Raw genomic sequence first — 230,686 nt, 5'->3', positions numbered from 1 at the left:
ACAAAATCGAGCGGGTCGAGGTCCGTGATGCGCGAACCGTTGCGCTGGTGCTGAAAACGCCGTACTACCCGACCCTGATGGAGCTGTCGCTGATCCGCCCGCTGCGGTTTGCATCCCCAGGCGTGCTCCAGACCGGAAGCGAGCACGGCGATGCCGGAGCCAGGACAGGCCAGGACGCCTGTCGTCTTTCCCGGCCCATCGGTACCGGCCCCTGGGTCTTTTCAAGGCGTGAGCCGGGCCGGGTCGACCACTTCACCCGTAACCCCACGTACTGGGGCACCGCGCCGGCCTACGCAGGCGTCGACATCCACATCATCAATGACCCGAACACCCGGGCCGTTGCGCTTGAAACCGGCAAGGTCGATCTGGTTCAGGGCACCCGGGGGCTTGTGTCGAGCGACAGCTTCCAGCGCTTTACGCAGGATCCTCGCTTTAACGCGCGCGCCTCCAAGCCGCTTGCCACGCGAACGTTCGTGATCAACGCAAGCCACGGGCCGACCAGGGACGTCCGCGTGCGCCGCGCCATCGAGCACGCCATCGACACCGACGCGATGCGTACCTCGCTGCTTTTTGACACCGAACCCAAGGCGGACGCGCTGTTTTCATCCGATGTGCCCTACGCCGATGTGGCTCTGACGCCGTACGCCTTCGATCCGAATAAGGCCCGGACGCTGCTCGATAACGCCGGCTGGGTGCGCGGAAAAAATGGCCTGCGCTCGAAGGACGGCACGCCGCTGACCCTCGATGCCTATTTTGTCGGCGACGACCCGCTTCAAAAGGCGCTGTCGCAGGTGATGCAGGCCAATCTGGCCGACATCGGCATACAGGTACGGCTTCACGGCGAGGAAGAAACGGCGCTGATGCAGCGCGAGCGCAACGGCGGGTTTGACCTGGTCTACAGCGACACCTGGGGCGCTCCCTACGAGCCGCATGCGTATTTAAGCTCGATGCGGGTGCCGGCCCACGCCGACTATCAGGCACAAAAAGGCCTTGCAGACAAGGCCGAACTCGACCGCGCCATCGCCCGCGTGCTGACGCTTCAGGATGAGACCGAGCGCCGGGCGCTGTATCACGACATCCTCACGCGTCTGCATGAGGCGGCGATCTATGTGCCGATCACCCACGTGACATCGCGCTCGGTCAGTCGGCCAGACGTCGACAACGTGCAGTTTGGCGACACGCTTGAAGATGTGCCCTTTGCGCGCATGAGGCCGGCCCGCGATGAGTGAGGCCGCCTCTCCGGCGCTTACGCGTCGCCGGTTCGAGCCGCTGTGGCGGCTGGCCGGACGACGGTTGGCGCTGATTCCGCTACTGATGCTGATTGTCTCGCTTGCGATGTTCGTGCTTCTGCATCTGGGGCGGGGGGACCCGGCGCTCGATTACCTGCGTCTTTCCGGCATCGCGCCGAGCGAGCAGGCCGTGGCCACCGTAAGGCACCAACTCGGGCTTGATCTACCGCTCTGGCAGCAGTACGGCCAGTGGCTCTGGAATGCGCTTCACCTTGATTTCGGCACGTCCTACATCACCGGGCGCCCGGTACTTCTGGAGCTTTTGAATTATCTGCCGGCCACGCTCTGGCTGGTTGCCGTGGCGTTTTGCGTGACCGTCGTCTTCAGCGTACTGCTCGGGGTGATCGCCGGCAGCTACCCCGAGCGCCTGCCGGATCATCTGGTGCGCGCCGTGGCCTTTCTCGGGGTGTCGCTGCCGAACTTCTGGCTGGCCTTTTTGATGGTGCTGGTGTTTTCGATCTGGCTTAAATGGCTGCCGCCGATGGGCTACGGCGGCCCGAGTCATTTCGTGCTGCCGGCGATTGCGATCTCGGTGATGACGATTTCGATCAACGCGCGGCTGCTTCGAACCTCGCTGGTGGAGGTGGCCGGTCAGCGCCATGTCCATTACGCCCGCCTTCGGGGGCTATCGCCGTCCAGGCGTCTGCGCGCGCACATTCTTCCGCACGCGCTGCTGCCGCTGTTGACCGCCTCCGGCATGGCGATCGGCGAGCTGATCGGCGGCGCGTTCGTGATCGAAAACATCTTTGCCTGGCCGGGTGTGGGCCGCTTTGCGGTCGAGGCGATTCATAACCGGGACTTTCCGGTGCTGATGTGTTTCACGCTCTTGATGACGCTGGTGTATGTGCTGGCCAACCTGAGCGTTGATCTGGTGCACGCCTGGATCGACCCGCGGGTGCGCCGCCGCACGCAAGGGCCGGCGCCTGGGGGTGAGCATGCGTGAGGCGAGCATGAGTGAGGCGAACGTGAGCGAGTCTTCGTCGTCGACATCGCATAAGGCGTGGCGTATGCCGCTATGGTGTCGCACCGTGACTACGGTGATCGGGCTGATGCTGGTGGTCGTGCTTGTTGGCGTAGCGCTTCTGGCACCGGTGCTGAGCCCGTACGACCCGAACGCGGTCGATGTCGTGCACAGGCTCTCGCCAATGAGCGCCGAGCACTGGCTCGGTACCGATGGCCTCGGGCGCGACGTGCTGACCCGACTCATGTTCGGGGCCCGGCTGTCGCTTGGCACCGTGGCCGCGATTCTTGCGCTGGTATTCGCGATCGGGCTTTTGATCGGAAGCCTTGCCGGGCTTGCCGGCGGCCGGGTCGATCAGTATTTGATGCGCGGCGCCGACCTGTTTCTGACCCTGCCGACGTTTGTGACCGCAATGTGCCTGATCGGGGTGCTGGGCCCGGGCATGGGCAGTGTCATCATCGCCGTCGCCGTGACGCACTGGGCCTGGTACGCGCGGGTGGTGCGGGTGCTGGTGATGTCGATTCGTGAGCGCGACTACGTTCAGGCCTCGATCATGTGCGGCGCCTCGCGCTGGGCGGTGTTTCGCCATCATATGCTGCCAAGCATCAGCGCGCAGATGCTGATCCTTTTGACGCTTGATCTCGGGCACATGATGCTGCACGTGGCGGCGCTGTCGTTTCTGGGGCTTGGCGTTTCACCGCCCACTGCGGAATGGGGCGTGATGATCAGCGATGCCCGCGAGCTGATCTGGACTCAGCCCGGGCTGATCATATGGCCGGGGCTTGCCATTTTCGCAAGCGTCACCGCGTTCAACCTGTTAAGCGATGGCGTAAGAGACCGCCTCGACCCGGCGCTCAAGGAGATGCACGGATGACCACGACGTCTTCATCGCAGGCGCGGCCCGAGATGGCGCTGACGCTGTCGCCGCTGTCGATCCATCATGGTCCGCGCCCACTGGTGCAGGAGGTTTCTCTGTCGGTGCCGCCAGCTCGACTGGTCACGCTGGTCGGCCAGAGCGGTTCTGGAAAATCACTGACGGCGTCGGCCCTTGCCGGCACGCACCTGCCCGGGCTTCGCTACTCAGGCGGTGAGGTGCGATCAGGTGCCGGTGTCCGGCTGGCGCATGTGCTGCAAAACCCGCGCACGGCCTTTAACGCGCTGATGACCATGGAGGCGCATGCGCTTGAAACCCTGGCAACGCTTGGGGTGCGGGGGGCGACGGCGCAGCCGCGCGTCGATGAGGCGCTCACGCAGGTCGGGCTCGCGCTCGAGGTCAAACCGCTGTATCCGTTCGAGCTTTCCGGCGGCATGCTGCAGCGCATGATGATTGCCATCGCGCTGCTTCGTAAGGCCTCGTTCGTGATTGCCGATGAGCCGACCTCCGATCTGGACCCGCGCGCCCAGCACCGCATTCTCACGCTCCTGAGCGAGCTGGTGCATCATCACCGGCTCGGGGTGCTTCTGATCACGCACGATCTGGGGGTGGTCGCGGCCTTTGCCGACGAGGTGCATGTGATGGCCGAGGGGCGGCTGGTGGAGTCCACCACGCCCGAGCTTTTGTTCGAGCGCCCGCAAAGCGCGGCCGCGAGTGATCTTTTAAGCGCTCATCGGGCGCTCTACGGCGAGGAGGAGTTCCATGCTGGCGCTTGAGAACATCGATCACTGCTATGGCGACCGCCGCGTGCTTCACGACGTATCACTGTCAGTTGCAAGGGGCGAGCGTGTGGCGCTGGTCGGCGGCAGCGGTGAGGGCAAGAGCACGATTGCCCGGCTGGCACTGGCCCTCGAGCGTCCGTCTCAGGGTGCGTTCAAACTCGACGGTGCGCCGGTCGGTCGCCGCGGACGGGCGCTGAAAACGTTTCGGCGCCAGGTGCAGGGCGTCTTCCAGGATGGCCCCGGCGCGGTGAATCCGGGCCACACTATCGGGCGCATCATCGAGGAGCCGCTGGTGCATCTGAGCCGACACTCGGCGCGGGCCCGCAGAGCGCGGGTCGAGGCCCTGCTCGAGGTGGTGAAGCTGCCGGCGAGCTACGCCGCCTATCTGCCGCATCAGCTTTCCGGCGGGCAGCTCCAGCGCGTGTGTCTGGCGCGGGCGCTGGCGATCGAACCGGCCTATCTCGTCTGTGATGAGGCAACCTCAGGCCTCGACACCGTGCTTCAGGTCGAACTGACTCGTTTTCTGGCCGACACCTGTGACCGTACCGGCATGGGCCTTCTGTTCATCACCCACGACCTGAGACTTGCCCGACGGCTCTGCCATCGGTTGATTGCGATCGAACAGGGCCGGCTTGTCGATGACGTGATTGCCGGGGCCGCGTTCACCCACCCGGCCGCCAGAGCGCTTGAAGAGGCGGTGTTGCCGCTTGCGCCAATCAAGACCGCTGCACACAAGACGCACCGCGCTCCGCAGCACGCCGATACTGTGGTGTAGCGCATTGCCACTGAACTCTTTATCGACGTGGGTACCAAAAAGGCCCCGACACAGTGTGCCGGGGCCTTTTTTACGTCACTAGCGCCCTTGATGTAGCGGCGTTGGTTGGGCGTATACGCGCGTTACTGGCGAATGCCTTCAAACGTTACGTAGAGCGTCACATCCTTGGACGCGTCACCGAGCGAGCTCATGTCGATGCCGAAGTCGTTGGGCTGGATGGTGGCTTCAGCCTCGAACCCCTGGCGGTAGCCGCCCCACGGGTCGTCACCGCCACCGATGCGGTCGACGTCGAAGGTGACCGGCTTGGTCACGCCGTGCAGTGTCAGGTTGCCCTTGAGTTCGCCTTCGAACTTGTTGTCTTCATCTGGGGTGTAGCCTGTGGACACGAACTTGGCGGTCGGGTACTCGCTTGCGTTCAGGAAGTCCTTGCCTTTCAGATGCTTGTCACGCTCAGCGTGATTGGTGTCGAGGCTGTCGGTGTTGACGGTCACCTCGACGGAGGCGTCCTTGACGTTGTCCGGATCAAAGCTGAAGTGACCGTCGAAATCGTTGAACTGGCCCAGAAGCCAGGAGTAGCCCAGGTGCTGAACCTTGAACTGAACGAAGGCGTGCTGCCCTTCGGTGTCGATCTTGTAGTCGGCGGCAAGCGCAGGTGTTGCGAGCGCGCCCATCATGGCGGTGGCCAGGCCTGCACGAAGCAGTGAAGTCATGATCTTGCTCCTTGAATTGCGTTAGTGAGACGTCGTGTCGTTGTGGTTTATCCCCACCATGCGGCGCAGGGTGTCGTGCTTGTCGATCACGTGATGCTTGATCGCGAACAGTGCATGCCCGGCGGCCAGAATGACCAGTGCCCAGGCGCAGTACCAGTGGATGCTGCCGGCGATGGTGGCTTGGTCCTTGAACGGGGTAAGCAGGGCCGGCACCGTCACCCAACCGAATACGTCAATGCCCTTGCCTTCGGCGGTGGAAATCAGATAGCCGGTCACCATGACGGAAACAAGCAGGGCATACAGAAGAAAATGACCGGCGTGCGCAGCGCGGCGCTCGAGCAGCGCGCCCTGTGTCGGGGGCGCGGCGGTCACCAGCCGGGTCCCCACGCGAAGCGCGGTGACCGCAAGCAGCGTGATACCAAATGACTTATGCCACCAGGGCGCCTGGTGATACCACGGGTCGTAGTAGCCAAGCCCGGTCATCCACCATCCACTCGAGAACAGGCCGATAACGGCCAGGGCGCTGAGCCAGTGAAGGCTTCGAATCGTCAGGTTCCATTGGACTGGGCGGGTGGCGGGCATGGAAATTCCGGTTATGGGGATGCGTTAAGGGTCGGTGATGCGTCGTGTGTCAGCGTGTAACGTGATTCCTTCAAGGCTACGACAGCCCTGATGAGGGCGAAAGTGAATTTAACTGGCGTTTCAATTCGAAAAAATCGTTTTAAGAAAGGGTTAAGAGCAGATTTTGTTGAGTGCGCACTGTGCCGGGCGCGGCATGTACGGTTGCGCACTCGGGTAGGTAACGCAGTAGTATGCGATGACTCAACGACAAGGAGAGCGGTCATGGCATTCGCGCCTCGTTTCATCGATGGCAAGGTTTTCGGGCAGGATCTTGGCAAGATCGTCTGTGTGGGACGTAACTACGCGCGCCACGCACGCGAACTCGGCAATGAGGTGCCAACGTCGCCGATTCTGTTCATCAAGCCCGCAAGCAGCGCCGTTGATCTGTCGAAACCGATCGACCCTGTTCGTACCGCCGACGGGGTGCATTATGAGGCCGAGCTTGCGCTGTTGATCGGCAAGCGCGTCAGCCGCGTCAGCCGCGTCTCACCGGCCACGGCGTGCGAGGCGATCGTCGGCATGGGGCTGGCGCTCGACCTGACCCACCGTGATGTTCAGAGTGAGCTCAAGGCCAAGGGGCACCCCTGGGAGCGGGCCAAGGGCTTTGACGGCGCCTGCCCGCTGACGCCATTCGTTCCGGTCAAGGGGCGGTTCATCGACTGGAGTGACCTGCGCTTCTCGTTCGACATCAACGGCGAGCTGTGCCAGCGCGGCCACACCGCGCAGATGCTGTTTCCCGTCGACCGGCTCTTGTCCGAGATCAGCCACAGCTTCACGCTGGAGCCGGGCGATGTGGTACTGACCGGTACGCCCGAAGGCGTCGGGCGGCTGCCCCGTGGCGCCCGGTTGACACTTGCCATCGACGACTGGCTCTTTCTCGATACATCGTCGGCCTAGTTACTTCATTCGAGACACGTACCATGATTCAACACGCACGCAATCTGGCCATGGGCGCCGGGCTACTACTGAGCCTTGCCGGCTGCGCCGGCCATCAGGCGCTTGACGGCGCAGGAAGTGTCGAGCGGGGTGAGGCAAGCTACTACGCCGAGCGCTACAACGGGCGCACCACCGCCAGCGGCGAACGCCTGGATACCGGCGCGCTGACCGCCGCGCATCGACGCCTGCCGTTCGGCACCCGCGTCGAGGTCACCAACCTGGACACCGATCAGAGCGTCGAGGTGCGCATCAACGACCGCGGCCCGTTCACCCGGGGCCGCATTATCGATCTGACGCCGGCTGCGGCTCGGCGCATCGGACTGACCGAGTCCGGCGTCGCGCCGGTGGCCGTACAGGTGACTCAGCGCCCCTGACGCCCCGTTCTGAAAGGGCCGCAGAGGCAGCGCTGTCGCGCTCAAGGCTCCAGGTAGGTGTAGCCTTCAAGCCCGGCCTCGAGTTCGTCCATGAAGCGGGCGCGCTCTGGGCCGGAAAGCTCGCAGTGCATCAGCTGGCGTCGCAGGCGTTCCTTGAGGTGGCCAGCGTCGAAATTGACGTAGCCAAGCACGTCCGCCACCCGGTCGCCCTGGATCGGGGTGCCGAGCCGCCACTGGCCGTCCTCACCGAGAGTGACGTCGATGGAGTCGGTATCGCCGAACAGGTTGTGCAGATCCCCCAGAATTTCCTGATAGGCCCCGACCAGGAAAAAGCCCATCAGCTTCGGCTCGTCATAGCGCCATTCCGGCAGCGGCAGGGTGGCCTCGATCCCCTGGCCGTCGACGTAGTGGTCGATGCGCCCATCGCTGTCGCAGGTGATGTCCTGAATCACGCCGCGCCGAGTGACCGGTTCGGTCAGGTTGGTCAGCGGCAGAATCGGGAAAATCTGATCGATGCCCCAGACGTCAGGCAGCGACTGAAACAGCGAGAAATTGACGAACAGCTTGTCGGCGAGTTTCTCGTTGAGCTCATCGAGAATTTCACGGTGCGCCCGGCTTGTTGGGTCAAGGAGCCCGTGAAGGCGTCGGCAGCCCGCCATGTAGATCGATTCGCCCGCGGCGCGCTGGGCAAGCGTGGCATCGCCCAGTACGAAGCGGTCCTGCAGCTCGCTCATTGCCTGATACAGGTCGTGGTAGTACTCGATCAGCCGTCGCGCGACCGGTGCCCGCTCGAGCCGCTCGAGCGTCAGCCACAGACTATCGAGCTGCGGGTCATCGCCCTCGATCCGCTCGGGCAGGGTGCTGGCGCCCTGGCGCTCTTCCTCGATCACCTGCGTGATCAATACCGCATGATGCGCGGTCAGCGCCCGACCCGATTCCGAGATGATGTCCGGGTGGGGCAAACCTTCGGCGTCGCAGAGCTGATGAAAGGCGCCGACGACGTTGTTGGCGTACTCCTGCATCGAGTAGTTCATCGAGCAGAAGCTGCGTGAATGCGTGCCTTCGTAGTCGACGCCAAGCCCGCCGCCGACATCCACGACCGCGATGGGTGCGCCGGCGGCCCTGAGGCTCTGATAAAACCGGGTGCACTCGCGCAGGCCGCGCTGAATGTCCCGGATGTTGGCGATCTGGGAGCCCAGATGGAAATGCACCAGCTGGAGCGCCTCGAGCTTGCCGGCGCGCTCGAGCTGATCGACGATGCCAAGAATCTGGGTCGCGGTCAGGCCGAACTTGGATTTCTCGCCGCCGGTGTTCTGCCACTTGCCCTTGCCGATCGACATCAGCCGCGCCCGCACGCCGATGCGCGGTGTGACACCGAGCGCGTGCGCTTCATCCAGAATCAGCTGCACTTCGGCGTGCTTTTCGACCACCAGATAGACCGTATGGCCCAGCTTTTCGCCCATCAGTGCCAGCCGAACGTACTCGCGGTCCTTGTAGCCATTGCAGACGATAGTGCTCTGCGTTTCAGACGACAGCGCAAGCACTTCAAGGAGCTCTGGCTTGCTGCCGGCTTCCAGGCCGACCCGGCCCCGGCCGCGCTCGGGCGTGGCCAGCAGTTCCTCGACCACCCGGCGCTGCTGGTTGACCTTGATCGGGTAGACCGCCGTGTATTGGCCTGTGTAGCTCGAGGCGGCAATGGTGTGATCGAAGGCGGCGCAGAGCTGTTCGACCCGGTCATGCAGAATGTCGGTAAAGCGCACCAGCACCGGCAGGCGAAGGCCGGCCTCCTGCAGGGTTTGGGCAAGCTCCGGCAGCGAGCGGGTGCGCGGGTCGTGTTCGCCGCCGGGGCGCACCAGCGCATGGCCCTGGTCATCGACGTCGAAATAGCCACTGCCCCACTGGTCGATGTTGTAGGTGGCAAGCGCCCGGGTAACGGCGGAAGAGGAAACGGTCATCGAAGCTCCACGTCGGAAAACACCTGTCGTCTGGAAATACCTGACGTTCGAATGCATCTGTGAGGCACGCATCATACAACAAGGCCGCCCGGTGGGCGGCCTTGTTCGGTGCACGGCAATCGAGTCTAGAGCAGGGGCGAGAGTAGAACAAAGCCACCAAGGGCTGCGCCGGTCGCGCCGAAAAGCGCGCGGTAATCCGTGGTCTTTAGCTGAGAGGCCCGCCACAGCATGCTGCCGATCAGCGGGATCGCCCACATGACGAGCGCGCCGGGGCCAAAGAAGACAAGGGCTGCGAACAGCCAGAGGCCACTCTTGATCGCCTTTTTCTGGGTAACACGCCCCTTGATCAGCGGCGTCAGTGCGCCAAGCACCAGGGCGATCGTGATGACATCCGCCGTATCGACGTGGCCAAGCAGGGTCAGCGCCAGAAGAAACAGCCAGACCCGTGCGGTGCGCTGGGCGATGGGGCTTGTGTAGCAAAGCCTGCGGGCGCAGCGATAGACGTGCGCGGCCGCCACGCCGAGCGCAAGCGGGGTGGCGACATTGATAAAGCGCCGGGAATGGTCGATGGCGTCAAATGCGCTGGTGTTCTGAAACGCGCCCAGCGACCAAAGCTCGGACAGGGCCGACAGCGGCTGCCAGAGCGAGACGCCGATGGCCCAGAGCACGAGCAACGCGATGCCATCCCGATTATCGACCAGCGCGCGCTGTGACGGACGCAGTCGAGCGATCCAATTTGACGTGAGCGCCATGAGTTCACTGCTCCTGGATATCAAATGGCCTCCAGTGTGCCGAGTAAGGATTAAGGTTTTATGAACGTGGGCCATGAACGCGCCCGGTGCCGATACGACCACAGACATGGCCGAGCATTCCGGAGGCTTAAGGTTCGGAAAAGAAAATTGCAGGTTGAACGCCAGTGCCGTTGGCCCGATGACGCGTTGAGCGCGGGACGAGACGCAAAAGAAGGGCAAGCAGCAAGAAGGGCAGGAAAAGAGAGAAGGACAAGCAACGAAAGAAGAGAAGGCAATGAGAGAAAAGCAGGCAACGAGAGCGACGAGCGCCAAGAGGCGCGGTGCGCTCGAGCCGGATCAAACACCGGCTCGAGCGGCAAGGCCTGCGTTGGGTCAGGCCGGAAGCGCGGGCAGCTCCAGATCACGGCGTGCTTTGACGATGGCGCGGTATTGAGCCGGGTCCTTCGGCGTCAGGGTGTGCGCCGGTGGATCGACATAGACCACCAGCAGGCGCGAGAGCCAGTAGCGAAGCGCGGTCATGCGAAGCATCATCGGCCAGAGGGCGCGCTCGCGGTCGGTGAACGGCCGTTCGGCAAGGTACGCGCCCAGCACCGAGGCGTAGCGTTCATGATCGATGGCGCCGTTCTCACGGGTGCACCAGTCGTTGACCACGATCGCGAGATCGAAGATCAGATCCCCCGTGCAGCCGTTGTAGAAATCGATCAGCCCACCGAGTCGGTCGCCATCGAACAGGGCGTTGTCACGGAAAAGATCGCCGTGAAGCGCGCCCTGGGGCAGTGCCGTGTCGGTGCCGAACGTCGCCTCAAACGCATCCAGTTCGTCGCGCATCAACGCCTGGTCGTCGGCGTTCAAATAGCTCAGTACCTTGGTGTGGTTGGCCGAGATCCAGCGAAGATCGCGCGGGTTGGGGCGGCTGCCGGTAAAGTGGCGCGACACCGTGTGCAGCTGGCCAAGCGTCTGGCCAATGGCCGCGCACTGGGAAAGGGTCGGATCATGCGGATGACGCCCCGGCAATCGCGGGAACAAAAGCGCCGGCTTGCCGGCAAGGCTTTGAAGCGCCACCCCGGTCTTGTCGTGGATCGGGCCAGGCACCGGCAGTGAGTGCCCGGCCAGAAAATCGAGCAGGTCGACAAAAAAGGGCAGCTCTTCCTGCTCCCCTTGTTCGAACAGCGTCAGCACCAGTTGCTGCTGGTCGGTGGTGACAAAAAAGGTCGAGTTCTCGGTGCCGCTGGCGACTTCCTCGAGGGTGACAAGGTCACCGATCTCGTAGCGCAAAAGAAAGTCGCGGACCTGAGCCTCGGTCAAAGGTGTAAAAACCGCCATGATAGCTCGCCAGTCGATAAGGGAGAGGGGCACGCTTAAGGGCAGGTGCCGTCAAAAAGCGCCAGTTTAGCCGCTCGGCTCGGCCGGTTCCATGCGTGAACGCAGCACGCGCTCAGTCTTTGGTCCAGTCGGGGGCGGCAACGGGTTCTGCGCCGTCGTAGCGCTCGAAGTTGCCATCGCCATTGCGATCGATCAGCACGTAATGGCCGCTGTCATCGGTCACCGCGATGGCGTACAGGTAGCCGTTGGTGCGGTATTCCTGGGTTACCGCGGCGCCTTGATCTGGGGCGGCCTGGGCCGGAAGGCCGAGGGCGCCAAGCGCGAGCAGGGCAATGAACGACAGGCTGCGTGAGTTCATGGGCGCACCGTGCAGTTGAACGATAAAGCGTGAGTGTAACAAACGGCAACTGGGCATACGATGCCGATCGGCGTGCGCCCGAGTGCCGCGTGCTTGGCCCGATCGCGTCAGGCCGCCTGACAGGCGCGGGCGCGTTTCGTATCATGGGCCTTTCCGATTTACGCCGACGGGAGCTCCCATGGCCGCTACTCCGATCGTCCTCGTCGACGGTTCGTCCTATCTCTACCGCGCTTTTCATGCCCTGCCACCGTTGAGTGCTGCCGACGGTACGCCAACCGGCGCCGTGCGTGGCGTGGTGTCGATGCTGAAAAGCCTGATCCGTCAGTACCCGGAAAGCCCGATGGCGGTGGTGTTCGACGCCAAGGGCAAGACCTTTCGAGACGAGATCTACCCCGAGTACAAGGCGCACCGCCCGCCCATGCCGGACGATCTGCGCCCGCAGGTCGAGCCGCTGCACGACTGCGTGCGCGCCCTTGGCCTTCCGCTTCTGTGCATCGAGGGGGTGGAAGCCGACGACGTGATCGGCACGCTCGCGTTCGAGGCGACGCGCGATGGCCGCGATGTGGTGATCTCCACCGGTGACAAGGACATGGCGCAGCTCGTAAGCCCCCACGTCACGCTGGTCAACACCATGAAAAACGAAACCCTCGATGAAGCCGGCGTCGAAGAGAAGTTCGGCATTCCTCCCGGGCTCATCATCGATTACCTCGCGCTGATGGGCGACAGCGTCGATAACATCCCCGGCGTGCCGGGGGTGGGCCAGAAAACGGCGCTGTCGCTATTGACCGGCATGAACGGCGGGCTCGACACCATTTTTGGCGATCTTGAGCGTGTGACCACGCTCGGCTTTCGCGGCGCCAAGAGCCTGCCGAAAAAGCTCGAGGCCAACCGGGAGCAGGCGTACCTCTCCTACACGCTTGCCACCATCAAGACCGACTGCGAGCTGCCGGTGGGGCTGACCGATCTGGAACGTCCCGCGCCGGACGTTGAAGCGCTGCGTGCGCTCTACACCCGGCTCGAGTTCAAGGGCTGGCTCAATGAGCTGGACAATAACGGCGGCGACGCGAAACAAACCGCAGCCCCGGGCGATGCCGCGGTCGAGGACCCGGAGCCCGAGCGCCAGACCGGCTTCGCGCTCGATGAGCAGGATTACCGCGCCATCGTTGATGAGGCCGAATGGCAGGCCTTTCTTGAGCGGCTGAACGCCTCTGACGCGGTCTGTTTCGATCTGGAGACCACCAGCCTCAATTACATGGTGGCCGACATCGTCGGTATCGGCTTAGCGCTCACGCCGGGCGAGGCGGTGTATGTGCCGGTCGGGCACGATTACCTCGATGCCCCGGACCAGCTTGATCGTGCCCGGGTGCTTGCCGATCTGGCGCCGCTGCTTGCCAGCGAGCGCGTCACCAAGATCGGACAGAACCTCAAGTACGATCTTGAGGTGCTGGCGCGCTACGATGTACCGGTCGGCGGGCCACTGGTGGACACCATGCTCGAATCCTACGTGCTCAATTCCACCGCGACCCAGCACAACATGGACGCGCTGGCGAAGCAGTACCTGGGCCATGAAACGGTCAGCTTCGAGACCATTGCCGGCAAGGGCGCCAAGCAGCTCACCTTCAATCAGATCGCGCTCGAGGAGGCCACGCCCTACGCCTGCGAGGATGTGGACGTGACGCTCCGCCTCCACGCCATTCTGCGCCCGCGCATCGAAGAAGCCGGGCGGCTTTCCGAGGTGCTCGACGGCCTCGAGCGGCCCCTGATTCCGGTGTTGACCCGAATGGAGCGCACCGGCGTTCTGATCGACACCCAAAAACTCGGCGAGCAGAGCCGGACGCTTGGCGAGCGGATCGAGGCGATCGAAAAGGACGCCTTCGAGCTTGCCGGGCGCGAGTTCAACCTCGGCTCGCCCAAGCAGCTCGGCGAGATTCTGTTCAACGAGCTCAAGATTCCGGTGATCAAGAAAACGCCCAAGGGCGCGCCCTCAACCGCCGAGGCCGTGCTCGAGGAACTGGCACTGGATTACCCGCTGCCGAAGGTGATTCTGGAGCATCGAGGGCTTTCGAAACTGCGCTCAACCTACACCGACAAGCTGCCGCAGCTGGTCAACGCCGAAAGCGGACGCATTCACACGAGCTATCATCAGGCCGTGACCGCCACCGGCCGGCTCTCCTCGAGTGACCCCAACCTCCAAAACATTCCGGTGCGTACCGAGGAAGGCCGCAAGATTCGAACCGCCTTTATCGCCCGAGACGGCTACTCGATCGTCGCCGCCGACTATTCTCAGATCGAGCTTCGAATCATGGCGCACCTCTCCGAAGACGAAGGGCTACTGGAGGCGTTCGCCAACAATCAGGATATCCACAGCGCCACGGCGGCCGAGGTGTTCAACGTGGCTGTGGATAAGGTCAGCGCGGATCAGCGCCGCAGCGCCAAGGCGATCAACTTCGGCCTGATCTACGGCATGAGCGCCTGGGGGCTTGGGCGTCAGCTCAACATCGAGCGTAACCAGGCTCAGACCTACATCGACCGTTACTTCGAACGTTATCCGGGGGTGGCCCGTTTCATGGAGCGTACCCGCGCTGACGCCGCCGACACCGGCTTCGTCGAGACCGTGTTCGGCCGACGGCTGTACGTGCCGGACATCGCCTCCAAAAACCACACCCGTCGTCAGGCCGCCGAGCGCACCGCGATCAACGCCCCGATGCAGGGCACCGCCGCCGACATCATCAAGCGCGCGATGATCGAGGTCGATGCCTGGCTGTCAGGCGGTGAGTTCGACGCCTGGATGGTGATGCAGGTGCACGACGAACTGGTGTTCGAGGTCAAAAACGACCAGGTCGAGGCCTTCAAGGCCGCCGTCAGCGAGCGCATGATGCAGGCCGGTGAACTCAGCGTGCCGCTGCTGGTCGAGGCCGAAAGCGGGGCGAACTGGGAAGAAGCGCACTGATAAACGCGGTTTTGGCTTCTGACACCGCGTTCGAATAAAACCGGGGCCGCCTTTTCAGGCGGCCCCGGTTTTTTTACAGCTCGACGTTTGCGTGAACGGTCACGCGGCTGCGTGGCGCTGGCGCTTTTCCTGCCGGCGAGCCACCGCCCAGATTGCCAGGCCGCCAAGGGCCAGCAGGCAGCCGACAACGCCGGTCGAGCGGTAGCCGAAGCCGAAGGCCAGGGCAAGGCCTGCAAGCCATGGCCCGAGGGCGTTGGCCATGTTGAAGGCGACGTGGTTGAGCGCGGCGGCCAGGTTCTGCGCCTCGCCGGCCACGTCCATCAAGCGCGTCTGCAGGATGGTGCCAAGCGCGCCGCTCATGCCGATGCAGAACACGTCGATCGCGATCAGAACCGGGTTGTCCGCGACCAGCGGGAAGGCTGCGAGCGCGGCCGCGCTCCAAAGCAGTAGCCCGCCTGCCGTCGGCATCAGGGAGCGGTCGGCAAACCGGGGTAGAACCACGTTACCCACCGTCATGCCGAGACCGAAGATGCCCAGGATGATCGGTATGGAATGCGCTGACATCTGGGTGACGTGATCGAGCGTCGAGGTCAGGTAGGTGTAGACCGCGAACATGCCGCCAAAACCGATGGCGCCGATGGCGAGCGTCAAAAGCACCGCGCTGTTGCTGAGGGCGCGAAGCTCGCTCTTGGCGCTCTGACCGGAGGCGACCCCGGTTTTCGGGGCGAACAGGGCGATCATCACAACGGTCAGAAGGGCCAGTGCGGTGACCAGCCAGAACCCGAACCGCCAGCCGAACACGTTGCCAAGCCAGGTGGCGAGCGGTACGCCGACGATGGTCGCGACCGTCAGCCCCAGCATCACCATGCCAACCGCGCGGGTGCGCTTGCCGCTTGTGACCACGGACGCAGCCATGAGCGCGGCCAGACCAAAGTAGGCGCCGTGAGGCAGGCCGCTGATGAAACGAAAGAGCATCAGTGAGTTGTAATCAGACGCGATTGCGCTCAGGCCATTGCCGAGTGCAAACAATGCCATCAGGGCCAGAAGCAACCATTTTCGGTCGATCTTGGCGGCAAGCACCGTGATGACCGGCGCGCCGATGACCACGCCGAGGGCGTAGACACTGATGATGTGGCTGGCGGTCGATGGCGAGATGGCCATGTCGCTTTGAATGAAGGGCAAGAGGCTCATGGTGGCGAATTCGGTCGTGCCGATGGCAAAGCCGCCGGTGGCCAGTGCCAGCAGGACGAGCATGGGGTGGGTATGACGGGTCATGGAACCTCACGTAAGTGGTGCGATCACCGGCCTTCCGTGCGGTTGCGCGGAACGCCGATCGGAACTGAATGTGTAAGCTTAAGGACCCAGAAGCCGCCCGGGCGGGGCGGCGGGGGAAGGGCGAAGTGTCTGGGATTTTAGACGATCGTCGTAGATTCACGCCATGGGTTGGCCCGCAAGTTTTCGAGACCAATGTGCGTAACGCCCTCGATGCCCACTAGCGTGGGCCAACGTCATGCCTTCGGCACGCGCACCCAAAAGCGCGTTCCGCCTTCAGGCGGCGTTTCAAAACCGATTTCACCGCGCATGTTGATCACCAGCTGCCGTGTAATTGCAAGGCCAAGCCCCGTGCCGTTGACGTTACGGGTGTCGGAGGCGTCCGCCTGGGAAAACTGTTGAAAGATGTGAGGCTTGAACGCCTCGGGAATACCCGGGCCGCGGTCGATGACCGAGACGGTCACGCCTTCCGAGTCGTGGTGGATGTCGATGTCGACAGCAGCCCCCTTGGGCGAGAACTTGATGGCGTTGGACAGAAGGTTCGACAGCACCTGTTGAAAGCGCAGGCTGTCGGTCTGAACGCACGTGTCGTCGAACGGACGTGCGTTGAGTGTCACCCCGAAACGGTCGGCGTAGCCCTGATTGCTTTTAAGCGCCTCATCGATCAGCGCGCGAAGGGCGTAGGACGCCAGCGAGAACGTCATCTTGCCGGCGATCAGCTTGTCCATGTCCAAGAGATCGTTGATCAGGAGCGTCAGACGGTCGCTGTTGAGCTTGGCGATGTCGAGCATCGGGGCCATGGGCTCCGGTACCGGCCCCAGCGCGCCGGCATTGACCAGAGACAGGGCGCCTGAAATCGAGGTCAGCGGCGTTCTGAGTTCGTGGCTGACCGTCGAGACGAAACTTCGCTTCATCTGATCGACCCGGTGACGTTCTGATTGATCCATGTTGACGCCGCTGATGCGAATGGCCTGGCCGGAGCCGTCACGCTGGATGGTGCCGCGAGAGAGAAAGGGAATGTAGTGGCCATCGCGGTGACGCAGGCGAAATTCGAAATTGAACTCCGTGTCGTTCGAGCCGAGCCGGTCGTAAAATCGGGTTATCGTTTTTTCATGATCCTCGGGGTGCAGCAGGGACATGAACGTGTCGATGGTGTTGGGGTAGTCATCATGCGTCAGCCCAAGAAGCGACCACCAGCGCTCGGAGAAAAACAGCTCCCCTTTTTGAAGGTCGTACTCCCACCAGCCGTCATTGCTGCCACTCAGCACGCGCTCCTGACGTGCACGGATATCCTGAAGTTCCCGTTCGTTATGGCGAATGGTGCGCGTCATTCGCTTGGCAAGCCGCTCGGCCTTTCGTTGCCGATTGACCATGATAAACACCAGAGCGAACGCGAGCAGGGCGACGGCGAGACCGGTCGGCAGCAGCAGGTGGTCGGCAAGCGAGACGAACTGTTTTTCGAACCCCGGCAGGCTGTAGACGCGAAGTGTCCATGTCTTTCCGAAGTGATCGAGGGTGAGTTCGTGGGTGTAACGGGCCTTGTCGACATCGACCTGGGCCTCGTCGAAGGAGCGATACATTTCGGTGGCGGATGAGGGCGGCCCGTCGAGCAGGATAAAGCCGAGGCTGCTGCTTGAAGGGACGCTGCCTTCGATCAGGTCGCTGATGCGGTACGGGCTGTATACAAACCCTCTCAGCGCTTGCCAGCGCTGCGCCCGGGTCAGAAGCGGCTGCCCCTCGTAAAAGACCGGGACGTAGATCAGGACGCCGGCCTGCTCCCGTTCAGATGCCGCTTTTTGAACCAGAATGACGCGTGACGTCATGCTCGTCGCGTTCTGATTGACGGCGCGGACCATCGCCTGGCGACGCGTCTCGTTCGAAAACATGTCATAGCCGAACGCATCGAGGTTGGCGCCGGAAAACGGCTCCAGATAGGTGACCGGAACGTACAGCGCGCGCGCGCCTGGCGGATGCACCTCAAACGTCGGAAACCCTTCATCGCGAATGCGTCGCTCGAACTCTGGACGCTGAGCGTCTCTCAGAAGGCGGGCGTAGCCGAAGCCCAGGATGCCCGGGTAATTTTGATCCAGGTGGAGGCTTTCGTAGTAATGATGCCACTCGCGGCGGCTGACCGTTTGACTGGCACCGATGAAGCCTGCGCCACTATTTAGAATCAACTCGTGATTCTTCATGCGCTCGGTGATGGCAAGGGCGATGTCATCGGTCAGGATCATGAAGCGTGCCCTGGCGTAATCGTCGTTTTGCTGAACGTACCAGCGATAGGTCGTCAGGGTGATCACGGCGATGATCAATGCTGTCAGCCAGGGCAGCCAGCGGGGCGAAAAAAGAGTGCCTCGAGCCATGGGTCAAATCCACAGTTGAAATACGCGGTTCAGGACATAGTCACAGAGGCTACTTTATCCGCTTCGGTGAGGCGGTATTGAATGAACAGGGCGGTTTTTTTCGGTCAATCTATCCTGCGACCTGCCGATATCGCAGCAAATACGTTCAATTGATCGAGCCATGATGAGCAACGACCCTATTTATCGATATCTAGTGCACAACGTCATCGACTACGCGATCTATCTGCTTGATCTCGATGGCAATGTAATGAGCTGGAACGAGGGGGCCCGCCTGATCAAGGGGTACACGCCCGAGGAAATCATCGGGCGGCATTTCAGCTGCTTCTATACCGACGCCGACCGTCAGGCGGGGCTTCCAGCGCTTGGGCTCCAGCGTGCGCGCGAGGAGGGTCGCTTTGAAAGCGAGGGCTGGCGCATTCGAAAGGACGGCACCCTATTCTGGTCAAGTGTGGTGATCGACCCGGTACACGATGACAGCGGCACCCTGATCGGGTTTGCCAAGGTGGCCCGCGACAACACCGAGACCATGCAGCAGCGTCGCCGTCAGCTCGAAGAGGAGCACCGGTTTCGTCTTCTGGTCGAGGGCGTCAGCGACTATGCCATCTATATGTTGAGCCCGGATGGGGTCATCACCAACTGGAACGCGGGCGCTCAGCACATCAAGGGGTATATCGCCGAGGATGTGATCGGCAAGCACTTTTCCATGTTCTACACCGATCAGGACCGCACCGACAATAAACCCGAAAAGAGCCTGGATATCGCCCGTGAACAGGGCAGTTTTGAGGCCGAGGGCTGGCGGGTGAGAAAGGACGGGTCGACCTTCATGGCGCACGTGGTGATCGAAGCGATCCGGGATGATCTGGATACGTTGATCGGCTTTGCCAAGATCACGCGTGATGTCACCGAGCGGCGTGAGTACGAAAAAGCGCTTCAGGTTGCACGAGACGATGTGATCGCACGTAATGAAGAGCTCGATGCGCTGTCGACGTTTCTAAATTCCGTGATTGCCAATATTCCGATTCATGTGGTGGTGCAGGAAGTCGACACCGGTCGCATCCGGCTCAACAGTGAAACGCTTCGTGACGCACAGGGTGGAAAATCAAGCGTGACCGCGCCGCACCATCTGGCGGAAATTCTCGACCAGCTGACCGGTACGTCCGAGCGGGCCATTTTGGAACGCACCCTTCAACAGACCCACGCCAAACTGCAGCGCGCCGATGGCACGCGACATCTTCGGTGTCGCATGGTGCCGCTCGTGGCTGAAAACGAACAGCTACTGATGGTTTACCTGATCGAGGATGTGACCGAAACCAAGCAGGCCCACGATCAGATTCACCACATGGCGCATCACGACGCGCTGACCAATCTGCCGAATCGAAGCCTGTTCGTTCGATGCATCGAGCAGGGGCTCGAGCTCTGTCGAGAGCGCCGCCAGAGTACCGGCGTACTGATGCTTGATCTTGATAACTTCAAGGACGTCAACGATGTGCTGGGCCATCACGTGGGCGACCAGCTTCTGATGGCGCTGGCCGCGCGGCTGCAACCGCTGTTGTCCGATCATGACATCATGGCGCGCATCGGCGGCGACGAGTTCGCCATTGTCGTGCCGGCCTGTCACACCATCGACGCGCTCGAGGCATTGGCCACCCGGCTGTTGTCGGCGGTTCAGGCGCCGTTTGAGATCGATCATCACCAGCTGCAGGCCGGCATCAGCGTCGGCATCGCCCTGTCCTCGGAGACGCTTGATACGCCGGAGGCGCTGATGAAAAGCGCGGATCTCGCGCTTTATGAAGCCAAGCGGGTCGGCAAGGGCGCATACGCCTGTTATAACGACGCCCTTCATCAGGCGGCGTGTGCCCGGCTCGATATGGAGGCGGATTTGCGTCGCGCCCTTCGCGAAAACGAATTCGTCGTGTTTTATCAGCCAATCATGCGCGCCGACGATTACGGCCCGTCCGGCTATGAGGCGTTGATTCGCTGGATGCATCCGATGCGGGGCATGGTGTCACCGCTCGAGTTTATCTCGGTGGCCGAGCGCACCGGGCTCATTCACGACATCGGCCTGTGGGTACTCAATCAGGCCTGTCGCGAGGCGGCGTCCTGGCAGACCGAGATGACCGTCTCGGTCAATCTGTCGCCGATCCAGTTCGAGCGTCCGCAGCTGGTCGATGACGTGCAGCAGGCGCTGGTCACGTCAAGGCTTGCCCCCGAGCGGCTGGAACTCGAGATTACCGAATCCATTCTGCTCGACAGCTCACAGCGCAACATGACGACGCTCAAGGCACTGAAGGCGCTGGGCGTGGCCATCGCGCTGGATGATTTCGGCACCGGGTATTCCTCGCTTCACTACCTGCGCTCCTTCCCGTTCGACCGCATCAAGATCGACCGGAGCTTCGTGGATGAAATCTGTCAGAGCAACGAGGCCCGAGCGATCATCAAGGCGATCACGAGCCTTGGGAACAGCCTCGACATCAAGATCACCGCCGAGGGGGTCGAGCATCTCGATCAGGCCGAGGCGCTGCAGCACGAGGGGTGTTCCCACCTGCAGGGGTACTATTTCGGCCGCCCCGCCGAGCTGGTAAGTGAGGCGTTGACCGCAGGGTCTGCTCAGCCCGTGCGGGAGTGACCGAGCATGCGCGACAGCACGCCGTCTTTTTTGATGCGGTGGTGGTAAAACGCCATCGTGATATGACCCGCCACTGTTGCCAGAAGCGCCCAGCCAAGCCAGTGATGGGCTGTATGGAAAGCCCCTGCGCCCATGACCGTGCTGGCGTCATGTGGCCCCCACAGTGAATAGCCGAAGACCGCAAGCGGCCGGCCACTTATGTAGGTCATGGCAAGCCCGGTCAGGGGAATGGCAATCATCAGCGCGTAGAGGCCGATATGTCCGAGTGTGGCAGCCCGGCTGAGTGCGGGTGGGCGTCGACGGAGCTGACCAAGCCCCCAGAGTGCCCGGATCAGGGCCACGCCGAGCAACAGTGTGCCCACCGATTTGTGCGTGCCGATCCAGGCGCCGAGCCAAGCAGGGCGCCCCTCGACAAACAGCGACAGCGTCACACCGCCGAGTTGCCAGATAATCAGAGCGGCCATCGCCCAGTGAAAGCCGCGGCTGATGAGGCCGTAGCGAGCATTCGTATCTTGCCATTGCATGGTGCATTCCCTTTTTGTTTTTGCGCGAGAAGCGACTTTAGCGCGCCATGATGAACGCAGCCTTAATGAGCGCCGACACTATCGGGCACTTGGCATTGCACTTTTTTGCGCCAGGTGACGACGGCAGATCGCGCGGGTTGGCCATGATAGGTGGCGGCCCCGAGCGGTGCTCTTTCAGTGGCGACACAGTGGCGTTTTTACTGCGTGACGGCGCGCCGACAGAACTCCTCAAAACGCCCACTGAAGTAGTGCTCTCTAGGCCAGCCGACGCTTGGCAGGTAGAAAAACACTTCTTCAAGGCGGGATTTGATGATGTCGTGGTTCTTGGTGTCGATCACGAACACGTGCTTGCCCCGGGCATCGCTCGGGCTTTCGGCCAATTGACGAAGGATGAAACGGATCAGTGCATCCTCCGGCGGCATGCTGTAGCCCACAATCACCAATACATCCGTTTCGCGAAGAAGACGCACGGCCTTTGGAAACACCTGATGAAAGTAGGGTTCATCATAATCCTGCACCTGTGAGGGCAGAATCAGCAGCGGTGGCGCCTCGCGGATGGCGCGATCGCTTCGGGCGCGGTATTCAAACTCGAAGCCCTCGAGCGTGGGTAGAATTTCGAACCCGCCGTTGATCTTGATGACGGTTCGATCCACCGTTCGCGGCAAATGCTCCCAAATGGTGCTGCCGCAGATTCGACTCGGCGTCACCCCACGATAGAGCCGCCCGAACACCGGTGCTGAATGCGCGTGCACGCGCTCGAGAATGCTTTCGATCGTGAAGTCGTAATTGGTGGTTAGAAAGTGATACAGCGGGCAGTTGGCATCAAGGCCCGCGTGCCGGGCACGTTGTTCGAGCAGGGCGAACAGCGCGGTGATGTTTTGTTGATCAACGCTGTCGCGCTCAGTGGTGAAGCGCAGGTCATCGTCGACGTTTTGAACGTCGCAGGCGGCCTGAAAGCGGCGCATGATCAGGGTGCGCAGCTCACTGATGCTCAGTTTCAGGTTCTGAATATCGAAATAGCGGTTGCGGATGTCCGGATAGCGGACCTGCATGTCCAACACGTAGCGCAGGTTCTTGAACTGCTCGAAATTGAGACGTCGATAGTCTGCCCAGCCGATGACATGCAGCACGTGCTGCAGGTTGGGGAAGTCGTGAATGTCATCGAGGTCGATGGCGAACAGATCACCATCGGTTGGGGAGCTCGGATCCCAGGCTTTCGAAAAACCGGCACCGCACCAGAACGTGACCACCGGTGGGCGACGGCGGTCGAGCGGGTCGTCGAGCATGCCGTCGAGCAGCTCGATGAACGCCTGCACGGTGGCGGCGTTGTCGTCGGAAAATGGCATGGCAGGTAGCCCTTGTGCTGCAATCCTGCCTGGAGCATAGCGGGTTTGACGCGACCGTGACGTCGGCCCGAGTCATCTCAACAGCGTGAGGGCATGATGACCTCGGCGCCGGGCGGGTCCGCGTAGAGCGTGTCGAGGTGCTCGGTATGGCGCTCACGGACCAGACGCTGATTGACCGAGCCCTTTTCCGTCACCTCCCCCTTGTCGAAGGAAAGTGGGGCCTCGAGAATCAGCAGCCGTTCGAGGCGCATCGAGCTTGATTTTCCCTGTTGATGAACGGTGAGGCGGTCGGCCAGAAACCGCCGGACAATGTCATTTCGGGCAAGCTCTGCAAGGTCCGGTTCGGTGCCGAGAAGGTCGGCGCAGTGGGTCTTGTTCAACACGAGCAGGCCCGTCAGGTAGGGGCGGCCTTCGCCCACGAGGACGATGTCCTGCGCGAGCGGTGCCATGTCCTCGACCAGTTGCAGCCTGAGTGCGCCGACGTTGACCCAGGTGCCGGTCATCAGCTTGAAGTTCTCGCTCAGACGCCCATCGAACATCAGGCCCTTTTCAGGGCTGCTCGCATCATGAAAGCGCATGGCGTCGCCAGTGCAGTAATAGCCTTCCTCATCGAAGACCGTTTCCGAGCGCGTGTCGTCCTTCCAATAGCCCGGCGTGACGTTTGGCCCCTTGAGGCGCGCCTCGAGCTTGTCGCCGGAAGGCACCAGCTTGACCGTCATGCCGGCAACCGGCTGGCCAACCAGGCCGCGAACGTGGTCCCGGTTTTGAGTGCAAAATGAAAGACAGGCCTCGGTGGACCCAAGCCCCGTCAGCATCGGTACACGCCGGCCCGTTTCCTGTAAGGAGAGGATATCGAGGTGCTCGCTGACGTGGGAGGGCAGGCTGGCGCCGCCGAAATGCATCATTTTCAGGTTGCGAAAGAACGCCTCGCGCAGGGCATCGCTCTGTTGAAGGTGATCGACCAGGGCTTCGAAGCCCTTTGGGACGTTGCAGTAGAACGTGGGCGAGATTTCCAAAAGGTTCTGAACCGTGCGCTCCACGCCATCGGCGGTGGGGCTGCCATCATCGATGTAGAGCGTACCGCCATTGTGAATGGTCATGCCGAGGATGGTGTTGCCTCCGAAGGTGTGGTGCCAGGGCAGCCAATCCATCAATACCGGCGGTGTGGATTCCAGAAACGGCAGGGTCTGGACCAGCATGACCTGGTTGCTGCAGATCATGCGCTGGGTATTGATGACGGCCTTGGGCATGCCGGTCGAGCCGGAGGTGAACAGCAATTTCGCGATGGTGTCCGGGCCTACATCGGCATGGGCGTGGTCCACTTCCGCGCGCTTGGGGGTGGCCATCAGCGTATCGATTGAATGTGCCGAAACCGAGGGCACTGTTGCGAGCCTGTGAACCGAGGCGTCCGAGACGGACTCAAGTGCGTGCTCGAACCGGGCCTCCTCGTCGATGAAGATCATGCCCGGGTTTACCAGGTCGACGACGTGCTTCAATTTGGTGTAATCATTGGCAAGCAGTGCGTACGCGGGCGATACCGGTGCGTAGGGAATGCCAACGTGCATGGCCGCGCAGGCAAGCAGCGCATGATGGATGCCGTTACCGGAAAGCACCAAGAGTGGCCGCTCGAGGGAGAGGTCGTGATCCAGCAGGGCCTGAGCAAGACATTCGGCTGCTGCCAGCGCCTCGCCGTAGCTTATGGTATGCCAGGCCGCGCTTGCGTGGTTTCGCTGACGCTCGGCCAGAAACGGCGCATCGGGCGTGTGTTCGGCCCAGTGCACGAGCCGGTCGGTCAGGCAGCGTGGGTGCGCCTGGAGCGATGGGCCGCTCAAGTAATGAACACCGTCATCAGGGTGGCGTTCGTGGGCTTCGGGGTGGCAACTACCATTATCGGGCGACATGACAAGCTCCGTAGGTGAGGTCAACCGGATGACCGGGTCGCTGTGGTAATTAGTTATAAGGTGTAACTAGTTTTGTGGCTAGAGGCGTGGAATCAGACTTTAGGCTACGCAGCAGAAGGCAATTGGCCGGTTAAATAGAGAGTAACGCCTGAATAAGGTTATGTTTTATAATTAGAGGGTCGCTGTGTAAGCGGCGGCTTATTTTTGCGGATGGGCGTTTGAATGGAGCTTGCTATGCAGCAGATGGGAGACGATCAATCAGGCTCAGAAACAGGCCGCACACTGATTCTCGATGAGTTGCTGGGGTACGCCCTGCGCCGGGCACAGCTCAAGGTCTTCAAGGATTTCGAGGAGGCCATGCGCGAGTACGCCATCCGCCCGGCCCAGTTTTCGGCGCTGGTCGTCGTGGAAGAAATGCCGGGCGTCACGCAGTCGGAACTCGCGCAGCGACTTGCCATCGACCCGCCACGCGTGGTCAATCTCGTGCACGATCTTGAAAAGCGCGGCTACGCCGTGCGCGTTCGCTGCAAACGGGACCGTCGATCTCATGGCATCTTCCTGACCAAGCCGGGGGAGGCGCTGGTCACGACGCTCAAGCGGCTGTCAGTGGAAAGCGATGCCCGCGCCAGTGTGGGGTTGAGCGAGGACGAACGCGCCCACCTGTTGAGGCTGCTTCGAAAGATCTACGATACCCCGGAGGCGCCCTGACACCTCGCGTGACTCAAGCCGGTCAAGCCGTGGCCCGGTCGCCGTGATGAGCCTTGTTCATTCAGGCTCGATCAATCCTGCCCCCAATGCCTTGAGTGACGCCTTTAGCTGGCGCTGAAACGCGGTGCGCTGGTCTGCGCTCATATCTTCAAGCATACATTCCTCGAGCGCGATGACCGCGCTGTCGCATGCGCCGAGAACGCGTTGGCCCTTGTCGGTCATGCTGATCTGGATCAGTCGGCCGTGATTCGGGTCCGGCCGTCGCTCGACCAGCCCTTTCGATTCCATGGACTTCACCATCTCGTTGGCCGCCTGGGGCGACACCAGCGATTTTTCGGCAAGCTTTGCGTTTGAAAGTGGGCTTCTCCGCGCCAGCACGGAAAGCGCGGTGTACTGCTGCATGGTCACGCCCAGCGGCTGAACGGCCTCGCTGATATGGCGTCTGAGGGCGCGGTCGAGCCGCCCGATCAGATACGCCACCCGGGTTGGGGGAGGGCCATCGGCAGGACGGTCATCGGCTGTACATTGGTCGAATGTGTCGGTCATGGGCGGTTTTTCCTCTTTGCAAGCGCAGAATAGCGCATTATGATGAATCAAGAGAGTATCAACTTACTTGATATTATATGGAAGGGACAATCGCATGAGCGACTACACCAATCGTTGGAAAACCGTTTCCGTCTCGGTCGAGGAGGGCATCGCCTGGGTCACGCTGAATCGGCCTGAAAAACGTAACGCCATGAGCCCGACACTCAACCGGGAAATGATCGATGTTCTCGAGACCATCGAGCTCGATCAGGACGCAAAGGTTCTGGTACTGACCGGGGCCGGCGAGTCGTTCTCTGCCGGTATGGACCTCAAGGAGTATTTCCGCGAAATCGACGCAAGCCCTGAAATCGTGCAGGTCAAGGTGCGCCGTGACGCGTCGACCTGGCAGTGGAAGCTTCTGCGCAACTACGCCAAACCCACCATCGCCATGGTCAATGGCTGGTGCTTTGGCGGCGCATTTTCACCGCTGGTGGCCTGTGACCTTGCGATTGCGTCCGATGATGCGGTGTTTGGCCTGTCGGAAATCAACTGGGGTATTCCGCCAGGCAACCTGGTCAGCAAGGCCATGGCGGATACGGTCGGTCACCGCAAGGCCCTCTATTACATCATGACCGGTGAAACCTTTACCGGCCGCGAAGCGGCGGAGATGGGGTTGATCAACCAAAGCGTGTCGCTTGATGAGCTTCGCGAGACCACCCGCAAGCTTGCCATGACCCTGCGCGACAAGAACCCGGTTGTGCTGCGCGCTGCCAAGATCGGCTTCAAGCTGTCGCGTGAGCTGACGTGGGAGCAAAACGAAGAGTATCTCTACGCCAAGCTCGATCAGGCCCAGTTGATTGACCCCGAACATGGTCGCGAGCAGGGCATGAAGCAGTTCCTCGATGAAAAGAGCATCAAGCCGGGGCTTCAAAGCTACCGCCGCACCGAGTGATCGCGTCATCGTACGGCCCGGTGGGGCGTTTGATTTTCAAGGTAAGGTGAAGGAGTGATCGGTATGAACATCGAATTATCGATTGGGGGCGTCTCGCGGCCTGCCAGTGATAACAGCACGTTCGAGCGCAGAAATCCCTTCGATGGCCAGGTGGCCACTCGGGCCGCCTCGGCAACGCCTGAAGACGCCACCGCCGCCGCCGATGCCGCTCAGAAGGCATTTGCGAGCTGGTCCCGAACCGGGCCGGGGGAGCGTCGGGCCCGGCTTTTGAAAGCTGCGGATGTGATGGAGGCGCATCAGGCGCGTTTCATCGAGCTCATGGTCAGTGAAACCGGCGCCACGCCCGGCTGGGCCGGCTTCAACGTCGCGATTGCCGCTGGCATGTTGCGTGAGGCGGCAGGGCTTACGACGCAGGTCGGTGGCGAAGTCATCCCCTCGAACGTGCCTGATAATCTGGCAATGGGCGTTCGCGTGCCCTGCGGCGTAGTGCTGGGTATCGCGCCCTGGAACGCGCCGATCATTCTCGGTACCCGCGCCATTGCCACGCCGCTTGCCTGTGGCAATACCGTCATCTTGAAGGCGTCCGAGCAGTGTCCGGCGACGCACCACCTGATCGGTGAGGTGTTGATCGAGGCCGGTTTCGATCAAGGCGAGGTCAACGTCATTACGCATGCCCCCGAGCGGGCGAGCGAGGTGGTCGATGCGTTGATCGGTCATTCGGGTGTTCGGCGGATCAACTTCACCGGCTCGACAGGCATTGGGCGGATCATTGCCGAGAAGGCCGCAAAGCGTCTGAAACCTGCCCTGTTGGAACTCGGTGGCAAGGCCCCGTTTCTGGTGCTCGATGACGCCGATCTCGAGGCGGCCGTCGAGGCTGCTGCCTTCGGGGCGTTTTTCAATCAGGGTCAGATCTGCATGTCCACCGAGCGATTGATCGTCGATGCCGCCGTGGCTGATGCGTTTGTCGAGAAGCTCGCGGCCAAGGCGCGCACGCTCAAGGCCGGTGATCCGAAGGATGATGCCAATGCGCTCGGCACGCTGATCGACGCCGCTTCCGGCGAAAAGCTCAATGCGCTGATTGACGATGCGCTCGCTCACGGCGCGACGCTCGTGTGCGGGGGCAAGGCCGAGGGGGTTGTAATGCAGCCGACCCTGATCGATGGCGTGACCTCACGCATGCGACTCTATCGCGAAGAGTCGTTCGGGCCATTGGTTGCAATGATGCGGGTCGACGGCGATGACGAGGCACTCGATGTCGCCAATGACAGCGAGTATGGCCTTTCGGCGGCGGTGTTCAGCCGAGACAGTGCCCGAGCCATGCGGGTCGCGCAGCGGGTGCAGTCCGGTATTTGCCACATCAATGCACCGACCGTACACGATGAGCCCCAGATGCCGTTCGGGGGCGTGAAAGACAGCGGCTACGGACGATTTGGTGGCAAGGCCGGCATCGAGGCCTTTACCGAACTGCGCTGGATGACCATGCAACTCGGGCCACGGCACTACCCGATCTGATCGATGAGAAGCGGCCTGTCGGTGAGGCCTTTCGTGGTTGGCATTTCAGGGCATGAATAACCACACTGGGTCATGCCTAAACCCAAGGAGAGGAACCGATGGCCGCTCGTTTTGAAGTGTTTGAACACGCAACCGCTCATGTTCAGGGTTCGCCCAACCGGGACAAGAATCAGACGGCGGACGACATGCCGCTTGAAAGCTTTCGGATCTATGATCACGAGCAGCAACAATACGCCAGCGATGAGTATGAAATTCGCGATGAAGCCGAGGAAGACTGCGCACGCATGAATGCCGAGGCCGCCTCGTAAATCAGACGACGCGTGCGTAGTTCGCCATGACCATGGTTTGCCGGGCGGTGCTGTCTCTGGCCAGGCGCTACCCATAAAAATGCCCCGCGTTAATGCGGGGCATTACTGCATTGATGACATCCCTTTTTACTCAGCCCATCCTGGGCGTTGACTTCCTGTCACGGCTCATTCGGTGTCGGGTCACACCAAAATGATGACCTCCTGTCAGGGGGCACATCCTGTATATATTCGTTCCCTGAATCATGACGTCCTGTCAGTACCAGCGTCCTGCGTACGTATTATCTAAATGTAGAAAAAGGTTTCTATTTGGTTTTTCCTATTAGCTTTGGTAATGAGGTGAAGATCACATTAATAAATCAGGCTGGCCTGGGTGGCGTCGATGACGCCGAAAGCGGCACATCGACCCAGAACGTTGACCCCTGACCTTCCCGCGATGAAAAGCCCACCGCGCCGTCCATGCGTTCGGCAAGCTCGCGCGTGATGGCAAGCCCGAGCCCGGTGCCAACCCGCTCGCGGGTTGTCGACGTATCGGCCTGAGAGAACTTCTGGAAAATGTAGGGGTGAAACTCTTTAGGAATGCCCTTGCCCTGGTCAATGATTTCGATTCTGGCGCGAACCGATGTCTGTGGGCTTGGCAGGGCATTGATGACGACCGTACCGTGTTCCGGGGAAAACTTGATTGCATTGGACAACAGGTTGCTGAGGATCTGCTGGAACCTGAGCTCGTCAACGTCAACCCGGAGCCCTTCCGGCGCGGCGTACTCGACCGAGACGCTGAATTTCTCGGCGTAGCCCTGGTTGGCCGTGACGCTTTTTTGAATCAACCCGGCAACCGAGTGCGATTCGATGGAAAACGTCATCTTGCCCGCCACCAGCTTGTCCATGTCGAGCAGGTCATTGATCAGCAGTCCCAGGCGGTCGCAGTTGGTCTTGGCGACATCCAGCATGGCCTGCATCGGGGCTGGAGCCTCACCCAGGGCACCGCCGGTAATCAGCCCGAGCGAGCCCGAGATCGAGGTCAGTGGCGTTCGAAGTTCATGACTTACGGTGGAGACGAAGTTGTTTTTCATCGCCTCGACCCGTTTGGTTTCACTCAGGTCGGTATTCGCACCACTGATGACCTGTGCCTTGCCGTCACTGCCGCGTTCGATCACACCGCGCACCATGAAGGGAATACAGTGGCCATCGCGGTGCTTGAGCGTAAGCTCGAACGTGAATTCAGTCTCGTCGGATCGAACCAGGGTTTTCAGGATCTCGAACACACGATCCTTTTCTTCATCAGGCAATCGTGCTCGGAAGGCGGCGATCGTATTCGATTGATGTGCGGGCGCGTAGCCGAGCTGTCGCCACCAGCGATCGGAGCAGAAAAGCTCTTCGGTACTGAAGTCATACTCCCACCAGCCGTCGTTACTGCCGGCCAGTACTCGCTCCTGTTTTTCCTTGATCCGCAGGAGCTCCTGTTGATGCACGTTAAGCTCGGCCGTCATGTCGGCCGCCAGTTCTTCGGCCCGCCGTTTACGGTGAATGATCGTGGTCATCGTCAGGAAAATGGCCGTGGCAAGGACAAGCGTTACGAGAATGATGATCACGATCGGAAGCGCGTTGATTTGCTCCTCAAAGGCCGGCGTGCTGTAGAAGCTGACCGTCCAGGTACGGCCGAAAAATTCCAGATAGACGTGGCCCTGATTCTTGAGCTCGCCCGACGCCTTGGCTTCCTTGGAAAACGAACTGAACATGAGAGCCGTGTCGGACGGTGTCATGCCATCATGAATTTCGAAGCCGACCAGTGACTCATCCCGAAGGCCCACACCTTTCATTAAATCGCCCATGCGGTAGGGGCTATAGACGAAGCCCAGCAGGGCCTTCCAGCGCTCTTCGGGGCTCGAGGTGGTAAACCCTTTTTCAAAGACCGGGGCGTAGATCAGCATGCCGGCCTGAACGTCTGCGTCCGTTTCCTGCAGGAGCGTAACGCGGCTCGACATGGCGGCAGCGCCATGGTTCACCGCGCGCTGCATGGCCTCGGCCCGAGTCGACTGAGACATCATGTCATAGCCGAACGCTGCCAGATTGCGCCCGCTGAACGGTTCCAGATACAGGATGGAGGTATAAAGCGGCCGATCGCCCTTTGGATGGACCGAAAAGCTTCGAAACCCCTCGTCACGCACCGTGGCCTCAAAGGACGCCAGCTCGCTCGGCTCGATGACCTGGCTGTACCCAAGTCCAAGAATGCCTGCGTAATTCCGGTCAAGCTCGAGGTTGCTGTAGTAGTCGCGCCACTCCTCGCGGGTCAGCGTTTCACTGTTGCGTACGAACCCGCGGGCGCCCTTGAGAATCAATTCGTGGTCGCGCATGCGGTCACTCATGACCGTCATGATCTCGCTTTTGATGGTGTCAAGCGTCTCGGCCTGATGGTCCTGCTGTTGTTGATGGGCCCAGCACGCAACAAACAGACCGATCAACACGGTGGCAAGAGCGCACGCGGCCGGCAGGAACGTGTATCGATTGAGTGTTTTCATGATTAAAGGCATCTCGTTGCCCCTGGATGACCGCCTGATATTGGATAAATAACGCCTGTTTCGGCGGGGGCTTTAGGTAAGGGAGAACGTCCGTATGCCGGGCGATGATTCACTGGGGCCAATCGAGGTCGATGGCACGGTTCGCGCTCGTTTTTGAGATTCATCCTTCATTAACGTCGCTCACGTGTCGTTAACGACAGTATTCACTCGTTCAACGAAAAGGCGATCCGGTGCCCTGCTCACTTCCTTCACCAGCTGATGACCCGAGACGGCTCAAAATGTTCGCTCCACCCGATGGCGAACAGAGACGACTCAAGGTGCTCGCCGAGTACAATCTTCTCAACACGGCGCCGGAAGATAACTTTGATCGCCTGGTTGCCTTGACGTCGCGCATGTTCAATGTACCGGTCGTGCTCATTTCATTGATCGGGAGAGATGAGCAGTTCTTCAAGGCCAAGGTCGGGCTCGATGTCTGCCAGACCGAACGGTCCTCCTCGTTTTGTGTGCACGCCATCGAGCAGGATGACGTCATGGTGGTGCCGGATGCCCTAGATGACCCGCGCTTTAGCACCAATCGGCTGGTGCTTGGCCCACCGTATATCCGGTTCTATGCCGGTAAGCCACTGTGCGCGCCGGGCGGTGAAAAGCTCGGCACGATCTGTCTGATCGACCAGACGCCACATCATGAGTTTTCCGCTGCCGACGAGCGCAACCTGACCGATATAGCTGCGCTGATCATGAGCCGGCTCGAAGTGCGACGGCTTGAGCATTTGAAACGCATCAACGAGGCGCGGTTCAACAATGTGGCGGCGTCCTCGCCCGACGCCATCCTGTTTTTCGACGCCCGCGGCATCATTCAGTACTGGAACGGCGCGGCCGAGCGTATCTTCGGTTACAACGCAGACGAAGTGGTCGGAAGGCCCGGCCATATTCTGGTACCCGACAGCTGGCGCGCGCGCTATGAGCAGCGCATCGCCGCGCTCGAGGGCGGCGATGCCTGGCGGCTGCCCAAAAAGCCCATTGAACTTCCCGGGCTCAAGAAAAACGGCCGAGAGTTTGCCGCCGAATTTTCACTGTCGGTGTGGCATGAGGGCGACACGCTCAGTATCGGCGCGATCGTGCGCGACATCACCGAACGCAAGTTGAACGAACAGCGGCTTTACCATCTGGCGTCCACGGACCCGTTGACGAATCTTTATAACCGCGGTTACTGGCGCCAGGCGCTGGATGAACAACTCGAGCGTGCCTGCCGCGCCACTGTCCTCATGATGGATCTCGATGGCTTCAAGGCCATCAACGATACCTTCGGCCATTCAGCGGGCGACGACGTGCTCAAGGGCGTGGCGCTGCGTCTGCGTGCCCTCTGCGATGACACCATGGACATCGCCCGCTTCGGCGGCGATGAGTTTGTGATCTCGATGCCGGGCAATGATGTGACCAAGGCGGTGCAACTGGGCAATGCCATCATCTCGGAGCTTTCAGAACCTTACGCGTTGTCCGGCGGGCGGCGCGGCGATATCGGCGTCAGTGTCGGTATTGCCCGTGCGCCCAAGCACGGATCGAACTCCGGGCAGCTACTGGGCGCCGCCGATCTGGCGCTCTACCGCGCCAAGGAAAACGGCAAGGGCGGCTGCGTGGTGTTCGAGCCGGCCTTTCAGGATGTGGCCCAGGCGCGAAAGGCGTTTGAGAAAGAGCTCAATCACGCCTTCAAGAACGGCGAGTTCGAGATCTACTATCAGCCCCAATTTGCCACCCGAGATGGTCGCCTTACCGGCGCCGAGGCCCTGATTCGCTGGAACCATCCGGAGCGTGGGCTCTTGAGTCCGGACGAATTCATCGGAGTGCTTGGCAAGAAGCCTTCGGCCAACGCCGTGGGCGAGTGGATCATTCGCACCGCCTGCGAGCAGATCGCGCGGTGGCGAAAGACCTTTCCGGCGCTTCGCATCGGCGTGAATCTGTTCGACTCGCAGCTTCGAACGCCGAGGCTATTGACGGTCGTGACTCGGATACTGGCCGAATTCGACCTGCCGCCTTCGGCGCTTGAGCTCGAACTGGTTGAAAGTACGCTGCTTCGAAGCGACAGCCTCACGCTCAAGCTATTGAACGACCTGCGCGCTGCCGGCATCGGGCTTGCCTTCGATGATTATGGAACGGGCTACGCCTCGCTGAGCATGCTCAAGGAATACCCGGTTACCCGCTTAAAGATCGACCGCACCTTCGTCAAGGACATGACCGAAAGCCAGGCCGATGCCGCGGTGATCAAGGCCGTGCTGTATCTGGGGCGAAATTTCGGGCTCGATGTGATCGCCGAAGGGGTGGAAACCCCGGCCCAGATGGCCTTTCTCGAGCAGAACGGGTGTCTGGAAGCGCAGGGGTATCTCTACGGAGCGCCAATGCAGGCTGAGGCGTTCGAGCAACTGTTTTTGAGAGACAAGACGGTATCCATGCCTTGAGTTTCGGCGCCTTAGGCTCAGTTTCCGAGTATCGTTGGTCGTAGTCTCTAGTGGTGCTGAGGTCATGGATAACGCCCCTCGAGCCGGTTGGCAACCAGCTCTTTCAGAATGTCATTGGTCAGGGTCATGGCCGGTGTGGCGGGTTCGCGACGGCGACTACAGATTATGGGCGAGGTGATGTTGGGCTCGGCCAGGCGCACATAGGTAATTTCGTCGCGATGCATTCGCATCACCTGCTCAGGAACCAGGCTAAAGCCCAGATCGGACGCGACCAGGCCGATCGCGGTCTGAAGCTCGTTGGTTTCCTGAATCACTCGCACTCTAAGCCCTCGCAGGCGAAACAGGCTCAAGACCGTATCGGCGTAGCTGGGCCTTGGCGCTGCCGGGTAGATGATCAGTGGGTACTGGGCCAACTCGGCAAGTGTTGGCGTGGTGTTTGCCAGCGGATGCGATACCGGAAGCGCCGCCACAATCGGCTCGTCGAACAGCACTTCCTGCACAATGTCCGGATCATCGACCCTCAAACGGCCAAACCCGATGTCAATCCGGCCGGCCTTGAGCGCTTGGATCTGGCTCACTGTGGTCAACTCCAGTAGTAAAAGCTCGATGTCATCCGTTTGCCGTAGACGGCGAATCAACTGCGGCAACTGTCCAAACAGCAGTGAGCCAACCATTCCTATCCCGAACACCTGATGCCCGCGGCGCGCCATGCGCCGTGTGGCAGCCACGGTGGTATCGACCTTCTCCAGAATTTGTAGGGCGTGCTCAAGAAAGAACTTGCCTTCCGGTGTCAGCGCCAGTCCGCGTGCCTGACGCTCAAACAGGGACGTGCCCAATTCGGTCTCCAGCTGCTTGATGCGCCGCGTCAAGGGCGGTTGCGCCATGTGCAGCCGTTCGGCTGCGCGAGTCATGTTGAGCTCTTCAGCGACCGTACAGAAATAGCGCAGTTGGCGAATGTCCATGAATACCTTCCGGGTATGGGTGGCGACCCAAACGATATTTTTTCGGTGCGGCAGGGGCAATCAGACTTAGGTCATCGCTGATTACCGCCCTACAAAGAGGCCGACCATGCCCGCCATCATCGAGTCGATTACTACCCAGCTTGTCGATTTGCCGACCATTCGGCCGCATCGATTGTCCATGACCACCATGGCGTGTCAGACGCTGGTCATCGTGCGCCTTCGTACCTCCGATGACATCGAAGGTCTGGGCGAGGCAACCACTATTGGTGGGCTGAGCTACAGCGCGGAAAGCCCCGAAAGCATCAAGTGCAACATTGATGCGTGGTTGGCGCCGCTTCTGATTGGCCAATCCGCGGACAACATCAATGCGCTCATGGCCCGACTCGACCGCCACGTGAGAGGGAACACCATTGCCCGCTCGGCACTGGAAACCGCGTTGCTCGATAGTCAGGGCAAGCGCCTTGGCGTCTCGGTCGCAACACTTCTTGGTGGCGCGGTGCACGATCACCTGCCTGTGCTCTGGACACTGGCCAGTGGCGATACCCAGAAGGACATTGATGAAGCCTTCCAGCGTCTGGACGAGCGTCGCCACCAGCAGTTCAAGCTCAAGCTGGGCGCCAATGCCCTGCGCGATGATCTGCGTCATGCCGAGGCAATTTGTGTCGCGCTCGAAGGCCGCGCCGGCGTGCAGGTCGATATCAATCAGGCCTGGGATGAAGCCACCGCTGTGCAAGGCATTGCTGCGCTGGAGGAGGCCGGTGTCGAACTGATTGAGCAGCCCATCTCCGCGCGCAATGTGTGCGGTCTCACCCGCCTGGCCAATCGGTTCAGCGTGCCAATACTTGCCGATGAAGCCGTACAGGACACCGTCGATGGCCTGACGCTCCAAAGTGCCGGCTTCAGCGGTGCCTTCGCCCTCAAGATCGCCAAGGCCGGTGGGCCGCGCGGGGCAATTGCGCTGGCTCGCATGGCACAGGCCGCGGGCATCGGCCTCTACGGCGGCACCATGCTGGAAGGCACCATCGGCACCGCCGCCTCACTCCACGCCTGGTCTGCACTTTCATCGCTCGAGTGGGGCACTGAAATGTTCGGTCCGCTGCTTTTGAAGGATGACATCGTCACCGAAGGGCTTCGCTATCACGAATTCGGCGTCGACCTGCCCCGCAGCCCGGGCCTTGGTATCACCCTCGACGAAGACCGTTTGAGTTTTTACACCCGCACCTGATGCAAGGAGACGTCCCGATGCTGTTTCACGTTGAAATGACCGTTCATTTGCCAAACGACATGCCGGAAGACATGGCCGCCGAGATCAAGGCAACAGAAAAGGCCTATTCCCAGAAGCTTCAAGAAGAGGGCACCTGGCGCCACCTTTGGCGCGTCGCCGGCAGCTACTCGAACGTCAGCATTTTCGATGTCGAGGACAACGAGGCGCTTCATCGAATCCTCGGTGGGTTGCCACTGTTTCCCTATATGGAGATTCAAGTGCGCCCGTTGTGCCGTCACCCGTCCTCGGTGCGCGACGACGACCGCTGAACGTGTGTTTTTGATCGTAGCGAAGGCCACCTGAATAAAAAGACCACCTGAATAAAGAGGTAGTGATCATGAGCGTAAAGATCTTTGATACCCCGGATGTGCAGGACTTTCTTGTCAGAATCAGCGGTCTTGAAAACCCGGGCGGCAGCGAGCGTGCCAAGCAGATCATTCATCGGCTGGTCGGTGATCTATTCCGGCTGATCGATGACTTCGATATCACCGAAGACGAGTACTGGGCGGGCATCAACCTGCTTAACGCGCTTGGCAGCCAGACCCAGTTCGGCCTGCTCTCGCCGGGCCTTGGATTCGATCACTTTCTCGACATGCGCCACGACGCCATCGACGCCGAAGCGCATCGCACCGGCGGTACGCCGCGCACCATCGAAGGGCCGCTTTACGTGGCAGGCGCCCCGGAAGCTGACGGTTTCGTCCGTATGAGCGATGAGGCCACCGAGGGCGAGACCATGTGGCTGACCGGTCAGGTCCGCGACGTCGACGGTACGCCAATAAAGGGCGCCAAGGTCGAGATCTGGCACGCCAACGACAAGGGCGGCTACTCCTTTTTCGATCCCTCGCAGTCTGAATACAACCTGCGCCGCACGATCTACACCGACAGCGACGGCCGCTATACCGCCCACAGCATTATTCCTTCCGGGTATGGCGTTCCCGAAGGCGCACCGACCGACGTCGTTCTCAAGTCGCTCGGCCGCCACGGCGAACGCCCGGCCCACATTCACTTCTTTATCTCGGCGCCCGGCCACCAGCACCTCACCACTCAGATCAACCTGGCCGGCGACCCCTACACCTTTGATGATTTCGCCTTTGCCACCCGCGAAGAGCTGGTGATTCCCGCCGAGCGCATCGAGGACGTTAGCGAGATCGACCAGCGTGGACTGGACGGGGCGTTTTCTCAGGTGGTGTTCGACATCGAACTGTCGCCAACCGATGAAGCCGCTCTTGAAACCCGTCACGCCCGGCCGCGGGCGAAGGAAGACGAGCACGACCTGGCCAGCCGGCTGGCTGGAGCGGCAAGGGTCTAGACCGTCCGTCGTGGTCATTGCCTGACACCGTGACATCGCCTGACACCGTGACGCTGACGCCATCAGCAGACGATAACCATCATTGAGGAGCGCGATCATGACAACACAGCTTGATCAACTCGAAACCCGTGTTCGCAACGTTGTTCAGGATGATCCCGAACAAGGCATCTTTCGCTGCCACCGCAGCATGTTCACCGATCCAGCCTTTTTCGAGCTGGAGCTGAAGCACATCTTCGAGGGTAACTGGCTATTCATGGCCCACGAAAGCCAGATCCCCGAAGCGGGTGATTATTTCACCCTGTTCATGGGACGCCAGCCGGTCATCATCACCCGCGACAAGGACGGCGAGCTGCATGGCATGCTCAATACCTGCAGCCACCGCGGTGCCACCCTGTGCCGCAAACGTCGAGGCAACAAGACCACGCTGACCTGTCCCTTTCACGGCTGGTCGTTCAAAAACGACGGTCGTCTTCTCAAGGCCAAGAACGAAAAGACAGGCGCCTACCCCGAAGGTTTCAAGCAGGACGGCTCGCACGACCTCAAGCATCTGCCGCGCTTTGAGAACTACCGCGGTTTCCTGTTCGGAAGCCTTAGCGACGACGTCGTGCCCCTGACCGAGCATCTGGGCGAGACGACCAAAATCATCGACAACATCGTTGATCAGGCCCCTGAAGGCCTTGAGGTTCTGCGCGGCACCTCGACCTACACCTTCGACGGCAACTGGAAGCTGGGAGCAGAGAACGGCGCCGACGGCTATCACGTCAGCTCCGTGCACTGGAACTACGCATCCACCATGGAGCGGCGCGACTACGACAAGGGCGGTACCCGGGCAGTCGATGCCAACGGCTGGTCGAAGAGCATGGGCGGGTTCTACTCCTACGAAAACGGCCACATGATGCTGTGGACCCGGCTGATCAACCCCGAAGTCCGGCCGGTCTATCAGCGTCGCGACGAGATCAACGCCGAGTTCGGCGAGGCGCGCGGCGATGCCATCGTCAATCAGACCCGCAATCTGTGTCTCTATCCCAACGTTTACCTGATGGATCAGTTCTCTACCCAGTTGCGCACCATTCGGCCGCTGGCGGTGGACAAGAGCGAGGTCACCATCGTGTGTTTCGCGCCGAAGGGCGAATCCGATGAAAGCAGGGCGCTGCGCATCCGCCAGTACGAGGATTTCTTCAACGTCAGCGGCATGGGCACGCCGGACGATCTGGAAGAGTTTCGCGCCTGCCAGAACGGCTACGCCGCGGAAAATCTCGAATGGAACGACCTGAGCCGCGGCGCCAGGCAGTGGATCGAGGGGCCGGATGACAACGCCCGCGCCGTCGACATGAAACCGCTCCTGAGCGGGGCCTCTCCCGAGGATGAGGGGCTCTATGTTCTGCACCACAAGCACTGGGTCGAGCAGATGCTGCGCGCCGTTGAGCGTGAGCGCTCGCAGCTGATCGTCACCAGCACCGGCGACGAGGAGGACGCGGCATGAGTCTCGATTATCTTGATGTACAGGCGTTTCTGTTTCGTGAAGCCAGGCTGCTGGACGACCGCCAGTGGGACGAATGGCTGACCTGCTACCACGAGGACGCGGTGTTCTGGATGCCGGCCTGGGATGACGAAGACCGGCTCACCGAGGATCCGCACCGCGAAATTTCGCTGATCTACTACCCCAGCCGCCAGGGGCTGGAGGATCGTGTCTACCGGATCAAGACCGAGCGCTCTGGCGCCACCAGCATTCCCGAGCCGCGGGTGACCCATCAGCTCTCGAATATCGAGATCCTCTCGGAAAAGGCTGGGCAACTTCATCTGCGCTTTAACTGGCACAACCTGAGCCACCGCTACCACGAGACCCACAGCTTTTTTGGCACCTCGTTCTACAGACTCGATATCAGCGGCGAGACGCCTCTGATCCGCGAAAAGAAGGTGGTGCTCAACAACGACTACATCCACCAGGTAATTGATATCTATCACATCTGATGGCGCCGGGAGAGGAAACGTCATGGAATACCGCATTGCACTCAACTTCGAGGACGGCGTCACCCGCTTCATTCAGTGCCGTGACAACGAAACGGTGCTCGACGCCGCCTATCGCCAGCGCATCAATCTACCCATGGACTGCTCCGACGGCGTCTGTGGTACCTGCAAGGGCCAGTGCGAGCGGGGCGAGTTCGATCTCGGTGACGAGTACCTGGAGGAGGCGCTCTCCGATGAAGAAGCCGCCCGCGGCCAGGTGCTGACCTGTCAAATGGTGCCCGCCTCGGACTGCGTCGTCCGCATCGCCGCTGACTCGACGCGCTGCAAGACCGGCATCGGCGAGTACGCCGGCACGCTGGCCGGCGTTGAGACGCTGTCGGACGACAGTCTCGAGCTGAGCATCGATCTGGATGAGGGCGCAGAACTGGGCTTTCTGCCCGGTCAGTACGTCAACATCGATATTCCCGGTGAAAATGAATATCGCGCCTACTCGTTCAGTTCGGCGCCGGGCGAGACCCGCGCGACCTTCCTGATTCGCAACGTTCCTGACGGGCGCATGAGCGGCTATCTGCGCGAGCGGGCGGCGCCCGGCGATCGCATAACGCTCAGGGGGCCGCTGGGCAGCTTCTATCTGCGCCCGGTCAGCCGGCCGATTCTGATGCTGGCCGGCGGCACCGGGCTGGCGCCGATGCTTGCGATGCTCGCCCAGTTACAGGCGCAGGGCTGTGAGCAGCCGGTGCATCTGATCTACGGCGTCAACCAAGACGATCATCTGGTCAAGTGCGAGGCGCTCGACGCCTTCACCGAAGCACTGCCGGACTTTGCCTATACAACGGTCGTGGTGGATGAGACCAGCGATCATCCGCGCAAGGGCTACGTTACCCATCACCTGGCCGCCGAGATGCTCAACGACGGCGATGTCGATGTCTATCTCTGCGGGCCACCGCCCATGGTCGATGCAGTGCTGACGCACTTTGAAAGTCTTGGCCAGCAGCCGGCCGGCTTCTACTACGAAAAGTTCACGCCCAAACGGGTCGAGGAGGCGGCATGACTACCACAATGTCGCATCCGGCACGCTTCAAGGATCGCGTGATGGTGATCACCGGCGCGGCTCAGGGCATCGGGCGGCGCGTGGCCGAACGCGCTGCAGAGGAAGGTGCACGGCTGGCGCTGGTGGATCGCGCCGATGAGATTGGCGAACTGGTCGACACCCTCATTGAACAGGGCCATGAAGCCATCGCCGTTCAGGCCGATCTCGAGCAGTGGGCCGGCGCCGAACAGGCGGTCAAGCAGATTATTGATCATTACGGTCGGGTCGATGTGCTGATCAACAACGTCGGCGGCGCGATCAACTTCAAGCCCTTTACCGAGTTCAGCGAGGCCGAGATCGGGGCTGAAATCCAGCGCTCGCTGATGCCGACGCTCTGGTGCTGTCGCGCGGTATTGCCGGCCATGATCGCCCGCGAGCACGGCGTGATCGTCAACGCCTCGTCTGCGGCCACCCGGGGGATTCATCGCATCCCCTATTCGGCGGCCAAGGGCGGCATCAATGCGCTGACGACCTCACTGGCGTTCGAGGTGGCCGAGTACGGCATCCGCGTGGTCGCTACCGCCCCCGGCGGCACATCTGCCCCACCACGGCGAATCTCGCGCGGCACGCCCGAGCCCGGAAACCAGCAGGAGCGCGACTGGTTTCAGGCCCACATTGATCAGACCCTGTCGTCGAGCTTTTTAAAGCGCTACGCCACCCTCGATGAGCAGGCTGCCCCCATTCTGTTTCTGGCCTCCGACGAGGCCGGCTATATCACCGGCTCGGTCGTTCCGGTGGCCGGCGGCGACAGCGGCTAGATCACGGATCAAGCGACCACCCAACTGATGCCAGGCCAACAACGCCAATAACACTGTCAGGAGCCACGAATCATGTCATCGATCCAGGGACCTTCTCTCACCTCAGTCCGACCGATCACGGGCCGCTTCGCCACCACCGCACTCACGCTGGCCGCCACGTGGGCGCTCGCCACGCCCGCCGCCCAGGCCAACAACGGCTTCAACATGCCGGGATATGGCACTCGTGCACTGGGCATGGGCGGGGCATCGATCGCGCTGCCGCAGGATTCGCTGGCAGCAGCCAACAACCCGGCCGGCATGGCGCTGGTCGGCGATCGTTTTGATGTTGATCTGGCCGTGATCTCGGCCGATCTGGATCTGGATGTCGCCGGCAATGGCTACCACGACTCGCCGCTGCCGCTGGTACCGGAGTTCGGCTTCAACCGCCGTCTGTCGGAGGACTGGACCGCAGGGGTGTCAATGATCAGCAACGGCGTCGAACTCGATTATGGCGAGGCGGTCCTCGGGTATGGGACCACCGACCTCAAGTCGAAGCTTATCCAGACCATCGTGCACCCCACTCTGACCTATCGGGTTGCGCCGGGGCATCACCTTGGCGCGTCACTGTTGCTCGGCGCGCAGCGTCTTAGAGTCAGCGGGGTCGAAAACCTCGGCCTCGAGGACACGGAAGGCGACTGGGCCACCGGCTACGGCGCGGCCTTCGGCTACATCGGCAGGCTTTCTCCCGAATGGCAGGTGGGCGCGACCTACCGCACGCCGATGCGCTTTAGCCGGTTTGACGATTACCGCCGCCTGCTGCCGGAGGGGCGCATCAACATGCCGCAGCAGGCGGGCATTGGACTGGCCTATACCCCGACCGATCGTTTGACGCTTGCACTGGACGTCATGTGGCTTGGCTGGTCGGAAGAGCACACCTGGGGGAACGCCTTCACCGAAGGCGGCGCACTGGGCGATCGCAATGGATCGGGCTTTGGCTGGAAGGATCAGCGGGTGGTGCGCTTCGGGGCAAGTTATGACGTGACACCGCGCTGGACGATTCGCGGCGGTGCGTCGTTTGCCAGCGAGTTGATGTCCGGCAGCGAATCCACGCTTTCGGCGCTAGCGCCGCTGCAGGGGCGTGACCACTACACCCTCGGTACCAGTTACACCTTCGATAACGGCATCGAACTCAATGGGGCCTTCGTGCACATGCCCAAAGAACACCTGCATGGTGATGGCGCCTCGCAGGGCGTCGATATGAGCATCGGGGTCGACATGCTGTCACTGGGCATCGGCGTACCCCTGTAAGGCATATATGACTGATTTTCATATGAGGAGACAGACTCATGACCACGACCAACGCACTGTTGCTGATTCACGGCTCCTTTTGTGACGCCGAGATCTGGCGCCCGGTGGCCGACCGGCTGCGCGACCGGGGCTACGAGGTGTTTGTGCCGACCGTCGCCGGCCATGGCCCGGACGGTGATCGCAGTGTCAGCCATGACGACTGCGTGGCCTCGCTGATCGACTACGTCGACACCCACTGCCCGAAGCGATTCGTGGCACTGGCGCACAGCTGGGGTGGCACGCTGCTGCAGAAGCTGGCCGAGCTGCGCGGTGATCGGCTCGAGCGAATGGTGTTTCACAACGCCTTTGTGCTGCGCGATGGCGAATCGTTGTATGACGTGCTGCCGCCGGGCCATCAGGCATTATGGGATACGATCAAGGATGATCCGAACGGCCTGGTGCTGCCGTTTTCGGTCTTTCGCGATGTCTTTGCCAACGACGTCGACCTCGAGACGGCGCAGGCCGCCTACTCACATGTATCGCCCACCCCCGTACGCAGTCACCTAGACAAGGTTTCTCTACCGACGTTCGAGCAGCTCGAGATTCCACGCAGCTGGCTTTACGCCTGGGATGATGTAGCGCTTACCCCCGGTGATTTCGGCTGGCATCCGCGCATGAGTCAGCGGCTCGGTCTGTACCGCATGGTCTCCATGCCGGGCGGGCACATGGTGTGTCAAAGCACCCCCGATGCCCTGACCGAGGCCATCATTCTGGCCACTCGGCCCTAGGAAAAACTGCCGATTTCGTACTGTTTCAAAGGGAGACTCATCATGACAAGAGCAACATCCAATCGCCTTCGGGTGGGCATCGTGGGGGGCGGTATCGGTGGGGTGGCGCTGGCCATTGGACTTTCGCGCCACGTGGACCTCGACGTGACGCTTTTTGAATCGGCACAGGCGTTTTCCGAAATTGGTGCGGGCGTCTCGTTCGGCCCCAACGCCGTACGCGCCATCGAGCGTCTCGAATTGGGTGAGGCCTACCGGCGCGTAGCCGACGGCTCGCCGGCCCCGTTCGAGGACGTCTGGTTCGAGTGGCGTCACGGTATCGATGATAACTACATCACCGCCACGCTGGCTCCAGGCTGCGGCCAGTCCTCGGTGCATCGCGCCGATTTTCTCGACAGCCTGGTCACCTGCCTGCCGGACGGCATTGCCCATTTTGGCAAGCGCTGCTGCGATGTGGCCCAGAACGAGGATGGCGTTCACCTTTCATTTACCGATGGTACGCACGCTGAATGCGACGTGGCCATCGGCTGCGACGGAATCAAATCCGTGCTGCGTGATCATGTGCTGCCTGCCGAGCATCACGGCGACACCGGACCGCGTTTCAGCGGTACGTACGCCTACCGAGGGCTGGTGTCGCGCACAACGCTTGAATCCGAGCTTGAGCGTCGGCAGGCCGATGTACGGTTGGCCAGAGTGCCCCAGATGCTACTGGGTGAAGACCGTCACATCCTGACGTTTCCGGTCAAGGACGGTGAGGTGGTCAACGTGGTGGCGTTTGAAACCGACAGCACCCGGTCCCGCCCCCGCGCCGCGGTTACCGGCGACTGGGTCGAAACCGTCTCCCGGGAGCGCATGCTGGCCGCTTTTGCCGACTGGGGCGAAGGTACGCAGGCCATTCTGGGCTGCATCGAGCAGCCCACGCGCTGGGCGCTGCATGACATCGCGCCGCTGCCGCACTATCACCGCGAGCGCGTGCTTTTGATCGGTGATGCCGCCCACGCCATGCTGCCGCACCAGGGGGCAGGTGCCGGTCAGGCACTGGAAGACGCCTGGGTGCTGAGCGAGCTGCTGGGGGATTCCGCCTGCGATCGCACCCGAGTCAACGCGGTACTGGCCGAATTCGACCGTGCGCGCCGCCCGCATTCCAGCGAGGTACAACGCACTTCGTTCGAGGCCGGCGAACTCTATGAGCGGCGTGGCCTGTGGCGTGACTGCGATGACGCCGAACTCGCCCGCGAGCTTGAAACCCGCTTTGACTGGCTGTGGTCGGCCGACCCGCAGCACACTATCAACGATATTCGAACCCTGCTGGCCACCGGCCACACCGCGTCGCCCACTCTGGAGCACGATCATGACTGACGAGCAGTTTTTGGCCCCCGCTCTCTGGAAAGAGCGTTTATTTACCGGCCGCTGGGTCGAGGGCGCCGGTGAGACGATCACCGTCCGTGCCCCTGCCAGCGGCGAAACACTCGGTCAGGCAGCCACTGCGGACGCCGAACAGGTGGCGAGCGCGGCTCGCGCCAGCCGCGACGCCGCGGCCGAGTGGTTCGAACACGCCTACGATGACCGGGCCGAGGTGCTGCGCCAGGCGGCCAGACTGGCCGAACAACACCGTCAGTCGCTGGAGCAGTGGTTGGTCAGTGAGAGCGGCTCGACGCAGGCCAAAGCCGCATTTGAAGTCATGCTCACCATCAAGGCGCTGTACAAGGCCTCCGAGCTGCCCTCTGCAGCGGCCGGTGAGGTACTGCCGTCAACGCCTGGGCGCCTGAGTCTGGCCCGGCGGCGCCCGCTGGGCGTGGTTGGAGTGATCGCCCCGTTCAACTTTCCGCTTTATCTGGCCATGCGCGCGGTGGCACCGGCGCTGGCGCTGGGTAACGGCGTGGTGCTCAAACCCGACCCACGCACTACGGTCTGCGGGGGCTTTTCCATTGCGCGGCTTTTTGAGTGTGCCGGGCTGCCAGCTGGCGTGCTGTCAGTGCTGCCGGGCGGGCGCGAGGTGGGCTCGGCACTGGTTGAAGAGCCCAATATCACGATGATTCAGTTCACCGGCTCCACCGCCGCGGGACGCAAGATTGGCGAGCGCGCCGGCGCTCAGCTCAAGAAGGTCTCGCTGGAGCTTGGCGGCAAGAACGCGCTGATCGTGCTCGATGATGCCGACATCGAACAGGCCGTCAGCAATGCCAGCTGGGGTACCTATCTGCATCAGGGGCAGATCTGCATGTCCTGTGGCCGCATTCTGGTGCACCGCGCCATTTACGACACCTTTGTCGAGCAGCTGACCGAGCGGGCAAAAGGGTTAAATGTGGGTGACCCGGCGAGCGAAGGCGTGGCGCTCGGGCCGTTGATCGATGAGCAACAGCGCGACCACGCCGTTGATCTACTGGCCCGCGCCCGTGACGCCGGCGCGAGTGTTCGGATCGGCGGCGAGACGCGAGGGCTCTTCTTCCAGCCGGCCGTGGTCTGTGGTGTTAAGCCGGATAATCCGCTTTTTTACGAGGAAACCTTTGCACCCGTGGCGGTCGTCATTCCCTTCGACAGCGATGATGACGCCGTGGCGCTGGCCAACGACACCGAGTACGGCCTGTCGGCCGGGGTGATTTCACGCGACGTCGGCCGCGCACTGCGACTGGGCGAGCGGCTCCATACCGGGCTTTTGCACATCAACGACCAGACCGTCAATGATGAGGTAATCAACCCTTTCGGCGGCGTCGGCGCCTCCGGCAACGGCACCGCGATCGGCGGGCCGGCCAGTCTCGACGAGTTTACCCAGTGGCAGTGGCTGACGCTTAAAAGCGAGGCACCGATCTATCCGTTGTAATCGGCCTGTCCAGTGTGTTCGTGGTACGCGGTTGGCGCGCGGCAGGGGCCGTGCGCATCTGACATGACACCGAGGTGATGTATGACAACAAGCCAACAGATGACCATCAAGGCAGCGGTAACGCGGGAAAAGGGCGGTGCATTCCAGCTCGAGGACCTGACGCTCAGGGCACCGCGCGAAGACGAGGTGTTGATTAAAATCGTGGCCACCGGGATGTGCCACACCGACCTGATCGTGCGTGATCAGCTCTATCCGGTGCCGCTGCCGGCAGTACTGGGCCATGAAGGCGCCGGCGTGGTCGAGGCCGTTGGCCCGGCAGTAACATCGCTTAATGTAGGCGATCATGTGGTGCTGAGTTACGCCTACTGCGGGGATTGCCACGCCTGCGATGCGGGCCACGCCTCCTACTGCGAGGCGTTCTTTGCCCGCAATTTCAGCGGCGAAGGCCCAGACGGCGAGCAGGCGATCCGCGATGCCGACGGCCAGCCCGTGCACGATCATTTCTTCGGTCAGTCCTCTTTTGCCACCTACGCGTTGAGCCGTGAAAACAACGCCGTACGCGTGAGCCGAGAGGCACCACTCGAGCTACTCGGGCCGCTTGGCTGCGGCATTCAGACCGGTGCCGGCGCGGTGATCAACACCCTTCGCGTCACGCCCGGAAGCCGTTTCTGCGCCTTTGGCGCCGGCGCGGTCGGGCTGTCGGCCGTCATGGCCGCCCGGATTGCCGGTGCGACAACCATCATCGCCGTCGACATGATCGACTCACGGCTCGAGCTCGCCCTGGAGCTGGGGGCAACCCATGTGATTCATGCCGGCAGGGGATCCGTGGTCGAGCGCGTGCGTGAGATCGCTGGGGGCGGTGTGAACTTTGCGCTGGAATCGACCGGGCGACCTGAAGTGCTGCGTCAGGGCATCGATGCACTCGGCGGCCTTGGCGTACTCGGCGTTGTCGGTGCGCCGGCACTGGGCACAGAAGCCGCGTTCGACGTCAACGACCTGCTGCTCGGCGGCAAGAGCATTCGCGGTATCGTTGAGGGGGACAGCGTGGCCCGGCGCTTCATTCCGCAGCTGGTTGAGCTTTACATGCAGGGGCGGTTCCCGTTCGACAAGCTGGTGACGTTCTATGACTTCGCTGACATCGAGCAGGCCGCCGCCGACAGTGAGCAGGGCATTACACTGAAGCCGGTATTGCGACAGTCACGTTAGACCATGTACCCCCGCGAGGGCCCTGGACCGGCGCTACCTGGCATCAGGGGCGAAGTATTCTAGTGGCGCCGGGGACGCTCGCGCGTTGCCGACGGGGTCTCGCCGAACAGCGCCTTGTAGTCGCGGGCGAACTGGCTCAGGTGGTAAAAGCCCCAGGCGTTGGCGCCCTCGCTCACCGAGACGGCCTCCGGTGTAGACAGATAACGCCGTACCCGGTTGAGGCGCGCAAGCCTCAAGAACTGGATCGGGCTGATGCCGAGCACGCTTTCGAAGCTGTAGCGCAGGGTGCGGGGGCTTACGTGGGCAATGGCGCAAAGCTCATCCAGGGTGACCGGCAGCGCGGCGTTCTGATTCAGGTGCGCGCGCACGCGCTCGACCGCCTTACGCCGGCGCGCATGGCTGGGTGGGCGTTCGGCACTTGGGCGTGCGTCCCGCAAAATGGGCTCGAGCGCAAGCGTCAGAATATCCTGGTGTACCTTGATTTCGAGCCGGTCTGCGGGCATGGCGAGCAGCCGCTCGATCACGAAGGTGACGGCCTGGCGATGCGGTGGCGCAAGCCACAGCCGCTCGGTGCCTGCGTGGGCTACACCCTCGGTGTTCTCGTCTGCCAGTCCGGTCAGCGCCGACCGGCTGACTACCAGCCCATAGATGCCGAAGTCGTCCGGCGTGAGCAGTTCGAAGTCGCAGCCACCGGGGCGGCAGAGAATCTCGTGCTCACCGCTTGGCTGACCATTGATGCGACAGCCCCGTTTGCCCATCGGAATGCCGAGCCAGAGTGAGTCTGGCCAGACCGTGCATTTTTGATCCAGCGCGTGGCTGGTGTATTCCCGGAACACCTGCATTCTGGGCAGGTGAATTTCATCAAGGCGCCCGTGAAAGGTGCCCGGGCTCAACTGATCGTATTGCTGTGACCAGTCGGTCAGGTTGCGGGCGTGTTCGTTGGCGTCCCACGCCTCACTCACGCACTTGCGTGGTGCAGGGCGCGCGTGCGGCCGTACTGATGTCATGAGTGTGCGCTCCTGCCCGCCGGCAAAAGCCAGGCCTTGAGCGGGCTGTGTTGTTATTGGTGTTGCGCGTGTCGCTCTTGCCGAAACACGATAACGCCGAATCGCTTTACCTGACTATCCTCTGATCAAGGCATGTGGCGTCATGGCCGATGGCTGGCCGCCCACGCCGTTTACGAGGAGACGATCATGGCCGGACCCTATCATTACACCCTTGGCGACCGACGCTATCGCTTCGAGTGCCTTGCCGAGCTCATGGCCAAGGCAACGCCGGCCCGCTCCGGCGACCGCCTGGCAGGTGTTGCTGCCGAGACAGTTGAGGAACGGGTAGTGGCGCAGATGGCGCTGTCAGAGCTTTCGCTGACCACCTTTCTCGACGACCCCCTGATTCCCTATGAACGCGATGAGATCACGCGGCTGATTATCGACAGTCACGACGCCCACGCCTTCGCGCCGATCCGGCATCTGACGGTCGGCGATTTTCGAAACTGGCTCTTGAGTGATCTGGCAACGCCTGAACGGCTCGCCCAGGTGCGCGCCGGCATTACCCCGGAAATGGCCGCGGCGGTGAGCAAGATCATGCGCAATCAGGATCTGATTCTGGTGGCGAAGAAGTGCCGGGTGGTGACCGCCTTTCGTGACACCATTGGCCTTGAGGGGCGGCTTTCGACGCGGCTTCAACCCAATCACCCAACGGATGACGCCACCGGCATTGCCGCCAGCATTCTCGACGGGCTGATGTACGGCAATGGCGATGCGGTGATCGGCATCAATCCGGCCACCGACAACGTCGCCCAGAGCGTCCGGCTGATGACCCTGATGGACGAGGTGATCCAGAAATATCAGATTCCGACCCAGTCCTGCGTACTCACTCATGTGACCAACACACTTGAGGCGATCGAACAGGGCGCCCCGGTGGATCTGGTGTTTCAGTCGATCGGTGGCACCCAGGCCACCAATGAAAGCTTCGGCTTCGATCTGGCAACGCTTGCCGAGGCCCGAGATGCGGCGCTGAGCCTGAAGCGCGGCACGGTGGGCGACAACGTCATGTACTTTGAAACCGGCCAGGGCAGTTCGCTGTCGGCCAACGCCAATCACGGGCTCGATCAGCAGACCTGTGAAGCACGTGCCTACGCGGTCGCACGTCATTTCAAGCCGCTTCTGGTCAATACCGTGGTTGGGTTCATCGGCCCGGAGTACCTGTTCAACGGCAAGGAGATCATTCGCGCCGGCCTCGAGGATCATTTCTGCGGCAAGCTGCTTGGCGTGCCGATGGGCTGTGACATCTGCTACACCAACCACGCCGACGCCGACCAGAACGACATGGATAACCTGCTGACGCTGCTTGGAACGGCCGGATGCAACTTCATCATGGGTATCCCGGGCTCGGATGACATCATGCTCAATTATCAGACCACCTCGTTCCACGACGCGCTGTATCTGCGCCGCGCACTCGATCTGGCGCCGGCGCCGGAGTTCGCGCAGTGGCTCGAGGCGATGGCGATCTTTGAGGATGTTCGCCACTACCGGCCAAGCAGCGCGCTGCCCAAGGCGTTTTCCAGAACGCTTGCCCAACTGCCTGAAGGAGGTGCGTGATGGCCGATCACTCCTCGCCCGACAATCGATCCTCATTCGACAGTCACTCCTCAACTGACAGTCAGTCTTCAACCAACAGTCAGCCCTCAACGGACAGTCAAGCCTCGACCGAGAATCACCCGCCGGCCGACGACCATTCGTCGAACATCGTGACCGACAACCCCTGGCAACGGCTTCGCCAGTTCACCGATGCCCGCATTGGCCTCGGCCGGGCCGGCATCAGTCTGCCAACCGAGCATCTGCTCGAGTTTCAGCTGGCCCACGCCCGCGCCCAGGACGCCGTTCATTTGCCGCTGGATATCGAGACGCTCTGCGACGACCTCGGTGAGCTGGCGCTCGATGCGCCCATCGCGCGGCTTCATAGCCAGGCAACGGACCGGCTGACCTATCTTCAGCGCCCGGACTGGGGGCGCAGGCTTGATGACGATGCGCGGGAGCGGCTGACGCAGTCCGGCGGCAGCGCTCGACCCTCGGTGGATCTGGCCATCGCGGTGGTCGATGGGCTTTCCTCGTTCGCGATCCAACAAAACGCGGTGGCGTTTCTGAAGACGCTGCTCCCGAAACTTGCCGAGGGAGAGACGCCCTGGTCACTGGCGCCGCTGTCGGTGGTCGAGCAGGGGCGGGTGGCGATCGGGGATGAAATCGGCGAATGCCTCAACGCCCGCGCGGTGCTGGTGCTGATCGGTGAGCGCCCGGGGCTCAGCTCGCCCGATAGCCTCGGGCTGTACTTTACCTGGGCGCCGGAGGTTGGCCTTACCGACGCTCGGCGCAACTGCATCTCAAACGTCCGCCCGGCCGGGCTCTCGTTCGAGGACGCCAGCCGACGGCTGATGGCGCTGCTCAAGGAGGCGCGGGAAAAAGAGCTTTCAGGGGTCAAGCTCAAGGACCGCTCCGAAGACGACGTCATCGAGCAGGGCGGCGCCCGCAACTTCCTGACCTCGTAACAATGAGCCTCGTAAGCGGACGGTCTTGTAAGCCCGGCCTTTTAGGCCCGGCCCTGTAAGCAACGCAAGGCCTTGAACGACGAACCACCTTGCGGCGGGCAAGCACATCACGCCTGCCGCCCAACACCTGCCTACAACAACAATCGATAGGTGCCTGCATGAACGATTCAACGCTTGATTCCGACTACCTCGCCAAACGCCAGCTTAAAAAGGGCAGCGCCGGCTGGCTTTTGCTGGCGGGGCTTGGGGTCTCCTACGTCATTTCCGGTGATTTCGCCGGCTGGAATTTCGGCATCGCCGAGGCCGGCTGGGGCGGGTTCGCGATCGCGGCGGCCCTGATGGGGCTGATGTATTTCGCACTGGTGCTCTCGCTTGCGGAGATGTCCGCCGCGATCCCAGCCGCCGGCGGGGGCTACAGCTTTGCCCGCCAGGCCATGGGGCCGACCGGCGGCTATCTGACCGGTCTCTCTGTGTTGATCGAGTACGCCCTTGCGCCTGCGGCCATCGTCATCTTCATCGGCGCGGCCGTGGAAGAACTTCTCGGCGTCAACGGGCCGCTGGTCTATGCGCTTTTTTACGCGGTGTTCATCGGCATTCATCTGGCCGGTGTCGGTGAGGCGCTGAAGGTGATGATGGTGATCAGCGCCCTGGCGGTGTTCGCGATTCTGGCAACCGCGCTTGCGCTCTTTGGTGCGTTCGATGCGAGCCGTCTGTTTGACATTGCCCCGACCGATGCCGCGGGCGCCAGCGCATTTCTGCCGTTTGGCTGGTACGGCGTATGGGCGGCGCTGCCGTTCGGGATGTGGCTCTTTCTGGCGGTCGAAGGCGTGCCGCTGGCGGCGGAGGAGGCCAAGAACCCGGCCCGCGATGTGCCGCGGGGCATCATCGCCGCCATGCTCTTTCTGCTGGTGACGGCGGTACTGGTGGTGGTGCTTCTGGCTGGCGCCGCCGGGGCGGAGGTCATCGGGGCCAGTGGCGTACCGCTGGTCGAGGCTCTGAACGTTGCCGGGCATTCGACCCTTGCAACCGTCGTTAACGTGCTGGGCCTTGCCGGGCTGATCGCGTCGTTTTTCTCGATCATCTACGGCTACAGCCGGCTGGTGTTTGCGCTTTCCCGGGCAGGGTATCTGCCGAAAATACTGTCGCTGACCAGCCGCCGCAAGGCGCCGACCTGGGCGCTGGTGGTGCCCGGTGTGCTCGGGTTTCTGGCCTCGCTCAGCGGTGAGGGCGACCTGATTCTTGCGATGGCGGTGGTCGGGGCGACGGTCTCGTACGCGCTGATGGCGCTGAGCCACATCCTGCTTCGCGTGAAGCGCCCCGAGCTTGCCCGGCCGTATCGAACGCCCGGTGGCGTCGTGACATCTTCGGTGGCGCTGGTGCTGTCACTGGTCGCGCTTTCCGGCGTGTACGCCTTCGATCCTCGGGCGTTTTTCTACACCCTGGGCCTGTTCGTGCTGGGGACCGCGTATTACGTCCTTTACAGCCGACATCATCTGGTGGCCAAGAGCGCCGATGAGGAATTCGCGCTGGTGGCCGACGCCGAAAGCAGCCTGGAGTCGTAGCACTTACCCTGAGTGCGGTCTGGTTCGAGCGCCCTGCATCGCAGGGCGTTTTCGCGCTTGGGCATTTCGCGCGCGCTAGGGCCCGGCGTCAACGTCGATCTCGACCAGGGTGTCGTTGATGAAGCGCAGGTAGTAACGCGCGCCGTGCTCCGGCCCGTACACCCAGCGTTCGACGTTGACCGCGCCGGGGGCATCGGCCGCCGGGGAAACCCGTTTCGACGCCGGTGGCCCGCACTTGCGGGCAACGTCCACGGTCAGATCCCCTTCGGTGACCAGATCACTACCACAGCGCATGGCCTGCGCATCACATGCGAAAAGCAACAGTGCGATCATGGCGTAGCGAGGCATGGCGGTGTCCCAGAGGTAAGTGATGGTGGGTCGAACGCGAAGAAAGTGGTGCTCCGAGTATAGCGGCGCGGCCGTTCAGAGTGTGTAAGAGAATGCATTAATGTGAATGCGAATTTTTATCATAATCATTGACTATAATTAAGCGGGTTCCCAGAATCGGCGCGGCCAATTCGAATAAAAGCGCATGCCGGCGTCAGGGCATGCCAGAACACAGGGAACCTTCATGATCACCAACATTTCACCGGGTGGGCGTACCGGCGCGGTCTTTGTTACCTCGCCGCAGCGTGCACGCGTTTCCGCACTTGGCGTCACATTCGCAGCCCTGGTGCTGAGCGGCCCTGCGCTTGCCGAGCGCGGTGAGACCGTGACGGTTGAATCCAGTGCGTTGCAGCAAAGCCCCATTGGAACCGATGGCTCGATCATCGCTGATCGAACCACCACTGGCAGCAAGACCGACACCGCGCTTCTGGACCTTTCCAGCACCGTCTCGGTGGTGACCGAGGAGGAAATCGCCCAGCGCAAGGCGCAGGATCTGGAGCAGGTGCTTGGCTATACCGCCGGGGTATCGGTGGGGCAGTACGGGTCGGACAACCGCTACGATTACTTCATGATTCGAGGCTTCGATAATACGGCCCTCGGCACGTACCGAGACGGCCTGGCTCACCGCACCGTCAACTTTACCGGCAGCCGGCTCGAGCCCTATGGCCTGCAGCGCATCGATGTACTGAAAGGCTCGACGTCCTCGCTGTTTGGACTCAACGCTCCGGGCGGCCTGGTCAATGCGATCACCAAGCGCCCGACCGAGTACGCCTTCGGCGAGGTCTACACCACCCTGGGTGACGGCCACCAAGAGACCGGGGCCGATGTAGGCGGGCCAATCAATGCCGAGTGGCGGTACCGACTCACGGCCAAATGGCAGGAGGCTGACCGGGGGGCACGGCACACCGAGGACGACCGGCTCTACCTTGCCCCGGCACTGACGTGGGCGCCCAGCGCGCAGACGTCACTGACGTTTCTGGCCGACTTCAACCAGCGCGACAGCAACGCCTCCAACGCGATTCCCTATGGCTCGAACATCGACCCGCAGACGTTTCTGGGGGAGCCCGGCTACGACGCGATGAATACGATCGAGCGCAACCTCGGATTCGATCTGCGCCATGCCTTCGGTAACGGACTGAGCCTTGAACAGACCGCGCGCTATACCCACACGGATCTAACGCTCGAGTCGGTGTATCTGGGCGCGGCGGATCCGGCGGTCTCCAGGGAGGCCTACGGCATTCTCGGCGAGAGCGATCAATACAACATCGACAGCCGACTGATCTACGACGCCGAGCTTGGCAACATATCGAGCAAGACGCTGGCGGGCATCGAGTACACGCACACCGACACCACCGAGGCCCAGCGCTATGGAAGCGCCGGCGGCATCGACATCACCCAGCCGCGCTATTGCGGCCGCGCCTGCATCGATCTGGCCGCACCGGTTCGGTTTCATCAGAAACGGGAAGGGCAGGGCTATTACCTTCAGGAGGAGTTGACGTTCGACGAGCGCTGGATTCTGACCCTCGGCGGACGCTATGACGAGGTCGAGACGGAGTCGCTGTCGTCGGGTACTGCCAGCGAGACTACCGACTACGCCTTCACCAAGCGCGCGGGCCTCACGTATAAGGCCACCGAGTCGCTGTCGCTCTACGCGAACTATTCCGAGTCGTTTCAGCCCCCGGCCAGCCGGACTCTGCTGGTCGGCCGCGCTGAACCGCAGGAAGGTACGCAGTACGAGGTGGGCATGAAGTACCGCCCCGAGACGCTCAATGCGCTCGTCACCGTGGCGGCGTTCGATCTGACCCAGACCAACGTGGCGACGCAGGTCACGCCGACGCGCTATCGCCAGATTGGCGAGGTCTCGGTTCAAGGGCTCGAGCTCGAGGGCAAGCTTGCACTGGCCGAGCGGCTCAATCTGATCGCGGCCTATTCCTACTGGGACGCCCGCATCGACCGCGATGGCTTCAGTGGCAATGAGGGCAATCGGCCGGGCCTGGTGCCGCGTCACATGGCCTCTTTCTGGGCCGATTACACCCTGCCGGGCGACGAGCTGACCCTTGGTCTGGGCACGCGCTTTGTCGGCTCGTCCTATTCCGACGACGCCAACACTGTGAAAGCGGCCTCGTATACGCTGGTGGAGGCGATGGCCCGCTATCGGTTCACGCCACGGGTCGACCTGACGGTCAATGCGCACAACCTGTTCGACCGCGAGTACATCACCGATGTGAATCCGTTCAGTAACAGTGCCTTCTACGGTGAGGGCCGTTCCGTGCTGGGCACACTGCGCTATCACTGGTAGATGCGTCTGCCAGCTCCAGCTCCAGCGCGCTCGCAGACGCGGGCCGGTGTAAGGGCGTCGGCGACACGGGGCGCATAAGGCATGCCCCGCTCAACGTGCGTAGAGTCAGGGACGTCGCCTAGATAGCGTTGCCCGGCCTTCGAGCCGGGCTTTTTTATGTCTGTTTGTCGGGATCAATGCCGGTCTTTTTACCGAGTTGGCGCGGTCTTTTGGGCCGTGCCCTGTAGGGTAAGGCTCGAACACCATCAGGGTGTCCATGGGAAAGGATTGTCGTTTTAGGGTCTAAACGTTATGGTATAACATAATTAAATCAACCCGACCGCTCTGGAGCCTGTTATATGACCGCCGGCCTTTCCCGCCGTACCGCCGCGCTTGCACTTGGCCTTTTTGCCACCGCCAGCCCCTTCGCCGCATTCGCCGCCGAGCAGTCGCACAATCATGATCAGCCGGCCGATCACGCGCATGCTCATGGTGACCACGACCACGACCACGACCACGACCACGACCACGACCACGACCACGACCACGACCACGACCACGACCACGCGCGCGACAGCCAGGTGCACAAGGGCTATTTCGACGACGCTCAGGTCAAGGCGCGCACGCTCAAGGATTGGCAGGGCGATTGGCAGTCGGTGTACCCGCTGTTGGAAGACGGCTCGCTTGATGAGGTGTTCGCACACAAGGCGCACGCGGGCGATAAAAGTGCCGCGGAGTACACGTCGTATTACCGCACCGGCTATCGCACCGATGTCGAGCGCATCGAGATCAACGGTCAGGACGTGACCTTTCACGCCAATGGCGAGGCCTACACCGGCCATTACGTCGACGATGGCCATGAGATCCTGACCTATAAAGCGGGCAACCGCGGCGTGCGCTATATCTTTGAAAAAGCCTCGGGCGATGTCGAAGCGCCGACGTTCATTCAGTTCAGCGATCACGACATTGCCCCCACCGATGCCAGCCACTACCACATTTACATGGGCAGTGACCGTCAGGCGCTGTTGGACAACGTTACCAACTGGCCGACCTACTATCCGGCGGGGCTTAGTGGCGAGCAGGTTGCGCGTGAAATGATGGCGCACTGAGCCGGCACCCGTTTATCTCTGTTTCCCCTCTCTGACCATGAAACGGCCGCGTGAACACGCGGCCGTTTTTATAGGCCATACCGCTCGCCCTGTTAATGGTTCGTTAACTATTGCGCCCTAGTCTGGATCGCCTCCTACCGATCGATCCTCGAGGTGATGCATGGCGTACGCGGTCGAATTCCCTGGCGGGACCCAGAAAAACGCTCATTCGAGCACGGCTCAAGGGGCCTTTCTCGCCTGGCTTGCCCCTCATCAGCGATGCACCGCCACTGCGCTGGTGGCGGCCGCTTTCAGCCTGCACCACCGCGCGCAGGTGAACGTTCGCTACGCTCGGCTGCTGGCGCTTCATGATGATGAGGGGGCACTGCTGGCAATAATTGGCCTCAAGCGTGCCGATGAGGGCGCGCTGATGGTCGAGCAGTACCTGGGCGAACGTGTTGGCACGGTGCTGCATGACCGTGGCCTTGCCCACTGCGTTCCGTCGCCTCAGCGCATCATGGAGGTCGGCAGCCTTGCCAGCATGACCCCCGGGGCCGGGCGCAGTCTGATGCTTTCGCTGGTTCTGGTGCTCGAAGCGCTCGAAATAGAGCATCTGGTGGTGACGGCCTCGCGAGACGTTCGAAACGGGCTGGCTCGGCTCGGCATCGCCATGACCCCACTGCAGGACGCCCGGCGCGAGCATTTGAGCGAGCCTACCGACTGGGGGCAATACTACGACCAGGCTCCTCAGGTCGTTGCGATTCGCCCGCTGCATGAAGCGCATCGCCTGCGATGTGACCCACTGGGGCGCCGGCTTTTGGAACGCGCCTGCCGGCTGTTGCCCCATGCGCAGGCCCCGATGCCGCCGTTGCCGGCGGCGTTGGCCGCGCCCTGGCCGAGCGAGGTGGGCCATGCGTGAGCTGCTTGAACGAATGGCGTTTCGGGCCGAACGCGCCGCCAATGGGCAAAGCCTTGTAGGGCGCCTTGACGACGGTCGCACACTGACGCTTACGCACCGCGCGCTGTATCGCGCCGTCGATGCGCTGTCAGGTCAACTGATGCAGGCCGGCGCCCGCCACGTTGGCCTCATGGGGTCGAACTCGCCGCTGTGGCTTATCGCTCAGCTTGCGGCGTGGCAGGCGGGCCTACCGGTGACCCCCATCCCTGAGTTTTTCAGCTCGGAGCAGATCGAACACGTTCTCGAGACCACCGGTCTGGATACGCTGATCGTCACCTCCAGCGCTGGTGATGGGGCGTCGATGCCTGCAGCGTTCGATCACGGCACGCGCCTCACTGCGACACTTGCGATACCGGCTGTCGCGCTGACAGGCTCGCCGCCCGAGGTGGCGCTTTATACGCGCGTCAGCCGTGTCGCCCGGCTGCCGAAAGGAACCTGCCTGATTACCTTTACCTCGGGCACCACCGGGGCGCCCAAGGGGGTGTGTTTGTCCGGGGCGCATCTCGAGTCGGTCATTGATGGGCTTGACGCGCGCCTTGATGGCCTTTCGCTGAAACGACACGGGGTCGTATTACCGATGTCGGTGCTTTTGGAGCATCTGGCCGGTGCACTGTATGCCCTGTGGCGAGGCGCCGAGGTGATTCTGGACGCGCCTGCGCACACGGGCCTTCACGGCAGTGGCGGCGTGAGCGTGCCGCAGTGGCGCGCCTGGCTCGAGACGCGCCGCCCTGACAGCCTGATTCTGGTGCCTGGGCTGCTTGGTGCCTTGAGCGCGCTGATCGCGCCTGAGCACGGCCGCCCGAACTGGGTCGCGTCGCTCTCGCTGGTTGCGGTAGGTGGCGGTTATGTTCCGACGGCGCTGCTTGCGCGCGCGGTCGCCCAGGGGGTGCCGGTCGCACAGGGCTATGGGCTCTCCGAGCTGGGCTCGGTGGTCTGTCTGTCTCGGCCCGACGAACCTCAGGACGGCCGAGTCGGACGACCGCTCGACGGGCTCGATGTGCGCCTCGATGATGACGGCCAGCTGCTGATTCACGGCCGCCGCATGCTGGGGTATCTGGGCGAGCGCGACTCGCGTTGCGATGCAGCGCCCTGGCCCAGCGGCGATCTGGGCCACCTTGCACCCGGCGGCCACTGGTTTCTGAGCGGGCGTCAGGGCAACCGGCTCATTCTTTCGAGCGCGCGCAACCTTTCCCCCGAATGGCTCGAAGCCGAGCTGGAACTTCTACCCGGCATTCAGCGCGCCTTCGTGTTCGGCGATGGACTGCCCGGGCCGCTGGCGCTTCTGAGGGTCGTGGCCATGAGTGCCGTGACTAATGACCAGGAGGCGCTGGACCGCGCGATTGTCGCGCTCAACGCGCGCCTTCCCGATTACGCAAGGCTTTGTGGGTGGCAGGTGCTCGACCAAGGCGACCCCCACGGGCCGCCCCCGCTCACGGCGGCCAGCCGCGAGCTGACCGCCAACGGTCGTCTGCGCCGGGCACACATCCGTGCACGCCGACAGGGCGTCATCAACCGACTGACCCACCGGAGCTTTTCCGGATCTTCCGGAGCTGACGCCGTGTCCGCTCCTTCCTGCCATGCGTTTTCCCTGACACTCGATGGAGACCGTTTCCATGACTGATCTTGCCATGACCGCCGCACCAACCTCATCCAGCCCGCTCGATAACGGCAAGCCCGGCGGGTTTTACCGCGCGCTGATCGAGGCCACCCACGCCGACCGCCAGGCTCTGATGCAGGGCGCGTTGATTCAGCGCGGCCAGCGCGGGGACATCAGTCTGGCCGAATATCGCGCGTTTCTGGCCCAGGCCTATCACCATGTGCGCCATACCGTATCGCTGATGATGGCCTGTGGGGCCGAGCTTTCAGGGCCATCGTTTGTCTATCGCGACGCATTGCGCCAGGCAATCGCCGAGTACGTCGATGAGGAAAAGGGCCACGAGCACTGGATTCTCGACGATCTCGAGGCGACCGGTGTCTCCCGTGACCACGCGCGCACTCGGCCGCCGCTGTTTGAAACGGAGCTGATGGTGGCCTATGGCTACGACAGCGTGCGCCGCCGCCATCCACTCGCCATGTTCGGCATGGTGCTGGTGCTTGAAGGCACCAGTACCTCGGTGGCGAGCCAGGCGGGTCGCGCCTTGCAGGCACGCCTTGAGCTGCCCGAATCGGCGTTTCACTACCTGTTTTCCCACGGTGAACTGGATATCTCGCACATGGCTTTTTTCGCCGAGCTGATGGACAGCATCGAGGATCCCGATGAGCAGGCGCACATTCTTCATGCGGCCAAGGCGTTCTATCGTCTCTATGGGGCGGTGCATGACGCAGCACTTGCCGATGCGCCGAACTGGCACGACGATGTACTGGAGTCGCGCAATGACCTCGTTTTCTAATCGCTGCGTTCTGCTTACCGGGGCAACCGGCGGCATCGGGGCGGCGCTTGCCCGACAGCTCGACGCTGAAGGCGCGACACTGTGGCTGGTCGGGCGTGACAGCCGCAGGCTGGCGGCCCTTGCCAGTGAGCTTGGCCGTCACGGCATAAACCATCACCGTGTCGGCGATCTCGATCTGGCCACCGAGGCCGGGCGGGCGCGCCTGATCGACCGGCTGTACCGCGCACCTTACGATCAGCGCCCGTCGACGGTGGTTCATCTGGCGGGAATCAATGCGCTGGGGTGGTTTCAAGAGGCCGCGCCCGAGGAGATTTCACGGCTGGTGACCACCAACCTGACAGCCACTCTGCTTCTGACCCACGCCCTGTTGCCGCTGCTACTTGAGCAGCCTCGAGCGCAGCTTCTGTTTGTCGGCTCGGTGCTTGGTCATATCGGCCACCCCGGCTACGCCGCCTATGGGGCCAGCAAGGCCGGTCTGAAAGGCTTTGCCGAGGCGCTTTCCCGGGAGTTTCCGCCCTCGGCGATACGCGTTCAGTATTTGGCACCGCGCACCACGAGCACGGCCATGAACGGGCCCACGGCGAAGGCGATGAACGAGGCACTCGGCAATACAGCCGACAGCCCCGAGCGCGTCGCTCAAGCGATTGTCACCCAGCTCGAGCGCGGCGAGCGCCGCAGGACACTGGGGACCAAGGAGCGTCTGTTCTGTCTGATCAACAGCCTGTTCCCCACGCTTGTTGACCGGGGGATTGCCAAGTCGCTGCCCGAGATCGACCGGCACCTGTCACGCTCTCCGGCGCCTGCCACGAGCGACTCTCATCCGAGTGTATGACCCCGAGGTCGATGCGAGTACTGCCATAAAAAGGCCGCGTGAACACGCGGCCTTGGTAAAGCGTTGATGTCTCTCAGCGCTGATAGGCGTTGGCCCCGGCGCCGGCCAGGGTGCCTGCGCCGTAGCGGGTCTGCGCCGACAGTGACGTGTCGGAAATGTGCGAGGTTATCGCGTGGTTGGGCATTCGGCGCCAGGGGTGATCGACCGGGGTGCGCTCAGGGATCATCCCGCCTCGTTAACTCACCGGCCGGCGTGGTTTGCGTCTTGAATTAACCCGTGGCTCAAGAATCCACCAATCCACCGTGCATAGCCGCTACGTCGTGGCACTGATCGATGCCGCAGTGACGAAATAGGACGAATACGCAGGTGCCCTGCTTTCAGTATGAAAGCCAGAGCCTTGAACTTTATGGAGAAATAAACGCCAAAGGAGTGCGCTAACGCAACATGGACTGACAGTCTGGTCAGAATTGCTGACAGAAAGGCCGTAGGCGAGGTCGCAGGGAGAGTGTTACCGTCGCCGCTTTTGTGTAGTCCAAGCAGATAAATAGAAAGCTAGTGATATGTTGAACGTAAAACAGGCAGTGATCGGAGCGTTGGTCTCGTTGGTTATGGTGGCGGGGTCGGCGTTGGCAGGGCAGGTATCGGGCATCGATATCGAACATGGCAGCGGATCAACTGCCATCGATATCACCACCAACGAGACGATCAAGCCGTCGATGTTTACCCTGAGTAACCCCGCGCGGTTGGTGGTGGATCTTCCCGGGACGAGCCTGGGTGGAAGCACGGTTCCGGCCGAGCAGTTTGACGGCACCGTCATCAAGAACATGCGCTCAGGGGTGCGCAAGGGGACCGACCTTCGGCTGGTGTTCGATCTTCGCTCGACCCCGGGCACGCCAGAGCTTTCCACCGAGCGGGCCGGCGGGCATCAGACCACCCGCATCACCATGACCTCGTCCGACCCGATCGAGGCCATCGCCGAGCGTCAGGGCAAATCTCGAACCGTTGCCAAGCGCGCACGCGGTGAAGGTACCCGCGACGTCATCATTGCGATCGACCCGGGCCATGGCGGCCACGACCCGGGGGCACACGGGGCGGATGGCGTTCAGGAAAAAACGGTAGTGCTCGCGATTTCTCGCCACATCGTTGCCACGTTGAATCAGCGCCGCGGGTTCCACGCGTTTCTGACCCGAACCGGCGACACCTTTATTCCGCTGGAAGATCGCGTCGAGATCGCACGTCAGCACAAGGCGGATTTTTTCGTGTCGGTGCACGCCAACACGGTCGACTCGACGCGGCCACGGGGCACCATGGTCTTTGCGCTGTCTCCGCATGGCGCCACGTCAACCATGGCAAGCTGGATGGCGGCGAAGGAAAACCATTCGAGCATGGTGGGCGGCGATGGCAGTTCGCTCTCGCTCAAGGGGCGCAGCAAGGTCATTCGCCAGACGCTGGTGGATTTGAGCCTTGAGAGCAAGATCAGTGACTCGCTGGTGGCCGGCGGAGATGTCCTTGAGGCGGTCAAGAAGGTCAATCCAGTGTTCAAGTCGGATGTAGAGCAGGCCAATTTCGCGGTGCTGCGCTCGCCGGACATTCCCTCGCTTCTGGTCGAGACCGATTTTCTATCCAATCCGGCCGGAGAGCGGCGGCTGGCCTCGGCCGAGTTCCAGCGCAAGATGGGCCGGGCCATTGGGCTCGGGCTCGAGCATCACTTCACCTCGTTGCCGCCGATGGGCACCTTGCTTGCCTGGCAGAAAAACCACCCCGACGAGGCGCCGCCGGGCGCAGGCCGCTACAAGGTCCGCTCGGGTGACTCATTATCGGTGATCGCGGCGCGACTTGGCACCAGCGTTACGGCGCTTCGCAAGGCCAATGATCTTTCTGGCGGGGCGCCTATTCATCCCGGTGACGTGCTGAGCGTACCGCAGGCATGAGGGCGTAAACCGAAAGACTCGGGCGCTCGGCTCAATGGTCCTGATGGTGGCGGTGATGGCGGACTCGCAGATTGCGGCGCTTGGTCGAGAGCGCAAGGGTGATCAGCGAGCAGACAAACGCCGTACCGGAAAGCGCGATCACCTGCCAGCGCGTGGCGGTGGGCCAATCGAGAAAGGCGTAGGCGCCGAGGGCGTCGCCGGAAACAAGATAGCCAAGCAGCAGCACAATGGCGCCGATAAAGGTGGCGTATGTAAAGGTGTTCATGATGGACTCCCGACAGTGCGCGGTGGTGTGTCCCGCGGGGCGCTACACCCCACAAGGCCTTTGAAGCTATTACGGCACCGCCAAGGGGAGATTGAGCGTTCAGCGCACGCGCGAGCGCAGCTGGATCTTGGTCGGGCGACCGATCAATACGCCGAACACGACCTGAAAGCCCAGCAGGATCATCATCATGACCAGCGAGGCCTGCCAGTCACCGGTGGCCTCCTTGAAGGCACCGAACACCAGCGGACCGCTGGCGGCCATCAGATACCCGATGCTTTGTGACATGCCGGAGAGCGCCGAGGCATCGGCCGAACTTTGCGAGCGCAGGACGATCAGCGTCAGCGCAAGCGTAAAGCACCCCCCCTGACCCGCCCCGAGACACAGCGCCCAAAAGAGCGGCAGCGTCGAGGGAGACCACATCAGACCAACAAGTGCCACACCGATGATACTGGTTAGTGTGAATGCCAGCGCACTGTGACGCTCGCACCGCGCCGCGATGCGGGCAACAAGGTAGCTGACCGGCATCGAGATCAGGTTGGCGGTCGCCAGCATCCAGCCGGCCATGTCATGACTCACGCCCCCCTCGGTTGCAAGGGTCGGCAGCCAGGTTTGAAAGGTGTAGAAGCTAAACGATTGCACCCCGAGAAACAGCGTCAACATCCACGCGACTCGACTCCCCATCATCGCCCGGATGGTGGTGGCCTCGGTTGTGCTCGGGCGTTTGCCGGCGTGGGTGCTTCGAATGCCCCAGAGCATCGCCGGTACAACGGCGATCACGGCCCACAGCCAGATCGGCGCCGACCAGCTGCCGGCAAGCTCCATGGTAGAGACGGCAAGGCCCGAGGCAAGCGTCGCGCCGACCCCCATCACCATCGTATAGAGCCCCATGGTCTGGCCCAGTCGGTCAGGGCGGTCGCGCTTGACCACGCTCGGCATGAACACGTTCGCGCAGGCAATACCGAACCCGACTAGAAGCGTGCCGATCAGCATGATGTCGTAGTGGGCGACCCCTCTAAGCACGCCGCCGAGGGCGACGGCGGCCATGGCGATCGCGAGTGCCCGGTCGAGTCCGAGGCGCCCGGCCAGCGTTGGCGCAATGGGCGAGAGCAGTCCGAAGCACAGGATGACCAGCGTCGTTAAAAGGCTCGCCTCGCTGGAGCTGAGCGAGAGCGTGGACATGATCGGCGCCAGTACCGGCCCCAGCACGACGATCGGCGCACGCAGCAGGAGGGCGGCGAGCATGAAGGCAATGAGCCAGAAACGGCGGGAGCGAAGGAGCGCGGACATGAGCGTATCTAGTTGGTGACCATAAGCGCGCAACGGTAGCACAGTTTGGTGTGGCCGATAGCCATGCACCGGGTTACGAATTGCTACGTGCAATGGAAAGGCAGCTTGCTACGCTGAAAATTACGCATACATCAACGGTACGAACCCGGATGGGAGACCACGATGGAACACCTCGGTTCGACTCGGCCGACCTCAAGTGAGGCGCAGGCGCGCTCGAAGCCCTGGCTTGCTCGGTATCAACACGTTCGGGCAACCACGGAGGCGCTCTGTGAGCCGCTTGAGCATGAAGATTACGTGATTCAAAGCATGCCGGACGTAAGCCCACCGAAATGGCATCTGGCCCACGTCAGCTGGTTTTTCGAAGCCTTCCTCCTGAAGCCCTATCTTTCCGGTTACACCCCGCTCGATCCTGCCTTCGATTATCTGTTCAATTCCTATTACGAAACCCACGGTGAGCCGTTTCCACGGCCAAAACGGGGGCTGATGTCGCGCCCGAGCGTGGAGGACGTGCAGCGGTTTCGAGCCCATGTTGACGAGGCCATGACCCGGCTTTTGAGCGCGCCGCCACCGGAGCAACTCGATGAGTTGCTGACGCGTCTGGAGCTTGGGCTTCACCATGAGCAGCAGCATCAGGAGCTTCTGGTCATGGACATCAAGCACATACTTGCCCAGAACCCATTGCACCCGGTCTACGCCCCGAATGCGGCGCCGGCATCACGCGTGCCAGCGCCCGCGCTTGAGTGGGTCCGCTTTCCCGAAGGCGTGCGTCAGATTGGCCGCATGCCCGGTGATGGATTCACCTTCGACTGTGAAACCCCGCGCCACCGTGTCTATCAGCACGGCTTTGAGCTTGCCAATCGTCCGGTCACCAACGCCGAGTACATGGCATTCATGGCCGATGGCGGCTATCAGCGCACCGAACTCTGGTTGACGGAAGGGTTTCACGGCCTCGATCAGCAGCCGCAGCACGCGCCGCTTTACTGGGTCTGTCGCGACGGCCGGTGGCATCACATGACGCTTGGCGGCTTGACGCCGGTCGACCCGGAGGCGCCGGTGTGCCACATCAGTTTCTTCGAGGCTGATGCCTACGCCCGCTGGGCGGGGTGTCGTCTGCCGACCGAGGCCGAATGGGAGATCGCGGCGCAGGATGAGCCGGTTAATGGCCAGTTCATGGACGCCGGTCATTATCAGCCCAGGGCGCAGCCGATAAACGGCACCTTCAGTCAGCTCTTTGGTGGCGTGTGGGAGTGGACGGGCAGCGCGTTTCGTCCATACCCGGGCTTCACTCCGCTGCCGGGAACGCTTGGTGAGTACAACGGAAAGTTCATGGCCAACCAGATGGTGCTGCGCGGTGGCTGCTGTGCGACCCCTGAAGGCCACATTCGCGCAAGCTATCGCAACTTCTTTCCCACATCAGCGCGCTGGCCGTTTACCGGCGTAAGGCTTGCCCGAGACGCATGAGGTTATGAAGGTCGGGGTGATGATGCGCCCCATGACACGATAAAAACGAGCGCTAGGACAAACGCGAGAGTGCAATTACGAGCTTGACCCCGTGACGTAATGACGACAACCCATGAGCGAGGCCCCCATGACCAGTGCCGTATGTTTTCATGATCAGCATTACACGCTTGATATAGGACAGGATTTTCTGGATGACGCCATAGCCGGTCTGTTGGATTCCCCCAAATGGGCCTCGCCCAAGTACTTCTACGATTACCGAGGGTCTCAGCTGTTTGATGCGATCTGCAACCAGCCCGAGTATTACCTCACCCGGGCCGAAGAGCAGGTGCTCGCCGACCGCGCCGGTGACATCGCCGAGGTGATTGGGGAGAACGCAACCCTGATCGAGCTTGGCAGTGGGGCGAGCCGCAAGGTGCGAACGCTTTTGGAAGCGGTCAAGCCCAGGCACTACCTTGGCGTCGATATCTCACGCGACTTTCTGATTCAAAGCACCGAGCGGCTGGCGGCGGATTACCCGTGGCTTGACGTGCACGCTGCCTGGGCCGATTTCACCTCACCGATGCACCTGCCCAGCGGGCTCGATGCCGGCGGTCGGCCGGTGGTGTTCTTCCCGGGGTCGAGCATCGGTAATTTCACCCCGGCGCTGGCGCGTATGCTGTTAAGCAACCTTGCCAACATGCTGCCGCCCGGGGGCGGGCTTTTGATCGGTGTCGATCGCATGAAGGACAGGGAGGTTCTCGAACAGGCGTATAATGACGCCGCCGGGGTGACAGCAGCGTTCAATCGCAACCTCTTGACCCGTTACGAGATCGAGCTTGGCAGCGACATTGATCCGGACCAGTTCGAGCACCGCGCGTTTTTGAACGAGGCCGAGCAGCGTATCGAAATGCACCTTGTCAGCCGCAAGGCGCAGACCGTTGCGTTGGGTGGGCTTCGGATCCCGTTTGATGCCGGGGAAAGCATTCACACCGAGAATTCCTATAAATACAGCGACGAGGACTTCAAGACGCTCGCCGCTCATGCGGGGTTCGAATCCCGCGCGCTGTGGCACGACCCGGACCGCCTTTTCAGCGTTCACTATTTCGAGCGAGGCAGTACGCTTGAGTTCCTGCCGGAGTCGTTGATTCCGGGCTAGGCGCTCACCTGTATGCCTTTGCGGCGATTTAGATGCGGTAAAGCCAGGCAAAGGAAAAATAGGACCAAATCGGTCTTAAATGACTTGCATCCTTTAATGAGAATGGTTATCTTTTGTTTGCGGTGGCGGCAACGCCCCGCAGGATCCACTCGATTCGGGTGATCCACCTCCTCATCAAGCTAGTCACGGTCCTTATCGAGCCATCCTCTGGATGGCTCTTTTTTTTGCGTGCGTCAAAGCACTCATCAAGAACACGCGCGGCACTTTTCATCTTCAAGACCCGAGAATAGGCCACCGTGTCTGAAGGTGCGTGTACGTCTTGCATGAGTGCGCCATCAGGTCGTTCGAGTGCGGTGCGGCGACACGGTGTGGGTGAGCTATGAGCGTGCGCGGGGGAGGGTTACGTTCGCTTTCAAAAAAGAGGACCAATTTGGTACTCAATGGTTGCGTTAATAAATGAGAATGGTTATCTTTTGTTTGCGGTGACGGAAACGGCGCCGCAGGGCCCACGAATCAGGGCGATTCGTACGGTCCATCTCCTCATCAAGCTAGTCACGGTCCTTATCGAGCCATCCTTCGGATGGCTCTTTTTTTTTGTGTCTTTATCGCTTATGCCTTTATCTGCGCGAGGGCATCGTTTGAGGGCGCCGTGAGGGCATGTGCTGTGTCCGGCCATGGAAACAGGCTACCGAGTCGCTTGTCCCACGCATCATCGATGAAGGTGATGTTGCCTCCGGCCGGGGTAAACGTGATCTCGCCGAAATAGATTCGATTATCCAGAAGATAGACATCGATACGTGCGTACCCGAATGGGGCGGCCAGCGTGTTGGCCAGCGTCATCATGGTGTCCAGATTGGCCGGGCGGCCGATGACTTCGGGATTGGTGCTGGGTGGCCACGGGCTGAACGCGTTAAACGGTGCCGGTGACCAATCAGGCATGAAGAAGTTCTGGGTACGGCGGTCAAACCGGCCATCGATGACCTGAATGAATTGATACTGCTCGCGCTCGCCGTTGAACACATGGATCTTGTAGTCCGCCGGCGGCTGGTTGTCGCCTCGAAGCATGAGCTTCTCGAACAGGATGCGAGGGTCAATGCGCGCGTAGTGTTTCTCATATGACGAATAAGAGGTTTTCAGCCAGTCGTTGGCAAGCGTTGCCAGTGCCTCCCAATCTTCCTGGTGTTTATCGCGCACGATCTTGACCTGGCCTGCCCCGTGATTGGATTTCATGACAAAGGCATCAGGCAGAGACGCGATCAGCTCTGAGGTCACGTGTTGAGTGCAGGCATAAAGCGGGATCAGGTACGTGTCGCCAATGGTTTGAGCCACATACTCACGTACAAGGTACTTGTCGGCGAGTGTGGTGAACATTTCCTGAGGGCGCTGCATGCGGCAATAAAGCTTTTCGGTAAACCGCTTGGGCGTATCCAGGTCCAGCCACTTTTTCCGGTGGCGGGCATAAAGAATGCGGTAGCGCATTCGTTCTGATAGCAGTTGGGCTGCTAAGCGACGCATCTGAATTTGAGTGGCCATGGCGGTTTAGGAGTGTCGTGTGAGAGTTATCGAAGTTTAAAGAGGGTTTTTCGGCAGGTGTATGACGAAGTCGACCAAAGAATAAACAGCGATTACAAAATTAATAATAAAGTACTTGCGCTTTTTGGTTCTTTTATAAAGAAGCACTGATTAAAAGGTTTAAAAAAACACATTGCCGATAAAAGAGCCGGTCCAAGATAAAAAAGACCTGCACCCAATAATGGGGCAGGTCCTTGCGAAAGCGGGAGTATGCGTTAGTTGGTACGCTGATGTAACAGTCCGGTCATATGCTTGAGACGGCGGCTGAACCGGTAACTACTCGTTAGTGGAGTGCCGAATTCCGGCTCATCGGGCCAGGCGAAGTAGCTGCCAAGCACGGTGTCCCAGTACGGGCTGATAAAGCGAAGATTGCCGGCGCCCGGGGTAAAGGTCATCTCGCCGAAGTAGATGGCGCCCTCGAAACAATAGAAATCGACGCGGCAGTAGCCAAACGGGCCTGCAAGTGTCTTGGCCTTTTGAATCATGTCGTCGAGCGCTTTCGGCGGCTCGAGGATTTCGGGCGCGTCGCTTTTCGGAAGCCGGCTGTCATGATCGAACGGCACCTTGCCCCAGGTTTCGGAGAACAGGTTCTGAGTGGTCTCACCAAACCGCCCGTCGATGACCTGCACGAAGCAATAGTTGTGGCTGCCGTTATTGAATACGTGCACCTTGTAATCCGCCGGGGGCTGTCCGTTTTTCTGACTCAGAAGACGTTCGAACAGAATGCGCGGCGTGATTTTCTTGTAGTGCTTTTCGAAGCGGTTGTAGGGCACCGTCAGCCAGGCGTTGGCCTGCTTCGCCAGAGCGTCGAGGTCTTCGGCGTTCTTGTCGCGCACGATATAGACCTGGCCTGCGCCGTGCGTCGATTTCATGACGAACTGGTTCGGGAGATCCTCGAACGTCTCACGGGTGACGTGGCGCGTGCTCTTATACAGCGTGATCAGCGGATCATTACCCAGCTTCTCCTGGACATAGGCTCTTACCGCGAACTTGTCGGCAAGGCGAGAAAACTCAGGCAATGGGTTCTGCATCCGGCAATACAGCTTTTCGGTAAAGCTTGTCGGCGCTGAAAAGCTCAATCGTCTTTTATGATTGAGGTAATAGAGAACTCTGTAGCGCATCCGCTCGCTAAGCAGTGTTAAAAATATTTGGCGCATGATAGTACCCGCTTCCCTGGAACATGCCTGCGCATTCATAAACGCTGCTTTGGTTATCTGAATGCCGAGCAATGTATGAACACCGTCTCGTTACTTAACGAAACGATATAAGGGTGTGGGCGAGAAAAATGTGCCGTTTTGCTTACAATGCGGCTTGTCTGAAGGCAAACAGTAGTAATTAACTAATGTAACTAATCTGCTGTTTTCAATGTTTCCAATGCATGGTTCTTTGGAATTATTTTCGTCTGAACTAAATTCGCGCCAATAAGTAAATTGACCAAGTCATATAGTGCTAGATGAAAACTAGTACTATAGAGTCGTCTATTTAATTTACTGTATTAGTTAAATTTAATCTTAACCGCTGGCACAGTCCATGATCAGGGCGTGCCTGAGTGGCTTCTTTGCCGATATGGCGCTGTTTTAAAGTGGTTAAGGTCGATTTTAGAAAGGGTTAGCCATGTCTCATCGCGCAGGCTCATGAAGTACATGTGTGCGACGACTGTGATTAACGATAAAAAATACCAGTGGCGCTGACACGATTTAGTTGATTTAGGTTGTTAATCGGGAAATCCTTATATTTTCGACCTGAGTATGATCTTGAGAAAGATTCTGAAACGGGTTTCATTTGATGGAAATAGAATGTAATCAAGGTGTAACTCTACGCTCCGGGGCGTTACGGCGTGATGTGTTCTTGCTGGCGGCATTACCGGGCAGGTAACCCTGCCCGGTAGATCAAGCTACTGCGCTCGTTGACCATCGACCAGGCGCGTCAGCGACAAGGGGTTGCCCTCGCGCAGAGCTGTAGGCAACAGCGCGTCAGGAATATCCTGATAGCAGACCGGACGCAGAAAGCGCTCAATAGCCTTGGTGCCGACCGACGTGGTGCGGCTGTCGGAGGTGGAGGGGAACGGGCCACCGTGCACCATGGCGTCACACACCTCGACCCCGGTCGGCCAGCCATTGGCCATCACTCGGCCGGCGCGACGCTCAAGCGTCGGCAAGAGCTTGGCGGCGTCGTCGTGGTCGGCCTCCTCCATCTGAAGCGTTGCCGTCAACTGCCCCTCGAGGGCGCGGGCAAGCGCGCGCATTTCTTCCTGTGAGGCGCACTCAACAATCAATGAGCTGGCGCCGAACACTTCTTCCTGTAACGCACGATCATTAAGCACGGCCTCTGCCCGGGTAATGAAAAGCCGAGGCCTGCAGGCATTCGGAGCGCTGGTGGTCTCGCCGTGGGCAATCTCGCGCACATTCGGATGACCCGCCAGTGCGGCCGCGCCTTGCTCATAGCTTTTGTGGATGCCGGGGGTGAGCATGGTGTGCGCCGGCTGTTCTTTAAGAGCCTGAGCCGCATGCTCGATGAAGCGATTGAGCGCAGGGCCTTCACGCGCGATCAAAAGCCCGGGGCTTGTGCAGAACTGGCCGGCGCCCATGTTGAGCGAGCCGACGAACCCCTCGGCGAGTGCCTTGGTGCGGGCCTCAAGCGCCTCGGGCAGTACGAACACCGGGTTGATGCTGCTCATCTCGGCGTAGAACGGAATCGGCTCTGCGCGGGTGTGGGCCAGATTCCAGAGCGCAAGCCCGCCCTTACGTGAGCCGGTAAATCCGGCGGCCTTGATGGCCGGGTGGCTGACCAGCGCCTGGCCGACTTCGGTGTCGGCGTCATAAAGCAGTGAAAACACCCCTTCCGGCAGGTTGCAGCGGTTGACGGCGGCGGCAATGGCACGGCCGATCAGCTCGCAGGTGCCCGGGTGGGCGTTGTGCGCCTTGACCACCACCGGGCAGCCAGCGGCCAGGGCCGAGGCGGTGTCGCCGCCGGCCACCGAGAAGGCCAGTGGGAAGTTGCTGGCGCCGAACACGGCCACCGGGCCGAGGGCGATGCTGCGCTGGCGCAGGTCCGGGCGGGGCATCGGTGCGCGCTCGGGTTGGGCCGGATCGATGCGCGCGTCAAGCCAGTTGCCGTCACGCACGACCCGAGCGAACAGGCGCAGCTGGTTACAGGTGCGTCCGCGTTCGCCCTGAATGCGGGCTTCAGGCAGGCCGGATTCGGCGACCGCGCGTTCGGTCAATGCATCGCCAAGCGCGTCGATCTCCTCGGCCACCGTCTCGAGAAAGCGTGCCCGGTCCTCGAGCGATGTCTCCCGGTAGGCGTCGCATGCTTCCTCGGCCAGGCGGCAGGCGGTGTCGACGTCGTTGAGTGTACTTGCCGACCACGTCGGGGTGAGCGACTCGCCGGTGGCCGGGTTGAGGGCCGTGATCGGCGCGCCTGAGCCTTGGGTGATGGTGCGTCCGATCAGGTGATGGCCTTCGGGCTGCATGGTGCGTCCTCCGTCAGAGGTGGATGAAAGCGAAGTGGCGGTGCTTTGAAGGGCGTTGACGCGAGCCGGCGGCGTGTCGTCGAGCCGGGTCAACGGGTTTCGAAGGGCTCGGCCGAGCGGGGGCAGCTCGATTTCGAAGCGGTCGCCCGGCTCGGTGCGAATCTGGTCGCCGAAGCTGAGTGTTGCAGTGCCAAAAAAGTGCAGATTGACATCGCCCGGCCGGCGAAACAGCGCGTACTTGAAGTGGTGGTACTCAAGGTTTGCAAGGCTATGGGACATGTTGGCCTCGCCGGTCAGAAACGGCTTTTCCCAAAGCGTCCGGCCGTCTCGAACGATACGGCTTGTGCCCTCGAGGTGTGCCGGCAGCTCGCCGACCACAAGTTCCGGGCCGATGCTGCAGTGACGAAGCTTCGAGTGGGCAAGCCACAGGTAGTTCTGACGCTCGGTCACGTGATCGGAGAATTCGTTGCCGATGGCGTAGCCGATGCGCCAGGGCTGGCCTGTGTGGTCATTGACGTAGATGCCGACAAGCTCCGGCTCTTCACCGGCATCAAGCCCGAATGCCGGCCCCGGCAGCGGCTGCTCGGGCGCGACCACGATGCTGCCATCGCCCTTGTAGAACCATTCCGGCTGAGCGCCGACCTGGCCCTGTTCCGGCTTGCCGCCGTCAAGCCCGAGCCGGAACATCTTCATCGAGTCTGTCAGCTCGCTGTCCTCGAGCGCGCCGTGCATCGCCGCCCGAGTGTCGGCGCTGCCGAGGTGCGTAAGCCCGGTGCCGGTCACGTAGCAGTGGGCCGGGTCGGGGTGGGTAATCGGCGGCAGCAGTTGGCCGGCCTTGATCAGGGTGTCGTAGTCGAGCGGCGTGTCGAGCAGCAGCCCTTCGACCACGGCCTCGATCGGCTGTCGGCTGTCGATGGCGAGTCGCACAAGCGACAGCGTGCCGCCGTCGAGGTCGATCTCACGTACGGTCGAGGCGTTTTCGACGAGGCCGGCCCGGGGGCCGGCGGCGCTCATGAACTGGATCAATCGCATGGTGTTGCTCCTTTGCGCCGGATAAGTGGCGGGCTCAGTGGGAATGGCGCGGAACGTCCGCACCGCGGCAGCCGCGCAGGAAGTCGAAGTCGCATCCTTCATCGGCCTGCAGAACGTGTTCGATGTAGAGTCCGCGGTAGCCGCCATCGCGTGCGATGGTGCGCGAGTCCTGGGTCGGGTCGTTTGCCTCCAGGCGGCGCGCGATTTCGTCTTCGGCAACGTCCAGATGCAGGCGGCCGGTGTGGCAGTCGAGCTCGATCCAGTCGCCGTTTTCGACCGCAGCCAATGGCCCGCCGGCCCCGGCTTCGGGGGAAACATGTAAAACGACCGTGCCGTAGGCGGTGCCGCTCATGCGGGCATCCGAAATCCGCACCATGTCGGTCACGCCCTGCTCGAGCAGCTTGGCAGGCAGCCCCATGTTGCCGACCTCGGCCATGCCGGGGTAACCGCGGGGGCCACAGTGCTTCATGACCAGAATGTCGTCCTTGGTGACATCAAGTTCGGGGTCGTTGATGCGGGCCTTGTAATCCTCGAGGTTCTCGAACACCACGGCGCGGCCGCGGTGCACCATCAGCTCGGCCGTGGCCGCCGACGGCTTCAGCACGGCGCCCTTGGGGGCGAGGTTGCCGCGCAGGATGCAGATGCCGCCATCGTCGATCAGCGGGTTGTCGAGAGGCCGAATGACCTCGTCGCTGTAATTGGGCGCTTCCTTGACGTTGTCCCAGAGCGTCTTGCCGTTGGCGGTCAGGGCGCCGGGGTGGGGCAGAAGGTCACTTTCTCCAAGGCGTCTGAGCACGGCCGGAAGGCCGCCGGCGTCGTAGAACTCTTCCATCAGAAAGCGCCCGGAAGGCTGAAGATCGACCAGCGTCGGCGTGCCTCGGCCGATGCGGGACCAGTCGTCCATTTCGAGGTCGACGCCGATGCGCCCGGCAATGGCCTGCAGGTGAATCACGGCGTTGGTGGAGCCCCCGATGGCGGCGTTGGTGCGAATGGCGTTTTCGAACGCGCCCCGGGTCAGGATTTTCGAGAGTTTCAGGTCTTCATGAACCATGTCGACGATGCGGTTGCCCGAAAGGTGCGCCAGCACATAGCGCCGGGCGTCGACGGCCGGAATGGCGGCGTTGTGGGGCAGCGTCACGCCAAGAGACTCCGCCATGCAGGCCATGGTCGAGGCGGTGCCCATGGTGTTGCAGGTGCCGGCGGAGCGGGACATGCCGGCTTCGGCGCTCATGAATTCATCGAGACTGATCTTGCCGGCCTTCACCTGCTCGGAGAGCTGCCAGACGATGGTGCCGGAGCCGATGTGCTTGCCGTGGTGCTTGCCGTTGAGCATCGGCCCGCCGGAGACCACGATGGCGGGCACATCGCAGCTTGCCGCCCCCATCAACAGCGCAGGCGTGGTCTTGTCGCAGCCGGTCAAGAGCACCACGCCGTCGATGGGATTGCCACGAATGGCTTCCTCGACGTCCATGCTCGCAAGGTTTCGGGTCAGCATCGCGGTCGGGCGCAGATTCGACTCGCCGTTGGAGAACACCGGAAATTCCACCGGTAGACCGCCGGCTTCCCAGATGCCGCGCTTGACGTGCTCGGCGAGCTGACGGAAGTGGGCGTTGCAGGGCGTGAGCTCCGAGAAGGTATTGCAGATGCCGATCACCGGCTTGTTGTTGAATTCGTGATCGGGAATGCCCTGGTTTTTCATCCAGCTTCGGTACATGAAGCCGTTCTTGTCCGCGGTGCCGAACCATTGGGCGCTGCGGAGCTTGGTGGTCTTGGGATCTTGGTGACTCATGGGTGCCTCCTCAGGCAGGGTACGGTCGAAAGTCAGGCGATGAACGCGAACAGAAGCCAGGCCAGGCCAAAGGCCATGAGCGAAATGCCCACCGACACCACGCTCCAGGTCGTGAGCATCGTGCGGGTCGAGACGCCCAGAAACCGTCCGACCAGCCAGAAGCCGGAATCGTTGACGTGGGAATAGCCGATGGCGCCGGCGACGATGGCGGTGACAATGCAGGCGGCAGGGAGACCGGCCAGTTCCGGGGCGGCAAGCACGGCCGGGGCCATGATGCCGGCGGCGGTGGTACCGGCAACGGTTGCCGAGCCCTGGGCGATGCGGATGACCGAGGCGATCACATAGCCGGCAACGATCAGCGGCATGCCGATCTCATTGAGGCTGCCGGCCAGGGCCGTGCCGATGCCGCTTTGAGTCAATACGGTGCCGAACATGCCGCCGGCGCCGGTAATCAAAATGATCGAGCACACCGGGGCCATCGCGTTTTCGACGATGTCGTTGATCGCGTTCATGCCGCCGTTTTGGGCGCGCTTCAATACCAGCAGCCACATCGCGACCAGGGTGCTGATCAGGAGCGCCATCGGGGTTTCACCGATCAGCATCAGCACATCGAGTAAAGGGTTATCCTCAGGCAGCGTGCCGCTCGAGATCAGGGTAGACAGCCCGGTGTTCATGAAGATCAGAAGAAGCGGCAGCAGCAGAACCAGCAGCACGGTCGAAAAGGCCGGCGGCTCGGCATCGTCTGTGTGGGCATCGCCCAGCATGTCCGGCACGCGCTGGTAGGGCGTGCGGTTGGCAAGAAACACCGAGAGGCGATAGCCCATCACGTACCAGGTCGGAAGCCCGACCAGAAGGCCCACGAACAGCACCTGGCCGATGTCGGCATGAAGGAAGACCGCCGCAGCTACCGGGCCCGGGTGCGGCGGCATCAGGGCATGCATGACCAGCCCCGCGCCGCCGACCGGCAGGCCGAACAGCAGGATCGAGCTTTTAAGTTCGCGGGCGACGGCGTAGATGATCGGCAGCATCACCACGTAGGCGGCGTCGAGAAAGATCGGGAAGCAAAACAGCAGCGCAGCGACCGAAAGCCCAAAGGGCGCGCGGTCACGGCCGCAGGCGCGGATGAGCGTATCGGAAAGTACACGCGCCCCGCCGGAGGTGGCGACAATGCGCCCGAGCACCGCGCCGAAACCGATCAAAAGCGCAACGTTGCCAAGCGTCTTGCCGAAGCCGCCGATCAGCGTGTCCATCAGGCTGGATACATCGATGCCGGTGGCGATGGCGGTGCCGATGCTGACCAGCACCAGCGCGAAGAACGGGTGCAGCTTGATCCGGATGATCAGGGTCAAGAGCACCGCGATAGCTGCAGCGCAGATGATCAATAGCGTCGGCGTCGAGAGGGCTGTGTTGGCAGCCTCTTGTGGGTTCATATCGATCTCCCGGTCCTTGAATGGGCGCCGCCACCGCGTTCTGCTCGGAGATGACGCAACGCCGAGCTGCCAGGTGGCGAGGGCGTGCCGGGAAACATACGCCCAAAAGGCTATATCAGAATAATGTTGAAAATGGCTTAATCCGATACCGTTTACGTTATGACTCAAGGAAATGAGCCACGCCATGGGCGATCTGGATGAGCATTGGTTTTTCAAGGCGCGACTAAAGTTGCGCCACCTTTACCTGTTCGTCGTAGTGGGCGAGCAGGGCAACCTGCACAGGAGCGCGGAGCTGATGGGCATTTCCCAGCCCGCGGCCTCGCGGCTTCTGGCCGAAATCGAGCAGCGCCTCGGGCAATCGCTGTTTGACCGTCACGGCCGGGGGCTTGAACCCAACGCCTACGGCGAGCTGATGATTCGCCGCGCCCGCGCCGTGCTCGATGAGCTGATCGGGGCCGGCACGGAATTCAATGCGCTCCAGGCAGGGCTTGCCGGCGTAGTCAACATTGGCGCGGTGATGGAGCCGGCCATTTCACAGGTGCCGCTTGCGATCGAGCAGGCCCACAACACCAGCCCGGCGCTCAAGCTGACGCTTCAGGTCGCCAACAGCCACACTCTGGTGCAGGGGCTGATGGAGGGCCGGTTCGATTTCGTGATCGCCCGCGTGCCGGCGGGCTTTCCCTCGGAGGCGTTCGTGTTCGAGGAGATCGATGAGGAGGAGCTTTGCTTCGTCTGCAGCCAGCGTCATCCGCTCGCCGGAAGCGACGACCCAGATCTTACCGAGCTTGCAGCCTCGCCCTGGTCGATCCAGCCGCCGGGGACCCTCATGCGTCAGCGCATCGAGGATTTGTTTCGCCATCGGGGTGTGGCGTTTCCGTCCTGGGTGGTGGACACCTCGGACCTGCCGGCGGCGCTTGCCCTGGTCGACCGCTCCGAGTTCATCACCGTCACCATTCGCCGGGTGGCCGAGCTTCTGTGTGACCCGACCCGCTTTGCGATCCTGAGTGCGCGGAGCCGCTTGAGCGTGCAGCCCTATGGTCTGGTAAGCCTTCGACGCACCAGGCTATCGCCGGCGGTGGCCCGGGTCATGGACATCTTTCGGCAGAACATGGCGGCGTCTCGCGCCGAGGCGCGGCCCGGAGTACATTGAGCGCCATTCGTTAACGGGCGACCCAGGGGGAGAGGGACGTGCATCACTGGATATATCTGCTGGATCTGGCCGGGGTGGTCGTGTTCGCGCTGTCCGGTATCGCGCTTGCGTGCCGTGTACGGATGGACCCGATCGGCATGCTGGTGCTGGCGGCGGTCACCGGCATCGGCGGTGGCACACTGCGTGACCTGCTGCTCGGGGTGCGCCCGGTGTTCTGGGTGACCGATCCGACCTACCTCTGGGTCATTCTGGCCACGGTGATCGTGTCGATGGCGGGTCTTCATTTCGTCCATCACCTACCAAAGCGGCTGCTGTCGGTTCTCGACGCCTTTGGGCTTGCGCTTTTTACCGTGCTGGGGGCCAACAAGGCGATGATGCTTGACTACACCGGCATCGTCGCGGTGTTGATGGGGCTTTTGACCGGTGTGGCCGGAGGCGCTTGCCGCGACGTGCTGGCCGGGCGAATTCCGATGGTGCTCAGACAGGAAATCTACGCCACCGCCTCGATTCTGGGGGCGGCGGCCTATGTGGCGCTGGTTGAGGTCGGCGCCTTCGAGGGCCTCGCCCTTGCTCTTGGGCTCGGGGTCACGCTGATGCTTCGCTTGAGCGCGATCTACTGGCATCTGGCGCTGCCGACCTTCGTGTGGTTGCCGCGGCCGGAGGAGGAGCGCTACGACCCCGAGCGTGACCCGTTGCCGCCGGGGGATCAGCGTCGACACAAGCGGGTACAGGTGGTGGCGTCCCGCCCGCGGCGCCGGCGCCGGCAATGACAATGATGAGGACGCAGGGGGCGTGCCAAGCGACTACGCTTGGGGCATCACTTTCGACTCGAGGCTTTCATCATGCCGGAGCTTACGCTGTTCTATGATGGCGCCTGCCCCCTGTGCGTGCGCGAAGTGCGCCACCTCACCCGGCTGGACACTCACGGGCGCATTCGCTGTGAGGACATCCAGCAGCCGGATTTCTCGACGCGCTACCCCGACATCGACCCGGACGAAGCTCGAACGATTCTGCTGGCCCGTGACGGCAACGACCACACCTTGAAGGGGCTCGATGTAACGCATCGCGCCTGGTCGCTGGTCGGGCGGGGGGCGCTTACCGCGCCGCTTCGCTGGCCGCTCGTGCGCCCGGTCGCCGACCGGGTCTATCTATGGTTTGCCCGTAACCGCTACACCATCTCCGGCGTGCTGACCGGCAAGCGCCGCTGCGACAGCTGTGCGTCCGGGCAGTGCGACATCGATAAGAACTAGGAAATTCTCTTGTCCGCGTTTGAACTGACTTCCGAGGCGCCTTCTTCGGGGCCTGCCCAACCCACGCCACTTGAGCGCGCGTTCTACGCCCGCGATACGCTCGAGATCGCCCGCGACCTGCTCGGCTGCCGGCTGGTGGTCGAGTGCGACGGTGAGCGTCTGGTCGGGCGCATTACCGAAACCGAGGGCTATCTGGGCTTTGCCGACACCGCCTGCCACTCCTCCCACGGGCGCACGCCCCGCACCGAGGTGATGTTCGGCCCGCCAGGGTACGCCTACGTCTACCTGATCTACGGCATTCACGACATGCTCAACCTCGTCGTTGGCCCCGAGGATGACCCCTGTGCGGTATTGATCCGCGCCATCGAGCCGCTCGAGGGCGAGGCCAGCATGATCGCCCATCGACGAGGCAAGAAGGGTCGGGAGCTTGCCAACGGGCCCGGCAAGCTCACCCAGGCGCTCGGCATCACCAAGGCGCGCTTCAACCGCCACGACGTCTGTCTCGGTGAAGGGCTTTGGGTTGAGCCGGGCGAGCGCTTCGACGACGCCGACGTGGTGACCGGCCCGCGCATCGGCATCGACTACGCCGAACCCGAACACCGCGACGCCCCGTGGCGGTTTCTGGTCAAGCGGCGTAAGTAAGCCGCACTGATGTTTACTGAAGGCTAGGCCGAGGTCAGAAACCGGCGCACTGCTGAGTCGACCCGGCGTAGGCGCTCGGCCCGGGAAAGCGTCGGGACCTGGCCGACCATGATCTGAATGTGCAGGTCGCCGATCAGCATGCCGGTAAATTCACCGGCGGCAAGCCGGCAGTCGTCGATGACAAGACGCTTGAGCGCCACCTGGTGGGCGAGGTAGTCGGCGAGTTCACCGAGCGTTCGAAACGGGCCGCTGTCGAGAAAGCGTCGGGCAAGCTCGGGGTGACGGTGAAGGTCGTTGAGCACCAGCCGGTAGAGCGCGAGGGCTTCGGGTTCGAGCAGGAAATCGAGCAGGCGACGGCCAAAGCGCGTGAGGCCATCGTGGGGCAGCAGGTCATTGGCCAGCGCGTCCTGAATCGGCTCGAACACTGACATGGCCCGGCGCTCGATGACCGCAATGAAGAGCCCCTCCTTGCTGCCAAAAAGCTTGTAGAGCGTTGCAAGCGACCCACCGGCGCGGCGAACCACTTCGTTGACGCTTGCCGCTTCAAACCCCTGCTCCGTGAACACCTCGAGTGCAGCGTCGAGAAACCGCTGGGCGCGCTGCTGCCCCTTGGGCGTTACGGTGGTACCGGGTGGCGGCGTCATCGATGGCTCCTGCTGGTGTCCTCAAAAAGTGTAGCGTATGCTACGTTTTTTTGAGTCCAACTGGAACGAGCGTCATGGCATCGATTGCACGCACCTGGATCAAGCGACTGATCATCGCCCTCATCTTGCTGGTATTGATCGTTGCCGGCGCCTTCTGGGCCTGGCACTGGTGGCAGACCGGCCGCTTTTTCGAAGAAACCGACAACGCCTACATTCATGGCGACAGCGTGGCGGTTCGAAGCGAGGTGAATGCACGGGTGCTCGGGGTGCCGGTGGCGCACAATCAGCGCGTGCACGAAGGCGATACGCTGGTGGCGCTGGACCCGACCGATTATCAGGACGACTTGAAGCAGGCCCGCGCCAAGCTCGCCCAGGCCAGCGCCGCCGTGGTGAAGGCGCAGCGCAACATCGAGCTGCAGCAGGCGGTGATCGAGCAGAGGAAGGCCGACATCGCGTCAGCTCAGGCGCAGTACACCCAGGCGCGCCAGACGCTGTCACGCACGCAGAAGCTGGTCGAGCGTCAGTATTCCTCGCGCCAGCAACTCGATGAAGATCAGGCCAATTTCGATGTAGCCAAGGCCAACGTGACCTCGAGCAAGGCCGCCCTGGCCTCGAACCAGCGTCAGCTCGCGGTCTATCAGGCGTCGCTCGATGACGCCCGGGCCAACCGGGACAACGCCCGCGCCGCGCTCGAGGCCGCCGAGCACCAGCTTGCCAAAACTCACATCACCGCGCCCTTCGATGGCGTGGTCGGCAATGTCACGGTAGAAAAGGGCACCTACGCGCAGCCGTCGCTGACGCTGATGACCCTGGTGCCGGTGGATCATCTCTACGTCGTTGCCAATTTCAAGGAAACCCAGATCACCCGCATGCGCATCGGGCAGTCGGTGGAGGTTCACGTCGATGCCTACCCCGACACGACCTTCGAGGGCGTGGTCGAAAGTCTGGCGCCGGCGACCGGGGCGCAGTTCAGTCTGCTGCCCCGTGACAACGCCACCGGCAACTTCAACAAGATCGTGCAGCGGGTGCCGGTGCGGATTCGCCTGCTGGGGCCTGAAAAGAAACTGGCGTTTTTGCACGCGGGGCTGTCGGTGGAGCCTCGGGTCGATACGCGAGAGGATGGCCGAGGATTGTATCTGGGCCCCGTGTCGCGCTCGCCCATCGCCCGCGACGTCACTCCGCGCAATCAGGACTGAGTCTCTATGAGCCCGGTGCAGGAGATGCCGTCCTGGCGAGTGCGTATAGGCTTCGTGGCGGCGGTGTTTGGAATGTTCATGGCCATTCTGGACATCCAGATCGTTGCCAGCTCGCTCAACGAGATTCAGGCCGGAGTGTCGGCAAGCCAGGATGAAATCTCCTGGATTCAGACCTCGTACCTGATCGCCGAGATCATCATGATTCCGCTGGCCGGGGTGATGATGCGCATCTTCTCGACCCGCACTGCCTTTGTCATCTCAAGCGTTGGCTTTACCCTTGCAAGCCTTGGCTGTGCGCTGGCGAGCTCCATCAATGAGCTGATCGTCCTGCGTGCGATTCAGGGCTTCATGGGCGGGGCAATGATCCCGATCACCCAGGCGGTGAGCTTTACCATCTTTCCCCGACACAAGATGGGGTCCGTGCAGGCGGTGATCGGACTGGTGGCGACCATCGCGCCGTCGATCGGCCCGACGCTTGGCGGCTACATCACCCAGCACATGAGCTGGCACTGGCTGTTTCTGATCAACGTGATCCCGGGCATCCTGGTGTCGATGGGCGTGTGGTTCATGCTCGACATCGACCGCGCCGACAAGAGCGCGCTCAAGCGCCTCGATCTGATCGGGCTGGTGTTGATGGCGATCTTTCTGGGCTCGCTCGAGTTCGTGCTGGAAGAGGGCCCGGACGACGACTGGTTCAGCAGCTCCCTGATTCTGAATTTCGCCCTTCTCTGCGCGATGGCCGGCATCCTGTTCTTCTGGCGGGTGTTTACCGTCGATCATCCGATCGTCAATCTTCGACTCTTTCGCGAGCGCAATTTCGCAACCGGCGTCGGGCTGGTGTTCGCTGTCGGCGTCGCGCTCTACGGACTGGTGTATCTGCTGCCGCTCTATTTCGGCACGGTGCGGGAATACAACAGCATGCAGATCGGCGAGGTCATGTTCGTGACCGGGGCGGCGATGTTCGTGATGGCGCCGATTGTCGGGCGCCTGACCGATGTGGTTGATCTGCGCCTTCTGATCGGGATCGGGCTCTTGATGACGGGCATCGGGTCGTTCATGAACGTCAATCTGACCACCGAATCAGGCTACTGGGAGTTCTTCTGGCCTCAGGTGGTGCGCGGTATCGGCATGATCATGTGCATGGTGCCGACCTCCCGGATTGCGCTTGGCAATCTCTCACCTCAGAACATCGGCGATGGCAGTGGCATGTTCTCGGTGATGCGAAACCTGGGCGGTGCCATGGGGCTTGCGCTATTGGACACCGTGCGCGATCACCAGCGCGACTATCACTGGACGCAGCTGATCGCGTCGGTCAACCAGGGCCGTGAGGTGGTCGTCGCGCAGCTTGCCCAGTATCAGCAGCAGTTCATGGGCGTGGTCAGTGACCCTCAGGCCGCGGCAATCAAGATGATCGGTGACCGCGTCGCCATTCAGGCTGAGGTGCTGGCGTTCAACGACATCTTCCTGTGGCTCGGTATTCTCTATCTAATTGTTTTTCCAGCCGTCTTTATATTCAAGAAGCCCACCTGATCCCAAAGGGTCGCACGTGCGATCCTCGCGTCCCGCCCAATCCTTGTCTACGCTCGAAGGCAGTCGTTTGCGCGCAAACGATCCGACCGTAATGAAAATCGCGAAGGCGAGGACCGCCTTCGCTCTACGTGGCACGAAAAACAATAATCGCCACGCGACCGATGAGGACTGTCATGGCAGACGCAACACTCGACGCGACGGTGGGGCACGTCGACCCCAATGACACGTCGTCTCTCCAGACGATGGAGCTGACCGTCAACGGTCAGACGCACACACTTACTCTCGAACCCAATGTTGTCTTGCTCGATGCACTGCGCGAGCGCCTGAACCTGACCGGCGCCAAGAAAGGCTGCGATCACGGTCAGTGCGGCGCATGCACCGTATTGATCGATGGCCGCGCGATGAACAGCTGCCTGCTGTTGGCCGCGCTCGCCGAAGGTCAGGAGATCACCACCATCGAAGGCCTGGCCGATGAAGACGGTACGCTGCATCCGATCCAGCAGGCCTTTCTCGAGCACGACGCCTATCAGTGCGGCTACTGCACGGCAGGCCAAATGATGATGGCGACCTCGATCTTGAACGATAAGGACATCGCCAAGGACCCGGCGTCGATCAAGGAGGCCATGAGCGGCAATATCTGTCGCTGCGGCGCCTACAAGAACATCCTCGATGCCGTGCAGAGCGCGCATCGCACCATCGAGGGGGCGTGATCATGCAGAGTTTTGAACTGATCCGCCCGGAAAGCGTAAAAGACGCCATCGGCGCCCAGTCCGAGCGCTCCGCCTATATCGGCGGCGGCACGACGCTGGTTGATCTGATGAAACTTGGGGTCATGCAGCCCGATCACGTGGTGGACACCAACCGCCTCGGCCTTGATGAGATCGAGGTGCTTGACGATGGCCGGCTCAAGATCGGTGCCCGCGTCAGCAACAGCCGACTCGCAACCGACGCCCGCGTCGAGCGCGACTATCCGGTGCTGTCCCAGGCGCTGCTCTCGGGCGCCTCCACCGGTCTTCGCAACATGGCAACCACCGCCGGCAACGTCATGCAGCGAACGCGCTGCCCGTACTTCCGTGATCCGGCCAAGCCCTGCAACAAGCGCGAACCGGGCACCGGCTGCAGCGCGATGGACGGCATCAACCGCAACCACGCCGTCCTCGGCACCAGCGAGCACTGCATCGCGACTCATCCGTCTGATATGTGCGTGGCGATGGCCGCCATCGGGGCGACCGTGGTGGTCGAGGGTCGCAAGGGCACCCGTGAGATTCCGTTCGAGGATTTTCACCTGCTCCCGGGCGATCACCCCGAGCGCGAGCACGATCTGCGCTCCGATGAGCTGATTACCCACGTGGTGCTCGATGCCCCGCTTGAAGGCGCGGTCTCGACCTACCTGAAGCTGCGCGATCGCGCCTCCTATGAGTTTGCGCTCGCCTCCTGCGCGGCCATCGTCACCCTCGAGGGCACCAAGGTGACCGCCGCGCGCATCGCGCTCGGCGGCGTTGCGACAAAACCCTGGCGCGCCGTGGACGCCGAAGCGGCGCTGGTGGGTGAAGACGCGACCGCGAAGATGTTCGAACAGGTGGCGCTCTTGGCATTCCAGCGGGCGATACCGCTTGAGCACAACGCGTTCAAGGTCGAGCTCGGCCAGCAGGCCATCGCGCGCGCACTGCGGGACGCGGTGCAACAGGCAAGCCAGGGAGAGCACCAATGAGTGAGACACTGAATACCCAGAAACCCCGCATCGACGGCGCGCTCAAGCTCTCAGGCGGGGCGGATTACACCGCCGACATCAATCTCGACGGCCAGCTCTATGGCTACCCGGTCGGCAGCGCCATCGCCAGCGGTGAGCTTGAAGGGCTGGAGCTTGAAGAGGCGCTTGGCATGCCCGGCGTGGTCGATATTTTCCACCACGATAATTTCGACAGCACCCTCAAGCACTCACCGAACAGCTTCGCCGAAAAGAATACGGTCAGTGAGCCGCGCCTGCCGTTCGAGGACACCACGATCCACTATCACGGCCAGTACATCGCGCTGGTGGTGGCCGACACCTTCGAGCACGCCCGCGCCGCTGCCCAGAACGTCAAGGGCAAGTACCGCGCAAACGATCAGGTCACAAGCCAGCTCGATGAGCTCGATGCCGACAACGTCGCTGGCCTGCCAGGCGTTTTGCAGGAGGGCGACGGCCAGAGCCGAGGCGAGGCCGATGCGGCGTATGAGAACGCCGAGGTTACCCTCGATCACCACTACTCGATCGCGACCGAGACCCACGCGGCAATGGAGCTTCACGCCTCGACCGCCACCTGGTCCGGCGATCATCTAACCGTGTACGAGTCCACTCAGGGCGTAGTGTTCCAGCGTCATGCGCTGTCGCACGTGTTCTCGATGCCGCCGGAGCAGATCAATGTGATCTCGCACTTCATCGGCTCGGGCTTTGGCGGCAAGCTTTTCATGTGGCCGCACGCGATCATGACTGCGGTGGCATCACGCCGGCTGAAACGCCCGGTCAAGACGGTGGTGCCGCGTCAAAGCGTGTTCACCTCCGCCGGCAGCCGCCCGCGCTCGATGCAGCGCGTCCGCCTTGGCGCGCGCGCCGACGGCACGCTGACCTCGATCCGCCACGATGGCAGCAACGAAACTGCCTTTGTCGGCATGCACAACGACACGGTGATTTCCGCCACGCCCAGCATGTACGCCTGCGAGAATGTGGCGGTCACTAACCGGGTCGGCGAGGTCAATCACGGCATGCCGTGCCCAATGCGTGCGCCCGGTGAGGCGCCTGGGCTGTTCGCGCTGGAAACGGCGATGGACGAATTGGCCTGGCAGCTCGAGATGGACCCCGTTGAGCTTCGCAAGAAGAATTTTGCCGAGCGTGATCCGGCCTCCGATCTGCCGTGGTCGAGCAATCACCTGATCGAATGCTGGGACAACGCCGCCAAGCGCTTTGGCTGGGAAAACCGCACTGCGGAAATCGGCGCGATGCGCGAAGGTGACGAGATCATCGGCTACGGCATGGCCTCGCAGAGCTGGGAAGCCATGCGCCTTCAGTGCTCGGCGCGGGTGACGTTTTTGGCCGATGGCCGCCTGCAGGTCAGCTGCGGCACGCAGGACATCGGTACCGGCACCTACACCATCGTCGCCCAGACCGCGAGCGAGCTGAGCGGCGTGCCGATCGAGGACATCGACGTGCGCCTTGGCGACTCGTCGCTGCCCTCCGGGCCGCTGTCCGGTGGCTCGTTTGCCACCGCAACCGTGTTGCCGGCAGTCAAGGCCGCACTCGATGCCGCCACCCAGGCGCTGATCGACAAGGTCACTCAGGACGGGCAGGCGTTTTCCGACGTCGACTCGGAGTCGATCGAGTTGAACGACCGCGCCCTGACCTATGGGGATCGCTCGATTCCGGTCACCACGCTTCTTGAGGAGCTGGGTATCGGTCAGGTTACCGCCGAAGCCTCGGCGGAGCCGGGCGATGAGAAGAACGACTACAGCTTCCGCTCATTCGGCGCCGTGTTTGTCGAGGTGCGCTGGGATCCGGGCATTTCACGGCTCAAGGTCGAGCGGATCGTGTCCACCATCGACATCGGCCGCGCCATCAACCCGATGACCGCCCGCAATCAGGTCGAGGGTGGCCTGGTGATGGGCCTGGGCATGGCGCTGTTCGAGCAGACCGAGTACGACAAGAGCGGTTATCTCTACAACGCCAACCTGGCCGATTACATCGTGCCGGTGCACGCAGACATCCCGCCGATCGACGTTGAGCTGCTCGACTATCCCGATTACCACCTGAACGCCTTCGGCGCGCGCGGCGTGGGTGAGATCGGCTTGACCGGCATTGCCGCCGCCATTTCCAACGCGGTGTATCACGCGACCGGCAAGCGCATTCGCGACCTGCCTATCTCCATCGAGCGATTACTGATGGCCAACTGAGTCCAGTCCGGGCGGCGGCGCCTGCCGCCGCTCGAGCTTGGGAGGATTCCATGACCGAGTATTTCGACCCGAAGACACAAGGCGGGGCGACGTCCAAGTCACGCCGAAATTTTCTGAAAACCGTAGGCGCCTCTGGCGTTGCGGCCGCCTCCACGCCCCTCTGGGCCCAGACCACTCAGGCACGCGCCGCCGAGACGCCGGAAGGCGATCCCGTCAAGGCGTCCGCGCCGGCCCCCGGCATGAGCCGCATTCAGCTGAACGTGAACGGCGTCGAGCGCACCGTGGACGTGGCGCCCCAGATGGTGCTTCTGGACGTATTGCGTAACGAGCTTGGCCTGACCGGCACCAAGAAGGGCTGCGATCAGGGCCAGTGCGGGGCCTGTACGGTGCTGGTCAACGGTCAGGCGATCAACTCCTGCCTCTCGCTTGCGATCAGTCACCAGTCCGATGAGATCACCACCATCGAAGGGCTCGAGCGTGACGGCGAGCTGCACCCGGTGCAGCAGGCGTTCTGGGAACACGATGCCTTTCAGTGCGGCTACTGCACCTCCGGCCAGATCATGAGCGCGGTCGCGGTGTTGAACGACGACCGCATCGGCCAAAGTGATGCCGCCGTACGCGAGGCCATGAGTGGCAACATCTGCCGATGCGGCGCCTACAAGAACATTCTTGCGGCCGTGCAGGACGCCCGAAAGACCATGAAGGGAGGTGTGTAATGCGCGCCTTTGACTATGCTCGCCCCGGTGCGGTGGACGCGGCCATCGCGACCCACGCCAAGGCCGATTCTGCCTATCTGGCCGGCGGCACCACGCTTTTGGATCTGACCAAGATCGACATCATGCAGCCCGAGCAGGTCGTTGACATCAACGGCCTCGGGCTTGATCGGATCGAGCGTCTCGAGGACGGCCGGGTGCGTGTCGGTGCGCTGGTCACCAACACCGCGCTTGCCCGGCATGAACTGATCGAGACGCACTATCCGGTGCTATCGCAGGCACTGCTCTCCGGTGCCAGCACTCAGCTTCGCAACAAGGCTACCACCGGTGGCAACGTGATGCAGCGCGTGCGCTGCCCGTACTTCCGAGACGGCGCCTCGCCCTGCAACAAGCGCGAGCCCGGCAGCGGCTGTTCGGCCATCGGCGGCGTGAACCGGGAAACCTTCGCGGTGCTCGGCACCAGCGAGCAGTGCATTGCTGCCCACCCCTCGGACATGTGCGTGGCGATGGCTGCCATTGGCGCGACGGTTTCGGTTCACGGGCCAAAGGGGACCCGCGAGATCGACTTCGGCGCGTTTCACCTGCTGCCCGGCAGCACACCTGAGCGTGAGCACGCCCTCGAGCCTGATGAGCTGATCACGCACGTTACCCTCAATGCGCCGGAGCGCGATGCACGCTCCGGCTATCTAAAGCTTCGCGACCGCGCGTCCTATCAGTTCGCGCTGGCCTCGTGCGCCGCGCACCTGACGCTCAAGGGCGGTGTCATCCGTTCGCCGCGCATTGCGCTTGGCGGCGTTGCCACCAAGCCTTGGCGGGCGCTCGAGGCCGAGCGGATCCTCGAGGGCAAGACGCCGTCGAAGGCCCTGTTCGAGCAGGCGGCGAAGGCCGCGTTCAAGACCGCGACGGCCTATGAGCACAACGCCTTCAAGATTCCGCTCGGTCAGCACGCCATCATTGCCGAGCTCGGGGAACTGACCGGGCTTGCGACCACGCAGGAGGCCTCATGAGCGATCAGACACTGGGCGCCGGCCCGAAACGCATCGACGGTCGACTCAAGGTGACAGGCCAGGCCCCGTACGCCGCCGACCACGCCCTCGACAACACCGCCTACGGCTATGGGGTGTTTTCGACCATCAGCCGAGGGCGCATCGTCTCGCTCGAACTTGACGCCGCCCGCGCGATGCCGGGGGTGATCGAGATTTTCCACCACGGCAACTTTCCCGCGCTTCACCACACGCCGTCGTCGATGGCCAAGGGCAACAAGGTCGAGGAGACCCGGCTGCCGTTCGAGGATGAGCGGATCTACTACGACGGCCAGTTCGTGGCACTGGTCGTGGCCGAGCGCTTCGATCAGGCCCGCGCCGCCGCGCAGGCGGTCAAGGTGCGTTATGAAGAAGAAACGCCACGAGCGAATCTCGAGCAGGGCGTGAAGGCCCACGGCACGAAAAAGGGCAAGGGCAATCACAGCCGGGGCGACGCCGACGGCGCGTTCGAGCGCGGTACGCATCAGATCGATGTGACCTACACCACGCCGGTCGAGACCCACAACCCGATGGAAATGCACTCGACGCTCGCGCACTGGCCCGATGGCCGCCTGCAGGTGTTTGAATCCTCGCAGGGCGTGGTGCAGCAAAAGGGCGCGATGGCCAAGATCTTCAATCTGGCGCCGCACAAGGTCGAGGTCATCTCGACCTTCATCGGCTCAGGCTTTGGCAGCAAGCTCTGGATGTGGCCCCACGCCGTGGCCGCCGCTGCCGCCTCGCGTGAGATCAAGCGCCCGGTGGAGCTGGTGGTGCCCAGGCAGCAAATGTTCACCACCACCGGTCACCGCCCGGAAACCGAGCAGACACTCAAGCTTGCCACCGACGATCAGGGCCGCCTGATCGCGCTCAGCCACCACTCGGTGTCGACCACGTCCTATACCGATCAGTATGTCGAGACCTGTGGCAGCGTAACCAAGAGCCTCTACAGCTGCGACAACGTTTCGATCACCCATCGAACGACCGAGGTCAACCGCGGCACGCCGACCTCGATGCGTGCGCCGGGCGCCGCGCCCGGCCTGTTTGCGCTGGAATCCGCCATCGACGAGATGGCGCTCGAGGCCGGCATCGATCCGCTGACCTTCCGGCTCAATCAGTTCGCCGAGCGCGACGAAAGTCAGGACCTGCCGTTTTCGAGCAACCACATCAAGGAAGCGGCCGAGCGTGCGGCCGAGCAGTTCGGTTGGCATCAGCGCAACCCGAAGGTCGGCAGCATGCGAGACGGCCGGGAAATCGTCGGCTACGGCATGGCGGCCTGCAACTGGGAGGCGATCAAGCGCCCCTGTGACGCGCATGTCGCGCTGCGCGCCGATGGCACCGTTTACGCCTCCTGCGCTACCCAGGACATCGGTACCGGCACCTACACCATCGTCGCCCAGACGCTGGTTGAGCTGACTGGCGTACCGTTTGAGCGCATCGAGGTCGAGCTTGGCGACACCTCCTACCCCAAGGGGCCGATCTCCGGCGGTTCCTGGACCACGGCGACCACGCTCCCGGCGATTGCCGAGGCCACCCGCCACGCGATCGATGAGCTTAAAACCCGCGCGGTGCGCTCGGGCGGGCCGTTCGAGGGCGTGGATGTCGAGGCGCTGACGTTCGACAATGGCGTGCTCTCTTTTGAGGGCAAGCGCATTCCGTTTGCCGAGGCGCTCTCAACGATGAAACTTGCCAACGCCGAAGGCGAGGCCCACACCGAGGGCGCGGATACCTCGAAATACTCCTACCGCTCCTTCGGGACCCACTTCGTTGAAGTGCGCTGGGACCCGCTGCTTGCCAATCTGCGCGTGGCGCGGGTGGTCAGTGCCATCGACGTGGGGCGGGTGATGAACGAGAAGACCGCCCGCAACCAGGTCGAGGGCGCCGTGGTCATGGGCATTGGCATGGCGATGTTCGAGCGTACCGAGTACGACCCGAGAACGGCGCGAGTCGTGAACAACAACTACGCCGAGTATCTGGTGCCGGTGCACGCCGACCAGCCCGAGGTGGATGTGATTCTGCTCGACTACCCCGACACCGCCTTCAACGAGTTCGGTGCCCGGGGCATCGGTGAGATCGGCATCACCGGGCTTGCTGCGGCGGTAGCCAATGCGGTCTACCATGCCACCGGCGTGCGGGTGCGTGAGCTTCCGATCACCAAGGAGGCGTTGATGGGGGCGGTGTGATCGCCTCGCACCGACAGGACAACCGCCTTCGGGCGGTTTTTTTGTGCCCGCAGAAGCACCTCACGTCGCAGGCCCTGAACGCACTGGCCGTAAGCGATGGGCTTTCCGATATACTCAAGGGGCACCGAGGCCAGCCCGCGGTTCAGGCGCTTAAGGGGAATGAATCGTACAGCGAGAAAGGAGCACGCGTTTGTCTGCAACGATCAAGGATGTGGCGTTACTGGCGGGGGTATCGACCACCACGGTATCGCATGTATTGAACAAGACCCGGTTCGTGGCGCCGGCCACCCACGAGCGGGTGATGCGCGCCGCCGATGAACTTCACTACGCCCCGAGCGCGGTGGCAAGAAGCCTCAAGAGCAAGAACACCAAAAGCCTCGGCATGCTGGTCACCACCACGTTGAACCCGTTTTTCGCCGAGGTGGTCAAGGAGGTCGAGCGCCAGTGCTATCAGCAGGGCTACAACCTGGTGCTCTGCAATACCGACGGCGAGCTCGAGAAAACCACCTCCTACCTTCTGATGCTGTCGCAAAAGCGGGTCGATGGCATTCTGGTGATGTGTTCGGAATACGACGACTCGCTGTTCGGTGCAGCCATTGGCAAGCGCGATTTGCCGATGGTGGTGATGGACTGGGGGCCGTCGGGCGATTACGTCGACCGCATTCAGGACAACTCGCTCAAGGGGGCTCACCTTGCCATCAATCATCTCATCGAGCAGGGCCACCGCCAGATTGCCTACATTGGCGGGCCGCTCGAGAAACTGCCGGCGCGCCAGCGTTACGACGGGTTTTTCGAGGCGATGGCCGAAGCCGGACTCAGCGTGCGCCCGGAATGGGTGATCGAATCGAATTTCGAGTTCGAGGGTGGGCGACTCGGCATGCGCGCGCTGCTCGCCTGCGAGACGCTCCCGAGTGCGGTGTTCATCGGCAACGACGCCATGGCGATGGGGGCGATGAGCGAAGCGCAACTTGCCGGCATCGATATTCCGGCGGCGCTGTCGGTCATCGGCTACGACAACTGTCTGTATTCGGCCTATCTGAGCCCGCCGCTGACCACCATCGATCAGCCCAAGCGTCGGCTCGCCGAGCAGGCGGTCGCGACCATGATCGAGCGCATCGACAACCCACGCCAGACCGGGCGAGTGATCATGCTCGAACCCGACCTGGTCATCCGGTCCTCGGTCAGGGCGCTCTCGAAGAAATGAGGATGATCGAGACGTTCGTATACACGTGTTTATCGAAATAAATCTTTGGCACGTGCGGGCCGGCGAGATCGCCGATGTCATCCATCCGTAACGGCCGTGAATGCGAGCGAACGCTCTAAAATCATGGGTTTGGCGTATGTAGCCAAATTACATGAATGTGCGAAAAATACGGCTTAATTCAGGTAAAAAATACGCTATTTGTTCATTTCGACCGTGCGCGTTGACAGCGATCAAAGCTCTGGCTTAGAAATAGCAAACGTTTACGCAATCGTTTGCTATTTCATCGGTACGCCCCGGCGGAGAAAACAATGAAAAAGACCACTTTCCTGAAAAGCATCATGGCGGCGACGCTTTTGACCGTTGCAAGCACCAGTGCGCTGGCAAGCAACGGCCTGATCGCGATCATCACGCCCTCGCACGACAATCCGTTTTTCAAGGCCGGCGCGGAAGGCGCAAAGGACAAGGCCCAGGAGCTTGGGTATGAAACGCTGTCTGCCTCCCACGATGGCGATGTGAACAAGCAGAACCAGCTGATCGAGACCGCCATCGCGCGCAAGGCCAAGGCCGTGGTGCTCGATAACGCCGATTCCGAGGCGAGCGTTGGCTCACTCAAGCGCTTGAAGGCAGCCGGCATTCCGGCGTTTCTGTACGACCGCGAAATCAACCAGACCGGTGTGGTCGTCACCCAGATCGTGTCGAACAACTTCCAGGGCGCACAGCTTGCCGGTGAGAAATTCGCCGAGCTGATGGGCGAGGGCGGCAAGTACGTCGAACTTCTGGGTCCGGAATCCGACACCAACGCGCAGGTCCGAAGCGCCGGCTTCCACGACATTCTGGACAACTTCCCCGAGTTCGAGATGGTCGCTCAGCAGTCGGCCAACTGGAGCCAGACCGAAGCCTTCAGCCGAGTCGAGTCGATCCTGCAGGCCAACCCCGACATCAAGGGCATCATCACCGGCAACGACTCCATGGCGCTTGGCGCCGAGGCTGCGCTGCAATCGGCCGGGCGGGATGACGTCTTCATCGTTGGCTTCGACGGCCTCGATTACGCCCGTGACTCCATCCTGAAGGGTGGCAACATCAAGGCGACCGTGATGCAGCCGGCCTACGCCCAGGCTCAGCGCGTCGTCGAGCAGGCCGACAAGTACATCCGTACAGGCTCGACCGGCATGCCCGAGAAGCAGCTGATGGACTGCGTTCTGATCGATAAATCGAACGCCGACAAGCTCGAAAACTTCACCCTCAAACAGTAACCCTCCAAGCACGCGCGAACGGGCCGAACCCGGCCCGTTCGCCGCAGGTGTGTCCATGCGTCTTAACTCCATAGCCCGACTGGCAGGTGTGGTTCTGTGCCTTCACCTACTCAGCGCCTGTACCGTGACCGACCTCGACGAGGACGGTAACCCGATCATCCCGGCGGACCCGAACGCGAAGGTCAGCTACGAGCACATGAGCCTTTCAGAGGTGGCCGATACCCTGTGGGCGCCCAAGATCCTGCCCGAGGCCCAAACCGAGTTCGTTGAGTGGGAGGCCCTCAAGCCCCGCCTCGAGGCCGGCGGTGACGCGGATGCGACCAGCGCGTTCGTGCACTTTGACGGCGTGATCGAGGCGGTCGATACCAGCAAGATCCGTGGCTCGGTCACGCTCAAGGTCGATGACCGCAGCATCGAGCTTCAAACCGGACGCATCGTGCGCGGCAACGCCATTCGCGACGCCTCGACGCATGTGCCGTTTGATGATTTCAAGAATCAGATTCGCTTCGCTCAAATCTCGCGCGAGTTCAACACCCGGGCGATCGAGGGCGCCAACGTGCCCGATGAGAGCTGGGTCGGGGCACCGGTGTCGGTGATCGCGGCAGTGACACTTGATCAGGGCAAGATGCGCGATGCGGTGCCGATTCAGATCGAGCGGAGAACCCCGTGATGGCGGACGCGCAGACAGACATCGTGATGCGCGCCGAGGGGATCTCGATGATCTACCCCGGAACGGTCGCGCTCAACGCGGTGGATTACCGGGTTCATCGCGGCAAGGTGAACGTGATCATCGGCGAGAACGGCGCCGGCAAGTCGACGCTTATGAAGATTCTGGCGGGCGTTCAGCAGCCGAGCTCCGGTCGCATCTTCTTGAACGAGGCGCCGGTCACGTTCAGCAGCACCCGCGACGCCGCATCCCACGGCGTCGGGATGGTGCACCAGGAATTGAATCTCTTCGGCAATCTGAGCGTGGCCGAGAACATTTTCCTGGGCCGCGAGAAACAGCGCGGGCTGATGCCTCTCGATACCACCGAGCAGCACCGGATCACCCGCGAGCTGATGGCGCGGCTCAATCAGGCAATCGAGCCGTCGGAGCTTCTGGCCAACCTGAAGGTCGGTCAGCAGCAGTTGATCGAGATCGCCAAGGCGCTGGCCGATCAGGCGGACGTGTTGATCCTGGACGAGCCGACATCTGCGCTTTCAAAGACCGAAGTGGAGCTGTTGTTCGAGGTCATTCGTGATTTGACCGCGCAGGGCGTATCGATCATCTACATCTCGCATCGGCTCGAGGAGCTGATGGCGATCGGCGATCACATCACCATTTTGCGCGACGGCAATCTTCAGTCGGAGGCGTTGATCAAGGACATCGACGTGCCGTGGATCGTGCGTGAAATGCTCGGTAACGACCCGGTGTCGGATTTTCTGCCGGCCGAGCGCACCTTCGGTGACCCGGTGCTCGAGGTGCGTGATCTGACGCTGGTCAGCCCGACGGGCCTTACGCTGGTCGATGACGTGTCGTTTGACGTCAAGGCCGGCGAGATCGTCGGCATCTACGGGCTGATGGGGGCCGGGCGCACCGAGCTGATGGAGTGTCTGCTCGGGCTTCAGCGCTACGTGGGCGACATCACGCTTTCCGGCACGGCCGTGAACGAGGCCACCAGCACCAGCGAGCGGATTCAGCGCGGCATGTGTCTGGTGCCGGAGGATCGCAAGAAAAACGGCATCTTCCCGGTGTCCTCGGTCAGCAACAACATGACGATCTCGAGTCTGTGGCGCCGGCTCAAGCACCGATTCACCATCGATGAAACCGCCGAGGCTCAGGCGGTCGAGACCGCGATCAAGGGCCTTTCGATCAAGGTGTCCTCGCCGGAGATCGAGATTCGTGCGCTCAGCGGCGGCAACCAGCAAAAGGTGGTGATCGGGCGGACCCTTCTGACCGATCCGAAGATGCTGCTGCTCGATGAGCCCACGCGCGGCATCGACATCGGGGCCAAGGGCGACGTCTTCAACATGATGGTGTCGCTGTCGCAAAAGGGCATCGGGGTGCTGTTTTCGACCTCGGACCTCAAGGAAATCATGGCCGTTTCGGACCGCATCCTGGTGATGTCCGGCGGCAAGCTCACCGCTAACGTATCGCGTCACGACGCGACAGAATCCGCACTGGTCTCGGCCAGCGCACAAGGGCTCTAGCATGAATACACCCAACGAACACGCCACCAAGTCCGCCTCGATGCTGTCGAAGGACAACCTGCTGCTGCTGGTCTTGAAACTTCGAACGTTCATCGCGCTGTTTCTGATTGTCGGCTTCTTTACCGCGATGGTGCCGGGCTTTCTGGAGCCGAGCAGCCTGATCATCATGGTCAAGCACATCGCCATCAACGCCTTCCTGGCGCTTGGCATCACCTTTGTCATCATTACCGCCGGCATCGATCTGTCGATCGGGGCCATTCTGGGCTTTTGCGGCATGGTGGCCGGCTGGCTGATCACCAAGGGCATCGTTTTGCCGATGCTTGGCATCGCGATCTTCCCAAGCATCTGGCTGGTGGTCCCGATGGTGCTGGTCATCGGCGGGCTGATCGGGGCGGTCAACGGGTTCCTGATTACCCGCTACAACGTCGCGCCGTTCATCTGCACCCTGGGCACCATGTACGTCGTGCGTGGCGCGGCGATGCTGCTTTCCGGCGGTGAAACCTTCACGGGCCTTTCCGGCAATCCTCAGCTTGGCAACACCGGCTTCGAGGAGATCGGCTCCGGCAAGCTGCTTGGCCTGCCCTACGCCATCTGGATGATGTTCGTGCTGGCGGCCGTCATTGCCTACATCGCCAAGAAGACCCAGTTCGGCCGGCACGTGTTCGCCATCGGCGACAACGAGCATTCGGCGGAGCTTTCCGGGGTCAAGGTCAACAAGGTCAAGGTCTGGGTCTACACGATTTCAGGCCTGTGCGCCGCGCTTGCCGGCATCGTGGTGTCGTCCCAGCTGGTCGCAAGCCACCCGGCCACCGGCATTGCGTTCGAGATGAACGCGATCGCGGCGGTGGTGCTTGGCGGCACCTCTCTTGCCGGCGGACGTGGTTCGATCACGGGCACGCTGATCGGGGCGTTCGTGATCGGCATTCTGGCCGATGGCCTGGTCATGATGGGCGTCAGCGAGTTCTGGCAGATGGTGGTCAAGGGCGTGGTCATCATCGTGGCCGTCATCATCGATCAGAAACAGAACCGGCTGCAGCACAAGGCGGCCATCGTCAAGCAGACCTGAGCCCGCCAGAACCGGCGATTTTTCCAAGTCGCCGATTGCCAGGCGCAATCGGCGTGATCAGAGAGTATGTGATGTTAAAGAATATTCACCCGATCCTGAGCGGCGAGCTTCTAAACGTTCTTCGCACCATGGGCCATGGCGATGACCTCGCGCTGGTCGATCGAAACTTCCCCGCGACCTCGCTCGCAGCGGGCCGGCCGGTGATTCGACTCGATGGCAATACCGCGCTCGAGGCCGCCGAGGCGATTCTTTCGGTGCTGCCGCTTGATAGCTTCGTCGAGCGGCCCGTTCGCCGTATGGAAGTGGTGGGCGAGGCGGTCTCGACGCTCCCCGAGGTGCAACAGGAAATGGCCGAGCTTTTGAAGACCGTTGAGCCTGAGCGCGCCGAAATGGCCTCGCTCGAGCGCTTCGCCTTCTATGAAGCGACCCGGCAGGCATTTGCGGTGGTGGTGACGGGTGAGGCGCGCGGCTATGGGTGCTTTCTCTTGAAAAAGGGCGTTATCTTCGGCGAGGCCGGTTGAGCCGGCGCGCGTGAGTTGGTCATGCGGAGCTTGATCGTGCATGACGTGATCGCGCGTGGTATCGCGGCCAGAGGTTTGAACGGCCCATGCCGATAAAAGAACCGCCTTCGGGCGGTTTTTTCATGGAGCCCTGACCCGAACAGGGCTGTAATGTTAGACTTTGGTCTACTTTTGTCGCTGCCGGCCGTTCACGATCAGAGGCGCTTTCCCACCGTGACTTCGATACTGCTTTCCCTTCAACGGCTCTGGGCCGTCAAACGCTTTTCCTCCGGGCTCAAGGTCTTCATCGCACTGAGCGGGGCGATGGTGCTTGGCTGGGGGCTTGGGCATGTATCGTGGGTCATCCCCTGGTTTCTGGGCATCATCGCCTGCGCGCTTTCGGAAACCGACGACAACGTCTGGGGCCGGATGCAGGCAGTGGGCGTCACGCTGGTGCTCTTTTTCATTACCGCGCTTGGGGTGCAGTGGCTGATGCCTCGGCCGCTCGAGTTCGTCGCGGGGCTGACCCTTGGCAGCTTCTGTCTGACGATGGGGGCCGCCGTCGGCGAGCGGTACGGCACCATCTTGCGGGCCACGCTGATTCTGGCGGTCTATACGATGATCGGGGTCGACCAGAGCCAGGTCGAGCACGTGTGGTGGTTCGAGCCGGTCATGCTGACGCTTGGCGCGGCCTGGTACGGGGCGCTGTCGGTGCTCTGGTGTGCGCTGTTTTCCCGTCAGCCCGTGCAGCAGGGGCTCGCCGAGCTGTACCGGCAGCTAAGCGAGTACCTTCTTTTGAAAGCCTCGCTGTTCGAGCCGTCCAACAACAAGGACGTCGACGACATTCGGCTCTCGCTTGCCCGCCAGAACACGCAGGTGGTGATGGCAATGAATCAGGTCAAGGAATCGATCATCAACCGGCTCGACAGCAAGCGCGCCCAGCCAACGCTCAAGCGCTACCTGACGCTTTATTTCATCGCGCAGAGCATCCACGAGCGAGCAAGCTCGACCCATTACCCGTATCACATGCTGGCCGAGGCCTTCTTTCACAGTGACGTGCTGTTTCGCTGCCAGCGGCTTCTAAAGAGCCAGGCCTACGCCTGCCGGCAACTCGGGCGCTCGATTCGTCGCCGCCAGACGCTCAAGGACACCCGCCACCCCCACGCGATGAACGACCTCAACACCTCGCTTGCCTACCTGCACGACCACCGCGCAAGCTTTGACGCCACGCCGTTGAGTGCGGTCGATGCCTTGGCCCACAACCTGAGCGTATTGGAGCAGGAACTCGGCCGCGCCCACGCCCCGGCCGACATCGAGCCGGAAGCAGACAGCACCCTGTATGACCGTTCGCCGCAGTCGCTTCGAGACGCCTGGGCGCGTGTGCGTGAGCACCTGACGCCGAAATCGAGCATCTTCCGTCATGCGCTTCGGCTCACGCTTGCCCTGGTGGCCGGCTACGGGGTGGTAATAGCTACCGACATCGCGCTCGGCTACTGGATTCTTCTGACGACGCTTTTTGTGTGCCTGCCAAGCTACGGCTCGACCCGGCTGAAACTGACCGAACGCATCAGCGGTACTGTGCTCGGCCTGATCGTTGGCTGGGCGTCGTTGACGCTATTTCCCTCGCCGTTGATTCAAAGCGGCATCGCGGTGTTGGCCGGGGTGGTGTTTTTCGTTTACCGCCAGAGCCGCTACATGCTGGCGACCGGGGCGATCACGCTTTTGGTGGTGTGCTGTTTCAATCAGGTGGTCGATGGCTACACCGTGCTGTGGCCGCGCTTGATCGATACCGTGATCGGAAGTGCGTTGACCGGGCTTGCGGTGTTTCTGGTGCTGCCGGACTGGAAGGGGCGGCGCATTCATCAGCTCGCGGCGGACGCGCTCAAGCACAACGGCGGTTACCTGCGCCAGCTCATTCGTCAGTACGGCGCCGGCAAGCAGGACAATCTGGCCTATCGGCTGGCGCGGCGAAACGCGCACAACGCCGACATGGCGCTGACGTCTGCGCTTTCAAACATCGCGCTGGAGCCGGGGCACTTTCGCAAGGACGCCGAGGAGTGCCTGCCGTTGATGGTGACCGCGCATACGCTTTTGAACTACCTCTCGGCGCTCGGCGCGCACCGCGACGCGCTGCCGGCCCACCCGCATCTGGAGCTGCTTGACCGCGCAAGCGACTACCTAGCGCGTGCGCTTGAAGACATCGCAACACATCTGCTCGAACGGCGCCCAGTGCCCACCTCGGATGAAGAGGGCCAGGGGATCGAGGCCGAGCTCAAGGCCTCCACCCAGGAGATGCAGGCGCCGTATCAGCTGGTGCAGATGGAGCTTCTTTTGATCTGCAGGCTTTTAAGCACCGTACGCCAGCAGGCCGTCACCCTTCAGCAAAGTGTCTCCGGTGCGAGCGTGCGCGCGGCCTGAGCGCCGGTGCTGACCACCGCGATCAGTAGCCATAGGCGCTCAAGAGGTCGTTGACAGACTGCGCCGGTGTCCGCCCAAAGCGCTTGAGGGCGACGGCGGGGCGGTTGGTGAAAAAGCCGTCCACGCCTCGCTGGCGGTAGGTGTCAAGATCGGTTGATTGATCCACGGTATAGGCATGCACGAGCAGATGGTGTTCATGCGCCATATCGACCATCCATGGGGCTGCCAGCTCCATATAGCTGAATTGGCGCGAAAAGATGCCATCATGCGCGTGTTGAACCGTTGATGGCCCGACCCCGATGGCGCCGTGGTCCTTGGCGTAGCGAAGCCACTCCCCGTAATCGGCCCGTGAGGCAACCTGCTGGCGTGCGTAGTAATCGGCGTCTGTCTCATTCGCGCCCTGCGGGGCTGATTTCTCGAGCGGGATCGAGCCTTCCCCGCCCCATAGCAGCAGGATCTTCGGTACGTTCGGCATCTGCTGCTGCAACGCATCCAGGCTTTTTTTCTCAAACGTCTGCAGTATGACCCGGCCTGGCGTATAGCCGACATTGACCGCGCTGGGGCGTTCCCTGTCTTGGTGGACACTGTCTTGGCGCTCACTGCCCGAGTGTGACCGAGCCGTTGCCCCGATCCAGTCGCTGTCCTTCAGGTACCGTTTCAAGTCTTGTTCAATGCCCGGGAACTGGGCTGGCACCTTGGTTTCGATGTAGAGCCCGGGGTGGTTGGGGCCGCCCTCGGCAATGGCGCGAATCTCATCGAGTGTCAGAATCTTAAGCCCCTTGAAGCCCGGCCGGGCCCGGTCGGGGTAGGCCTTATTGAACCAGCTGCCGGCGTCCAGTTGCTTGAGCTCGGCCAGGGTGAACTGGCTGACCGGGGCCTCGGCGCGCTCTGGGAACACATCAGCCACATTGGTGGTGCGCGTGAGTGTGTTGTCATGGAGGGCGATGAGCTGACCATCTTTCGTTCGCTGTAGATCAAGCTCCAGATAGTCTGCGCCCAGATCGCGCGCCAGCAGGTACGCAGGTCGCGTGGATTCCGGTGCGTTGAAGGGATCCCCCCGGTGGGCAATCACCGTAGGCTCAGGAATGCCGAGCGCGGCGCTTGTCTGCGAAAGGGAAGGCGCGGGCTTGGTGTCGGCGGCCTGTAGCGGCGTGGACGAGAGCGCTGCCGCAATGGCGAGGGTCAAAAGCGATGCACGGGCGATCGGGTGATGTGAAGACATACAAGATTTCCCTGAGTGTTCATGACGCCGGTCAGGTTGTCCGGCCGGCACATTCAGTATGGCGGCCCCCCGCCGACGTGCCAGTTCGAAGGGCTCGTCCGAGGCGCCGAGTGGTCGCAACTGACACCGTCACGTCATCCCGGATCACTATGCTGTTATCGCGATATCAAACCAAGGTCGTGTATCCACCACAGCCGCGTTCTGTACGATGTTATCGCTAACATAACTGAGCAACACCGATCGCGGGAGCACAACAATGGATGGATGGACTCAAACGATGTCGGCAGGGCCGCTGCTTGGGATCGCCGCAGGCGCCGTTGCGCTACTGCTGGTCATGGTCATCAAGTTCAGGGTTCATGCGTTTTTGACGCTGATTCTGGTCAGTCTTCTGACCGCATTTGTAACCGGTATTCCGGCAGAGGCCATCGTCCCGACCATGGTGGGCAGCTTCGGCAAGACGCTCGGCGCCGTGGCGCTGCTGGTCGGTCTTGGGGCCATGCTCGGCAAGCTGGTCGAGAATTCGGGCGGCGCGCGGGTGCTGGCCGACAAGATGATCGAGCTGTTCGGCGAGAAGCGGGCGCCGCTGGCACTCGGTGTTGCCTCGCTCCTGATGGGCTTCCCGATCTTCTTCGACGCAGGCCTGATCGTGATGCTGCCGGTGATCTTCGCCGTTGCCCGCCGTCTCGGTGGCCCGGTGCTTCTGTACGCCATTCCGGCCGCGGCGGCGTTTTCCGTCATGCACGTGTTCGTGCCGCCGCACCCGGGCCCGGTCACGGCGTCCGAGCTTTATAACGCCAATCTCGGACTGTTGCTTCTGGTCGGTCTGATCCTTGCGATCCCGATGTGGTGGGTGTCCGGTTACATGTGGGGTAAGGTCACCGCCAAGCAGCATCCGTTCACCATGACCGATTCGCTGTTCGGCAAGGTCGACGACGACAGCATTTCCAATCCGCCATCTGTTGGTACCGTCATCGGCATGCTGCTGCTGCCGCTGGTCCTGATCTTCATGAACACCGGCCTCGATTTCATGCGCTCGCTCGGCATGGTCGACAGCGACCAGGGCTGGTATCAGCTGCTGTCCGCACTTGGCAGCACCCCGATCGCGCTTTTGATCTCGACGCTGGTCGCGATGCTCGTACTCGGTCGCAGCCGCGGCATGGACGGCAACGCGCTCGAGAAAACCCTTGATTCCTCACTCGGCCCGATCTGCTCGGTCGTCCTGATCACCGGCGCCGGCGGCATGTTCGGTGGCGTTCTGCGCGCCTCGGGCATTGGTGATGCGCTTTCCAATTCGCTGAGCGATCTCGGCCTTCCGGTCATCGTTGCGGCGTATCTGGTCGCGGTCATCATGCGCCTGGCCCAGGGCTCGGCAACGGTTGCGCTGGTGACGGCGGCGGGGCTCATGGCACCGGCGGTCGCGGCGGGTGACTACTCCTCCATCGATGTGGTCGCGATCACCATCGCCACCGCCGCGGGCTCCGTCTTTGCCGGTCACGTCAACGATTCCGGGTTCTGGCTGGTCGGTCGGCTGTTCGGCATGGACGTCAAGACCACCCTCAAGACGTGGACGGTTCAGCAGGCGCTCGAGTCCGTGGTCGGTTTCCTGCTCGCCTACGCCGTTTACGCCGTTTTTTAAGAGAGAGACCTCATGACAGGCAGTACTTCCTTGTTTGATCTCGAGGGCCGTCTGGCCCTCGTTACCGGTTCTTCCCGCGGGCTCGGCAACGCTTTGGCGCGCGGTCTTGCTCGCCACGGCGTGCGCGTGATTCTGCACGGCCGCGATCAGGCCCAGCTCGACGGCGAGGCGCAGGCGATTTCTGACGAAACCGGCGTCGAGGTGCACACCACGTCGTTTGACGTGACGGACTCAGAAAGTGTGCGCACCGCGCTTGATGATCTGCTCGAGCGTGTCGGCGTGCCGGATATTCTGGTCAATAATGCAGGCCTTCAGCGACGCGCGCCGTTCAATGAGTACGACCCCGCAGACTGGGATACGGTGTTGGCTTCAAATCTCTCGAGCGTGTTCTATGTCTCGCGCTCGCTGACGCCTGCGATGAGCGAGCGCGGCTCGGGCAAGGTCGTCAATCTGGGCTCGGTGCAATCGAAGCTTGCACGTCAGACCATCGCGCCCTATTCCGCCTCCAAGGGCGGCGTCGCGATGCTGACCCAGGGCATGGCGGCTGATCTGGCGCGCTTCAATATTCAGGTCAACTGTATCTCGCCGGGCTATTTCAAGACCGACATGAACACGGCGCTGTGGCAGGACCCGGCCTTCAATGACTGGGTCGAGGCACGCACGCCCGCCCAGCGCTGGGGCAGCCTCGATGAGCTTCTGGGCACGCTGATCTATCTCTGCTCGGACGCCTCTGCCTTTGTGTCGGGGCAGAACATCTTCGTCGATGGCGGCATGACCTCGGTGGTCTGACAGGGCCGGCCCTTGATGGTTTTTCTTTATATTGCCCAGAACGGAGCGCAACGATGAAAGCACTGGTCATTCATGGCAAACAGGATCTGCGCGAGCAGGAGTGGAACACGCCCGAGCCCGACGCCGGGCAGGTGCGGGTTCGCATCAGCTGGGGCGGCATCTGTGGCTCTGACCTTCATTACTATCACGACGGTGCCAACGGGGCGTTCGTGGTGCGTGAACCCTTGATCCCGGGCCATGAGCTGTCCGGTACCGTCGATCTTGACCCGTCGGGCGAGCTTGCGCCGGGCACGCCGGTCACCTTTCATCCGGCCACGTTCGGCGAAAGCCAGCCGGGCCTTGAAGCACTGCCGCACCTGTGGCCGAAAGGCGCGTATCTGGGGTCTGCGTCCACCACGCCGCATACCCAGGGGGGCATGAGTGAGTACCTGGTGGTGACCCGCGGCATGATTCGCGTGCTGCCGGAGGGGCTTCCGCTCAAGCGCGCCGCGCTTGCCGAGCCGCTGGCGGTTGCGCTTCACGGCATCAATGTGGCCGGCGGCGTCGAGGGCAAGCGGGTGCTGGTCTGCGGCGCGGGGCCGATTGGCCTTCTGACGGCGGCGGCGGCGGTGATTCAGGGCGCGCAGTCGGTCACGGTCACCGACGTGGTCAATGGCCCGCTCGAGCGCGCCCGCGCGCTTGGCGTTCATCACACCATCCGCATCGGTGAGCAGACGCCGGAGGCCGAGGCCTTTGACGTTGCGCTCGAGTGCTCGGGTGTGCCGGCCTCGATCGATACCGCCATCCGTGCGGTGCGTCGCGCAGGCGTCATCGCCCAGATCGGCATGATGGGCGCCGGCGCCCAGCCGCTGGAGCTTGCCACATTGATCTCGAAGGAGATCCAGCTGCGCGGCTGCTTCCGGTTCAATCAGGAAGTGGATGAGGCCATTGAGCTTCTTGCCCGTGACGCCCGGTTCGATCAGGTCATCACGCATGAAGTGCCGGCCACCAACGCAGTCGAGGCGTTCGCGACCGCCAAGGACGCCGAGGCCTCCGGCAAGGTGTTGATCGAGCTGTGGCCCGAAACGCACTGATGCCCGAGTACAGGCTGCCCGAGCACAGGCTGCCCGAGCACAGGCTGCCCGAGCACAGGCTGCCTGGGTGCGTGCTGACGTGATCGTGTGCTCGACTGCAAAAAAAGCCCGCCATTTGGCGGGCTTTTTACGGTCAGGGCGCCGGTCGCGCGCCTTGATGGCGCGGCGGACTACCTTTTCGCGGGGGAAAGCGTTGCGACGTGATCCGGTTTTTCCGCCTTGTAGACCTCGCCGACTTTCTTGATCGGCTGCTTGAGCGTAAGCCAGACGCGCTTTCCATCCGGTGAAAGCGCAAGGCTATTGGGCATGGCGGTCTCGAGCGGCAGCTGCCCTTCAAGGCTTAACTCATCGGTATTGATGATCGAAAGTTTCCTGGCGTCGCGCTGGCTCACCAATAGGCGGTGCTCGGGGGCGTCGAAGGCAGCCGCCAGGCTGTCACCCCCGAGGTCGATCGAGGTGACCTGCTTTCCGGTTCGGGTATCCAGCACAGTTACGGCGTTGCTTTTGGCGTGGGTCACGAACAGGTGGTGATTAGCCTTGTCCAGCGCCAGGTTAAGCGGGCTTTTGCCGCCGGTGGGCCACTGATCGACGAGGGTGTTGTCGGTGGTGTCGACCACCCGCACGGCGTTGTCCTTATAGGTCGAGACGAAGAGCCGGTTCGTGTCTGCATCGAGCGCCAGGCCCGTGGCCCACTCACCGAACCCGGTAACGGTCTTCTCGAGCGTAAAGCGCTTGGTATCGACCACCCACAGCACGCTCTCGGTGCCTACGCCTGAAATGTAGAGGGTCTGGCCATCAGGGGAGAGCACCAGCTGGCGCGGATTGGGGCCGAACGGTTTTTCCTCGCCCTCGGCCGGCTCCGGCGCGGGCTTGGCCAGTTGCAGGGTCTCTGTATCACCGGTTTCAACGTTCAACCGAATGAGGCTCTGATCAAGCGTGTCACCCAGGTACAGCGTTTTGGTGGCCTCATCGAAGGCCAGCCCGAACGCCTGGCCCGGCAGCGCCCAGCGTTTTTGGACCTCGAGCGACTCCGGATCAAGCTGATAGACCACGCCCTTGGCGTTGTCCTCGAACCCGCCGGCACTGGCTACAAACAGCGCGTCCATGGACGGGCTGTAGGCAAGTTCATAAAGCGCATGCGCCAGCGCCCGGTCGGTGCGTACCTGCCAATTTGCGGCAGGCAGGGTTTGCGTGTCGACCGTACTTGATGCGGCGGCCGTGTCGGCCGCGCCTGCGGGCAGCGCCCAGAGCGGCAGGGTCGAAAGGGCCCCGATAAGCAGCGCGCGCGAGCGTTTTATAACCATGATGATTCCCTGCAGTTGTGTCGATGTGTGGTGTATCGAGATGAGTGCGTAGCTCGTTGGCAGGCGATGCGGCGATTATGTCGATGCTAACGAGTATGATAGTCATTGCTAAATTGTAATGATTCTCATGAGCCTATCTGATCGGCGCGCGCTTTTCATCCGCCGCGACCAGAATTCATGCACTTCGATCAAAAAATAGATGCAGGCGCGCAGACGCCGTTCACGCGATGTGGCCTCTGCATCGGCGGTGTGGCAAGCAGTTCGTTGGACGCACTGTGGGCGGCTTGGCCGATAAGGCGGGTAATCTGGCGGGCAAAAGGGCAAGGTGACAAGAACAGGGCGACACACGCCCGCCGGGGCGGGCGCGTGTTGTTGCGAGCCGGCTCAGGCCGGGTGGAGCAGTCGCCGGGTGAACAGCATTGTGCCCGAGAGACGATGAAGCCGCTTGGCCGTGGCCAGAACGCCCAGGTCGATCAAGGGTTCGAGCAGGACGACCGACAGATAGGCCACCCCGAACGTCAAAATGCCTGCCGCGTTTTCAAGCCCCTGACCGTAGACCGCCCAGAACGCCACCCAGGCAACGATGCCACCCTGATAGGCGGTCGAGAGCTTGAGTGCCTGCGCGTAGGTCAGGTCAACGTAGCGGGTACCTTTCGAAATCACGCGCCGGGCGAGGGCATGGATGCCCAGAAGTGGCACCAGAAGCGTGGTCACGTTCATGCCGTACTGCGGCAGATCGAACGGCGCGAACAAAAGCCCCTGTATCAACAGGCCTCCGGCCAGGCCGACGGCGGCGGGGCCGGCACCGAACAGCAGTAAAAGCGTCGAGCCTAAAATCAGGTGCACCTCCGAGACGCCGACCGGGTGATGCGGCAGCACCTGAAAGAAGCAGAACACCAAAAGCGTCGCCAGCGTGCTTTTGAGTACGGCGCCCGCAATGCCGCCCTCCTGGGAAACACTTTTCCAGACAAGACGGGCCGAAAGCGCAAGCGCACCCGCCGCGGTTGCGTAACTCAACAGCAGTTTGGCGCCTGTCACGACGCCCGGTTCGATATGCATGAGACTCACTCCATGGGCTGCACCCACCGTGCAGCGGTTGATAGAAGGTGTTCGGTCGGTCTCCTGGCTTGCGCGTCATGGCGGTTCTCGGCCTTCCCGATCGGGTGATCAGTGGCATCTCGAGGGCGCTCGTCGCTTACAGTTGCGGGGGCAGCTTCGGCGTTGCACCGAATTCCCGGGAACGCCTGAGAGGCGTTCGTACCGAACGGCCACAGCATACGCCGTTCGAAGGCCGTTACGTGTCGCCTTTTGGTACAAGAGCCGCGGGGTGTGCGCGACTTACTGCGGTGCGTCTCGGTCGGTTGCCAAAAGCGCGGCAATGCGGTGTTCAAGAAAGGCCCGGTGATCGCGCACGGTGCAATCGGCGTAGGCAAAGGCCTGGGTAATGACGACCTGCCTGAAGCGTTCGGGGCGGGCGTCGATCTGGCTGCATACGCTTGTCGCAAAGCGGCCGGGGCTGTCCGGCCAGAGCGCGTGGGCGCCACGAATATGGCTGTGCGCCAGAATGCGTCCCCACGCGGCGGCGAGTTTTCGATAGGTCTTGGCCTTTTTGACCTTGTGAGTGGGGTAATCCTTCTTGAACGGAGAGCGCTCGCGCACCGAGAACACCTTACCGTCCATCTCGAGCCAGCCAAGCCAGCAATCGGGGTGTTCGGCAAGTGCGCGAAAGGCGGCGGCGTGACGCTCGCCTTCGTGCGCGAAGGCCTCGTGCCAGAGCGCCCGGTTTTCATCGCTCATGCGCTGGTAGGCGGTGGGGGGCGTCTGCGCCTTGACGTCGAGGATGACGTCATCGTCGACATTGCCGTTGCCGAGCAGTACGTAGAAGCGGTCGATGCCGAGCGACCCGGTGCCCGCGCCGATGCGTCGGGCGGTGTCGAGCACCTTGAACGCTTCATCGCCGTCTCGCGGCTGGGTCCTCGTGGCCGGGTAGGTGTGGGTAATGGCATGGGTGAGCTGGCTTGCAAGGTGCGCCGGCAGTCGCTTGAGCTTGCCGGGGCGGTCGGCAAGACGGCGCTGGCCGTTTTCCTGTGCGGTCCATTTGGCCAGCAGGGCCGCGCGGCTATTCCTGCGCGTGGTCTTTTCAAGAAACGGCATCAGCCGCTTCGGTGCGTTCTCAAGGCTCACGGCCTCGGGCACGCCGCCCTGCCTGAAGCGGGCAAGTTCATTCTGATACGCCGCAATCAGGTGGGTGAGCGCTTTCGTGGTCGCGTCCGGGCCAAGGCCTGCATTTTCGCGGGCATCGAGCACGACGCTGATGGTCAGCCGCCAAAGATCGTACTGGTAATCGCCGATGAGGGCGTCGTCGAAGTCATCGAGGCCGTAGCGTACGGCGTCGTCATGATGGCCGTAGGCGCCAAAGTTGTAGACGTGGGCGTCGCCCTGCAGCCAGTTCTGGGTATATTCGGTGCCCCCGAACAGCGCAAACCGCCAGTCGTGCCACACGTCAGCCCAATAAAGGGCGTTGGCCCCTCGAAAGAACGCATACGGCGAGGCGCTCATCTTCAAAAAGCGGGCGCGTCGATCAGGCTCACTCAACCAGGCCGTGTCGGCATCGAGAATATCCAGCACGCGTCGGGCGCGATTGTGGTGCTCAAGCAGTCGGGTCATGCGGTGGCTCCTGAGGCGGCAAAGCCGGCCCGGGTGGCGAGCCACAAGGGCGCGGCGGTCGACGTCAAGGGTAGCCGATCCGACGCGTGAGGAAAGCGCTTTCGGGGGAGGCCAAAGACCTAACGCGTGAGACGGTGCTCGATAAGCCCGGGTGTGTCGACGCGCATCGAAAAAAGCGATCCGGAGAGCGGCGCCTGCGCAAGTGCTGCCTCGCTCAAGCCCTGGCGGGCCGAGGTGACAAAGAGCGTTTTTCGATCCGCCCCGCCAAAGGCGACCCGGGTGGGCTGAGGCACCGGCAGGGAGTGGGTTTCGCGCAGTACGCCGCGCTCGCTGAACCGGGCAATGGCGCTGCCGCCGTAGAGCGCAACCCAGTAATCGCCGGCCTCATCGACGGCGGCGCCGTCGGCCACTCCGGCAAGGCCCAGCGCCTTGAGATCGACAAACGTTTCCCGGGGCCCCAGTTGGCCCGTTGCCGGGTCGAGCGCGAACCGCTCGATGCGCCGTGACGGGCTGTCGGTGTGATAAAGCGTCCTGCCGTCGGGGCTCAACGCCAGCCCGTTGGCGACGGTAATGCCGTCAAGGTGGGGCGTCAGTCGACCACCGTCGAAACAGAAAAGCCCCGCTCTGGCCTCGGTTTCCCCGGCGTGCTTGGTGCCGATCCAGAAGCGGCCCGCCGCGTCGCAGCGCCCGTCGTTGCACCAGCTTATATCGGGCGCCTGCGGCCCCGCAGCCAGAAGGGTCTCCTTCGCGCCGTGCGCGTCGAGTTGCCAAAGACCTGAGCGAAACGCCCCGACAAAGCCATCGTCGGTGAGCGCCACGCACGCCAGTGGCTCGTCGAAGACGCGGACTCGGTGCGCGCCGGTGGCGGGATCAAACGCGTGCAGTTCGCCGCCGTTGATGTCGACGAAGTAAAGCGTAGCCGCGCGCGTGTCCCAGAGCGCGGCCTCACCCAGTGAGAGCGTCAGGGTCAGGCACGGGCTTAGGCCGGGCGTTGAGCAAGAGCTTGGCATGGTGATCTCCTCAGGTGCCGATGTGCTTGAGTTTTTCGCCACGCATCAGTCGCTGCTCGATCTTCTCGAGCGAAATGCCCTTGGTCTCCGGCACCAGAAACAGCGTCAGCACGATGAAAAACAGGTTCAGACCGGCGTAGAGCCAGAAGGTGTGGGCGTTGCCGAGGGTATTGAGCAGCGTCAAGAACGTCGCGCCGATGATCATGTTGGCCACCCAGTTGGTGACCGTTGAGCAGGCCACCCCGAAATCGCGCGCCTTCAGCGGCTGAATTTCCGAGCACAGCACCCACACCATCGGCGCTGCCGACATCGCGTAGCTGACAACGAACGCACCGAGCAGACCAAGGGCTGCGTACTTGGCAAACGCGCTTTCAAGCCCGTACTCATACAGCGCCCCCAGCAGGATCATGCAAATTCCCATCACGGTAAAGCCGATGTAGAGAAGCGGCTTGCGTCCGGCGCGGTCGACAAAGCCGATGGCGATGAAGGTGGCAAGCGTCATCACAAGCCCGATCACGACCGTGCCCCAGAGCTGCTCGGTGGCACTGCCGTAGCCGGCCAGTTCCAGAATGCGCGGGGCGTAATAAAGAATGACATTGGCGCCGGTGAACTGCTGCATGAACTGCAAGAGCATGCCAAGCCCGACCGAGCGTCGCACGTTCGAATTGCGTCGAAACAGGCGCCAGCCGGCGTGATCGACCTTGAGGCTTTCCTCAATGCGGGCCATCTCCTCGTCGACCTCTTCTTTATTGTGGCCGCGAAGACGCATTAATACGCGCCGCGCTTCCTCCGGGCGGTTGGCGCTTGCAAGCCAGCGCGGGCTTTTGGGCAGAAAGATCATGCCAATGACCAACAGGCACGCCGGAATCGCGATCACGCCGAGCATCCAGCGCCAGCCCCCTGAGTAGCTGAACGCCGCGTTGGTCAGGTAGGCCAGCAGAATTCCGCCCATGATCATCAGCTGATAGAACGCGATCAGCGTGCCGCGAATGCGCTCCGGCGCGATTTCCGACAGATACATCGGCGCGATGTAGGAGGAAATGCCGACCGCGACGCCGAGCAGGATGCGCGCACCGATCAGGGCATCGGTCGACCACGCCAGCGCCGACAGCACCGCACCGACAACGAACACTACCCCGCTGACCGCAAGGGTAATCTTGCGCCCGGCTTTTCGAGACAGATACCCGCCGCTGGCGGCGCCGAAGGCCGCGCCGAACATCATCGAGCTGACGATGATCTCCTGGGTGTGGTCGCTTGCGTTGAACTCATGCTCGATAAACGGCAGCGCGCCTGAAATGACGCCGATATCCATCCCGAACAGCAGGCCGGCAAGCGCTGCGATGGCGCCGATTACATACACCACCGGCAGACTTTGACGCTGCGCGGGCTCTGATGACGTCGTGGTTGTCATGACCATCTCCTCCAGGGGCAAGGCTCAATCCGAGCGCCTTATGTTGAACATAAACGTTGAATGTTCAACATATACCTTGGTGGCTTACACCAAAGGCCAATAGGCCACCGGTGCCGCCCAAACAGACAGGGCCACGCCCGGCCGAACAGGTGAAGCGGCGGCAGAAACGTGTGGAATGAGGAGGGCGTGAACGTGCGGGTGAGGAGGGCGTGAACGTGCTGGATGAGGAGGGTGTGCGGGAGAGGAGGAACGTGAGAGAGGGCGGCCCTGAGGGTGAAAAACGGCGGCTTAGCCTGCCGTGAATCCGGGCGTGAGCGGGGTAGCGGCCGCCTCGCTCATCTCGAGGCCAAGGGCGTCGGCGGTGGCGCTGAGGACGGTCTGTGCGGCCTGAAACGCCCGGGCCGGGTCGCGGACACGAATGGCCTCCATCAGACACCGATGCTGCTCGAGGCTTTCGGCGGGGCTTCGGGTGCTGAGGTTCGATTCCTGCACCAGCAGCGTAATCGAGGGGCGAAGAACGTGAGACAGCCGTGACCACACCACATTGTGGGTCGCCTTGTAGATCGCGACGTGAAAGGCGACGTCGTGTTCGCTGTGCAGGTGGTGATCGGTTTCGCCTTCGGAGCGTTTGAAGTGGTCGGACAGTGCCTGCCATGCCTCCTCGATCGCGACCAGATCGTGCGCGTTGGCCTCACGGGCCGCGGTCATCGCAACAAATGGCTCCACCGACAGCCGAAAGGTCAGAATTTCGCGCAGAAGCTCCTGATTGGGGCCTGCATAGCGGGCGATCCATTGGGTGACCGTCGGATCGAGAATGTTCCATTCGTGCCAGGGCTGAACCCTGGATCCGTGGCCTGAGATGCGGGCGATGATGCCGTTGTCGGCAAGCACCGCGAGATGCTTTCGCACCACGGTGCGCCCAAGGCCATAGCGGGTGCATAGATCAAGCTCACGCGGGATGAACGCGCCCGGCTGGAACCGGCCGGCAAAAATCTCGCTGACCAGCCATTCGGCGATATCTGGGGAATCGGGTGTGTCCGGCATGGCGGGCAGGCGACCTCGCGTGAATGAACCAAGTGCCCGACAAGCATGATAGGCCAACCCGTTCAAGGCAAGCGATTCGACGGGCGTTAGAGGGAGGCAGATCGGTCTGTGTTTGATCGTTCCCTGGTGATGTTCTGATCAGCTTTTATTGATGTATAGGTGCGACACGATGTAGCGGTTTTGTTCAATTTAGACTAAGGTAGCGCGCTCAAACGTCCGGCTTGCTTAGCATCCTCAATAACATGATGCGACGCCGGGCGGGGCTCTGGCATGAGCGCGGCTTGCTGCCTGGCCTTTATAGCTTCTTTATACAAAAAAGACCGTCGATTAGAAGGATCCGCTTTCATGTCGCAGCCCGATAACACCTCGCGGCGTGCGTTTTTGCGCAATACGTTCACCCTGATTCCAACCGTCGGCCTGGCCGGCGGCGTCAGCCTGACCGCCAAGGCCGCAGAGGCGCCGCCGAATCTTAGCGACTATCAACCTGCCTTTTTCAAAAGCGACGAGTGGGCATTTCTGCTGGCGGCCTGCGACCGTCTGATTCCCGGCGAAAGCGAAGGCAAGGGCCCCGGCGCGCTCGACACCAATGTGCCGATCTTCATCGACCGTCAGATGGACTCGCCCTATGGCCACGCCGAGCGCTGGTACATGCAAGGGCCGTTCGTGCTCGATGGCTCCCCGGATCTCGGGTTCCAGTACCCCTACACGCCGCGCGATGTCTATCAAAAGGGCATCGCCCTGACCCAGGCGTACTGCCAGAAACAGTACGGCAAGCGGTTCGAGCAGCTCGACGCCGCAACGCGTGACCAGGTGCTTCAAGCGCTTGAGGCCAACCAGGTCGATTTCGCCGCGCTCGGTGAGACCCAGAAGCTCGAAGCCTCCGAGTTTTTCTCGAGTCTTTTGGAAAACACCAAGGAAGGCTATCTGGCCGACCCCATTCACGGCGGCAACAAGCATATGGCGTCTTGGAAGATGCTCGGGTTCCCCGGCGCGCGCGCAAGCTATCGCGACTGGGTCGACCAGCATAACGTCGACTACCCGCTGGGCCCGGTCAGCTTGACCGGAGAACGGGGCTAAGACGGCGCCAGGTGCGCCTTTTGCCCCGGCAGAACAAGGAAATGACTTACGTGACTGCACGATTTATTTTGCCGCTCATCGCGGGGAGCACCCTGTTGATGGCAAGCCAGGCGTTCGGCGCCGATGACACCACCCTCGAGCGGGGTGCCTATCTGGCGCGCGCCGGCGACTGCGTGGCCTGCCATACCACTGAAGACGGCAAGGACTTTGCCGGAGGGCTTGCGATCGAAAGCCCGTTCGGCACGATCTATTCGACCAACATCTCGCCCGACAAGGACCACGGCATCGGCAACTACACCGAGGCCGAGTTCGCGGCAGCGCTTCGTGATGGCAAGCGCGCCGACGGTGCCAACCTGTATCCGGCGATGCCGTATCCGTCCTACGCCAAGCTCACCGATGACGATGTCCATGCGCTCTACGTCTACTTCATGGATGGCGTCGAGCCGGTCGCCGACAGCGCCCCGGAAACCGATTTGAGCTTCCCGTTCAACCAGCGCTGGGGCATCACGGCCTGGAACTGGCTGTTCGCGGACGCCGATACGTTCACGCCCAATACCAGCGCGGACCCCTTGATCGAACGCGGGCGCTATCTGGTCGAAGGGCTTGGTCACTGTGGCAGTTGCCACACGCCGCGCGGCTTTGCCGAGCAGGAAAAAACGCTGGATGACAGCGACGACAGCTATCTCTCAGGCGCCGATCTCAACGACTGGTGGGCACCCTCGCTTCGTGGCGGTGATGGCGGCGACGGGCGTGGTGTCGAAGGCTGGAGCGCGCACGAGATTGCCGAGTATCTGAAAACCGGCCGCAATGCGCATGCAACCGTCGGGGGCGAGATGACCTCGGTCGTTGCGCACAGCACCTCGCACCTGACCGATACGGATTTGACCGGCATTGCCCTGTATCTGAAATCGCTTTCGGCCAACCCGGCCGGGGAGAACGCGACAACACCGGATCAGCGCCGCACGGCGAGCGAAAAAACGGCCGCGCATCTGACCGCTGCCAAGGACCTCAGTGACGGCGAGCGGCTCTATCTCGACAACTGCTCCGCGTGCCACCTGAACGACGGCAAGGGCGCCGAGCGTGTCTTCCCGGCAATCGATGGCAACTCGCTCGCTAACGCCGACAACCCCACCGGTCTGATCCATACGATTCTGGCCGGCGCGACGCCCCCCGCGACCCCGACCATTCCGGCCCAGCTGCCGATGCCCGGGTTTGGCTGGCGTCTGTCGGATGAGGAGGTCGCAACGCTTGCCACCTTCGTGCGAAGCGCCTGGGGCAACGACGGCGGTGCGGTCACCGCAGAACAGGTCGGCAAGGTGCGCGACACGCTCAAGCCCTCGCCGCTCAACCGCGCGCCCGATGCCAACGGCCGTCTCAACCACGACGACCGCGACCCCAAATGACATGACAGGTCGCCTGCGTGGCGGCCTGAGGACGCGCCTTGCGCGCGTCGAGCGAATTTCAGGAGTTAACAGTACATGGCTAAGCAACAACCGCGTGTCGATGCGGTCATCGTCGGTCTCGGCTGGACCGGGTCCATCATGGGGATGGAACTGACCGAGGCGGGCCTCAACGTATTGGCGCTGGAGCGCGGTGCCGACCGCACCAATGAGGACTTCGCCTACCCAAAGCCCGCCGATGAGCTCGAGTACGGCATTCGCCATACCATGATGCAAAAGCCGAAGCAGGCTGCCGTCACGATTCGCCGTGACCTCAATGAGCGCGCGCTGCCGCAGCGCAAGCTGGGCGCGTTCCTGCCGGGCGATGGCGTCGGCGGCGCCGGTGCGCACTGGACCGGCGTTTTGATTCGCCCGACCCCAACGGATCTGCAGTTAAAGAGCTTCGCCGATCAGGCCTTTGGCAAGGGCGTGCTGCAGGACGACATGCAGATTCAGGATTTCGGGGTCACGTGGGATGAGCTCGAGCCGCACTTCACCTTCTTCGAGAAGGTCTGCGGTCAATCCGGCACCACCGGCAACCTCAACGGCGAGATCCAGCCCGGCGGCGATCCCTTCGAAGGCCCGCGCAGCGAGCCGTATCCGCTGCCGGCACTTCAGGACACCCAGAACACCGAGATGTTCGACAAGGCGGCCAAGCAGCTTGGGTATCATCCGTTCCCGAACCCCTCGGCCAACGTCTCTCGCGCCTGGACCAACCCCTACGGCATGCAGCTCGGGCCGTGCAACTACTGCGGCTTCTGCTCGCGCTATGGCTGCCTGAACTACTCCAAGGCCTCGCCGCAGACCTGCATTCTCAATGCCCTGAAGCAGCGCAGTAACTTTGCCTATCGCACCAACGCCAACGTTACCCGTGTCGAGCTGGCCCCCGATGGCAAGACCGCGACCGGTGTGACCTACATCGACGAGCACGGCGAGGAAGTCTTCCAGCCGGCGGACATGGTCGTGCTGGCCTCCTACGCGCTCAACAACGTGCGCCTGATGCTCAATTCCGGCATCGGTGCGCCGTATGACCCGGTGGCGCGTACCGGCGTGGTCGGGCGTAACTACGCCTACCAGATCGGTGGCGGCATCCACATGTATTTCGATGACATCGAGTTCAACCCGTTCGCCACGGCGGGCGCGACCGGACGAATGTTCAACGATTTCTCGCCGGGCAATTTCGACAGCGCCCAATACGGCTTCATCGGCGGGGCCAAGATGCACTCCTCACAGGCAAGCGGTACGCCGATAAAGACGCCGCTGCCGAAGACCGCACCGAAATGGGGTCAGGGCTACAAGGACGCGCTTCGAAAGCACTATGGCCATCACATGAAGCTTTCGATGACCGGCAGCGTGATGTCGTATCGCTCCAACATGCTGGATCTCGATCCGACCTGGAAGGACCCCTACGGCATGCCGCTTTTGCGCATGACGTTTGACTGGAAGCAGAACGAGCACCGGCTCTCGGCGTTCATGCGTGATCGTCTGCGCGAGATCGCCGATGTGCTGAAGCCGGACTACCGCGACGAAAGCTTCAACCTCGAAGGCTCGCACTTCAAGGTGACCAGCTACGTCTCGACCCATAACGTCGGGGGCGCTGCGATGGGCACCGACCCGAGCACGTCGGCCATCAACCGTTACCTGCAAAGCTGGGACGTGCATAACGTCTTCGTGCCGGGCGGTAACGCCTTCCCGCAGAACTTCCAGGCCAACCCCACCGACCTGATCGGCGCATTGACCTACTGGTCGGCCAAGAAGATCCGTGAGGAATACCTGAAAAATCCGGGGCCCCTGATGGCGCAGAGCTGATACGCTCGGCTCAAGCATGGAAAAAGGCGCCTTCGGGCGCCTTTTTTAGGTCTGTGCCACGAGTCAAACTGAACGCATCACGGCGATGTGGAGTAGGTGGTGGCGCCCTTGGGTGCGCTTTCCTGGCCCTCGGGGCAGGTGCGGTTGGTGGTCGAGAGCGTGCGCCCGCTCTGGCCCGAGCAGACGGTGGCCCGGTCAGGCTTGCCGTCGTAATCCTCGAGGCGGTAGTTGTCGGGCACGTAATTGGAGCGGCTGTGCTCGGTCTCGGGCGCGATCAGAACGTTGGCGTCGATGCGGGGGCGGCCGTCCCGGTCGTATCGGCGGCGGTCGTCATGATCCCAGCCCTTGCGATGATGGTCGTCGAATCGCTCGCCGCGCGGGTTGTCGTGTCGGTCGTTGTAGTGGTGATCGCGTCGGTGCTCGGGCGCGCGTTCGATGCCCTGATTGCTGACGCTGTGATCGCGCTGGATGATTACGGTCTCGGCGGTGGCCGTGAGTGAGGTGGCCATCAACGCGATCAAGAGCGGCGTGTTTAAAATACGCATGGAAAACCTCCGGTGGGGCGTTTTCTCAGTATCGGCCGAACGCGCCGGTTGTCGAGCGCATCCGCGGCCACTCTTACTACCACCCCCAGAACATCAGCCACCAGGCGGCGAGCACCGGCACCATTGACAGCATGAGACCTGCAAGTGCAAGGCCTCGCCGGCCGGTGGAGACGGTGTGGCGGGCGATGATGCGCGCCCCCAGATACAGGCTCCAGAGCGTGCCGGCCGCGAGCAGGGCCGCGCGGGCGTCATTGAGCCAGAAAAGCGTCAGGCCATCGCCTCGAAGCAGGGTGACGGTGGTGGCGGTAAGCCCCAGAAATACCCCAAGCCCACCGAGCGGAATCAGCGCGTGAGAGAGATGCCACAGCCGCTGCCACGACCAGCGCCCGATCAAGCGATTGGTCAGCGCAAGCGCTGTACTGATGAGCAGGCCCATGACCAGCGCGGTCGTCAGGATGTAGCCGATCAGGAGCGCGCCATCGAGCAGGTTGAACACATCGTTTTGCGCGGGGTAGTTGGTCAGAAGCCACCAGGGCGCGTGGGTGGTCAGCGGCCATAGAATGTCGTGCTCGACCAGCCACATGGCGACCGCCTGTTTGACGGCCACGAACCAGGGGCTTGCCGACCAGTGAAACGCGCCGATCGCCACGCCGAACAGGCCGAACGCCAGCAGGATGAAGTCGGCTCGAGTGGCGCGGGTGGCACTTTCGAACACGACCTCATCGGCGGACGAGCGGGCGGTCAGCGTAATGGCGCCCTTGTGGCCACTGCACTTGCCGCACATGTGGCACGGGCTGGCACTCTGGAGCTGCTTGAGCGGTACCAGCGGCGGGCAGTGCACGGTTTCATGACGAATCGCCTCGCCCGAGTGCTCGCGGTTGAACGCGGCCCACTGGGTCTTGTCGGTGCGAAAGTGCACCGGCGCGAGCTTTGAAAGCAGCATGAACACGCCGTTGACCGGGCAGAGGTGGCGACACCACACCCTTGTGCCCCGGCCGTAAATCAGCCCGACTGCCACCGCGGCGACGGTCGAGCCGCCGAGCACGGCGAGCGCCCCGGTCGGGTACTGATAGACACTTGCCATCTGGCCGTAGAGCGTGGTGCCGAGAAAGCCGATGAAGGGCCACCCCTCCCAACGGAGCCATTTCGGAATCGCGCGGCCAAGGCCTACGCGGCTGGCCGCTTCGGTCAGGGTGCCTTCCGGGCAGAACACGCCGCACCAGACGCGCCCGAGCAGCACCATGCTGATCAAAACGAACGGCCACCAGAGGCCCCAGAACACGAACGCCGCGAACACCGTCAGATTGGTGAGGATATGATCCTGATAGCTCGGCAGCGGCAGAAGCGCCGGCACGATCAATAAAAACGCGTACACACCGACCACGACCCACTGCACGGCTTGAATCGGGGCTCGGTTGCGCCGCATCCAGTGGCCGAACGCTTCAAGACGCGGAGCGCGTCGAGCGCTCTGGGCACAGCCGCCCATCAGCGCGGACTCCCGGCCGGCTCAACCGATGCCTGCACCCGGCGCGACTGCCAGCGAAGCAGCGCGATGACGATGAGCCAGTAAGCCCCGTAGGCGATGACCATGGTCTCGGCCGGCCACGCCCGGTAGCCGGCAAGCGTCGCGAGCAGCCCGCCAAGGCCCGCGCTGTCATCGAGCCAGGCGCTGGTGTCCCAGAGTGGGTCGATGCCCGCCGGCAGCCAGCCAAGGCCGATCAGTTTCTCGACCCCGCTGACCAGAAGCGACGCGGCCAGCAGAAGCAGCAGGATCTCGGTGACACGAAAGAACCACGTCCAGGAAAAGAGCTTTGATCCGAGCTGCATCGCGTAGAACGTCAAAAGCGCCAGCGCAAAACCGCCGGCTGCGGCGGTAAGAAAGCTCGCAAAGCCGCCCATCTGAAGCTGGGCCATGCCCATGCCATAGAGAAACACCACGGTTTCGCTGCCCTCACGCGCCACCGCAATGGCGACCAGCACCGCAATGCCCCAGTAACTTGCGCGGTCGACGCTTTTTTCGAGCCCCGCGTGAAGTTCCCGCTTGAGTGTGCGCGCATGAGCCCGCATCCAAAGCACCATCTGCGTGATCAGGGCGCACGCCAGAAGCACCATCACGGCCTGAAACACATCCTGGGCTTCGCCTGCGAGGAAGCTGTCGGCGCTCATCAGGGCAACACCGAAAAGACCTGCAAGGCCGAGGCCTGCGGCCACACCGAGCCACAGATACAAAAGGCCGGTGCGGGCGCCGCTTTGCTTGAGCCAGGCGTAGACGATGCCGATGATCAAGATCGCTTCGACGCTTTCACGCCAGACCACGAACAACACTTGCTGCCACATGGGTAAGACTCCTGCACGGTCGAGTGCCTCTGGGGCGGTCTTGGTGCCGCCTGGGTCGGTTGATAACGATGATTGGGTCGTTTTAAAACGCGGGCTGGGCGCTTCGACTGTCGAGTTATTCGGCGATGAGCGTGCCGCGGGCGTCCGGCAGGTGAAATTCATCGAAAAAGTCGTAGTGACCGGGCTTCAAGGGATGCACGACCACGAATGAGCTGACGCCCGGGCCCATCACCTTTTCCTTGCGCATCGAGGTGCTCTCGAACTCAACCGGGGTGTTGCCGGTGTTGTGCAGTTCAATCTTGAAACGCTCACCGGCCTTGACGTGCAGCGTTTCGGGCTCGAGCGTGCCGTTATTGAGGGTCAGCGTATACGCGGGGAGCTTGGCCGCGTGGGCGATGCCCATGCCAAGGCCCAGAAGAAGCACGGCTTGCAGTAAAGGGTTCATCAGCGGTATCCGGTGGACGTCTTGACGTCATGCGATGTGGGCAGGGCGTCGGGACACCGCCCTGCCTGCCTGAAACTCAGTAGCCGCCTTTCTTGCCGACGCCTGCGTAGGTGAAGTCGTAGTCGACCGTAAGCGGCTCGTACCACGCACTGACGCCGGTTTCCTTATCGACGTGACGCTGCATGTCGGGGTGTTTGATGGTGAAGGTGAGGTGATACTTGCCGGGGCCATCGAGTTTGACGTTGGCGCCGTAGTGCGGCCCATCGCTTGCCACCATCGGCATGAAGTCGCCTTCGATCGGCGTGTCGCTGCCGTTTTTGGTCAATCGGTAGTGCACGCTGAGGGCCGGGATCCAGCTGCCGGGCTCGAAGCCGTTGGTGTTATCCTCCAGCGCGTGAATGTCGGCCTCGAGGTGAATGTCGGCGTCCTTGGCGGGCAGTTTTCCGGCCGGCTCCATCGTGACCGGCTGCAGATACACCGCCGCGATTTCCATGCCGTGCTCATGCTTGGGCTTGCCGATGGGGTACTCAAGCGCGAGCGCGGAAGTCGAGATCAGGGTCAGGGCGGGCAGGGCCCAAAGCGTATGGCGAGAAATCATGGTCGGTATTCCTGCGTGGACGACGTTATACGAAAGATACTATCGGGTGCGAATACGCCTATAGGGCGTCAGCAAATGAGAATCATGTGCAGGGCGAATATAGCGCGCTTAGCTAAACCTTAAAAGATCAACGTTTGGCGTAGACGCGCCGTCGAGCAAGCGCGTCGAACGTGCTGATCGGACCGTGCATTCAAGAGGAGAGGGTATGGCGCAGGCAGAGGCCATGACGCGGGCCGACGTTCGGACCCTACAGGACAAACTCCGTGCGCGACGCCACCGGGCGCTGCTTTGGTGGTCGGGTGACTTTGACGCCCTTCGGGCGCGGGCGTGGGAGTGTCTTCCAGACGAAGGTGATGTGCTGTGGGTCGGCGCGCCGCCGGAGACGGCCGCCCATGTGCACTCGGTGACGGTGAAAACGGCGCGCCAGTGGCTTGGGCGCGAGACCGACATGGTGGTGCTGGAGGCGTTCGAGGGCGTGGAGCCCGATGCGCTTGGGGCGCTTTCCGGCACGGTGCGCCCGGGCGGCGTGGTGCTGTTGCTGCTCGATGCACGGACGCCGACCTCGCGATTTGATCGCCGCATCCGACGGCTTCTTGCCGAGTTGCCGGCGCTGCCTACTGACGCGGTGCCGACCGGGCCTGCCGGTGAGCTGCCCTTCGATGGCCCGAGTTACGGCGCCGTGACGTCTGATCAGGTGCGCGCGGTCGAGGCGCTTCTGGCCTTGAAGCGTCGCCGGCCGCTGGTGATTACCGCCGACCGTGGCCGGGGCAAGAGTGCGGCGCTGGGGCTTGCCGCCGCCGAGCTGCTGCGCCGAGGGCAGACGACGCTCTACGTTAGCGCCCCTCGAAAGGCCTCCGTGGCGCCGCTCTTTGCACGGCTCGAGGCGCAGCTTCCGGGCGGCACGCTCGAGGGTGGCGTATTTCGCTATCACGATCAGAGCGTGCGTTTCGTGCCGCCGGATCAGCTCGGTGAGGTTGGCGGCCCCGGCACGACGCTTTTGATCGATGAGGCTGCGGCGCTGCCGGTTCAGTACCTCTCTACCGCCCTCGAGCGATTTCCCCGCATCGCCTTCGCGTCCACCGTGCACGGCTACGAAGGCGCCGGGCGCGGGTTCGAGCTGCGCTTTCGGGCCCGGCTCGATGCCCGCACGCCGGACTGGCGCGCGCTTGAGCTCACCACGCCCATCCGCTGGGCGGACGGCGACCCGCTGGAAGACGCCACCGACCGTTTGTTGTGTTTGTCCGCGCGGCCCACACCGCTTGACCCCCTTGCGACGCCCGCTATTCCATCCCTTCGGGTCGAACGGCTTGACCGAGCGCGCCTGGCCTCGGACGACGCGGTGCTCGAGGCGGTGTTCGGCCTTTTGGTGCAGGCGCATTACCGCACCGCCCCCAGGGATCTGGTGCAGCTGCTCGACGGTGAGGGGGTTGCGGTGTGGGCGGCGTTTGATGGTGAGGTGATCGTCGGTGTGGCACTGAGCGTCGATGAAGGTGGCTTTTCCGAGGCGCTTGCCCGCGCCGTGGCTGACGGCCATCGTCGGCCCAGGGGGCACCTGATGGCGCAATCGCTTGCCCTGCACCTTGGGCTTGAGGCCGCGGCGCAGTGCCGGCATCGGCGCGTCATGCGCGTCGCGGTTCATGAGGCGCGACGACGCCTTGGGGTCGGGGCCCGGTTGATCGAGGCGCTGGCGGCCGAGGGCCGTCGAGACGGCATTGATGCGCTGGCGGTGAGCTTCGGGCTCGATGACCACCTGCCTGCCTTCTGGGCCGCGCAGGCCTTTTCGGTGGTGCGGGTGGGGCTTGGCCGGGAAACCGCCAGCGGCGAACATGCGCTGATGATGCTGCGCCCGCTGACGGACGACGGCCAGGCGTTGACGCGTCAGGCGCACGCGCGGCTGGCATCGCTCTGGGCCGAGTGGCTTGGCGTTGAACTTCAGACGTTGCCCGCGTCGCAGGTGGCGTGGGTCACCGCGTATTTGACGCCCCCGGCGCTCGCGCCGGATGACGCTGCGCTTATCGACCGGTTCGCGCATGCCAATGCGCCCTGGGCGCTCAGCCGGGCGAGCCTCCGGCGGTGGCTGTGGCAGACCGCGTTCGAGCGCCCGGATGAGGCGGGGCTATCAATGGCACTGGCGCTGTCGTTTCAGGGGCTTGAGTGCGCAATAGAGGATGAGGAGGTGCCCGAGGGTCGCGAGGCGCGCATCGGCTGGCTTCGACGCTGGGTTTCTTCCAGGCGGGGGTGAGGGCTATGCTTTGGAAACGATCAAGGAGCTTCAATCATGAATGACCATCTGGATACGCTGGCGCCCGAGCCGCTGTGGCGCCACTTTCGCACGCTGTGCAACACCCCGCGCCCGTCCGGCCGGGAGCAGGCCATCCTCAAGAAGATCACGGACTGGGCCGACGCGCGCGGGCTCGAGTACGAGTTCGATGAGACCGGCAACCTGTTGATACGAAAGGCCGCTACCCCCGGCCATGAGGACGCGCCCGGCGTGGTGCTTCAGTCCCACGTCGATATGGTGAGTCAGGCCGACAGCGACATCGATCACGACTTCGAGCGCGACCCGATCGAGACCTATGTGGAGGGCGGCTGGCTCCACGCGCGCGGCACGACCCTCGGCGCCGACAACGGCGTCGGTGCGGCCGCGGCGCTGGCGATTCTTGAAGACGACGCGCTGACCCACGGGCCGCTGGAAGCGCTCTTTACCATCGAGGAAGAGGCGTCTCTTGTCGGTGCGCGCCATCTGGCGCCGAACTGGCTGCACGGTGAGTATCTCTTGAACCTCGACTCCGAGTTCCGCGGTGAGGTCTACATCGGCTGCGCCGGTGGCAACGACGTCAAGGTCGATCACGACTTCAAACAGCTCGAGGTCGAGTCAAACCAGCAGGTGCTCGAGGTCAGCGTCAGCGGGTTGGTCGGCGGTCATTCGGGCATGGACATCGACAAGGGGCGCGCCAACGCCAACGTGCTGCTGGCCAGCGCGCTGTGGGCGCTGCGCGATACCGGCGTGCAGCTGGTGAGTTGGAGCGGTGGCACCATGCGCAACGCCATCACCCGGGACGCCAGCGCAACCATTGTAGTGCAGGCCGAGGCCGAGACGCTGGTGGGCGAAACCCTCCGGGCGTTCGAGCAGCGTGAGCGCGGGCTGTATCAGGGCATCGACGACGGCCTTCGCATCGAGGTCACTCAGGCCGCGACCCCTGCCCGTCAGGCGTTGTCGCAAGACGACAGCCGCCGGCTGCTGGCGGTGCTCGCGGCCATGCCCTACGGAATCGATCGCATGAGCGTGGCGGTGCCGGGCGTGGCGGAAAGCTCCAACAACATTGGTGTGCTGCGCCTCGAGCACGGTCATCTGCACCTGGGCGCGATGGTGCGGGCGTTGAATCTTGACAGCGCCGAGGCGCTTAACGAGCGGTTCAGAGCGCTCTTTTCGCTGATCGACGTTGAGGCGATTGCCGGCGAGGGCTACCCCGGATGGGCGCCGAACGCGCAGTCGCCGCTGTTGGCGCGGTTCATCGAGTTGCATGAGCGGGAAGTCGGTGCACCTGCCGAGGTCAAGGTCATTCATGCAGGCCTTGAGTGCGGCATCATCGGGGCGAAATACCCGGGGCTCGACATGATTTCCTTTGGCCCGACCATTCTCGGGGCGCATTCGCCCACCGAACGGGTGGAGCTCGAGGCGGTCGAGGAGTTCTATCGCCTGCTTCAGGCGATGATCGAAGAGCTTGCCTGAGTGCGCACGTAAATCCCTTGAACAACGCCGGCATGATGCCGGCGTTTTCGGATCGGGCGCTTGTCGGGCGCGGGCTTCTGTGAAATACTAAGCACCCTTACTAATTAACGCTCGTGTTCGCGCCGTCTGCTGTCGGCGCTTTTTTCGTTTATTCAACGAACGCTTTTGGAGTTCCCATGAACGCGCTTTGGGCTGACCGGCTGATCATGGCCTTGAAGACCGCCATTGCCGTGGTCATCAGTCTCTACATCGCCATTCGGTGCGATCTGGTGCAGCCGGCCTGGGCGATTCTCGGGGTACTCCTGGTGACTGTGCAGCCGATGATGTTCACAGGCGCCACGCCGCCGGTGGGTGTCATGGTGCGTCGGGGCATCGCTCGGCTAATCGGCACCGTGGTCGGTGCGCTCGCGGGGGTGATGCTGATTGCGATGTTCGGTCAGCAGCCGATGCTGTTCGTTGTGGCGGCCGGGGCGTGGCTCGCGTTTTGTACCTATTGCGTGATGCTTTTGCAGGACGAGCCGTTGAGCTACACCATGATGCTCTGCGGCTACACCGCCACCATGGTGTCGCTGTCGGCGATCGGCCACGACCCGACGCAGGTGATCAATTACGCCATCGGTCGAACCGAGGAAACCGGGCTTGGCATCGTGGTCGGGCTTTTGGTCAATATCGTGTTTCTGCCCAAGTTCGGCAGTGACCGCCTGCCCGGCGCCATTACGGCGTTTTTGAAAGACGCCGCGCTTCAAACCCGGGACGTGCTCGATGGCCGGGTTGGAAATGACAGCCTCGAGCGCTATCGGGCACTGCTCGAGCGCCAGCGCCAGATGGATCAGACCCAGGGCATGGCGCGTTTCGAGCACTGGCGCTACCGAGTCTATCGTCAGCCGCTGGCGCGGTTTTCAAGCGAAAGCCTGACGCTTTTGTCCTCGATTCGTGATTTAGAAAGCGCGCTTGAGCGGCTTAGGCGTCAGCCCGGCGGGGATGCGCCCGCGGATCAACTGGCCGAGCGACTGGTTGCCCGGCTCGAGGCCTGGCAGAGTCTGGATGAAAACGGCCGGCTCGATGAGGCAGCGCTCGAGCGAATCGAGCCGCCAGAGCGTTCAGGACTTGCACCGCCGACGCAGGCGTGTCTGACGCTTGCGCTGTCACGGCTTGAGGATATTTTGAACCGGCTGCGTCACGGGCAGAAGCTGCTGGCGACGCTTCACACCGGCAAGGCCCCGCGGGAGCTGCCGCGCCGGGTGCGCGGCACGTATCTGCACCTGGAGCATGGCGTTGCCCGCTTCAACGCGTTTCGCGTCTTTGCAGGGTTCGTGGCGCTGGGGCTTTTCTGGGTGCACAGCGGCTGGCATTCCGGTTATTTCGCCATGATGATGATGGCGGTCTTTTGCGTGCTGTTTGCCAAGGCGCCCAACCCACACAAGATCGTGTTCCAGTTTCTGATCGGTACGGCGCTCTCGGTGCCGGTGGCGATGTTCTATTCCTTTATCCTATTCCCGGCTCTGAACGGGTTCTGGCTGATGGCGATCAGTCTGGCCGTGCCGGTGGGGCTGACGGCCCTTATGCTGCCGTATCCGGCGCTTGCGGCGTCGCTGCCGGCGGTCATCAATCTCTCGATGACGCTTAACCTGAAGCGCGAGCTTGTGATTGCGCCGGAACCGCTGATGAACTCGTCGATGGCGTCGATCGTTGGCACCGCTGCGGCTGTGGTGGTGTTCATGCTGTTTCGGCAGCGCCCCGCGGCCGCGCGGCTCGAGGACCTCTTCAACGGTTTCTGGGAAGAAATTGCCCGACTGGGCAATCCACGTGACGCGCTGCCCAATCTGGGGCGGCTTGAAATCCGGCTGCACGACCGACTCGGGCGCATGCTTGCGCTTGGGGACAGCGAGCACCGGCTGCGCTTTGCAACGCTGTTGCACGGGTTGGGGCTCGGAGTCTGGCGGCTGCGCCGTCGTCGCCGGGCGCTGGGTGAGCGCGACGCGCGCCTCGAGGCATTCGACGCCTGGCTCAAGCGTCTGACCGAAGAGCTCAACGACGCCGAGGACCTCCAGGGCATCGATGTGGCCCGTGCGCGCAAGGGCGCCACCGAGGCCATCGACTGGGCGCGGCACTTCTATCATGAGCGCGTCTCGGGCATCGAGGTCGCCGCCGAGCTCGAGATGCTCAGCCATTTATTGAGCGAACTGGGCACGCGTGCCCCCGACGACACACACGGAGGCCTCGCGCATGCTCACTGACTGGTCGATGCTCGGGTTCTTGCTACCGCCGATCGTGGTGCCGGTGATCGTGGCGCTGGTGGTGCACTATCTGACCCGGCGCCTGTGGTCCCGGCTCGGTATCTATCGGTGGTTCTGGCACCCAAACCTTGTGGACATCGCCTTTTTTGCCTTGTGGTTCTGGGTCGTCATGGCGGTATGGCCCGGTCAGGCCCCGGCGCCTTTTTAATCAGTAGGGAGTAACGGATGCCGCGTATCAATCGAAAACCGTTGAGGCTGTTGTTGACCTGCGCCCTGCTGGTGCTCGCAACGATCGCCGTGGTGCAGATCTGGCAGCACTACATGCACGATCCATGGACGCGTGACGGGCGCGTGCGGGCGGACGTGGTGCGCGTAGGCGCCGACGTCTCGGGGCTGGTCGACGGTCTGTCGGTACACGACAACGAGTACGTCGAGAAGGGCCAAGTGCTCTACACCATCGACAAGGCGCGCTATCAGCTGGCGCTCGATCAGGCCAAGGCCAACCTCGATCAACTCAAGGTCGATCTGGACAACGCGCGCCAGCGCTATCAGCGTCGCAAGCGTCTGAAGCAGTTTGTCTCCGCCGAGGAGCGTGACGACGCCGAATTCAGCTACCGGGCCGCCCAGGCCTCGGTCAATCAGGCCAATGTCGCGGTTCGAAAGGCCGAGCTTGATCTTGACCGTGCAATCGTTCGCGCGCCGGTGGACGGCTACGTCACCAACCTCCTGCTGCGCCCGGGTCAATACGTAAGTTCCGGCACCGAGACGTTGACGGTGGTCGATGCCCACAGCTTCTATGTGCTGGGCTATTTCGAGGAAACCAAGCTCGCGCGCATTCAGCCCGGCATGCACGCGCGCATCAAGCTGATGAGCTGGGAGACGCCGATCACGGGGCATGTGCAAAGCATCGCCCGCGGCATTGCCGATAACAGCCTGACCAGTCACGCCGAGGGCCTTCAAAGCGTCGACCCGACGTTTGACTGGGTGCGTCTGGCCCAGCGCATTCCGGTGCGCATTGCCATCGACCATTTACCGGAGGGGGTGACGCTGGCCGCAGGGCTCTCGGCCACGGTTTACATCGGAGATCCGCTGCCGGCGGATGAATCCAAGTGGCAGGCCGGGCTTCGGCGCTGGCTTGAAGGGTTTTTCAACGTCTGAACCGGCCCGAAGCGACGCAACGAACGCGAGTCGGGCTTGGACCTGGACAGCACGGCGGCCCATGGCCGCCTTTTTTGTGCCTCGGCGTCTATTCTATGGGGCTTATACCAGGGCTTATCAAAACCGGCGTGAGCGCCAGAGCGAGGAGTGGGCGAGTGAGATCGAGAACGCGTACGTGGCGGGATGTCCGGTGGGGCGTCGGGGTTCTATCGATGCTGTCGGTGCTGGTGGCGCTGCTGGTTGCAGCGCCTGCGCGGGCGGATAACGATGCCCTCTGGCAGGCGTTTCTGGCAAAGCGCGAGGGTGTGCAGGTCGCGGGTGCAGGCACGGTGACGCGGGTGCTGAAAGACGACACCCGCAGTCGTCGCCATCAGCGCTTCATCCTCGAGCTCGACCACGATCAGACCGTGTTGATCGCGCACAACATCGACCTGGCGCCCCGGGTCGAGGGGCTTGAACGCGGTGACCGGGTCGAGTTCTACGGCGAATACGCCTGGAATGCCAGGGGCGGTGTGGTGCACTGGACCCACCGCGACCCCGGCAGGCGCCACATCAACGGCTATCTGATCGTCGACGGGCAGCGTTACTGGTAATGCGTTCGCAGCCGATTCAGGCGCCGCAGCAGCGCTTGTGCTTCTTGCCGCTGCCGCACGGGCAGGGCGCATTGCGCGAGACCGGTTCCGGCGTTGGGTTTTGAACGCCGTCGAGGTAGTACCAGAGCCCGTCTTCGCGCACGAACCGTGAGCGTTCGTGCATCACCTGCTCGACGCCTTCAGCCAGAAAATGAGCCTTGAACTCGACCTCGCCCCGTCGGCGCTTTTCGGTATGAGACAGCACCTCAAGGCCCGTCCAGGCCACCTCGGGACGTGACAGGGTGTCGGCGTCGAGCGTCTTGCGCTCAAGGCTCTGGGGCGCCCAGGTCTCGAGCAGGTACGCGCCGAGTCCGCCGAGGGCGAAGGCGCTGTAGCGCGAGCGCATCAGCGCCTCGCAGGTCGGTGCCGGGCGCACGCGGTCATGAAAGATCTGGCAGCAACGGTTGTAGGGCAGGCCGGACTGGCAGGGGCAGGACGTGGTCATAACGCTCTCGTCAGGGTGTTTCGGAACTAGCCTATCAAGAATTGATCCGGGGTGCCGTTGACCCTCCCATAACATCGGTCTTAGTTCACAACGTCAACGACGAGTTCGAGCGTATCCCCGGGGAAAACGATATGGATCAATTGTTCGAAAAAATTCATCAACTGCCCAATGTGCCCGAAGTGGTCATGGAGCTTCTGGAGAACTTCAATAACCGCAACATCAGCGTCGATGAAGTCTCCTCGAGCATCAAGAAGGATCCAAACCTGTCGCTCAAGGTGCTGCGCATGGCCAACTCAGCCCGCTACGGCGCCGGGCGCAACGTGGCCTCGATCGACGACGCGGTGATGCTGCTCGGCTTCGATTGCGTGAAGACGCTGGTCATCGCCTCCGGCGTCACCTGTGCGTTCAAGGAGCTGCCCGGGCTTGATCGGCGCGAGTTCTGGCGGGAATCGTTCATGGTGGCCAACATCGCCAAGACCATCCTTCGCAACAGCAAGCTGAAAGGCTCGCTGCCTGAAACCGCGTTTACCTGCGGGATTTTGCACAACATCGGCTTGACGCTCATGCACATCGGCGAGCCTGAAAAGATGCTTCGCATCGACAAGCTGGTCGAGCAGGGCGCGATTCGAAGTGAGCTGGAGCAGAACCAGTTCGGCTATGACTACACCCAGGTCGGCGCGGAGCTTGCCCGGCGCTGGCGCTTCCCGGAAACCATCCGCACGGCGCTCGAGTATCAGAACGCGCCCTTGAGCGCCGAGCCGTTCTCACCCTACGCCGCGTCGGTGCATCTGGCCTCCTACCTCTACCGCTGTATCGCCAACGGCAAGACCGAGGAAGAGGCATTGAGTCAGTTCCCGGCCGACGTTCGAAAGCCGCTGTCGCTGGATCTCTTGACGCTTTATGAAGAAATCGTCGAACTGATGCGCCACGACGACGACATCGACGCCATTCTCGCCTGATTCCGGGCCGATCCTGATCCTTGAAACGAGGGCCGCCGATGCGGCGGCCCTCACTCCGAGGACGCCGCCTGCGGGCCCAGCACCTTTCTCAGGAAGCTTCTCGTTCGCGGGTCCTTCGGAGCACTGAACAGCGCTTCCGGCGGCCCCTGTTCGACGATGTTGCCACCGGACATGAAAATCACCCGGTCGGCCACATCGCGGGCGAACTGCATTTCGTGGGTGACCACCAGCATGGTCTGACGCTCCCGGGCGAGCTGTTTCATGACGGAAAGCACTTCGTCGACCCACTCAGGGTCAAGCGCGGAGGTCGGCTCATCGAAGAGAATCAGATCCGAGTTCGCCGCCATGGCCCGGGCAATGCCGACGCGCTGCTGCTGGCCGCCGGACAGCGCCGCCGGGTAGGCGGTGTGCTTGTCGTTAAGCCCCACACGGTCGAGCAGCTCGCCGGCGCGGGCGTGCGCCTTCGCCTTCGGCCAGCCATCCACCACGATCAGCCGTTCGGCTACGTTCTCGAGCGCGTTCTTGTTGGCAAACAGGGCGTAGTTCTGAAACACGAACGCCGTCTTGCGTCTGAGTGCCAGGCGGTCATCGTTCGAGACTCGGTCAAAATCGACGTGATGCCCGCCCAGCGTGATATGACCCTGATCCGGGGATTCCAGCATGTTGATGCAGCGCAGCAGCGTCGATTTGCCGGTGCCGCTTGGCCCGATGACCACGATGATCTCGCCTTGCTCGATGTCGAGATCGATGCCATTGAGCACCGGCGTATCGCCGAAAAACTTGGTGAGTCCGCGCACGGTGATCATCGTTGATAGGCCTTGTTGAGTTTGCGTTCCATCAGTTTCTGAAGTCGCGACAACAGCTCGACCACCACCCAATAGATCACCGCCACCGTCAGAAACGCCTCGAAGTAGAGAAAGCTGCTGGAGGCTTCCTTCTGAGTGGCGCCCATCAGTTCGGTCACCCCGAGCGTGAAGGCAAGCGAGGTCGACTTGATCATGTCGATGAAGTAGTTCATGAGCGTCGGCACCGCGATGCGAGTGGCCTGAGGCAGCACGATCCGGCGCATCAGCTGCGACTGGGTCATGCCGATCGACAGCGCCGCCTCGGTCTGGCTGCGGTCAATCCCGACGATGGCCGCGCGAATCGACTCCGCCATATAGGCACTGAAATGCAGCGTCAGCCCTAAAATGGTGGCGGTCACGCCGTCGATCTTGACCAGCGATTCGATCAGCTGGGGCAGGCCGTAATAGAACAGAAACAGCTGCACCAGAAGGGGCGTTCCGCGAAAGAAGGAAATGAACAGTTTTGCCGCGCCGTTGACAAGCGGCGGTTGCACGACGCGGACGATGGCCAGCCCCGAGGCCAGCACCAGCGCACACAGCATGCCGGCGCTGGCCATGCCGAGCGTGATGGGAAGCTTGCCGAGCAGGTAGGGAAACAGCTCGGCCATGTAGCCAAAATCAAGAATCTGCACGATCGGCCTCGTATGTACTGCTTAGGGAGAGGTGATGTCGGCGTCGAACCATTTTTCTGAAATGGTCTTCAGCGTGCCATCCTGCCTGAGCTCGGTCAGCGCCTCATCGACGCGGTCTCTGAGCGCGCGGCCGTCCTTGGTGTCACGAAACGGCAGGGCATTCTCGATCTTGGAAAACGGCTGGCCTGCCAGTTGCAGTGGCATCGGGGTTTGCTTGATGACCTGAGTGGCGCTGACCCGGTCCATCACGAACGCGTCCGACCGGCCAAGCGCCACGTCCTGTTCGACGTTGCTGTCGTAGGTCTTGATCGTGATCTTGTCGGCGTTGGGCAGTTGTTCGAGAAGCTGTTCGTAGTTGGTGCCAAGGTTTACGGCAACGGTCTTGCCCGAAAGATCTTCCGGCCCATGGATCGAATCGTTGCCTTTTTTGACCACGACCTGGGCGCCGTCGTAGACATAGGGCTGTGTGAAGGCGTACTTGGCCTTGCGCGCGTCGGTGATGGTGATCTGATTGGCGATGGTATCGACCCGCCCTGAATCCAGCATGCCGGCAAGGCCCGAGAAGCTTGCGGTCACGAAGGTCACGTCTTCACCGATGCGCTTGCCGACGGCGTTCATCACGTCGATTTCGAAGCCTTGAAGCTCACCGTGTTTCGAGAACGTGAACGGGAAATAGTTGCCGGACATGCCGACCTTGATGTCGGCGTGGGCCGGGAGGGCACCCAGCGTCAGTACGGTCAGGGCAAGGGTGGATGCCAGTCGTTTGAATGTCATGTGAGCACTCTCCAATTGCAAATCGGTCTAGGGAACATGGTACGACAAACATGTAATACCGTCATAAGAGAATAAATTCATATGCGATTTTGTTTTATTTGATCGGTTCTGGCTTGTCCGAAACGGATGTTTACCAAATAGGCTCCTGGTGGTTATTGAATAGAGCTTGGGTGGTTATTGAATAGAGCTTGGGTGTTTATTAAATGGTGTCGTGGTGTTTAAAATAAGAAACATCGCGTGGTTCGGCCCCCTTGCGTGTTGCGGTGGGCCGGGCCATGAACCGACAGGAGTGCTTCATGTATTGCGATACCCAGCTTTTCATTGACGGCCAATGGCGTCCGGCGGCGACAGGCGCCACCCTCGACATTGAAAACCCCGCGACCGAAACGGTTATCGGCCACGTGGCCAAGGCCTGTGAGACTGACCTCGAGCAGGCCGTCACGGCTGCATCAACCGCCTTTAAGACGTGGAAGGCGCGCTCGCCGCTCGAGCGCGCCAAGATCATGCGTCGCGCCGCCGAGCTTCTTCGTGAGCGCGTCGAGCGCATCGCCGAGCTGATGACGCAGGAGCAGGGCAAGCCGCTTGCCCAGTCGCGCGCAGAGCTTTTAGGGGCGGCGGAAACCATCGACTGGTTCGCGGGCGAAGCGCAGCGCGGCTACGGCCAGGTCATTCCAGCCCGCGCTGATGACGTGCAGCAGCTTGCGATCAAGCATCCGGTTGGCGTGGTGGCTGCGTTCACACCGTGGAATTTTCCGGTCAATCAGGTGGTGCGAAAGCTGTCTGCGGCGCTTGCCACCGGCTGCACCATTATCGTCAAGGGGCCGGAAGAAACCCCGGCCTCGCCGGCTGAGCTTGTACGCGCCTTCAGTGATGCAGGCGTCCCTGCCGGGGTGATCAATCTGGTCTATGGCGTGCCGGCCGAGGTCTCCGAGTATCTAGTGCCGCACCCAGGTGTTGCGAAGATTTCCTTTACCGGCTCGACGCCGGTCGGCAAGCACCTGGCCTCGCTTGCCGGTCAGCACATGAAGCGAGCCACCATGGAGCTGGGTGGCCATGCGCCGGTGTTGATCTTTGACGATGCCGACCTTGACGCTGCCGCGAAGGAAATGGCGCAGGCGAAATTTCGCAATGCCGGTCAGGTCTGCATTGCCCCGACCCGGTTTCTGGTGCAGGCCTCGGTCTATGAGGCGTTTCTCGACAAGTTCGTCGCCGAGGTGCGTGCGCTTGTTCAGGGCAACGGCATGAGCGAGGGCGTGACCATCGGGCCGATGGTGCATGCGCGCGCCCGTGACAATGTGGCGGCGTTTGTCGAAGACGCCGTCGAGCGCGGCGCGACCGTGCTTGCCGGGGGCGCACGCGGCGACGGTGCCGGCTATTTCTTCCAGCCGACCGTCTTGAAGGATGTGCCGACGGACGCCCGCGCCTGGAGCGAAGAGCCCTTCGGGCCGGTGGCGCTGTTCAATCGCTTCGAGACCTATGATGAGGCGGTTGCCGAGGCCAACCGGTTGCCGTTTGGACTTGCGGCCTACGCCTACGCCCGCGATCACCGCACGGTATCGAACCTCACGCGGGACATCGAAAGCGGCATGCTGACCATCAATCACAACGGCATCGGCCTTCAGGAAACGCCGTTTGGTGGCATCAAGGAATCCGGCTATGGCACCGAAGGCGGCAGCGAGGCGATCGAGAGCTACCTCGAGACCCGTTACGTCTCTCAGGGAGCGCGCTGAGTTCACGCCCGCGCCGTGCTAGACTCCACCAACGCCGGCCTTGCCGGCGTTTTTTGTTGATACAGGTGTGTCGGCGTGGATGTGGCGTACCGTCACGCCCGCGCTGGCGCGTTGGTTCATGTCCGGTTCAATGGCGACTTTTTCATGCCCGAATTACCCGAAGTGGAAACCACCCGTCGAGGCATCAAGCCCTACGTCGAGGGCTTCGAGATCACCGAGGTGCGCGTGCGCTTTCCGACCCTGCGCATTCCGGTGCCATCCGGGCTTCACGAGGCGCTCGTCGGGCAGACCGTCGAGCGGGTTGACCGCCGCGCCAAGTACCTGTGCATCGAGGCCGGACCGGCCAAGGTGCTGTGGCATCTGGGCATGTCGGGCAGCCTCCGGCTGGTCGAGCTTGGCACGCCGCCGAAAAAGCACGATCACATCGACTGGGTGATGTCCTCGAACTGGGTGCTTCGCTACCACGACCCGCGCCGGTTCGGGCTGATCGATCTGGTCGATGACTGGGCCACCGATGCACGCCTTGCCTCGCTCGGGCCGGAGCCCCTGTCGGAGGCGTTTGATGGTGATCATCTGTTCGAACGCACCCGAACTCGCCGCGCGGCGATCAAGAACGTCATCATGGATAACGCAATCGTCGTGGGCGTGGGCAACATCTACGCCAACGAGGCGCTTTTCATGGCGCACATCGATCCGCGCCGCGAGGCAGGCACCCTCGACATCGCCGAGTGCCTGAGTCTTGTCGCGGCGATCAAGGCGGTGCTTGCCGCCGCGATCGAGCAGGGCGGCACCACGCTTCGCGATTTCGTCAGTGGTCAGGGTGAACCCGGCTACTTTGCCCAGCGCTTGAACGTCTATGGCCGCCGTGGCGAGCCGTGCCGCGTCTGCGGCCATGAGCTTACCGGTGAAGTGATCGGTCAGCGCGCGACGGTCTTCTGCACCTGGTGCCAGCGCTGATCGCCCGGGCAAGCGCCGCTGGGTGGCCGAGCGGGTGTGCCGGGGTGGCTTACGTCGGCGGCGCAGCCGTGTATCATTTGCCCATACGCCACTGACGGCGCGTTTCGTCGTCAGGTCATAACCTGGCCTCTGGCCCCAAGGATGCGAGTGTTTCCATGTCCGATGTTTCCGTGACGCAACATTTAAGGCTCAAGAAGAACGCGGACAAGCGTTTGAAAGCCGGCCACCTCTGGCTGTATTCCAACGAGATCGACAACGATCAGTCGCCGCTCAAGGCGTTCGAGCCGGGGGCGCAGGCGATTGTCGAAGCCGCCGGCGGCAAGGCGCTCGGTGTGGCCTACATCAATCCGCACTCCCTGATCTGTGGGCGCGTGGTCTCGCGTGACCCCAATGTCCGGCTTGACCGGTCGCTTTTAGTGCACCGATTCAAGCAGGCGCTGGCGCTGCGTGAGAGCCTGTTCGACAAGCCGTTCTATCGCCTGGTCTACGGCGAGGGCGACCTGTTGCCCGGACTTGTGATCGACCGCTTTGGCGATGTGGTCGTGGTTCAGATCAATACGCTCGGGATGGAGAAGGTTAGGGACCAGATCATCGATGCGCTCAACAAGGTGATCGAGCCGTCGGTCATCGTGTTCAAGGGCAACACCACCGGGCGCCAGCTCGAGTCGATGGCACCTGAGATCGAAGTGGTTCAGGGCACCTTGCCCGAGCGCGTGCTGCTCGAGGAAAACAGCACCCAGTTCGAGGCCCGGGTAATCGACGGTCAGAAAACCGGCTGGTTCTATGACCACCGCATCAACCGCGCGCGTCTCAATGAGATGGTCGAGGGCCGGCGCGTGCTGGACGTGTTCAGCTACACCGGCGGTTGGGGCATTCAGGCCGCAACCCACGGTGCACGCGAGGTGATGTGCGTCGATGCCTCCGCCAGCGCGCTCGAGCAGGTTAAAAGCAACGCCGCACTCAACGGGGTCGAGGACAAGGTGTCGACCCTGATGGGTGATGCGTTCGACGTCTTGTCGGATCTTAAGGCCGAAGGCGAGAAGTTCGATGTGGTCGTGCTCGATCCGCCCGCGTTCATCAAAAAGCGCAAGGACATCGCCAACGGCGAGCGGGCCTATGGTCGGCTCAACCGCGAAGCGATGCGGCTTCTGGGCCGTGACGGCATTCTGGTCTCGGCGTCCTGCTCGATGCATCTGGCCGACGACCGGCACATCGATCTTGTGCGCGGCGCGGCGCGTCATCAGGATCGCAACGCCCAGATCGTCCATCAGGGCCACCAGGGGCCGGATCACCCGATTCACCCCGCCATTCCCGAGACTGCCTATCTGAAGGCGCTCGGTGTGCGCGTGTTCAGAGACTGAGCCACGCCTTTGCCCGCAGGCCGTCCTCTCGAGGGCGGCTCGGGCAGCGCGGTCACGTACGACTCATTCGGCCGAACGGCGTCTATCAAGGGCGCCCTTCGGCCGAATCGGTTTTTAACCCTCACTCTCAGGCGATAACCACACGCCATTAACGTGTTCGAACAGGAGGTGGGCATGGCTCGCTTGAACGTGGTGGACGGGGCCAGCCGGCGCCCCATGATGCAAAAAGGGCCGGGCGTTATGGCGCTTGCCGTGCTGGCCGTCGGGCTCTTGTGGCTTGCAGGGACGGTGAGCCTTGCACAGGCCGGGCTACTTCTGACCGGCGCCGGGCTTGGCGTGGTGCTCTATCACGCCGCGTTCGGATTTACCTCGGCCTGGCGTCGGTTGATCGTCGAGCGGCGCGGGCGCGGCCTTCGCGCCCAGATGGTGCTGCTGGCGGTGGCGGTGGTGCTGTTTTTCCCGCCGCTTGCCAGCGGCACGTTGTTCGGTCACGCCGCAGAAGGCTTTGTTGCCCCCATTGGCGTCTCGGTCGCGGTCGGTGCGTTCATGTTCGGGCTTGGCATGCAGCTCGGCGGCGGCTGCGCCTCGGGCACCCTCTTCACGGCCGGTGGCGGCAGTGCGCGCATGATGGTCACGCTGTTGTTCTTCATCCTCGGTTCGGTGCTTGCGACCGTGCATTTTGACTGGTGGATGGCGCTGCCCGCCTTTGCGCCGGTGTCGCTTCCGAAAACCCTTGGTCCAACCAACGGCATCTTTTTGAGCCTTGCGCTTTTCGGCGCGATTGCGCTGGGAACGGTCTGGCTCGAAAAACGCCGTCATGGTGGGCTGGAGTCGGTGTCCTCGCCGAAGACTCAGGGGTGGGCGCGGTTATTGCGTGGGCCATGGCCGCTGCTGGCCGGGGCGGTGGCGCTTGCCGTGTTGAACTTCGTCACGCTGTCTCTGGCCGGGCGCCCCTGGGGGATCACCTCGGCGTTCGCGCTATGGGGCGCCAAGGGGGCAAGCCTTGTTGGAATCGACCCATCGAGCTGGGCCTACTGGCAGGCGCCCGACCGAGCTGCGGCGCTTGATGCGCCGGTATGGCAGGACATCACCACGGTCATGAACGTCGGTATTATTGCAGGAGCCATGCTGGCGGCGGCCCTTGCCGGTAAATTCGCGCCGAATGTTCGCATTCCTGCCCGCTCGCTGATTGCGGCGATTCTTGGCGGGCTGCTGCTGGGCTACGGCGCGCGTATTGCCTTTGGATGCAATATCGGAGCGTACTTCAGCGGGATTGCCTCGGGAAGCCTTCACGGCTGGCTCTGGCTGGTGTTCGCGTTTGCCGGCAACATGCTGGGCGTTCGTCTGCGGCCCTTTTTCTTTCGTGCACCCTACACGCCGTCGGTGAAGGGATGCTGACGGGCGTTGGCTGCAAGCGCGGCGTTTAATCGGTTAGGGCGTGATGTGACAGACAGACTCGGTTGCGCCCTGCGTGTTTCGCTTGATAAAGCGCAGCGTCGGCTGCGTTGACGGTGGTGTCAAACTGCTGAACGAGCGTGTGACTGACGGCCACTCCGATGCTGACGGTGACGTCGAGTGCGCCGCGGGAGAGCTGAAACGGGAGCTTGGCGATCGCTAGTCGAACCGCTTCAGCGCGCTGCCGCGCTGTTTCCAGGGAAACACCTGGCAGCACGACCAGAAATTCCTCGCCGCCCCAGCGGGCGATCAAATCATTGTCCCGAAGCGTCTGACGAAGGCGGCTGGCGAATTCGCTCAGTACCGTATCGCCATCGTCATGGCCGTAGCAGTCGTTGACGCTTTTGAAGTGATCGATATCAAGCAGCAAAACGGCATTGACGCGTTCATCGCTTGTGCAGGTGGCGTTGAGGCGCGTGGCCACACCGCGCCGGTTGATCAGCCCGGTCAGCGGGTCCGTTTCGGCCTGTTCGATCAGCCGTTGATTGGCCCACTCGCTGGTCATCGCGATCAGACCGAAATAGACCATGATGCTTGAGACCTGATCGAAAATCATCGGCCCCTGGCCGGCACTTGTCATGGTTACGACCTTGTCGCTCAGGACAATCTGTAAAAGGCCCAGCAGGAAACTCAGTAGATAGCTTGTGAAGGCGGCGCCCACGACGTATTGCGACCAGAGGCGCTTATGGCGGGCCCGATAGATTTCGACCACGACCAGCGCCGACCCCATGCCTGCCAGTGCATAAATCAGTGCCACTTCAAGTGCCATCGACCCCGAAAGCGCCGGGAGAATCGGATAGCTGATGCCGGTCAGCATGATCAGTAAAAGCGCCCACGCAAGCTTTCCGGGCCTTGCATAGAAAAGGCGCAGCCCGCTCCAGGATAGGGCCATGCTGGCCACGTAGGCGCCGAACATGATGGCGCCCTGAGTTGGGGCGGGCATGGTGTTCTGGGGCACTGACAGCGCGATGAGCGAGCCAAGGGTCGACGCTGCAATCGCGCCGCCCCAGCACCAGAGATAACGTGTGCCGGGGCTCTTGGCGATCATGACCGCGAAGACGATCATAAAGCCCACTCGGCTGAGTACGCTCGAAAAATGAAAGGTGGTGATATCAAGTTCCATACGGCGTGTGCTCTTGTCGGTGGGCCAGTCGGCAGATAGTGAAGAAAGACACCGCCCTAGAATCGGTAACCGACGCCTGCGCCGAGCGCCAGCTGGTCCAGGTCGACCTCGACATCGAACCCGTCACCACTGTAGCGCTGTGCAGGTACGAACAGATAGGTGGCAGAAAGGCCCACGGACCAGGCCACACCGAGGTGGTAGTCGAGCCCGAGCTGCGCCACTGGAATCAATAGAGTGTTGACCTTGAACGCCCCGATCCCCTCGCTGGGTGACACATCCAGCGGCCAGGCGTAGGCCACTCCTGCTCCAAGGTACGGCCGCAGGGGGCTGGATGTTGGCAGGTAATACTGAAGGCTTGCCATCACGGCGGCGGTGGTGACCTCGCCGGCATCAATGTCTCCGAAAAGGGTGTCTTCAAGGTGGACCGCAGTGGTCGAGACGCCGCCCGAGAGCTGGATGGCCCACGAAGGGCTTAAAAGGCGGGTCAGGCTCAGCGTCGGGAAGTGTATTGGCGGTGCGTAGTACTCGCCACCCAGCTGCCCGGCGTCGGTGTCGACATCAAGTGAGCGTGACGTGACGATCTCGGCACGAAGGAGCCAGGCTCCGGTGCTTGTTGGATCGGTGGCGGCCTGTGCCGACAGGCTGAAACACCCGGTAAGCAGGATGACGGCGAACACCAGGTGTCGATCGGGCGATATCAGTCCAGCGCAAGCATTCATCGGGAATCACTGTTTAATAAGGCGTTACTTGTTCTTATCGGCGAGGCAGGTTCAGGTTTTGAGCGCAATTTGACGATGGCGGAGGAAGCGCCCGGCGTAAGCAAGTGACCGGAGAGGTGCCCAGGCAGTGGAAAAGCGAGACCGTCCTAAAAAAGGCGCCCTCGGGCGCCTTTTTTGGCGGGATAAGCGTGCGGGAGTCAGGCCTTCAGGGCCGTCTCGAGACCGGGCGCGTATTCGGCGCCGTGCGGGACCGTGATCGAGGAGGTCTCGAGTGCGTCGCCGATCGGCTCGAAGCGCCCGCCGAGCACGTCGGCCAGAAACGCCTCGGTGACGGCGTTGAAGGCGATGTTGTTGACCGGGCGGGCAAAACCGTGGCCTTCGTCCGGGAACAGCACGTAGGTGACCGGAATGTCGTTGGCGCGCATGGCCTCGACGATCTGGTCGCTTTCGGCCTGCTTGACGCGGGGGTCGTTGGCACCCTGTCCGATCAGAAGCGGTCGCGTGATGTGCTCGGCATGCGTCAGCGGTGAACGGTCCTTGAGCCAGGCCTGGCCGTCTTCCGTACCGGGGTCGGCCATGCGGCGATACATCTGCTGGCGGCCGGCTTCCCAATACGCCGGGATACTTTCAAGCAGCGTTTCCAGATTGGAGGGGCCGACGATGTCGACGCCGCAGGCAAAGACGTCCGGGGTCATGGTGAGCCCTGCAAGCGTTGCGTAGCCGCCGTAGGAGCCGCCCATGATCGCCACGCGCGTCGTGTCGGCCACGCCTTCGCTGACGGCCCAGTCGACGGCATCAAGCAGGTCGGTGTGCATGGCGGTGCCCCATTCGCCGTCGCCTGCGCTGGTGAAGCGCTTGCCGAAGCCTGTGGAGCCGCGGAAGTTGACCGAGAGCACCGCGTAGCCCCGGTTGGCAAGCCACTGGTGGTAGCCGTTGCTGCCGTAGCTGTCCCGCGCCCAGGGCCCGCCGTGGACTAAAAGCACCATCGGAAGCGGTGCGGTCGGGCGCGAGAAGCCGCCTGAGTCACTTAGCCCGTCGGGCAGTGTCAGGTAGCTGGTCAGTGTCAGTCCATCACGGGCGGTGAGCTCCAGCGGTGTCATGCCCTGAAGCGGGGCGCCTTCAAGCTCGGGGCGGCTGACGAACAGCGAGGTGAGTGCGTTTGCGTCGCGGTCGAACAACCACGTATGCGACGGCGCGGTGATCGGGTCGTTGACCACGACCCAGTAGCGGTCGTCGCGTGAGCGCGAGGTGACATGGACATCGCCTTTGAGCTCATTGTCGAGCCACGTCATGCTCGCCTCGATTGCGTCGCTCTTGAAGTGCCAGCGCTCACGCAGGTACTCCACCGACCACGCTTCGACCTCGCGGGTGTCGCGGCTCAACATCACGTCGGTGATGTCGGCGCGGTCATCGTGGGCGATCAGCGTCATCTCGCCGCTCGCCCAGTCCTGGGCCATGAGGGCGGCGGTGTCACGCTCGCGGCTGTCGATCCAGTAAAGGGTCTTGCCGTCGCGGGTGAAGCCCGCCGGGCCGGTGTTGCTGCTGTCTTCAAAGCCGATCGAGGCGAAGGGCTCGGTGTCGATGTTGGTGCCCTCGACCCTAAAGAAATCCTCGCCGCCATCCGGGCGGGGGCGCATGGCCAGGCGCAGGTTCAGGTCGTCGTCGGCCATGAAGCCGCCATAGCCTTCGTTTTCGAGCACGTTTTCCAGTCGGCCATCGGCAAGATACAGCCGGTAGACGTCGTGCCAGCGCGGGTCACGGTCGTTGAGCCCGATCAGGATGTGATCACTGACATCGGCGCTGACGCCGATGACCATCACGCGGATCTCGTTCTGCGGGGTCAGAAGCGTGGTGTCAGCGTTTTCCACGTCCACCGCGAACAGGCGGAAGTTTTCATCGCCGCCCTGGTCGTTGACGTAGAGAAGCTGGCGACTGTCAGGGGACCAGAAATAGCTTCGAATCGGGCGCTCGGTTTCAGAGGTCAGTGCCCGTATATCGTCAGGCTGCGTTCTGGGGGCAACCCAGAGATTGAGTACGCCGTCATTGGGGGCGATCCAGGAGAGCCAGTTGCCGTCCGGGCTTAGCTGGGCACCGATGCGGGTCGGGTTGCCGAAGAGCGTCTCGCGGGGGATCAGCGGCATCGCCCCGCTTGATCCGTCATCGGTGGACGCGGCGCGCGGTGTGGTGAAAAAGGGCGTGTTCATCCAGCGCATGGCAAGACTCCTGATGGGTAGGGCGAAAAAAGCCGATCTGGGTATTCAATGATGGTGAGGGCGCGCGATCTCAAGGGCAGGGTTCGCGTCGCTTGGCAGGCTTCGGTTAAGATTGCCGAATTCACACGGCCTCGGTGTGCCTTTCGAGCCGTAGGCGTTCATGTATTGTAGACACTTTTCGAGACCCTCTTTCGATGACTAAGACACGTGTTCTGACCGGTATCACCACCACCGGCACCCCTCATCTCGGTAACTACGTCGGGGCGATCCGTCCGGCCATCGAGGCCAGTCAGGATACGTCGGTCGAGGCGTTCTATTTTCTGGCCGACTTCCACGCCCTGATCAAGGCGCAGGATCCGAAACTGGTCGAACAGTCCCGGCGCGAGATCGCCGCGACCTGGCTGGCACTCGGCCTCGATACCGACAACGCCACGTTCTATCGACAGTCCGATATTCCGGAAATTCCCGAGCTGAGCTGGTTGCTGTCGTGCGTGTGCGCCAAGGGCCTGATGAATCGGGCCCACGCCTACAAGGCGGCGGTGCACGACAATGAAGAAAACGGCAGCCCCGACCCGGACCGCGGTGTCACCATGGGGCTTTACGGCTACCCGGTACTGATGGCGGCCGACATATTGATGTTCAACGCCAACAAGGTGCCGGTCGGGCGGGATCAGATCCAGCACATCGAAATGGCCCGCGACATGGCCGGGCGGTTCAATCACCTCTACAAGGAGCAGTACTTCACTCTGCCCGAGGCCGTGGTCGATGAGCGCGTCGAGGTGTTGAACGGCCTCGATGGTCGCAAGATGTCCAAGAGCTACAACAACACGATTCCGCTGTTCGTGCCCGAGAAGAAGCTCCTTAAGCTAATTCGCAAGATCAAGACCAACTCGCTCGAACCGGGCGAGCCCAAATCGACCGAGGGCTGCACGCTGTTTCAGATCTATTCGGCCTTTGCATCGACTGATCAGACCGAGGCCATGCGCACGCGCTACGCCGAGGGCATTGGCTGGGGCGAGGTCAAAAACGAGCTGTTTGAGTTGCTCAATGGGCAGCTGAGTGCGCCCCGCGAGCGCTATCAGGCGCTTCTGGAGGATCCCGGACATATTGAAGCCGTGCTGCAGCAGGGCGCGGAAAAGGCGCGTGAGGAAACCACGCGCACACTCGAGCGGCTGCGCTCGGCAGTCGGTCTCGGACGGTTCGTCTGATCGGTCTTTTTATAATTAAAAAAACCGCCGGGGGGCTGTGTCGGCACTGATAAAATGTCGACACACCGGCCCTCCGGCCTGACGACCGGTCGGGACTTGCTACACTGAAACGGTGCCTGTCCCTGAGACCAAGGCAACCGTTCGTCGCGTAAACGACGCCGGTACGGATTCAGCCCGGCGGCGCAGTCAGCTCGTCGTACCGCCGGGGCCAATTTGTTCAACCTGGTATGCGAGAGCTCATGAGCGAACCGTCGAAACGTCCCCTGTATGTCCCCTACGCGGGCCCCACGCTTCTTGAAATGCCGCTGCTCAACAAGGGCAGTGCCTTCACGCTCGAAGAACGCATCAGTTTCAATCTGATCGGTCTGTTGCCCCATAACGTCGAGACCATCGAAGAGCAGGTCGAGCGCGCTTATCACCAGTACAGCCAGTGCGCGACCAACCTCGACAAGCACATCTACCTGCGCGCGATTCAGGACGACAACGAAACGTTGTTCTTCCGTCTGATCGAGGAAAACCTCGAGGAGATGCTGCCGATCATCTATACGCCGACGGTCGGCCAGGCCTGTGAGAAATTCTCTGAAATCTACCGCAACCATCGCGGTCTGTTCATTGCCTACCCGGACCGCCACCGGATGGATGACATTCTAAGAAGCGCGACCAAGGACAACGTCAAGGTGATCGTCGTTACCGACGGTGGCCGCATTCTGGGGCTTGGGGATCAGGGCATCGGCGGCATGGGTATTCCGATCGGCAAGCTCTCGCTCTACACCGCCTGTGGCGGCATCAGCCCGGCCTATACACTGCCGCTGGTACTGGACGTGGGCACTGATAACCAGGAGCTTCTGGACGACCCGATGTACATGGGCTGGCGTCATCCGCGCATTGGGGATGAGGAATACGCCGAGTTCATTGAACTCTTCATTCAGGCGGTCAAGCGCCGGTGGCCGAACGTGCTGCTTCAGTTCGAGGATTTCGCGCAGAAAAACGCCAATCCGTTGCTCGAGAAATACCGCAACGACATCTGCAGCTTCAACGACGATATTCAAGGCACGGCCTCGGTCGCGCTCGGCACGTTGATGGCGGCCTGCAAGGCCAAGAATGAGCCGTTGAAGGATCAGGTCGTGGCGTTTGTCGGCGCAGGCTCGGCCGGCTGTGGTATTGCCGAGCACATCGTGGTCGCGATGATCGATGAGGGCCTTTCCGAGCATGAGGCGCGAAAGCGCGTGTTCATGATCGACAAGGATGGCCTGGTGACCGACGATGCCAAGGGGCTCTATCCCTTCCAGCAGCGCCTGGCGCAATCACGTGACGCGCTCTCTGACTGGGGGCTTGGCGATGGCGCTATCTCGCTGACTGACGTGCTCTCTCACGCAGGCGCCACCATATTGATCGGTGTTTCCGGTCAGAAAGGGCTGTTCTCGGAAGAGGTGATCAAGACGCTTCACAAGAACTGCGCCAACCCGCTGGTGATGCCGCTGTCGAACCCGACCTCCAAGGTCGAGGCCACGCCCGAGCAGATCATCAAGTGGACCAATGGGCAGGCGCTGGTGTGCACCGGCAGCCCGTTCGACCCGGTCGAGTTCGAGGGGCGGACGATTCCGATTGCCCAGTGCAACAATTCCTACATCTTCCCGGGCATTGGTCTGGGGGCGGTCGCGGCCAGGGCCTCAAGGATTACCGATGAGATGCTGATGGCGGCCTCGCGGGCACTCTCTGACAGCGCACCGATCGTCAAGCACGGCGAGGGGGCACTCCTGCCGTCGATCAAGGACGTGCAGACGCTCAGTCAGGACATCGCCTTTGCCGTGGCCAAGCAGGCCCAGAAGGAAGGGGTGGCGCTCGAGACCAGCGATGAGCGGCTCTGGGGTGAAATCACGAAGAACTTCTGGCACCCGCGCTATCGCCACTATCGCCGCGCGGCGTTCTAGTCGTTAAGCCGTTCTGGTCACGACGCAGGCGCCAGGCATGAAAAAGCCCCGACCATCGGTCGGGGCTTTTTTTGTACCGGATCGAACGTCGCACAAGGCGACGTCCGACAGGCTCACTTGCTCAGCATGCTGCGAAGGACGTAGTGCAGGATGCCGCCGTGACGGTAGTACTCCATCTCGTTGGCAGTGTCGATGCGGCACTTGGCCGAGATGGTTTTCTCATTGCCATCCTCGAACGTGATCGAGACGTCGACGGTGCCGCCGGGCTCGAGTTTGCCAAGTCCCTTGATCGAGATCACTTCCTCGCCTGTCATGTTCAGCGAGTTGCGATCTTCACCTTCGGGGAACTGCAGCGGCAGTACGCCCATGCCGATCAGGTTGGAGCGGTGGATGCGCTCGTAGGATTCGGCCAGTACCGCGCGCACGCCAAGCAGACGTGTGCCCTTGGCTGCCCAGTCACGCGAGGAGCCGGTGCCGTATTCCTTGCCGGCGATGACGACCAGCGGTGTATCGTCTTCCTGATACTTCATGGCCGCATCGTAAATGGACATCTGCTCGCCAGAGGGAATATGGCGTGTGAAGCCGCCTTCGACGTTATCGAGCATCTCGTTTTTGATGCGCACGTTGGCGAAGGTGCCGCGCATCATCACTTCGTGGTTGCCGCGACGCGAGCCGTAGGAGTTGAAGTCCTTGACCTCGACCCCGTTGTCCTTCAGGTACTTGCCTGCGGGGCTGTCGGGCTTGATCGCACCTGCCGGTGAGATGTGGTCGGTGGTGACCGAGTCGCCGAGCTTGGCGAGCACGCGGGCCTCGACCACGTCTTCGATCGTCTCGGGCTCACGGCCCATGCCTTCGAAGAACGGCGGGTTCTGAATGTAGGTCGAATCGCTTGACCAGTTGTAGACTTCACTGGCCTCGACATCGATGGACTGCCAGGTTTCGTCGCCGTCGAAGACTTCGGCGTACTCCTTGCGGTACATGTCCGTCTTGACCCGCTCGACGGCCTCGGCGATCTCGGACTGCGACGGCCAGATGTCCTTCAGGAAGACGTCGTTGCCGTCCTTGTCCTGACCGAGCGGGTCTTCGGTGATGTTGATCCGCATGTTGCCGGCGAGTGCGAAGGCGACGACCAGGGGCGGTGACGCCAGCCAGTTGGTCTTGACCAGCGGATGGATGCGCCCTTCGAAGTTACGGTTGCCCGAAAGCACCGAGGCCACGGTCAGGTTTTCATCCTGCACGGCCTTTTCGATGGGCTCGGGCAGCGGGCCTGAGTTACCGATGCACGTGGTGCAGCCGTAGCCCACAAGATTGAAGCCGAGCGTGTTGAGTGGCTCCTGGAAACCTGCGGTCGCAAGGTAGTCGGTCACGACCTTGGAACCCGGTGCCAGGGAGGTCTTGACCCAGGGCTTGGACATCATGCCTTTTTCGACGGCTTTCTTGGCCAGAAGGCCTGCCGCCATCAGCACGCTCGGGTTGGAGGTGTTGGTGCAGGAGGTGATCGCTGCAATGACCACGGCGCCCTCGTCGAGGCGGAACTTGTCGCCTTTCCATTCGACGTTGGGGTTGTCGCGGTAGCTGTTGCCGACGTAGGGCGCGGTCTGGCCGCCTTCGCTCAGCCACTTGCCGTCTTCGGTGTCCTGCTCGTCACCGGACTGCTCGTCGAGCAGTTTGAGGAAGGTGGACTTCATGTCTTTCAGCGAGACACGATCCTGCGGGCGTTTCGGGCCGGCAAGGCTCGATTCGACCTCATTCATGTCAAGTTCAAGGGTGTCGCTGAAGCGCGGCTCATGGCCGGGCTCGCGCCAGAGACCCTGCGTTTTCGCGTACGCCTCGACCAGTTCGATCTGCTCCTGGCTACGGCCGGTGAGCTTCATGTAGGTCAGGGTTTCATCGTCAAGCGGGAAGAAACCACAGGTCGCGCCATACTCGGGCGCCATGTTGGCGATCGTCGCGCGATCGGCCAGCGGCAGATCCTTCAGGCCGTCGCCATAGAATTCGACGAACTTGCCGACCACACCGTGCTTTCTGAGTATCTGGGTGACGGTCAGCACCAGATCGGTTGCGGTAATGCCTTCGTTGAGCTTGCCGGTCAGCTTGAAGCCGACCACTTCGGGAATCAGCATCGATACCGGCTGACCGAGCATTGCAGCTTCGGCTTCGATGCCGCCGACGCCCCAGCCGAGCACGCCAAGGCCATTGATCATGGTGGTGTGGGAGTCGGTGCCGACCAGCGTATCGGGGAAGGCAAAGGTCTTGCCGTCGATGTCCTTGGTCCAGACCGACTTGCCGAGGTACTCCAGATTGACCTGGTGGCAAATACCGGTGCCCGGCGGCACGACGCTGAAGTTGTTGAAGGCCTGCTGGCCCCAGCGCAGAAACTCGTAACGCTCGCGGTTACGCTCCATCTCGATCTTGACGTTGTCCTCGAACGCGTCGTCGTCACCGAAGTGATCGACCATGACCGAGTGGTCGATGACCAGATCGACCGGGGAGAGCGGGTTGATGCGCTCGGGCGATTCCCCCAGATTCTTGACGGCGTCACGCATGGCGGCAAGATCGACCACGCCGGGCACGCCCGTAAAGTCCTGCATCAGTACGCGGGCGGGGCGGTAGCCGATTTCGCGGGTGGACTTGCCTTCTTTCTGCCAATCGACCAGCGCCTGGATGTCATCGGCGGTGGCGGTCTCGCCGTCCTGATAGCGCAGCTGGTTCTCGAGAAGGACTTTCAGTGTGAAGGGCAGCTTCGAAATATCGCCGTACTGTTTTTCGGCTTCGGCAAGGCTGTAATAGTGATAGGTCGCATCACCTACCTTGAGTTCGGAAATCATGTCACTTGCATCCTGGGCGCTCATGGGCCTCCTCCTCATCGTATTAAGAGGGTCAGTGTCGACGGCTCGGGCATGTTTATAGGCTACGGTCATTCCCATCGCGTCTACTTCGACGGGTGCCCGAGGTAAAGCGTAGGTGCTCTTTGGGAAATATGCGCGATTTAAGCGCGCCGCCAACTGTTGACAATCATGGTGCCAGCTCATGCAGATATCGTGAAGGGCGCATTAGCGCGAGAAGCTTTAACAGGAAAGGTGAAATCAGGGCGGGGAAAATGCGCATCGCTCACTACACTTCACTTTATGAATACGCCAGAAAATTGATCCCGCCGGGCGCTCAAGTGTCTGGTCGAATGAGGGCGATACCATGAACGAAGAGCTGCTTGAACCGCGTGATGTTCAATGCCCGTATTGCGGCACGATGTGCACACTCTTGATCGACGCAAGCCAGGGCTCGATTTCAACCGTCGAGGACTGCCAGCGCTGTTGTAGCCCGATGCAGGTTGCCATCGAGGTCGACGCGCTCGATGACACGGTGCTGTCGGTCACGGTGCATCGGGACGATGCCAGCGATTGGTAGCTGGGGTAGGTCGTTTGTCGTACTATCAATCCTATAGATCACGGCTATTTTGGCTATTGCCCTAATCGAATTGGCAAACTGCTTCCGGTTTAATACGATTGAGCCAGTCTTTAAATCCGATAGTTAATTCAAGATTGCAAAAGGAAAGGTTAATGAGCGTACTTGTAGGCCGTCAGGCTCCCGAATTTGACGCACCGGCGGTTCTCGGCGATGGCAGCATCGTCGACAGTTACAAGCTGTCTGAAAGCGACGGCAAATACCGTGTGGTCTTTTTCTGGCCGCTGGACTTCACCTTCGTATGCCCGTCGGAAATCATCGCCCACGACAACCGCCTGGCCAAGTTCAAGGAACTCGGTGTCGAGGTGATCGGTGTGTCCATCGATTCTCAGTTCACTCACCACGCATGGCGTAAGACCTCTCGTGACGCCGGCGGCATCGGCAACGTCGAGTTCCCGATGGTCGCGGACGTGAAGCACGAAATTGCCCAGGCTTATGGCATCGAGCATCCGGAAGAAGGCGTTGCACTTCGCGCCTCGTTCCTGATTGACAAGAACGGCGTTGTCCAGCATCAGGTCGTCAACAACCTGCCGCTGGGTCGTAACGTCGACGAAATGATCCGCATGGTTCAAGCGCTTCAGTATCACGAGAACCATGGCGAAGTCTGCCCGGCAGGCTGGGAAGAGGGTAAGGAAGGTATGAAGGACACCGCCGAAGGCGTGGCCAAGTACCTGTCCATGAACTCGTCCAACCTGTAAGGGGCGTCGGCGGACACCTTGAAGGTGGCCGCCATCGTAACCATATACCGCGTAATGCGGGCAAATGGCCTGATGGTGCGAAAGCGCTTTCAGGCCATTTTGTTATGACATGAACATGGGCAGGGCCCCAGTGGCTCTGCCGGGTAATGAGAGGTCTTATGAGTGACGTTCACCACCGGTCGTTAATTATTCTAGGGTCCGGTCCTGCCGGGTATTCCGCGGCCGTTTACGCCGCACGAGCCAACCTGAAGCCCATGTTGATCACTGGCATGGAAATGGGAGGGCAGTTGACCACGACCACCGACGTGGACAACTGGCCAGGCGATGATATCGGCGTGCAAGGCCCTGAGCTGATGGAGCGCATGCGCCGTCACGCTGAGCGGTTCGAGACCGAAATCGTCATGGATCACATCCAGGAGGTCTCCGTAACCGAGCGCCCGTTTACGCTCAAGGGCGGCAGTGACACCTATACCTGCGACGCCTTGATCATCGCCACCGGAGCCAGCGCGCTGTATTTGGGGCTCGAGTCGGAAGACCGCTTCAAGGGCCAGGGCGTGTCGGCCTGCGCGACCTGCGATGGGTTTTTCTACCGCAATCAGGACGTCGTGGTGGTTGGTGGCGGCAACACCGCCGTGGAAGAGGCGCTTTACCTGTCCAATATCGCCAAGAACGTGACTCTGGTGCATCGGCGCGATCACCTGCGGGCAGAAAAGATTCTGCAGGACAAGCTCTATGACAAGGTCGAAAACGGCAATATCACCCTCGAGTGGAATCACGTCGTCGACGAGGTTCTGGGCGATAACTCCGGTGTCACCGGCGTTCGCCTGAAGGCGTTCAACGGCGAGGCCACCAAGGAGCTTTCGGCAACGGGGTTGTTCGTCGCGATCGGCCACAAACCGAATACGGATCTGTTCACCGGCCAGCTCGACATGAAGGATGGCTATCTGGTGGTGAAATCAGGCCTTGAAGGCAACGCGACCGTCACCAGCGTACCGGGCGTGTTCGCGGCAGGGGACGTCGCCGATCATGTCTATCGTCAGGCCATTACCTCAGCGGGCAGTGGCTGCATGGCGGCGCTCGATGCCGAGCGTTATCTCGATGGGCTGGACCCGTCGGTACCGCACTCTGCCTGGTAAGCGGGACGGGTGTCGGTCAGTACCAAAAAGGAGCTTCGGCTCCTTTTTTCTTGGCGTCGTTCATGATAAAGAACGAATGTGGTTTGGGCGCGACGGCCTCAGTAATGGGATGGCCTAAGTAATGGGATGGCCTCAGTAATGCGGCGGTACGTCATCTTCCGGACGCCATGAGGGCGCGTCGTCGTCCTGAGAAGTGCGGGTGTTTTCAACGCGCTGATTCAGGATCAAGAGCTGCCGCTCGAGTCGCTCGATATGGCGCTGTTGGTCGACCAGGGTGCGATCAAGCAGTTCGAGCCAATCTTCCTGGTGGGCCAGTCTGCTTTCAACTTCGGTTAAGCGGTCTACCACCTCACCGAGCGAGCTGTCAATCGGCATGTTACACTTTGTTGAGTCGCCTGAAGTGCTCATGAAGTAGAGGATTTCCGGTGAAGTGATGAGTGAGTCATGACGTAATTCCAATAAATGTAGAGATATTCAAGTATATGAATCGACAATCTTTTTTGCGCTGCAGCTTGATCAGTGCCGTACTGGCGCTGCTCTTGCCGTTTCTGATTCTTGGCCTGCTGATGCTGTTCGGCAGCGCATCGCCTGCGGGTGAACTCATGAGCGCGCCTGCCTATCTGGCGACCGCGATTGCAGGGTTTATTGTACTGATCATTGCCACCGCCAGCATGTCTCGTTCTGCCCCGCAGTCCGTGACGTCGACAGCTATCGAGGCCGATGACGATGACCGGGAAAGTGGTATCGTCAAATGGTTCAACGTCAACAAGGGGTACGGGTTCATCACGCGCGATGTCGGCGGTGATGAAGACGTCTTTGTTCATTTCAGGGCATTGAGGGGCAAGGGCAACCGAACGCTTGCCGAAGGGCAGCGGGTCAAATATTACGCGGTTCGAAACGATCGCGGTCTGCAGGCCGAAGATGTGACCGTGATCACCTGATCGATGTGAAAGGCGCCGAACGGCGCCTTTCTTGAATCGACGCCAGCCATATCAGCGCCTGAACACCAAAAGCGCTTGCCTCAAAGGCCTGAATCGGGCCAGTGAAATACTTCCTCTTCGCCTCCCGCCTTGACGCGATAGAACCGGTCCGGCTCGTCGCCTGGCTGCCAGCCGCCGAGTGAGCAGCGCACCTCGACGCCGAGCGCGGCCTGTGCCGCCCGGGCGCAGTCCACATCCCGCGGCCAGGGAGTAGCGCTCGAATCGAGCCAGAGGCTCGAGAAACGGTCCGCCGCATTTTCGATCAACAGCACCGGCAGTTCGCCTTCGGCCATCGTGAACAGGGTGCGCCATTTGCCCTTGCCGCTTGGCTGCCAGTCGCGCGTCTGCGAGAAGGTCTCGTTCAGCCAGGCAAGGATGGCGTCCTTGTCGATCGGGGCGAGGTAGATCTCGATATCGGGAAACCGCTCCATGCTCATGATCCTAGAAGTCGTTTGAAAATCGCCAGGTAGCAGTCACTCAAGACATCAAGATCGCGTGCGCGGATGCGCTCATCGACCTGATGAATCGTCGCGTTGCAGGGGCCGAGCTCGATGACGTGCGTGCCGAGCGTGGCGATGAAGCGACCATCGGAGGTGCCGCCGCTGGTGGATAGCTGTGGCGGTGTGCCGGTCGCGTCGGTGATGCCGTCGGTCACGCTGGTCAGCAGGGCACTTTCGGGCGTCAGAAACGGCTCGCCGAACAGCGTCCATTCGATGTCGTACTCAAGCCCGTGCTCATCGAGAATCGCCTCGGTGCGGCGCTTTAAGAGCTCGGCGGTAACCTCGGTCGAGAAACGGAAGTTGAACACGACCTCGAGTGTTCCAGGAACCACGTTGGTCGCACCGGTGCCGGCGTTGATGTTCGAGATCTGAAAGCTGGTGGCCGGGAAAAACGCATTGCCTTCGTCCCAGTGTGCGCGTGCGAGCGCATCGAGCGCCGGCGCGGCCTGATGAATGGGATTTCGCGCCAGATGCGGGTAGGCCACGTGGCCCTGAATGCCCTTGACCGTAAGCACAGCGCCGAGCGAGCCACGGCGGCCGTTCTTGACGACGTCGCCGACCCGCTCGGTCGAGGAGGGTTCGCCGACGATGCAGTACTCGGGGGCTTCTCCGCGCGCGCGCAACGTCTCGACCACGGCGCGGGTTCCATGTATTGCCGGCCCTTCCTCGTCGCTTGTCAGCAAAAAGGCCAGTCGGCCCGGGTGGTCCGGCTGTTGGTCGATGAAGCGCTCGACCGCCGTGACCATCGCGGCCAGGCTTCCTTTCATGTCGGCCGCGCCGCGGGCGCGCAGGTAGCCCTGATCGTCGATGGACGGTGAAAAGGGCGGTTGCTGCCATTGGGCTTCGGGGCCGGTCGGGACCACATCGGTGTGGCCGGCAAGCACGAGCGTGGGGCCTTCCCCGCGGGTGGCCCACATGTTGGTGACGCCGTGGGCATCCATGGGCTCGATCGTGAATCCGAGCGCTGCAAGGCGTTCGGCAATCAGGGCCTGGCAGCCTGCGTCATCGGGGGTCACCGACGGTCGAGCCAGCAGGTCGCAGGCAAGCGTCAGCGTGTCGGAAAGGGTATCGGGCATGGTATATCCGTAAACATGGCCGGCGCAGGGCCGGCCACCGATCAAGTATCAGTTGTGAGCGTGCAGGGCATCGTTCAGGGCGATGGCACTCTTGTTGGTGCGGCATTCAAGTCGCCCAGTGGTCGAGTTGCGCAGGAACAGCAGGTCGCTCTGGCCGGCAAGCTGGCGCGCTGCGACGGTTTCAGCCACCTCACCGTTTTCATCCAGTACCGCGACCTTGGCACCTGCGGTGATGTAGAGCCCGGCCTCGACGGTGCAGCGATCGCCCAGCGGAATGCCGATGCCGGCATTGGCGCCGATCAGGCAATTTTCGCCGGTACCGATGACGATGTTGCCACCGCCGGACAGCGTGCCCATGGTCGAGGCGCCGCCGCCGAGATCCGTGCCTTTCTTGAGCATGACGCCTGCAGAAATGCGGCCTTCAACCATACCCGGACCTTCGGTGCCGGCGTTGAAATTGCAAAAGCCTTCGTGCATGACAGTGGTGCCTTCACCCAGGTGCGCGCCGAGGCGAACGCGGGCGGTATCGGCGATGCGCACGCCTTTCGGCACAACGTAGTCGGTCATTTTCGGGAACTTGTCGACGCAGTCGACCGAGAGGGTGCGGCCTTCCAGGCGCGCCTTGAGCTGACGAGCGGAGAGCTCGTCGATGTCGATGGCGCCTTCGCTGCTCCAGGCGATGTTCTTGAGCAGGCCGAACATGCCGGTCAGGTTGATGCCGTGCGGCTTGACCAGGCGGTGTGACAGCAGATGCAGCTTGAGGTAGACCTCAGGCACGCTTGCCGGGGCGTCGTCGGTGTCGATGAGCATCGCTACCAGCGGTCGCTGGCTCTGTGTCAGCGCCTCGGCCAGTTCGGCCTGTTCGGTGAAGCCGGCTTCGCTGAAGGCGTCGCCCAGTTTTCCGGCATCTTCCGGTAGAAAGCTTACGGCCTGATTGCCTTCGGGCAGCGTCAGTACGCGGCGGGCAGCCTCGATCAGTTTGGCGCTCGGCTCGAACTGAGGGGCCGGGTAATAGACTTCCAGCCAGTCGCCCTGGGTGTTTTGTGTACCGATGCCTAGTGCAAAGCTCAGCATGTTTGATCCTCTAGAAGTGATAAAAGCGCGTGAAGGCGCCTGTTATGGGATGTGATCGATAAGCGTGTCGTAGTCGTCCGCAAGGTACCCTGCTCGCGCGTCCACGTTCGGCCCGGTGAGTACGGGGCGTTTCATGAGCGAGGGGTGCGTGCTCAAGAGCTCGATGGCGGCCTGAGTGTCGTTGTCAGCAAGGCGCGCCTTTTCGGTATCGTCGAGCTGGCGCCAGGTGGTGCTGCGGCGATTGATCAGCGTGTCCACGCCCAGCGCCTCTATCAATTGAGTCAGCGTGGCGGTGTCTAGACCGTCGGCCTTTACATCGATGTAGCGGTACTTAAGTCCGGCGTTATCGAGGTGGCGGCGTGCCTTGCGGCAGGTGTCGCAGCTTTTTAGACCGATAAGGGTGAGCATGGTCGGGTCCGTGATGATGGCCTGGGATGCAGTGTGTGCGCTGATGTGCAAGGCGGTCGATTATAGGCAGCCCGGGGGCTGCGCTCAAACCCCCGCCTCGGCATCGAGTACATCGCACAGGCGCTGGCTCAGCCCGTCGAGTCGGCGGCTGTCGGTAATGGCCTGACCATCGAGGTCCATGATGAAGAACACGTCTTCGACGCGCTCGCCAAGCGTTGCGATCTTGGCGCCGGACAGGGCGATGTCACACTCCATGAAAATGCGGCCCACGCGGGCAAGAAGGCCCGGGCGGTCCGCCGCGATCAATTCAAGCACGGTGCGGTCGTTGGTGTCGTCCTGCTCGATGCGCACCCGGGTCGGGACCCGAAAGTGCTTGAGTTGGCGCGGTGTGTGGCGAGCGACGATCCTGGGGTAGTCGTCCGGGTCGTCGAGTTCATCGACCAGCTGTTGGTGAATGGCGCGAAGCCGCTCGGGGTCGCGAATCGGTTCGCCGTCGTCGTCGAGCAGGATGAAGGTGTTCAGCGTCCAGAGGTTACTGGAGGTCGCGATGCGGGCGTCGTGGATCGACAGTCCAAGCTGTTCGATCGCCGCCGCCGTTGCCGCGAACAGGTTGTTGACCGAGCGGGTATGAATAAAGACCTTGGTGCCGCCGTCGGCCATGTCCTCGGTCGGTGCGCTGATCAGGATTAACGGGGTGACCTGGTAGTTGGCCTCCAGAATGCCCTGGGTATGCCAGGCGACTTCGCTGGGGGCGTACTGCAGAAAATACTCATCGCCAAGGGTTTGCCACAGCTGGTCAACGCTCTCGTCGCGGGTGCCCATGCCCGTCAGTAGCGCCCGCGCCTCGGCACGGGTCTCGTTGACCCACTCCTGACGGTCCAGCGGGTTTTCGAGTCCGCGTCTGAGCGCGCGTCGAGCTTCGGTATGGAGTTGGCGCATGAGGGAGGCACGCCAACCGTTCCAGAGGGAGGCGTTGGTGGCGCTGATGTCGGCCACGGTCAGCACGTAAAGATAATCGAGGTGGCGCTCATCGTGCATGGCGGTGGCGAATTCGCTGATGACGTCGGGGTCGCTGATGTCTCGTTTCTGAGCGGTTTTTGACATCAACAGGTGATGCTCGACCAGCCAGCAGATCAGCTCGGTATCGCGGCGGCTGATGCCGTGGCGTTCGCAGAAGGCGCGGGCGTCGATGGCGCCGAGCGTTGAATGGTCGCCCCCACGGCCCTTGGCGATGTCGTGGTAGAGCCCGGCGATCCAGAGAATATCGTGGCGGGGTAGCTGCTGCATCAGCGTGCAGGCAAGCGGCGATTGTTCGTCGCTATCGCCCTTGAAGCACTGAATACCATCGAGCAGGCGCAGCGTGTGCGCGTCCACGGTATAGATGTGGAACAGGTCGTGCTGCATCAGACCAATCACATCGCCGAACTCGGGCAGGTACTTGCCGAGAATGCCATAGCGGGCCATGCGTGCCAGCTGCTGAGCGACATTGCCATCGGAGCGCAGGAGCTCCATGAACAGACTCTTGTGGCGCACATCCTGCCGAAAGGCGTCATCGATCAGGTGGCGGTGGTCGCGAATCAGTCGAATGGTTTCCGCGCGTACGCCATCGATGCGCGGGTGCTGGGCCATCAACAGAAACAGCTCCAGAAGTGCGCCCGGGCGCCTTAGAAAGACGGTGGGGTAGCGCGCCTGGATGTAACCGTCTCGAATCTCGAATCGGTTATTGAGGGGCGTGATGGTCGGGGTTTCCGAGTCACGTAGAATGCGCTCCTCGAAATTCTGCAACAGCATGTCGTTGAGCTCGACCAGCGTTGTTACCACGCGGTAGTAACGGCGCATGAACTGCTCGACGGCAAGCCGCTTTTCCGAGTCCCTGTAACCGAATAACTCCGCCACGGCGCGCTGGTGGTCGAACAGGAGCCGATCCTCGGCGCGCCCGGTCAGCATATGCAGCGCGTAGCGCACCTGCCACAGAAAGGCGCGGCCCTGGCTCAGAATGCGCAGGTCGGTGTCGGACATGAAGCCCTGACCGATCACATCGGTGTAGGTGCGCACGTCGAAATGCCGCTTGGCTACCCAGCCGACCATCTGAATGTCGCGTAGGCCACCGGGCGAGCTTTTGATGTTCGGCTCCAGGTGGTACTCGGAGTTATTGAACTTGTGATGGCGCGCGATCTGTTCCTGCCACTTGGCCTCAAAAAATGACGCGCTCTGCCACATGCGCTCGGGGCTTGTGCGTGCGTACATCGCATCGCGCAGGCGTTCGGGGCCGGAAAGCGTTCGGCTTTCAAGCAAATTGGTGATGACGGTGATGTCATTGCGGCATTCACGCTCGCAGTCGCTCAGCGAGCGAACGCTGTGCCCGATATCGAGCCCGATGTCCCATAAAAACGTGATGAACGCGGTCAGCGACTCGCGAAACGGCGTGTCATCGTCGTCTTCAAGCAGCAGCAGCAAGTCGATGTCAGAGCCGGGGTGAAGTTCGCCGCGGCCATACCCGCCGACGGCGAGAAGGGCGATGCCATCGCTTGGCCAGTCAAGCCGCTCCCAGGCGACCTTCAGAAGCTGGTCGAGGCACCAGGCGCGCCCATAGATCAGGTCCCGAATGTCGTGGCCGGCCATGAAGCGCCGATCCAGGCATTCGCCGATCTCTTTCAATGCGTTCTTGTACAGCGGGATCAGCGGGCGGCCAGTCTCAAGTGAGGCCTTGAAGGCGCTCACGTCGAACAGGTCGGTGTCGGGCACGAAGCGATAGTGGTGCAATAGCATGATCTGGTCTCAGCGTGACATCGTTCTGTAAGTGCCCGACGGGGGTGGCCGCCCGGTTGTGTGGCGTCGAGTCGCGGGGTCACTCGGTCAGAAACGAGAGGTCTTCGTCCTGGCGGATCGTGGTCACGATGCAGCCCGTATCGGTCACGATCAGCGTGTGTTCCCACTGGGCGGAAAGGCTCTTGTCGCGAGTGACCGCGGTCCAGCCATCTTTCAATACCTTGGTCGCGTACTTGCCGGCGTTGATCATTGGCTCGATGGTCAGGCACATGCCGCTTTTGAGCACGGCGTCGTTATGTCGGTCATAGCCATCATAGTGCAACACCTGGGGCTCTTCGTGGAAATTTTTCCCGATGCCATGACCGCAGAAGTCGCGCACGACACTGTAGCCGTTCTTTTCAGCGTGGGACTGGATGACCCGGCCGATGTCGGAGAGTCGAGTGCCGTCCTTGACGATCTCGAGTGACTTGTAGAGACACTCCTGAGTCACGGTAGACAGCCGTTCGCCCTTGAGGTTGTCGCCGACGATGAACATGCGGCTGGTGTCGCCGTAGTAGCCGTTCTTGATCACGGTCACGTCGATGTTGAAGATATCGCCGTTCTTGAGCTTCTTGCCGAAGTCGGGAATGCCATGACAGACCACGTGATTGAGCGAAATGCAGGTGGCGTGCTGATAGCCGTGATAGCCGATGGTGGCCGAGGTGCAGCCCAGTTCGTTTTCAAGGTATTCCTGACACAACCTGTCGAGCTCACCGGTGGTGACGCCTGCACGGACGTGCTCGCTGATCATTTCAAGGACCTGGGCGGCGCAGCGGCCTGCAACCCTTAGATGTTCGATGTCTTCCGGTGTATTGATCGGGATGGTCATGTCGGTTTTCAACTCGGTGCTGATCGGTGCGCAGAAACGGCCCGATGGGGATGGAGAATGCCCGCTGGCGCGGGGTTCGGGCTAAGTTCGGCTTCATATTTCAAGTGTTATATGGTATAAAGCCGCGCGCTTTCCTGCAAACCATTGCCACGCCGACCTTCATGCGTCGACGGGCTCGGGAGGGTGTGTAATCAATCCTTAACGACACACACGTACCGTCACATCGTCCAGGGTGCCGCTTTGCGGTCGGATGCATGGGGTACGTGGAGGCATAACCCGATTCTGGAGAATCCTATGTCAGTTTCCATGCGTGATCTGTTGAAAGCCGGTGCCCACTTCGGTCACCAGACCAAATATTGGAACCCGAAGATGGGCAAGTACATCTTCGGTGCGCGCAACAAGATCCACATCATCAACCTCGAGCACACTCTGCCGGCGTTGAATGAAGCAACTTCCGTGATCGAGAAACTTGTTTCCAACAACAACAAGATTCTCTTTGTCGGCACCAAGCGTGCGGCAAGCAAGATCGTCAAGGAAGAAGCCAATCGCGTTTCCCAGCCGTTCGTCAACCATCGCTGGCTCGGCGGCATGCTGACCAACTTCAAGACGATTCGTCAGTCCATCAAGCGTCTGCGCGAACTCGAAGCGATGCATGAAGACGGCACCTTCGCAAAGCTGACCAAGAAAGAAGTTCTGATGGCCACGCGCGAGCAGGAAAAACTCGAGCGTTCCATCGGCGGTATCAAGAACATGGGCGGCCTGCCGGACGCGATGTTCGTCATCGACGTTGATCATGAGCGCATCGCGATCAACGAAGCGAACAAGCTGGGCATTCCGGTCATCGGCGTTGTCGACACCAACTCCAATCCGGATGGCGTCGACTACGTGATCCCGGGTAACGACGACTCCATTCGTGCGATCCAGATCTACGTTCAGGCGATCGCGAACGCATGTGGCAAGGCGAACGAAGCCTCTGCCGATGAGTTCGTCGAAGTGGTTGACGAAGAAGCCCCGACCACTTCCGAGTGATGCGTGTGACGCTATCGCGCATGCGACAGCGTTTCACGACTGTAGTGTAAATTGTCGAGGCTCCGGTGAATGAGTGTGCCGGAGCCTCGCGTCATATTGATGATCATTGCGATCAACGAGAGGATCTAGACATGGCAGCTATCAGCGCATCTCTGGTCAAGGAACTGCGTGAGCGCACCGGTCTTGGCATGATGGAATGTAAGAAGGCTCTGACCGAGGCCGACGGTGATATCGAGCAGGCGATCGAGAATCTGCGTAAGAACGCAGGTCTTAAGTCCGCCAAGAAGGCTGGGCGTGTCGCGGCTGAAGGCGGTATCATCACGCGCGTTTCTGACGATGCGAAACTTGCCGTAATGCTTGAAGTCAACTCCGAGACGGACTTTGTCGCTCGTGACGACAACTTCCAGGCGTTTGCGTCCAAAGTGGTCGATCGTGCGTTTGAAACCAAGCAAAGCGACGTTGCCACGCTGATGGAAGGCGAGCTCGAAGACGCGCGTACACAGCTGGTTCAAAAAATCGGTGAGAACATCTCCGTGCGTCGTGTTGCGATCGTCGAAGCGCAGGACGGCGGCGTGCTGGGTGCCTACGTACACGGCAGCCGCATCGGTGCGATCGTCAAGCTCAACGGTGGCGAGCAGCAGGCTGCACACGACATCGCCATGCATGTTGCCGCGATCAACCCGTCGGTTTCTCATCCGGAAAACATGCCGCAGGACGAGCTGGACAAGGAAAAAGCAATTATCCTGTCTCAGCCTGACATGGCAGGCAAGCCGGAAGAGATCGCCGAGAAAATGGTTCAGGGCCGTCTGAAGAAGTACCTGGCTGAAAACAGCCTGGTCAATCAGCCGTTCGTCAAGGACCAGAACCAGACGGTCGCCGAGTACGCCAAGGCCAGCGGCAATGGTGAAGTCGATTCCTTCGTTCGCTTTGAAGTTGGTGAAGGCATCGAGAAAGAAGAAGTCGATTTCGCCCAGGAAGTTATGGAACAGGCGCGTCGCAGCTAAGCGCGTCTCCGTTCCTGAAAGCCGCGAGGTGGTCTTGCCCGCTCGCGGCTTTCGTATATCCAGATGATAGTGATGGTGGCTCAACCAGTGTGTGATCTGTAAGCTTGTTTCCATAAGGAAATGCCGTACGCTCGGTCAGGCCGTCGTTGTTGTCGCGACGTCATCGCCAAGATGGCAGTCATTTGCTATTGATCAGGTGCTGCGAAAGCGAACCTCAAGTTTTTAGCCCTCCAGGAGTAGTGCATGCCCCCCAATGAGCGTAGAGCCAAGTACAAACGCGTCCTTTTGAAACTGTCTGGCGAGGCCCTGACGGGCGACCAGGAGTTCGGGATCGATCCCAAGGTGCTGGATCGCATGGCGCTTGAAGTCGGTCAGTTGGTCGGTATCGGTGTTCAGGTAGGGCTGGTCATCGGCGGTGGCAATCTGTTTCGTGGCGCAGCGCTGCACGCCGCGGGCATGGAGCGCGTGACAGGCGATCACATGGGCATGCTTGCAACCGTCATGAACGCACTGGCCATGCGCGATGCGCTCGAGCGCTCCAACATTCGTTCACGCGTTATGTCGGCGATTCCGATGAGCGGCGTGGTCGAGCATTATGACCGACGTACAGCTATCCGCTATCTTACCGGTGGCGACGTCGTGATCTTTTCCGCCGGTACCGGCAACCCGTTCTTCACAACCGATTCCGCTGCCTGCCTGCGTGGCATCGAGATCGACGCTGACGTGGTCGTGAAGGCAACCAAGGTCGATGGTGTTTACGACAAAGATCCGTTCACCCACGATGACGCAGTGAAATACGACCGGCTGAGTTACGATCAGGTTCTGGATCAAAAGCTCGGTGTCATGGACCTCACCGCGATTTGCATGGTGCGCGATCACAACATGCCGGTGCGGGTTTTCGATACGACCAAGGCAGGCGCGCTTTTGAATCTGGTTGTCGGTTCCAATGAAGGCACTTTGATAGACAGAGGGTAAGACGGTGATCAACGAGATCAAGAAAGACGCACAGGTGCGCATGCAAAAGAGCGCGGAATCGCTGAAGGGTGCGTTCCAACGTATTCGTACCGGGCGCGCTCATCCGACGATCCTTGAGTCGGTTATGGTCGATTATTACGGCTCCACCATGCCGATCAACCAGGTCGCCAACGTCAATGTCGAGGACGCGCGGACACTTGCGGTACTGCCGTGGGAAAAATCAATGGTGCCGGTTATTGAAAAGGCGATCATGACGTCGGATCTTGGGCTCAACCCGTCCAACAACGGCTCCATCATTCGTGTGCCGATGCCGCCCTTGACTGAAGAGACGCGCAAGAACTACATCAAGCAGGCCCGTTCCGAAGCCGAGGGCGCCCGTGTTGCGGTGCGCAACGTACGGCGCGATGCCAACAGTGAGATCAAGGCGCTTTTGAAGCAGAAAGAAATTTCTGAAGATGAAGAGCGTGAAGCCGAAGATGATATTCAGAAGCTGACCGACAAGTTCATCGCCGAGATCGATACTCAGCTTGAGCATAAAGAACACGACCTGATGCAGGTCTGAATGAAATCGGCAGACATCGGTCTGCCGATGCAGCAATGTGAGTTCTCATGACGTCATCGCCTATGCACCCAAACATGCCGAACCATGTTGCCATCATCATGGATGGCAATAACCGGTGGGCAAAGGCCCACGGCTTGTCAGGCATCCGAGGTCACCATGCCGGGGTGGAATCCGTTCGCCACGTTATAAAACGTGCCAGTGAGCGAGGTATCAAGGCTGTTACCCTGTTCGCGTTTTCGAGCGAAAACTGGCGCCGTCCGCCGGACGAGGTTCGAGGGTTGATGGAGCTGTTTATCCTGGCGCTTCGTCGCGAGATCGGGAAGCTGCATCGCAATAACGTGCGGCTGACCATCATCGGTGAGCGAAGCAAGCTGCCTGAATCGCTCCAAAAGGCGATCGAGCGGGGTGAGCGAAAGACGCGCAACAACACGGGGCTCCATCTGGTCGTTGCAGCCAACTACGGGGGACGTTGGGACATCGCCCAGGCGGCCAAGGCGCTGGCGCATCAGGTGGAGGCCGGAACACTCAAGGCTGAGGATATCGATGAGCATCGCCTCGATGAGCAGATCAATCTGAGCGGCCTGCCCGAGGTCGACCTGTGTATTCGTACCAGTGGCGAGCAGCGCATCAGTAACTTCCTGCTTTGGCAGCTTGCCTACGCCGAGTTCTATTTTTCTCCCCTGTTCTGGCCCGATTTCGGGGCAGAGGCCTTCGATGAAGCCGTCGATGCGTTCGCACATCGGCACCGCCGCTTCGGCATGACAGACGATCAACTAGAGGTCGAGCGTGCTTAAACAACGAGTAATCACGGCATTGGCTATCGGGCCCACGTCCCTGGTGTTGCTTTTCAGCCTCGGGGGCGGTGCGTTTGCCTGCTTTATCGGCCTGATCCTGCTGGGTGCAGGGTGGGAATGGGCCAATCTTTCCGGCGCCACGACGACTCGCGAAAAAGCGAGTTTCGTGGCGCTCTTGTTTGTGACGCTGGTCAGTTTCTGGCTGACGGGTGCCGCCTATGCCGTGTGGCCGCTGGTGCTTGCATTGCTTGGGTGGTGTCTGGCGCTTTACTGGGTCGCGCGTTATCCCTCGGCGACCGATCAGTGGCAGGCTTCCCTGCGACGCTATCTGATGGGTATCTGTGTGCTGGTACCCTGCTGGGTCGGTTTTTTGCATCTGCGCGAGACCCCGTGGTGGTTGCTGTATGTCCTGTTCGTGGTCTGGGGGGCGGATATCGGCGCCTACTTTGCCGGCCGCGCGTTCGGCAATCGCAAGCTGGCGCCGCGCGTTAGCCCCGGAAAATCCTGGGCAGGCGTATATGGTGGGCTGGGTGTCACCGGCGTTTTTGCCATCATCATGGGGCTTTGTCAGCAGTTGAGCTTTGCAGGTGGCTTATGGCTGATCGTGATTTCACTGGTGGTTACTCTGGCCTCAGTGCTGGGCGATCTGTTCGAGAGCATGCTGAAGCGCCACCGTGGCATCAAGGACTCGGGGAATCTGTTGCCCGGTCACGGCGGTCTTCTTGACCGTCTCGATAGCCTGACGGCGGCCGTTCCTCTGTTCGCGCTGCTTGCGCCCTGGGTCGCCTGAGATGACACGTCAACGCGTTACCGTGTTGGGTGCGACCGGCTCGATCGGCACCAGCACCCTTGATGTCATCGCGCGCCACCCCGAGCGTTATGACGTATTCGCGCTCTCGGCCGGAACGCAGAAAGAGGCGCTGTTGGCGCTTTGCGAGACCCATCGGCCAGCCGTTGCTGTGCTCTCTAGAAGTGAGGACGCCCATTGGCTTGCCGGTGAGCTGCGCAGAGCGGGCCTTGCGACCGAGGCGCGCTACGGCGAAGAGGCTTTATGCGATATCGCCGCCGATGCTCAGGTCGATGTGGTCATGGCTGCAATTGTAGGCGGTGCCGGGCTGATGCCGGCGCTTGCAGGCGTTCGGGCCGGCAAGCGGATGCTTCTGGCCAACAAGGAAGCTCTTGTGATGTCAGGGGCGCTCTTCATGGCCGAAGTGGCGCGCTCCGGGGCGACGCTTCTACCGATCGACTCCGAACACAACGCCATTTATCAGTGTTTGCCACCGACCCACCGCGATGGGCTTGACGCCCACGGCGTGCATCAGCTGCTGCTGACCGCCTCCGGTGGCCCTTTCAGGGAGTGGTCTCGCGAGGCGCTTGGCTCTGTCACCGTTGAGCAAGCGTGTGCGCACCCGAACTGGTCGATGGGGCGAAAGATCTCGGTCGACAGCGCCACCCTCATGAACAAGGGGCTCGAGTTGATCGAGGCCTGTTGGCTGTTCAATGCGTCGGTGGACCAGGTTCAGGTGGTGATTCACCCACAAAGTGTTATTCACTCCATGGTCGCCTATAAGGACGGCTCCGTGCTCGCGCAGCTCGGCAATCCTGATATGCGAACCCCTATCGCCTACGGGCTGGCCTGGCCCGAGCGCATCGATGCCGGCGTGAAACCGTTGGATCTTTTCGACGTGGCTCGGCTTGATTTCCAGGCGCCGGACGCTGATCGTTTTCCCTGCCTGGCGCTTGCCTCACAGGCCATGCGCGAGGGCGGTACGGCACCGGCCATTCTTAATGCGGCCAATGAAGTTGCGGTTGCCGCTTTCCTCGATAAACGCCTGTCGTTCACCGGCATCGGCGAGTTGGTCGCTCGAGTGCTCGAGCAGGGCCATGTCTGTCCGGCCAGCGAACTCGAAGCGATTGCTGAGGCCGATCGTCGATCGCGCGCGCTGGCAACTGAGTTGCTCTCCGGGTCTTTCAGCTGAAATGAGGTGACGCCATGGGCGTGCTGGAAAATGTTCTGGCCGTGATCGTCGTGCTCGGCTTACTGATCACGATTCACGAGTATGGCCATTTCTGGGCGGCGCGTCGGTGCGGTGTCCGCGTGCTTAGATTTTCCGTCGGGTTTGGTAAGCCGCTTCTGATGCGCCGTGACCGCCATGGAACCGAGTACGTGCTGGCCGCGATTCCTCTTGGTGGGTATGTGCGCATGCTCGATGAGCGTGAGTCGGACGTCCCCGCAAGCGAGCAGGCTCACGCGTTCAATCGGCAGTCGGTTTACAAGCGCATGTTCATTGCCGCTGCTGGGCCGCTTGCCAATTTCCTGCTGGCCTTCATTGCCTATTGGGTGCTTTTTGTTTCAGGCACGACCGTGATTGCGCCGGTGATCGGCGGGGTTGCGCCGGATTCACCTGCCGCCAGGGCGGGGCTCGGCGCGGGTCAGGAGATCACGCAGGTGGCCGGACGTGACACACCGTCATGGTCGGCGGTCAATCTTCAGTTGTTGTCTGAAATCGGCCATACCGGAGAGCTTGAGGTTCAAACGCGCCCCTTCGAGAGTGATGCTCGTTCAACCACGCACGCGCTGCCCGTCACACGGTTTCTTGCCGAGCAGAAAACGCCGGACCCCTTGTCCAGTATGGGCATTACGCCCTGGCAGCCTCCCGTTCCGGCGCTGATCGGTAAGGTGCTGGATGATTCTCCTGCCGCCCGCGCAGGGCTTAAGGCGGGCGATCGTATCGAGCGTGTCGATGGGCGTACGGTTGAAAGCTGGCAGTCACTGGTCGGCACGATTCAGGCCTCGGCCGGAACGCCCATGGCGCTGACGGTTGCGCGAGATGGTCAGGAGCAAACACTTACGCTCACGCCTGAAACTAAATCGCTCGAACGTGGTCGGGAGGTGGGGTACATCGGCGCCGCCGCGGCACCGTTTAGCTGGCCTGAGTCTCATCAACGCCAGATCAGCTATTCGCCGCTTGCAGCGATTGGTCAGGCGGTGCACAAGACAGGTGAAATGACCCAGCTTACGCTTGCCTCCATTGGCAAGATGATTGTCGGGCTCATTTCGCCGTCCAATCTGTCGGGCCCGATCACCATTGCCCGCGTTGCGGGGGATTCGGCCCGCTCGGGGCTTGAAACCTTTATCGGGTTTCTGGCGTACCTGTCCATCAGCCTTGGCGTACTGAACCTGTTGCCGGTGCCAGTGCTTGATGGCGGTCATCTGCTGTTCTATCTCGCCGAGGCGATTCGCGGCAAGCCTCTGCCGGAGCGGGTGCAGACGTTTGGTTTGAAGGTCGGCTTTGCCCTCATCGGCGTACTGATGGTGATGGCGTTTTACTTTGACCTGATGCGGCTTTGATCGGGAAGGGCCACTCCATGGCAGTGCTTGTCAGTAGGGGGGCGATGTGTATAAGGTGCCTGTTCACGAAGCGGTCTCGACCGGATGGGCCAGCGGTTTCAATACGTGATAAACCGTTGTAAAAGTCAATAACCTGGCTGGCCTTCAATGGCGGGCGGAATTCAGTTAAAGCGAAATGACGGCATGAAGATAAAAACCTTGGGTTTGGTAGCATGTTTGCTGGGCGGCACCCAGACGGCTTTTGCCGACAGTTTTAAGGTCTCCGATATACGAGTCGAAGGGCTTCAGCGTGTGTCGGCCGGCACCGTGTTCAATGCGCTCCCTATTTCCGCCCATGAAACCGTCGATGACCAGGAGCTTTCCGAGGCCGGCCATGACCTGTTCGAGACCGGTCTGTTCGATGATGTCAGTTTCTCGCGCGATGGCGATGTACTGATCGTCAATGTGTCGGAGCGCCCGACCATTGCCTCGATCGACATCGAGGGTAATTCGAAGATTTCAACCGACGATCTCAAGAAAGGCCTGACCGACTCCGGTATTTCGGAGGGGCAAGTGCTTCAGCGCTCGACACTTGATGAGATGGAGCGGGAGCTTGAACGGGTCTATCAGGCCCAGGGGCGCTATAGCGCGCGTATTTCTACCTCGGTCAAGAAACAGCCCAATAACCGTGTCGAAGTCGACATCAATGTCAACGAAGGCACTACAGCGACCATCAAGCAGATCAATATCGTTGGTAACGACGCCTTCGATGACGATCAGCTTCGCGACCTGTTCCAGCTTGAAGACCATCCGGGCTGGTTCCTGGGATGGTTCTCGGGGGATAAATACTCCCGTCAGAAACTCGGCGCCGATCTGGATGCGCTCAGGAATTACTACCTCGACCGTGGTTTCGTGAACTTCCGGATTACATCGACTCAGGTGTCGATCAGCCCGGACAAGGAAAGCATCTACATCACGGTGAACGTGGATGAAGGCAAGCGCTACAAGATCGGTGACATCAAGTTTGCTGGCGAGCTTCACATGGATGAAGCCGACGCGCGCAAACTCGTGAGCGCCAAGGAAGGCGAGACCTTCTCCCAGTCGGATCTGACCGCCTCGAGCGAGGCGCTTCGTCAAAAGCTCGGCGCGATGGGCTTTGCCTTCGCCAAGGTCGATAGCGTCCCGCAGGTCGATGAAGACGGCGACACGGTGGATGTGACCTTTACCGTCGATGCCGGAAAACGCTCCTATGTGCGCCGCATCAACTTCAAGGGCAACACCACCACCGCCGATGAAGTGCTGCGGCGTGAACTGGTTCAGCTCGAAGGCGCACCGGCGTCGACCGACAACATCAAGCAGTCGCAGCAGCGTCTCCAGCGTCTTGGCTTCTTCAAGCAGGTTGATGTCGAAACGCGCCCGGTGCCAAACCATCCCGATCAACTGGATGTGACCTACAACGTTCAGGAACAGCCCTCCGGCAGCATCTCGGCAAGCGTCGGGTTTTCCCAGTCCGCGGGCGTGATCTACGGGGCGTCGCTTTCACAGAAGAACTTCCTCGGTACCGGGAATCGTGTCGATATCGGTGCGCAGAAAAGCGACTACTACACCAACCTCAACTTCAGCTTTACCGATCCGTACTGGACGCTCGACGGGATTTCGCGCGGGTATAACCTGTATTACCGCAAGACCGACTACGAAGATTCCGACATTTCCACCTATTCGACCGACGCAATCGGGGGCGGCATCAACTTCGGTTATCCGATCAGCGACCTGTCCCGTCTGAACTTCGGTCTGGGCGTCGAGCATCTGGAAGTCGATTCCTACGATGACTCGCCCTACGAGATCGTTCAGTATCTGGAAGACGAAGGCGACAGCTTCGATAACTTCAAGCTGACCGGCAGTTGGACGCGCAATAGCCTCAACCGGGGCGTCCTGCCGACGGCCGGCAGCTATCAGCGCTTCTCCGTCGAGGCCTCGACCCCAGGCAGCGACGCCGAGTACTACAAGCTTCGCTACCGTGGTCAGAAACTCTTCCCGTTGACCACCAGCGAAGAGTGGGCGATCAAGCTTCGCTCTGAGTTGGGCTATGCGGGAAGCTATGGCGACACCGACGTCTATCCCTTCTACGAAAACTTCTATTCGGGCGGTCTGGGCTCGGTGCGCGGCTTCAAGAGCAACACGCTGGGACCGAAGACCACCGAGCGCGGCAACGGTGACGACGATACGCTCGGCGGTAATGCTCTGGTCGAAGGCTCGGTCGAGATGATCTTCCCGTTCCCGTTCATCGAAGACCGTCGCCAGCTTCAGAGTTCACTGTTCCTCGATGCCGGTAATACCTACCAGCGAGACTGCATGTCCGTACCGGCCGGTCAGACATCGCAGTGCGAGTCGGGCATCGACTTCAGTGATCTTCGTTACTCGTTCGGTGTAGGATTGTCCTGGATTACGCCGGTCGGTCCGCTGACGTTCAGCGTGGCCAAGCCGCTTAGCGACCATGACGGCGACGATACCCAAGTGTTCCAGTTCTCGCTGGGCCAGACATTCTGATAGGTTAGCAAGACACGTATTAAGGAGAGCAGGATGCGTAAATTGACAATGGCCATGTGTCTGACAGGGCTGATCGGAAGCGTCGGCATGACCGCGCAGGCACAGGCCGCGGATGTGGCCGTACTGGATTGGCAGCAGGCCCTTCTGAACACCCAATCGGCCCAGCGCTCGATGAATCAGATGAAAAACCAGCTCGGCGGCCAGCAGCAGCAGGTCAAGGCGCTGGGTGAGCAGGTGCAGTCGCTGCAGGAAAAGCTTCAGAAAAACGGCGACGTCATGTCCGACAGCGAGCGCAATAACCTGATGCAGCAGCTGCGCCAGAAGGGCACGCAGTTCCAGCAGCAGCGCGCCGAGCTTCAGAAAAAGCGCAATCAGCAGGAACAGGCGTTTCTCAAGCAGGCCAAGCCCAAGCTCGACAAGGCAATTGAGCAGGTGGTTCAGCGTCACGACGTCAAGGTACTGGTCGATCGCAACAGCGTCATCTATTCCGATGACTCGCTGGATCTGACCAAGGAAGTCACCAACGCCTTCAACTCACAGAACTGAGTACGGCGCACCTGCCGGGATCAATGACAAAGAACGCCTCTCCTTCGTATACGCTGGCCGAGCTGGCCAGCCTCTTGAACGCGACGCTCATTGGTGACGGTGAGCGTCGTGTGTGTGGTTTGTCGACGTTGACTGATGCAGGTCCCGACGATATCGCCTTTCTTGCCAACAGGGCCTATGCCAAGCACCTGGCAACAACTCGCGCTGCCGCCGTTCTGTTGCATCCGGAGTACGCCGAGGAGTGCCCGACACCGGCGTTGTTGCTGGATAACCCCTATCTGGCTTATGCCAAATTGTCACACTACTTCGACCCGCTCAAGCGCGATGAGGCGTCAGTCACCGACGTGCATCCGACTGCGGTCATCTCAAGCGATGTGACGATCGGTGAGGGCGTGTTCGTCGGGGCCAACGCCGTGATCGAAGCGGGAGTCTGTCTGGCCGATGGCGTTCATATCGGTGCGGGCAGTTTTGTCGGTGCAGACGTAAGTCTCGGTGCACGCAGTTATCTCCATCCCAATGTGGTGCTGTACCACGGCGTAATTGTCGGGGCGTCCTCGGTCATCCACAGCGGTGCGGTGATCGGCGGCGATGGCTTCGGCTTTGCCCACGACGGCGCACAGTGGCACAAGATCGCCCAGCTTGGCGGCGTCGTGATCGGTGACAACGTGGAGGTCGGCAGTTGCAGCAGCATTGATCGCGGTGCACTCGGTGATACTGTGATTGGCAGCGATGTGAAGATCGACAGTCAAGTGCAGATTGCGCACAACGTACACATCGGTGAGCACTCGGCGCTCGCCGGCTGCGTTGGCATCGCAGGCTCAACGCGGGTCGGGCGGCACTGCCTGCTTGGCGGCGGCGTCGGCCTTGCCGGCCACCTCGAGATCGCGGATGGGGTGCAGATTACCGGCATGAGCCTGGTCACCAACTCAATCAGTGAGGCGGGCGTGTATTCGTCGGGCACCGGCTCCATGCCAAATGGGCTGTGGCGACGCAACGCTGTTCGCTTCAAGCAGCTCGATGAGTTGTCGCGCCGCGTTACCCGGCTCGAACGCCACCGCGACTGACGCAAGGACACTGGCTGGTCGTTGCGTTTAAGACGCGTATAATGTGCGGCCAGTCACTCGGGGATCACCCCGTAGCATGCCTGCCAGTAATGGCAGGCATTTCGTTATTTCAGAGGTTGTGCGCCAATGGTCATGGACATCAATGAGATCCGAGAGTATCTCCCCCACCGCTACCCCTTTCTGCTGATCGACCGGGTTACAGAGCTGACAACCGGCGAGTCCATCGTTGGGTACAAGAACGTCAGCATCAATGAGCCGTTCTTCAACGGGCATTTTCCGGAGCATCCGATCATGCCGGGTGTCTTGATCATTGAGGCATTGGCCCAGGCTGCAGGTATTCTCGGGTTCAAGACCGTCAACAAGCTGCCCCGCGACGGCTACATCTATTATCTTGTCGGCAGCGACAACGTGCGCTTCAAGCGCCCGGTACTGCCGGGTGACCGACTGCGCCTCGAGGCCACCATGATCAAGGCGCGCCGGGGTATCTGGAAGTTCTCATGCCAGGCGCACGTCGACGACGAACTGGTCTGTGAAGCTGACATCATCTGTGCCGAGAGGAAGGTCGCTTGATTCATTCTACCGCTATCATCGATCCGTCGGCGGTCATCGCCGATGACGTTGACATCGGGCCGTTCTGCATCGTCGGGCCGGATGTCGAAATAGGCCCCGGCAATGTGATCGGCCCGCACAGCGTCATTAAAGGGCCGACCCGTATAGGCGCACGCAACCGTATTTTCCAGTTCACCTCGATCGGCGAGGAGTGCCAGGACAAGAAATACGCCGGTGAACCCACGCGCCTTGAGATCGGCGATGACAACGTCTTCCGCGAAGGGGTTACGGTCCACCGAGGCACCACGCAGGACGAGGGGATCACCCGGATCGGCAGCCGAGGCCTGTTCATGGCCTACGCCCACATCGCGCATGACTGTCAGATCGGCAACGATGTGATCATGGCCAATCAGGCAACGCTTGGTGGCCACGTTCACCTGGGTGATCACGCGATTCTCGGCGGGCTGTCAGCGGTGCATCAGTTCGCGCACGTCGGCGCCCACGCCATGTGCGGTGGCGGGGCGATCGTCACCAAGGATGTACCGGCCTACACCATGGTCAACGGCCATCCGGCGCATGCCCATGGGCTCAACCTGGTCGGGCTGAAGCGTCGTGGGTTCGAGCGCGGCGTGCTTTCCAAGCTCTCCACCGCCTACAAGTGCGTTTATCGACAAGGTCTGACGCTTGAGCAGGCGCTCGAGCGCATCGAGCAGGATGAAACGCTGGCCTGCCCGGAAATGACCGTGTTCATTCAGTCGTTGAAAGCGTCCGAACGCGGCATCACGCGCTGATGGTCAAGGTGTACCTTGTGGCCGGTGAGCTCTCCGGCGACTTGCTCGGTGCGGGGTTGATGCGCTCGCTCAAGGCACGCCATCCCGACATCGAGTTTCGCGGTGTGGGCGGGCCCCGCATGGAGGCCGAAGGGCTTTCCAGTCAGATCCCGCTCGAGCGACTGGCGATCATGGGGCTTGCCGAAGTCGTTCGCCACCTCCCGGAGCTCTTTCGATTTCGCCGTCAGCTCAGAGAAGATGCGCTTGCCTGGCAGGCGGACATCATGGTCGGCATCGACTATCCCGATTTCAATTTGCGCCTGGCGCGCCAGCTGCACGATGTGGGCATGCCGACGGTGCACTACGTCAGCCCCTCCGTCTGGGCCTGGCGACAGGGTCGGGTCAAGGGCATTCGTGCATCTATTGACCGTATGTTGACGCTGTTGCCTTTCGAGGCCTCGTTTTACAAGGCGCATCAGGTGCCGGTCAGCTTCGTCGGGCACCCGTTGGCCGAAGAACTGCCGGTCAATGATGACATGCGCGCGGCCCGTGAGGCGCTCGATATCGCGCCGAACGCGCGCGTGCTGGCGGTGCTTCCGGGCTCGCGTCGGCAGGAAATCGCCTTCAACGCCCCGGCATTTCGGGACACGGTCGAACGCTTGCGGGAGCGCGACCCGCTATTGAACGTGGTGGTGCCTGCGGCCAATGCGACCCGGGCCAGCGAGCTCGATGAGCTTGGTATCAACACGCGCTCAGGCTTTCAAGTGCTGGATGGCAAGGCGTGGCAGGCCATGACCGCTGCTGACGCGGTGCTTTTGACCTCTGGAACAGCCGCGCTCGAGGCAATGCTTTGCCATCGGCCCATGGTAGTGGCCTACCGGCATTCGAACGCCTCGCACTGGCTCGCCAAGCGGTTGGTCAAGACGCCCTGGATCTCACTGCCCAACTTGATCGCGCAAAAGGCGCTAGTGCCTGAGTTGATTCAGGATCAGGCCACGCCTGAGCGACTTGCAGAGACGCTGTGGCCGCTTTTAAGTGACAGTCAACAGCAGCAGGACATTCAGGCGCGTTTCAAGACGCTCCACCAGGAGCTTCAGCGCGGGGCCAGTGACCGAGCGGCCGAAGCGGTTCTCGAGGTGCTCGATGAACGCACGTGACTGGCCGCCTATCGAGATTCCCTACGAGGGCCTTTACCTGGCTGGTGTGGATGAAGTCGGCCGCGGGCCATTGGTTGGGAGTGTGGTGGCTGCGGCCGTCATTCTAGACCCTGCCCGCCCGATCGAGGGGCTTACCGATTCCAAGAAGCTCAGTGATCGCAAGCGCCGGGCGCTGGATCTATTGATCCGGGAGCGGGCGTGCGCGTTCGCGCTCGGCGAGGCCAGCCCCGGCGAGATCGACGAGCTCAACGTCTATCACGCAACGCATCTTGCCATGCGCCGTGCAGTCGATGGCCTGACGCCTTCCGCTGAGTATCTGTTGGTCGATGGCAATCGTCTGCCCGAGCATGCGCTGCCGGGCCAGGCGGTGGTCAAGGGTGATCTTCGTCATCAGGCCATCGCGGCGGCCTCGATCATTGCCAAGGTGGCTCGAGACGATCAAATGCTTAAGCTCGATCGACGCTACCCCGACTACGGCTTCGCTCAGCACAAGGGCTATCCGACCAAGGCCCACCTCGAGGCCATTGATCGCCTCGGGCCGATAGCCGATCATCGTCGAAGCTTTTCCCCGTTCAAGGGGCAGGTAGACCTGTTTTAAATCGAGCGGACAGAATCGGTCGTTCGCCGTTCTCTTTCTCACGAATTACGAGTGATTCAAGCGATGTCCTTCGTTCACCTTCGCGTTCACAGCGAGTATTCGCTGGTCGATGGCCTCATTCGCCTAAAGCCACTGATCAAGCACGCCAGTGCCGAGCAGTTGCCTGCGCTTGCGCTGACCGATGAAACCAACCTGTTCGGCCTGGTCAAGATGTACACCTCGGCGCAGGGTGCGGGGCTCAAGCCGATCATCGGGTCCGATGTCTGGATGGACAACCCGTTCGATGAGGATCATCCGTATCGGCTGACCCTGATCGCGATGAACAACGAGGGCTACCGTAATCTCACCGAGCTCATTTCCCGCGGGTGGCAGCACGGCCAGCGCGATGACCGTGCGCAGCTCAAGAAGGAGTGGATCTTCGAGCAAAGCGACGGCTTGATCGCGTTGTCCGGTGCGCGTGAAGGAGAGATCGGACGTTTTCTACTTTCCGAGCACCATGAGACCGCCCGTCAGGTGCTCACCGAGTGGCAGCGTTTCTTCCCGGACCGATTCTATCTCGAGCTCCAGCGCACCAAGCGTCCGTTCGATGAAGCCTGCGTCAAGGCAAGCGTTGAGCTTGCGATCGCAACCGATACCCCGGTCGTTGCCACCAACGACGTTCGATTCATGACCCGAGAGGACTACTGGGCTCATGAAACCCGGGTCTCGATCGGTGAGGGCAAGGCGCTGGATGACCCGCGCCGGGAAAGCCGCTACAGCGAAGAGCAATACTTCAAGTCGGCCGAGGAGATGGCCGAGCTTTTTGCAGACCTTCCCGAGGCGATCGAAAACTCGGTCATGATCGCGGCGCGCTGCAACGTCGATGTGCGCCTGGGCGAGTACTTCCTGCCGGAATACCCGGTACCGGATGGCATGACCATGGAAGAGTTTTTCTGCAAACTCTCCCATGATGGCCTATCAGAGCGGCTTTACCGGCTTTTCGACGCCGAGCACGCCACCTATCAGGGCCGCGACCGGGCCGAGTTCGAACCGGCGTATCGTGAGCGGCTCGATTTCGAGCTTGGCATCATCAATCAGATGGGCTTTCCCGGCTACTTCCTGATCGTGATGGACTTCATTCGCTGGGCGAAGCAGAACGACGTGCCGGTGGGGCCCGGTCGTGGCTCCGGTGCCGGGTCGCTGGTGGCCTATGCGCTCGAGATCACCGACCTCGACCCGCTTGAATACGACCTGCTGTTCGAACGCTTTCTGAACCCCGAACGTGTCTCGATGCCCGACTTCGACGTCGATTTCTGCATGGAAAAACGCGACCGGGTCATCGACTACGTGGCCGACCGCTACGGCCGCGACGCCGTATCCCAGATCGTTACCTTCGGCACCATGGCGGCCAAGGCGGTGGTGCGCGATGTGGCGCGTGCCCAGGGCAAGCCGTATTCGCTCGGCGATAAGCTTTCAAAGCTCATTCCGTTTGAGGTCGGCATGACACTTGCCAAGGCTTGGGACCAGGAATCGGCGCTGCGTGAGTTTGTCGAGGGCGATGATGAAGCCGGCGAAATCTGGGAAATGGCTCAGAAACTCGAGGGCATTACCCGCGGCACCGGCAAGCACGCTGGTGGCGTTGTCATCGCGCCGACCAAGCTGACCGACTTCTCACCGCTTCTGTGTGACGAGGACGGCTCCGGTCTGATGGTTCAGTTCGACAAGAACGACGTCGAGGAAGCGGGGCTGGTCAAGTTCGACTTTCTGGGGCTTCGAACGCTCACGATCATCGACTGGGCGCTCGAGATGGTCGATGTGGTTCGTGCCCGCGAGGGGCAGGGACCGCTCGACATCGCGACCATACCGCTGGACGACACGCCCACCTTCGACATGCTCAAGAAGGCGGAAACCACGGCGGTGTTCCAGCTTGAATCCCGCGGCATGAAAGAGCTGATCAAGCGCCTCCAGCCTGATTCCCTTGAAGACATGATCGCCCTGGTGGCGCTGTTCCGCCCGGGCCCGCTGCAGTCTGGCATGGTGGATGACTTCATCAACCGTAAGCACGGCCGGGCAGAAGTATCTTATCCACACCCGGATTATCAGCACGATCTGTTGAAACCGGTGCTGGAGTCGACCTACGGCATCATCCTGTATCAGGAGCAGGTGATGCAGATCGCTCAGGTGCTGGCCGGCTATACGCTTGGTCAGGCCGACATGCTGCGCCGCGCCATGGGCAAGAAAAAGCCCGAGGAAATGGCCAAACAGCGCGCCGGGTTCATGGAAGGGTGCGCCGAGAAGGGCATCGACAAGGATCTGGCCGGCAACATCTTCGACCTGGTGGAAAAGTTCGCCGGCTACGGCTTCAACAAGTCTCACTCGGCCGCCTACGGGTTGGTTTCCTATCAGACGGCCTGGTTGAAAGCGCATTACCCGGCGCCGTTCATGGCAGCGGTCCTCTCGACCGAAATGCACACCATCGAGAAAGTGGTGCCGCTGATCGAGGAGTGCCGGCGCATGGGGCTTTCGGTCACGCCCCCCAACGTCAACGTCGGTGGCTACAAGTTCACGGTCAACGACGACAACGAGGTCGTCTACGGTCTGGGGGCGATCCGCGGGGTCGGTGAGGGCCCGATTGGCGCGATCGTTGAATCGCGTGAGACCGACGGCCCGTTCAAGGATCTGTTCGACTTCTGTCGCCGGATCGACGGCAAGCGCATGAACAAGCGCACCATCGAGGCGCTGATTCGCTCCGGTGCGCTCGATCAGCTCGGGCCGTCGCGCTCGGTGCTGGCCGCAGCACTTGATGATGCCTTGAAGGCGGCTTCGCAAAGCCACACCAACGCAAGCATCGGCATGATGGACATGTTCGGTGAGGCGTTCGGCGGTGCCGAGGACGACGCCGACAGCGACGTCTATCAGGAGTATCGCCAGGTGCGGGATTGGACCGACCGCGAGCGTCTTGGCGGTGAAAAGGACACGCTTGGGCTCTATCTGACCGGTCACCCCATCGATGAGTACGAAGCCGAGCTCAAACGCTTCGTGAGCACGCGCATCGTCGATCTGAAACCCTCGCGCGAGCCACAGCGTGTGGCCGGGCTGATCGTTGCGATGCGGACGATGAAATCCAAGCGCGGCGACACGATCGCGTTCGTGACGCTCGATGACCGCACCAGTCGCATCGAGGCGTCGCTCTTTGGTGAACTCTATGATCAGGTGCGCAATCAGCTGGCGGCCGATCAGGTCGTGATTCTTGAAGGCGAGGTCAGCCAGGACGATTATTCCGGTGGACTCAAGCTCCGGGTGAAGGAGGTCACGCCGATCGTGGCCGCCCGTGGCCGCTATGGAGAGGCGATCGAGCTCGAGATCGACGGCGCCCGGGTCAACGGTGGCCTGATCAAGACGCTGACCTCCCAGCTCTCGCCCTACGTCAACGCGGAGGGGCTTCCGGTGCGTGTGAGCTATCGCAATGCGCGGGCGAAGGGGCAGGTCGAACTGGGCGAACGCTGGCGGGTAACGCCAAGCGATGAGCTTTTCCTGGCGCTTGCTGATGTCGAAGGGCAGGACCGTGTTCGTTTATGCTATCGCTAGATAGCGCCGTTGAAACCAGGGCCGGCTCGGGTGACTTGCAGTCGCGGGACACCATGGGATAATGGCCCCATTTTACGCTCGTCGACAGCAACGCAGGCAGTGGCGGCGAGCAAACCCGACAGCTCCATACGGCGATGTATGATGAGCTGCCAGAGAGTGTGATAACGCCCCTATGAATCCGAACTATCTGGACTTTGAACAGCCCATTGCCGAAATGCAGGCCAAGATCGAAGAATTGCGCCTGGTCGGCAACGACTCCAAGATCAACATCAGCGAAGAAGTAGGCAAGCTCGAGGAAAAAAGCCGCAAGCTGACCGAGCAGATCTTCCGCGATCTGTCGGCGTGGCAGGTCGCCCAGCTCTCGCGCCATCCGCAGCGGCCCTACACCCTCGATTACCTCGACGCCATCTTCACCGATTTCGAAGAACTGCACGGCGACCGTGCCTTCGCCGACGACGCAGCGCTGGTCGGCGGAATCGCGCGGCTCGACGACCGGCCGGTCATGGTCATCGGCCATCAGAAGGGCCGGTCGGTGAAGGACAAGGTCCGCCGTAATTTCGGCATGCCCCGTCCGGAAGGCTACCGCAAGGCGCTGCGCCTGATGGAAATGGCCGAGCGTTTCAACATGCCGGTGCTGACGTTCATCGACACGCCCGGGGCCTATCCGGGCATCGACGCCGAAGAGCGCGGCCAGAGCGAAGCCATCGCCCGCAATCTCGCCGTCATGTCTCGCCTCAAGACGCCGATCATCTCTACCGTGATCGGTGAAGGCGGCTCCGGCGGCGCACTGGCCATCGGCGTGTGCGATGAGCTTCAGATGCTTCAGTACTCCACCTACTCGGTCATTTCGCCGGAAGGGTGCGCGTCCATTTTGTGGAAGAGCGCTGAAAAGGCCTCTGAAGCCGCTCACGCAATGGGCATTACCGCCTCGCGTCTGAAGGAACTGGGCTTTGTCGATACCCTGATCGAAGAGCCGCTGGGTGGCGCCCACCGCACGCCGGATGCCGCTGCGGAGCGCGTTCGCGGCGCCTTGAATGAAAGCCTTGATCGGTTGACGGCGCTGGACACCGACGCGCTGCTTGAGCGGCGCTACGCCCGGTTGATGAGTTATGGCGCGCCCGCGTAAAAACGGTCTGCCTGTAAGACGATGAAAAGGCGTGCTCTGGCACGCCTTTTTTTATGGACGGCAAAATAGATGGCAAACGTTCGACGCTAAAAAACGCTTGCCGACCAAGCGCTCGAGGAGGTCCTGTGACCGAGCATCAAGTGCAGTCATATCTCGAACACGGTTTTTCCATCAGTGGGGCGCGCGTCTGGGTCGCACTTTCCGGTGGAATGGACAGTGCCTGTCTCTTGCACCTCGCGCATCGGTTCTGCCCCGTGCACACCGAGCTGAAAGCGGTTCATGTCCATCATGGTCTCCACGTCGAGGCCGATGCACTCGAGGCGGCCTGTGAGCGTCAGTGCCAGGCGCTTGGTATCGAGTTGGTGTGTCATCGGGTCACGGTCGACCCCGACGGCGATGGGCTTGAAGCGGCAGCGCGGCGAGCGCGCTACGCCGCGTTCGAGCAGACGCTCGAGCCGGGTGACACGCTCTGGCTTGCCCACCATCGCGACGATCAGGCCGAAACCGTGCTGCTCAGGCTGCTGCGGGGCAGCGGGTTGACTGGCCTCGGTGGCATGGCGCCCAGGCGCGCATTGACGGCGACATGCGCTCTGGTGCGCCCGCTGCTGTCGGTGCCGCGGGCGAGTCTGGTCGAGCTTTCTGAAAACGCGGGGCTTGTGTGGGTCGAGGACCCCACCAATCGCGATACGCGCTTTGATCGCAATTTCCTGCGCCATGACGTTCTGCCACGGCTCGAGGCGCGCTGGACGCGCGCTTCCCACGTGCTGGCCTCGACGGCCGAACTGCTTCGAGGTGAGCGCGCGGCGTTGATGCGCTTTGCCGATGATGTACTTGAGGAGATCACGTGCGCGCCGGGCGTACTTGAGCTTGACGCCCTTGTTGCGCGCTCACCTGATGAACAGGCGGTGCTGATTCGGCGCGCGCTGGCGCAATTGGAGGTGCCGCTGCCGCCCAGGCGACGGCTTTCAACCCTGCTCAAGCAGCTCGATGCGCGCCTGGACGCAGAGGTTGTCGTCAAATGGCCTGGGGGGGAGGCGCGGCAATGGCGTCGTCGAGTTTATCTCGGTACGCCTTGCGCGGAGCTTGCGCCGTTCGATGCCGCGTGGGAGAACGCCACCGAGCTCACGACGCCCTGGGGCGACTGGTTCGGCGCCCTGAGCTCGACGTCCTCTGGCGAGGCGATGATTGACCGCGTTACCTCGCGCCGCGGCGGTGAACGTCTTCGAGTCAACGGTCACCGCCGGGCGCTCAAGGCGCTGTTTCAGACGTATGAGGTGCCGCCGTGGCAGCGCTCTCAGGGTTTGCTCGTGTGGGCCGGAGGCGAGCTGGTGGCGCTCGTGCTGCCCCCGGGCGCCACGCCCGCCGTGCTTACTGCAGATGGCTGGACGTGTGAGGCGAGTCGCTGGCGGGATAGGTCGAGACCGTGAGGGTCAGTCCGGTATCGCTCAGGTAGTGGCATTCGCGCTCGGCGTCGATAATTCGAAGCAGGGCGTCGTCCGGCAGGGTCAATTCAAGCGTGTCGCCCTCAGCGGTAAGCCCGAAGTCGGTGAAGGGGTCGTCGTCACGGGAGTGGTTCAAAAGCACCGCCAGGCGCAGGATGACCGCCAGGCGCAGGAACGGGAGCCGCCGACGTTCGGGTAGGGCGTTGAGCTCTCGAAGCGGGAATTTACGACGGTGCGCTCGAACCAGAAACGCCAAAAGCTGCTGTTCGGGCCGAGAAAACCCGGCCAGATCGGCGTATTCAAGGATGTAGCTGCCGTGGCGGTGAAACTTCGCGTGAGAAATGGCAAGGCCCAGCTCGTGAACGCGTGCGGCCCAGTCCAGATAGCGCCAGTGGGCATTGGTCAATGACCAGGACTTGGCCAGATGCTCGAAGGCCTGGCGGGCGCTCTCGCGCACGTTATGCTGTTGCTGGGTGTCGACATCGAAACGCGTGGTCAGCGCATCGAGGCTATTGTTGCGCGGGTCCTGATCGGTGTCGCGGCCGATCAGATCGTTGATGACCCCTTCTCGGAGCGCACCATTGGCGTAACGAAGCCGCTCGAGCTTGAAAACGTCGAAAATGGCGCGCAGCACGGCGACCCCGGCGGGAAAGACCCGCGCCCGGCTGGCCTTGAGTCCATCCAGTGACAGCGAGTGCAGGTCGTTTTGCTTGATCAGCCGCTTCTTGAGCCAGTCAAGGCCCTCCCGAGTGACGACACCGCCTTCGGTCTGACCGTGCTGTTCGAGCACTTCCGCGGCGGCGCGGATGGTGCCGGAGGTGCCGATCGGGTCCTGCCAGCCAAGTTTCTGATAGGCGCGCTTGATGTTCGCAAGCTCTGATCGCGCTTCTCGCTCGGCCTGGCGGAAATTCTTATCGGTGATGGCGCCATCGGCGAAGAATCGATCGGTGTAGACCACACAGCCCATATCGAGGCTTTCAAGCGCCAGCGGCGTAAAATGCTCGCCGATGATGAACTCGGTCGAGCCGCCGCCGATGTCGGCCACCAGGCGTCGGCCCTTGCCTTCAGCAAGGGCATGAGCGGCGCCCAGGTAGATCAGGCGCGCCTCCTCGCGGCCGGAAATGATTTCGACATCGTGGTCCAAAAGGGCCTGGGCTCGGGCGAGAAAGTCATCGCTGTTGCTGGCGGTGCGAAGGGCATTGGTACCAACGATACGAATATCGTCGGCACCAATGCCGTCGATGAAGTGCGCGAACAGTTCAAGGCATGTCATGGCGCGGGCCATGGCGGCATCGCTTAAACATCCGTCCTTGTCCATGCCGTCGGCGAGCTGCACCTTTTCGCCGCGCTTTTCGAGCGTCTTGATATGGCCGTTGCTGTACTCGACGATCAACAAGTGAAAACTGTTCGATCCCAGATCGATGGCGGCCAGTTTTTTCGAGCTGTCAGGGAGCGTATCGTCCGTCATTAAGGCATCCTGTTTCTTTGCACGGGGCGACCCTGTGTTTGACCATGACGTGCAGGCCGGGTCGCTTTATAGTCTATGGCGTTGTGGCAAGCATAGCGCACGAACCATGACGCATTCTTGTCGCGGGCTCTTCATGTTGAAGAGTGATTCATTATTTAGGGAAAACATCATGAGCGAACGCGTTGCACAGTGGGATGAAGCCAGTCTCGAGCGGGAGTTGACGGCGCATTCCGGCGCTGTGTTGATCGACTTCTGGGCTCCGTGGTGCGGGCCGTGCAAGCAGCTTGCTCCCGTGCTCGATGACATCGCGACCGAGCTTGAAGGGCGGGTTCGCGTGGCCAAGATCGACATCGACCAGTACCCGGATATTGCGGCTCGGTTCAACGTGCGAGGCATCCCCACTCTGATTCTTTTTCTGGATGGCAATGTCGAGGCGACCAAGGTCGGGGCACTGCCAAAAGCGCAGATCCTCGAGTTTATCGAAGAGGAACTCAAGTAGCATTTTATGCCGCTGGCCTATTGCGTTGGTGGTGGAGGTTGACTACCATCAGGTCGTTCGCCTGTTCCGAATGCTTTCCGGCCGCGCCTATAGCGGTTTCCCAAGTCGTCAGTCAGCCCTCTTCTCGTGATCGTCGCGCCCCGATCAAGGCCAGTGATCTGAGTTCAGGCGAATTTAGTTACCGATCACATCCTGCATGTCTCGACCAGCGTTGTCCGAGCCGCCACGAGCCGGCCACTCAAGACATAGATGACACCCAAGAGGCTTCTGAACGCACCGGGCGGCCTTTGATTTATATTGACCGCCTCCTGTCTTGCAGCACACAGCACTTCTCTTTGCCATGCTGACACGAGCGATTTTCGAATAAACCGATGAATCTTACCGAACTCAAGCAAAAATCCGTTCCCGAACTGCTCAATCTTGCCCGCGACATGGGCATCGACAACCTGGCACGTTCCCGGAAACAGGACATCATCTTCGCCATCCTCAAAAAGCACGCCAAAAGCGGCGAAGATATCTTCGGCGACGGTGTGCTCGAAATCCTGCAGGATGGCTTTGGCTTCCTGCGCAGCGCCGACAGCTCCTACATGGCCGGCCCGGATGACATCTACGTTTCACCCTCCCAGATTCGGCGCTTCAACCTGCGCAAGGGTGACACCATCGCGGGCAAGATTCGTCCGCCGAAGGAAGGCGAGCGCTATTTCGCTCTGTTGAAGGTCAGCAAGATCAACTTCGACAAGCCGGAAAACGCCAAGCACAAGATCCTGTTTGAAAACCTGACGCCGCTGTTTCCGCAAAGCCGCCTGGGCATGGAAATCGGCAACGGTTCGACCGAGGATCTGACCTCTCGAATCATCGACTTGGCCGCGCCGATCGGCAAGGGCCAGCGTGGTCTGATCGTCTCACCCCCCAAGGCGGGTAAGACGCTGATGCTTCAAAACATCGCCAATTCCATCACGCGCAATAATCCCGAATGCCACATGATCGTGCTGCTGATCGATGAGCGGCCCGAGGAAGTGACCGAGATGGCGCGTACGGTACGTGGCGAGGTCGTGGCATCGACGTTCGATGAGCCGCCGGCGCGTCACGTTCAGGTCGCGGAAATGGTCATCGAGAAAGCCAAGCGCCTGGTCGAGCACAAGAAGGACGTGGTGATCCTGCTTGATTCCATCACGCGTCTGGCTCGTGCCTACAATACCGTCGTGCCGTCCTCCGGCAAGGTATTGACCGGCGGTGTCGATGCGCATGCGCTCGAAAAGCCCAAGCGGTTCTTTGGTGCGGCCCGTAACATCGAGGAAGGCGGCAGTCTGACGATTCTTGCCACCGCGCTGGTCGATACCGGCTCCAAGATGGACGAGGTCATTTTCGAGGAGTTCAAGGGCACGGGTAACATGGAAGTGCATCTTGACCGCAAGCTGGCTGAAAAGCGTGTGTTCCCGGCCATTAACCTGCGTCGGTCCGGCACGCGCCGTGAAGACCTTTTGTGCAGCGAAGAAGAAATGCAGCGCATGTGGATTCTTCGCAAGCTCTTAAACCCGATGGAAGACGTGGCCGCGACCGAGTTCATGATCGATCGTCTGAAGGACACCAAGACCAACATCGAGTTCTTCGAGGCGATGAAGCGCCGCTGACGGGGCGTTCGTCGGTTAATGAGGGCAGGAATGATTCCTGCCCTTTTTTGTGCCATTGTCATCCCATCGATCATCAGGGGAGCAAGAGATGCAGTATCGGGATCTCAGAGAATTTATCGATGGGCTCGAGGCGCGAGGCCAGCTGGTGCGGGTCAGGGCCGAGGTCGATCCATACCTTGAAATGACCGAGATCTGTGACCGGGTGCTTCGTGAGGAGGGCCCGGCGCTTTTGTTCGAAAACGTGAAGGGCAGCGACATTCCGGTGCTGGCCAATCTGTTTGGAACGCCCACGCGGGTGGCGCTCGGTATGGGGCAGGACAGCGTTTCGGCATTGAAGGAAGTGGGCGAGCTGCTCGCCTTTTTAAAAGAGCCCGAGCCACCCAAAGGGTTTCGGGATGCCTGGGAAAAGCTCCCCATCTTCAAGCAGGTCATGAGCATGGGCCCCAAGCGGGTACGCAAGGCGCCATGCCAGGAGGTCGTGCTCGAGGGGGAGGCCGTCGATCTTGATCGGTTGCCGATTCAGCACTGCTGGCCCGGCGACGCTGCACCTCTGGTGACCTGGCCGCTGGTCGTGACCAAGGGGCCGCACAAGGCGCGTCAGAATCTTGGTATCTATCGTCAGCAGAAAATCGGCAAGAACCGCTTGATCATGCGGTGGCTGTCCCATCGCGGCGGCGCGCTCGATTTTCAGGAGTGGCAAAAGGCCCATCCGGGTGAGCCGTTTCCGGTCGCGGTGGTGCTCGGGGCCGATCCAGCCACGATTCTCGGGGCGGTGACCCCCGTGCCTGATTCGCTGTCCGAATACGCGTTTGCGGGGCTGTTGCGGGGGTCGAGAACCGAACTGGTCAAGTGTGGGCATGCCGAGCTTGAGGTGCCTGCGTCCAGCGAGTTTGTCCTTGAAGGATACATCTATCCTGATGACATGGCCCAGGAGGGCCCGTTCGGCGATCACACTGGGTACTACAATGAGGTCGACACCTTCCCGGTCTTTACCGTTGAGCGAATCACCCATCGTACCAACCCGATCTATCATTCGACCTACACCGGCCGCCCGCCGGATGAACCCGCGGTGCTCGGGGTGGCGCTGAATGAGGTGTTTGTACCGATTCTTAAGCGCCAGTTTCCGGAAATCGTCGATTTTTACCTGCCGCCGGAAGGCTGTTCCTATCGGATGGCGGTGGTGTCGATGAAAAAGCAGTACGCGGGCCATGCCAAGCGCGTCATGATGGGGGTCTGGAGCTTTTTGCGTCAGTTCATGTACACGAAATTCGTCATCGTCGTCGACGAAGGCATCAACGTTCGGGATTGGAAGGATGTGATCTGGGCGATCACGACACGAATGGATCCGTCGCGTGACACGGTTCTGGTCGAAAATACCCCGATCGATTATCTCGATTTCGCCTCGCCGGTCAGCGGGCTCGGGTCGAAGATGGGGATGGACGCGACCGATAAATGGCCCGGTGAAACCACGCGTGAGTGGGGGCGTGCCATTTCGATGAGTGATGAGATCAAATCGCGCGTATCGGAACGCTGGGATGAATTCGCTATAGTATCGCCCACCGAAAAAAACACCGTTGAACGCTGAGGAATGTGCATGAGCCCGACCGTAGTGACCTGCCAGGTCGAAGCCGTTGAAACGTTGAGTGAGGTTGTCTACCGCGTGTTCCTGAAGGGGGACAGTGCGGCAGTGGCTCATGCGCCGGGTCAATACCTTGAGTTGGAGCAGGACGGCGACTGGTTGCCGTTTTCCATTGCCAATCACCATCAAGGCGACGGTGAGCTCGAGCTGCACATTCAATACGCGCCTGAAAATCCCCGCTCGAAACGCTTGTTCGAGCGTCTTTTTGCGCATGAAGCCTTTCAGGTTCGATTGCCGAGCGGCGAAAGCGTACTGGATCTTGATGACGACCGGCCCTTGATGCTGATTGCCGCTGGTACCGGCTTTGCCCAGATGAAAGCGATCATCGAGGCGGCGTTGGCGCACCATCCGGACCGCCCGGTTCACCTATGGTGGGCGGGCAAGACGCGAGAGGACCTCTATCTTGAAAGCCTCCCGCGTCGGTGGAGCACGGAGTACCCGAACGTGACGTTCACGCCCGTGATCGAGGCGCCGAGCGAGACCGATTTCGACGGTATGATCGAGCGTGTTGACCGCGCGCTGCATGCTCGGGTGACCAGTACGCGCGAGGCGAGCATCTTTATTTCAGGCTCGCCAGGCATGGTCTATGCCGTAGTCGATACGCTTGATGCCATCGAGCCGCTGACTGAGCGGGTGTTTTCCGATGTCTTCAGTTATGCGCCCAGAGGCTAGTCTTTCGGCGATATTCAAGGCATTTCAGTAAAAGATTCAGACGCGCGGTCTTGATGATCGCTAGATGATAATTACCCGGTTTTCAACCGGAAGGTGTCATCTGGCTGCAACATACGGTTGACGATCAAGGCCCGGAAGCGTAAATATAAAAAAGCGAAGCGGCGCGTAAGCGCCGTTTCGCGTTATGACGACATGTCGTTGAATAACAATTTACTGTCAAGAGGTGTCGGACCATGACAACGTTGAGGTCACGTACACGCAAGGAGCATGTTGCCCTGGCCGGTTTGATTGCAGGTGTAACAGCGCTGGGTGTTCTCACCGCCGTTCCGATGATTCTTCTCTGGCTTAAGCTGTTTTCTTGATTCAGTGCCTGTTTCTCGATGCAGGACCCAGCAGGACAACTGCTTAAGCTCTGGATAGATCCAAATAACTGATGACTTGCCCGATGATGATAAACCAAGCCCACGTCAATAACGCCTTCATTGAAGCAAACGCCACTGGCGTTGACGCTGCAATGATCGGCTATTGGTATTGGTTTATGGACGGGCGCGCCTGATGTAATGCACTGCATAGGCCGCCCGAATCGTTTAACGGGCAGCCGAGTATCAAACCCCCTGATCGGCTTGCCCGGTCAGGGGGTTTTTCGTTTGTACGCTGTTTGCACTTCTATAACTCAATAACGGAGATTGGACCATGACGTATTTCAATGCTTGTGCCCTGTTTGCCCGCGGTGCCTTTTGGGTCGTGATCGATCCCAGTCGTCTGCCGTCCTCATTATCTCAACGCTCATAAAGGAATTTTCCCATGTCTGCCGATACACCTTCCGCTCTATCCCATACCTCGCTTCCTTCTTCTCGCGATCTGAAGGCGGCCATGCCGTTGAGTGACGCCCTCCAGACGCAAATCCGCAAGCAACGCGCAGCCATTGCAGAGATTCTTGCCGGTAGGGACGATCGCATGCTGGTGGTCGTTGGTCCGTGCTCTGTGCACGACCCTGTTGCAGCACTTGACTATGCGCAGCGCCTGGCCTCCCTGAATCAGCATCTATCGGCTCGACTGCTGCTGGTCATGCGGGTCTACGTTGAAAAGCCGCGCACGATTACGGGGTGGAAGGGACTGGTCTATGATCCGCACCTGGATGGGTCGCACGACATGTCGGAAGGGCTTCGTCAGGCTCGGGAATTGATGATCGACATCGCGTCACTGGGCTTGCCGGTGTCGACAGAGCTTTTAAGCCCGGTGGTCACGCACTACCTCGACGATATTCTCTCATGGGCAGCCATTGGCGCCCGTACCACCGAGTCACAGGTCCATCGGGAGTTGGTCAGTGGCCTCGATTTCCCGGTTGGCTTCAAGAACGCCACGAGCGGCAGCGTTCAAATCGCGGCTGATGCAATGCAAAGCGCCGCTTACGCCCATCACAGCTTCGGGGTCGATGGTCACGGTGTGATGTCCAGTGTGCTGACCCAGGGGAACCCGCATACGCATCTGGTGCTGCGAGGGGGTGATCAAGGACCCAACTTCGACGCTGCAAGTGTTGCCAGCGCTCAGCACTGCCTGAGCCAAAGTGGGGCACCTGCCGCACTGATGGTGGATTGCTCCCATGCCAACAGCGGCAAGGACCCGGCGCGCCAGCCCGATGTTCTGGCGCATGTGGTGTCTCAGCGCGTTCGGGGTAACAAGGCACTGTGCGCGGTGATGCTTGAAAGCTTCATCGAAGAGGGCAAGCAGCCCATTACTGCAAACGGGCTTCGTTATGGGCAGTCCGTGACGGATGGCTGCCTCGGCTGGGCGCACACCGAGCAGCTGCTGCGTCAGATGGCGACCGCGCTGGCCGCCTCCAACACCGAGCTAGCGTTTTAACGCGTACGCATAGAGCAGCGTCTCTTGCGCGCTGATGGCCTCTTCATCGCCGGATGGTGTCGAGCGTTCGTAGTGGCCATCGGCGCAGAGCTGCCAGCTCTGACAGTTGTCGAGCAGGTACGTGTCCATGTCCTTTTTGATCTGACGGGCGAGCTTTTGATTGAGTACCGGAAAGCAGCTCTCGACCCGATGGAACATGTTGCGCTCCATGGCATCTGCACTGCCGCACCAGAGCTGAGGGCGATTGGCATTGCGGAAATAATAGACGCGGGTGTGTTCGAGAAACCGCCCCACGATCGAGCGTACGCGGATGTTGTCTGACACGCCCTCCACGCCCGGGCGCAGACAACAGGTGCTGCGAATGATCAGGTCGCACTCGATGCCGGCCTGAGAGGCTCTATAAAGCGCCTGGATAAGGCGCGGCTCGGTCAGCGAGTTGCACTTGAACAGGATATACCCCTTGCAGCCACGCTTGACGTGCTCGATCTCACGGTCGATCAACTCGATCAGGGTGCTGTGCAGCGTGAAGGGGGCATGCAGTAGGTAGTGAGTTTGCCGTGGCTGGCCCATGCCGGCGATCTGCTGGAATATGAGGTGAACGTCCCGGCAGAGCTTGTGATCGGCCGTCAGCAGGCTGTAATCGGTGTAGAGCTTGGCGGTTGTCGCGTGGTAGTTGCCGGTGCCCAGATGCGCGTAATGACGAAGTTCGCCCTGCTCGCGACGCACCATGTGCATCAGCTTGGCATGGATCTTGAAGTCCATCATGCCGTAGATGACGTTCGCCCCGGCTTCCTGAAGCCGTGAGGCAAGCTCAATGTTATCCGCCTCATCAAAGCGTGCCCGAAGTTCGATCACCACGGTCACTTCCTTGCCGTTACGTGCGGCATCGGCCAGCGCGCTGACGATTTCGGAATGGGGGCCGGTGCGGTACAGCGTCTGCTTGATCGCAAGCACATTGGGGTCGCTTGCGGCTTCCTTCAGCCAATGCTCGACTGGCGCAAACGATTGATAGGGATGGTGAAGCAGAATGTCGTCCTGAGCCACCGCGTCGAAATAGCTGCCACGTCGGTGCTTGAGTGGCTTGGGTAGCCCCGGAACGAACGGACCGTACAGTAGATCGGAGCGGTGCGTGTCATTGATGACTGCCATCATGCGGCTCAAGTTGACCGGGCCATCGACCAGGTAGAGGTCCTGGTCCATGAGGCCGAATTGATTGAGCAGGAAATCGGCGAGGTGCGCCGGGCAGTTGTTGGCGATTTCAAGTCGCACACCATCGCCATAGCGCCTCGCCAGTAGCTCGCCCTTGAGAGCCGAGGCCAGATCCGACACCTCTTCCGGATTGACGGAGAGGTCGGCGTTGCGGGTCAGGCGAAACTGGTAGCAGCCCTTGATCGTCATGCCCGGGAACAGCGCGTCCGCGTGGGCGTGAATCATCGACGACAAAAACGCGTAGTCGACGCTGCCATTACCACTGATGGCCTCTGGAAAGCGGATCAGGCGGGGCAGTGAGCGCGGCGCCGGAATGATCGCCAGGCCGCCCGAGCGTCCGAAGGCGTCGCTGCCTTCGAGTTCGACAATGAAATTGAGGCTCTTGTTGACCAGGCGCGGAAAGGGGTGCGACGGATCAAGCCCGATCGGGCTGATGACGGGCTGAATCTCACGGTAAAAATAGTCGGAGACCCAGTCCTTCTGGGCCTTGGTCCAGCGGCTTCGTCGAAGAAAGCGGACATTTTCCTGCTCGAGTGCCGGGATCAGAACGTCATTCAAAATCTGGTATTGGCGCGCGACGTGCTCATGGGCGATGTCTGAAATTTCATTGAGCGTTTGTTGGTAGGTCTGGCCGTCCCGGCTGTGCGCATGTTCATCGATCAGCAGCGCCTGCTTGAGACCGGCCACACGAATTTCGAAAAACTCATCGAGGTTCGAGGAGAAGATCAGCAGGAACATGACGCGGTTTAGAATCGGGTGGGCGTCGTCAAGCGCCTGTTCGAGCACACGAATATGAAACTGCAGCGTGGATATTTCACGGTTGAAGTAAAGCTGGGGATGGGTCAGCGCCATATCCCCGTCAGGGGCCGGTCGCGCCCGGATGCCGACCTTTGTCCGGTTGACGCGCAGTGGCGGGGTCTCGTTTCCACCGTCGCTGTCGGACGTCGATGAGGCCTCGGGTGTGGACGTGGGTTTTGTGCTCATCGGTAGCCCTTGAAGATGCCTGAATGTAAGTGCGCGCAGTTTACGTCAGTTCTGTGACACTGCCGTGTCAGGCTTTTTCAGGCCTTTGCGCGTGTTCAAGCGGTTCATTAAAGTGTAGGTTCAGCATACGTCATCAACGCCATTCCCTCCTTTTTATGTTATCGGCCATACTGAGGAAACCGATACCACGGTCGTATGAACATATCGACGTATCACCCACTGTTTTCAAAGGTTGCTTATGAACAAGAATGTTGCCGTAGTACTGGCAGGCTGCGGGTACCTCGACGGGTCCGAAATCTATGAGACGACACTGACCCTGCTGCGTCTTGATCAACTCAAGATTCCCTTCACATGTTTCGCACCTGACATCGAGCAGCACGATGTGATCGACCATCGCACCGAGCAGGCAATGCAGGGTGAAACACGCAATGTGCTTACGGAATCGGCGCGCCTGGCGCGTGGGAACATCGAGGCGCTGGATGCGCTGGACCCTGAGCAGTTCGATGCAATCATTGTGCCGGGCGGGTTCGGAGCGGCCAAGAATCTGTGTGACTTCGCCATCAGCGGCGACAGCATTACGGTTCTGCCTGAGCTGGTGGAAAAGGTGCGGCCGTTTTTCGAGGCCAAAAAGCCGATTGGGTTGATGTGCATCGCCCCGGTCATGGTGCCGAAGATGCTCAGTGGCAGTGTGCCGGTCACGATCGGGGATGATGCAAGCATCGCAGGCGCCATCAGTTCGATGGGTGGGCTTCACCGAAGCTGCAGTGTCGATAATATCGTGGTTGACCACGAGCACCGCGTGGTCACCACGCCGGCCTATCTTCTGGCCGAGAACCTGGACGAGGCGTCCAAGGGGATCTTCAAGCTGGTCGACAAGGTCGCTGAACTCATGCGTTGAGCCACTATCGGGCGTTGTCGGTAACCTCGGCGCGCCCGCCGCGCTGGCGTTTCACGCACCGGCCGAACAGAATGCCCACCTCGAACAACAGCCACATCGGAATGGCCAGCAGGCTCTGGGACACTACATCCGGAGGGGTCAACAGCATGCCGACCACAAAGCACCCAAGAACCACATAAGGGCGCTTCTTGGAGAGCGTTTTTACATCGGTGGCGCCGGTCAAGATCAGCAAAAACGTGGCGATTGGGATTTCGAACGCCACGCCGAACGCAAAAAACAGCTTCAGCACGAAGTTCAGGTACGCATTGATGTCGGTCATGACCTGAACGCCTTCAGGCGCGGCGGTCGTGAAGAACTTGAATAGAATCGGAAAAACCACGAAATACGCAAATACAGCGCCTGCGTAGAACAGCAGTACGCTCGAGCCGAGAATCGGAACGGCCAGCTTCTTTTCGTGGGTATAAAGCCCCGGGGCGATAAACGCCCAGGCTTGATACAGAAGAAACGGCACCGCCGCGAAAAGGGCGGCCACAAGGGTCAGCTTGAACGGCGCCAGAAACGGGGAGGCCACTTCGGTCGCGATCATCTGCGAGCCGGGGGGCATCAGCCCGATCAAGGGGCGTGCGATGAACTCGTACAGGTCGTTCGAGAAGCCATAAAGGCCCAGAAACAGTACAAGAATGACCACGACCGCTTTCAGTAACCGCGATCGTAGTTCGACCAGATGTTCGATCAAGGGCATGGGCTGATCGGAATCCTCGGGGGAACTCATCGCGCTTAAATATCCTTGTAAGGCTTGTCAGAGGGCGTCGTGTCGGCCGTTTCAGAATGTGGGCTTACGCGTGCACTCGAATCATCCACGTGTTCGGTGCCCGCGTTCGAGGCCGGCTGTGGTGAGTATGCAGAAGGCCTGGCTGAGCGTGAGTTACCGCTCGGACCCTGGTAGTGGCCCAGCGACTCTTCGGTATCGCGCTTGAAGCCGTCCATGCTGGAGGAGAACGCATCTTCATGCTCTTTCATCTTGCGACGAAGCTCTTCCGCTTCCAGCTGAGATGAAATGTCCTGCTGAACATTGGACACCGTACGCTTGATGCGACCGATCCAGAGCCCGGCCGTACGTGCCGCAACCGGCAGCCGCTCGGGGCCGAGCACTAAAAGCGCGATCACACCGATCACCATCAGTTCGAAAAAGCCGACATCGAACATGGCTTACTTCCGGGTGTCGTGCTGTTCGGACGTATGTTCCTGGGTGTAGGTGTGGCTGGTGCCGTCGCTGTCCTTTTGCACCTTGTGCTGGTGCTCGGCGTCCTTTTCACCATCGTTGACGGCGTCCTTGAAGCCCTTGACCGCAGAGCCCACATCGCCGCCCAGGTTACGTAGTTTTTTGGTGCCGAAAATCAGGATGATGATTCCAAGCACGATAAGAAGCTGCCAAATACTGATACCACCTAACATCGTCTGCTCCTGGCGGCCGTGGCCGCATTGGTCTATTCGTCAGTGATCCTTGACGCGTGAGGCCTTTTCTTCCAGCCCTGAAACGTCGAAACGGCGCGCCAGCTCATTCAGTACGTCCTGATGGGAAATATCCAGGTGCGAGAGCATGACCAAGCTATGAAACCAGAGATCGGCGGTTTCGCTGACCAGAGACGCCTTTTCCGCACTGCCAAGGTGCGCGTCCTTGGCCGCAAGAATGGTCTCGGTCGCTTCTTCGCCCACTTTCTCGAGAATCTTGTTGAGACCCTTCTGGTGAAGCTTGGCCACGTACGAGTGGTCAGGGTCGCCATGACGTCGTTCGTTCAGAACATCAGCCAAGCGCTCTAGAATATCGTCATTATGGGCGTCGTTCATGAAATCCCTGTTAAACATGTCGCGGTTTAGCGTGAATGGCGGGGGCCGGTAACGTACTCGGCATTAGCGCCAGAGCAACAGTATAAGCCCGATGGCGCCGGCAATCAGCACGCCGGGAGGCTGTTGTTCGGCCCACTCGATCAGGGGCGCCCATCCCACCGCGAGTGCAATGAGGATGAGACCGATCCGGAGCTTTCGAGTTCCCTTGCGAGCCATCGTGAACTGGGTCTGAAGTTCAGTCAGTGCCTTGGTTTGCTGCTGACGTTCCTTGCGCTCGCTTTCGACCTGAGACAAGGCCTGATGGGCAAGCACCGGCAGGCCCGGCAGGCGTTGAACGAGATCCGGCGCCTGCTTTTGAAGCTCGCTCCAGAACCCCTTGGGGCCTGCGCGTTCTTTCATCCACTGTTCTAGAAAGGGTTTGGCGGTGTGCCACAGATCAAGGTCCGGGTAAAGCTGGCGTCCGAGCCCCTCGATGTTCAAAAGCGTCTTCTGAAGCAGTACCAGCTGGGGCTGGACTTCCATGTTGAAGCGCTGGGCTGTCTGGAAAAGCCCCATCAAGACCTGGCCGAAGGAGATATCCTTGAGCGGCTTTTCGAGAATCGGCTCACACACGGACCGAATGGCCGCAGCGAACTCATTGGCACGGGTGTCTTCACCGACCCAGCCTGATTCGATGTGAAGCATTGCGACTTCGTAATAATCCTGTCTGAAAAACGCCAGGATATTACGGGCCAGATAATCCTGATCTTCCCGGGTCAGGCTGCCGACGATGCCGCAGTCGATCGCGATGTACTGCGGGTCATGCGGGTGCTCGGCGGAGACGAAGATGTTGCCCGGATGCATGTCGGCATGAAAGAAGTTGTCGCGAAAGACCTGGGTGAAAAAGATCTCCACGCCTCGCTCGGCCAGCTTCTTCAAATCGATGCCGAGCGCCTTGAGCGATTCGGTTTCGGCCACCGGAATGCCCTCGATGCGCTCCTGCACCATGACGCGCTTGCGGCTCAAGGACCAGTGAATGGTTGGCACGTACAAAAGCGGCGAGTGCAGAAAATTTCGCTTGAGCTGGGAGGTGTTGGCGGCTTCCTTCAAAAGATCGAGCTCATCGAACAGGGTCGACTCGTAGTCGCGCACTACCTCGACCGGGCGAAGGCGCTTGCCTTCGGGCCAGACCTTCAAAAGCAGTCGTGCAAAGGTATAGAGAAGCTGGATGTCGCTTCGCATCACCCGGTCGATGCCGGGTCGAATGATCTTCACTACAACGGCTTCGCCGGTGTGAAGACGCGCCACATGCACCTGGGCGATGGAGGCCGACGCCAGCGGGTCAGGGCTGAACTCTTCGAAAATGTCGGCAACGCTTGCACCGAGTTCCTCTTCGACGGTCTGGCGGGCAACGTCGTTGGGGAAGGGCGGCACCTGGTCCTGCAGCCGCTTGAGTTCGATGGCCACATCCGGCGGAAGCAAATCGCGCCGGGTCGAGAGCATCTGGCCGAATTTGATGAAGATGGGCCCGAGCGATTCAAGCGCGAGTCGCAAGCGCTCTCCGCGAGACTTCGGGCCCTTTGGAATCAGCTTGAGCGGCGATACGGTCATTACTAACCGGACGATGTGCGGCAGGCGTTCGGCCGGCACCAGTGCGTCAAGCCGATAACGGGCCACGGTCCAGAGAATGCGCATCAGCCGCACGAATTTCACGAAGAGGCTCCTCCTTCGGGAAGCTTTTTCTGAACGGCGGTCACGCGCGCCTCGAGCCGGTCGATCGCGATCTGAAGCTGAGTGAGATGCTCGCGAGCCACGTGGAACTGGGATTGCCCGGCAATCAGCTGGGCTTCTTCAAGCATGTATTCCTGGATGTCCTGGCCAAGAGCTTGAGAGGAGTGCACGCCGAACTGACCGATGCTTTTAATGCCGGTGGCAAGGCTGTGGGCCGGTACCTCACCGAACCATTCGACCAGTGCGCCTTCCCAATCGACGTCCAGATCCATGAACAGCGCCCGAACCGCTTCGAGCCGAGCCACCTGACCGCGTGCGGCCAGCTTGCCGGAGAACATCAGATACTTGATGTCGGCGCCGCCCATGAGGCTTGCAAGCGTTTCCGGCGACAGCTCAAGCAGGATGTCGGCGTCCTTTTCCTGCACGTGGCGCAGCGTGCTCAGATGAATCCCGTACGGATCGAAGCTGATGCGTGTGTTGATGTTCGGGCGTTCGAGGCAGACCACCAAGCGAAGCCCTGCCAGCGCATTGAGTCGCTCGGCCGCTGCCGGGTCACGCGACAACAGCTGATTGACGGTTTTCTCCATGCCCGAAAGCAGCACGGAAGTCAGTAACGTCATGGATTTACTCTTGCCTGATGCGCAGCCAGACTGCGTCATGAAATCATGGATAGACCGATCAGAGCTTGATGCCTCGATGCAAGGCCACTACGCCACCGGTCAGGTTGGTATATTCGACGCGCTCGAGGCCTGCCTGTTCCATCATGTGCTTGAGGGTTTCCTGATCCGGGTGCATGCGGATCGATTCCGCCAGATAGCGGTAGGAGTCGGGGTCGTTGGCGACCCACTGGCCAAGCTTTGGCAGTACTCGGAAGGAGTACTCGTCATAGACTTTCGAGAACACGGGATTGACCGGTTTGGAAAATTCCAGAACCAGCAGTCGACCGCCGGGTTTCAGGACACGCGCCATGGAGCGAAGCGCCTTGGCCTTGTCGGTGACGTTTCGAAGCCCGAACGCGATGGTGATGCAGTCGAACGTGTTGCTTTCAAACGGCAATGCCTCGGCATTGGCCTGTACGTATTCGATGTTGTTGCAAAGCCCCAGATCCGTCAGCTTATCGCGGCCGACGTTGAGCATGGAGCTGTTGATGTCGGCAAGGACCACCTGGCCCTGATCACCGACACGCTTTGAAAACTTGGCGGTGAGATCACCGGTACCGCCTGCGATGTCGAGCACCTTGTGCCCACGGCGCACGCCGGAGCGCTCGATGGTGATGCGTTTCCACACGCGGTGCACGCCCATCGACATCAGGTCGTTCATGGTGTCATAGCGTGAGGCGACGGAGTGAAAGACATCGGCCACTCGTCCGGCTTTTTCCTCGAAGGCCACCTTTTCGTAGCCAAAGTCCGTGGTTCGCTTATCCATGCTTTCCTCAAAAAGATAAAGGCCAGAAGGTGACGGCTGCCCGGAGGCGTGCGTGATGGCCGGGGCCGATGGCGGATTGCATTGTAGCGTCCACGGCGGATTTTGTCTTTGGCGTGAGCCTCAAAGCTGCTTAATCGAGATCGACATCGGCTGACGTGTCTGGCCGGCCTTCTCGAGACGTTCAAGATAGCGTGCCCAGTACTGCTCTTCGTGAAGCGCAAGTTCCAGCAGGTACTCGAAGGTATAAAGTCCGCTGTCATGGTCGTCATCGAAATGCAGCTTCAGGGCGTAATGCCCGGCGGGAGTGATGTCGGTCAGCCCGACGTTCTTCTTGCCGACTTGAAGCACTTCCTGGCCTGCGCCATGGCCCTTGACCTCGGCCGACGGCGAGTGGACACGCAGATACTCGGCGCTCAGAGCGTAGTGATGGCCATCGCTGAAGGTGAGATCCAGAATACGATCTTCACGGCGGTAGTGGACATGGGTCAGGGTGGGCTCGGTCATGCTCGGTCTCCTCTACCACGTTCGAGGTGCGCCCCACAGTGAGCGGGGCGCGACGGCTTATAGAATATAGCGCGAGAGATCGTCATCGCGGGCCAGGTCGCCAAGGCGGTCCTCGACGTAGGTGGCGTCGACGGTCAGCGGGCCTTGCATGTCGCTGCCTTCGAACAGTGCCTCCTCGAGCAAACGTTCCATGACGGTATGCAGGCGGCGCGCGCCGATGTTTTCGGTGCCTTCATTCACCTGATAGGCAATCTGTGCGATGCGGTCGATGCCTTCTTCGGTGAATTCCACCTGAAGCCCTTCGGTGTTCATCAGTGACTCGTACTGACGGGTCAGCGACGCGGACGGCTCGGTCAGGATGCGCTTGAAGTCGTCCGGCGTGAGCGCGGAAAGCTCGACGCGAATCGGCAGACGGCCCTGAAGCTCCGGAATGAGATCCGAGGGCTTGGAGAGGTGGAAGGCGCCCGAAGCGATGAAGAGAATGTGGTCGGTGCGCACCATGCCGTGCTTGGTCGAGACCGTTGAGCCTTCGATCAGCGGCAGCAGATCGCGCTGAACGCCTTCACGCGAAACATCGCCGCCGGATTCGCTGCGTTTGGCGACCTTGTCGATCTCATCGACGAACACGATGCCGTTCTGCTCGACCGAGTCGATGGCGCGGGCTTTCAGATCTTCATCATTGACCAACTTCGCCGCTTCCTCGTCGCGTACGAGTTTCAAGGCTTCCTTGACGCTCATGCGCTTGGTTTCGCTTTGCTGTTTGCCCATGTTGGAAAACAGATTCTGCAGCTGGCTGGTCATCTCTTCCATGCCCGGCGGGGTCATCAGATCGATGCCCTGGCCCTGAGGCGTCAGTTCGATGTCGATTTCCTTGTCATCGAGCTGGCCTTCACGCAGCTTCTTGCGGAAGGTCTGGCGCGTGGTGCTGTCCTGCTTGCCGCCGTTGTCGTATTCGCTGCCGCGCGCCGGCGGAAGCAGGGCATCGAGAATGCGCTCTTCTGCGGCGTCTTCGGCCTTGTGCTCGACCTGCTTCTTGGCCTGCTCGCGAACGAGCTTCATCGCCATCTCGACCAGGTCTCGAATGATGGATTCGACGTCACGGCCAACGTAGCCCACCTCGGTAAACTTGGTGGCCTCGACCTTGATGAACGGGGCGCCGGCGAGTTTTGCAAGGCGACGGGCAATTTCGGTCTTGCCCACGCCGGTCGGGCCGATCATCAGAATGTTCTTGGGTACCACTTCGGCGCGCAGGTCTTCATCGAGCTGCATCCGGCGCCAGCGGTTACGAAGTGCGATGGCCACGGCACGTTTGGCGTCGCCCTGGCCGACGATGTATTGGTCCAGCGCGTGGACGATTTCACGGGGCGTCATCTGTTCGGTCATCGGCTTAGTCCAGAGCTTCGAGAGTGATGTTGTGATTGGTGTAGACGCAGATGTCTGCGGCAATGGTCAGGCTTTTCTCGGTGATTTCGCGGGCGGACAGATCGGTGTTGTCCAAAAGCGCGCGCGCGGAGGCATTGGCGTAGTGCCCGCCGGAGCCGATGGTGATGATGCCATGCTCGGGCTCGAGGACGTCACCGGTACCGGTGATGATCAGCGAGGCGTTCTTGTCGGCCACGGCAAGCATGGCTTCGAGACGGCGCAGGGCGCGGTCGGTGCGCCATTCCTTGGCCAGTTCCACGGCGGCCTTGGTCAGATGCCCCTGATACTTTTCAAGCTGTGCCTCGAAGTGCTCGAACAGGGTGAAGGCGTCGGCGGTGCCGCCGGCGAAGCCTGCCAGCACCTGATTGCGATACAGGCGGCGGACCTTGCTGGCGTTGCCTTTCATGACGGTATTGCCAAGAGAGACTTGACCATCGCCCGCCAGGGCCACTTTGTCGCCGCGGCGAACGGATACGATCGTGGTCATAAGAACTCCGGATAAAAGGGGGATATCCCCTGGTGACTTTGACGCGTTGCTGCGCCATGGGAGATGCGTGTCTCCCCTAGATGAGGTCGATGTACCCGGAACTCAAGCCGAGGGTGGGGCGATGGCCCCACCCGGATCATTTCTGTTTCATGACCAGCGGCGTAATGCCCTGGGTCTGCATCAGGCCCTGAGCACGCGCAAGCTCGTTGCCATCCTTGTAGGGGCCGGCCTGAACGCGGTACCAGGTGGTGTTGTCTGCCGTGGTGACGGTGGTGAGCTGAATGATGATGCCGAGGTTCTTGAGCTTGTCGGCAAGCTTCTGAGCGTCCTTTTTGGACTGAAACGAGGCGGCCTGAAGCAGGTAGGTCTGCCCGGACTCGAGGGTTGCCGTGGGCTTTTCCGTACGCTTTTGTGTCGTCTGCGCCTGCTTGCTCGGTTCAGGCTCGGGCGTTTTAGGCGTTGAACGATAGGTTTTGACGTCAGGTGCGACCACTTCGGTTTCCGGCAGCAGAGTGTAGAAATCGAACGAGGGCATTTTTTCCTCGTCGCCGCTGTTTTCGGCGGCATTAGAAGACGCCGCGTTTTTCGCCGCACTTCTATCGACCGGCTTCGCGATGACCGAGGCGGGCTCCGACGGTTTGGCTGGCGTTGTCTGGCTGCCGTCGTCGTGCATCAGGTAGTAGGCGAAGGCGAAGCCGCCGACGATGCCGAAGGCCGCCCAGAGCCAGCCCGGGATCAACGGGCCGGTGATCGGTTTTTTCTTCTGAGCGCCGCGGCTGGACGCCCCCTTGCGTGACTGGGGGGCGCTTTTCTTACTGGGCGTGCGAGCCATTTACATCTCCTCGGGGGCGCTGACTCCCAGAATGCCAAGGCCGTTGGCCAGGACCTGCCGTACGGCAACGCCCAGCGTCAAACGCGCATCCCTGAGCGCGTCGTCCTCGACCATGACCTTCACCGCGTTGTAGTAGGAATGGAATTCGCCGGCCAGCTCCTGCAGGTACTGTGCAACCTGATACGGCTCACGCGCCCTGGCGGCGCGGGCGATCAGTTCCGGATAGGCGGCGAGTCGATTCATCAGATCCTTCTCGCGCTCCTCGGTCAAAAGCGAAAGCTGTGCAAGCCCGCGGGCTTGATCGAACTGCACGCCTTCACGCTCGGCCTTGCGCAGCACGCTGCATACGCGGGCGTGGGCGTACTGGATGTAGTAGACCGGGTTGTCATTGGTCTGGGAGCGGGCCAGATCGATATCAAACGTCATTTGAGACGTGGCGGCGCGCGCGATCAGGAAGTAGCGCGTGGCGTCGCGGCCCACCTCATCGATCAGGTCACGAAGCGTGACGTAGCTGCCGGCGCGTTTCGAAATCTTGACCTCAACGCCTGAGCGGGTGACCAGCACCATCTGGTGAAGCACGTACTCCGGAAAGCCTTCGGGGATGCCGGTCTCAAGCGCCTGAAGGCCTGCGCGCACGCGGGTGATCGTTGAGTGGTGGTCGGCGCCCTGTTCGTTGATGACCGTCTTGAAGCCGCGGTTCCACTTGTCGTGATGGTAGGCGACGTCCGGTAGGAAGTAGGTGTAGCCGCCTTCACGCTTGCGCATGACGCGGTCCTTGTCATCGCCGAACTCGGTGGTCTTGAGCCACAGTGCGCCATCGGATTCGTAGGTGTAGCCGTTGTCGATCAAGCGCTCGACGGTGGCCTCGACCTTGCCATCGCGGTAGAGCGAGGATTCGAGGAAGTAGACGTCGAACTCGACGCCGAACGCCCGCAGGTCCAGATCCTGTTCGCGGCGAAGATACGCCACCGCGAACTCGCGAATGGCCTGGATGTCGTCGCGATCCCCCTTGGCGGTGGTCTCGCGGTCGCCGGCCTTGACGGTCTCGCCGTTCAAGTAGGCGCGGGCGACGTCCTTGATGTATTCACCGCGGTAGCCGTCCTGCGGCCAGGCGGGGTCGGAGGGCTCGAGCCCCTTGACCCGAGCGGCCACCGACAGCGCCAGATTGTCGATCTGGGCGCCGGCGTCGTTGTAATAGAACTCGCGGGTAACGTCGTAGCCGTTGACAGCGAGCAGCCGGCAGAGGCTGTCACCGATGGCCGCACCGCGACCGTGGCCCACGTGCAGCGGGCCGGTCGGGTTGGCCGAGACGAATTCGACCTGCACGGCTTCGTCATTGCCCTGGGTGTTGTGACCGAAGCGCTCGCCCTCATCGAGTACGGTGCGAATGATTTCCGCGGCGGCCTCGGTGTTGGCAAAGAAGTTGATAAAGCCCGGCCCTGCGATATCGACCTGCGAGATGGCCTGGCTTTCAGGCAGGGCATCGATCAGGGCCTGAGCCAGCTCGCGCGGTTTAAGTCCCGCGGGCTTTGAAAGCATCAGCGCCAGATTGGTGGCGTAATCGCCGTGCGCCTTGTCCTTGGTCGCTTCGATCTTGATGTCAGGCGCTACATCGGCGGGCAGTGTTCCGCGTTCCTTGAGGGCGTCGAGCGCGGCGGTAAGCAGTGCGAGAATCGTCTCTTTCATGGAATTCGATCAAAGGTCCTGGTGAGGCCGACTCACCTGTGGTGTCAGAAATGACGGCAGATGCGCCATGACCGGTGTGCCATGGCCGCAGTATCGGGTTCGAGAACCCGCCATTATCAATCAAGCAGCCGCTGTGTCAAAGCCCGCGCTCAATCAAGTCCCACCGGATCGACGTCCAGTGACCACTTGAACCGACGTGCCTCGGGCCGGTGTTCAAGGGCATTGGCAAGCCACGCCGCCGCGTCGTGGAGCGGCGCTCGGTGCGCGCTCATCAGCATCAGGTGCATGTGATAGCGCCCCTGGCGGCGCTCCATGGGCGCCGGCACCGGGCCGAGGCAGTCGACGGGGCGTGCGTGTTCGCCGAGCCAGGCGCGAAGCTCTTGGCTCACCGTCTCCAGCACGGTCGTGAGCAGGTCGAGGTGGGCGCTTTCACCGCGCAGCAGCACCATGTGCCTGAACGGCGGGAGCTGGGCCTGGCGTCGCTCTTCGAGCAGGTTGTCGGCCAGGGTGTCGTAGCCTTCCTGCACCAAGCACAGCAGGTTCTGATCGTCCGGGTGGTGGGTTTGAATCAGTACCCGCCCTGGATGCTCGGCGCGGCCAGCGCGTCCGGCGACCTGTGTCAGCAGCTGCGCGCTGGTTTCGAGTGCGCGAAAGTCGGCGCTGTAGAGCCCGCCATCGGCGTTGACCACCACCACCAGCGTGATGTGTGGGAAATGGTGGCCCTTGGCGAGCATTTGGGTACCGACCAGCAGACACGGCTCGCCCTTGTGAATTTTCTCGAAGGTCTGGGCGAGCGCGTCCTTGCGTCGGGTGCTGTCGCGGTCGACGCGAATGACCGGGGTCTCGGGAAACGCGCTGACGAGCGCGTCTTCGGCGCGCTCGGTGCCGCTGCCGAGCGGGCGCAGATCGGCGCTTGCACACGAGGGGCAGGCATCCGGCAGGCGGGTATGGTAATCGCAGTGATGACAGATCAGCTGTGGTGGGTGACGGTGTAGGGTCAGGCGTGCATCGCAACGCGGGCACTCGGCCAACCATCCGCACTGGTGGCACGAAAGCGTTGGGGCGTAACCGCGCCGGTTAATGAAGATAAGCACCTGACGCTTTTGCTCGAGCTGGGCTGAAATCGCCTCGAGCGCTTGCGGACATAATCCGCCTTCCAGCGGCCGAGCGCGGACGTCCAGCAGTTCGAGCGCGGCCTGAGCGCTTTCGCCCGCACGTTGGCGCAGGTGAATGTGGTGATAGCGCCCCTGACGCGCATGATTGAGCGTGGTCAGCGAAGGTGTGGCGCTGCCGAGCACTACGGGGACGTCATGCGTCTGGGCGCGAAAGAGCGCCAGGTCGCGAGCGTGGTAGCGAAGTCCGTCCTGCTGTTTGAAGGAGTCGTCGTGCTCTTCGTCGACAATGATCACCCCGGGCGCGGCCATGGGCGTAAAGATCGCCGAGCGGGTTCCGATGATGATTCGGGCGCGCCCGGCACGGGCAGCTTCCCAGGCGTCCAGTCGTTCAGCGTCGTTCATGCCGGAATGCAGCGTCACGATTGGCACGCTGAACCGACGCTCGAAGCGGGCAAGCGTCTGAGGCGTCAGGCCGATCTCGGGAATCAGTACCAGTGCCTGCTGCTGGCGCCGCAGTACGGCGTCGATCAGCTGAAGGTAGACCTCGGTCTTGCCGCTGCCGGTCACCCCGTGAAGCAGCGTTGGAAAGAAGGTTCCAAGTCCCGTGTGGAGGGTGGCGAGCGCGTCGGTCTGCTCACGATTGAGCGTAAGCGAGGGCTCGGCGAGGATGTCGCTGTGCTCACGTGCCGGCGCAATGGCTTGCTCGACCGTACCCTCGATCAGCCCCTTGGCACCTAATGCGTCCAGCTGTGCTCGGGTAAAACCCTGCGCCGTGATCGCCGAGGACACCATCCCGCGCCGGTGAAGACGCAGCATCTCGAGAAGTTCGGCCTGTTTATAGGCTCGGCCCAGTGCATCGGCGGTGGTGGCGTGCCCCTTGGCGGTCAGCGACCATCGCTCTCGCGTGCGGGCTTCTAGCGCGCGTCCCTGGCGCAACAGGACCGGCAGAGCCTGAAAGAGTGTGTCGCCAAGGCTGTGCTGATAATAGCGCGCGGTAAACCGACACAGCGCCAGCCAGTCCGCCGGCAGCGGCGCCTGGTCGATCACGTCCTTGATGGCCTTGAGCTTGCCGGCAGGCAGGGCACTTTCGGATTTGGTGGCAACAACGATGCCGACGGCGTCGCGATGGCCGAAGCTTATCTTGACGCGCATGCCGGCGTGCCAGCCATTGGCCGGCACGTGTGGTCCCGGCAGGTAATCGAAGGTGCGTCTCAGGGGCGTCGGTACCGCGATCTCGAGGATGCGTGCGGCGGTGGCGGGCTGTTGCAAAGATGTGGCCTCGGGGAATAAGAGCTGCTAGACTATGCGGCCTTCTGGGTCTGCATGAGTAAAACATACTCCACGCGAGATGGCATCCTGCAGACCGGGACCTTTATCTTCCAATTGACGTATGCGGTGCCTGGCATATCGATCAGGTGGCGGCATATTCGACGAGGTCAACACCATGAAACAGTCTATTCATCCTGAATACAATCACGTAAACGTCACCTGCTCCTGCGGCGCCACTTTTGACATCGGCACCACATCCAAGGGCGAGTTCTCTCTTGACGTTTGCTCTCAGTGCCACCCGTTCTACACCGGCAAGCAGAAACAGGCGACCACCGGTGGCCGCGTCGAGCGCTTCAACAAGCGTTTCGGTGCTGCGATGAAGCGTGGCTAAGACGTGAGCACGAAAGGCTCTGTCTGAAAAACCCGCCGATGGCGGGTTTTTTTATGCCCAAATCATCGTGAGCGTGCTTTTTTAACGTTCAAAAAGAGGCGTTCGATAAGGTCGTTGTTATGGCTGGGTGGTGCACTCATAACGCTCTTCTGATGGGTAAAAATCCTTTTGTGGCGGTAAGTTAGCGAAGTTGTTGCCGTGTGGTGTTTTCATATATTCTGAACTGACAAACGCGACGACAAGCAGGCGACGACCTCTATGAGCGATTCAAAAAAGCAAGCGGCACTGGACTACCATGCCAAGCCGATTCCGGGAAAACTTTCCATCGAAGTGACCAAGCCGACGGTAACGTCGAAGCATTTGGCACTGGCGTATAGCCCGGGCGTGGCGGAGCCGGTCCGTGAAATCGCCAAGGATCCCGAAAACGCCTACCTCTATACCGGCAAGGGCAACCTTGTCGCGGTCATCTCCAACGGCTCGGCCATTCTCGGGCTTGGCAACCTCGGGCCGCTTGCCAGCAAGCCGGTCATGGAAGGCAAGGGGGTGCTGTTCAAGCGCTTTGCCGGCATCAATGCCATCGACATCGAAGTCGACTCGGAAAGCCCGCAGGCGTTCATCGATACCGTGGCACGTATTGCCGATACCTTCGGCGGCATCAATCTTGAGGACATCAAGGCGCCCGAGTGTTTCGAGATCGAACAGGCGCTCAAGGAGCGGTGCAGTATCCCGGTCTTTCATGATGACCAGCATGGCACCGCGATCGTGACGGCGGCCGGACTTTTGAACGCGCTGTCGATTGCCGGCAAGCACATCGAGGAGGCGAGGATTGTCTGTCTCGGCGCGGGGTCGGCGGCGATTGCCTGCATGAAGCTCTTGATCGCCTGCGGTGCGCGCGCCGAGAACATGACGATGCTCGACAGCAAGGGTGTTATTCATTCCGGGCGTGCCGATCTGAATCCGTACAAGGCCATGTTCGCCACCGAGACTGAACAGCGCACGTTAAGTGATGCCATTGACGGGGCGGATGTGTTTCTCGGGCTGTCCGGGCCTAACCTTCTGAGCGCCGAGCAGCTTAAAACCATGGCGGCAACGCCTGTGGTGTTCGCCTGCTCAAATCCGGACCCGGAAATTCATCCAGACGTCGCGCACGCGGCCCGCGATGACGTGATCATGGCTACCGGTCGCTCGGATTATCCGAATCAGGTCAATAACGTGCTCGGGTTCCCGTTCATCTTCCGGGGCGCGCTGGATGTGCGGGCGAGTGAGATCAACGAGGACATGAAAGTGGCGGCCGTGCACGCGCTCAAGGATCTGGCACGCGAGCCGGTGACTCAGGACGTGCTCGATGCTTATGAGGTGGAATCACTCGAGTTCGGCCCAGGCTACATCATTCCAACGCCGCTTGATGCGCGTTTGCTTGATCGCGTGTCGAGCGCCGTTGCCCAGGCCGCGGTCGATTCAGGGGCCGCGACCAAGCCGTTCCCGGCGCACTACCCGCTAAAGCGCATTGAAGACGTCTACGCCTCATAAACCGAGCCGATGACACCTTTATCGAAAAGCCCGCCATTAGGCGGGCTTTTTCATGGTTGGGCGTGGGGTTCGTGTCAGATGGCGTGGGTATCAGACGCCATACACCAGTGAGACCGCTGTCTTGGTGTCGGTCTGCTCTTCGGCGTCTTCCGGCGGGTTGGTGTTGTGCTCGATGTCGTAGGAGACCTTGAGCGACAGCGTGTCGTTGATGGCCACCTGCAAGGCCGTGCTCGAGCGGCCGATCACGTTTTCACGAGTGCCTTCTGCGGTGAAGTCCTGCAGGAAGGCAGCCGTATCGGACACTTTCCATTTGTAATCGAGGGCCCCATACGCCAGCGGCAGATTTTCGACATCGCCATTATTGTAGATGTCGTGGCGAACACCGGGGCCCGCCTCGAGGGTCAGGGACTGAGTGTCGGTGTCGAGCAGCTGTCGGCCGTAGCCGCCTGCAAGCGTCGTCTGGGAGTCGTAGCCGCTGAAGCGGTCCTTGTCCCAGCGCAGCAGGCCGAAGAGGTAGTTGTCGATGTCGAGGTTATAGCGCGAGCGGCCGGAAAGAATATATTCCTCGGCAGATTGTTCGCCGTCTTCGCTTGCGCTGGTGGTCTCGCCGTGAAGGCTATAGGTCCAGGCGTCGCGATACCAGGTGCCGGTGAGCTTTGCCAGCAGAGTCTCGCTTTCACTGTTGCCGGTTAGTCGGGTGTAACCCAGTTCGGCACTGCCATCGAAGCCATCCTGGTCATGGTGATCGATGGTTTGAAAGGTGTCCGAGAAATCGATGTCATCACGAGCGGAGGCGGACGGGGCGGCGAGCATCAGGCTCAGCGTCATGAAGGAGAGTGTGGTCAGATAAAAGCGCGTGACGCGGGTGATCATGGGTGGTCTCTACACGAAGGCAAGTAAGTACGGGTTGAGGGTTGGACAGACATGCAGTCCATCGTCCTCGGTACTCTATCGTGGTCACGCGCAAGCAATGATCAAAAATTGTAAAGAATCGAAGCGGCGGTCGTGGTGTCGGTATCCACATCGGCCTCGTCGGGCGGATTACTGTTGTTTTTGATTTCATGGGAAAATTTTAGTGCCAGATTGTCATTGAGCGGCACGGAAATGGCGCTGTAGGAGCGCGAGATAACGTTGTCGATTGTGGCCTCGGTCGAGAGCTGCTGCTCGAAGGTGGCGCTTTCGGACAGCTCGTATTCGTAGTCCAGTGCCCCGTAGGCCACCAGAAGGTCGCGGTCGCTGCCGCTTTCCCAGGCATCTCGGCGATAGCCCGGACCAGTCTCGAGCGACAGATGGTGGGGGCTTGAATCAAGAATTTGACGACCGTAGCCCGCGATGACCGTGGCCTGGTAGTCATACCCCGAAAAGCGCTCCTTGTTCCAGCGCGCCAGGTTGAAAAGATAGTGCGGGCCTTCGAGCGACAACCGCTGGCGGGCCCCAAGCAGATACTCTTCCGTGCTGACGTTGCCGCTGTCCTCGACGCGTTTTGTTTCGGCTCTGAGCGTGCGCGTCCAGGGGCCCGTGTACCAGCTCAACGAGCCCTTGGCGAGCAGTGTTTCACTGTTGCTGTTGCCGGAAAGGCTGGTGTAGCCGAGCTCTGCCTTGCCGCTGATGCCGCTGCTTTCATCAGCCGCTGGCGGTGGGGCGTAGAACAGATTGTCTTCGGCATGCGCCGATGAGGCGGCCACGCCCAGGCCGGCGACAACGAGCCATAAGCCTGGCAGGGCATGATGGGGTAAAGGCTTTAGCATGGCATCGGTATCTTTTGAGAGAAGACCGCCACCGCCGCAAACGGCGGTGGCGTGGCGTGATCAGAAAATGGCGTCATAGCTGCCGGTGCCCTGAGACCCACTCTGGTCTTCGAGTTCCGGCTGTACGGCGCGCTCCTGATAGGGCGGCAGGCGATCCTTGGGAAAGATTTCGGACACGCCGCCGGGGTCGCCATCATGAAGACGCTTGCCGGTGGTCGGGTCGATGCGCGCGGTCACGATGTCGTCCGGACGCGGCATCTTTGCTGAAGGTGTCCCTGAAAGCGCCTTGCCCATGAAGTCCATCCAGATCGGGAGTGCGGCTTGAGCGCCGTACTCGCCGGTGGTTTCGTTGGAATCCTTGCCTACCCAGACAGAGGCTACGAGATCGCTGTTGAAGCCTGAGAACCAGGCGTCGCGCTGATCGTTACTGGTACCGGTCTTGCCGGCAAGATCATCGCGACCAAGCGACTGGGCGGCGTGGCCGGTGCCCTTGTTGATGACGTCTTCCATCATGCTTCTCAGCATGTAGACCGCGTCCTCGGAGGCGATGCGTTCGGCGACCGGATGAAGACGGCCGTTGAACTCGACCGTGTTCTGGGTCGGGTCGCATTCAGGGCACGCTACCGGCGCGGGCGTGGTGTCCAGGAGGTTCTCGCCGTCATCGCCTTTTTGGACGCGCTGGATGAACCAGGGCGTGATGCGGTAGCCGCCGTTGGCAATCTCGGCATAGCCTCTTGCAAGCTCCAGCGGGCTGATGGACGCGCTGCCAAGCGCGAGCGACAGGCCGTGTGGAAGCTGTTCCTTCTTGAAGCCCATCTTCTCGAGCAGCTGGATCGTGACGTCGATCCCTGTGGCGTCGAGCGTTCTGACCGACACCAGGTTGCGGGATCTATAAAGACCAACGCGGAGTCGGGTTGGGCCGAGGAAGTTACGCTCGGCGTTCTCCGGGCGCCAGCCATCTTTCGGCCCCCCTTGCACAATGGGCGCGTCGTTGATGATGGTGCCGGGCGTCATGCCGCCATTTTCCAATGCGCTCAAATAGATGAATGGCTTGAAGTTCGAGCCTGCCTGTCGGCGTGCCTGTGTGGCGCGGTTGAACTCGCTGTGCCGGAAATTGAAACCGCCTTGAAGCGCACGTACGGCACCACTTTGTGGGTCGAGCACCACAATGGCGGATTCGGCGTCGGGCACCTGCGCCAGGCGCCAGTGATCCTCCTGCTTCATGACGCGAATCAGGTCGCCTCGATGGGCGATGTCGCTGGCCGATGTCGGTGCCGGGCCGCGCCACTTGGTGCTCTTGAATTCGCGTGCCCAGCTGAGCCCTTGCCAGGGCAGGGTAACGACGCCGTTTCGCTTGGTCAGAACGCGCATCTGCTTGCCGTCGTTGTTGATGACGATAGCCGGTTCGAGCGGGCCGTAGGTGGGCGTATCTTCCAGCACATTGACCCAGTTACTGACATCGCCATCAATGCCCGAGACCGTGGTCTGGCTGCGCTCGGCGGCCTGACGTGCGGTTTGCTCGACTTCAGGCGAGGCCGAGAGCTCCTCTTCGAGGCCGCGTCGGTCGGTGCTGCTTTGGGCCTCGGCCAGCCGCTGGGGAATGTCCTTTCGCTCCACGCCGCGCCAGCCATGGCGGGTATCGTAGTCGATCAGTCCCTTGACCAGTGCCTGGCGGGCCTCGGTCTGCTGTTTGCTGTCGATGGTGGTGGTGATTTGATAGCCGCCGGTGTAGGCCTTGTTGCCGAAATGCTCCACGGCGTATTGACGCGCCATCTCGGCAATATAGGGCGCCTTGACGTCGGTATCGTCTTCGTGACGCGCCACTTCGATCGGTGTATTGACGGCTTTCTGGTAGCGCGCATCGTCGATGTACCCGAGCTCCTTCATGCGCAGCAGAATCCAGTTGCGGCGAATCAGCGAGCGGCTCGGGTTTGAAACCGGATTCAGGCTCGAGGGCGCTTTGGGCAGGCCTGCAATGGTTGCCATCTGGGGCAGGGACAGCTCGCCAATGGGCTTGTCGAAGTAGGTCTGGGAGGCCGCGCCAATGCCGTAGGCGCCCTGACCCAGATAAATCTTGTTGACGTAGAGCTCCATGATCTGATGCTTGCTCAGAATTTGCTCCATCTGAAGCGACAGCAGGATTTCCCGAATCTTGCGGGTGAAGGTTTGATCGAGAGTCAGCAGATAGTTTCGCGCCACCTGCATGGTAATGGTGCTGCCGCCGGACTGGATGTCGCCGCTGACGCCAAGCTGCACGAAGGCGCGCAGAAGCCCCTTGGGGTCGATGCCCGGGTGGTGGAAGAATCCGGAGTCCTCGGCGGCCATCAGGGCCTCGACCATTTCCTTGGGCATGTCATCGTAGTGCACCAGTTGACGACGCTGTGAGCCGAACTCGCCGATCATCTTGCCGTCGTCGGTGAACACCCTCAGCGGCATCTCGAGCTGGTAGTCCTGCAGCTGATGAACATCGGGCAGGCCGGGGGCAAAGTATATCGCGGCGCCGGTTACAGACAGGGCGACGCCTGCCGTTAAAGACAGCACAAAGAAGAGAGTTCGGAAAACGAAACGTCTGAAAAACTTCATGAAAAACGCAGTCCGTCGTTTGGGGAGGCGGTCATGCCAGGATGGATGGAGCGATCCACAGCCCGGCCATTATAAGGAGCGAGAAGGTCAGCGGCCAGCATTGCAGGGGGCGCTACCATAATTGCAGGGCGCGCTGCCATCGTGGCGCCTGGCCGAGGCGGCTGATTCTGTATTCATCGGACGTTGATCCCCTTCCGATTTGTTATACGCAGAGTGCGACCACGCACTCGAACCTGTTGGGGAATGGCCTGTGCTTCGGTTCAAAAAAAAGGGCCAGGGGTTACTTGGCATCGATATTACCTCGGCCACTGTCAAACTGATCGAGCTTTCCCGCCAGGGCGGCCGGCTCCAGGTGGAAAGCTACGCCGTGCGTCCGGTTCCGGATCGTGCCGTGGTCGAGCGCCGCATCCGGGATATGGATGAGGTGGTCATGACACTCAAGCGTGCCCTCGATCACGCCTCACCCAGTACCAGCCGCGCCGTGGTTGCCTTGCCGGTATCCGCAGCCATCACCAAGGTCATTCAACTTCCGGCCTCGTTCACCGACGATGATATCGAGTCGCGCATAGCGCTGGATTCAGACAAGCATATTCCCTATCCGTTCAGCGAGGTGGCCTTCGACTTTCAGCGTCTCGGGCCCCATCACCGCTACCCCGATCAGCAGGACATCATGCTGGTGGCCTGTCGCCTACAGGATGTCGAGCTGTTGACCACGGCGATAAGTCAGGCCGGGCTTACGCCTGCAGCCGTCGATATCGAAGGGTTCGCCATGGAACGAGCCTACCGAACTCTATTACCGAAGACCATGCCGCAGGAGGCATTCGAACACACCACCGAGGCTGTACTTGACTGCGGGGCCTCGATGACGAGCTTTCATGTCATGCGTGCCGGCCGCATCGTATATACCCGAGACATTGTCATGGGCGGACGCCAGCTGACCGATGAGATTCGGCAAGGCTACAAGCTGACGTTCGAGGAAGCCGGTATCGCCAAGAAGACCGGAGAGCTTGACCGTTACGAGGAACGTCTTCTCGGGCCGTTCAGGACGTCTTTGGTGCAGCAGGCGCTGCGCTCGCTCAAGCTGTATTACTCGGCGGCCGGCGCCCACGAGATAGCTCGCCTGATCCTGTGTGGCGGCGGGTGCCATCTTTCAGGCTTCAAGGAAGCGCTTGCCCGGGAAAGCGGTCTGGACGTGGTCTTTGCCAACCCGTTCGCGGATATGCAGCTTGGGCGTCAGGTCGATATCAAGGCGCTTGGCAAGGATGGCACCGCCATGATGACCGCCTGCGGCCTGGCACTTAAGGATATCGAGCCATGAATACTCAGGGTCGGCTGGTCGATATCAACCTCATGCCCTGGCGGGAGTCGCTTCGTGAGCGCCGAACGCGTCGATTCACGCGTGCGCTGCTGGTGGCCGTCGTGCTTGGCTGTGGCGTGGCCGGGCTTGAATGGTGCGTGCTCCAAAGTGAGGTGGCAAACCAGGAGGCACGCCTTGAGTACATCGATCGCCGTACTGAACTGCTCGAGCACGATATTCGCTCCGTCAACGACCTCGAGGCGCGGCGCGTCAGCATGAATCAGCAGATCGAGCTCATCTCCAGTTTGCAAAAGCGCCGCCCGATCTCGGCGTCGCTGTTTTCAGCGCTCAAGGATACCTTGCAGGACGGCGTGGTCTACGAGCAGCTCGTTCGCACGCAGAACACGTTGAAACTGCGCGGCAATGCGCCGAGCAACCGCCAGATTTCAGAACAGCTCCGCGCCTTCGGGCGCAGTTCCGTATTTTCCGACCCCATGCTCCAGGACGTAAAGGCCGATTCCGCGGCGGGCCCGCGTCAGTTCAATGTCCAGATGACGCTGACCGAGGCGCCAGGGCAGGCGTCCAATGAGTCGGGAGGTGCGCGATGAAACCGGTGATGACACGTGCCTTCTGGGTCGATCAATGGCGTCAGATCAAGGCCATGGAAAAATCCGACCTTGAGCTTGCCGGCGCCGGCAACTGGCCCTCAAGCATCAAGGGTGTGGTGTGTGTGCTGGTGGTCGGGGTGATTTGGTTTGCGATGAACACCCTTTTGGTCGCGGGAACAGAGCAGGAGCTTGAGGCACTTAATGCCGAGGAGGCGCAAAAACTGTCCTCGTTCGAATTGCGGGCGTTTCAGGCTGCGAACCTGCCACTTCTCAAGCTGCAGATGGATGAACTCAACGACAAGATGTCGCGATTGATCGGCATGTTACCGACGGACGCTGAAATGCCGGCGCTTTTGGACGACATCAGTGAAGTTGCACGCGCTCATCAGTTGTCGATGGATTTCATTCGTCTGGAGGCGCCCACGCGCCATCCGTTTTATACCGAGCAGCCGCTATCGATCCGGGTTGAAGGCCAATACCACCATTTGGCGGCATTTATTACCGATATTTCACGTCTGCCCCGCATCGTGACCCTTCATGATTTCACCCTCGAGAAAAAAACCGCGGACGGTGGCGAATTGGGCCCAGGCGCGCCGCTGGTCTTGAACGTATTGGCCAAGACCTATCGCTACCAGGCCAGCGGCGAGACTGAGGGGGGCAGTCCATGACCGCACGCATATGGGGAGTTCTGGGGCTGGTGCTTCTGATGGCCGGTTGTGGAGGGGCTGATGTATCCGAACTTGAAACGCGCCTTGATACTCTGCGCGATACGCCCAAGGGGCATGTCGCGGCGCTGCCTGAAATGCCGATCTACGATGTGCCACCGTATGACCCGAACGGTCGAAGCCCGTTTGCCAGAGAGCCTGCAGCCACTGTGCCAGACAGCGGGTCGAAACCGAATCTTTCGCGTGACACTCAACGACCGAGGGAGCCGCTGGAGGCGTATGCGCTGGAGAGTCTTCGGTACGCGGGGGCGCTTGTCAGTCGGGCAGGTGTGACGGCACTGGTGGAAACGCCCGATGGCCAGATGGCGCGGGTCAAGGTCGGTGAGTACCTCGGTAAACATGAAGGGCAGGTGGTGTCGATCTCGATGCGTGTGCTGACGGTTCGTGAATTCAGAACCGATGAGCAAGGCCGGTCGGTACCGATGATGCGCAGCCTGTCGGTCGATGCACCGGATGCCAATGCGCCTTAACGACGCGCCCGGTAACTACATGCTCCGTAACTACATGCTCCGTAACGATGAGAGAAGGACATGAGACATTTAATGGCAAAACTGTACCGCACGCTTTCTATTTTGCTCGTCCTGGTGGTGAGCGGCGGGGCGGGCAGTGCCTGGGCGGCCACTCTCGAGGACATGAAGGTCGTTTCAAGCGGTGACGGCACGGTTCGTCTGACGCTTACCTTCGATGGCGCCCCACCCCGGCCGGAGCGCTTTACGCTGAGCGACCCCGAGCGGCTCGTGTTCGATTTCAAGGATACGTCGTCGGCACTTGATCGTCGGCAGGTGCCGATCAAGCGCTTCGATCTCGATCGCGCCGAACTCTTCGATGATGGGCAGCGCCTTCGAATGATCGTGACGGCTGCGCGCCCTTATAACGCAGAGATGCGTCAAAACGGTCAAACGCTCGATATCACATTGTCGGCGTCGAACCCGGAAGGCCGTGACGCGACTGTCTCGCGCATTACCTCGATCGATTTCAAGCGTGGTCAGGGCCGTGATGGGCTGCTTGAGGTGCAGGTGTCGGCCGGTGCGGGCGGGGCGCGTCTTGAAAGTGACGCGGGTCACGCCCGTGTCTTTCTGCCGGGCGTGCGTTTGCCCGCGGTCTGGGATCAAACACTTGATGTGAGCGACTTTGGGACGCCGGTCGAGCGCGTTACGCCGCGCCAGATCGACGGCGGCGTTATGGTGGATGTGGCTCACCGGGGAGGGAAGCCCTTTTTGACCCAGCAGGGCCGGACGGTCTTTCTTGAAATCGGGCCGGCCGGCAGCGGTTCGGCTCCGCTTGAGCGCGGTAGCGAGCGCGACGGCGGGCCGCGGGTGACCCTGAACTTCAGCTCGATCAATGTGCGTGAGGCGCTCTCTCTTCTGGCGGAGGAAGGGGGGGTGAACCTGGTTGTCAGCGACAGCGTTCAGGGCAGCGTGACGCTTAATCTACAAAACGTCCCATGGCAACAGGCGCTTGATATCATTTTGAAAAGCAAGGGGCTCTCGAGCCGCCAGGACGGCAATGTATTGATGGTGGCGCCCGCCGATGAGCTTGTAAGCATGACCCAGCGCCGCATTGCCGCCGATCAAGGGCTCGAGCAGACCGCCGAACTTGCGATGGACTATCTGCAGATTCGCTATGCAAAGGCGGATGACATGGCGTTGCTGCTAAGGGGTGAGGAGGGCATGGGGCTGTTGTCGCCGCGAGGGCGGGTCATGGTCGATCAGCGCACCAACACGCTCTTGATTCGCGACACGCGTGAGCAGCTGGCCGAGATCCGTCAAACGGTATCACGGCTGGATGTGCCGGTGCGGCAGGTTCAGATCGAGGCGCGCATCGTCATCGCTCGGGAAAGCGTGACCAATGAACTCGGCGTGCGCTGGGGTGCGTCAAGCGGCCCATCCAATGGAAAATTCGACCTTACCGGTGCGTCTAGTGGCACGACTGCGTTGGGCGGGTTGGCGGTCGATCTGGGCGACAGCGTGGCGCCCTCGACCTCGTTCAGCTTCGGATATCTGTCAGGCGATGTCCTGCTCGATCTCGAGTTGAACGCGCTTGAAACAGAAGGCAAGAGTCAGACCATTTCCCAGCCGAAAGTCATCACGGCCAATCAGCGCAAGGCGATCATCAAGCAGGGGCAGGAGATTCCCTATCAGGAGGCCACCTCCAGCGGTGCGACCAATGTGGAGTTCAAGGAGGCAGTGCTTGCGCTTGAAGTGACGCCGCAGGTGACGCCGGATAACCGCATCATCATGGACCTTCAGATCAAAAATGATGATGTATCGAATACGCAGTATGGCGGGGCGCCGGCCATCGATACCAATGAAATTCAGACCCAAGTATTGGTAAATGATGGCGAAACGGTCGTCTTGGGGGGTATTCTGTCCACAGAGCAGTTGAGAAACCTGTACAAGACCCCTTTCCTTGGTGATATTCCCCTGTTGGGGCAGCTGTTTCGCTATACCGAGGAATCGAATTCAAAGGTAGAATTGCTCGTGTTCATAACACCTAAAATCATCGATGACAGTTTGACGTTCCGCTGATGCAAGAGCTACCCAACATCTTTCTTATCGGGCCCATGGGCACGGGAAAAAGTACGATCGGCCGCCTATTGGCGGCCGAGTTGCATCGTGTTTTCTATGACAGCGATCACGAGATCGAGCGTCGATGCGGCTGCAATATCCCCTGGATTTTCGACGTCGAAGGCGAGTCCGGCTTTCGCGACCGCGAAACCCAGGTGATCGACCGGCTGACCCGCCGCCAGGACATCGTCATGGCAACCGGGGGTGGCGCCATCCTGCGTGAGTCCAATCGGCAGATGTTGCGTGAGCGTGGTGTGGTCATCTACCTGCGCGCCTCGGTCGAGCAGCTTGTTCGACGAACCGCGCGCGATCGCAACCGGCCCTTGTTGCAGTGCGCTGACCCGGCGGCAAAGCTCAGGGCGCTCATGCACGAGCGCGAACCCATGTATCGATCTACAGCCGATCTTGTGATTTCGACGGACCGCCGAAGCCCGCGCCATGTCATTGCGGCGATCAGGCGCGAGGTATTGCAGTACGTCGGGTCGCTCAATCAGGAAACCTAGCGGATCAACGGACGTTATAAGGATAATGTGATGCAGACGCTTACGGTCGATCTCGATACACGAAGTTATCCGATTCATGTCGGGCCCAACCTTTTGGAGCGTCAGGAGCTACTGGCGCCCTACATCGGCGGACGTCAGGTGATGATCGTCACCAATGAAACCGTCGCGCCGCTGTATCTTGATAAGGTCAAGGCGATGCTGCCTGATCATATGGTTGTGAGTGAGGTCATCCTCCCTGATGGCGAGCAGCACAAGAGCCTGGACAGCGCTTCTCTCATCTGGGACGCCTTGCTGGAGCAAGGGTTCAACCGGCGCTGCACGCTGATTGCACTCGGTGGCGGCGTGATCGGTGATGTGACGGGATTCGCGGCTGCGACCTATCAACGCGGTGTGGAGTTCATCCAGATCCCGACCACGCTGCTGTCTCAGGTGGACTCCTCGGTTGGGGGTAAAACGGGCATCAATCATCCGCGTGGCAAGAACATGATCGGTGCGTTCTGGCAGCCACGGGTCGTGTTGGCCGATACCGCCACGCTTGAAACGCTGCCCGACCGTGAGTTCTCGGCAGGGCTTGCCGAGGTGATCAAGTACGGTTTGATTTATGACGCCACGTTTCTCGAATATCTCGAGGCCCGAATGGATGATATTCGCGCCTATGACGCCAGCGTCCTGACGGAAGTGATCGTTCAAAGCTGTCAGATCAAGGCCGACGTCGTGCATGAGGATGAAACCGAGCAGGGCGTGCGAGCGATTCTCAATCTGGGCCACACGTTTGGTCATGCGATCGAAAATGCGCTGGGCTACGGTGCGTGGTTGCATGGCGAGGCCGTAAGCGTCGGTATGCTGATGGCAGCCACGCTTTCGCGTTCGCTTGAGTGGCTCGACGACGACGATGTCTCGCGCGTTAAGCGGCTTCTGGAATCGGCGGGTCTGCCGGTTGAGGCGCCAGCGAGCGTCGATACCACACGCTTTATCGAGTTGATGCGGCTCGACAAGAAAAACATCAGCGATCGGTTGCGGTTAGTACTGCTGCCCGCACTGGGTGAGGCGCGAGTTACTGAAGAGGCGCCTGAGTCGATGATCGAGGCAACGATCGATCACTTTCCCAAGCGGTAGAAAAAAGACTGTGGTAACAAGAGGCTGCCTTCGGGCAGCCTTTTTTGTGCCTTTTTCGGGCAGCTTTAAAGTGAGTTCATTCGTGTATTGGCATGGCGTATGCACAATCTGTATGGGTCGGAGTATCTTTATGATACCAAAGTATAAGTTAGTTTTTTTTAATGTTTTTAGGGCTAACAGGCTGACATGAAAGGGTTTTTAGGCGAGATTGCCACGTAACTTATGGTTTTTAAGAGGGTTTGGGGAAGGGGAAGGAAAAGCTGTTTGCGCTGAATTGGCTTGTGCGGGTAAGCTCAACCCCCTTTTTGGTAGTAAGAATCAAGCGTCTACGTACAGCTTGTGAATAACAAAAAACCTTTAAGAATAACTCTGAATATTACTGGATACAACCATTTTGATGAGAGGCACGCCCATGATGAGAGGTCTACACCGGCCTGGCGAGTTCCGTGACAACTGTGGCTTTGGCCTTATTGCGCATATGGAAGGACAGGCCAGTCATCATCTGCTACAGACCGCAATCGAATCGCTGACCTGCATGACCCACCGTGGCGGCATTAACTCCGATGGTAAAACCGGCGATGGGTGTGGTCTTTTGATCAAGATGCCGGACGCCTTCATGCGCGCCAAGGCCGAAGAGGCCCTCGGTGAAACGCTTGGAGCCCAGTACGCTGTCGGCTGTGTCTTTTTTCCGAACGACGATCAAAAGGAAGCGCATGCGCGCGCGGTGCTCGAAAACGAGCTGACCGCCCGTGGGATCTTGGTCCACGGCTGGCGCGACGTGCCGGTCGATTCCGACGTCTGTGGCCCGATTGCTCGCGACTGCCAGCCACGCATTCGGCAGCTGTTCGTTGCGCCCAACGACGCGCGAAGCGATGACATGGCGTTCAATGTCGACTTGTTCATGGCGCGCCGTCACGCCGAGGAAAAGCTCGCCTCTGACGACGAGTTCTATATTTGTTCGCTCTCCTCCAAGGTCATCTCCTATAAAGGGCTGATGATGCCGGTGGATCTGAGCACGTTCTATCCGGATCTGAGCGATGAGCGCCTGACCACATCGATCTGCGTTTTTCACCAGCGTTTTTCGACCAATACCGCGCCGCGCTGGCACCTGGCTCAACCGTTTCGATTCATGGCGCATAACGGCGAGATCAACACGATCGAGGCCAACCGAAGCTGGGCCAACGCACGCAAGGAAAACTTCGTCAACGAGCATTTGAGCGACATTCAGGAGCTCAATGAAATCGTCAACACGACGGGGTCGGATTCCTCGAGCATGGATAACATGCTGGAAGTGCTTCTAACCGGTGGCATGGATCTTTACAAAGCCGTGCGGTTGATGGTGCCGCCGGCCTGGCAGAACGTTGAAACCATGGATGGTCAGCTAAAGGCCTTCTATGAATACAACTCCATGCACATGGAAGCCTGGGACGGGCCGGCCGGCATCGTATTGACCGACGGGCGTCACGCGGTCTGTATGCTCGATCGAAACGGGCTGCGTCCGGCGCGCTGGCTCATGACTCGTAACGGCTACATCACGCTTTCCTCTGAAATCGGCGTCTGGAGCTACAAGCCGGAAGATGTGGTGGCCAAGGGCCGTGTTGGCCCCGGTCAGATTCTGTCGGTAGACACAGAAACCGGCGAAGTGCTGCACACGCACGATATCGATGAACGCCTGAAGGCGTCCTACCCCTACAAGACGTGGCTCAAGGAGCAGGCCAACTATCTAGAATCCGCCTTGACTGAACTTGCGCGTTTTCAACCGATGGATGCCGACCAGCTCAAGGTCTACGAGAAGATGTTCCTGGTCAGCTTCGAAGAGCGTGACCAGGTACTTCGTCCGCTGGCCGAGGCCGGCCAGGAGGCGGTGGGCTCGATGGGAGACGATACGCCGATGGCGGTCTTGTCTCGTCAGCCCAGGCTTTTAAGCGATTATTTCCGTCAAAAGTTTGCGCAGGTCACGAATCCGCCGATCGACCCGATCCGTGAGTCGATCGTGATGTCGCTCGAAACCTGTCTGGGCGCTGAAATGAACGTGTTCCAGGCCTCGCCCGAACACGCTCATCGGCTGGTCTTGACCACCCCGATTCTGTCGCCACGCAAGTTCACTGCAATGACCACTCAAAGCTCATCAGGGCTTGAGTGTGAGCGGTTCTCGATGCTCTACGACCCGGCGCACCAAGGTCTCAAGCAGGCGCTCGAAGGCTTGTGTGAAACCGCCGAGCACGCAGCGCGTAATGGCAAGGTCCTTCTGGTGCTAAGCGATCTGGGCCTTGAAAAGGGGCAGCTCCCGATTCATCCGGCTCTGGCAGTCGGGGCGGTGCATCACCACCTTGCCAAGAAGGCTCTGCGGCCCCGCGTCAATCTGATTGTCGAGACCGGCTACGCCCGCGACGCGCACCAGATGGCGGTGCTGTTCGGGGTGGGTGCGACAGCGATCTATCCCTATCTGGCCTATCAGGTCATGGCCGACATGTACCGTGCCGGTGAGGTGCTCGGCGATCCGGCCGATGGCCGTGAAAACTATCGCCGCGGCATGCAGAAGGGCATCTTCAAGATTCTGTCGAAGATGGGTATTTCCCACATTGCTTCTTATCGCGGCGCACTCCTGTTCGAGGCCGTCGGGCTCGACTCCGACGTGATGGGCATGTGTTTCCCGGGCATGGCGTCACGCATCGAGGGGACCGGCTTTGCCGAAATCCAGATGCAGCAGGAGCTGCTGGCGAAGGATGCGTGGATTCCGCGCAAGTCAACGCGCCACGGCGGTTTGCTCAAGTACGTTCACGGCTATGAGTATCATGCCTATAACCCCGATGTCGTCACTGTACTGCAGCAGGCGGTTCAGCAGGGTGATTACCAAAAGTGGAAGGCGTTCGCCAAGCTCGTCAATGAGCGGCCGGTTGCGACCATTCGCGACCTTCTGAACCTGAAGCCCGGTGAGCATGCTGTACCGATCGAAGACGTCGAGCCGGTCGAAGCGCTTCTGCCGCGCTTTGACAGCGCAGGCATGTCACTTGGTGCATTGTCGCCGGAGGCGCATGAGGCGCTGGCGCAGGCGATGAATGAGACGGGTGGGCGTTCCAACTCCGGTGAGGGTGGTGAAGACCCCGCCCGCTACGGCACGATCAAGAGCTCCAAGATCAAGCAGATCGCGTCCGGCCGCTTTGGCGTGACGCCTGCCTATCTGGTCAACGCCGAAGTTCTCCAGATCAAGGTGGCGCAGGGCGCCAAGCCCGGTGAGGGCGGTCAGTTGCCCGGTGGCAAGGTTAACGATCTGATCGCGCGGCTTCGCTACGCCGTGCCCGGGGTGACGCTGATTTCGCCGCCGCCGCACCACGATATCTACTCGATCGAGGATCTGGCGCAGCTCATTTTCGATCTGAAGCAGGTCAATCCCACGGCTCAGATTTCGGTCAAACTGGTGTCGGAGCCCGGCATTGGCACCATCGCGACAGGCGTGGCCAAGGCCTATGCGGATCTGGTGACGGTCTCGGGGTACGACGGCGGTACGGCGGCCAGCCCGCTGACGTCGATCAAGCACGCAGGAAGCCCCTGGGAACTGGGCTTGCCTGAAGTGCATCAGGCGCTTCGAATCAACGGTTTGCGTGACAAGATTCGGCTTCAGACCGATGGCGGCCTGAAGACCGGGCTCGATGTAATCAAAGCCGCTATCCTCGGCGCCGAAAGTTTCGGGTTCGGAACCGCACCGATGGTCGCGCTTGGCTGCAAGTACTTGCGTATCTGCCACTTGAACAACTGTGCCACCGGTGTTGCCACGCAGCACAAGGCGCTGCGCGATGAGCATTTCCGCGGCACGGTCGACATGGTCAAGCACTACTTCCGCTTCATTGCAGAAGAGGTGCGCGAGCTGATGGCGATGCTTGGTGTTACTCAGTTGACCGACCTTATCGGGCGTACGGATCTGCTTGAGAAGATCGAGGGCACGACGGTGTCTCACGGCAAGCTCAATCTCGAGTCGCTTCTTCAAAACGACTGGGTGTCGAAAGACGCACCGCAGTACTGCACGCATGATCGCAATGACCCGCATGACAAAGGGGCCAAGAACCACGAAATCCTGGATGCACTTCGTGCCTCGATCGATGCCAAGGCCGGTGGCGAATTCAGCTTCAGTGTGACCAACTGCGACCGCTCCGTCGGGGCAATGATCTCAGGCTACATCGCCAAGCGCTATGGAGAGGCGGGGCTTGAGGATGCACCGATCACACTGCGACTAAGCGGTGTCAGCGGCCAAAGCTTTGGTGTCTGGAACGCGCGCGGGCTCAACATGTACCTCGAAGGCGATGCCAACGATTACGTCGGCAAGGGCATGAACGGGGGCAAGCTTGTGGTGACGCCGCCGAAGGAAAGTCTGTTCAAGAGCCAGGATACCGCGATCATCGGCAACACCTGTCTCTATGGAGCCACAGGCGGCACGCTTTATGCCTCAGGGACTGCCGGTGAGCGTTTTGGGGTGCGTAACTCAGGCGCGCACGCCGTGATCGAAGGTGCAGGCGATCACTGCTGCGAGTACATGACCGGTGGTCTGGTGTGTGTGCTGGGTGAAACCGGGCTCAACTTCGGTGCCGGAATGACCGGCGGCTTTGCCTATGTGCTCGACTTGAATCGCAATTTCGTCGACCGCTACAACCATGAATTGGTGGAAATTCATCGCGTCAATACCGAGGCAATGGAGGCTTACCGTCGCCACTTGCGTGAGGTGATTTCCGCCTACGTCGAAGAGACGGGGTCACGCTGGGGCGCTGAGATCCTGGATGATTTTTCCGACTATGTGCGCCATTTCTGGCTGGTCAAGCCCAAGGCGGCCAGCTTGAACGGTCTATTGGCCGAGTCGCGTCGTCGTCCGGAATAAGGAGATAGAAAGATGAGTGAACGATTATCCAACGATTTCCAGTTCATCGATGTCGGCCGCCAGGATCCCGCAAAGCGCGACGCGCGCCGGCGTGCTCAGGAATTTGCCGAAATCTATGAGCCGTTTCGCCCGCAGGAAGCGGCCAACCAGGCGCATCGCTGCCTGCACTGTGGCAACCCGTACTGTGAATGGAAGTGCCCGGTGCACAACTACATTCCGAACTGGCTGAAGCTGGTGTCCGAGGGCAACATTCTCGAGGCGGCAGAGCTTTCACACCGTACCAACTCCTTGCCGGAGGTGTGTGGTCGGGTCTGTCCGCAGGACCGACTCTGTGAAGGCGACTGTACCCTCAATGATGGCTTCGGCGCCGTCACCATCGGCTCGGTTGAGAAATACATCACCGATACCGCGTTCGCAATGGGCTGGCGGCCCGACATGAGCGGTGTCGAGAAGACCGACAAGCGTGTGGCCGTAATCGGTGCGGGGCCTGCCGGGCTTGGTTGTGCTGATGTTCTGGTTCGAAATGGCGTAACACCGGTCGTGTTTGACCGCTACCCCGAGATCGGCGGTCTGCTGACCTTCGGTATCCCCGAGTTCAAGCTCGAAAAACACGTCATGAAGCGCCGTCGTAGTGTGCTTGAAGAGATGGGCGTCGAATTCCGGCTCAATACCGACATTGGTACGGACATCACCATCGACGAACTGGTTGACGAGTTTGATGCGGTATTCATGGGGATGGGGACCTACAAGTACATGGAAGGCGGGTTCCCCGGCGAGCAGCTTCCGGGGGTTCACAAGGCGCTGGATTTTCTGATTGCCAACATCAATCACAATCTGGGCTTTGAGGCCAACCCCGCCGACTACGTCTCGATGCAGGGGCAGCGCGTGGTGGTGCTCGGCGGGGGCGATACGGCAATGGACTGCAACCGCACCTCCATTCGTCAAGGGGCTGATCGTGTGATCTGTGCCTATCGCCGCGATGAGGCCAACATGCCCGGTTCCAAGCGCGAAGTGGCCAATGCGCGTGAGGAAGGCGTCGAGTTCCTGTTCAACCGTCAGCCTGTTGCGGTCGTGGGTGATGAGAAGGTCGAAGGCGTAAAGCTTGTGCGCACCCGTATGGGTGAGCCGGATGAGCGCGGGCGTCGTCGTGCCGAAGTCGTGCCCGGTTCTGAAGAGATCATTGCGTGTGACGCCGTGGTAATAGCGTTTGGCTTTCAGGCGAGCCCGGCTGAGTGGTTCAAGGGCGCACGGGTCGATGTCGATGACCGCGGCCGCGTGACTGCGCCTGAGCAAGGTGAATATGCCTATCAGACCTCCAACGAAAAGATCTTCGCTGGCGGTGATATGGTCCGCGGTTCTGATCTTGTAGTGACGGCGGTTTACGAAGGGCGCCAGGCTGCAGAAGGCATTCTTGATTACCTTGGGGTGTGATAGCGGCCAGGATGTAAGATGGATGGTTTTAAAGGCTGCCTTAGAGGCAGCCTTTTTTATGCACAGTCCGGCCTAGCTCGAAAGAGGGAATGACGTCAGTATATTAAGCGTACAAAGAAATGGCCGATAACGCAGATGAGTGATAACAATGGTAGTAAAAGTGGCTTTCCCGATTGGGTGCCATGTCCTGATTTTTTCGGTCATTCAAGCCGCCCTCTTTTCTGACGCTAGAGGCTAACCCCGTGGGAATCGAACAGTAACGTGTACGTTTTTTGTCTAAAGCGTTTGGTCCAGGTAGGGTTACTCTTTTTCATGCTGCTAGGCAGCGCCAAAGGCGCTCAGCACGAAGAGACCATTGTACTGATCGCCAATAAGCAAAGCAGTTTTGCCTCACTCAGTACCGAGAGTGTCAGAGCTATCTTTGCCATGCGCCTTAGAACGTTTCCTGGGGGGCGGGCTGCGCACGTCTTTGTGTTGCCCGATAATAACCCCTTGCACGACGCCTTCTGCAAACAGCTCTTGAACGTCTACCCGCACCAGTTGCGCCTCGCCTGGGACCGTGCCGTATTCTCAGGTACAGGCCAGGCGCCCAATACGGTTGAATCAATCAGTGACATGCTCGACCTGGTGGCGACCACGCCAGGAGGGATCGGTTATGTAAAGAAAGGACAGGCGGATGACCGTGTGCGCATCATATCGTTGGATTGAAAAAAGCCTTTACGGCGCGCTACTGCTCATGTGCTCAGCATACGCCAAGGCTCAACCGCTCGAGAATGCCTGGGAAACGTTCCAGGTGCATGGCTTTCTGAGTCAGGCGCTCGTGGTGTCGAGCGCCAATGATTTCTTTGGGCCCAGCAGTTCAAGTGGCGGCAGCCTCGAATTTTATGAGCTGGGTCTGAATGCATCGATGCGACCGACCGACAATCTGTTGATGTCGGCACAGGTGCTGAGCCGGCGCGCGGGAGGCGACGCCAGCGATGCATCCCCAAAGCTTGATTACGGCCTGATCGACTACCAGATTCATTCAGACGTTGATGAAACGTTTGGTATCAAAGTAGGTCGTGTAAAAAATCCGTTTGGATTTTACAACCAGACTCGAGATGTTCCTTTTACTCGACCCAGTATCCTGCTGCCTCAGTCAATTTACTTTGACCGGACCCGTGCTCAATCGTTGTCAGGCGATGGGGTCGTTGGTTACTTCGATCATCGGTTCGATGACAGCAGCATTCGCTTCCAGTTGGGCTGGGGAGTGCCTCAGGTCGATGACGATGTTGAAGATACTGTGTTGATGGACATCTTGCCGGGGTCGCTAGAGGCTGAACCTTCGCTGATTTCACAACTGCTTTATGAATACGATGGCGGACGATTCGTTGCGGCACTAACGTATGCAGATGTCAAGGCGGATTATAAATCGAGCGTTGATGCGATAGGTGATGGCCGCTTCAGCTATACGCCCATCGTTCTCTCGCTCCAGTACAACAGCCTCAATTGGAGCCTTACCTCCGAATATGCCTACCGCGATCGAAAGCTCAGCCATATGGGTAATGATTTATTCAACGTAAATACGATAGGTGAGAGCTGGTATGTGCAATACGTCTACCGATTCAATAGCGATTGGCAAGGCCTTTTGCGCTATGACGTCATGATTTCGGACAGGGACGATCCTGATGGTCACGCGTTTGAGGCGGCGGGGTTTGGGAAAAGCTACTCACGCTATGCCTATGATCGTACGGTTGGGGTGCAATGGTCAGCAACGTCTCAATTTTTGCTGTCTGCAGAATATCATAACGTTGAAGGAACCGGTTGGCTGCTCAATGCCGAGCGTGAAAGCGAATCCAAGTACTGGGGATTGTTTCTGCTTCAAGCCTCATACCGTTTTTAATGGGGCAAAAGATGCGGTTTCTGAAAAGCGTGCCCAGGTTTTCAAGTCTTAGACTCAAAGTGCTCTTCGCCACCTCGGTGATCCTTGTTCTTCTGGCTCTGACCTTTTATCGCGTCAGTCAGATGGAACTCGAGGGGCAGCTTAACGAGCGCCAGCTTCTCAGTTACCAGCGCCAGCAGTTGGATATCGTCAATGCCTTAAATAATTCTGAAGCCAGTTTGAAACATATGGCGAGCATACTGGCGGCGACGCAGGGACTTGGTGAGGCGGTCGAACTCACGGACCGCACGCGGCTGGATGACAAGATTGTGGCGCAGTGGCCCACACTTCAGCTCGATGTGGGTGTGGATGAAGTCAAGGTGTTTGATCGCCAAAGCCGTCAACTGGCGCAAAGAGGGCATGTCGCAATACCTGACAACAGTAGAGAGCATTTTTTCAGCTATTGGGTTCAAAAGGTGCTAGAGAAAGAGCAGCCTTTATCCCGGCTGGTTTGCCGCACTACATGCCGACAATACGCCTTCTCCCCGATTCTTCGTGGAGGGCAAAGTGTTGGCGTTATCATGCTGTCCGTGTCCATTGCCGATATCGCACGTTACATCAATATCAACAAGAAAAGTGCGCTGGCCATCATGGTCGACAACGTCTACTCCAGTAGCTCCGAGGAGCTGCCCGCCTGGGGCGCCAACGTGGTCGCCGCCACCGACCGTGCCGCTACCCTCGAGCGTTTGGCTCTATGGTCAACTCAGTACGACAAGAACGCTCTGCGCAAAAGTCCGGTGCGCGTTCGTTTCGACGACCAGTACTACCATCTGATGGCCTTCCCCTTAAATGATCAGCTCAACGGGCTCAATAATACCGCCTACGTTGTGATCATCTCGAACATCACTGAAAGTTATTCGAGTATCCAATCCGATTCCCGGCGCGTATTCATGATCGCGATACTTGGCTGGTTATTGGCCGAAATGGCGGTATTTCTCCTTTTGTGGCGGCCAATGTCGAATCTAAGGCGGGTGATTGGGTCGCTGCCCTTATTGTCTCAAAGCCGGTTTCATGAGTTTTCGGAGGCGGTGCAATTAAAAGGGCGCGTCAGAGATGAGGTTGGCACACTGCAGCGGACGGCCATTGAGGTGGCCAGTCAGCTTCAGCGTCTCCAGCAGGCCCTCTATAAAAGCAATGATGATCTGACCCAGCACATCAAGGAGCTGGCCCACGAGAAAGAGTTCGTGGATCGGCTGTTGTTTACCGCCAATGCGTTCATCGTCACCCACAGTGAGACGTCCGGCATCGTGCTTGCCAACCAGTTTGCGCTCGGCAAGCTTTCCTGCCCCATGACTGCGCTGAAGGGGCAGTGCTTCAGGGATGTGTTTCTCCAGGTCGAAAGCTTCGATTACGGCAATGTCTCCTTTCATACCGAAAGCCGTGTGCCAGGCAAGAAGGACATGGTCATCGAGTGGTACCACTCGCCGATCCAGAATCTATCCGATGGCGAAGAGGGGTATTGGGTTTCCGTCGGGGTCGACATTACCGAGAAAAAGGCGGCCGAGTCTCGCTTGATCTGGCTGGCCAACAGGGACCCGTTAACAGGCCTTTATAACCGCCGCTATTTTAATGTGTGCCTTCAACAATCACTCGAGGAAAAGGCATCGGGCGCCGTCTTCTATCTGGACCTGGATCAGTTCAAGGAGGTCAACGAACTTAGTGGCCATGGTGCCGGTGATCGCCTGTTGTCGATGGTTGCCCAAAAATTGACCCAACTTTTGCCGGAAGGCGCGGTCATTGCCCGGTTAGGAGGCGATGAGTTCGCGATTTTGCTGGAAGGTTATGACTGTGAGCGTGCGGTCACGGTGGCCCGCAGCATCAATAGCGGTCTCTCGGACATCAATTTCATCATCGAGGAGCGTCGACACCGCGCCATGGCGAGCATCGGTGTCGCCATCTACCCCGAGCATGGCGATACCACCGAGGCCATCATGGCAAACGCTGATTGCGCCATGTACATCGCCAAGGAAAACCCGCTACGCGACTGGTACGTCACCACAGCCCAGGACCTTGATAAGGCGATGCTGGAAGATCGGGTCTACTGGAATGATCTGATCAAGGCCGCGCTGGATGAAAAGCGGTTCGAATTTTTTGTGCAGCCAATTATGGCAATTGCAAGCGAGGATGTGCGGCACTACGAGCTTCTCTTGCGTCTTCCGGATGGCGCCGGTGGTTTTTTCTCACCCGGCCAGTTTATTCCGGTGGCTGAGCGTAATGGGCGCATCATCGATATTGACCGCCACGTCATCGAGGCCGGCGTGCGGTATCTGTCAGGTCTTGGTGATATTTCGATGTCCATCAATATATCGGGTAAATCACTGCGAGATCAGGATCTTGCGGAGTACCTCGAAACGTGTCTGGCCACGCATGGGGCGGACCCTGCTCGGTTAATCATTGAAATTACCGAAACCGAGGCAGTCATCGACTTCGGGCTTGCGCAAGCGACACTAAGCAAAATTAAGTCGCTTGGATGTTCAATTGCGCTGGATGATTTCGGCTCGGGGTTCAGCAGCTTCAAGTATTTGAATCAGCTTCCCTCTGACTATGTAAAGATCGATGGTGAATTCATTATCAATTTGTACAGATCATCAGAAAACAAGATTATTGTTTCTGCCATCGCTGAAGTATGTCGCTCATTCGGTAAGCAGGTCATTGCTGAATTTGTAGAAGATGAGGCGACATTCGATTATTTGAAAGCGATCGGCGTGGAGTACGCACAGGGGTACTGGGTAGGTCGCCCCGCTCATATAGATACAATTACAAGGCCATATAATGAATAGGGAAGCGATAGACTTCTTTCTCGAAAATTTCGAGTTTTTGATTGCAAGTCGCTACGATGATTACATTTCCGGATGCTCGCTAAGGCGCAATATATACCACGACAAGTTCGGCTATCTTTCAGGCAATAACATAGAAGACGAGTGGGATGTTTTTGACGATAAAGCCGTGCACTTCATTATTCGGCATCAAAAAAGCCAGACGCCCATCGGTTACTTTCGAATCGTCACTCCCGTAGAGGGAAAGGGCTTGCCCATTCAGCATCTGCTTGAAAACAATTTCGATGACCAGCGCGACCCATCCACGTTTTCTGTCGACACCATTTGCGAGCTGTCTCGGTTCTCTCTCCTTACCAGTACACTTTACCAAAAGCGAGGCTTTGACTTCCTCGAAACCACGGCCGAACGAGAATGCTTTCGTCATGCGCGCGACGCCCTCTGGATTGGCATGGGCTCGGTCGCAAGCCTACTGGAGCGCTATCACGGTTTTGCACTGATCGAGCCCAGGTTCGCACGATTGATCAAGGGATCGCATGTGCGTTTCGAGCGCGTTGGCAGCTTCCAGGACCTTTACGGTCAACGTGCGCCTTACTACATCAATTATCATGAGTTGATCACGTCATTACCCGAAGCGTCGCTTTACATGATGGAAGCCATCAAGGCGCGTATCGCTCCGAAGTACTACCAGGAATTTCTAGAGCTCAGCTCGGACGCAACGTTCAGTTGGCGTAACGCGTTTCTAAGCAAGGCGCTCGAGTAAGCCCGACCCGCCTTGGAGTCGAACAGGTTCAGGGCTTTAGCTTTCCACGAACAATCATTCGCGTACCTCCTCCCACATCATGGCGCGTCGCCTGAAGCGCCATGGAAAGCGCCCTTGCCGCCATTTCGTCGGTATCGAGCCGCATGCAGGGAATATGCATTCCGAACACATCGGCCAGAGCGACTTCATCGATGCTGAACAGAGTAATACCGCGTCCCGGGTAAAGCTTTTGTTCTGCGCAGGCCTTCAGGATGCCCAGTGAAATCTGGTTATTGATACCGATGATGCCCTGTGGCGGAGGGGCTTCCTGCAATCGCTGTTTCATGAGGTGATACGCCGGGGTCATCGTGAAATCGGCGTAGCGGACGTCGATTTGAGCGGCACTTCCGAGCGCTTCGCGGATGCCTGACGTACGGCCGATGGATACCAGTGAGTCCGACGGTCCGGATACCACTAAAACGTCCCTGATGGACTGATCGATCATCCATCGCCCCGCCTGATACCCGCAGTCCAGGTTGTCTATATAGACCCCCCCGAAATGCGGCACATTGACCTCGCGGTCGACCAGAATCAGCGGAATCCGTGCGGTCTCCAGGGCCTTGAGCCACTGCGGTTGGCGCGTCTGATACATCACATCGGATGAGATGACCGACAGGATGATGGCATCGACATTCTGCGCGATCAGACGATGAATGATTCGGCTTTCCTGGGCCTCTGACTCGAACGAGTCATACATCACGATGTCGATGTCTTCCTCAAACCCCAATCGATTGATCGAGCTTGCGATTCGACCGAAGAACGGATTGTCCATGTCGGGGCTGACCACCCCGATGCGTCGTGTTCTGGGCGCGTCCTTGGTCGAGACGGGTGCGCGCTTCGGGCGATAACCAAGCTCTGAGGCCGTGCGCAGCACATGATCAAGCGTGTCCTGGCGCAGGCGCTCCGGGTTTGAGAACGCTCGAGATACAGTGATCCGGCTGACACCGGCGGCGTCAGCAACAGCATCAAGGGTGACACGGGAGGAGGCGCACATATAAAGGGTCCATTGAGAGAGTTTCAGCCGCATCAATGATCATTTTATTCAAGAGTATCATTTTTATCATTGACCCGTTCATCGGTCTATAACGCGACTGGTTTGACGCTTTAATCTATTTCAACGCATTGATATTTGAACGATTTTATCGGTTTTTGCGTCATGGCGCCCCAAGTGATTCTTCGTTTCAAGAGCTTTGAAATGATACTGATGGATTGTTTGATGATACTAAATGATAAATGAATCATTTTGTTTCCAGGTCCATGCTTTCCAGGCTCGACGTTGACCCTTCTCGATGTGCAGTGCATGAGAGTGCATGAGAGTGAGGCCGCGTCATAAAGAACGATAAATGGAGACGCAGATCATGAAATGGGCATTGATCGTCACGAGTGCCGGGCTGATTGGCTCGGCAATGGCAGGCAGCGCACTGGCGGATACCACAATCACGGTCGCCACCGTCAATAACCCCGATATGGTAACCCTTCAGAAAATGGCGGGTACGTTTGAAAAGGCCAATCCGGGCGTCCATGTCAACTTCGTGACGCTGCCTGAAAACGAGCTGCGACAGAAGATCACCACCGATATCGCAAGCGGCGGTGGCCAGTACGACGTCATTACCGTCAGTAATTATGAAACGCCGATCTGGGCTAAGAATGACTGGCTTCGCCCGATGAGCGACCTGCCGGCTGCCTACAACGTCGATGATCTGGAGCCCACGGTTCGAAAGGGCTTGTCCGTCGATGGCACCCTCTATGCGCTGCCGTTCTACGCTGAATCGTCGATGACCTATTATCGCAAGGATCTGTTTAAAAAGGCAGGGCTCGACATGCCCGAGCGACCGACCTGGTCTCAGATCGAGGAGTATGCCGCCAAGCTCACGGACGCCTCCAACGGCACTTACGGCATCTGTCTGCGAGGGCTCCCTGGCTGGGGACAGAACATGGCCCTGTTCGGCACGATGGTCAACGGCTTCGGCGGGCGCTGGTTCGATCAGGACTGGAACGCGCAGTTGACCACGCCGGCCTGGAAAAACGCCGCAGAGACCTACAAGACGCTGGTAACGAAGTATGGCCCGCCGGGCGTAACCTCCAACGGATTTACCGAATCGGAAACCATGTTCTCCAACGGCCAGTGCGCGATGTGGGTCGATTCGACAGTCGCTGCAAGCTACGTCTCTGACCCCAAGGTTTCAAACGTTGCCGACAGCGTCGGCTTTGCCCAGGCGCCATATCAGAAAACCACCAACGGCACCAATTGGCTCTACGCCTGGGCGCTGGCGGTGCCCAAGTCTGCCGCCCATCCTGACGCTGCCCAGAACTTCGTGAGCTGGGCGACCTCTGAGGCCTACATCCAGCAGGTTGCTGATGAAAAAGGTTGGCTCGGCGTTCCGCCAGGTACCCGCAAGTCGACCTACGAAAGCGCGGACTATCAACAGGTCGCGCCGTTCTCGAGCTTCGTGCAAAAGGCGATCGAAACCGCAGATACCTCCAATCCCACAGCGGACCCGGTGCCCTACACCGGTATCCAGTTCATCAGTATTCCCCAGTTCCAGGCCATCGGTACGCGGGTCGGGCAGCTTCTGGCGGGCATCGCCTCGGGCCAGATGAGCGTGGATCAGGGGCTCGAGCAGGCTCAGCAGTTCACCACGCGCATCATGGAGCGCTCAGGCTACACCAAGTAAGCCGAACGCTCAGGCCCCGGCGAGGGTTGCCGGGGTCTTTCATGACCTCACTCGATCGCGATGCGCGCTTTGGAGGCGCAGCAACTCATGAGTAATGACGCAGTGGCGAACGCCGGCGATACCGCCTCGCACCAGGGGGCCAAGCGCCACGGCCCGCCCGTCAAGCGCCTGATGGCGCCCGCCGTGCTCTTTTTGATGGTGTGGATGATCGTGCCGCTGGCAATGACCGTCTACTACGCGTTTGAAAACTACAACCTGATGATGCCGACCATGCGCGGGTTCGCAGGGCTTGGCAACTTCGAGATTCTGCTGACCGATGGCACCTTCTGGGCCGCACTCGGCCACACCCTGACACTGGTCATGGCGTGTCTGGCCATCACGGTCTCGCTTGGACTGGTACTGGCGCTTCTATTCAACAAGACCTTTCTCGGCCGCGGCGTTGCTCGAACGCTTGCGATCTCGCCGTTTTTTGTCATGCCGGTGGTGACCGGGCTCTTGTTCAAGAACATGCTGCTGCACCCGGTCTATGGCATCGTCTCCTGGGCGATGCGCACGCTGGGCTTCGAGCCCATTGACTGGTTCGCTCACTACCCGATGTTCTCGGTGATTTTGATGATTTCCTGGGAGTGGACGCCGTTCGCGCTCCTGATTCTTCTGACCGGGTTGCAGTCGCTGCCCGAAGATCAGATCGAGGCGGTGCGCCTCGACGGCGCGAGCCGCCTGCAGGAGTTTCGTCACATCGTGATTCCACACCTGGGCCAGGTGCTGTACGTGGTCGTCATGCTCGAGAGCATCTTCTTTCTGACTTCGTTCGCTGAAATCTACGCCACCACCAGTGGCGGCCCGGGCACCGCGACCACCAATCTGCCGTACTACATCTATCAGAACGCGTTTTTCCAGTACGACATTGGGCTTTCGTCGGCGGCGGCCATCGCCGCGGTCATTCTGGCCAATATCTTCGCGTTCTTCCTGATTCGATTCGTGGCAGGCAACCTCAACGCCGGAGGACAGCGCTGATGGAACAAAAATCCTCACTCGGGCTTGCCGTCATTGGCTGGCTGGTCGCGATCGTGATGTTCTTTCCGATCCTCTGGATGGTGCTGACCGCGCTCAAGACCGAGCAGTCGGCCTTTTCGATGGTGCCGGAGTTCGTGTTCACGCCGACCCTTGAAAGCTTCAAGACCGCGCTTTCACAAAACGCCGGTTACTGGCACTACGCCTTCAACTCGCTCTTCACCTCGGTAATGTCGACGCTGATCGGGCTGGCGCTGGCCATTCCGGCGGCCTACGCGATGGCGTTCTACCCCTCAAAGCGCACCGACTTCACGCTGGTGTGGATGGTCTCGACCAAGTTCATCCCGGCGGTCGGCGTCTTGATTCCGATCTTCCTGGTCTACAAGACGCTCGGGCTGATCGACAACAACTGGGGGCTGATCGCGCTGTTCGTCGGGATGAACCTCCCGATCATGGTGTGGATGGTGTACTCCTACTTCAAGGATGTGCCCAAGGACATCGTCGAGGCCGCCGAGATCGATGGCGCCAGCACACTTGCGACCATGTTTCGCGTCATTTTGCCATTGGCGTTGCCGGGGCTTGCCTCCACCGGGCTTCTGGCCCTGATTCTTGCCTGGAACGAGTCGTTCTGGAGCCTGACGATGGCCGACCATGACGCGGCCACACTCGCGGCCTTCATTGCCTCGTTCAAGAGTGCCGAGGGGCTATTTTGGGCCAAGATGTCCGCCGCCTCCGTCATGACGGTTGCGCCGATCATCGTGCTGGGCTGGTTTGCCCAGAAACAGATGGTTCGCGGCCTGACGTTCGGCGCTGTCAAATAGCGCTCACGCACACTGAATAACGGGCGGCGTCGCCCACTGGATCAAGGAGAGTCGAAATGGCGGTCGTGGAACTCAAGGGCGTGGCCAAGAACTACGGTGGTGCCCACAAGAACGCGAAGGCGGCCAACGCGGTCGAAAATTTCAATCTGACCACCCGTGACGGGGAATTCATCGTGCTGGTCGGGCCGTCTGGGTGTGGTAAATCCACCACCATGCGAATGATCGCGGGGCTCGAGGCCAACACCGATGGCGAGATCCGCATCGATGGGCGCGACGTCAGTCAGGTGGCGGCCCGTGATCGTGATATCGCGATGGTGTTTCAAAGCTACGCGCTGTACCCGCACATGACGGTCTACGACAACATGGCGTTCGCGCTCAGTCTCAAGAAGGTGCCAAAAAACGAGATCGAACAGCGCGTGAACGACGCCGCTGGCATCCTCGACATCACGCATCTTCTGGATCGAAAGCCGCGGGCGCTGTCCGGCGGCCAGCGTCAGCGCGTGGCGCTGGGCCGGGCGATTGTGCGCGACCCGCAGGTGTTTCTGATGGATGAGCCGCTGTCGAACCTCGATGCAATGCTTCGGGTCGACATGCGCGCCGAGATCATCAAGCTGCACCGAAAGCTCGGGGTGACCACGTTCTATGTGACCCACGATCAGACCGAAGCGATGACGATGGGCGAGCGAATCGTCGTCATGCGTGATGGTCACATTCAGCAGATCGACACCCCGAACGCGCTGTATCACGCCCCGAACAACGTCTTCGTGGCAGGCTTTATCGGGACGCCCTCAATGAACTTCCTGAAGATGACACTGGGCGGTGACGGCAAGACTCTCACCGGCCAGACCGCCCACATGGTGGCCTCCTCCGAGCGTCAGTTGATCGAGGCGCATAAGGGCCGCGACCTGATGGTCGGTGTGCGCCCGGAGCACCTGATCCTCACCACCGACGAGACGGCGGCCAACGTGATCAAGGGCGAAATCGACGTGGTCGAGCCGCTTGGGTCGGTCACCATGGTGCAGCTCGAGGTCGATGGGCACCGCATCACGGCGCAGCTCGAGGGCGACACCTCGGTTCGAATGGGCGATTCGATCGTGCTGACCTGCGACAGCGCCCGGCTGCATCTGTTCGACGCCGACACCGAGCAGGCGCTGCCCCGCCATGAACACCGCACAGAGACGGCCTGAGCGCCTTTTTTCAAACGACGGTCACGGA

At 61.0% G+C, this 230,686-nt stretch carries 194 protein-coding genes, 2 pseudogenes and 1 riboswitch (1 of these 197 running past the window's edge); of the genes and pseudogenes, 124 read left to right on the top strand and 72 right to left on the bottom strand.

Going from position 1 to position 230,686, the window contains the following annotated elements:
* The 5 genes from nikA to NAT49_RS08010 all read left to right on the top strand — a co-directional run.
* Positions 1–1,229, top strand: partial view of a nickel ABC transporter substrate-binding protein gene (gene nikA / locus NAT49_RS08030; RefSeq protein WP_251593050.1) — the 3' portion only. The gene continues 382 nt to the left of window position 1, outside the view; the window shows 1,229 of its 1,611 coding nt (coding positions 383–1,611); the start codon falls outside the window, past its left edge; it ends in the stop codon at positions 1,227–1,229.
* Positions 1,222–2,232: a nickel ABC transporter permease subunit NikB gene (nikB, locus tag NAT49_RS08025; RefSeq protein WP_251593045.1), complete on the top strand. Its 1,011-nt coding sequence runs from the start codon at positions 1,222–1,224 to the stop codon at positions 2,230–2,232. Before nikA ends, nikB begins: the two co-directional genes overlap by 8 nt.
* Positions 2,233–2,296: 64 nt before the next feature.
* A complete protein-coding gene (nikC, locus tag NAT49_RS08020; protein ID WP_251593044.1) occupies positions 2,297–3,124 on the top strand; it encodes a nickel ABC transporter permease subunit NikC in 828 nt (275 codons plus the stop codon).
* Positions 3,121–3,900 carry an ATP-binding cassette domain-containing protein gene (locus NAT49_RS08015; protein ID WP_251593032.1) on the top strand — a complete coding sequence of 260 codons (780 nt, stop codon included), beginning with the start codon at positions 3,121–3,123 and terminating at the stop codon, positions 3,898–3,900. Before nikC ends, NAT49_RS08015 begins: the two co-directional genes overlap by 4 nt.
* Entirely contained in the window at positions 3,887–4,681 is a 795-nt protein-coding gene (locus tag NAT49_RS08010) for an ABC transporter ATP-binding protein (RefSeq protein WP_251593025.1), read from the top strand. Before NAT49_RS08015 ends, NAT49_RS08010 begins: the two co-directional genes overlap by 14 nt.
* A 122-nt stretch (positions 4,682–4,803) precedes the next feature.
* On the opposite strand, the gene NAT49_RS08005 is transcribed toward NAT49_RS08010, so the two are convergent.
* Entirely contained in the window at positions 4,804–5,391 is a 588-nt protein-coding gene (locus tag NAT49_RS08005; protein ID WP_251593017.1) for a YceI family protein, read from the bottom strand.
* Between the two features lie 21 nt (positions 5,392–5,412).
* Positions 5,413–5,973: a cytochrome b gene (locus tag NAT49_RS08000; RefSeq protein WP_251593015.1), complete on the bottom strand. Its 561-nt coding sequence runs from the start codon at positions 5,971–5,973 to the stop codon at positions 5,413–5,415.
* A 261-nt stretch (positions 5,974–6,234) separates the two neighbouring features.
* Here NAT49_RS08000 and NAT49_RS07995 point away from each other — a divergent pair, with 261 nt between their 5' ends.
* Complete coding sequence (locus NAT49_RS07995) at positions 6,235–6,909, top strand: fumarylacetoacetate hydrolase family protein (RefSeq protein ID WP_251593013.1); 675 nt, start codon at positions 6,235–6,237, stop codon at positions 6,907–6,909.
* Positions 6,910–6,932: 23 nt separating this feature from the next.
* On the top strand, positions 6,933–7,322 hold the full coding sequence (locus NAT49_RS07990) for a septal ring lytic transglycosylase RlpA family protein (RefSeq protein WP_251593011.1): 390 nt from the start codon (positions 6,933–6,935) through the stop codon (positions 7,320–7,322).
* Positions 7,323–7,363: 41 nt separating this feature from the next.
* Here NAT49_RS07990 and speA read toward each other — a convergent pair whose 3' ends face one another.
* From speA to NAT49_RS07970, 4 genes are all read right to left on the bottom strand, one after another.
* Positions 7,364–9,277, bottom strand: coding sequence for a biosynthetic arginine decarboxylase (gene speA, locus NAT49_RS07985; protein ID WP_251593009.1), 1,914 nt, complete (start codon positions 9,275–9,277; stop codon positions 7,364–7,366).
* Positions 9,278–9,402: 125 nt separating this feature from the next.
* Positions 9,403–10,029 carry a hypothetical protein gene (locus NAT49_RS07980; protein WP_251593001.1) on the bottom strand — a complete coding sequence of 209 codons (627 nt, stop codon included), beginning with the start codon at positions 10,027–10,029 and terminating at the stop codon, positions 9,403–9,405.
* A 372-nt stretch (positions 10,030–10,401) separates the two neighbouring features.
* Positions 10,402–11,352 (bottom strand): homoserine kinase, encoded by a 951-nt coding sequence (locus NAT49_RS07975; protein ID WP_251593000.1) that lies wholly within the window; start codon positions 11,350–11,352, stop codon positions 10,402–10,404.
* A gap of 112 nt (positions 11,353–11,464) precedes the next feature.
* A complete protein-coding gene (locus NAT49_RS07970; RefSeq protein ID WP_251592999.1) occupies positions 11,465–11,710 on the bottom strand; it encodes a DUF2782 domain-containing protein in 246 nt (81 codons plus the stop codon).
* A gap of 178 nt (positions 11,711–11,888) precedes the next feature.
* On the opposite strand from NAT49_RS07970, the gene polA reads away from it, so the two are divergent.
* Positions 11,889–14,660, top strand: a complete 2,772-nt coding sequence (gene polA / locus NAT49_RS07965) for a DNA polymerase I (RefSeq protein ID WP_251592998.1) — start codon at positions 11,889–11,891, stop codon at positions 14,658–14,660.
* Positions 14,661–14,759: 99 nt separating this feature from the next.
* Here the strand turns inward: polA and NAT49_RS07960 are convergent, their stop codons facing one another.
* A complete protein-coding gene (locus tag NAT49_RS07960) occupies positions 14,760–15,935 on the bottom strand; it encodes an MFS transporter (RefSeq protein WP_251592991.1) in 1,176 nt (391 codons plus the stop codon).
* A 233-nt stretch (positions 15,936–16,168) separates the two neighbouring features.
* Positions 16,169–18,295 carry a CHASE domain-containing protein gene (locus NAT49_RS07955; protein ID WP_251592989.1) on the bottom strand — a complete coding sequence of 709 codons (2,127 nt, stop codon included), beginning with the start codon at positions 18,293–18,295 and terminating at the stop codon, positions 16,169–16,171.
* Between the two features lie 163 nt (positions 18,296–18,458).
* Between NAT49_RS07955 and NAT49_RS07950 the strand changes: the two genes are divergently transcribed.
* Positions 18,459–20,921 (top strand): sensor domain-containing protein, encoded by a 2,463-nt coding sequence (locus NAT49_RS07950; RefSeq protein ID WP_251592982.1) that lies wholly within the window; start codon positions 18,459–18,461, stop codon positions 20,919–20,921.
* On the opposite strand, the gene NAT49_RS07945 is transcribed toward NAT49_RS07950, so the two are convergent.
* The 3 genes from NAT49_RS07945 to NAT49_RS07935 all read right to left on the bottom strand — a co-directional run bounded on the left by NAT49_RS07945 (position 20,903) and on the right by NAT49_RS07935 (position 24,692).
* A complete protein-coding gene (locus tag NAT49_RS07945; protein WP_251592980.1) occupies positions 20,903–21,445 on the bottom strand; it encodes a cytochrome b in 543 nt (180 codons plus the stop codon). The two genes, NAT49_RS07950 and NAT49_RS07945, sit on opposite strands and share 19 nt — an antisense overlap.
* A 197-nt stretch (positions 21,446–21,642) precedes the next feature.
* Positions 21,643–22,791 (bottom strand): SIR2 family protein, encoded by a 1,149-nt coding sequence (locus NAT49_RS07940; protein ID WP_251592977.1) that lies wholly within the window; start codon positions 22,789–22,791, stop codon positions 21,643–21,645.
* A gap of 77 nt (positions 22,792–22,868) precedes the next feature.
* The gene (locus tag NAT49_RS07935; protein WP_251592976.1) at positions 22,869–24,692 is read right to left on the bottom strand and encodes a feruloyl-CoA synthase; all 1,824 of its coding nucleotides are present in this window, start codon (positions 24,690–24,692) and stop codon (positions 22,869–22,871) included.
* A 234-nt stretch (positions 24,693–24,926) separates the two neighbouring features.
* Between NAT49_RS07935 and NAT49_RS07930 the strand changes: the two genes are divergently transcribed.
* A complete protein-coding gene (locus tag NAT49_RS07930; protein WP_251592974.1) occupies positions 24,927–25,400 on the top strand; it encodes a MarR family winged helix-turn-helix transcriptional regulator in 474 nt (157 codons plus the stop codon).
* Positions 25,401–25,457: 57 nt separating this feature from the next.
* Here the strand turns inward: NAT49_RS07930 and NAT49_RS07925 are convergent, their stop codons facing one another.
* Positions 25,458–25,946, bottom strand: coding sequence for a MarR family winged helix-turn-helix transcriptional regulator (locus tag NAT49_RS07925; RefSeq protein ID WP_251592966.1), 489 nt, complete (start codon positions 25,944–25,946; stop codon positions 25,458–25,460).
* Between the two features lie 94 nt (positions 25,947–26,040).
* Between NAT49_RS07925 and NAT49_RS07920 the strand changes: the two genes are divergently transcribed.
* The 3 genes from NAT49_RS07920 to NAT49_RS07910 all read left to right on the top strand — a co-directional run bounded on the left by NAT49_RS07920 (position 26,041) and on the right by NAT49_RS07910 (position 28,697).
* Entirely contained in the window at positions 26,041–26,877 is an 837-nt protein-coding gene (locus NAT49_RS07920) for a p-hydroxycinnamoyl CoA hydratase/lyase (protein WP_251592964.1), read from the top strand.
* A 63-nt stretch (positions 26,878–26,940) separates the two neighbouring features.
* On the top strand, positions 26,941–28,389 hold the full coding sequence (locus tag NAT49_RS07915; protein WP_251592962.1) for an aldehyde dehydrogenase: 1,449 nt from the start codon (positions 26,941–26,943) through the stop codon (positions 28,387–28,389).
* A 98-nt stretch (positions 28,390–28,487) separates the two neighbouring features.
* Positions 28,488–28,697 (top strand): hypothetical protein, encoded by a 210-nt coding sequence (locus NAT49_RS07910; protein ID WP_251592959.1) that lies wholly within the window; start codon positions 28,488–28,490, stop codon positions 28,695–28,697.
* Positions 28,698–29,053: 356 nt separating this feature from the next.
* Here NAT49_RS07910 and NAT49_RS07905 read toward each other — a convergent pair whose 3' ends face one another.
* Entirely contained in the window at positions 29,054–31,213 is a 2,160-nt protein-coding gene (locus NAT49_RS07905; protein ID WP_251592957.1) for a CHASE domain-containing sensor histidine kinase, read from the bottom strand.
* Between the two features lie 278 nt (positions 31,214–31,491).
* Here NAT49_RS07905 and NAT49_RS07900 point away from each other — a divergent pair, with 278 nt between their 5' ends.
* Positions 31,492–33,666 carry a sensor domain-containing phosphodiesterase gene (locus NAT49_RS07900; RefSeq protein WP_251592954.1) on the top strand — a complete coding sequence of 725 codons (2,175 nt, stop codon included), beginning with the start codon at positions 31,492–31,494 and terminating at the stop codon, positions 33,664–33,666.
* Between the two features lie 62 nt (positions 33,667–33,728).
* Here NAT49_RS07900 and NAT49_RS07895 read toward each other — a convergent pair whose 3' ends face one another.
* Positions 33,729–34,628, bottom strand: coding sequence for a LysR family transcriptional regulator (locus tag NAT49_RS07895; RefSeq protein ID WP_251592952.1), 900 nt, complete (start codon positions 34,626–34,628; stop codon positions 33,729–33,731).
* A 106-nt stretch (positions 34,629–34,734) separates the two neighbouring features.
* Between NAT49_RS07895 and NAT49_RS07890 the strand changes: the two genes are divergently transcribed.
* The 12 genes from NAT49_RS07890 to NAT49_RS07835 all read left to right on the top strand — a co-directional run bounded on the left by NAT49_RS07890 (position 34,735) and on the right by NAT49_RS07835 (position 47,092).
* Positions 34,735–35,853: a muconate cycloisomerase family protein gene (locus NAT49_RS07890; RefSeq protein ID WP_251592951.1), complete on the top strand. Its 1,119-nt coding sequence runs from the start codon at positions 34,735–34,737 to the stop codon at positions 35,851–35,853.
* 17 nt (positions 35,854–35,870) lie between these two features.
* A complete protein-coding gene (gene catC, locus NAT49_RS07885) occupies positions 35,871–36,161 on the top strand; it encodes a muconolactone Delta-isomerase (RefSeq protein ID WP_251592950.1) in 291 nt (96 codons plus the stop codon).
* A 68-nt stretch (positions 36,162–36,229) separates the two neighbouring features.
* On the top strand, positions 36,230–37,201 hold the full coding sequence (gene catA / locus NAT49_RS07880; protein ID WP_251592949.1) for a catechol 1,2-dioxygenase: 972 nt from the start codon (positions 36,230–36,232) through the stop codon (positions 37,199–37,201).
* Between the two features lie 97 nt (positions 37,202–37,298).
* Positions 37,299–38,684, top strand: a complete 1,386-nt coding sequence (locus tag NAT49_RS07875) for a Rieske 2Fe-2S domain-containing protein (protein WP_251592948.1) — start codon at positions 37,299–37,301, stop codon at positions 38,682–38,684.
* Positions 38,681–39,172 carry a benzoate 1,2-dioxygenase small subunit gene (gene benB / locus NAT49_RS07870; protein ID WP_251592942.1) on the top strand — a complete coding sequence of 164 codons (492 nt, stop codon included), beginning with the start codon at positions 38,681–38,683 and terminating at the stop codon, positions 39,170–39,172. Before NAT49_RS07875 ends, benB begins: the two co-directional genes overlap by 4 nt.
* Before the next feature lie 22 nt (positions 39,173–39,194).
* The gene (benC, locus tag NAT49_RS07865; protein ID WP_251592940.1) at positions 39,195–40,220 is read left to right on the top strand and encodes a benzoate 1,2-dioxygenase electron transfer component BenC; all 1,026 of its coding nucleotides are present in this window, start codon (positions 39,195–39,197) and stop codon (positions 40,218–40,220) included.
* Positions 40,217–41,017, top strand: coding sequence for a benzoate diol dehydrogenase BenD (benD, locus tag NAT49_RS07860; protein WP_285836062.1), 801 nt, complete (start codon positions 40,217–40,219; stop codon positions 41,015–41,017). The genes benC and benD overlap by 4 nt, the downstream gene beginning before the upstream one ends.
* Positions 41,018–41,089: 72 nt before the next feature.
* Entirely contained in the window at positions 41,090–42,304 is a 1,215-nt protein-coding gene (locus tag NAT49_RS07855; RefSeq protein WP_251592932.1) for an OmpP1/FadL family transporter, read from the top strand.
* A 38-nt stretch (positions 42,305–42,342) separates the two neighbouring features.
* Positions 42,343–43,071 (top strand): alpha/beta fold hydrolase, encoded by a 729-nt coding sequence (locus tag NAT49_RS07850; protein WP_251592930.1) that lies wholly within the window; start codon positions 42,343–42,345, stop codon positions 43,069–43,071.
* Between the two features lie 42 nt (positions 43,072–43,113).
* On the top strand, positions 43,114–44,427 hold the full coding sequence (gene salA, locus NAT49_RS07845) for a salicylate 1-monooxygenase (protein WP_251592928.1): 1,314 nt from the start codon (positions 43,114–43,116) through the stop codon (positions 44,425–44,427).
* Positions 44,420–45,886: a benzaldehyde dehydrogenase gene (locus NAT49_RS07840; protein ID WP_251592926.1), complete on the top strand. Its 1,467-nt coding sequence runs from the start codon at positions 44,420–44,422 to the stop codon at positions 45,884–45,886. Before salA ends, NAT49_RS07840 begins: the two co-directional genes overlap by 8 nt.
* A gap of 81 nt (positions 45,887–45,967) precedes the next feature.
* Positions 45,968–47,092, top strand: coding sequence for an NAD(P)-dependent alcohol dehydrogenase (locus tag NAT49_RS07835; RefSeq protein ID WP_251592925.1), 1,125 nt, complete (start codon positions 45,968–45,970; stop codon positions 47,090–47,092).
* 59 nt (positions 47,093–47,151) lie between these two features.
* Here NAT49_RS07835 and NAT49_RS07830 read toward each other — a convergent pair whose 3' ends face one another.
* Positions 47,152–48,099 (bottom strand): helix-turn-helix domain-containing protein, encoded by a 948-nt coding sequence (locus NAT49_RS07830; RefSeq protein WP_251592924.1) that lies wholly within the window; start codon positions 48,097–48,099, stop codon positions 47,152–47,154.
* 186 nt (positions 48,100–48,285) lie between these two features.
* Here NAT49_RS07830 and NAT49_RS07825 point away from each other — a divergent pair, with 186 nt between their 5' ends.
* From NAT49_RS07825 to eat, 3 genes are all read left to right on the top strand, one after another.
* Positions 48,286–49,692, top strand: coding sequence for an ethanolamine ammonia-lyase subunit EutB (locus NAT49_RS07825; RefSeq protein WP_251592923.1), 1,407 nt, complete (start codon positions 48,286–48,288; stop codon positions 49,690–49,692).
* Positions 49,692–50,636, top strand: coding sequence for an ethanolamine ammonia-lyase subunit EutC (gene eutC, locus NAT49_RS07820; protein WP_251592921.1), 945 nt, complete (start codon positions 49,692–49,694; stop codon positions 50,634–50,636). Before NAT49_RS07825 ends, eutC begins: the two co-directional genes overlap by 1 nt.
* A gap of 158 nt (positions 50,637–50,794) precedes the next feature.
* Complete coding sequence (gene eat, locus NAT49_RS07815) at positions 50,795–52,198, top strand: ethanolamine permease (RefSeq protein WP_251592920.1); 1,404 nt, start codon at positions 50,795–50,797, stop codon at positions 52,196–52,198.
* A 75-nt stretch (positions 52,199–52,273) separates the two neighbouring features.
* On the opposite strand, the gene NAT49_RS07810 is transcribed toward eat, so the two are convergent.
* Positions 52,274–52,546 carry a DUF2845 domain-containing protein gene (locus NAT49_RS07810; protein WP_251592918.1) on the bottom strand — a complete coding sequence of 91 codons (273 nt, stop codon included), beginning with the start codon at positions 52,544–52,546 and terminating at the stop codon, positions 52,274–52,276.
* Between the two features lie 223 nt (positions 52,547–52,769).
* On the opposite strand from NAT49_RS07810, the gene NAT49_RS07805 reads away from it, so the two are divergent.
* The 6 genes from NAT49_RS07805 (at position 52,770) to NAT49_RS07780 (ending at position 60,131) form a co-directional block, all read left to right on the top strand.
* A complete protein-coding gene (locus NAT49_RS07805) occupies positions 52,770–54,884 on the top strand; it encodes a TonB-dependent siderophore receptor (RefSeq protein ID WP_251592916.1) in 2,115 nt (704 codons plus the stop codon).
* Positions 54,885–55,222: 338 nt separating this feature from the next.
* Complete coding sequence (locus NAT49_RS07800) at positions 55,223–55,972, top strand: metal-binding protein ZinT (RefSeq protein WP_251592915.1); 750 nt, start codon at positions 55,223–55,225, stop codon at positions 55,970–55,972.
* A 160-nt stretch (positions 55,973–56,132) separates the two neighbouring features.
* Positions 56,133–56,870, top strand: coding sequence for a thermostable hemolysin (locus NAT49_RS07795; protein WP_251592914.1), 738 nt, complete (start codon positions 56,133–56,135; stop codon positions 56,868–56,870).
* Complete coding sequence (locus NAT49_RS07790; RefSeq protein ID WP_251592912.1) at positions 56,863–58,530, top strand: AMP-binding protein; 1,668 nt, start codon at positions 56,863–56,865, stop codon at positions 58,528–58,530. Before NAT49_RS07795 ends, NAT49_RS07790 begins: the two co-directional genes overlap by 8 nt.
* Entirely contained in the window at positions 58,523–59,299 is a 777-nt protein-coding gene (locus tag NAT49_RS07785) for an iron-containing redox enzyme family protein (protein ID WP_251592910.1), read from the top strand. The genes NAT49_RS07790 and NAT49_RS07785 overlap by 8 nt, the downstream gene beginning before the upstream one ends.
* Complete coding sequence (locus NAT49_RS07780) at positions 59,283–60,131, top strand: SDR family oxidoreductase (RefSeq protein WP_251592908.1); 849 nt, start codon at positions 59,283–59,285, stop codon at positions 60,129–60,131. The genes NAT49_RS07785 and NAT49_RS07780 overlap by 17 nt, the downstream gene beginning before the upstream one ends.
* A 73-nt stretch (positions 60,132–60,204) precedes the next feature.
* Here the strand turns inward: NAT49_RS07780 and NAT49_RS07775 are convergent, their stop codons facing one another.
* Positions 60,205–60,357 (bottom strand): hypothetical protein, encoded by a 153-nt coding sequence (locus NAT49_RS07775; protein WP_251592906.1) that lies wholly within the window; start codon positions 60,355–60,357, stop codon positions 60,205–60,207.
* Between the two features lie 334 nt (positions 60,358–60,691).
* Here NAT49_RS07775 and NAT49_RS07770 point away from each other — a divergent pair, with 334 nt between their 5' ends.
* Positions 60,692–62,062, top strand: a complete 1,371-nt coding sequence (locus NAT49_RS07770) for an N-acetylmuramoyl-L-alanine amidase (RefSeq protein WP_251592904.1) — start codon at positions 60,692–60,694, stop codon at positions 62,060–62,062.
* A gap of 31 nt (positions 62,063–62,093) precedes the next feature.
* On the opposite strand, the gene NAT49_RS07765 is transcribed toward NAT49_RS07770, so the two are convergent.
* Positions 62,094–62,327, bottom strand: coding sequence for a hypothetical protein (locus NAT49_RS07765; RefSeq protein WP_251592903.1), 234 nt, complete (start codon positions 62,325–62,327; stop codon positions 62,094–62,096).
* A 99-nt stretch (positions 62,328–62,426) separates the two neighbouring features.
* Positions 62,427–63,614, bottom strand: coding sequence for an MFS transporter (locus tag NAT49_RS07760; RefSeq protein WP_251592901.1), 1,188 nt, complete (start codon positions 63,612–63,614; stop codon positions 62,427–62,429).
* 162 nt (positions 63,615–63,776) lie between these two features.
* Between NAT49_RS07760 and egtB the strand changes: the two genes are divergently transcribed.
* Both egtB and egtD read left to right on the top strand, forming a co-directional pair.
* Positions 63,777–65,075, top strand: a complete 1,299-nt coding sequence (gene egtB / locus NAT49_RS07755; RefSeq protein WP_251592899.1) for an ergothioneine biosynthesis protein EgtB — start codon at positions 63,777–63,779, stop codon at positions 65,073–65,075.
* Between the two features lie 112 nt (positions 65,076–65,187).
* Positions 65,188–66,210, top strand: a complete 1,023-nt coding sequence (gene egtD, locus NAT49_RS07750; protein WP_251592897.1) for an L-histidine N(alpha)-methyltransferase — start codon at positions 65,188–65,190, stop codon at positions 66,208–66,210.
* 609 nt (positions 66,211–66,819) lie between these two features.
* Here egtD and NAT49_RS07745 read toward each other — a convergent pair.
* The 6 genes and pseudogenes from NAT49_RS07745 to NAT49_RS07720 all read right to left on the bottom strand — a co-directional run bounded on the left by NAT49_RS07745 (position 66,820) and on the right by NAT49_RS07720 (position 75,505).
* The gene (locus tag NAT49_RS07745) at positions 66,820–67,725 is read right to left on the bottom strand and encodes an ATP-grasp fold amidoligase family protein (RefSeq protein WP_251592895.1); all 906 of its coding nucleotides are present in this window, start codon (positions 67,723–67,725) and stop codon (positions 66,820–66,822) included.
* Between the two features lie 272 nt (positions 67,726–67,997).
* Complete coding sequence (locus tag NAT49_RS07740) at positions 67,998–68,801, bottom strand: ATP-grasp fold amidoligase family protein (protein WP_251592893.1); 804 nt, start codon at positions 68,799–68,801, stop codon at positions 67,998–68,000.
* Between the two features lie 875 nt (positions 68,802–69,676).
* On the bottom strand, positions 69,677–71,254 hold the full coding sequence (locus tag NAT49_RS07735; protein WP_251593571.1) for an aldehyde dehydrogenase (NADP(+)): 1,578 nt from the start codon (positions 71,252–71,254) through the stop codon (positions 69,677–69,679).
* A gap of 66 nt (positions 71,255–71,320) precedes the next feature.
* Positions 71,321–72,286 (bottom strand): annotated as a pseudogene (gene araD1, locus NAT49_RS07730) (AraD1 family protein); the annotation flags it as partial.
* A gap of 34 nt (positions 72,287–72,320) precedes the next feature.
* Positions 72,321–74,075, bottom strand: a complete 1,755-nt coding sequence (locus tag NAT49_RS07725) for an IlvD/Edd family dehydratase (protein ID WP_251592892.1) — start codon at positions 74,073–74,075, stop codon at positions 72,321–72,323.
* Positions 74,076–74,107: 32 nt separating this feature from the next.
* A complete protein-coding gene (locus tag NAT49_RS07720; RefSeq protein WP_251592890.1) occupies positions 74,108–75,505 on the bottom strand; it encodes a GntP family permease in 1,398 nt (465 codons plus the stop codon).
* Positions 75,506–75,689: 184 nt separating this feature from the next.
* Here NAT49_RS07720 and NAT49_RS07715 point away from each other — a divergent pair, with 184 nt between their 5' ends.
* From NAT49_RS07715 to NAT49_RS07700, 4 genes are all read left to right on the top strand, one after another.
* The gene (locus NAT49_RS07715) at positions 75,690–76,655 is read left to right on the top strand and encodes a LysR family transcriptional regulator (RefSeq protein ID WP_251592888.1); all 966 of its coding nucleotides are present in this window, start codon (positions 75,690–75,692) and stop codon (positions 76,653–76,655) included.
* 38 nt (positions 76,656–76,693) lie between these two features.
* Positions 76,694–77,425, top strand: coding sequence for a trimeric intracellular cation channel family protein (locus tag NAT49_RS07710; RefSeq protein WP_251592886.1), 732 nt, complete (start codon positions 76,694–76,696; stop codon positions 77,423–77,425).
* Between the two features lie 72 nt (positions 77,426–77,497).
* Positions 77,498–77,905, top strand: a complete 408-nt coding sequence (locus NAT49_RS07705) for a thiol-disulfide oxidoreductase DCC family protein (RefSeq protein WP_251592884.1) — start codon at positions 77,498–77,500, stop codon at positions 77,903–77,905.
* 9 nt (positions 77,906–77,914) lie between these two features.
* Positions 77,915–78,547, top strand: coding sequence for a DNA-3-methyladenine glycosylase (locus NAT49_RS07700; RefSeq protein WP_251592882.1), 633 nt, complete (start codon positions 77,915–77,917; stop codon positions 78,545–78,547).
* 23 nt (positions 78,548–78,570) lie between these two features.
* Here NAT49_RS07700 and NAT49_RS07695 read toward each other — a convergent pair whose 3' ends face one another.
* Entirely contained in the window at positions 78,571–79,191 is a 621-nt protein-coding gene (locus NAT49_RS07695; RefSeq protein WP_251592880.1) for a TetR/AcrR family transcriptional regulator, read from the bottom strand.
* A 74-nt stretch (positions 79,192–79,265) separates the two neighbouring features.
* Between NAT49_RS07695 and NAT49_RS07690 the strand changes: the two genes are divergently transcribed.
* The 15 genes from NAT49_RS07690 (at position 79,266) to yccS (ending at position 98,387) form a co-directional block, all read left to right on the top strand.
* Entirely contained in the window at positions 79,266–80,387 is a 1,122-nt protein-coding gene (locus NAT49_RS07690; RefSeq protein ID WP_251592878.1) for an HlyD family secretion protein, read from the top strand.
* A 6-nt stretch (positions 80,388–80,393) separates the two neighbouring features.
* Positions 80,394–81,917 carry a DHA2 family efflux MFS transporter permease subunit gene (locus tag NAT49_RS07685; RefSeq protein ID WP_251592876.1) on the top strand — a complete coding sequence of 508 codons (1,524 nt, stop codon included), beginning with the start codon at positions 80,394–80,396 and terminating at the stop codon, positions 81,915–81,917.
* A 173-nt stretch (positions 81,918–82,090) separates the two neighbouring features.
* The gene (locus tag NAT49_RS07680; RefSeq protein ID WP_251592874.1) at positions 82,091–82,627 is read left to right on the top strand and encodes a (2Fe-2S)-binding protein; all 537 of its coding nucleotides are present in this window, start codon (positions 82,091–82,093) and stop codon (positions 82,625–82,627) included.
* A 2-nt stretch (positions 82,628–82,629) separates the two neighbouring features.
* Entirely contained in the window at positions 82,630–83,628 is a 999-nt protein-coding gene (locus NAT49_RS07675; RefSeq protein ID WP_251592870.1) for an FAD binding domain-containing protein, read from the top strand.
* A complete protein-coding gene (locus NAT49_RS07670) occupies positions 83,625–85,841 on the top strand; it encodes a xanthine dehydrogenase family protein molybdopterin-binding subunit (RefSeq protein WP_251592868.1) in 2,217 nt (738 codons plus the stop codon). Before NAT49_RS07675 ends, NAT49_RS07670 begins: the two co-directional genes overlap by 4 nt.
* A gap of 50 nt (positions 85,842–85,891) precedes the next feature.
* Positions 85,892–86,557 carry a (2Fe-2S)-binding protein gene (locus NAT49_RS07665; RefSeq protein WP_251592867.1) on the top strand — a complete coding sequence of 222 codons (666 nt, stop codon included), beginning with the start codon at positions 85,892–85,894 and terminating at the stop codon, positions 86,555–86,557.
* Positions 86,557–87,561, top strand: a complete 1,005-nt coding sequence (locus tag NAT49_RS07660; RefSeq protein ID WP_251592865.1) for an FAD binding domain-containing protein — start codon at positions 86,557–86,559, stop codon at positions 87,559–87,561. The genes NAT49_RS07665 and NAT49_RS07660 overlap by 1 nt, the downstream gene beginning before the upstream one ends.
* Positions 87,558–89,756, top strand: a complete 2,199-nt coding sequence (locus NAT49_RS07655) for a xanthine dehydrogenase family protein molybdopterin-binding subunit (RefSeq protein WP_251592863.1) — start codon at positions 87,558–87,560, stop codon at positions 89,754–89,756. Before NAT49_RS07660 ends, NAT49_RS07655 begins: the two co-directional genes overlap by 4 nt.
* Before the next feature lie 190 nt (positions 89,757–89,946).
* Complete coding sequence (locus NAT49_RS07650; protein WP_251592862.1) at positions 89,947–90,960, top strand: substrate-binding domain-containing protein; 1,014 nt, start codon at positions 89,947–89,949, stop codon at positions 90,958–90,960.
* 308 nt (positions 90,961–91,268) lie between these two features.
* The gene (locus NAT49_RS07645) at positions 91,269–92,213 is read left to right on the top strand and encodes a D-ribose ABC transporter substrate-binding protein (protein WP_251592860.1); all 945 of its coding nucleotides are present in this window, start codon (positions 91,269–91,271) and stop codon (positions 92,211–92,213) included.
* A 55-nt stretch (positions 92,214–92,268) separates the two neighbouring features.
* On the top strand, positions 92,269–92,883 hold the full coding sequence (locus NAT49_RS07640) for a DUF2291 family protein (protein WP_251592859.1): 615 nt from the start codon (positions 92,269–92,271) through the stop codon (positions 92,881–92,883).
* Positions 92,883–94,403 (top strand): sugar ABC transporter ATP-binding protein, encoded by a 1,521-nt coding sequence (locus tag NAT49_RS07635; protein WP_251592858.1) that lies wholly within the window; start codon positions 92,883–92,885, stop codon positions 94,401–94,403. Before NAT49_RS07640 ends, NAT49_RS07635 begins: the two co-directional genes overlap by 1 nt.
* A gap of 1 nt (position 94,404) precedes the next feature.
* A complete protein-coding gene (locus tag NAT49_RS07630; RefSeq protein WP_251592857.1) occupies positions 94,405–95,469 on the top strand; it encodes an ABC transporter permease in 1,065 nt (354 codons plus the stop codon).
* A gap of 71 nt (positions 95,470–95,540) precedes the next feature.
* Positions 95,541–95,990: an RbsD/FucU family protein gene (locus NAT49_RS07625; protein WP_251592856.1), complete on the top strand. Its 450-nt coding sequence runs from the start codon at positions 95,541–95,543 to the stop codon at positions 95,988–95,990.
* 213 nt (positions 95,991–96,203) lie between these two features.
* A complete protein-coding gene (yccS, locus tag NAT49_RS07620) occupies positions 96,204–98,387 on the top strand; it encodes a YccS family putative transporter (RefSeq protein ID WP_251592855.1) in 2,184 nt (727 codons plus the stop codon).
* Between the two features lie 22 nt (positions 98,388–98,409).
* Here yccS and NAT49_RS07615 read toward each other — a convergent pair whose 3' ends face one another.
* Positions 98,410–99,609, bottom strand: a complete 1,200-nt coding sequence (locus tag NAT49_RS07615) for a glycerophosphodiester phosphodiesterase (protein ID WP_251592854.1) — start codon at positions 99,607–99,609, stop codon at positions 98,410–98,412.
* A gap of 256 nt (positions 99,610–99,865) precedes the next feature.
* Here NAT49_RS07615 and NAT49_RS07610 point away from each other — a divergent pair, with 256 nt between their 5' ends.
* Genes NAT49_RS07610 through NAT49_RS07600 form a run of 3 tightly spaced genes read left to right on the top strand, consistent with a single transcriptional unit; the run spans position 99,866 to position 103,107 of the window.
* Positions 99,866–101,245 (top strand): GntP family permease, encoded by a 1,380-nt coding sequence (locus NAT49_RS07610; protein ID WP_251592853.1) that lies wholly within the window; start codon positions 99,866–99,868, stop codon positions 101,243–101,245.
* Positions 101,246–101,257: 12 nt separating this feature from the next.
* The gene (locus NAT49_RS07605) at positions 101,258–102,034 is read left to right on the top strand and encodes an SDR family oxidoreductase (RefSeq protein ID WP_251592851.1); all 777 of its coding nucleotides are present in this window, start codon (positions 101,258–101,260) and stop codon (positions 102,032–102,034) included.
* 53 nt (positions 102,035–102,087) lie between these two features.
* On the top strand, positions 102,088–103,107 hold the full coding sequence (locus NAT49_RS07600) for an L-idonate 5-dehydrogenase (protein WP_251592850.1): 1,020 nt from the start codon (positions 102,088–102,090) through the stop codon (positions 103,105–103,107).
* Between the two features lie 170 nt (positions 103,108–103,277).
* Here the strand turns inward: NAT49_RS07600 and NAT49_RS07595 are convergent, their stop codons facing one another.
* The 6 genes from NAT49_RS07595 to NAT49_RS07570 form a co-directional block, all read right to left on the bottom strand.
* Positions 103,278–104,411 (bottom strand): YncE family protein, encoded by a 1,134-nt coding sequence (locus NAT49_RS07595; protein ID WP_251592849.1) that lies wholly within the window; start codon positions 104,409–104,411, stop codon positions 103,278–103,280.
* A gap of 384 nt (positions 104,412–104,795) precedes the next feature.
* Entirely contained in the window at positions 104,796–105,470 is a 675-nt protein-coding gene (locus NAT49_RS07590) for an energy-coupling factor ABC transporter permease (RefSeq protein WP_251592848.1), read from the bottom strand.
* Positions 105,471–105,506: 36 nt separating this feature from the next.
* Positions 105,507–105,691: riboswitch (cobalamin riboswitch) on the bottom strand.
* A 58-nt stretch (positions 105,692–105,749) separates the two neighbouring features.
* Positions 105,750–107,078, bottom strand: coding sequence for a DUF2252 family protein (locus NAT49_RS07585; protein ID WP_251592847.1), 1,329 nt, complete (start codon positions 107,076–107,078; stop codon positions 105,750–105,752).
* Positions 107,079–107,197: 119 nt separating this feature from the next.
* The gene (locus NAT49_RS07580) at positions 107,198–108,088 is read right to left on the bottom strand and encodes an SMP-30/gluconolactonase/LRE family protein (RefSeq protein ID WP_251592846.1); all 891 of its coding nucleotides are present in this window, start codon (positions 108,086–108,088) and stop codon (positions 107,198–107,200) included.
* 10 nt (positions 108,089–108,098) lie between these two features.
* Positions 108,099–109,499: a sugar porter family MFS transporter gene (locus NAT49_RS07575; protein WP_251592844.1), complete on the bottom strand. Its 1,401-nt coding sequence runs from the start codon at positions 109,497–109,499 to the stop codon at positions 108,099–108,101.
* Between the two features lie 288 nt (positions 109,500–109,787).
* On the bottom strand, positions 109,788–110,543 hold the full coding sequence (locus tag NAT49_RS07570) for a FadR/GntR family transcriptional regulator (protein ID WP_251592843.1): 756 nt from the start codon (positions 110,541–110,543) through the stop codon (positions 109,788–109,790).
* 345 nt (positions 110,544–110,888) lie between these two features.
* On the opposite strand from NAT49_RS07570, the gene NAT49_RS07565 reads away from it, so the two are divergent.
* The 3 genes from NAT49_RS07565 to NAT49_RS07555 all read left to right on the top strand — a co-directional run bounded on the left by NAT49_RS07565 (position 110,889) and on the right by NAT49_RS07555 (position 114,868).
* Positions 110,889–111,620: a gluconate 2-dehydrogenase subunit 3 family protein gene (locus NAT49_RS07565; RefSeq protein WP_251592842.1), complete on the top strand. Its 732-nt coding sequence runs from the start codon at positions 110,889–110,891 to the stop codon at positions 111,618–111,620.
* A 50-nt stretch (positions 111,621–111,670) separates the two neighbouring features.
* Entirely contained in the window at positions 111,671–113,023 is a 1,353-nt protein-coding gene (locus tag NAT49_RS07560) for a c-type cytochrome (RefSeq protein ID WP_251592841.1), read from the top strand.
* Positions 113,024–113,098: 75 nt separating this feature from the next.
* Positions 113,099–114,868, top strand: a complete 1,770-nt coding sequence (locus NAT49_RS07555; RefSeq protein WP_251592840.1) for a GMC family oxidoreductase — start codon at positions 113,099–113,101, stop codon at positions 114,866–114,868.
* A 77-nt stretch (positions 114,869–114,945) separates the two neighbouring features.
* Here the strand turns inward: NAT49_RS07555 and NAT49_RS07550 are convergent, their stop codons facing one another.
* From NAT49_RS07550 to NAT49_RS07530, 5 genes are all read right to left on the bottom strand, one after another.
* Positions 114,946–115,413 carry a hypothetical protein gene (locus NAT49_RS07550; protein ID WP_251592838.1) on the bottom strand — a complete coding sequence of 156 codons (468 nt, stop codon included), beginning with the start codon at positions 115,411–115,413 and terminating at the stop codon, positions 114,946–114,948.
* Between the two features lie 76 nt (positions 115,414–115,489).
* Positions 115,490–116,899 carry a 4Fe-4S binding protein gene (locus NAT49_RS07545; RefSeq protein WP_251592834.1) on the bottom strand — a complete coding sequence of 470 codons (1,410 nt, stop codon included), beginning with the start codon at positions 116,897–116,899 and terminating at the stop codon, positions 115,490–115,492.
* Positions 116,899–117,750 (bottom strand): FTR1 family iron permease, encoded by an 852-nt coding sequence (locus NAT49_RS07540; protein ID WP_251592833.1) that lies wholly within the window; start codon positions 117,748–117,750, stop codon positions 116,899–116,901. Before NAT49_RS07540 ends, NAT49_RS07545 begins: the two co-directional genes overlap by 1 nt.
* Before the next feature lie 115 nt (positions 117,751–117,865).
* Entirely contained in the window at positions 117,866–118,195 is a 330-nt protein-coding gene (locus tag NAT49_RS07535; protein WP_251592831.1) for a cupredoxin domain-containing protein, read from the bottom strand.
* Positions 118,196–118,271: 76 nt separating this feature from the next.
* Positions 118,272–118,793 (bottom strand): iron transporter, encoded by a 522-nt coding sequence (locus NAT49_RS07530; RefSeq protein WP_251592829.1) that lies wholly within the window; start codon positions 118,791–118,793, stop codon positions 118,272–118,274.
* A gap of 205 nt (positions 118,794–118,998) precedes the next feature.
* Between NAT49_RS07530 and NAT49_RS07525 the strand changes: the two genes are divergently transcribed.
* From NAT49_RS07525 to NAT49_RS07500, 6 genes are all read left to right on the top strand, one after another.
* Positions 118,999–121,035, top strand: a complete 2,037-nt coding sequence (locus NAT49_RS07525; RefSeq protein ID WP_251592828.1) for a tRNA(Met) cytidine acetyltransferase TmcA domain-containing protein — start codon at positions 118,999–119,001, stop codon at positions 121,033–121,035.
* Positions 121,036–121,071: 36 nt separating this feature from the next.
* A complete protein-coding gene (locus NAT49_RS07520) occupies positions 121,072–122,526 on the top strand; it encodes an aminoacyl-histidine dipeptidase (protein ID WP_251592824.1) in 1,455 nt (484 codons plus the stop codon).
* Positions 122,527–122,702: 176 nt separating this feature from the next.
* Positions 122,703–124,763 (top strand): FUSC family protein, encoded by a 2,061-nt coding sequence (locus NAT49_RS07515; RefSeq protein WP_251592823.1) that lies wholly within the window; start codon positions 122,703–122,705, stop codon positions 124,761–124,763.
* The gene (locus NAT49_RS07510; protein ID WP_251592821.1) at positions 124,753–124,971 is read left to right on the top strand and encodes a DUF1656 domain-containing protein; all 219 of its coding nucleotides are present in this window, start codon (positions 124,753–124,755) and stop codon (positions 124,969–124,971) included. The genes NAT49_RS07515 and NAT49_RS07510 overlap by 11 nt, the downstream gene beginning before the upstream one ends.
* A 17-nt stretch (positions 124,972–124,988) precedes the next feature.
* On the top strand, positions 124,989–125,921 hold the full coding sequence (locus tag NAT49_RS07505; RefSeq protein WP_251592819.1) for an efflux RND transporter periplasmic adaptor subunit: 933 nt from the start codon (positions 124,989–124,991) through the stop codon (positions 125,919–125,921).
* 155 nt (positions 125,922–126,076) lie between these two features.
* Positions 126,077–126,514, top strand: coding sequence for a DUF3465 domain-containing protein (locus NAT49_RS07500; protein ID WP_251592817.1), 438 nt, complete (start codon positions 126,077–126,079; stop codon positions 126,512–126,514).
* Positions 126,515–126,530: 16 nt separating this feature from the next.
* Here the strand turns inward: NAT49_RS07500 and NAT49_RS07495 are convergent, their stop codons facing one another.
* Positions 126,531–126,998, bottom strand: a complete 468-nt coding sequence (locus NAT49_RS07495; RefSeq protein ID WP_251592815.1) for a YchJ family protein — start codon at positions 126,996–126,998, stop codon at positions 126,531–126,533.
* Positions 126,999–127,129: 131 nt separating this feature from the next.
* Here NAT49_RS07495 and NAT49_RS07490 point away from each other — a divergent pair, with 131 nt between their 5' ends.
* The gene (locus tag NAT49_RS07490; protein ID WP_251592813.1) at positions 127,130–127,957 is read left to right on the top strand and encodes an HDOD domain-containing protein; all 828 of its coding nucleotides are present in this window, start codon (positions 127,130–127,132) and stop codon (positions 127,955–127,957) included.
* Positions 127,958–128,007: 50 nt separating this feature from the next.
* Here NAT49_RS07490 and NAT49_RS07485 read toward each other — a convergent pair whose 3' ends face one another.
* From NAT49_RS07485 to NAT49_RS07475, 3 genes are read right to left on the bottom strand one after another with little or no spacing between them, the layout of a single operon-like run.
* Positions 128,008–128,763 (bottom strand): amino acid ABC transporter ATP-binding protein, encoded by a 756-nt coding sequence (locus NAT49_RS07485; RefSeq protein ID WP_251592811.1) that lies wholly within the window; start codon positions 128,761–128,763, stop codon positions 128,008–128,010.
* Positions 128,760–129,410, bottom strand: coding sequence for an amino acid ABC transporter permease (locus NAT49_RS07480; RefSeq protein WP_285836078.1), 651 nt, complete (start codon positions 129,408–129,410; stop codon positions 128,760–128,762). Before NAT49_RS07480 ends, NAT49_RS07485 begins: the two co-directional genes overlap by 4 nt.
* Positions 129,411–129,455: 45 nt before the next feature.
* The gene (locus tag NAT49_RS07475; protein ID WP_251592808.1) at positions 129,456–130,208 is read right to left on the bottom strand and encodes an amino acid ABC transporter substrate-binding protein; all 753 of its coding nucleotides are present in this window, start codon (positions 130,206–130,208) and stop codon (positions 129,456–129,458) included.
* Between the two features lie 296 nt (positions 130,209–130,504).
* Here NAT49_RS07475 and NAT49_RS07470 point away from each other — a divergent pair, with 296 nt between their 5' ends.
* The 4 genes from NAT49_RS07470 (at position 130,505) to NAT49_RS07455 (ending at position 135,654) form a co-directional block, all read left to right on the top strand.
* The gene (locus tag NAT49_RS07470) at positions 130,505–131,938 is read left to right on the top strand and encodes an NAD-dependent succinate-semialdehyde dehydrogenase (protein ID WP_251592807.1); all 1,434 of its coding nucleotides are present in this window, start codon (positions 130,505–130,507) and stop codon (positions 131,936–131,938) included.
* A gap of 144 nt (positions 131,939–132,082) precedes the next feature.
* Complete coding sequence (mutM, locus tag NAT49_RS07465) at positions 132,083–132,895, top strand: bifunctional DNA-formamidopyrimidine glycosylase/DNA-(apurinic or apyrimidinic site) lyase (protein WP_251592806.1); 813 nt, start codon at positions 132,083–132,085, stop codon at positions 132,893–132,895.
* Positions 132,896–133,065: 170 nt separating this feature from the next.
* Positions 133,066–134,256, top strand: a complete 1,191-nt coding sequence (locus NAT49_RS07460; protein ID WP_251593569.1) for a class I SAM-dependent rRNA methyltransferase — start codon at positions 133,066–133,068, stop codon at positions 134,254–134,256.
* Between the two features lie 216 nt (positions 134,257–134,472).
* Positions 134,473–135,654 carry a YeeE/YedE family protein gene (locus tag NAT49_RS07455; RefSeq protein ID WP_251593567.1) on the top strand — a complete coding sequence of 394 codons (1,182 nt, stop codon included), beginning with the start codon at positions 134,473–134,475 and terminating at the stop codon, positions 135,652–135,654.
* Between the two features lie 25 nt (positions 135,655–135,679).
* Here the strand turns inward: NAT49_RS07455 and NAT49_RS07450 are convergent, their stop codons facing one another.
* The 3 genes from NAT49_RS07450 to NAT49_RS07440 all read right to left on the bottom strand — a co-directional run bounded on the left by NAT49_RS07450 (position 135,680) and on the right by NAT49_RS07440 (position 139,766).
* Positions 135,680–136,834, bottom strand: coding sequence for a GGDEF domain-containing protein (locus tag NAT49_RS07450; protein ID WP_251592804.1), 1,155 nt, complete (start codon positions 136,832–136,834; stop codon positions 135,680–135,682).
* A gap of 56 nt (positions 136,835–136,890) precedes the next feature.
* A complete protein-coding gene (locus tag NAT49_RS07445; RefSeq protein ID WP_251592803.1) occupies positions 136,891–137,511 on the bottom strand; it encodes an OmpW/AlkL family protein in 621 nt (206 codons plus the stop codon).
* A gap of 239 nt (positions 137,512–137,750) precedes the next feature.
* Entirely contained in the window at positions 137,751–139,766 is a 2,016-nt protein-coding gene (locus tag NAT49_RS07440) for a S9 family peptidase (protein WP_251592802.1), read from the bottom strand.
* 194 nt (positions 139,767–139,960) lie between these two features.
* On the opposite strand from NAT49_RS07440, the gene NAT49_RS07435 reads away from it, so the two are divergent.
* Both NAT49_RS07435 and NAT49_RS07430 read left to right on the top strand, forming a co-directional pair.
* Positions 139,961–140,974 (top strand): tryptophan--tRNA ligase, encoded by a 1,014-nt coding sequence (locus tag NAT49_RS07435; RefSeq protein WP_251592801.1) that lies wholly within the window; start codon positions 139,961–139,963, stop codon positions 140,972–140,974.
* Between the two features lie 239 nt (positions 140,975–141,213).
* Positions 141,214–142,905 (top strand): NAD-dependent malic enzyme, encoded by a 1,692-nt coding sequence (locus NAT49_RS07430; protein ID WP_251592800.1) that lies wholly within the window; start codon positions 141,214–141,216, stop codon positions 142,903–142,905.
* Between the two features lie 113 nt (positions 142,906–143,018).
* Here the strand turns inward: NAT49_RS07430 and acnA are convergent, their stop codons facing one another.
* On the bottom strand, positions 143,019–145,757 hold the full coding sequence (gene acnA, locus NAT49_RS07425) for an aconitate hydratase AcnA (protein ID WP_285836059.1): 2,739 nt from the start codon (positions 145,755–145,757) through the stop codon (positions 143,019–143,021).
* A 340-nt stretch (positions 145,758–146,097) separates the two neighbouring features.
* Between acnA and NAT49_RS07420 the strand changes: the two genes are divergently transcribed.
* The 3 genes from NAT49_RS07420 to trxB all read left to right on the top strand — a co-directional run bounded on the left by NAT49_RS07420 (position 146,098) and on the right by trxB (position 148,201).
* Complete coding sequence (locus tag NAT49_RS07420; protein WP_251592798.1) at positions 146,098–146,310, top strand: zinc ribbon domain-containing protein; 213 nt, start codon at positions 146,098–146,100, stop codon at positions 146,308–146,310.
* Positions 146,311–146,462: 152 nt separating this feature from the next.
* Entirely contained in the window at positions 146,463–147,065 is a 603-nt protein-coding gene (locus tag NAT49_RS07415; protein ID WP_251592797.1) for a peroxiredoxin, read from the top strand.
* Between the two features lie 158 nt (positions 147,066–147,223).
* Positions 147,224–148,201, top strand: a complete 978-nt coding sequence (gene trxB / locus NAT49_RS07410; protein ID WP_251592794.1) for a thioredoxin-disulfide reductase — start codon at positions 147,224–147,226, stop codon at positions 148,199–148,201.
* 132 nt (positions 148,202–148,333) lie between these two features.
* On the opposite strand, the gene NAT49_RS07405 is transcribed toward trxB, so the two are convergent.
* The gene (locus NAT49_RS07405) at positions 148,334–148,576 is read right to left on the bottom strand and encodes a SlyX family protein (RefSeq protein ID WP_251592792.1); all 243 of its coding nucleotides are present in this window, start codon (positions 148,574–148,576) and stop codon (positions 148,334–148,336) included.
* Between the two features lie 107 nt (positions 148,577–148,683).
* Here NAT49_RS07405 and NAT49_RS15005 point away from each other — a divergent pair, with 107 nt between their 5' ends.
* Positions 148,684–149,142 (top strand): cold-shock protein, encoded by a 459-nt coding sequence (locus tag NAT49_RS15005; RefSeq protein WP_285836058.1) that lies wholly within the window; start codon positions 148,684–148,686, stop codon positions 149,140–149,142.
* An 80-nt stretch (positions 149,143–149,222) separates the two neighbouring features.
* Here NAT49_RS15005 and NAT49_RS07395 read toward each other — a convergent pair whose 3' ends face one another.
* The 6 genes from NAT49_RS07395 to map all read right to left on the bottom strand — a co-directional run bounded on the left by NAT49_RS07395 (position 149,223) and on the right by map (position 155,876).
* Positions 149,223–149,612: a hypothetical protein gene (locus tag NAT49_RS07395; protein ID WP_251592791.1), complete on the bottom strand. Its 390-nt coding sequence runs from the start codon at positions 149,610–149,612 to the stop codon at positions 149,223–149,225.
* A 2-nt stretch (positions 149,613–149,614) separates the two neighbouring features.
* Positions 149,615–150,757 carry a succinyl-diaminopimelate desuccinylase gene (gene dapE, locus NAT49_RS07390; RefSeq protein WP_251592790.1) on the bottom strand — a complete coding sequence of 381 codons (1,143 nt, stop codon included), beginning with the start codon at positions 150,755–150,757 and terminating at the stop codon, positions 149,615–149,617.
* A gap of 48 nt (positions 150,758–150,805) precedes the next feature.
* A complete protein-coding gene (dapD, locus tag NAT49_RS07385) occupies positions 150,806–151,831 on the bottom strand; it encodes a 2,3,4,5-tetrahydropyridine-2,6-dicarboxylate N-succinyltransferase (protein WP_251592782.1) in 1,026 nt (341 codons plus the stop codon).
* Positions 151,832–151,873: 42 nt separating this feature from the next.
* Positions 151,874–152,239 (bottom strand): Spx/MgsR family RNA polymerase-binding regulatory protein, encoded by a 366-nt coding sequence (locus NAT49_RS07380; RefSeq protein ID WP_251592781.1) that lies wholly within the window; start codon positions 152,237–152,239, stop codon positions 151,874–151,876.
* Between the two features lie 84 nt (positions 152,240–152,323).
* Positions 152,324–155,008 (bottom strand): [protein-PII] uridylyltransferase, encoded by a 2,685-nt coding sequence (locus tag NAT49_RS07375; RefSeq protein WP_251592778.1) that lies wholly within the window; start codon positions 155,006–155,008, stop codon positions 152,324–152,326.
* Positions 155,009–155,087: 79 nt separating this feature from the next.
* Complete coding sequence (gene map / locus NAT49_RS07370; RefSeq protein WP_251592776.1) at positions 155,088–155,876, bottom strand: type I methionyl aminopeptidase; 789 nt, start codon at positions 155,874–155,876, stop codon at positions 155,088–155,090.
* 294 nt (positions 155,877–156,170) lie between these two features.
* On the opposite strand from map, the gene rpsB reads away from it, so the two are divergent.
* The 18 genes from rpsB (at position 156,171) to tilS (ending at position 176,922) form a co-directional block, all read left to right on the top strand.
* On the top strand, positions 156,171–156,905 hold the full coding sequence (gene rpsB / locus NAT49_RS07365) for a 30S ribosomal protein S2 (protein WP_251592774.1): 735 nt from the start codon (positions 156,171–156,173) through the stop codon (positions 156,903–156,905).
* A gap of 131 nt (positions 156,906–157,036) precedes the next feature.
* Positions 157,037–157,909, top strand: a complete 873-nt coding sequence (tsf, locus tag NAT49_RS07360) for a translation elongation factor Ts (protein WP_251592771.1) — start codon at positions 157,037–157,039, stop codon at positions 157,907–157,909.
* Between the two features lie 243 nt (positions 157,910–158,152).
* On the top strand, positions 158,153–158,884 hold the full coding sequence (gene pyrH / locus NAT49_RS07355; RefSeq protein ID WP_251592766.1) for a UMP kinase: 732 nt from the start codon (positions 158,153–158,155) through the stop codon (positions 158,882–158,884).
* Between the two features lie 4 nt (positions 158,885–158,888).
* Positions 158,889–159,446: a ribosome recycling factor gene (frr, locus tag NAT49_RS07350; protein ID WP_251592754.1), complete on the top strand. Its 558-nt coding sequence runs from the start codon at positions 158,889–158,891 to the stop codon at positions 159,444–159,446.
* A gap of 47 nt (positions 159,447–159,493) precedes the next feature.
* On the top strand, positions 159,494–160,240 hold the full coding sequence (uppS, locus tag NAT49_RS07345) for a polyprenyl diphosphate synthase (protein ID WP_251592753.1): 747 nt from the start codon (positions 159,494–159,496) through the stop codon (positions 160,238–160,240).
* Entirely contained in the window at positions 160,233–161,030 is a 798-nt protein-coding gene (locus NAT49_RS07340) for a phosphatidate cytidylyltransferase (RefSeq protein WP_251592751.1), read from the top strand. The genes uppS and NAT49_RS07340 overlap by 8 nt, the downstream gene beginning before the upstream one ends.
* Before the next feature lies 1 nt (position 161,031).
* A complete protein-coding gene (ispC, locus tag NAT49_RS07335) occupies positions 161,032–162,219 on the top strand; it encodes a 1-deoxy-D-xylulose-5-phosphate reductoisomerase (RefSeq protein ID WP_251592750.1) in 1,188 nt (395 codons plus the stop codon).
* A gap of 14 nt (positions 162,220–162,233) precedes the next feature.
* On the top strand, positions 162,234–163,592 hold the full coding sequence (rseP, locus tag NAT49_RS07330) for an RIP metalloprotease RseP (protein ID WP_251592744.1): 1,359 nt from the start codon (positions 162,234–162,236) through the stop codon (positions 163,590–163,592).
* 183 nt (positions 163,593–163,775) lie between these two features.
* Positions 163,776–166,118 carry an outer membrane protein assembly factor BamA gene (gene bamA / locus NAT49_RS07325; protein ID WP_251592730.1) on the top strand — a complete coding sequence of 781 codons (2,343 nt, stop codon included), beginning with the start codon at positions 163,776–163,778 and terminating at the stop codon, positions 166,116–166,118.
* A gap of 33 nt (positions 166,119–166,151) precedes the next feature.
* Positions 166,152–166,664 (top strand): OmpH/Skp family outer membrane protein, encoded by a 513-nt coding sequence (locus NAT49_RS07320; RefSeq protein ID WP_251592728.1) that lies wholly within the window; start codon positions 166,152–166,154, stop codon positions 166,662–166,664.
* Positions 166,665–166,687: 23 nt separating this feature from the next.
* Complete coding sequence (gene lpxD / locus NAT49_RS07315) at positions 166,688–167,728, top strand: UDP-3-O-(3-hydroxymyristoyl)glucosamine N-acyltransferase (RefSeq protein WP_251592725.1); 1,041 nt, start codon at positions 166,688–166,690, stop codon at positions 167,726–167,728.
* A gap of 126 nt (positions 167,729–167,854) precedes the next feature.
* Positions 167,855–168,298 carry a 3-hydroxyacyl-ACP dehydratase FabZ gene (fabZ, locus tag NAT49_RS07310; protein WP_251592723.1) on the top strand — a complete coding sequence of 148 codons (444 nt, stop codon included), beginning with the start codon at positions 167,855–167,857 and terminating at the stop codon, positions 168,296–168,298.
* Positions 168,295–169,068: an acyl-ACP--UDP-N-acetylglucosamine O-acyltransferase gene (lpxA, locus tag NAT49_RS07305; RefSeq protein WP_251592722.1), complete on the top strand. Its 774-nt coding sequence runs from the start codon at positions 168,295–168,297 to the stop codon at positions 169,066–169,068. Before fabZ ends, lpxA begins: the two co-directional genes overlap by 4 nt.
* The gene (gene lpxB, locus NAT49_RS07300; protein ID WP_251592721.1) at positions 169,068–170,204 is read left to right on the top strand and encodes a lipid-A-disaccharide synthase; all 1,137 of its coding nucleotides are present in this window, start codon (positions 169,068–169,070) and stop codon (positions 170,202–170,204) included. The genes lpxA and lpxB overlap by 1 nt, the downstream gene beginning before the upstream one ends.
* Complete coding sequence (gene rnhB / locus NAT49_RS07295; RefSeq protein WP_251592720.1) at positions 170,191–170,802, top strand: ribonuclease HII; 612 nt, start codon at positions 170,191–170,193, stop codon at positions 170,800–170,802. The genes lpxB and rnhB overlap by 14 nt, the downstream gene beginning before the upstream one ends.
* Positions 170,803–170,865: 63 nt before the next feature.
* Positions 170,866–174,369, top strand: a complete 3,504-nt coding sequence (dnaE, locus tag NAT49_RS07290; protein ID WP_251592719.1) for a DNA polymerase III subunit alpha — start codon at positions 170,866–170,868, stop codon at positions 174,367–174,369.
* Between the two features lie 172 nt (positions 174,370–174,541).
* The gene (gene accA / locus NAT49_RS07285) at positions 174,542–175,495 is read left to right on the top strand and encodes an acetyl-CoA carboxylase carboxyl transferase subunit alpha (RefSeq protein WP_251592716.1); all 954 of its coding nucleotides are present in this window, start codon (positions 174,542–174,544) and stop codon (positions 175,493–175,495) included.
* 125 nt (positions 175,496–175,620) lie between these two features.
* A complete protein-coding gene (gene tilS / locus NAT49_RS07280) occupies positions 175,621–176,922 on the top strand; it encodes a tRNA lysidine(34) synthetase TilS (RefSeq protein ID WP_251592714.1) in 1,302 nt (433 codons plus the stop codon).
* Here the strand turns inward: tilS and ppx are convergent.
* The gene (ppx, locus tag NAT49_RS07275) at positions 176,864–178,405 is read right to left on the bottom strand and encodes an exopolyphosphatase (RefSeq protein WP_251592712.1); all 1,542 of its coding nucleotides are present in this window, start codon (positions 178,403–178,405) and stop codon (positions 176,864–176,866) included. The genes tilS and ppx overlap by 59 nt on opposite strands.
* Before the next feature lie 169 nt (positions 178,406–178,574).
* Here ppx and trxA point away from each other — a divergent pair, with 169 nt between their 5' ends.
* The 5 genes from trxA (at position 178,575) to NAT49_RS07250 (ending at position 184,709) form a co-directional block, all read left to right on the top strand.
* Entirely contained in the window at positions 178,575–178,904 is a 330-nt protein-coding gene (trxA, locus tag NAT49_RS07270) for a thioredoxin (protein WP_251592711.1), read from the top strand.
* 371 nt (positions 178,905–179,275) lie between these two features.
* A complete protein-coding gene (gene rho / locus NAT49_RS07265) occupies positions 179,276–180,535 on the top strand; it encodes a transcription termination factor Rho (RefSeq protein ID WP_251592708.1) in 1,260 nt (419 codons plus the stop codon).
* A gap of 88 nt (positions 180,536–180,623) precedes the next feature.
* Entirely contained in the window at positions 180,624–182,120 is a 1,497-nt protein-coding gene (gene ubiD / locus NAT49_RS07260) for a 4-hydroxy-3-polyprenylbenzoate decarboxylase (RefSeq protein ID WP_251592701.1), read from the top strand.
* A 9-nt stretch (positions 182,121–182,129) separates the two neighbouring features.
* Positions 182,130–182,846: a ferredoxin reductase domain-containing protein gene (locus NAT49_RS07255; RefSeq protein WP_251592697.1), complete on the top strand. Its 717-nt coding sequence runs from the start codon at positions 182,130–182,132 to the stop codon at positions 182,844–182,846.
* A gap of 804 nt (positions 182,847–183,650) precedes the next feature.
* The gene (locus NAT49_RS07250) at positions 183,651–184,709 is read left to right on the top strand and encodes a 3-deoxy-7-phosphoheptulonate synthase (protein WP_251592696.1); all 1,059 of its coding nucleotides are present in this window, start codon (positions 183,651–183,653) and stop codon (positions 184,707–184,709) included.
* Here NAT49_RS07250 and ppk1 read toward each other — a convergent pair.
* The gene (ppk1, locus tag NAT49_RS07245) at positions 184,698–186,902 is read right to left on the bottom strand and encodes a polyphosphate kinase 1 (protein WP_251592686.1); all 2,205 of its coding nucleotides are present in this window, start codon (positions 186,900–186,902) and stop codon (positions 184,698–184,700) included. The genes NAT49_RS07250 and ppk1 overlap by 12 nt on opposite strands.
* 238 nt (positions 186,903–187,140) lie before the next feature.
* On the opposite strand from ppk1, the gene elbB reads away from it, so the two are divergent.
* The gene (gene elbB, locus NAT49_RS07240) at positions 187,141–187,800 is read left to right on the top strand and encodes an isoprenoid biosynthesis glyoxalase ElbB (RefSeq protein WP_251592683.1); all 660 of its coding nucleotides are present in this window, start codon (positions 187,141–187,143) and stop codon (positions 187,798–187,800) included.
* Positions 187,801–187,804: 4 nt separating this feature from the next.
* Here elbB and tatC read toward each other — a convergent pair whose 3' ends face one another.
* The 13 genes from tatC to NAT49_RS07175 all read right to left on the bottom strand — a co-directional run bounded on the left by tatC (position 187,805) and on the right by NAT49_RS07175 (position 200,098).
* Complete coding sequence (gene tatC, locus NAT49_RS07235; RefSeq protein WP_251592681.1) at positions 187,805–188,572, bottom strand: twin-arginine translocase subunit TatC; 768 nt, start codon at positions 188,570–188,572, stop codon at positions 187,805–187,807.
* A 5-nt stretch (positions 188,573–188,577) separates the two neighbouring features.
* The gene (tatB, locus tag NAT49_RS07230) at positions 188,578–189,006 is read right to left on the bottom strand and encodes a Sec-independent protein translocase protein TatB (protein WP_251592675.1); all 429 of its coding nucleotides are present in this window, start codon (positions 189,004–189,006) and stop codon (positions 188,578–188,580) included.
* Positions 189,007–189,009: 3 nt separating this feature from the next.
* Positions 189,010–189,255 carry a Sec-independent protein translocase subunit TatA gene (gene tatA, locus NAT49_RS07225; RefSeq protein ID WP_251592671.1) on the bottom strand — a complete coding sequence of 82 codons (246 nt, stop codon included), beginning with the start codon at positions 189,253–189,255 and terminating at the stop codon, positions 189,010–189,012.
* A 39-nt stretch (positions 189,256–189,294) separates the two neighbouring features.
* Positions 189,295–189,648: a phosphoribosyl-ATP diphosphatase gene (locus NAT49_RS07220; RefSeq protein WP_251592670.1), complete on the bottom strand. Its 354-nt coding sequence runs from the start codon at positions 189,646–189,648 to the stop codon at positions 189,295–189,297.
* Positions 189,649–189,711: 63 nt separating this feature from the next.
* Positions 189,712–191,340: a ubiquinone biosynthesis regulatory protein kinase UbiB gene (ubiB, locus tag NAT49_RS07215; protein WP_309619112.1), complete on the bottom strand. Its 1,629-nt coding sequence runs from the start codon at positions 191,338–191,340 to the stop codon at positions 189,712–189,714.
* Positions 191,337–191,978: a ubiquinone biosynthesis accessory factor UbiJ gene (locus tag NAT49_RS07210; protein WP_251592668.1), complete on the bottom strand. Its 642-nt coding sequence runs from the start codon at positions 191,976–191,978 to the stop codon at positions 191,337–191,339. The genes ubiB and NAT49_RS07210 overlap by 4 nt, the downstream gene beginning before the upstream one ends.
* Positions 191,979–192,036: 58 nt before the next feature.
* A complete protein-coding gene (gene ubiE, locus NAT49_RS07205; protein WP_251592666.1) occupies positions 192,037–192,783 on the bottom strand; it encodes a bifunctional demethylmenaquinone methyltransferase/2-methoxy-6-polyprenyl-1,4-benzoquinol methylase UbiE in 747 nt (248 codons plus the stop codon).
* Positions 192,784–192,903: 120 nt separating this feature from the next.
* Positions 192,904–193,287, bottom strand: a complete 384-nt coding sequence (locus NAT49_RS07200; RefSeq protein WP_251592664.1) for a gamma-butyrobetaine hydroxylase family protein — start codon at positions 193,285–193,287, stop codon at positions 192,904–192,906.
* A 57-nt stretch (positions 193,288–193,344) separates the two neighbouring features.
* Positions 193,345–194,670 (bottom strand): ATP-dependent protease ATPase subunit HslU, encoded by a 1,326-nt coding sequence (hslU, locus tag NAT49_RS07195; protein ID WP_251592662.1) that lies wholly within the window; start codon positions 194,668–194,670, stop codon positions 193,345–193,347.
* A gap of 4 nt (positions 194,671–194,674) precedes the next feature.
* On the bottom strand, positions 194,675–195,196 hold the full coding sequence (hslV, locus tag NAT49_RS07190) for an ATP-dependent protease subunit HslV (protein WP_251592660.1): 522 nt from the start codon (positions 195,194–195,196) through the stop codon (positions 194,675–194,677).
* 136 nt (positions 195,197–195,332) lie between these two features.
* Entirely contained in the window at positions 195,333–196,028 is a 696-nt protein-coding gene (locus NAT49_RS07185; protein ID WP_251592659.1) for an SPOR domain-containing protein, read from the bottom strand.
* The gene (gene argS, locus NAT49_RS07180) at positions 196,029–197,714 is read right to left on the bottom strand and encodes an arginine--tRNA ligase (protein ID WP_251592657.1); all 1,686 of its coding nucleotides are present in this window, start codon (positions 197,712–197,714) and stop codon (positions 196,029–196,031) included.
* A gap of 149 nt (positions 197,715–197,863) precedes the next feature.
* Entirely contained in the window at positions 197,864–200,098 is a 2,235-nt protein-coding gene (locus NAT49_RS07175; RefSeq protein WP_251592655.1) for a primosomal protein N', read from the bottom strand.
* Between the two features lie 175 nt (positions 200,099–200,273).
* Between NAT49_RS07175 and rpmE the strand changes: the two genes are divergently transcribed.
* Both rpmE and NAT49_RS07165 read left to right on the top strand, forming a co-directional pair.
* On the top strand, positions 200,274–200,489 hold the full coding sequence (rpmE, locus tag NAT49_RS07170) for a 50S ribosomal protein L31 (protein WP_251592653.1): 216 nt from the start codon (positions 200,274–200,276) through the stop codon (positions 200,487–200,489).
* A gap of 258 nt (positions 200,490–200,747) precedes the next feature.
* On the top strand, positions 200,748–202,019 hold the full coding sequence (locus NAT49_RS07165) for a malic enzyme-like NAD(P)-binding protein (protein ID WP_251592651.1): 1,272 nt from the start codon (positions 200,748–200,750) through the stop codon (positions 202,017–202,019).
* A 90-nt stretch (positions 202,020–202,109) separates the two neighbouring features.
* On the opposite strand, the gene NAT49_RS07160 is transcribed toward NAT49_RS07165, so the two are convergent.
* The 3 genes from NAT49_RS07160 to NAT49_RS07150 form a co-directional block, all read right to left on the bottom strand.
* Positions 202,110–202,892, bottom strand: coding sequence for a DUF481 domain-containing protein (locus tag NAT49_RS07160; protein ID WP_251592650.1), 783 nt, complete (start codon positions 202,890–202,892; stop codon positions 202,110–202,112).
* A 101-nt stretch (positions 202,893–202,993) separates the two neighbouring features.
* Positions 202,994–203,767 carry a DUF481 domain-containing protein gene (locus NAT49_RS07155; protein ID WP_251592648.1) on the bottom strand — a complete coding sequence of 258 codons (774 nt, stop codon included), beginning with the start codon at positions 203,765–203,767 and terminating at the stop codon, positions 202,994–202,996.
* A gap of 60 nt (positions 203,768–203,827) precedes the next feature.
* The gene (locus NAT49_RS07150) at positions 203,828–206,350 is read right to left on the bottom strand and encodes a penicillin-binding protein 1A (RefSeq protein WP_251592646.1); all 2,523 of its coding nucleotides are present in this window, start codon (positions 206,348–206,350) and stop codon (positions 203,828–203,830) included.
* Positions 206,351–206,600: 250 nt separating this feature from the next.
* Between NAT49_RS07150 and pilM the strand changes: the two genes are divergently transcribed.
* From pilM to NAT49_RS07080, 14 genes and pseudogenes are all read left to right on the top strand, one after another.
* Positions 206,601–207,668: a type IV pilus assembly protein PilM gene (pilM, locus tag NAT49_RS07145; RefSeq protein ID WP_251592644.1), complete on the top strand. Its 1,068-nt coding sequence runs from the start codon at positions 206,601–206,603 to the stop codon at positions 207,666–207,668.
* Entirely contained in the window at positions 207,665–208,255 is a 591-nt protein-coding gene (locus NAT49_RS07140) for a PilN domain-containing protein (RefSeq protein WP_251592642.1), read from the top strand. The genes pilM and NAT49_RS07140 overlap by 4 nt, the downstream gene beginning before the upstream one ends.
* Positions 208,252–208,923, top strand: a complete 672-nt coding sequence (locus NAT49_RS07135) for a type IV pilus inner membrane component PilO (protein ID WP_251592641.1) — start codon at positions 208,252–208,254, stop codon at positions 208,921–208,923. Before NAT49_RS07140 ends, NAT49_RS07135 begins: the two co-directional genes overlap by 4 nt.
* Entirely contained in the window at positions 208,920–209,450 is a 531-nt protein-coding gene (locus NAT49_RS07130) for a pilus assembly protein PilP (protein WP_251592638.1), read from the top strand. The genes NAT49_RS07135 and NAT49_RS07130 overlap by 4 nt, the downstream gene beginning before the upstream one ends.
* A gap of 72 nt (positions 209,451–209,522) precedes the next feature.
* Positions 209,523–211,508 (top strand): type IV pilus secretin PilQ, encoded by a 1,986-nt coding sequence (locus tag NAT49_RS07125; protein ID WP_251592636.1) that lies wholly within the window; start codon positions 209,523–209,525, stop codon positions 211,506–211,508.
* Complete coding sequence (gene aroK, locus NAT49_RS07120; protein ID WP_251592629.1) at positions 211,508–212,050, top strand: shikimate kinase AroK; 543 nt, start codon at positions 211,508–211,510, stop codon at positions 212,048–212,050. Before NAT49_RS07125 ends, aroK begins: the two co-directional genes overlap by 1 nt.
* Positions 212,051–212,080: 30 nt before the next feature.
* Positions 212,081–213,166 (top strand): 3-dehydroquinate synthase, encoded by a 1,086-nt coding sequence (gene aroB, locus NAT49_RS07115; protein WP_251592627.1) that lies wholly within the window; start codon positions 212,081–212,083, stop codon positions 213,164–213,166.
* Positions 213,167–213,578: 412 nt separating this feature from the next.
* The gene (gltB, locus tag NAT49_RS07110) at positions 213,579–218,033 is read left to right on the top strand and encodes a glutamate synthase large subunit (protein ID WP_251592626.1); all 4,455 of its coding nucleotides are present in this window, start codon (positions 213,579–213,581) and stop codon (positions 218,031–218,033) included.
* A gap of 12 nt (positions 218,034–218,045) precedes the next feature.
* Positions 218,046–219,464, top strand: a complete 1,419-nt coding sequence (locus NAT49_RS07105; RefSeq protein WP_251592621.1) for an FAD-dependent oxidoreductase — start codon at positions 218,046–218,048, stop codon at positions 219,462–219,464.
* Between the two features lie 312 nt (positions 219,465–219,776).
* On the top strand, positions 219,777–220,172 hold the full coding sequence (locus NAT49_RS07100) for a type 2 periplasmic-binding domain-containing protein (RefSeq protein ID WP_251592619.1): 396 nt from the start codon (positions 219,777–219,779) through the stop codon (positions 220,170–220,172).
* The gene (locus tag NAT49_RS07095) at positions 220,141–221,346 is read left to right on the top strand and encodes a hypothetical protein (protein WP_251592617.1); all 1,206 of its coding nucleotides are present in this window, start codon (positions 220,141–220,143) and stop codon (positions 221,344–221,346) included. The genes NAT49_RS07100 and NAT49_RS07095 overlap by 32 nt, the downstream gene beginning before the upstream one ends.
* An 11-nt stretch (positions 221,347–221,357) precedes the next feature.
* Positions 221,358–224,165, top strand: coding sequence for a bifunctional diguanylate cyclase/phosphodiesterase (locus NAT49_RS07090; protein ID WP_251592616.1), 2,808 nt, complete (start codon positions 221,358–221,360; stop codon positions 224,163–224,165).
* Positions 224,158–224,451: pseudogene (locus NAT49_RS15075) on the top strand (GNAT family N-acyltransferase); the annotation flags it as partial. The gene NAT49_RS07090 and the pseudogene NAT49_RS15075, both read left to right, overlap by 8 nt.
* A gap of 159 nt (positions 224,452–224,610) precedes the next feature.
* Positions 224,611–224,922, top strand: coding sequence for a lysophospholipid acyltransferase family protein (locus tag NAT49_RS07080; RefSeq protein WP_251592612.1), 312 nt, complete (start codon positions 224,611–224,613; stop codon positions 224,920–224,922).
* Between the two features lie 28 nt (positions 224,923–224,950).
* On the opposite strand, the gene NAT49_RS07075 is transcribed toward NAT49_RS07080, so the two are convergent.
* Complete coding sequence (locus tag NAT49_RS07075) at positions 224,951–225,988, bottom strand: LacI family DNA-binding transcriptional regulator (protein ID WP_251592611.1); 1,038 nt, start codon at positions 225,986–225,988, stop codon at positions 224,951–224,953.
* Positions 225,989–226,304: 316 nt separating this feature from the next.
* Here NAT49_RS07075 and NAT49_RS07070 point away from each other — a divergent pair, with 316 nt between their 5' ends.
* From NAT49_RS07070 to NAT49_RS07055, 4 genes are all read left to right on the top strand, one after another.
* Positions 226,305–227,636 carry an ABC transporter substrate-binding protein gene (locus tag NAT49_RS07070; RefSeq protein ID WP_251592610.1) on the top strand — a complete coding sequence of 444 codons (1,332 nt, stop codon included), beginning with the start codon at positions 226,305–226,307 and terminating at the stop codon, positions 227,634–227,636.
* A gap of 171 nt (positions 227,637–227,807) precedes the next feature.
* Positions 227,808–228,653 carry a carbohydrate ABC transporter permease gene (locus NAT49_RS07065; protein WP_251593563.1) on the top strand — a complete coding sequence of 282 codons (846 nt, stop codon included), beginning with the start codon at positions 227,808–227,810 and terminating at the stop codon, positions 228,651–228,653.
* Positions 228,653–229,471 (top strand): carbohydrate ABC transporter permease, encoded by an 819-nt coding sequence (locus tag NAT49_RS07060; RefSeq protein WP_251592608.1) that lies wholly within the window; start codon positions 228,653–228,655, stop codon positions 229,469–229,471. Before NAT49_RS07065 ends, NAT49_RS07060 begins: the two co-directional genes overlap by 1 nt.
* Positions 229,472–229,527: 56 nt before the next feature.
* Positions 229,528–230,658: an ABC transporter ATP-binding protein gene (locus tag NAT49_RS07055; protein WP_251592606.1), complete on the top strand. Its 1,131-nt coding sequence runs from the start codon at positions 229,528–229,530 to the stop codon at positions 230,656–230,658.
* Positions 230,659–230,686: the final 28 nt, after the last annotated feature.

The organism is Larsenimonas suaedae (genome assembly GCF_023712105.1).
GTDB classification, from domain to species: domain Bacteria; phylum Pseudomonadota; class Gammaproteobacteria; order Pseudomonadales; family Halomonadaceae; genus Larsenimonas; species Larsenimonas suaedae.
The sequence above is the reverse complement of the archived record's forward strand: the minus strand, read 5'-3'. Positions and strand labels throughout refer to the sequence as shown.

Excerpts from the sequence above, each read along its gene's own strand:
- rseP (WP_251592744.1), top strand. The coding sequence starts at position 162,234 with ATGGGCGTGCTGGAAAATGTTCTGGCCGTGATCGTCGTGCTCGGCTTA.
- eutC (WP_251592921.1), top strand. The coding sequence starts at position 49,692 with ATGGCCGATCACTCCTCGCCCGACAATCGATCCTCATTCGACAGTCAC.
- NAT49_RS07675 (WP_251592870.1), top strand. The coding sequence starts at position 82,630 with ATGCAGAGTTTTGAACTGATCCGCCCGGAAAGCGTAAAAGACGCCATC.
- NAT49_RS07635 (WP_251592858.1), top strand. The coding sequence starts at position 92,883 with ATGGCGGACGCGCAGACAGACATCGTGATGCGCGCCGAGGGGATCTCG.
- NAT49_RS07075 (WP_251592611.1), bottom strand. The coding sequence starts at position 225,988 with ATGCGGCTGAAACTCTCTCAATGGACCCTTTATATGTGCGCCTCCTCC.
- NAT49_RS07545 (WP_251592834.1), bottom strand. The coding sequence starts at position 116,899 with ATGGGCGGCTGTGCCCAGAGCGCTCGACGCGCTCCGCGTCTTGAAGCG.
- lpxB (WP_251592721.1), top strand. The coding sequence starts at position 169,068 with ATGGTCAAGGTGTACCTTGTGGCCGGTGAGCTCTCCGGCGACTTGCTC.
- NAT49_RS08010 (WP_251593025.1), top strand. The coding sequence starts at position 3,887 with ATGCTGGCGCTTGAGAACATCGATCACTGCTATGGCGACCGCCGCGTG.
- NAT49_RS07490 (WP_251592813.1), top strand. The coding sequence starts at position 127,130 with ATGGATCAATTGTTCGAAAAAATTCATCAACTGCCCAATGTGCCCGAA.
- rpsB (WP_251592774.1), top strand. The coding sequence starts at position 156,171 with ATGTCAGTTTCCATGCGTGATCTGTTGAAAGCCGGTGCCCACTTCGGT.
- NAT49_RS07320 (WP_251592728.1), top strand. The coding sequence starts at position 166,152 with ATGCGTAAATTGACAATGGCCATGTGTCTGACAGGGCTGATCGGAAGC.
- NAT49_RS07380 (WP_251592781.1), bottom strand. The coding sequence starts at position 152,239 with ATGCTCACCCTTATCGGTCTAAAAAGCTGCGACACCTGCCGCAAGGCA.
- NAT49_RS07900 (WP_251592954.1), top strand. The coding sequence starts at position 31,492 with ATGTTCGCTCCACCCGATGGCGAACAGAGACGACTCAAGGTGCTCGCC.
- NAT49_RS07405 (WP_251592792.1), bottom strand. The coding sequence starts at position 148,576 with ATGCCGATTGACAGCTCGCTCGGTGAGGTGGTAGACCGCTTAACCGAA.
- NAT49_RS07220 (WP_251592670.1), bottom strand. The coding sequence starts at position 189,648 with ATGAACGACGCCCATAATGACGATATTCTAGAGCGCTTGGCTGATGTT.
- NAT49_RS07905 (WP_251592957.1), bottom strand. The coding sequence starts at position 31,213 with ATGAAAACACTCAATCGATACACGTTCCTGCCGGCCGCGTGCGCTCTT.
- NAT49_RS07595 (WP_251592849.1), bottom strand. The coding sequence starts at position 104,411 with ATGGTTATAAAACGCTCGCGCGCGCTGCTTATCGGGGCCCTTTCGACC.
- NAT49_RS07775 (WP_251592906.1), bottom strand. The coding sequence starts at position 60,357 with ATGATCCCTGAGCGCACCCCGGTCGATCACCCCTGGCGCCGAATGCCC.
- NAT49_RS07080 (WP_251592612.1), top strand. The coding sequence starts at position 224,611 with ATGGGCTCGGTCGCAAGCCTACTGGAGCGCTATCACGGTTTTGCACTG.
- ppx (WP_251592712.1), bottom strand. The coding sequence starts at position 178,405 with ATGACGGACGATACGCTCCCTGACAGCTCGAAAAAACTGGCCGCCATC.
- rho (WP_251592708.1), top strand. The coding sequence starts at position 179,276 with ATGAATCTTACCGAACTCAAGCAAAAATCCGTTCCCGAACTGCTCAAT.
- NAT49_RS07605 (WP_251592851.1), top strand. The coding sequence starts at position 101,258 with ATGACAGGCAGTACTTCCTTGTTTGATCTCGAGGGCCGTCTGGCCCTC.
- rpmE (WP_251592653.1), top strand. The coding sequence starts at position 200,274 with ATGAAACAGTCTATTCATCCTGAATACAATCACGTAAACGTCACCTGC.
- dapD (WP_251592782.1), bottom strand. The coding sequence starts at position 151,831 with ATGCTGAGCTTTGCACTAGGCATCGGTACACAAAACACCCAGGGCGAC.
- NAT49_RS07805 (WP_251592916.1), top strand. The coding sequence starts at position 52,770 with ATGATCACCAACATTTCACCGGGTGGGCGTACCGGCGCGGTCTTTGTT.
- eat (WP_251592920.1), top strand. The coding sequence starts at position 50,795 with ATGAACGATTCAACGCTTGATTCCGACTACCTCGCCAAACGCCAGCTT.
- NAT49_RS08015 (WP_251593032.1), top strand. The coding sequence starts at position 3,121 with ATGACCACGACGTCTTCATCGCAGGCGCGGCCCGAGATGGCGCTGACG.
- NAT49_RS07670 (WP_251592868.1), top strand. The coding sequence starts at position 83,625 with ATGAGTGAGACACTGAATACCCAGAAACCCCGCATCGACGGCGCGCTC.
- NAT49_RS07890 (WP_251592951.1), top strand. The coding sequence starts at position 34,735 with ATGCCCGCCATCATCGAGTCGATTACTACCCAGCTTGTCGATTTGCCG.
- NAT49_RS07790 (WP_251592912.1), top strand. The coding sequence starts at position 56,863 with ATGCGTGAGCTGCTTGAACGAATGGCGTTTCGGGCCGAACGCGCCGCC.
- NAT49_RS07590 (WP_251592848.1), bottom strand. The coding sequence starts at position 105,470 with ATGCATATCGAACCGGGCGTCGTGACAGGCGCCAAACTGCTGTTGAGT.
- NAT49_RS07165 (WP_251592651.1), top strand. The coding sequence starts at position 200,748 with ATGAGCGATTCAAAAAAGCAAGCGGCACTGGACTACCATGCCAAGCCG.
- NAT49_RS07450 (WP_251592804.1), bottom strand. The coding sequence starts at position 136,834 with ATGGAACTTGATATCACCACCTTTCATTTTTCGAGCGTACTCAGCCGA.
- elbB (WP_251592683.1), top strand. The coding sequence starts at position 187,141 with ATGAACAAGAATGTTGCCGTAGTACTGGCAGGCTGCGGGTACCTCGAC.
- NAT49_RS07770 (WP_251592904.1), top strand. The coding sequence starts at position 60,692 with ATGTTGAACGTAAAACAGGCAGTGATCGGAGCGTTGGTCTCGTTGGTT.
- dnaE (WP_251592719.1), top strand. The coding sequence starts at position 170,866 with ATGTCCTTCGTTCACCTTCGCGTTCACAGCGAGTATTCGCTGGTCGAT.
- NAT49_RS07950 (WP_251592982.1), top strand. The coding sequence starts at position 18,459 with ATGAGCAACGACCCTATTTATCGATATCTAGTGCACAACGTCATCGAC.
- NAT49_RS07580 (WP_251592846.1), bottom strand. The coding sequence starts at position 108,088 with ATGCCAAGCTCTTGCTCAACGCCCGGCCTAAGCCCGTGCCTGACCCTG.
- NAT49_RS07935 (WP_251592976.1), bottom strand. The coding sequence starts at position 24,692 with ATGTCGCCCGATAATGGTAGTTGCCACCCCGAAGCCCACGAACGCCAC.
- NAT49_RS07910 (WP_251592959.1), top strand. The coding sequence starts at position 28,488 with ATGGCCGCTCGTTTTGAAGTGTTTGAACACGCAACCGCTCATGTTCAG.
- NAT49_RS15005 (WP_285836058.1), top strand. The coding sequence starts at position 148,684 with ATGAATCGACAATCTTTTTTGCGCTGCAGCTTGATCAGTGCCGTACTG.
- NAT49_RS07655 (WP_251592863.1), top strand. The coding sequence starts at position 87,558 with ATGAGCGATCAGACACTGGGCGCCGGCCCGAAACGCATCGACGGTCGA.
- ppk1 (WP_251592686.1), bottom strand. The coding sequence starts at position 186,902 with ATGAGCACAAAACCCACGTCCACACCCGAGGCCTCATCGACGTCCGAC.
- NAT49_RS07435 (WP_251592801.1), top strand. The coding sequence starts at position 139,961 with ATGACTAAGACACGTGTTCTGACCGGTATCACCACCACCGGCACCCCT.
- NAT49_RS07610 (WP_251592853.1), top strand. The coding sequence starts at position 99,866 with ATGGATGGATGGACTCAAACGATGTCGGCAGGGCCGCTGCTTGGGATC.
- aroB (WP_251592627.1), top strand. The coding sequence starts at position 212,081 with ATGCAGACGCTTACGGTCGATCTCGATACACGAAGTTATCCGATTCAT.
- NAT49_RS07660 (WP_251592865.1), top strand. The coding sequence starts at position 86,557 with ATGCGCGCCTTTGACTATGCTCGCCCCGGTGCGGTGGACGCGGCCATC.
- NAT49_RS07915 (WP_251592962.1), top strand. The coding sequence starts at position 26,941 with ATGAACATCGAATTATCGATTGGGGGCGTCTCGCGGCCTGCCAGTGAT.
- lpxD (WP_251592725.1), top strand. The coding sequence starts at position 166,688 with ATGACAAAGAACGCCTCTCCTTCGTATACGCTGGCCGAGCTGGCCAGC.
- NAT49_RS07990 (WP_251593011.1), top strand. The coding sequence starts at position 6,933 with ATGATTCAACACGCACGCAATCTGGCCATGGGCGCCGGGCTACTACTG.
- NAT49_RS07250 (WP_251592696.1), top strand. The coding sequence starts at position 183,651 with ATGTCTGCCGATACACCTTCCGCTCTATCCCATACCTCGCTTCCTTCT.
- NAT49_RS07065 (WP_251593563.1), top strand. The coding sequence starts at position 227,808 with ATGGCGCCCGCCGTGCTCTTTTTGATGGTGTGGATGATCGTGCCGCTG.
- NAT49_RS07995 (WP_251593013.1), top strand. The coding sequence starts at position 6,235 with ATGGCATTCGCGCCTCGTTTCATCGATGGCAAGGTTTTCGGGCAGGAT.
- NAT49_RS07715 (WP_251592888.1), top strand. The coding sequence starts at position 75,690 with ATGGGCGATCTGGATGAGCATTGGTTTTTCAAGGCGCGACTAAAGTTG.
- map (WP_251592776.1), bottom strand. The coding sequence starts at position 155,876 with ATGACCATCCCGATCAATACACCGGAAGACATCGAACATCTAAGGGTT.
- tsf (WP_251592771.1), top strand. The coding sequence starts at position 157,037 with ATGGCAGCTATCAGCGCATCTCTGGTCAAGGAACTGCGTGAGCGCACC.
- egtB (WP_251592899.1), top strand. The coding sequence starts at position 63,777 with ATGGAACACCTCGGTTCGACTCGGCCGACCTCAAGTGAGGCGCAGGCG.
- NAT49_RS07800 (WP_251592915.1), top strand. The coding sequence starts at position 55,223 with ATGACCGCCGGCCTTTCCCGCCGTACCGCCGCGCTTGCACTTGGCCTT.
- catA (WP_251592949.1), top strand. The coding sequence starts at position 36,230 with ATGAGCGTAAAGATCTTTGATACCCCGGATGTGCAGGACTTTCTTGTC.
- NAT49_RS07665 (WP_251592867.1), top strand. The coding sequence starts at position 85,892 with ATGACCGAGTATTTCGACCCGAAGACACAAGGCGGGGCGACGTCCAAG.
- NAT49_RS07520 (WP_251592824.1), top strand. The coding sequence starts at position 121,072 with ATGAATGACCATCTGGATACGCTGGCGCCCGAGCCGCTGTGGCGCCAC.
- NAT49_RS07735 (WP_251593571.1), bottom strand. The coding sequence starts at position 71,254 with ATGCAGCCCGAAGGCCATCACCTGATCGGACGCACCATCACCCAAGGC.
- NAT49_RS07835 (WP_251592925.1), top strand. The coding sequence starts at position 45,968 with ATGACAACAAGCCAACAGATGACCATCAAGGCAGCGGTAACGCGGGAA.
- NAT49_RS07840 (WP_251592926.1), top strand. The coding sequence starts at position 44,420 with ATGACTGACGAGCAGTTTTTGGCCCCCGCTCTCTGGAAAGAGCGTTTA.
- NAT49_RS07575 (WP_251592844.1), bottom strand. The coding sequence starts at position 109,499 with ATGACAACCACGACGTCATCAGAGCCCGCGCAGCGTCAAAGTCTGCCG.
- NAT49_RS07530 (WP_251592829.1), bottom strand. The coding sequence starts at position 118,793 with ATGATTTCTCGCCATACGCTTTGGGCCCTGCCCGCCCTGACCCTGATC.
- NAT49_RS07150 (WP_251592646.1), bottom strand. The coding sequence starts at position 206,350 with ATGAAGTTTTTCAGACGTTTCGTTTTCCGAACTCTCTTCTTTGTGCTG.
- NAT49_RS07155 (WP_251592648.1), bottom strand. The coding sequence starts at position 203,767 with ATGCTAAAGCCTTTACCCCATCATGCCCTGCCAGGCTTATGGCTCGTT.
- fabZ (WP_251592723.1), top strand. The coding sequence starts at position 167,855 with ATGGTCATGGACATCAATGAGATCCGAGAGTATCTCCCCCACCGCTAC.
- NAT49_RS07855 (WP_251592932.1), top strand. The coding sequence starts at position 41,090 with ATGTCATCGATCCAGGGACCTTCTCTCACCTCAGTCCGACCGATCACG.
- NAT49_RS07515 (WP_251592823.1), top strand. The coding sequence starts at position 122,703 with ATGAACGCGCTTTGGGCTGACCGGCTGATCATGGCCTTGAAGACCGCC.
- NAT49_RS07415 (WP_251592797.1), top strand. The coding sequence starts at position 146,463 with ATGAGCGTACTTGTAGGCCGTCAGGCTCCCGAATTTGACGCACCGGCG.
- NAT49_RS07930 (WP_251592974.1), top strand. The coding sequence starts at position 24,927 with ATGCAGCAGATGGGAGACGATCAATCAGGCTCAGAAACAGGCCGCACA.
- catC (WP_251592950.1), top strand. The coding sequence starts at position 35,871 with ATGCTGTTTCACGTTGAAATGACCGTTCATTTGCCAAACGACATGCCG.
- NAT49_RS07960 (WP_251592991.1), bottom strand. The coding sequence starts at position 15,935 with ATGACCCGTCATACCCACCCCATGCTCGTCCTGCTGGCACTGGCCACC.
- NAT49_RS07825 (WP_251592923.1), top strand. The coding sequence starts at position 48,286 with ATGGCCGGACCCTATCATTACACCCTTGGCGACCGACGCTATCGCTTC.
- gltB (WP_251592626.1), top strand. The coding sequence starts at position 213,579 with ATGATGAGAGGTCTACACCGGCCTGGCGAGTTCCGTGACAACTGTGGC.
- NAT49_RS08000 (WP_251593015.1), bottom strand. The coding sequence starts at position 5,973 with ATGCCCGCCACCCGCCCAGTCCAATGGAACCTGACGATTCGAAGCCTT.
- NAT49_RS07095 (WP_251592617.1), top strand. The coding sequence starts at position 220,141 with ATGACCGTGTGCGCATCATATCGTTGGATTGAAAAAAGCCTTTACGGC.
- NAT49_RS07430 (WP_251592800.1), top strand. The coding sequence starts at position 141,214 with ATGAGCGAACCGTCGAAACGTCCCCTGTATGTCCCCTACGCGGGCCCC.
- NAT49_RS07895 (WP_251592952.1), bottom strand. The coding sequence starts at position 34,628 with ATGGACATTCGCCAACTGCGCTATTTCTGTACGGTCGCTGAAGAGCTC.
- uppS (WP_251592753.1), top strand. The coding sequence starts at position 159,494 with ATGACGTCATCGCCTATGCACCCAAACATGCCGAACCATGTTGCCATC.
- NAT49_RS07940 (WP_251592977.1), bottom strand. The coding sequence starts at position 22,791 with ATGCCATTTTCCGACGACAACGCCGCCACCGTGCAGGCGTTCATCGAG.
- tatB (WP_251592675.1), bottom strand. The coding sequence starts at position 189,006 with ATGTTCGATGTCGGCTTTTTCGAACTGATGGTGATCGGTGTGATCGCG.
- aroK (WP_251592629.1), top strand. The coding sequence starts at position 211,508 with ATGCAAGAGCTACCCAACATCTTTCTTATCGGGCCCATGGGCACGGGA.
- dapE (WP_251592790.1), bottom strand. The coding sequence starts at position 150,757 with ATGCCCGATACCCTTTCCGACACGCTGACGCTTGCCTGCGACCTGCTG.
- NAT49_RS07725 (WP_251592892.1), bottom strand. The coding sequence starts at position 74,075 with ATGAGTCACCAAGATCCCAAGACCACCAAGCTCCGCAGCGCCCAATGG.
- NAT49_RS07480 (WP_285836078.1), bottom strand. The coding sequence starts at position 129,410 with ATGGCCGAGCTGTTTCCCTACCTGCTCGGCAAGCTTCCCATCACGCTC.
- NAT49_RS07720 (WP_251592890.1), bottom strand. The coding sequence starts at position 75,505 with ATGAACCCACAAGAGGCTGCCAACACAGCCCTCTCGACGCCGACGCTA.
- polA (WP_251592998.1), top strand. The coding sequence starts at position 11,889 with ATGGCCGCTACTCCGATCGTCCTCGTCGACGGTTCGTCCTATCTCTAC.
- NAT49_RS07525 (WP_251592828.1), top strand. The coding sequence starts at position 118,999 with ATGGCGCAGGCAGAGGCCATGACGCGGGCCGACGTTCGGACCCTACAG.
- NAT49_RS07475 (WP_251592808.1), bottom strand. The coding sequence starts at position 130,208 with ATGACATTCAAACGACTGGCATCCACCCTTGCCCTGACCGTACTGACG.
- NAT49_RS07420 (WP_251592798.1), top strand. The coding sequence starts at position 146,098 with ATGAACGAAGAGCTGCTTGAACCGCGTGATGTTCAATGCCCGTATTGC.
- speA (WP_251593009.1), bottom strand. The coding sequence starts at position 9,277 with ATGACCGTTTCCTCTTCCGCCGTTACCCGGGCGCTTGCCACCTACAAC.
- NAT49_RS07920 (WP_251592964.1), top strand. The coding sequence starts at position 26,041 with ATGAGCGACTACACCAATCGTTGGAAAACCGTTTCCGTCTCGGTCGAG.
- NAT49_RS07255 (WP_251592697.1), top strand. The coding sequence starts at position 182,130 with ATGAGCCCGACCGTAGTGACCTGCCAGGTCGAAGCCGTTGAAACGTTG.
- NAT49_RS07600 (WP_251592850.1), top strand. The coding sequence starts at position 102,088 with ATGAAAGCACTGGTCATTCATGGCAAACAGGATCTGCGCGAGCAGGAG.
- NAT49_RS07555 (WP_251592840.1), top strand. The coding sequence starts at position 113,099 with ATGGCTAAGCAACAACCGCGTGTCGATGCGGTCATCGTCGGTCTCGGC.
- NAT49_RS07615 (WP_251592854.1), bottom strand. The coding sequence starts at position 99,609 with ATGTCTTCACATCACCCGATCGCCCGTGCATCGCTTTTGACCCTCGCC.
- NAT49_RS07550 (WP_251592838.1), bottom strand. The coding sequence starts at position 115,413 with ATGCGTATTTTAAACACGCCGCTCTTGATCGCGTTGATGGCCACCTCA.
- NAT49_RS07210 (WP_251592668.1), bottom strand. The coding sequence starts at position 191,978 with ATGACGTTACTGACTTCCGTGCTGCTTTCGGGCATGGAGAAAACCGTC.
- NAT49_RS07780 (WP_251592908.1), top strand. The coding sequence starts at position 59,283 with ATGACCTCGTTTTCTAATCGCTGCGTTCTGCTTACCGGGGCAACCGGC.
- NAT49_RS07625 (WP_251592856.1), top strand. The coding sequence starts at position 95,541 with ATGTTAAAGAATATTCACCCGATCCTGAGCGGCGAGCTTCTAAACGTT.
- accA (WP_251592716.1), top strand. The coding sequence starts at position 174,542 with ATGAATCCGAACTATCTGGACTTTGAACAGCCCATTGCCGAAATGCAG.
- NAT49_RS07105 (WP_251592621.1), top strand. The coding sequence starts at position 218,046 with ATGAGTGAACGATTATCCAACGATTTCCAGTTCATCGATGTCGGCCGC.
- NAT49_RS07440 (WP_251592802.1), bottom strand. The coding sequence starts at position 139,766 with ATGCGCTGGATGAACACGCCCTTTTTCACCACACCGCGCGCCGCGTCC.
- salA (WP_251592928.1), top strand. The coding sequence starts at position 43,114 with ATGACAAGAGCAACATCCAATCGCCTTCGGGTGGGCATCGTGGGGGGC.
- egtD (WP_251592897.1), top strand. The coding sequence starts at position 65,188 with ATGAGCGAGGCCCCCATGACCAGTGCCGTATGTTTTCATGATCAGCAT.
- pyrH (WP_251592766.1), top strand. The coding sequence starts at position 158,153 with ATGCCCCCCAATGAGCGTAGAGCCAAGTACAAACGCGTCCTTTTGAAA.
- NAT49_RS07640 (WP_251592859.1), top strand. The coding sequence starts at position 92,269 with ATGCGTCTTAACTCCATAGCCCGACTGGCAGGTGTGGTTCTGTGCCTT.
- NAT49_RS07135 (WP_251592641.1), top strand. The coding sequence starts at position 208,252 with ATGAAACCGGTGATGACACGTGCCTTCTGGGTCGATCAATGGCGTCAG.
- nikB (WP_251593045.1), top strand. The coding sequence starts at position 1,222 with ATGAGTGAGGCCGCCTCTCCGGCGCTTACGCGTCGCCGGTTCGAGCCG.
- NAT49_RS07690 (WP_251592878.1), top strand. The coding sequence starts at position 79,266 with ATGGCATCGATTGCACGCACCTGGATCAAGCGACTGATCATCGCCCTC.
- NAT49_RS07055 (WP_251592606.1), top strand. The coding sequence starts at position 229,528 with ATGGCGGTCGTGGAACTCAAGGGCGTGGCCAAGAACTACGGTGGTGCC.
- NAT49_RS07630 (WP_251592857.1), top strand. The coding sequence starts at position 94,405 with ATGAATACACCCAACGAACACGCCACCAAGTCCGCCTCGATGCTGTCG.
- rnhB (WP_251592720.1), top strand. The coding sequence starts at position 170,191 with ATGAACGCACGTGACTGGCCGCCTATCGAGATTCCCTACGAGGGCCTT.
- NAT49_RS07455 (WP_251593567.1), top strand. The coding sequence starts at position 134,473 with ATGATGCAAAAAGGGCCGGGCGTTATGGCGCTTGCCGTGCTGGCCGTC.
- hslU (WP_251592662.1), bottom strand. The coding sequence starts at position 194,670 with ATGACCGAACAGATGACGCCCCGTGAAATCGTCCACGCGCTGGACCAA.
- argS (WP_251592657.1), bottom strand. The coding sequence starts at position 197,714 with ATGAAAGAGACGATTCTCGCACTGCTTACCGCCGCGCTCGACGCCCTC.
- tatA (WP_251592671.1), bottom strand. The coding sequence starts at position 189,255 with ATGTTAGGTGGTATCAGTATTTGGCAGCTTCTTATCGTGCTTGGAATC.
- NAT49_RS07535 (WP_251592831.1), bottom strand. The coding sequence starts at position 118,195 with ATGAACCCTTTACTGCAAGCCGTGCTTCTTCTGGGCCTTGGCATGGGC.
- NAT49_RS07980 (WP_251593001.1), bottom strand. The coding sequence starts at position 10,029 with ATGGCGCTCACGTCAAATTGGATCGCTCGACTGCGTCCGTCACAGCGC.
- NAT49_RS07395 (WP_251592791.1), bottom strand. The coding sequence starts at position 149,612 with ATGGAGCGGTTTCCCGATATCGAGATCTACCTCGCCCCGATCGACAAG.
- trxB (WP_251592794.1), top strand. The coding sequence starts at position 147,224 with ATGAGTGACGTTCACCACCGGTCGTTAATTATTCTAGGGTCCGGTCCT.
- NAT49_RS07680 (WP_251592874.1), top strand. The coding sequence starts at position 82,091 with ATGGCAGACGCAACACTCGACGCGACGGTGGGGCACGTCGACCCCAAT.
- NAT49_RS07495 (WP_251592815.1), bottom strand. The coding sequence starts at position 126,998 with ATGACCACGTCCTGCCCCTGCCAGTCCGGCCTGCCCTACAACCGTTGC.
- NAT49_RS07140 (WP_251592642.1), top strand. The coding sequence starts at position 207,665 with ATGAATACTCAGGGTCGGCTGGTCGATATCAACCTCATGCCCTGGCGG.
- NAT49_RS07470 (WP_251592807.1), top strand. The coding sequence starts at position 130,505 with ATGTATTGCGATACCCAGCTTTTCATTGACGGCCAATGGCGTCCGGCG.
- NAT49_RS07830 (WP_251592924.1), bottom strand. The coding sequence starts at position 48,099 with ATGACATCAGTACGGCCGCACGCGCGCCCTGCACCACGCAAGTGCGTG.
- NAT49_RS07090 (WP_251592616.1), top strand. The coding sequence starts at position 221,358 with ATGCGGTTTCTGAAAAGCGTGCCCAGGTTTTCAAGTCTTAGACTCAAA.
- NAT49_RS07765 (WP_251592903.1), bottom strand. The coding sequence starts at position 62,327 with ATGAACACCTTTACATACGCCACCTTTATCGGCGCCATTGTGCTGCTG.
- NAT49_RS07975 (WP_251593000.1), bottom strand. The coding sequence starts at position 11,352 with ATGGCGGTTTTTACACCTTTGACCGAGGCTCAGGTCCGCGACTTTCTT.
- ispC (WP_251592750.1), top strand. The coding sequence starts at position 161,032 with ATGACACGTCAACGCGTTACCGTGTTGGGTGCGACCGGCTCGATCGGC.
- NAT49_RS07485 (WP_251592811.1), bottom strand. The coding sequence starts at position 128,763 with ATGATCACCGTGCGCGGACTCACCAAGTTTTTCGGCGATACGCCGGTG.
- NAT49_RS07955 (WP_251592989.1), bottom strand. The coding sequence starts at position 18,295 with ATGGCTCGAGGCACTCTTTTTTCGCCCCGCTGGCTGCCCTGGCTGACA.
- NAT49_RS07695 (WP_251592880.1), bottom strand. The coding sequence starts at position 79,191 with ATGACGCCGCCACCCGGTACCACCGTAACGCCCAAGGGGCAGCAGCGC.
- NAT49_RS07685 (WP_251592876.1), top strand. The coding sequence starts at position 80,394 with ATGAGCCCGGTGCAGGAGATGCCGTCCTGGCGAGTGCGTATAGGCTTC.
- NAT49_RS07125 (WP_251592636.1), top strand. The coding sequence starts at position 209,523 with ATGGCAAAACTGTACCGCACGCTTTCTATTTTGCTCGTCCTGGTGGTG.
- NAT49_RS07160 (WP_251592650.1), bottom strand. The coding sequence starts at position 202,892 with ATGATCACCCGCGTCACGCGCTTTTATCTGACCACACTCTCCTTCATG.
- NAT49_RS07060 (WP_251592608.1), top strand. The coding sequence starts at position 228,653 with ATGGAACAAAAATCCTCACTCGGGCTTGCCGTCATTGGCTGGCTGGTC.
- NAT49_RS07570 (WP_251592843.1), bottom strand. The coding sequence starts at position 110,543 with ATGCCGGACACACCCGATTCCCCAGATATCGCCGAATGGCTGGTCAGC.
- NAT49_RS07760 (WP_251592901.1), bottom strand. The coding sequence starts at position 63,614 with ATGTCCGCGCTCCTTCGCTCCCGCCGTTTCTGGCTCATTGCCTTCATG.
- NAT49_RS07585 (WP_251592847.1), bottom strand. The coding sequence starts at position 107,078 with ATGACCCGACTGCTTGAGCACCACAATCGCGCCCGACGCGTGCTGGAT.
- NAT49_RS07510 (WP_251592821.1), top strand. The coding sequence starts at position 124,753 with ATGCTCACTGACTGGTCGATGCTCGGGTTCTTGCTACCGCCGATCGTG.
- NAT49_RS07100 (WP_251592619.1), top strand. The coding sequence starts at position 219,777 with ATGCTGCTAGGCAGCGCCAAAGGCGCTCAGCACGAAGAGACCATTGTA.
- acnA (WP_285836059.1), bottom strand. The coding sequence starts at position 145,757 with ATGAGCGCCCAGGATGCAAGTGACATGATTTCCGAACTCAAGGTAGGT.
- nikC (WP_251593044.1), top strand. The coding sequence starts at position 2,297 with ATGCCGCTATGGTGTCGCACCGTGACTACGGTGATCGGGCTGATGCTG.
- benB (WP_251592942.1), top strand. The coding sequence starts at position 38,681 with ATGAGTCTCGATTATCTTGATGTACAGGCGTTTCTGTTTCGTGAAGCC.
- NAT49_RS07505 (WP_251592819.1), top strand. The coding sequence starts at position 124,989 with ATGCCGCGTATCAATCGAAAACCGTTGAGGCTGTTGTTGACCTGCGCC.
- NAT49_RS07185 (WP_251592659.1), bottom strand. The coding sequence starts at position 196,028 with ATGGCTCGCACGCCCAGTAAGAAAAGCGCCCCCCAGTCACGCAAGGGG.
- benD (WP_285836062.1), top strand. The coding sequence starts at position 40,217 with ATGACTACCACAATGTCGCATCCGGCACGCTTCAAGGATCGCGTGATG.
- bamA (WP_251592730.1), top strand. The coding sequence starts at position 163,776 with ATGAAGATAAAAACCTTGGGTTTGGTAGCATGTTTGCTGGGCGGCACC.
- ubiD (WP_251592701.1), top strand. The coding sequence starts at position 180,624 with ATGCAGTATCGGGATCTCAGAGAATTTATCGATGGGCTCGAGGCGCGA.
- ubiE (WP_251592666.1), bottom strand. The coding sequence starts at position 192,783 with ATGGATAAGCGAACCACGGACTTTGGCTACGAAAAGGTGGCCTTCGAG.
- NAT49_RS07875 (WP_251592948.1), top strand. The coding sequence starts at position 37,299 with ATGACAACACAGCTTGATCAACTCGAAACCCGTGTTCGCAACGTTGTT.
- NAT49_RS07850 (WP_251592930.1), top strand. The coding sequence starts at position 42,343 with ATGACCACGACCAACGCACTGTTGCTGATTCACGGCTCCTTTTGTGAC.
- mutM (WP_251592806.1), top strand. The coding sequence starts at position 132,083 with ATGCCCGAATTACCCGAAGTGGAAACCACCCGTCGAGGCATCAAGCCC.
- NAT49_RS07945 (WP_251592980.1), bottom strand. The coding sequence starts at position 21,445 with ATGCAATGGCAAGATACGAATGCTCGCTACGGCCTCATCAGCCGCGGC.
- NAT49_RS07925 (WP_251592966.1), bottom strand. The coding sequence starts at position 25,946 with ATGACCGACACATTCGACCAATGTACAGCCGATGACCGTCCTGCCGAT.
- NAT49_RS07070 (WP_251592610.1), top strand. The coding sequence starts at position 226,305 with ATGGAGACGCAGATCATGAAATGGGCATTGATCGTCACGAGTGCCGGG.
- tatC (WP_251592681.1), bottom strand. The coding sequence starts at position 188,572 with ATGAGTTCCCCCGAGGATTCCGATCAGCCCATGCCCTTGATCGAACAT.
- trxA (WP_251592711.1), top strand. The coding sequence starts at position 178,575 with ATGAGCGAACGCGTTGCACAGTGGGATGAAGCCAGTCTCGAGCGGGAG.
- NAT49_RS07970 (WP_251592999.1), bottom strand. The coding sequence starts at position 11,710 with ATGAACTCACGCAGCCTGTCGTTCATTGCCCTGCTCGCGCTTGGCGCC.
- NAT49_RS07130 (WP_251592638.1), top strand. The coding sequence starts at position 208,920 with ATGACCGCACGCATATGGGGAGTTCTGGGGCTGGTGCTTCTGATGGCC.
- NAT49_RS08005 (WP_251593017.1), bottom strand. The coding sequence starts at position 5,391 with ATGACTTCACTGCTTCGTGCAGGCCTGGCCACCGCCATGATGGGCGCG.
- benC (WP_251592940.1), top strand. The coding sequence starts at position 39,195 with ATGGAATACCGCATTGCACTCAACTTCGAGGACGGCGTCACCCGCTTC.
- NAT49_RS07795 (WP_251592914.1), top strand. The coding sequence starts at position 56,133 with ATGGCGTACGCGGTCGAATTCCCTGGCGGGACCCAGAAAAACGCTCAT.
- NAT49_RS07785 (WP_251592910.1), top strand. The coding sequence starts at position 58,523 with ATGACTGATCTTGCCATGACCGCCGCACCAACCTCATCCAGCCCGCTC.
- NAT49_RS07540 (WP_251592833.1), bottom strand. The coding sequence starts at position 117,750 with ATGTGGCAGCAAGTGTTGTTCGTGGTCTGGCGTGAAAGCGTCGAAGCG.
- NAT49_RS07705 (WP_251592884.1), top strand. The coding sequence starts at position 77,498 with ATGCCGGAGCTTACGCTGTTCTATGATGGCGCCTGCCCCCTGTGCGTG.
- NAT49_RS07745 (WP_251592895.1), bottom strand. The coding sequence starts at position 67,725 with ATGCGTCGCTTAGCAGCCCAACTGCTATCAGAACGAATGCGCTACCGC.
- NAT49_RS07645 (WP_251592860.1), top strand. The coding sequence starts at position 91,269 with ATGAAAAAGACCACTTTCCTGAAAAGCATCATGGCGGCGACGCTTTTG.
- NAT49_RS07200 (WP_251592664.1), bottom strand. The coding sequence starts at position 193,287 with ATGACCGAGCCCACCCTGACCCATGTCCACTACCGCCGTGAAGATCGT.
- NAT49_RS07565 (WP_251592842.1), top strand. The coding sequence starts at position 110,889 with ATGTCGCAGCCCGATAACACCTCGCGGCGTGCGTTTTTGCGCAATACG.
- NAT49_RS07375 (WP_251592778.1), bottom strand. The coding sequence starts at position 155,008 with ATGCTATTGCACCACTATCGCTTCGTGCCCGACACCGACCTGTTCGAC.
- hslV (WP_251592660.1), bottom strand. The coding sequence starts at position 195,196 with ATGACCACGATCGTATCCGTTCGCCGCGGCGACAAAGTGGCCCTGGCG.
- NAT49_RS07810 (WP_251592918.1), bottom strand. The coding sequence starts at position 52,546 with ATGCCTCGCTACGCCATGATCGCACTGTTGCTTTTCGCATGTGATGCG.